At 59.5% G+C, this 230,686-nt stretch carries 205 protein-coding genes, 1 tRNA gene and 4 pseudogenes (2 of these 210 only partly in view); 110 read left to right on the plus strand and 100 right to left on the minus strand.

What is annotated here, in order from left to right; genetic code table 11:
• Positions 1–49, plus strand: the end of a protein-coding gene (gene grxD / locus LOY38_RS06540) for a Grx4 family monothiol glutaredoxin (RefSeq protein WP_258699311.1). It extends 293 nt beyond the left edge of the window; the window shows 49 of its 342 coding nt (coding positions 294–342); its start codon lies off the left edge, out of view; its stop codon occupies positions 47–49.
• A 197-nt stretch (positions 50–246) separates the two neighbouring features.
• Here the strand turns inward: grxD and bfr are convergent, their stop codons facing one another.
• A complete protein-coding gene (gene bfr / locus LOY38_RS06545) occupies positions 247–720 on the minus strand; it encodes a bacterioferritin (protein WP_007898512.1) in 474 nt (157 codons plus the stop codon).
• Between the two features lie 200 nt (positions 721–920).
• Positions 921–1,139, minus strand: a complete 219-nt coding sequence (locus LOY38_RS06550; protein ID WP_258699312.1) for a bacterioferritin-associated ferredoxin — start codon at positions 1,137–1,139, stop codon at positions 921–923.
• Between the two features lie 314 nt (positions 1,140–1,453).
• Here LOY38_RS06550 and LOY38_RS06555 point away from each other — a divergent pair, with 314 nt between their 5' ends.
• The gene (locus LOY38_RS06555) at positions 1,454–2,056 is read left to right on the plus strand and encodes a peroxiredoxin (RefSeq protein ID WP_258699313.1); all 603 of its coding nucleotides are present in this window, start codon (positions 1,454–1,456) and stop codon (positions 2,054–2,056) included.
• Positions 2,057–2,252: 196 nt separating this feature from the next.
• On the opposite strand, the gene rnt is transcribed toward LOY38_RS06555, so the two are convergent.
• Positions 2,253–2,930, minus strand: a complete 678-nt coding sequence (gene rnt / locus LOY38_RS06560; RefSeq protein WP_007898509.1) for a ribonuclease T — start codon at positions 2,928–2,930, stop codon at positions 2,253–2,255.
• Positions 2,927–3,973, minus strand: coding sequence for a dihydroorotase (gene pyrC / locus LOY38_RS06565; RefSeq protein ID WP_205887390.1), 1,047 nt, complete (start codon positions 3,971–3,973; stop codon positions 2,927–2,929). The genes rnt and pyrC overlap by 4 nt, the downstream gene beginning before the upstream one ends.
• 157 nt (positions 3,974–4,130) lie before the next feature.
• On the opposite strand from pyrC, the gene LOY38_RS06570 reads away from it, so the two are divergent.
• Positions 4,131–5,039 (plus strand): OmpA family protein, encoded by a 909-nt coding sequence (locus tag LOY38_RS06570; RefSeq protein ID WP_258699314.1) that lies wholly within the window; start codon positions 4,131–4,133, stop codon positions 5,037–5,039.
• 129 nt (positions 5,040–5,168) lie between these two features.
• A complete protein-coding gene (locus tag LOY38_RS06575) occupies positions 5,169–6,386 on the plus strand; it encodes an argininosuccinate synthase (protein WP_007938916.1) in 1,218 nt (405 codons plus the stop codon).
• A gap of 174 nt (positions 6,387–6,560) precedes the next feature.
• Here the strand turns inward: LOY38_RS06575 and LOY38_RS06580 are convergent, their stop codons facing one another.
• The gene (locus LOY38_RS06580; protein WP_258699315.1) at positions 6,561–7,142 is read right to left on the minus strand and encodes a hypothetical protein; all 582 of its coding nucleotides are present in this window, start codon (positions 7,140–7,142) and stop codon (positions 6,561–6,563) included.
• A 38-nt stretch (positions 7,143–7,180) separates the two neighbouring features.
• Positions 7,181–7,522 carry a hypothetical protein gene (locus LOY38_RS06585; RefSeq protein ID WP_258699316.1) on the minus strand — a complete coding sequence of 114 codons (342 nt, stop codon included), beginning with the start codon at positions 7,520–7,522 and terminating at the stop codon, positions 7,181–7,183.
• 169 nt (positions 7,523–7,691) lie between these two features.
• On the opposite strand from LOY38_RS06585, the gene LOY38_RS06590 reads away from it, so the two are divergent.
• Complete coding sequence (locus LOY38_RS06590) at positions 7,692–8,318, plus strand: response regulator transcription factor (RefSeq protein ID WP_258699317.1); 627 nt, start codon at positions 7,692–7,694, stop codon at positions 8,316–8,318.
• A gap of 91 nt (positions 8,319–8,409) precedes the next feature.
• On the opposite strand, the gene LOY38_RS06595 is transcribed toward LOY38_RS06590, so the two are convergent.
• From LOY38_RS06595 to metG, 8 genes are all read right to left on the minus strand, one after another.
• A complete protein-coding gene (locus LOY38_RS06595) occupies positions 8,410–8,589 on the minus strand; it encodes a PA3496 family putative envelope integrity protein (RefSeq protein WP_007898493.1) in 180 nt (59 codons plus the stop codon).
• A gap of 107 nt (positions 8,590–8,696) precedes the next feature.
• Positions 8,697–9,335 carry an endonuclease III gene (nth, locus tag LOY38_RS06600; RefSeq protein WP_258699318.1) on the minus strand — a complete coding sequence of 213 codons (639 nt, stop codon included), beginning with the start codon at positions 9,333–9,335 and terminating at the stop codon, positions 8,697–8,699.
• Positions 9,332–9,949, minus strand: coding sequence for an Rnf-Nqr domain containing protein (locus tag LOY38_RS06605; protein WP_258699319.1), 618 nt, complete (start codon positions 9,947–9,949; stop codon positions 9,332–9,334). The genes nth and LOY38_RS06605 overlap by 4 nt, the downstream gene beginning before the upstream one ends.
• On the minus strand, positions 9,942–10,553 hold the full coding sequence (locus LOY38_RS06610; protein ID WP_258699320.1) for an RnfABCDGE type electron transport complex subunit G: 612 nt from the start codon (positions 10,551–10,553) through the stop codon (positions 9,942–9,944). The genes LOY38_RS06605 and LOY38_RS06610 overlap by 8 nt, the downstream gene beginning before the upstream one ends.
• Positions 10,550–11,542, minus strand: a complete 993-nt coding sequence (locus tag LOY38_RS06615) for an RnfABCDGE type electron transport complex subunit D (protein WP_258699321.1) — start codon at positions 11,540–11,542, stop codon at positions 10,550–10,552. Before LOY38_RS06615 ends, LOY38_RS06610 begins: the two co-directional genes overlap by 4 nt.
• On the minus strand, positions 11,529–12,536 hold the full coding sequence (rsxB, locus tag LOY38_RS06620) for an electron transport complex subunit RsxB (protein ID WP_258699322.1): 1,008 nt from the start codon (positions 12,534–12,536) through the stop codon (positions 11,529–11,531). Before rsxB ends, LOY38_RS06615 begins: the two co-directional genes overlap by 14 nt.
• Positions 12,533–13,102, minus strand: a complete 570-nt coding sequence (locus LOY38_RS06625; protein ID WP_258699323.1) for an Rnf-Nqr domain containing protein — start codon at positions 13,100–13,102, stop codon at positions 12,533–12,535. The genes rsxB and LOY38_RS06625 overlap by 4 nt, the downstream gene beginning before the upstream one ends.
• A 129-nt stretch (positions 13,103–13,231) precedes the next feature.
• Entirely contained in the window at positions 13,232–15,283 is a 2,052-nt protein-coding gene (gene metG, locus LOY38_RS06630; RefSeq protein ID WP_258699324.1) for a methionine--tRNA ligase, read from the minus strand.
• A gap of 368 nt (positions 15,284–15,651) precedes the next feature.
• On the opposite strand from metG, the gene apbC reads away from it, so the two are divergent.
• On the plus strand, positions 15,652–16,746 hold the full coding sequence (apbC, locus tag LOY38_RS06635) for an iron-sulfur cluster carrier protein ApbC (RefSeq protein WP_019581546.1): 1,095 nt from the start codon (positions 15,652–15,654) through the stop codon (positions 16,744–16,746).
• A gap of 130 nt (positions 16,747–16,876) precedes the next feature.
• On the opposite strand, the gene LOY38_RS06640 is transcribed toward apbC, so the two are convergent.
• A complete protein-coding gene (locus LOY38_RS06640) occupies positions 16,877–17,635 on the minus strand; it encodes an SDR family oxidoreductase (protein ID WP_258699325.1) in 759 nt (252 codons plus the stop codon).
• Between the two features lie 165 nt (positions 17,636–17,800).
• On the opposite strand from LOY38_RS06640, the gene LOY38_RS06645 reads away from it, so the two are divergent.
• The 4 genes from LOY38_RS06645 (at position 17,801) to groL (ending at position 21,309) form a co-directional block, all read left to right on the plus strand.
• A complete protein-coding gene (locus LOY38_RS06645; protein ID WP_258699326.1) occupies positions 17,801–18,532 on the plus strand; it encodes a HugZ family protein in 732 nt (243 codons plus the stop codon).
• Between the two features lie 66 nt (positions 18,533–18,598).
• Entirely contained in the window at positions 18,599–19,075 is a 477-nt protein-coding gene (locus tag LOY38_RS06650) for an FxsA family protein (protein ID WP_258699327.1), read from the plus strand.
• A gap of 247 nt (positions 19,076–19,322) precedes the next feature.
• On the plus strand, positions 19,323–19,616 hold the full coding sequence (locus LOY38_RS06655; protein WP_007898444.1) for a co-chaperone GroES: 294 nt from the start codon (positions 19,323–19,325) through the stop codon (positions 19,614–19,616).
• Positions 19,617–19,665: 49 nt separating this feature from the next.
• Positions 19,666–21,309, plus strand: coding sequence for a chaperonin GroEL (gene groL, locus LOY38_RS06660; RefSeq protein WP_105345112.1), 1,644 nt, complete (start codon positions 19,666–19,668; stop codon positions 21,307–21,309).
• A 171-nt stretch (positions 21,310–21,480) separates the two neighbouring features.
• On the opposite strand, the gene LOY38_RS06665 is transcribed toward groL, so the two are convergent.
• Both LOY38_RS06665 and LOY38_RS06670 read right to left on the minus strand, forming a co-directional pair.
• The gene (locus tag LOY38_RS06665; protein WP_258699328.1) at positions 21,481–22,224 is read right to left on the minus strand and encodes a phosphatase PAP2 family protein; all 744 of its coding nucleotides are present in this window, start codon (positions 22,222–22,224) and stop codon (positions 21,481–21,483) included.
• A 53-nt stretch (positions 22,225–22,277) separates the two neighbouring features.
• Complete coding sequence (locus LOY38_RS06670) at positions 22,278–24,227, minus strand: LTA synthase family protein (protein WP_258699329.1); 1,950 nt, start codon at positions 24,225–24,227, stop codon at positions 22,278–22,280.
• A gap of 201 nt (positions 24,228–24,428) precedes the next feature.
• On the opposite strand from LOY38_RS06670, the gene colR reads away from it, so the two are divergent.
• From colR to LOY38_RS06695, 5 genes are all read left to right on the plus strand, one after another.
• Positions 24,429–25,112, plus strand: a complete 684-nt coding sequence (gene colR, locus LOY38_RS06675; RefSeq protein ID WP_007938890.1) for a two-component system response regulator ColR — start codon at positions 24,429–24,431, stop codon at positions 25,110–25,112.
• Complete coding sequence (locus tag LOY38_RS06680) at positions 25,102–26,382, plus strand: HAMP domain-containing sensor histidine kinase (protein ID WP_258699330.1); 1,281 nt, start codon at positions 25,102–25,104, stop codon at positions 26,380–26,382. Before colR ends, LOY38_RS06680 begins: the two co-directional genes overlap by 11 nt.
• 225 nt (positions 26,383–26,607) lie before the next feature.
• Positions 26,608–27,276 (plus strand): class I SAM-dependent methyltransferase, encoded by a 669-nt coding sequence (locus LOY38_RS06685; RefSeq protein ID WP_258699331.1) that lies wholly within the window; start codon positions 26,608–26,610, stop codon positions 27,274–27,276.
• Positions 27,277–27,280: 4 nt separating this feature from the next.
• Positions 27,281–27,994: a lipopolysaccharide kinase InaA family protein gene (locus tag LOY38_RS06690; RefSeq protein WP_258699332.1), complete on the plus strand. Its 714-nt coding sequence runs from the start codon at positions 27,281–27,283 to the stop codon at positions 27,992–27,994.
• Between the two features lie 2 nt (positions 27,995–27,996).
• Positions 27,997–28,224, plus strand: a complete 228-nt coding sequence (locus LOY38_RS06695; protein WP_258699333.1) for a hypothetical protein — start codon at positions 27,997–27,999, stop codon at positions 28,222–28,224.
• Positions 28,225–28,410: 186 nt separating this feature from the next.
• On the opposite strand, the gene LOY38_RS06700 is transcribed toward LOY38_RS06695, so the two are convergent.
• From LOY38_RS06700 to LOY38_RS06745, 10 genes are all read right to left on the minus strand, one after another.
• Positions 28,411–31,437, minus strand: a complete 3,027-nt coding sequence (locus LOY38_RS06700; protein ID WP_258699334.1) for a multidrug efflux RND transporter permease subunit — start codon at positions 31,435–31,437, stop codon at positions 28,411–28,413.
• 13 nt (positions 31,438–31,450) lie between these two features.
• Complete coding sequence (locus LOY38_RS06705; protein ID WP_258699335.1) at positions 31,451–32,599, minus strand: efflux RND transporter periplasmic adaptor subunit; 1,149 nt, start codon at positions 32,597–32,599, stop codon at positions 31,451–31,453.
• A 154-nt stretch (positions 32,600–32,753) separates the two neighbouring features.
• Positions 32,754–33,854 (minus strand): DUF1513 domain-containing protein, encoded by a 1,101-nt coding sequence (locus LOY38_RS06710; RefSeq protein ID WP_258699336.1) that lies wholly within the window; start codon positions 33,852–33,854, stop codon positions 32,754–32,756.
• A 14-nt stretch (positions 33,855–33,868) separates the two neighbouring features.
• Positions 33,869–34,933 carry an imelysin family protein gene (locus tag LOY38_RS06715; RefSeq protein ID WP_258699337.1) on the minus strand — a complete coding sequence of 355 codons (1,065 nt, stop codon included), beginning with the start codon at positions 34,931–34,933 and terminating at the stop codon, positions 33,869–33,871.
• A 27-nt stretch (positions 34,934–34,960) separates the two neighbouring features.
• On the minus strand, positions 34,961–36,388 hold the full coding sequence (locus LOY38_RS06720; RefSeq protein WP_258699338.1) for a di-heme oxidoredictase family protein: 1,428 nt from the start codon (positions 36,386–36,388) through the stop codon (positions 34,961–34,963).
• Between the two features lie 268 nt (positions 36,389–36,656).
• On the minus strand, positions 36,657–38,000 hold the full coding sequence (locus LOY38_RS06725) for an imelysin family protein (RefSeq protein ID WP_258699339.1): 1,344 nt from the start codon (positions 37,998–38,000) through the stop codon (positions 36,657–36,659).
• A gap of 236 nt (positions 38,001–38,236) precedes the next feature.
• On the minus strand, positions 38,237–40,288 hold the full coding sequence (locus LOY38_RS06730; protein ID WP_258699340.1) for a bifunctional diguanylate cyclase/phosphodiesterase: 2,052 nt from the start codon (positions 40,286–40,288) through the stop codon (positions 38,237–38,239).
• A 536-nt stretch (positions 40,289–40,824) separates the two neighbouring features.
• Entirely contained in the window at positions 40,825–41,421 is a 597-nt protein-coding gene (locus LOY38_RS06735) for a superoxide dismutase (RefSeq protein ID WP_056852722.1), read from the minus strand.
• A gap of 175 nt (positions 41,422–41,596) precedes the next feature.
• On the minus strand, positions 41,597–42,199 hold the full coding sequence (locus LOY38_RS06740) for a LysE/ArgO family amino acid transporter (RefSeq protein WP_258699341.1): 603 nt from the start codon (positions 42,197–42,199) through the stop codon (positions 41,597–41,599).
• A 5-nt stretch (positions 42,200–42,204) separates the two neighbouring features.
• A complete protein-coding gene (locus LOY38_RS06745; protein ID WP_258699342.1) occupies positions 42,205–42,606 on the minus strand; it encodes an ACT domain-containing protein in 402 nt (133 codons plus the stop codon).
• Positions 42,607–42,702: 96 nt separating this feature from the next.
• Between LOY38_RS06745 and LOY38_RS06750 the strand changes: the two genes are divergently transcribed.
• The 3 genes from LOY38_RS06750 (at position 42,703) to LOY38_RS06760 (ending at position 45,636) form a co-directional block, all read left to right on the plus strand.
• Entirely contained in the window at positions 42,703–43,596 is an 894-nt protein-coding gene (locus LOY38_RS06750) for a LysR family transcriptional regulator ArgP (RefSeq protein WP_258699343.1), read from the plus strand.
• 61 nt (positions 43,597–43,657) lie between these two features.
• Positions 43,658–44,650 (plus strand): NAD(P)-dependent oxidoreductase, encoded by a 993-nt coding sequence (locus LOY38_RS06755; RefSeq protein WP_258699344.1) that lies wholly within the window; start codon positions 43,658–43,660, stop codon positions 44,648–44,650.
• A gap of 116 nt (positions 44,651–44,766) precedes the next feature.
• On the plus strand, positions 44,767–45,636 hold the full coding sequence (locus LOY38_RS06760; protein WP_258699345.1) for an ATPase: 870 nt from the start codon (positions 44,767–44,769) through the stop codon (positions 45,634–45,636).
• Positions 45,637–45,779: 143 nt separating this feature from the next.
• Here the strand turns inward: LOY38_RS06760 and LOY38_RS06765 are convergent, their stop codons facing one another.
• The gene (locus LOY38_RS06765) at positions 45,780–47,297 is read right to left on the minus strand and encodes an MDR family MFS transporter (RefSeq protein ID WP_258699346.1); all 1,518 of its coding nucleotides are present in this window, start codon (positions 47,295–47,297) and stop codon (positions 45,780–45,782) included.
• A 78-nt stretch (positions 47,298–47,375) separates the two neighbouring features.
• Complete coding sequence (pobA, locus tag LOY38_RS06770) at positions 47,376–48,569, minus strand: 4-hydroxybenzoate 3-monooxygenase (protein ID WP_258699347.1); 1,194 nt, start codon at positions 48,567–48,569, stop codon at positions 47,376–47,378.
• A 179-nt stretch (positions 48,570–48,748) separates the two neighbouring features.
• Between pobA and LOY38_RS06775 the strand changes: the two genes are divergently transcribed.
• Positions 48,749–49,645, plus strand: a complete 897-nt coding sequence (locus LOY38_RS06775) for a helix-turn-helix domain-containing protein (RefSeq protein WP_258699348.1) — start codon at positions 48,749–48,751, stop codon at positions 49,643–49,645.
• A 12-nt stretch (positions 49,646–49,657) separates the two neighbouring features.
• Here the strand turns inward: LOY38_RS06775 and LOY38_RS06780 are convergent, their stop codons facing one another.
• Positions 49,658–49,834 carry a hypothetical protein gene (locus tag LOY38_RS06780; RefSeq protein WP_007938859.1) on the minus strand — a complete coding sequence of 59 codons (177 nt, stop codon included), beginning with the start codon at positions 49,832–49,834 and terminating at the stop codon, positions 49,658–49,660.
• Positions 49,835–50,046: 212 nt separating this feature from the next.
• Complete coding sequence (locus LOY38_RS06785; protein ID WP_258699349.1) at positions 50,047–50,952, minus strand: LysR family transcriptional regulator; 906 nt, start codon at positions 50,950–50,952, stop codon at positions 50,047–50,049.
• 114 nt (positions 50,953–51,066) lie between these two features.
• Between LOY38_RS06785 and LOY38_RS06790 the strand changes: the two genes are divergently transcribed.
• Entirely contained in the window at positions 51,067–51,948 is an 882-nt protein-coding gene (locus tag LOY38_RS06790) for an MBL fold metallo-hydrolase (protein ID WP_258699350.1), read from the plus strand.
• Positions 51,949–52,105: 157 nt separating this feature from the next.
• Positions 52,106–52,720, plus strand: a complete 615-nt coding sequence (locus LOY38_RS06795) for an NAD(P)-dependent oxidoreductase (protein WP_258699351.1) — start codon at positions 52,106–52,108, stop codon at positions 52,718–52,720.
• 136 nt (positions 52,721–52,856) lie between these two features.
• Here the strand turns inward: LOY38_RS06795 and LOY38_RS06800 are convergent, their stop codons facing one another.
• Positions 52,857–53,738, minus strand: a complete 882-nt coding sequence (locus LOY38_RS06800) for a LysR substrate-binding domain-containing protein (protein WP_258699352.1) — start codon at positions 53,736–53,738, stop codon at positions 52,857–52,859.
• Positions 53,739–53,897: 159 nt separating this feature from the next.
• Between LOY38_RS06800 and LOY38_RS06805 the strand changes: the two genes are divergently transcribed.
• From LOY38_RS06805 to LOY38_RS06830, 6 genes are all read left to right on the plus strand, one after another.
• On the plus strand, positions 53,898–55,535 hold the full coding sequence (locus tag LOY38_RS06805) for a 5-guanidino-2-oxopentanoate decarboxylase (protein WP_258699353.1): 1,638 nt from the start codon (positions 53,898–53,900) through the stop codon (positions 55,533–55,535).
• Positions 55,532–56,992: an aldehyde dehydrogenase family protein gene (locus LOY38_RS06810; RefSeq protein ID WP_258699354.1), complete on the plus strand. Its 1,461-nt coding sequence runs from the start codon at positions 55,532–55,534 to the stop codon at positions 56,990–56,992. The genes LOY38_RS06805 and LOY38_RS06810 overlap by 4 nt, the downstream gene beginning before the upstream one ends.
• Before the next feature lie 217 nt (positions 56,993–57,209).
• Positions 57,210–58,313, plus strand: coding sequence for an extracellular solute-binding protein (locus LOY38_RS06815; protein ID WP_258699355.1), 1,104 nt, complete (start codon positions 57,210–57,212; stop codon positions 58,311–58,313).
• A gap of 192 nt (positions 58,314–58,505) precedes the next feature.
• Positions 58,506–59,414 (plus strand): ABC transporter permease, encoded by a 909-nt coding sequence (locus LOY38_RS06820; protein ID WP_258699356.1) that lies wholly within the window; start codon positions 58,506–58,508, stop codon positions 59,412–59,414.
• Positions 59,411–60,259 carry an ABC transporter permease gene (locus LOY38_RS06825; protein WP_258699357.1) on the plus strand — a complete coding sequence of 283 codons (849 nt, stop codon included), beginning with the start codon at positions 59,411–59,413 and terminating at the stop codon, positions 60,257–60,259. Before LOY38_RS06820 ends, LOY38_RS06825 begins: the two co-directional genes overlap by 4 nt.
• 18 nt (positions 60,260–60,277) lie before the next feature.
• Positions 60,278–61,333: an ABC transporter ATP-binding protein gene (locus tag LOY38_RS06830; RefSeq protein ID WP_258699358.1), complete on the plus strand. Its 1,056-nt coding sequence runs from the start codon at positions 60,278–60,280 to the stop codon at positions 61,331–61,333.
• 126 nt (positions 61,334–61,459) lie between these two features.
• On the opposite strand, the gene LOY38_RS06835 is transcribed toward LOY38_RS06830, so the two are convergent.
• A complete protein-coding gene (locus tag LOY38_RS06835) occupies positions 61,460–62,389 on the minus strand; it encodes an AraC family transcriptional regulator (protein ID WP_258699359.1) in 930 nt (309 codons plus the stop codon).
• 335 nt (positions 62,390–62,724) lie between these two features.
• Between LOY38_RS06835 and LOY38_RS06840 the strand changes: the two genes are divergently transcribed.
• Positions 62,725–63,078: an antibiotic biosynthesis monooxygenase family protein gene (locus LOY38_RS06840; RefSeq protein WP_258699360.1), complete on the plus strand. Its 354-nt coding sequence runs from the start codon at positions 62,725–62,727 to the stop codon at positions 63,076–63,078.
• A 41-nt stretch (positions 63,079–63,119) separates the two neighbouring features.
• Positions 63,120–63,350, plus strand: a complete 231-nt coding sequence (locus LOY38_RS06845) for a hypothetical protein (RefSeq protein WP_258699361.1) — start codon at positions 63,120–63,122, stop codon at positions 63,348–63,350.
• Here LOY38_RS06845 and LOY38_RS06850 read toward each other — a convergent pair whose 3' ends face one another.
• The 7 genes from LOY38_RS06850 to LOY38_RS06880 all read right to left on the minus strand — a co-directional run bounded on the left by LOY38_RS06850 (position 63,351) and on the right by LOY38_RS06880 (position 78,012).
• Positions 63,351–63,980: a flavin reductase family protein gene (locus tag LOY38_RS06850; RefSeq protein ID WP_258699362.1), complete on the minus strand. Its 630-nt coding sequence runs from the start codon at positions 63,978–63,980 to the stop codon at positions 63,351–63,353.
• 253 nt (positions 63,981–64,233) lie between these two features.
• Positions 64,234–65,553 carry an MFS transporter gene (locus LOY38_RS06855; protein WP_258699363.1) on the minus strand — a complete coding sequence of 440 codons (1,320 nt, stop codon included), beginning with the start codon at positions 65,551–65,553 and terminating at the stop codon, positions 64,234–64,236.
• Positions 65,554–65,832: 279 nt separating this feature from the next.
• Positions 65,833–67,164, minus strand: coding sequence for a sigma-54 dependent transcriptional regulator (locus LOY38_RS06860; protein ID WP_258699364.1), 1,332 nt, complete (start codon positions 67,162–67,164; stop codon positions 65,833–65,835).
• Positions 67,164–68,924 carry an ATP-binding protein gene (locus LOY38_RS06865; RefSeq protein ID WP_258699365.1) on the minus strand — a complete coding sequence of 587 codons (1,761 nt, stop codon included), beginning with the start codon at positions 68,922–68,924 and terminating at the stop codon, positions 67,164–67,166. Before LOY38_RS06865 ends, LOY38_RS06860 begins: the two co-directional genes overlap by 1 nt.
• A gap of 106 nt (positions 68,925–69,030) precedes the next feature.
• Positions 69,031–71,748 (minus strand): RHS repeat-associated core domain-containing protein, encoded by a 2,718-nt coding sequence (locus LOY38_RS06870; protein WP_258699366.1) that lies wholly within the window; start codon positions 71,746–71,748, stop codon positions 69,031–69,033.
• Positions 71,748–76,271 carry a SpvB/TcaC N-terminal domain-containing protein gene (locus tag LOY38_RS06875; RefSeq protein ID WP_258699367.1) on the minus strand — a complete coding sequence of 1,508 codons (4,524 nt, stop codon included), beginning with the start codon at positions 76,269–76,271 and terminating at the stop codon, positions 71,748–71,750. The genes LOY38_RS06870 and LOY38_RS06875 overlap by 1 nt, the downstream gene beginning before the upstream one ends.
• A gap of 217 nt (positions 76,272–76,488) precedes the next feature.
• Positions 76,489–78,012, minus strand: a complete 1,524-nt coding sequence (locus LOY38_RS06880; protein WP_258699368.1) for a fumarate hydratase — start codon at positions 78,010–78,012, stop codon at positions 76,489–76,491.
• A 484-nt stretch (positions 78,013–78,496) separates the two neighbouring features.
• Here LOY38_RS06880 and LOY38_RS06885 point away from each other — a divergent pair, with 484 nt between their 5' ends.
• The 3 genes from LOY38_RS06885 to LOY38_RS06895 all read left to right on the plus strand — a co-directional run bounded on the left by LOY38_RS06885 (position 78,497) and on the right by LOY38_RS06895 (position 81,414).
• On the plus strand, positions 78,497–79,603 hold the full coding sequence (locus tag LOY38_RS06885) for a diguanylate cyclase (protein WP_258699369.1): 1,107 nt from the start codon (positions 78,497–78,499) through the stop codon (positions 79,601–79,603).
• Positions 79,596–80,531 carry an iron-sulfur-binding ferredoxin reductase gene (locus LOY38_RS06890; RefSeq protein ID WP_258699370.1) on the plus strand — a complete coding sequence of 312 codons (936 nt, stop codon included), beginning with the start codon at positions 79,596–79,598 and terminating at the stop codon, positions 80,529–80,531. Before LOY38_RS06885 ends, LOY38_RS06890 begins: the two co-directional genes overlap by 8 nt.
• A 133-nt stretch (positions 80,532–80,664) precedes the next feature.
• Complete coding sequence (locus LOY38_RS06895; RefSeq protein WP_258699371.1) at positions 80,665–81,414, plus strand: enoyl-CoA hydratase-related protein; 750 nt, start codon at positions 80,665–80,667, stop codon at positions 81,412–81,414.
• A gap of 209 nt (positions 81,415–81,623) precedes the next feature.
• Here LOY38_RS06895 and pyk read toward each other — a convergent pair whose 3' ends face one another.
• On the minus strand, positions 81,624–83,075 hold the full coding sequence (pyk, locus tag LOY38_RS06900; protein ID WP_258699372.1) for a pyruvate kinase: 1,452 nt from the start codon (positions 83,073–83,075) through the stop codon (positions 81,624–81,626).
• A gap of 189 nt (positions 83,076–83,264) precedes the next feature.
• On the opposite strand from pyk, the gene LOY38_RS06905 reads away from it, so the two are divergent.
• Positions 83,265–83,639, plus strand: a complete 375-nt coding sequence (locus tag LOY38_RS06905) for a tol-pal system YbgF family protein (protein ID WP_258699373.1) — start codon at positions 83,265–83,267, stop codon at positions 83,637–83,639.
• Positions 83,640–83,869: 230 nt separating this feature from the next.
• Positions 83,870–84,229 (plus strand): PilZ domain-containing protein, encoded by a 360-nt coding sequence (locus tag LOY38_RS06910; protein WP_258699374.1) that lies wholly within the window; start codon positions 83,870–83,872, stop codon positions 84,227–84,229.
• A gap of 148 nt (positions 84,230–84,377) precedes the next feature.
• Here LOY38_RS06910 and LOY38_RS06915 read toward each other — a convergent pair whose 3' ends face one another.
• The gene (locus tag LOY38_RS06915) at positions 84,378–84,749 is read right to left on the minus strand and encodes a DUF6124 family protein (RefSeq protein WP_258699375.1); all 372 of its coding nucleotides are present in this window, start codon (positions 84,747–84,749) and stop codon (positions 84,378–84,380) included.
• A 479-nt stretch (positions 84,750–85,228) separates the two neighbouring features.
• Between LOY38_RS06915 and LOY38_RS06920 the strand changes: the two genes are divergently transcribed.
• The 4 genes from LOY38_RS06920 (at position 85,229) to LOY38_RS06935 (ending at position 102,698) form a co-directional block, all read left to right on the plus strand.
• The gene (locus LOY38_RS06920; protein WP_258699376.1) at positions 85,229–89,317 is read left to right on the plus strand and encodes a hypothetical protein; all 4,089 of its coding nucleotides are present in this window, start codon (positions 85,229–85,231) and stop codon (positions 89,315–89,317) included.
• 223 nt (positions 89,318–89,540) lie between these two features.
• Positions 89,541–94,205 (plus strand): Tc toxin subunit A, encoded by a 4,665-nt coding sequence (locus tag LOY38_RS06925; protein ID WP_258699377.1) that lies wholly within the window; start codon positions 89,541–89,543, stop codon positions 94,203–94,205.
• An 85-nt stretch (positions 94,206–94,290) separates the two neighbouring features.
• Positions 94,291–98,820: a neuraminidase-like domain-containing protein gene (locus tag LOY38_RS06930; RefSeq protein ID WP_258699378.1), complete on the plus strand. Its 4,530-nt coding sequence runs from the start codon at positions 94,291–94,293 to the stop codon at positions 98,818–98,820.
• The gene (locus tag LOY38_RS06935) at positions 98,817–102,698 is read left to right on the plus strand and encodes a hypothetical protein (RefSeq protein WP_258699379.1); all 3,882 of its coding nucleotides are present in this window, start codon (positions 98,817–98,819) and stop codon (positions 102,696–102,698) included. Before LOY38_RS06930 ends, LOY38_RS06935 begins: the two co-directional genes overlap by 4 nt.
• Before the next feature lie 23 nt (positions 102,699–102,721).
• Here LOY38_RS06935 and LOY38_RS06940 read toward each other — a convergent pair whose 3' ends face one another.
• From LOY38_RS06940 to LOY38_RS06965, 6 genes are all read right to left on the minus strand, one after another.
• Complete coding sequence (locus LOY38_RS06940; protein ID WP_258699380.1) at positions 102,722–104,053, minus strand: DUF58 domain-containing protein; 1,332 nt, start codon at positions 104,051–104,053, stop codon at positions 102,722–102,724.
• Positions 104,054–104,222: 169 nt separating this feature from the next.
• Positions 104,223–105,224, minus strand: coding sequence for a MoxR family ATPase (locus LOY38_RS06945; protein ID WP_258699381.1), 1,002 nt, complete (start codon positions 105,222–105,224; stop codon positions 104,223–104,225).
• Positions 105,221–106,384 (minus strand): DUF4350 domain-containing protein, encoded by a 1,164-nt coding sequence (locus LOY38_RS06950; RefSeq protein ID WP_258699382.1) that lies wholly within the window; start codon positions 106,382–106,384, stop codon positions 105,221–105,223. The genes LOY38_RS06945 and LOY38_RS06950 overlap by 4 nt, the downstream gene beginning before the upstream one ends.
• Entirely contained in the window at positions 106,381–107,925 is a 1,545-nt protein-coding gene (locus LOY38_RS06955) for a DUF4129 domain-containing protein (protein WP_258699383.1), read from the minus strand. The genes LOY38_RS06950 and LOY38_RS06955 overlap by 4 nt, the downstream gene beginning before the upstream one ends.
• Positions 107,912–108,889, minus strand: coding sequence for a stage II sporulation protein M (locus LOY38_RS06960; RefSeq protein ID WP_258699384.1), 978 nt, complete (start codon positions 108,887–108,889; stop codon positions 107,912–107,914). The genes LOY38_RS06955 and LOY38_RS06960 overlap by 14 nt, the downstream gene beginning before the upstream one ends.
• Entirely contained in the window at positions 108,886–109,611 is a 726-nt protein-coding gene (locus LOY38_RS06965; RefSeq protein WP_258699385.1) for an RDD family protein, read from the minus strand. The genes LOY38_RS06960 and LOY38_RS06965 overlap by 4 nt, the downstream gene beginning before the upstream one ends.
• Positions 109,612–109,794: 183 nt before the next feature.
• On the opposite strand from LOY38_RS06965, the gene sbcB reads away from it, so the two are divergent.
• Positions 109,795–111,225 (plus strand): exodeoxyribonuclease I, encoded by a 1,431-nt coding sequence (gene sbcB / locus LOY38_RS06970; protein WP_258699386.1) that lies wholly within the window; start codon positions 109,795–109,797, stop codon positions 111,223–111,225.
• A 98-nt stretch (positions 111,226–111,323) separates the two neighbouring features.
• Here the strand turns inward: sbcB and mvaT are convergent, their stop codons facing one another.
• Positions 111,324–111,701, minus strand: coding sequence for a histone-like nucleoid-structuring protein MvaT (gene mvaT, locus LOY38_RS06975; RefSeq protein WP_007933316.1), 378 nt, complete (start codon positions 111,699–111,701; stop codon positions 111,324–111,326).
• 328 nt (positions 111,702–112,029) lie between these two features.
• On the opposite strand from mvaT, the gene purU reads away from it, so the two are divergent.
• The gene (purU, locus tag LOY38_RS06980) at positions 112,030–112,878 is read left to right on the plus strand and encodes a formyltetrahydrofolate deformylase (RefSeq protein WP_007903852.1); all 849 of its coding nucleotides are present in this window, start codon (positions 112,030–112,032) and stop codon (positions 112,876–112,878) included.
• Positions 112,879–112,959: 81 nt separating this feature from the next.
• Positions 112,960–113,136: a hypothetical protein gene (locus LOY38_RS06985; RefSeq protein WP_258699387.1), complete on the plus strand. Its 177-nt coding sequence runs from the start codon at positions 112,960–112,962 to the stop codon at positions 113,134–113,136.
• Positions 113,137–113,211: 75 nt separating this feature from the next.
• Here LOY38_RS06985 and LOY38_RS06990 read toward each other — a convergent pair whose 3' ends face one another.
• From LOY38_RS06990 to LOY38_RS07005, 4 genes are all read right to left on the minus strand, one after another.
• Positions 113,212–114,207, minus strand: a complete 996-nt coding sequence (locus tag LOY38_RS06990; RefSeq protein ID WP_258699388.1) for a lysylphosphatidylglycerol synthase transmembrane domain-containing protein — start codon at positions 114,205–114,207, stop codon at positions 113,212–113,214.
• Positions 114,204–114,980 (minus strand): polysaccharide deacetylase family protein, encoded by a 777-nt coding sequence (locus LOY38_RS06995; RefSeq protein ID WP_258699389.1) that lies wholly within the window; start codon positions 114,978–114,980, stop codon positions 114,204–114,206. The genes LOY38_RS06990 and LOY38_RS06995 overlap by 4 nt, the downstream gene beginning before the upstream one ends.
• Positions 114,973–116,094: a glycosyltransferase family 1 protein gene (locus LOY38_RS07000; RefSeq protein WP_258699390.1), complete on the minus strand. Its 1,122-nt coding sequence runs from the start codon at positions 116,092–116,094 to the stop codon at positions 114,973–114,975. Before LOY38_RS07000 ends, LOY38_RS06995 begins: the two co-directional genes overlap by 8 nt.
• 221 nt (positions 116,095–116,315) lie before the next feature.
• Entirely contained in the window at positions 116,316–118,205 is a 1,890-nt protein-coding gene (locus tag LOY38_RS07005; RefSeq protein ID WP_258699391.1) for a methyl-accepting chemotaxis protein, read from the minus strand.
• A 184-nt stretch (positions 118,206–118,389) separates the two neighbouring features.
• On the opposite strand from LOY38_RS07005, the gene LOY38_RS07010 reads away from it, so the two are divergent.
• Positions 118,390–119,877, plus strand: a complete 1,488-nt coding sequence (locus LOY38_RS07010) for a DUF853 domain-containing protein (protein WP_258699392.1) — start codon at positions 118,390–118,392, stop codon at positions 119,875–119,877.
• Positions 119,878–119,995: 118 nt separating this feature from the next.
• Here LOY38_RS07010 and LOY38_RS07015 read toward each other — a convergent pair whose 3' ends face one another.
• Positions 119,996–120,451 (minus strand): DUF721 domain-containing protein, encoded by a 456-nt coding sequence (locus LOY38_RS07015; protein WP_253416480.1) that lies wholly within the window; start codon positions 120,449–120,451, stop codon positions 119,996–119,998.
• 307 nt (positions 120,452–120,758) lie between these two features.
• Here LOY38_RS07015 and secA point away from each other — a divergent pair, with 307 nt between their 5' ends.
• The 4 genes from secA (at position 120,759) to LOY38_RS07035 (ending at position 126,570) form a co-directional block, all read left to right on the plus strand.
• On the plus strand, positions 120,759–123,494 hold the full coding sequence (gene secA, locus LOY38_RS07020; protein WP_258699393.1) for a preprotein translocase subunit SecA: 2,736 nt from the start codon (positions 120,759–120,761) through the stop codon (positions 123,492–123,494).
• Positions 123,495–123,616: 122 nt separating this feature from the next.
• Positions 123,617–124,834 (plus strand): bifunctional glutamate N-acetyltransferase/amino-acid acetyltransferase ArgJ, encoded by a 1,218-nt coding sequence (gene argJ / locus LOY38_RS07025; protein WP_258699394.1) that lies wholly within the window; start codon positions 123,617–123,619, stop codon positions 124,832–124,834.
• 162 nt (positions 124,835–124,996) lie between these two features.
• On the plus strand, positions 124,997–125,629 hold the full coding sequence (locus tag LOY38_RS07030) for a glutathione S-transferase family protein (protein WP_258699395.1): 633 nt from the start codon (positions 124,997–124,999) through the stop codon (positions 125,627–125,629).
• Positions 125,626–126,570, plus strand: coding sequence for a Nudix family hydrolase (locus LOY38_RS07035; protein WP_258699396.1), 945 nt, complete (start codon positions 125,626–125,628; stop codon positions 126,568–126,570). The genes LOY38_RS07030 and LOY38_RS07035 overlap by 4 nt, the downstream gene beginning before the upstream one ends.
• 120 nt (positions 126,571–126,690) lie before the next feature.
• Here the strand turns inward: LOY38_RS07035 and LOY38_RS07040 are convergent, their stop codons facing one another.
• From LOY38_RS07040 to LOY38_RS07050, 3 genes are read right to left on the minus strand one after another with little or no spacing between them, the layout of a single operon-like run.
• On the minus strand, positions 126,691–127,272 hold the full coding sequence (locus tag LOY38_RS07040; RefSeq protein ID WP_258699397.1) for a cob(I)yrinic acid a,c-diamide adenosyltransferase: 582 nt from the start codon (positions 127,270–127,272) through the stop codon (positions 126,691–126,693).
• Between the two features lie 2 nt (positions 127,273–127,274).
• On the minus strand, positions 127,275–129,311 hold the full coding sequence (locus LOY38_RS07045) for an ATP-binding protein (RefSeq protein WP_258699398.1): 2,037 nt from the start codon (positions 129,309–129,311) through the stop codon (positions 127,275–127,277).
• Positions 129,312–129,356: 45 nt separating this feature from the next.
• The gene (locus LOY38_RS07050; RefSeq protein WP_258699399.1) at positions 129,357–130,274 is read right to left on the minus strand and encodes a putative 2-dehydropantoate 2-reductase; all 918 of its coding nucleotides are present in this window, start codon (positions 130,272–130,274) and stop codon (positions 129,357–129,359) included.
• Between the two features lie 140 nt (positions 130,275–130,414).
• Between LOY38_RS07050 and LOY38_RS07055 the strand changes: the two genes are divergently transcribed.
• Together LOY38_RS07055 and LOY38_RS07060 are read left to right on the plus strand one after the other, a co-directional pair.
• Positions 130,415–130,900: a YajQ family cyclic di-GMP-binding protein gene (locus LOY38_RS07055; protein ID WP_053155306.1), complete on the plus strand. Its 486-nt coding sequence runs from the start codon at positions 130,415–130,417 to the stop codon at positions 130,898–130,900.
• Between the two features lie 185 nt (positions 130,901–131,085).
• Positions 131,086–131,928: a mechanosensitive ion channel family protein gene (locus LOY38_RS07060; RefSeq protein ID WP_258699400.1), complete on the plus strand. Its 843-nt coding sequence runs from the start codon at positions 131,086–131,088 to the stop codon at positions 131,926–131,928.
• Between the two features lie 143 nt (positions 131,929–132,071).
• On the opposite strand, the gene LOY38_RS07065 is transcribed toward LOY38_RS07060, so the two are convergent.
• Complete coding sequence (locus LOY38_RS07065) at positions 132,072–133,400, minus strand: OprD family porin (protein WP_258699401.1); 1,329 nt, start codon at positions 133,398–133,400, stop codon at positions 132,072–132,074.
• A gap of 897 nt (positions 133,401–134,297) precedes the next feature.
• On the opposite strand from LOY38_RS07065, the gene LOY38_RS07070 reads away from it, so the two are divergent.
• Together LOY38_RS07070 and LOY38_RS07075 are read left to right on the plus strand one after the other, a co-directional pair.
• Positions 134,298–134,723: an HIT domain-containing protein gene (locus tag LOY38_RS07070; RefSeq protein WP_258700676.1), complete on the plus strand. Its 426-nt coding sequence runs from the start codon at positions 134,298–134,300 to the stop codon at positions 134,721–134,723.
• Between the two features lie 3 nt (positions 134,724–134,726).
• A complete protein-coding gene (locus tag LOY38_RS07075) occupies positions 134,727–134,933 on the plus strand; it encodes a SlyX family protein (RefSeq protein ID WP_007977339.1) in 207 nt (68 codons plus the stop codon).
• 89 nt (positions 134,934–135,022) lie between these two features.
• Here LOY38_RS07075 and LOY38_RS30180 read toward each other — a convergent pair whose 3' ends face one another.
• Positions 135,023–135,625, minus strand: a complete 603-nt coding sequence (locus tag LOY38_RS30180; RefSeq protein ID WP_309475867.1) for a cold-shock protein — start codon at positions 135,623–135,625, stop codon at positions 135,023–135,025.
• 464 nt (positions 135,626–136,089) lie between these two features.
• Here LOY38_RS30180 and LOY38_RS07085 point away from each other — a divergent pair, with 464 nt between their 5' ends.
• The 18 genes from LOY38_RS07085 (at position 136,090) to nadA (ending at position 150,529) form a co-directional block, all read left to right on the plus strand.
• The gene (locus tag LOY38_RS07085; RefSeq protein WP_258699402.1) at positions 136,090–136,428 is read left to right on the plus strand and encodes a ribbon-helix-helix domain-containing protein; all 339 of its coding nucleotides are present in this window, start codon (positions 136,090–136,092) and stop codon (positions 136,426–136,428) included.
• A gap of 136 nt (positions 136,429–136,564) precedes the next feature.
• A complete protein-coding gene (locus tag LOY38_RS07090) occupies positions 136,565–136,786 on the plus strand; it encodes an FmdB family zinc ribbon protein (protein ID WP_010457489.1) in 222 nt (73 codons plus the stop codon).
• 122 nt (positions 136,787–136,908) lie between these two features.
• The gene (gene aspS, locus LOY38_RS07095; RefSeq protein WP_258699403.1) at positions 136,909–138,684 is read left to right on the plus strand and encodes an aspartate--tRNA ligase; all 1,776 of its coding nucleotides are present in this window, start codon (positions 136,909–136,911) and stop codon (positions 138,682–138,684) included.
• A 123-nt stretch (positions 138,685–138,807) separates the two neighbouring features.
• A complete protein-coding gene (locus tag LOY38_RS07100; RefSeq protein ID WP_258699404.1) occupies positions 138,808–139,554 on the plus strand; it encodes a YebC/PmpR family DNA-binding transcriptional regulator in 747 nt (248 codons plus the stop codon).
• A gap of 158 nt (positions 139,555–139,712) precedes the next feature.
• Positions 139,713–140,237: a crossover junction endodeoxyribonuclease RuvC gene (gene ruvC / locus LOY38_RS07105; RefSeq protein WP_258699405.1), complete on the plus strand. Its 525-nt coding sequence runs from the start codon at positions 139,713–139,715 to the stop codon at positions 140,235–140,237.
• A gap of 115 nt (positions 140,238–140,352) precedes the next feature.
• Entirely contained in the window at positions 140,353–140,967 is a 615-nt protein-coding gene (gene ruvA / locus LOY38_RS07110; protein ID WP_258699406.1) for a Holliday junction branch migration protein RuvA, read from the plus strand.
• Entirely contained in the window at positions 140,968–142,029 is a 1,062-nt protein-coding gene (ruvB, locus tag LOY38_RS07115) for a Holliday junction branch migration DNA helicase RuvB (RefSeq protein ID WP_018926499.1), read from the plus strand.
• A 127-nt stretch (positions 142,030–142,156) separates the two neighbouring features.
• Complete coding sequence (gene ybgC, locus LOY38_RS07120; protein WP_007933231.1) at positions 142,157–142,624, plus strand: tol-pal system-associated acyl-CoA thioesterase; 468 nt, start codon at positions 142,157–142,159, stop codon at positions 142,622–142,624.
• Complete coding sequence (tolQ, locus tag LOY38_RS07125) at positions 142,614–143,309, plus strand: protein TolQ (RefSeq protein WP_007897030.1); 696 nt, start codon at positions 142,614–142,616, stop codon at positions 143,307–143,309. The genes ybgC and tolQ overlap by 11 nt, the downstream gene beginning before the upstream one ends.
• Positions 143,310–143,332: 23 nt before the next feature.
• Complete coding sequence (gene tolR / locus LOY38_RS07130; protein ID WP_258700677.1) at positions 143,333–143,785, plus strand: protein TolR; 453 nt, start codon at positions 143,333–143,335, stop codon at positions 143,783–143,785.
• The gene (gene tolA / locus LOY38_RS07135; RefSeq protein ID WP_258699407.1) at positions 143,785–144,864 is read left to right on the plus strand and encodes a cell envelope integrity protein TolA; all 1,080 of its coding nucleotides are present in this window, start codon (positions 143,785–143,787) and stop codon (positions 144,862–144,864) included. Before tolR ends, tolA begins: the two co-directional genes overlap by 1 nt.
• Positions 144,861–146,162 carry a Tol-Pal system beta propeller repeat protein TolB gene (gene tolB / locus LOY38_RS07140; RefSeq protein ID WP_408980570.1) on the plus strand — a complete coding sequence of 434 codons (1,302 nt, stop codon included), beginning with the start codon at positions 144,861–144,863 and terminating at the stop codon, positions 146,160–146,162. The genes tolA and tolB overlap by 4 nt, the downstream gene beginning before the upstream one ends.
• Before the next feature lie 52 nt (positions 146,163–146,214).
• The gene (gene pal / locus LOY38_RS07145) at positions 146,215–146,712 is read left to right on the plus strand and encodes a peptidoglycan-associated lipoprotein Pal (protein WP_003178634.1); all 498 of its coding nucleotides are present in this window, start codon (positions 146,215–146,217) and stop codon (positions 146,710–146,712) included.
• Between the two features lie 6 nt (positions 146,713–146,718).
• Positions 146,719–147,564, plus strand: a complete 846-nt coding sequence (gene ybgF / locus LOY38_RS07150) for a tol-pal system protein YbgF (RefSeq protein ID WP_258699408.1) — start codon at positions 146,719–146,721, stop codon at positions 147,562–147,564.
• Between the two features lie 165 nt (positions 147,565–147,729).
• Positions 147,730–148,377, plus strand: a complete 648-nt coding sequence (gene queE / locus LOY38_RS07155) for a 7-carboxy-7-deazaguanine synthase QueE (RefSeq protein ID WP_258699409.1) — start codon at positions 147,730–147,732, stop codon at positions 148,375–148,377.
• A 1-nt stretch (position 148,378) separates the two neighbouring features.
• Positions 148,379–149,071: a 7-cyano-7-deazaguanine synthase QueC gene (gene queC / locus LOY38_RS07160; RefSeq protein ID WP_258699410.1), complete on the plus strand. Its 693-nt coding sequence runs from the start codon at positions 148,379–148,381 to the stop codon at positions 149,069–149,071.
• Between the two features lie 63 nt (positions 149,072–149,134).
• Positions 149,135–149,210 (plus strand) — tRNA-Lys (locus LOY38_RS07165).
• Between the two features lie 260 nt (positions 149,211–149,470).
• A complete protein-coding gene (nadA, locus tag LOY38_RS07170; protein WP_007934679.1) occupies positions 149,471–150,529 on the plus strand; it encodes a quinolinate synthase NadA in 1,059 nt (352 codons plus the stop codon).
• A gap of 113 nt (positions 150,530–150,642) precedes the next feature.
• Here the strand turns inward: nadA and LOY38_RS07175 are convergent, their stop codons facing one another.
• The 15 genes from LOY38_RS07175 to gap form a co-directional block, all read right to left on the minus strand.
• The gene (locus LOY38_RS07175; protein ID WP_258699411.1) at positions 150,643–151,131 is read right to left on the minus strand and encodes an RDD family protein; all 489 of its coding nucleotides are present in this window, start codon (positions 151,129–151,131) and stop codon (positions 150,643–150,645) included.
• A gap of 97 nt (positions 151,132–151,228) precedes the next feature.
• Complete coding sequence (locus tag LOY38_RS07180; protein ID WP_003175786.1) at positions 151,229–151,441, minus strand: cold-shock protein; 213 nt, start codon at positions 151,439–151,441, stop codon at positions 151,229–151,231.
• Positions 151,442–151,833: 392 nt separating this feature from the next.
• Positions 151,834–152,958 (minus strand): glycine cleavage system aminomethyltransferase GcvT, encoded by a 1,125-nt coding sequence (gcvT, locus tag LOY38_RS07185; protein ID WP_258699412.1) that lies wholly within the window; start codon positions 152,956–152,958, stop codon positions 151,834–151,836.
• Between the two features lie 38 nt (positions 152,959–152,996).
• Complete coding sequence (locus LOY38_RS07190) at positions 152,997–154,373, minus strand: L-serine ammonia-lyase (protein ID WP_258699413.1); 1,377 nt, start codon at positions 154,371–154,373, stop codon at positions 152,997–152,999.
• Positions 154,374–154,573: 200 nt separating this feature from the next.
• Entirely contained in the window at positions 154,574–157,426 is a 2,853-nt protein-coding gene (gene gcvP, locus LOY38_RS07195) for an aminomethyl-transferring glycine dehydrogenase (protein WP_258699414.1), read from the minus strand.
• 10 nt (positions 157,427–157,436) lie between these two features.
• Positions 157,437–157,820: a glycine cleavage system protein GcvH gene (gene gcvH / locus LOY38_RS07200; protein ID WP_258699415.1), complete on the minus strand. Its 384-nt coding sequence runs from the start codon at positions 157,818–157,820 to the stop codon at positions 157,437–157,439.
• 436 nt (positions 157,821–158,256) lie between these two features.
• Entirely contained in the window at positions 158,257–159,765 is a 1,509-nt protein-coding gene (locus LOY38_RS07205) for a sigma-54-dependent transcriptional regulator (protein WP_258699416.1), read from the minus strand.
• A 237-nt stretch (positions 159,766–160,002) separates the two neighbouring features.
• The gene (locus LOY38_RS07210) at positions 160,003–160,365 is read right to left on the minus strand and encodes a DUF5064 family protein (RefSeq protein ID WP_258699417.1); all 363 of its coding nucleotides are present in this window, start codon (positions 160,363–160,365) and stop codon (positions 160,003–160,005) included.
• Between the two features lie 12 nt (positions 160,366–160,377).
• Positions 160,378–161,307: a carbamate kinase gene (arcC, locus tag LOY38_RS07215; RefSeq protein ID WP_258699418.1), complete on the minus strand. Its 930-nt coding sequence runs from the start codon at positions 161,305–161,307 to the stop codon at positions 160,378–160,380.
• 53 nt (positions 161,308–161,360) lie between these two features.
• A complete protein-coding gene (locus LOY38_RS07220; RefSeq protein ID WP_258699419.1) occupies positions 161,361–162,371 on the minus strand; it encodes an ornithine carbamoyltransferase in 1,011 nt (336 codons plus the stop codon).
• 69 nt (positions 162,372–162,440) lie between these two features.
• Positions 162,441–163,697, minus strand: a complete 1,257-nt coding sequence (gene arcA / locus LOY38_RS07225) for an arginine deiminase (protein WP_258699420.1) — start codon at positions 163,695–163,697, stop codon at positions 162,441–162,443.
• 33 nt (positions 163,698–163,730) lie between these two features.
• A complete protein-coding gene (gene arcD / locus LOY38_RS07230; protein ID WP_258699421.1) occupies positions 163,731–165,158 on the minus strand; it encodes an arginine-ornithine antiporter in 1,428 nt (475 codons plus the stop codon).
• A gap of 497 nt (positions 165,159–165,655) precedes the next feature.
• A complete protein-coding gene (locus tag LOY38_RS07235) occupies positions 165,656–166,987 on the minus strand; it encodes a CoA transferase (protein ID WP_258699422.1) in 1,332 nt (443 codons plus the stop codon).
• Between the two features lie 210 nt (positions 166,988–167,197).
• On the minus strand, positions 167,198–167,662 hold the full coding sequence (locus LOY38_RS07240; RefSeq protein ID WP_007903352.1) for a methylglyoxal synthase: 465 nt from the start codon (positions 167,660–167,662) through the stop codon (positions 167,198–167,200).
• A gap of 201 nt (positions 167,663–167,863) precedes the next feature.
• Complete coding sequence (gene gap, locus LOY38_RS07245; RefSeq protein WP_258699423.1) at positions 167,864–168,865, minus strand: type I glyceraldehyde-3-phosphate dehydrogenase; 1,002 nt, start codon at positions 168,863–168,865, stop codon at positions 167,864–167,866.
• Positions 168,866–169,084: 219 nt separating this feature from the next.
• Here gap and edd point away from each other — a divergent pair, with 219 nt between their 5' ends.
• The 11 genes from edd (at position 169,085) to LOY38_RS07300 (ending at position 182,808) form a co-directional block, all read left to right on the plus strand.
• Positions 169,085–170,911, plus strand: a complete 1,827-nt coding sequence (gene edd, locus LOY38_RS07250) for a phosphogluconate dehydratase (RefSeq protein WP_019651699.1) — start codon at positions 169,085–169,087, stop codon at positions 170,909–170,911.
• Positions 170,908–171,858: a glucokinase gene (locus LOY38_RS07255; protein WP_258699424.1), complete on the plus strand. Its 951-nt coding sequence runs from the start codon at positions 170,908–170,910 to the stop codon at positions 171,856–171,858. Before edd ends, LOY38_RS07255 begins: the two co-directional genes overlap by 4 nt.
• 156 nt (positions 171,859–172,014) lie before the next feature.
• Positions 172,015–172,746, plus strand: a complete 732-nt coding sequence (locus tag LOY38_RS07260; RefSeq protein WP_258699425.1) for a response regulator — start codon at positions 172,015–172,017, stop codon at positions 172,744–172,746.
• 31 nt (positions 172,747–172,777) lie between these two features.
• Positions 172,778–174,205, plus strand: a complete 1,428-nt coding sequence (locus LOY38_RS07265) for an ATP-binding protein (RefSeq protein ID WP_408980618.1) — start codon at positions 172,778–172,780, stop codon at positions 174,203–174,205.
• A 228-nt stretch (positions 174,206–174,433) separates the two neighbouring features.
• Positions 174,434–175,693 (plus strand): AGE family epimerase/isomerase, encoded by a 1,260-nt coding sequence (locus LOY38_RS07270; RefSeq protein ID WP_258699426.1) that lies wholly within the window; start codon positions 174,434–174,436, stop codon positions 175,691–175,693.
• A gap of 129 nt (positions 175,694–175,822) precedes the next feature.
• Positions 175,823–177,130: an ABC transporter substrate-binding protein gene (locus LOY38_RS07275; protein ID WP_258699427.1), complete on the plus strand. Its 1,308-nt coding sequence runs from the start codon at positions 175,823–175,825 to the stop codon at positions 177,128–177,130.
• 184 nt (positions 177,131–177,314) lie between these two features.
• Positions 177,315–178,223, plus strand: coding sequence for a carbohydrate ABC transporter permease (locus tag LOY38_RS07280; RefSeq protein ID WP_007902369.1), 909 nt, complete (start codon positions 177,315–177,317; stop codon positions 178,221–178,223).
• Entirely contained in the window at positions 178,216–179,061 is an 846-nt protein-coding gene (locus LOY38_RS07285; RefSeq protein WP_102616685.1) for a carbohydrate ABC transporter permease, read from the plus strand. Before LOY38_RS07280 ends, LOY38_RS07285 begins: the two co-directional genes overlap by 8 nt.
• Positions 179,062–179,064: 3 nt before the next feature.
• Complete coding sequence (locus LOY38_RS07290) at positions 179,065–180,225, plus strand: ABC transporter ATP-binding protein (protein ID WP_258699428.1); 1,161 nt, start codon at positions 179,065–179,067, stop codon at positions 180,223–180,225.
• A gap of 220 nt (positions 180,226–180,445) precedes the next feature.
• Positions 180,446–181,792, plus strand: a complete 1,347-nt coding sequence (locus LOY38_RS07295; protein WP_258699429.1) for a carbohydrate porin — start codon at positions 180,446–180,448, stop codon at positions 181,790–181,792.
• A 116-nt stretch (positions 181,793–181,908) separates the two neighbouring features.
• Positions 181,909–182,808, plus strand: coding sequence for a D-hexose-6-phosphate mutarotase (locus LOY38_RS07300; RefSeq protein WP_258699430.1), 900 nt, complete (start codon positions 181,909–181,911; stop codon positions 182,806–182,808).
• A gap of 56 nt (positions 182,809–182,864) precedes the next feature.
• Here the strand turns inward: LOY38_RS07300 and LOY38_RS07305 are convergent, their stop codons facing one another.
• Positions 182,865–183,725 (minus strand): MurR/RpiR family transcriptional regulator, encoded by an 861-nt coding sequence (locus tag LOY38_RS07305; protein WP_258622787.1) that lies wholly within the window; start codon positions 183,723–183,725, stop codon positions 182,865–182,867.
• 227 nt (positions 183,726–183,952) lie between these two features.
• Here LOY38_RS07305 and zwf point away from each other — a divergent pair, with 227 nt between their 5' ends.
• The 4 genes from zwf to LOY38_RS07325 all read left to right on the plus strand — a co-directional run bounded on the left by zwf (position 183,953) and on the right by LOY38_RS07325 (position 187,811).
• Positions 183,953–185,422, plus strand: coding sequence for a glucose-6-phosphate dehydrogenase (zwf, locus tag LOY38_RS07310; protein ID WP_258699431.1), 1,470 nt, complete (start codon positions 183,953–183,955; stop codon positions 185,420–185,422).
• Entirely contained in the window at positions 185,409–186,122 is a 714-nt protein-coding gene (pgl, locus tag LOY38_RS07315) for a 6-phosphogluconolactonase (protein WP_258699432.1), read from the plus strand. Before zwf ends, pgl begins: the two co-directional genes overlap by 14 nt.
• A gap of 17 nt (positions 186,123–186,139) precedes the next feature.
• Complete coding sequence (locus LOY38_RS07320; RefSeq protein ID WP_258699433.1) at positions 186,140–186,805, plus strand: bifunctional 4-hydroxy-2-oxoglutarate aldolase/2-dehydro-3-deoxy-phosphogluconate aldolase; 666 nt, start codon at positions 186,140–186,142, stop codon at positions 186,803–186,805.
• A 280-nt stretch (positions 186,806–187,085) separates the two neighbouring features.
• Positions 187,086–187,811: an intradiol ring-cleavage dioxygenase gene (locus LOY38_RS07325; protein ID WP_258699434.1), complete on the plus strand. Its 726-nt coding sequence runs from the start codon at positions 187,086–187,088 to the stop codon at positions 187,809–187,811.
• 2 nt (positions 187,812–187,813) lie between these two features.
• Here the strand turns inward: LOY38_RS07325 and LOY38_RS07330 are convergent.
• Both LOY38_RS07330 and LOY38_RS07335 read right to left on the minus strand, forming a co-directional pair.
• Positions 187,814–188,267: pseudogene (locus tag LOY38_RS07330) on the minus strand (hypothetical protein).
• Between the two features lie 25 nt (positions 188,268–188,292).
• Positions 188,293–188,529: a DUF3820 family protein gene (locus LOY38_RS07335; RefSeq protein ID WP_026346079.1), complete on the minus strand. Its 237-nt coding sequence runs from the start codon at positions 188,527–188,529 to the stop codon at positions 188,293–188,295.
• 203 nt (positions 188,530–188,732) lie between these two features.
• On the opposite strand from LOY38_RS07335, the gene LOY38_RS07340 reads away from it, so the two are divergent.
• A complete protein-coding gene (locus tag LOY38_RS07340) occupies positions 188,733–189,200 on the plus strand; it encodes a PA2169 family four-helix-bundle protein (RefSeq protein ID WP_258699435.1) in 468 nt (155 codons plus the stop codon).
• Between the two features lie 172 nt (positions 189,201–189,372).
• Here the strand turns inward: LOY38_RS07340 and LOY38_RS07345 are convergent, their stop codons facing one another.
• Together LOY38_RS07345 and LOY38_RS07350 are read right to left on the minus strand one after the other, a co-directional pair.
• Positions 189,373–189,843 (minus strand): MaoC family dehydratase, encoded by a 471-nt coding sequence (locus LOY38_RS07345; protein ID WP_071553717.1) that lies wholly within the window; start codon positions 189,841–189,843, stop codon positions 189,373–189,375.
• 43 nt (positions 189,844–189,886) lie between these two features.
• Entirely contained in the window at positions 189,887–190,831 is a 945-nt protein-coding gene (locus LOY38_RS07350) for an alpha/beta hydrolase (protein ID WP_258699436.1), read from the minus strand.
• Between the two features lie 244 nt (positions 190,832–191,075).
• Between LOY38_RS07350 and fadD2 the strand changes: the two genes are divergently transcribed.
• Together fadD2 and fadD1 are read left to right on the plus strand one after the other, a co-directional pair.
• Positions 191,076–192,764, plus strand: a complete 1,689-nt coding sequence (fadD2, locus tag LOY38_RS07355; RefSeq protein WP_258699437.1) for a long-chain-fatty-acid--CoA ligase FadD2 — start codon at positions 191,076–191,078, stop codon at positions 192,762–192,764.
• A 356-nt stretch (positions 192,765–193,120) separates the two neighbouring features.
• Complete coding sequence (gene fadD1 / locus LOY38_RS07360; RefSeq protein ID WP_258699438.1) at positions 193,121–194,821, plus strand: long-chain-fatty-acid--CoA ligase FadD1; 1,701 nt, start codon at positions 193,121–193,123, stop codon at positions 194,819–194,821.
• Positions 194,822–194,984: 163 nt separating this feature from the next.
• On the opposite strand, the gene LOY38_RS07365 is transcribed toward fadD1, so the two are convergent.
• Entirely contained in the window at positions 194,985–195,362 is a 378-nt protein-coding gene (locus LOY38_RS07365) for a hypothetical protein (protein WP_018926454.1), read from the minus strand.
• 201 nt (positions 195,363–195,563) lie between these two features.
• Between LOY38_RS07365 and LOY38_RS07370 the strand changes: the two genes are divergently transcribed.
• The 3 genes from LOY38_RS07370 (at position 195,564) to def (ending at position 197,406) form a co-directional block, all read left to right on the plus strand.
• Positions 195,564–195,755, plus strand: coding sequence for a CsbD family protein (locus LOY38_RS07370; RefSeq protein ID WP_223490900.1), 192 nt, complete (start codon positions 195,564–195,566; stop codon positions 195,753–195,755).
• Positions 195,756–195,925: 170 nt separating this feature from the next.
• Positions 195,926–196,870 (plus strand): YihY/virulence factor BrkB family protein, encoded by a 945-nt coding sequence (locus tag LOY38_RS07375; protein ID WP_258699439.1) that lies wholly within the window; start codon positions 195,926–195,928, stop codon positions 196,868–196,870.
• On the plus strand, positions 196,867–197,406 hold the full coding sequence (gene def / locus LOY38_RS07380) for a peptide deformylase (protein WP_258699440.1): 540 nt from the start codon (positions 196,867–196,869) through the stop codon (positions 197,404–197,406). Before LOY38_RS07375 ends, def begins: the two co-directional genes overlap by 4 nt.
• 138 nt (positions 197,407–197,544) lie before the next feature.
• Here def and LOY38_RS07385 read toward each other — a convergent pair whose 3' ends face one another.
• Complete coding sequence (locus LOY38_RS07385; RefSeq protein WP_258699441.1) at positions 197,545–197,961, minus strand: GNAT family N-acetyltransferase; 417 nt, start codon at positions 197,959–197,961, stop codon at positions 197,545–197,547.
• A 477-nt stretch (positions 197,962–198,438) separates the two neighbouring features.
• Positions 198,439–199,041, minus strand: a complete 603-nt coding sequence (gene gstA / locus LOY38_RS07390; RefSeq protein WP_258699442.1) for a glutathione transferase GstA — start codon at positions 199,039–199,041, stop codon at positions 198,439–198,441.
• 99 nt (positions 199,042–199,140) lie between these two features.
• Between gstA and LOY38_RS07395 the strand changes: the two genes are divergently transcribed.
• Positions 199,141–200,028: a LysR family transcriptional regulator gene (locus LOY38_RS07395; protein ID WP_258699443.1), complete on the plus strand. Its 888-nt coding sequence runs from the start codon at positions 199,141–199,143 to the stop codon at positions 200,026–200,028.
• 180 nt (positions 200,029–200,208) lie between these two features.
• Here the strand turns inward: LOY38_RS07395 and LOY38_RS07400 are convergent, their stop codons facing one another.
• Both LOY38_RS07400 and LOY38_RS07405 read right to left on the minus strand, forming a co-directional pair.
• Entirely contained in the window at positions 200,209–200,841 is a 633-nt protein-coding gene (locus LOY38_RS07400) for a glutathione S-transferase family protein (protein WP_258699444.1), read from the minus strand.
• Between the two features lie 64 nt (positions 200,842–200,905).
• On the minus strand, positions 200,906–201,937 hold the full coding sequence (locus LOY38_RS07405; protein ID WP_258699445.1) for a LacI family DNA-binding transcriptional regulator: 1,032 nt from the start codon (positions 201,935–201,937) through the stop codon (positions 200,906–200,908).
• Positions 201,938–202,152: 215 nt separating this feature from the next.
• Here LOY38_RS07405 and LOY38_RS07410 point away from each other — a divergent pair, with 215 nt between their 5' ends.
• Positions 202,153–202,686, plus strand: coding sequence for a gluconokinase (locus LOY38_RS07410; RefSeq protein WP_258699446.1), 534 nt, complete (start codon positions 202,153–202,155; stop codon positions 202,684–202,686).
• An 81-nt stretch (positions 202,687–202,767) separates the two neighbouring features.
• Positions 202,768–204,120 (plus strand): GntP family permease, encoded by a 1,353-nt coding sequence (locus tag LOY38_RS07415; RefSeq protein ID WP_258699447.1) that lies wholly within the window; start codon positions 202,768–202,770, stop codon positions 204,118–204,120.
• Between the two features lie 167 nt (positions 204,121–204,287).
• Here LOY38_RS07415 and alaC read toward each other — a convergent pair whose 3' ends face one another.
• Positions 204,288–205,505, minus strand: a complete 1,218-nt coding sequence (gene alaC, locus LOY38_RS07420) for an alanine transaminase (protein WP_258699448.1) — start codon at positions 205,503–205,505, stop codon at positions 204,288–204,290.
• Positions 205,506–205,643: 138 nt separating this feature from the next.
• Here alaC and LOY38_RS07425 point away from each other — a divergent pair, with 138 nt between their 5' ends.
• From LOY38_RS07425 to LOY38_RS07435, 3 genes are all read left to right on the plus strand, one after another.
• A complete protein-coding gene (locus LOY38_RS07425) occupies positions 205,644–206,306 on the plus strand; it encodes a LysE family translocator (RefSeq protein ID WP_258699449.1) in 663 nt (220 codons plus the stop codon).
• Positions 206,307–206,375: 69 nt separating this feature from the next.
• Positions 206,376–206,864 (plus strand): GyrI-like domain-containing protein, encoded by a 489-nt coding sequence (locus tag LOY38_RS07430; RefSeq protein ID WP_258699450.1) that lies wholly within the window; start codon positions 206,376–206,378, stop codon positions 206,862–206,864.
• Positions 206,865–206,965: 101 nt separating this feature from the next.
• Positions 206,966–207,454 (plus strand): GNAT family N-acetyltransferase, encoded by a 489-nt coding sequence (locus LOY38_RS07435; protein WP_258699451.1) that lies wholly within the window; start codon positions 206,966–206,968, stop codon positions 207,452–207,454.
• A gap of 24 nt (positions 207,455–207,478) precedes the next feature.
• Here the strand turns inward: LOY38_RS07435 and LOY38_RS07440 are convergent, their stop codons facing one another.
• Positions 207,479–208,084, minus strand: a complete 606-nt coding sequence (locus LOY38_RS07440; RefSeq protein ID WP_258699452.1) for a pyridoxamine 5'-phosphate oxidase family protein — start codon at positions 208,082–208,084, stop codon at positions 207,479–207,481.
• An 18-nt stretch (positions 208,085–208,102) separates the two neighbouring features.
• Complete coding sequence (locus LOY38_RS07445) at positions 208,103–208,588, minus strand: GNAT family N-acetyltransferase (RefSeq protein ID WP_205890170.1); 486 nt, start codon at positions 208,586–208,588, stop codon at positions 208,103–208,105.
• A 139-nt stretch (positions 208,589–208,727) separates the two neighbouring features.
• Between LOY38_RS07445 and LOY38_RS07450 the strand changes: the two genes are divergently transcribed.
• From LOY38_RS07450 to LOY38_RS07460, 3 genes are all read left to right on the plus strand, one after another.
• Positions 208,728–209,153 (plus strand): nuclear transport factor 2 family protein, encoded by a 426-nt coding sequence (locus tag LOY38_RS07450; protein WP_258699453.1) that lies wholly within the window; start codon positions 208,728–208,730, stop codon positions 209,151–209,153.
• Between the two features lie 98 nt (positions 209,154–209,251).
• Positions 209,252–209,596, plus strand: coding sequence for a YciI family protein (locus tag LOY38_RS07455; RefSeq protein WP_258699454.1), 345 nt, complete (start codon positions 209,252–209,254; stop codon positions 209,594–209,596).
• Positions 209,597–209,672: 76 nt separating this feature from the next.
• Positions 209,673–210,908, plus strand: a complete 1,236-nt coding sequence (locus LOY38_RS07460) for an RNA polymerase sigma factor (RefSeq protein ID WP_258699455.1) — start codon at positions 209,673–209,675, stop codon at positions 210,906–210,908.
• 134 nt (positions 210,909–211,042) lie between these two features.
• On the opposite strand, the gene LOY38_RS07465 is transcribed toward LOY38_RS07460, so the two are convergent.
• Positions 211,043–211,897 (minus strand): LysR family transcriptional regulator, encoded by an 855-nt coding sequence (locus LOY38_RS07465; RefSeq protein ID WP_258699456.1) that lies wholly within the window; start codon positions 211,895–211,897, stop codon positions 211,043–211,045.
• A gap of 89 nt (positions 211,898–211,986) precedes the next feature.
• Here LOY38_RS07465 and LOY38_RS07470 point away from each other — a divergent pair, with 89 nt between their 5' ends.
• A complete protein-coding gene (locus LOY38_RS07470) occupies positions 211,987–212,424 on the plus strand; it encodes a multidrug/biocide efflux PACE transporter (protein ID WP_258699457.1) in 438 nt (145 codons plus the stop codon).
• A 204-nt stretch (positions 212,425–212,628) separates the two neighbouring features.
• On the opposite strand, the gene LOY38_RS07475 is transcribed toward LOY38_RS07470, so the two are convergent.
• From LOY38_RS07475 to LOY38_RS07485, 3 genes are all read right to left on the minus strand, one after another.
• A complete protein-coding gene (locus LOY38_RS07475; protein ID WP_258699458.1) occupies positions 212,629–213,351 on the minus strand; it encodes a TylF/MycF family methyltransferase in 723 nt (240 codons plus the stop codon).
• Positions 213,348–214,214 carry a hypothetical protein gene (locus LOY38_RS07480; RefSeq protein WP_258699459.1) on the minus strand — a complete coding sequence of 289 codons (867 nt, stop codon included), beginning with the start codon at positions 214,212–214,214 and terminating at the stop codon, positions 213,348–213,350. Before LOY38_RS07480 ends, LOY38_RS07475 begins: the two co-directional genes overlap by 4 nt.
• Positions 214,215–214,373: 159 nt before the next feature.
• Positions 214,374–215,396, minus strand: a complete 1,023-nt coding sequence (locus tag LOY38_RS07485; protein ID WP_258699460.1) for a transporter — start codon at positions 215,394–215,396, stop codon at positions 214,374–214,376.
• Positions 215,397–216,252: 856 nt separating this feature from the next.
• Here LOY38_RS07485 and LOY38_RS30275 point away from each other — a divergent pair.
• From LOY38_RS30275 to LOY38_RS07495, 3 genes and pseudogenes are all read left to right on the plus strand, one after another.
• Positions 216,253–216,411: pseudogene (locus tag LOY38_RS30275) on the plus strand (HAMP domain-containing protein); the annotation flags it as partial.
• Between the two features lie 171 nt (positions 216,412–216,582).
• Positions 216,583–217,296: a methyl-accepting chemotaxis protein gene (locus tag LOY38_RS30280; protein ID WP_408980619.1), complete on the plus strand. Its 714-nt coding sequence runs from the start codon at positions 216,583–216,585 to the stop codon at positions 217,294–217,296.
• A gap of 111 nt (positions 217,297–217,407) precedes the next feature.
• Positions 217,408–217,860 carry a hypothetical protein gene (locus LOY38_RS07495; protein ID WP_258699462.1) on the plus strand — a complete coding sequence of 151 codons (453 nt, stop codon included), beginning with the start codon at positions 217,408–217,410 and terminating at the stop codon, positions 217,858–217,860.
• Between the two features lie 114 nt (positions 217,861–217,974).
• Here LOY38_RS07495 and LOY38_RS07500 read toward each other — a convergent pair whose 3' ends face one another.
• Both LOY38_RS07500 and LOY38_RS07505 read right to left on the minus strand, forming a co-directional pair.
• A complete protein-coding gene (locus LOY38_RS07500) occupies positions 217,975–218,280 on the minus strand; it encodes a PepSY domain-containing protein (protein ID WP_258699463.1) in 306 nt (101 codons plus the stop codon).
• Between the two features lie 100 nt (positions 218,281–218,380).
• Entirely contained in the window at positions 218,381–219,508 is a 1,128-nt protein-coding gene (locus LOY38_RS07505; RefSeq protein ID WP_258699464.1) for a glycerophosphodiester phosphodiesterase, read from the minus strand.
• 235 nt (positions 219,509–219,743) lie between these two features.
• Here LOY38_RS07505 and LOY38_RS07510 point away from each other — a divergent pair, with 235 nt between their 5' ends.
• Entirely contained in the window at positions 219,744–220,070 is a 327-nt protein-coding gene (locus LOY38_RS07510) for a DUF2025 family protein (RefSeq protein ID WP_258699465.1), read from the plus strand.
• Between the two features lie 125 nt (positions 220,071–220,195).
• On the opposite strand, the gene LOY38_RS07515 is transcribed toward LOY38_RS07510, so the two are convergent.
• Together LOY38_RS07515 and LOY38_RS07520 are read right to left on the minus strand one after the other, a co-directional pair.
• Positions 220,196–220,519, minus strand: a complete 324-nt coding sequence (locus LOY38_RS07515) for an antibiotic biosynthesis monooxygenase (RefSeq protein ID WP_258699466.1) — start codon at positions 220,517–220,519, stop codon at positions 220,196–220,198.
• Positions 220,516–221,223 carry a CTP synthase gene (locus LOY38_RS07520; RefSeq protein WP_258699467.1) on the minus strand — a complete coding sequence of 236 codons (708 nt, stop codon included), beginning with the start codon at positions 221,221–221,223 and terminating at the stop codon, positions 220,516–220,518. Before LOY38_RS07520 ends, LOY38_RS07515 begins: the two co-directional genes overlap by 4 nt.
• A gap of 15 nt (positions 221,224–221,238) precedes the next feature.
• Between LOY38_RS07520 and LOY38_RS07525 the strand changes: the two genes are divergently transcribed.
• Complete coding sequence (locus LOY38_RS07525) at positions 221,239–222,180, plus strand: LysR family transcriptional regulator (protein ID WP_258699468.1); 942 nt, start codon at positions 221,239–221,241, stop codon at positions 222,178–222,180.
• Between the two features lie 6 nt (positions 222,181–222,186).
• Here the strand turns inward: LOY38_RS07525 and LOY38_RS07530 are convergent, their stop codons facing one another.
• Both LOY38_RS07530 and LOY38_RS07535 read right to left on the minus strand, forming a co-directional pair.
• Positions 222,187–222,726, minus strand: coding sequence for a DUF1003 domain-containing protein (locus LOY38_RS07530; RefSeq protein ID WP_258699469.1), 540 nt, complete (start codon positions 222,724–222,726; stop codon positions 222,187–222,189).
• Between the two features lie 140 nt (positions 222,727–222,866).
• Positions 222,867–223,475, minus strand: a complete 609-nt coding sequence (locus LOY38_RS07535; RefSeq protein ID WP_258699470.1) for a TetR/AcrR family transcriptional regulator — start codon at positions 223,473–223,475, stop codon at positions 222,867–222,869.
• A 216-nt stretch (positions 223,476–223,691) separates the two neighbouring features.
• Here LOY38_RS07535 and LOY38_RS07540 point away from each other — a divergent pair, with 216 nt between their 5' ends.
• Complete coding sequence (locus LOY38_RS07540; protein WP_258699471.1) at positions 223,692–224,750, plus strand: MBL fold metallo-hydrolase; 1,059 nt, start codon at positions 223,692–223,694, stop codon at positions 224,748–224,750.
• A 44-nt stretch (positions 224,751–224,794) separates the two neighbouring features.
• Here the strand turns inward: LOY38_RS07540 and LOY38_RS07545 are convergent, their stop codons facing one another.
• Together LOY38_RS07545 and LOY38_RS07550 are read right to left on the minus strand one after the other, a co-directional pair.
• Positions 224,795–224,989, minus strand: a complete 195-nt coding sequence (locus LOY38_RS07545) for an XRE family transcriptional regulator (protein ID WP_258699472.1) — start codon at positions 224,987–224,989, stop codon at positions 224,795–224,797.
• An 11-nt stretch (positions 224,990–225,000) separates the two neighbouring features.
• Complete coding sequence (locus tag LOY38_RS07550; protein ID WP_258700680.1) at positions 225,001–225,318, minus strand: helix-turn-helix transcriptional regulator; 318 nt, start codon at positions 225,316–225,318, stop codon at positions 225,001–225,003.
• 278 nt (positions 225,319–225,596) lie between these two features.
• Here LOY38_RS07550 and bglX point away from each other — a divergent pair, with 278 nt between their 5' ends.
• A complete protein-coding gene (gene bglX, locus LOY38_RS07555) occupies positions 225,597–227,879 on the plus strand; it encodes a beta-glucosidase BglX (RefSeq protein ID WP_258699473.1) in 2,283 nt (760 codons plus the stop codon).
• Positions 227,880–228,066: 187 nt separating this feature from the next.
• On the opposite strand, the pseudogene LOY38_RS07560 reads toward bglX, so the two are convergent.
• A pseudogene (locus LOY38_RS07560) lies at positions 228,067–228,513 on the minus strand (helix-turn-helix domain-containing protein); the annotation flags it as partial.
• A 5-nt stretch (positions 228,514–228,518) separates the two neighbouring features.
• Here LOY38_RS07560 and LOY38_RS07565 point away from each other — a divergent pair.
• From LOY38_RS07565 to LOY38_RS07580, 4 genes and pseudogenes are all read left to right on the plus strand, one after another.
• A pseudogene (locus LOY38_RS07565) lies at positions 228,519–228,641 on the plus strand (sulfite exporter TauE/SafE family protein); the annotation flags it as partial.
• A gap of 71 nt (positions 228,642–228,712) precedes the next feature.
• On the plus strand, positions 228,713–229,075 hold the full coding sequence (locus LOY38_RS07570) for a hypothetical protein (RefSeq protein WP_258699474.1): 363 nt from the start codon (positions 228,713–228,715) through the stop codon (positions 229,073–229,075).
• 32 nt (positions 229,076–229,107) lie between these two features.
• Positions 229,108–229,797 carry a DUF6933 domain-containing protein gene (locus LOY38_RS07575; RefSeq protein ID WP_258699475.1) on the plus strand — a complete coding sequence of 230 codons (690 nt, stop codon included), beginning with the start codon at positions 229,108–229,110 and terminating at the stop codon, positions 229,795–229,797.
• 89 nt (positions 229,798–229,886) lie between these two features.
• Positions 229,887–230,686: the 5' portion of a hypothetical protein gene (locus LOY38_RS07580; RefSeq protein WP_258699476.1), read on the plus strand. It continues 385 nt past the right edge of the window; only the first 800 of its 1,185 coding nucleotides appear in the window; it begins with the start codon at positions 229,887–229,889; its stop codon lies beyond the right edge, outside the window.

Raw genomic sequence — 230,686 nt, forward strand, 5'->3', positions numbered from 1 at the left:
GATCAAAGCCGCTGTTGAAGCTGCTGCTGCCAACAAGACCGACGCCTGATTCGCTGAGTGAGGGAGCAGGCTTGCTCGCGAAGACGGTACAACATTCAACAGATTGGTTGACTGACCTACCGCTTTCGCGAGCAAGCTCGCTCCCTCACTTGTTCCAGGGTGAGCCTGAAATTCGGTCATTAAAAAGCCCCGCCTCTTTAAAAGAGAGCGGGGCTTTTTATTGTCTCGAGGTTAGCGGGTGCTAACTTACTCTTCGCCCATCTGCGATTGCAGATAGTTCTCAAGACCGACTTTATCGATCAGGCCCAGCTGGGTTTCCAGCCAGTCGATATGTTCTTCTTCGGATTCGAGAATGTCTTCGAGCAGTTCACGGCTGCCGAAGTCGCCGACGGTTTCGCAATGAGCGATAGCGACTTTCAGATCGGCATGGCCGTCGCGTTCGATCTTCAGGTCACACTCAAGCATTTCCTTGGTGTGTTCGCCGATGTGCAGCTTGCCCAGGTCCTGGACATTCGGCAGGCCTTCAAGGAACAGGATGCGCTTGATCAGCTTGTCAGCGTGCTTCATCTCATCGATGGATTCGTGGTACTCGTGCTTGCCGAGCTTGTTCAGGCCCCAATCTTCATACATGCGCGCATGCAGGAAGTACTGATTGATCGCGACCAGCTCATTGGCAAGGATTTTGTTGAGATGCTGGATGACTGTAACGTCGCCTTTCATGATGGGAGTCCTGCCCTGTATTCGCTGTATATCAGGCAGAGTCTGAGCTGCGTAATTAACAGTGTCAAACCTAAGTTATTGAAACTTAAATGAAAATTAATCGGAATAAGAATGTTTGTGTTCCGCGTCTAGGGCCTAAGCGATTGATTTTCAGACATAAAAAAACCGGACATCAAGTCCGGTTCTTTGAAATACGGTAGTTATGCAGCGGTAAATTCTACGGGGTAGGCGATCGCTGCCTGGGCCGTTTGCAGTTTGCCCAGTGTTTCACGGACCACTTCCTTGGCAAGGCAGGCGCATTTACCGCATTGGCTGGCTACGCCGGTAGCCTGACGGACTTCCTTGTAGCTGCAGCAACCTTCATAGATTGCATCGCGGATTTGACCGTCGGTGACGCCAGTGCAGAGGCAGACATACATAAGTGAGAACCGTCGCTGGTTGTGACTCAATTGCGATGGATCTTAATGTTAACGAGAATGATTGTCAAAGTGGTTTCTGAAGGCTTTTCGTCATAAGGGCCTGTGACTGACGAACGGTTTGCTCTCGCGCCTGTGAAGAAAATATAGCGGCGGCCATTTTGCCCGTCTGAAAAAAACCGCTAAGGACAGGCGAAAAACGCGGTGTATGATGGTCGGCCTTTTGCGAAGGAGGTTCGTGTCACAGGGCTGTCGCTCGAGGGTGACAGGCTGGCATGAACCCTGTTCTTCAACGTTATTACACCAGGAGATATCCAATGAGCGTACTCGTAGGCAAGTCAGCCCCTGACTTCACCGTACCGGCCGTACTCGGCAATGGCGAAATCGTAGACAGCTACACCCTGTCCTCGGCCATCAAAGGCAAATACGGCCTGGTGTTCTTCTACCCACTGGACTTCACCTTCGTTTGCCCGTCCGAGCTGATCGCTCTGGACAACCGCATGGCTGACTTCAAGGCACGCAACGTTGAAGTGGTCGCCGTTTCGATCGACTCTCACTTCACCCACAACGCATGGCGCAACACCCCGGTGAACAATGGCGGCATCGGCCAGGTTCGTTACACCATGGCTGCCGACATGAAGCACGAAATCGCCAAGGCCTACGACGTTGAGTCCGAAGGCGGCGTGGCTTTCCGTGGCGCGTTCCTGATCGATGACAAAGGCGTTGTCCGCTCGCAGATCATCAACGACCTGCCACTGGGCCGTAACATGGAAGAGCTGATCCGTCTGGTCGACGCTCTGCAATTCCACGAAGAGCACGGCGAAGTTTGCCCTGCCAACTGGAAAAAAGGCGACAAAGGCATGAACGCTTCGCCAGAAGGCGTTGCGGCTTACCTGACCGAGAATGCTGCTGCGCTGTAAGCCAGGCGTCCGGCAATAAAAAACCGGCCTCAGAGAGGCCGGTTTTTTTATGGGCGGGATAAACCCATGCTGTTCACCTGTGGCGAGGGAGCTTGCTCCCGCTGGACTGCACAGCAGTCCCATTCTTTCAGGAAGAGAGTGGGGCCGCTTCGCTGCCCAGCGGGAGCAAGCTCCCTCGCCACAGATTAGTGACGGATCAGTCGTTGTAGTCTTCCCAGCCACCCATTTGTTTCCAGCGATTGACGATGCCGCAGAACAGGTCAGCCGTCTTCTCGGTGTCGTAGCGAGCCGAATGTGCCTCACGTCCGTCGAAGTCGATGTCCGCTGCCTGGCAGGCCTTGGCCAATACGGTTTGACCGTAGGCCAGACCGGCGAGGGTCGCGGTGTCGAAGCTGGAGAACGGGTGAAACGGGTTGCGTTTCATGTCCAGGCGCGCGACAGCGGCGTTGAGGAAGCCCAGGTCGAAGCTGCTGTTGTGCCCGACCAGAATCGCCCGTTTGCAACCGTTGGCCTTCAGGGCCTTGCGCACACCGCGAAAGATATCGGTCAGGGCCGCTTCTTCACTTACCGCCATGCGTAGCGGGTGGTCGAGCTTGATTCCGGTGAACTCCAGGGCTGCCGCTTCGATGTTCGCACCTTCGAAAGGCTCGACCCGGAAGAAGTAGGTGTGCTCAGGGTACACAAAGCCTTTTTCATCCATGCCAATCACGGTGGCGGCGATTTCCAGCAGGGCGTCGGTGGCCGAGTTGAAGCCACCGGTTTCTACGTCGACGACTACCGGCAGGTAACCCCGGAACCTGGCTGCCATTGGATGACGGGAACCGCCCCCGCCGCCATTACCGTCCTGTTCGTCATCGAAATGGTCTTCACTCACGCGTGTTCCTCCAGCAAGCGCCAGCGCAGTTTTTCACCGGCGCGCAGCGGGATTACGGTCAGCTCGCCAAATGGCAGGCTGGTTGGGGCGGTCCACTCGTCGCGGACCAGGGTGATGCGATCGGTGTTCGCCGGCAGGCCGTAGAAACGCGGGCCATTGAGGCTGGCGAAGGCTTCGAGCTTGTCCAGCGCATTACGCTGTTCGAAGGCTTCGGCATACATCTCGATCGCGGCATAAGCGGTGTAGCAGCCGGCACAACCGCACGCCGCTTCTTTGGCGTGCTGGGCATGGGGCGCCGAATCGGTGCCGAGGAAGAACTTGTCGCTGCCACTGGTGGCGGCGTCGAGCAGGGCTTCCTGGTGGGTATTACGCTTGAGGATCGGCAGGCAATAGAAGTGCGGCCGAATCCCGCCCACCAGCATGTGGTTACGGTTGTACAGCAGGTGGTGCGCGGTGATGGTCGCGCCGACGTTGGCCGAAGCCGCGTTGACGAACTGCACGGCGTCAGCGGTGGTGATGTGTTCGAACACCACTTTGAGAGTCGGAAAACGCTCGACTACCCGCCGCATATGCTCATCGATGAAGATTTTTTCGCGATCGAAAACGTCGACATCGCCGCGGGTGACTTCACCGTGAACCAGCAAGGGCATCCCGACTTCGGCCATGGCCTCGAGTGCAGGGAAAATCTTGTCGATGCTGGTGACGCCAGAATCCGAGTTGGTGGTCGCGCCGGCCGGGTACAGCTTGGCGGCGTGAATGAAACCGCTGGCCTTGGCCTCACGAATTTCTTCAGGCTGGGTGCGGTCGGTCAGGTACAGAACCATCAACGGTTCGAAGCGGCTGCCGGCCGGACGTGCGGCGAGAATCCGCTGGCGATAGCCATCGGCTTCAGCAGCGTTGCGCACCGGAGGTACCAGGTTGGGCATGATGATGGCGCGACCAAAGGTGCGCGCGACATCCGCGACGGTATTGGTCAACACAGCACCATCGCGAAGATGAATGTGCCAGTCGTCGGGACGCAGCAGGGTCAGGCGGTCGGACATGAGGGGATTCCAGGCGGGTCAAACTCAGGGGAATGCTACCGGAAAAGACTCTTCCAGGCACTCGCTATCAAGTTTTACGACAAGCATCCGATACCCAACAGGTATGCCCTAAACCTGTGTGTCGGTCTTTTCGTTGTAGAAGCCAGTGGAGCCTCCCGTGCGCCAGCGTTATTTAGCCTTGCTCAGTGTGTTTGCCAGCCTTCCTGCAATGGCGCTCACTTTCCAGACTCGTCTGGAGAGCATTGAGTGGACGGTCGAAGGTGACAAGTTCGAATGCCGTCTGACTCAACCGATCACCGATTTCGGTTCGGGTGAGTTCGTGCGTCGCGCTGGCGAGCAGGCAACATTTCGTCTTAAGGCCTACAACTCGATGATCGGAGGGGGGTCCGCAACCCTGCTGGCGGCCGCTGCGCCATGGCAGCCGGGGCGTGGCGACATCAATCTGGGCTCGGTGAGAATCGGCAGTGGCAACGTGCTGTTCAACAGCTCGCAAGCTCAGGCCGGGCGCCTGATCAGCGGGTTGATGGATGGTCGCAGCCCGGTCGTTCGACACTCCTCGGGCGACGGTCGGGTGTCTGAAGTCCGGCTGCTGCCGGTCAAATTCGGCAAGGCCTACGGCGACTATCAGGGGTGCGTGGCCAAGTTGCTGCCGCAGAATTTCGAGCAGGTGAAGCAATCCGAGGTCGGGTTTACGGGTGAAGGCGTCGATCTCGATGCCAGGGCCAAGGCCCAGTTGCAGGTCATGCTGGAATTCATGAAAGCCGATCCAACGGTCAACCACATTGAGCTTGACGGCCATTCCGACAACAGCGGTAACCGCCTGATCAACCGTGAACTGTCACGACGCAGGGCGCTGGCGGTGATGGATTTCTTCAAGGCCAATGGTATTCAGGAATCGCAGATCACACTGCGTTTTCACGGTGAGCGCTATCCGCTGGCGCCGAACAACAACGCTGCCAATCGGGCGAAGAACCGCCGGGTTGCCGTACGTCTCGAACGGGTAGCCCCGACCGAGAAACCGGCGCCTCAAGCCACTGCCACCGCGAGCGGCGCTACAACCTCCTGAACCGGCTGAAATCGTCGCTCGCTCGACATAATCTGTCGCTTCGTCGTCATAAGCTGTCGCGCCTCTGTAAATTATCCTGCATGAGCGGTAGACTTGACAGCTTTCCGTAGAACCCCGTGGAGTGATGGCATGGCGGACGTAAACAAGGTCGTTCTGGCGTATTCCGGCGGCCTGGACACTTCGGTGATCCTCAAGTGGCTGCAGGATACTTATAACTGTGAAGTAGTGACCTTCACCGCTGACCTGGGTCAGGGCGAAGAGGTCGAGCCGGCCCGCGCCAAGGCACAGGCCATGGGCGTAAAAGAAATCTACATCGACGATCTGCGCGAAGAGTTCGTGCGCGATTTCGTGTTCCCGATGTTTCGCGCCAACACCGTTTACGAAGGTGAGTACCTGCTGGGTACTTCCATCGCTCGTCCGTTGATCGCCAAACGCCTGATCGAAATCGCCAACGAAACCGGCGCTGACGCCATTTCCCACGGCGCGACCGGCAAGGGCAACGATCAGGTTCGTTTCGAACTGGGCGCCTATGCCTTGAAGCCGGGCGTGAAAGTGATCGCTCCGTGGCGCGAATGGGACTTGCTGTCCCGTGAAAAGCTGATGGATTACGCCGAGAAGCACGCGATCCCGATCGAGCGTCACGGCAAGAAAAAATCCCCGTACTCGATGGATGCCAACCTGCTGCACATCTCCTATGAAGGCGGCGTGCTGGAAGACACCTGGACCGAGCACGAAGAAGACATGTGGCGCTGGACCGTCTCTCCGGAGAACGCTCCTGACAAGCCGCAATATCTGGAACTGACCTACCGCAACGGCGACATCGTGGCACTGGACGGCGTCGAAATGACTCCGGCCACCGTGCTGGCGACCTTGAACCGTATCGGCGGCGAACACGGTATCGGCCGTCTGGACATCGTCGAAAACCGCTACGTCGGCATGAAGTCCCGTGGCTGCTACGAGACGCCTGGCGGCACCATCATGCTACGCGCTCACCGTGCGATCGAATCGATCACCCTGGACCGCGAAGTGGCTCACCTCAAAGACGAGCTGATGCCGAAATACGCCAGCCTGATCTACACCGGTTACTGGTGGAGCCCTGAGCGTCTGATGCTGCAACAGATGATCGACGCTTCCCAGGCTCATGTGAACGGCGTTGTGCGCCTGAAACTGTACAAGGGCAATGTGATCGTCACCGGCCGTAAGTCCGACGAGTCGTTGTTCGACGCCAACATCGCGACCTTCGAGGAAGATGGCGGCGCCTACAACCAGGCCGATGCGGCGGGCTTCATCAAGCTCAACGCCTTGCGCATGCGTATCGCGGCGAACAAGGGCCGGAAGCTGTTCTGAGACCTTTGATGCGGTAATGGATTTGTGGCCTTGTCGATGACAAGGCCACAATTCTGAAAAGGGGCTGCTGCATATTACGTTTCGCTTTCTTCTTGTTTCTTCCAACCGTTCCTTCTGCTTCCTGCCTTTGATCTCACTTCAAGGGCTGTCTTCTGCTGCGCGACAGATCAAACCCTAGCCCATAATCGTTACGCCATGTGAGCTCAAATTGTAAGAAATACAGAACGCTGCGCTGTTGCGTTTCTTTATTTGTTTCCAATGTTTGAGCGTGTTTTCCTTCAGTAATATCTCCGAATCGGCGCACGTGAGAAATACGATCACTTGTGCGGGATTATCCGGAGGGTGCTGGATACTCTCCATCAAGGCGCTGAACGCCATTTTTTTGTTGATCCACCGTGCGTCAATGATGTGCAGATCCTTTAGGGGGGTAGGCAGCTGCACATGGTGTTGGGTCGAGCTTTCAGGCTGTCCCCTGGAAGTGCTGCTTCCCGAGTGATCAGCGTTATCCATGACTTTTATAAAATGCTTTTCCTTCTCGAAATCGGAGGGCGCGTAAAGCGATCGATAATTGAAGTTGAGTGTGGCGAAGAAAAGAAAAAGCAAATAAAAGGGAAAGCTGATCAAAAACCAGACATAGAGTTCTCTCTCCTTATTGTCGAGGAAGGGAAGGGATACAGCGGCTGATGTTTCGGACAGTGCTGCAAATATCGCAATGATTGTCATAGGGGTGGTGATTCTTTTTTTGAGTTTTATCATGTTTTCTGCTCATGAGGTATTATCTTTTCTCTGTTGACTTATGGGGGTGTTTCAGTGGTGATGACGAGTTTGTGAGTGTGTTTTTGTTGTGTTGAGTTCCTTTTTTGTGGGGTTGAAGTTGTTATAGTAGCTGTATTGTTTCTGGTTTGGGTATAGCTGTTTATTTGTTTTAAGGTGATGTTGTTTTGTTTTGCTGTTGAAGTGTTGCTGTGTGTGAACTTTTCTTGAGTTATGGGAGGCTGGGAAATGCCCGTTGCTTTTAAGGGTAGCTCATTATCCAAAGTGTGTCGGATTACCAGCATTGAACCCTGTTCTTTTGTTTTTTTTGTTGTGAATTGATACAAAGAAACTGTCGTGGCGTTGAGCAAGTGTTCGGCCAATAAAGTCTCTGGCTCATCGCGTGCAATGATTTCTTGTAGGAATAATCCGCGTTGTTTGTAGGTGATGTCTCTCGGTGCGAGTGGCTAGGGGGGGCGGCATGCCATGGGTGAAACGACTAGGCTATGGTGCGGGCTCTAAAAATTCGAACAGCGAAAATTGGACTTGCCCATGAATAAAGTGCTGATCGTGGATGATCACCCCGTCATTCGTCTTGCGGTACGTATGCTAATGGAGCGTCATGGCTACGAAGTCATTGCAGAAACAGACAATGGCGTGGATGCATTGCAACTTGCCCGTGAACTTATGCCGGACATTGTCATTCTGGATATCGGAATGCCAAAACTGGATGGACTGGAAGTTATCGCGCGCCTGACATCGGCGGCGATGCCTCTTAAAGTATTGATATTGACGTCTCAGGCGCCAGGGCATTTTTCCATGCGTTGCATGCAATCCGGTGCCGCCGGATATGTCTGCAAACAACAGGATCTCACTGAATTGCTCAGTGCGATAAAAGCGGTACTGTCAGGTTACAGCTACTTCCCTAATCAAGCGCTGCATACTGTGCGTTCGAGTCTTGGGAATGCCAGTGAAGCCGATATGGTGGATCGCCTGTCTGGGCGGGAAATGATGGTTCTGCAACAATTGGCGCGAGGAAAGACAAACAAGGAAATCGCCGATGGAATGTTCCTCAGCAATAAAACGGTTAGTACTTACAAGACCCGTCTGTTGTTAAAACTCAATGCTCGCTCACTGGTCGATCTCATTGAGCTGGCTCAACGCAATGGTCTGGTATGAGTGTGCCAGGGTTTGACGAGGCATGATGAACGGGCGTTTATCGGGGATCGGCACTTAGTAAAAAGCCTCCGTTTCGGGAGGCTTTTAGGTGTCATAGGTCAAAATCGTAATCGGCCAATTGCTTTTGCAGTCGGCGCTCCTCCAGCAGATTGTCGATGGTGCGGCGTTTGCTCAGGTTGGTCTTTGCCACTTCCACCACCGGTTCCGCGTCATCGGCCTCAACGGGGGTGAAGTCGTCTTCTACGTCCAATTGCTCTTTGCCAGTGCTCATAAGGTTAACTCCAGGCTAAGACTGCCTTTGGCGCTCCTTATATCGACAATCTCTCGGCGGGTAAAAAAGATTTTTTCAATCGGTTAATCAAAAAAACTAATAGCGCCTCAATCGTCGGAGGTCTTTTGCTTGTATTCGCATAGATCTTCGATCCGGCAGCTGCCACAGCGAGGCTTGCGGGCCAGGCAAACGTAGCGTCCATGGAGAATCAGCCAATGATGGGAGTCGAGAAGGTATTCTTTCGGCACGAACTTCATCAGTTTCTTCTCCACCTCGACCACATTCTTGCCTGGAGCAATGCCGGTACGGTTGCTGACCCGGAAAATGTGGGTGTCCACCGCCATGGTCAGCTGACGAAATGCGGTATTGAGCACCACGTTGGCGGTCTTGCGGCCGACGCCGGGCAGGGCTTCCAGCTCCTCGCGGGTCTGCGGTACTTCACCTCCATGCCGTTCCACCAGCAAGCGACAGGTTTCGATCACGTTTTTCGCTTTGCTGTTGAACAGGCCGATGGTCTTGATGTACTCCGACAGCCCTTCGACCCCCAAGGCATGAATCGCCGCCGGCGTATTGGCCACCGGAAACAGTTTGGCGGTGGCCTTGTTGACGCCGACATCGGTCGATTGCGCCGAGAGAATCACGGCGATCAGCAGTTCGAACGGCGAGGAATAGGCCAGTTCGGTCTTCGGCTCCGGGTTGTCCTCGTGAAACCTGCGGAAAATTTCAAGACGTTTTGCGGCATTCATGGGCGATGCGTTTCCTCGAAAGCGGTCAAGTGTGAGGGCGTCGGACGGGTCCAGGCCTGACGTGCGGCGAACAGCAGTCCGAGCAGAATAAACCCACCGGGGGCCAGTGTGGCCAAGCGCAGACCGCCGTCGGCGGTGAGCACCCAACCATGCCAGTCCGGTTGCGCAGCACCGGCCAGCCAAGACAGGTGGCTACCGATTGTCCCTTTGCCGATGAGCTCGCGCAGCAGGCTCAGGCCAGCCATCAAGGCGCCGAACAGGCCACACAGGCGCAGGCGATCGCGCCATGTGTTCTGGAAAAAACCATTGTGTTCCAGTACGACGCATTGCAAGGCGATCAATCCTGCATACAACCCCAGGTGCTGGTGCCATTGAAGTGACCAGGCTTGGGTGGCGAGTTCCGCGCAACTGGTCAGCGTGGCAGCCAGCAGGAGGCAGGCCAGCAAGTGTGTTGCCGGAATCAGTCGCGAGCGCAGGGCGCCCATGCTCACACCATAAATACTGAGCACCACGATAAACATCAGCCACAGGCCCAGGGCCGTTACCAATGAATCAGTGACGCCGATCAACGGCGTTAGCATCAGAGAGTTCTGCAGGGGCGATGACTTATTCATGGGCACTGCTCCCGATCAGCGATAGCCGGTGTTCATCGAAGTAGCGCAACGCGTCATGGGTGGCATTGATCACCGCTCTTGAGGTGATGGTTGCGCCTGCGATCTGATCGAATTGCCCTTGGTCCTTTTTCAAGGCCCAACCATTGTCGCCGGGTTCGGTTAGAGACTTGCCGGTAAATACCTGGAGCCAGGCATTGGGCCACTCGGCAAGCTTGCCACCCAGCCCCGGGGTTTCCGATTGCTTGAGGGTTTTGACTCCCACTAACTTGCCATTGATGTCGATAGCGATCAGCAAGTCGATGGAGCCGGCGTAGCCCAGTGTCTGGCTTCGCAGCAATACGGCACTCGGTTGGCCGGCCGTGGACGCCAGGTACCCGCCCAGCAGCGTGCTGTTGGCCAAGCGCGTGTTTTCGAGGCTGAGGGGCTGTTCCAGAGGCTGATTGTCATAGCTGCCGGGCGCTAGAAGATCCAGCAACTGATGGCTGTCGATCAGGCGTTGTTCGGCGGCAATACGCGCGGCGCTGGTGTGCTGCACGAAGTAAGTCGCGCCCATCCCCAGGCCTGCCAGCAATACCAGGCTCACAACGCTCGTCGCTCGGTTCATGGGGTAATCTGCTCCTGCCGGGACGCGGCAAACCGCTCCAGCGCCGGTACACAGAGGTTCATCAGCAAGACCGCAAACGCCACCCCGTCCGGATAACCGCCCCACGTCCGAATCAGGTAAGTCAGCAATCCCACGCCTACGCCGAAGAGCAATCGGGCAGTGGGGCTTTTCGCACCGGATACCGGCTCCGTCACGATGAAGAAGGCACCCAGCATGCTCGCGCCGGTGAGTAGATGAAACAGTGGCGAGCCATGAGAGTCGGAGCCTGTACCGTTCCAGCACAACAGGCTGATGATGAACAGGCTGGCGAGCATGCCGACCGGCGCATGCCAACTGAACACCCGCCGTTGCAGTAGAAACGCACCGCCCGCCAGAAAGGCCAGGTTGACCCATTCCACGCCTCGGCCGCCGAAATGGCCGAATGCCGGGTTGCCAGCGAAGAGTTCGTCCATGGTCAGGCTTTTGTTGATCCGCAGGCTGTCCAGCGCTGTAGCCTGGGCCCATGCATCTGGCGTCTGGCCGAGGCTGAAACCGAACACCTGTTGCAGACCACCAAGCAAGTCCATGCCATGGGGCGACGGCCAATGGGTCATTTGCTGGGGAAACGTCACCAGGACCAGCGCGAAACCAAGCATTGCCGGATTGAACGGATTTCTGCCGACGCCACCGTACAGTTGCTTGCCGAAAAAAAGTCCGAATGCCGCAGCGCTGATCGTCAGCCACCAGGGGCAATAAGGCGGCAAGGCCAGTGCCAGCAGCGTTGCACTGACGAGGGCGCTGCCATCGCTCAGCGTCGGTTTTACAGGTTGCTTGCGCAGCTGCAACACCGCCGCTTCAACGGCCAGTGCGGTGGCCGCCGCCAGAATCAGATTGATCAACACCCCCCAGCCGTACAGCCAAAACAACATCAGCATCCCCGGCACGATGGCCAGCAATACCAGCTTCATGGCTTGCTGAAGGCGTTCGTCCACCGATTCAGGGCGTGGCATAGGCATCCACCTGACGCTCGGCTTCGCTGAGCGCGTGTTCCAGTGCGGCGATCTGTTCGGCCGGCGCTTCGTTTGTTTGAGCCTTCTTGAGTTCGGCGCGGCGCATGGCCAACTGGATCTTCGCCCGTTTCAGTTCGGCATCTTTCGCCGGAACAGGTGGCGCAGACACCACTGGTGCATGGCTTTCCAGTTGCGCCAGCGCCTGCTCGGCGGCTTCGAACTGCTGTTGCAGCACGATCAGCTGCGATTGCTGTTCGAAGGTCGGTGGATGCCCGAAAGCCTTGAGCGACTTGTTCAACTGCGCCCGACTCATCGCCAGATCGACCTTGGCCTTTTTCAGTGCCGCATCGGCATTGGCGGCCTTCTGTGCGCGGACGCGTTCGAGTGCAGCCTGAACCGGGTCGAGCGTCACTTCGCTGTGCTGCACGGCGCGTTGGGCCCGTGCCTGGCGTTCGGCGAGTTTCTGTTCCTCTTCGCGATGCAAGCGGGCATTGCGCTGTTCGAAACGGCGTCGCGCACGGTTGCGCTTGGCGGCCCGGGCCTGTTGTTCCTCCAGGCTGAACGCCAGCCCGCCGACAATCGGCAGCACCGTGGCCAGCGGTAACGGATGCATCTCGATGCAATCCACCGGGCAGGGCGCCACGCAGAGATCGCAACCGGTGCATTCGTCGACGATGACGGTGTGCATGAATTTCGCCGCGCCGACAATGGCGTCGACCGGGCAGGCCTGAATGCACTTGGTGCAGCCGATGCATTCGGCTTCGCGGATGTAAGCGATTTGCGCCGGTGCCGAGCCGCGACTGGTGTCCAGCTCCAGCACCGGCACTTTCAGCAGATCGGCCAGGGCCGCAATGGTTTCGCTGCCGCCCGGTGGGCACTTGTTGATCGGCTCGCCGCTGGCGATGCCTTCAGCATAGGGTTTGCATCCGGGATGGCCACACTTGCCACATTGGGTTTGCGGCAAGAGGGCGTCGATGCGTTGAATCAGACTCATGTTTTGATCAGCCCGCTGAATCCGAGAAAAATCACCGCAATCAATCCGGCACCGATCAATTCGATCGGCAGGCCGCGAAAGGGCAGGGGGATATCGTTATCGAGTGTGCGCTGGCGCAAGTCGCTGAACAGACTCAGCACCAGCCAGAAACCCAGCCCGGCGCCGAGGCTCAGGGCTATGGCTTGGAAAATTCCCTTGTCGTCTTGAGCGTTGAGCAAGGTCAGCCCAAGCACGCCGGCATTCCCCAGCAGCAGGGGCCAGAGGCCATCGAATGAAAGCTTCGCCAATAACCGTGAAAGCAGCTTCAGCAGCGGACCAATCAGCAGAACGCTCAACGGCAGGAACACGAACAGACGCAGCGACGTCAGCCCCAACGGCACCAGTAACCAGTGGTAGAGCGCATAGCCAAGTGTGCCGACGATCAGCATCAGGCACGTCGTCGCGATGCCCAGCGCGTGGACCTGCGGCCGCACGCTGGCCAACACCGGATCGACGCCCAGCGGCCAGTGCAACACGAGGTTGTTGATCAGGGCAGCGCTGACAAGCGTAAGAAGCAGTTCGGTCATGATCGTGCCGGCAAAAGGAGGCCTGTCTAACAAGGTTAGGCATTATCCGGCAAGGAGGGAGGGTGGGCCAGACATGAAAATCCCACAGTCGCGCCGGGCACGACTGTGGGATCGGTTTACCGCAGAGCTTTACTTGATGCGCTGACCCGGCTTGGCGCCGCTGTCGGGGCTCAGTAGGTAGATTTCTTCACCGCCGGGGCCGGCCGCCATCACCATGCCTTCGGAGATCCCGAATTTCATTTTGCGGGGCTTGAGGTTGGCGATCATCATCGTCAGGCGACCATTGAGCTTGGACGGGTCCGGGTAGGCGCTCTTGATGCCGGAGAACACGTTGCGTTGCTCATCACCGATGTCCAGGGTCAGGCGCAGCAGCTTGTCGGCACCTTCCACGGCTTCGGCCTTGACGATCAGCGCAACGCGCAGGTCTACAGCGGCAAAGGTGTCGAACTCGATCTCTGGCGACAACGGATCCTTGGCCAGTTCGCCGTTGCCGGCGGGTGCAGCTTCGCCGGTGTCGGTTGCGCTGGCGGTCAGGTCTTCTTTCGAGGCGTCGGTCATGGCTTGCACTTTTACCGGGTCGATGCGGGTCATCAGCGGTTTGAACTCGTTCAGCTGATGATTGCTGAGTAAGGTGGCGTGGTCGTTCCAGGTCAGCGGGGCGACATTCAGGAACGCCTCGGCATCGGCGGCCAGCAGCGGCAGCACCGGTTTGAGGAAAATCACCAGTTGGCGGAACAGGTTGATGCCCAAGGCGCAAATGGCCTGGACTTCATCCTGCTTGCCTTCCTGTTTGTTCAACGACCACGGCGCCTTGTCGGCGATCCAGGCGTTGGCGCGGTCGGCCAGGCCCATGATTTCGCGCATGGCACGTGCGAAGTCGCGAGCTTCATAGGCTTCGGCAATGCTTGGCGCTGCGGCCAGGAAGGCATCGGTCAGTTCCGGCGCGGCGTTGCCGGCTACCAGTACACCGGCGTTGCCTTTATGGATGAATCCGGCGCAACGGCTGGCGATGTTGACGACTTTGCCGACCAGGTCGGAGTTGACCTTCTGCACGAAGTCTTCGAGGTTCAGGTCCAGGTCGTCGACGCCACGGCTCAGCTTGGCGGCGTAGTAGTAGCGCAGGTATTCCGGCGACAGGTGATCCAGGTAAGTCCGGGCCTTGACGAATGTGCCGCGGGACTTGGACATCTTCTGGCCGTTGACGGTCAGGTAGCCGTGTACGTTGATGCCGGTCGGTTTACGGAAACCCGCGCCTTCGAGCATCGCTGGCCAGAACAGGGCGTGGAAGTTGACGATGTCCTTGCCGATGAAATGGTACAGCTCGGCGGTGGAATCCTTGCCCCAGAACGCGTCGAAGTCCAGGTCCGGACGGCGGGCGCAGAGGTTCTTGAAACTGGCCATGTAGCCGATCGGCGCGTCCAGCCACACATAGAAGTATTTGCCCGGCTCGTCGGGAATCTCGAAGCCGAAGTACGGCGCGTCGCGGGAGATATCCCACTGTTGCAGGCCGGCATCCAGCCATTCGGCGATCTTGTTGGCCACGGCTTCTTGCAACGTGCCGCTGCGGGTCCAGGTTTGCAGCATTTCCTGGAAGTCTGGCAGTTTGAAGAAGAAGTGCTGGGAATCCTTGAGCACCGGCGTGGCACCGGAAATCGCCGACTTCGGATCTTTGAGGTCGGTCGGTGCATAGGTTGCGCCGCATTTTTCGCAGTTGTCACCGTACTGGTCTTCGGTGCCGCATTTCGGGCAGGTGCCCTTGATGAAGCGGTCGGCCAGGAACATTTTCTTTTCCGGGTCGAAGTACTGAGTGATCGAACGCGTGGCGATGTGCCCGGCGTCGCGCAGCTTCAGGTAGATCTGGCTCGACAGCTCACGGTTTTCTTCGGCGTGAGTGGAGTGGAAGTTGTCGAAGTCCACCAGGAACTCGGCAAAGTCGGCGCTGTGTTCAGCCTGGACGTTGGCGATCAGTTGTTCCGGGGTGATGCCTTCCTTTTCCGCACGCAGCATGATGGCCGAACCGTGAGCGTCGTCGGCGCAGACATAAATGCATTGATTACCGCGATGCTTCTGGAAGCGCACCCACATATCGGTCTGGATGTACTCCAGCATATGGCCGAGGTGGATCGAACCATTGGCATAGGGCAGGGCGCTGGTGACGAGGATCTTGCGTGGCTCGGACATGGGGCTCGGCTACTTGATGAAACGGAGGTCGGCCACTATAAAGCGCCGGCGCATATTTTTCACCCTTCGGGCCTGTTTCCGGATGCATCGACCCTGAAAAAAGGTGGTGATGAGTTTGCTGGGTGCAAGAGGGCTTTTGTGGCGAGGGAGCCTGCTCCCGCTGGGTGGCGAAGCCGCCCCACCCCCTGCAACCCGGTTCCGACAGAAGGATCGCGTCAACTGGATTACGACTGCTACGCAGTCGAGCGGGAGCAAGCTCCCTCGCCACAGGGATGTGTTTGCCACAAATCATCGTGGGGCATGCCGTCTATGATGTAGAACGGTTAGGATACCCGCCTGATTTTCCAGTCTTGCTATCGGAGTTGCCCATGAGCGCCGTCAATCGCGCAGCGGTGGAAGCCGTCCTTCGTCAATACACCGACCCTTACCTGAACCAGGACCCGGTCAGCGCCGGGTGCGTGCGCAGCATCGATATTCAGGGTGATCGCGTCAGCGTTCAGCTGGAGCTCGGTTACGCCGCCGGTCTGTTCAAGAGTGGCTGGGCGCAGTTGCTGCAACTGGCCATCGAAGGCCTGGACGGCGTGGTCACCGCCCGTGTCGAGATCACCAGCGTGATCGCCGCGCACAAGGCCCAGGCGCAGATTCCAGGGCTGGCCAACGTCAAAAACGTCGTGGCCGTGGCGTCTGGCAAGGGCGGTGTGGGTAAATCCACCACGGCGGCCAACCTGGCCCTGGCGCTGGCTCGTGAAGGTGCCAAGGTCGGGATTCTCGACGCGGACATCTACGGTCCGAGCCAGGGCATCATGTTCGGCATCCCGGAAGGCACCCGTCCTCAGGTCAAGGATCAGAAATGGTTCATTCCGATCGAGTCCCATGGCGTCGAGGTGATGTCCATGGCCTTCCTGACCGACGACAACACGCCGATGGTCTGGCGCGGGCCGATGGTTTCCGGCGCGTTGTTGCAGCTGGTCACGCAAACGGCCTGGGGCGACCTGGATTACCTGGTCATCGACATGCCACCAGGCACCGGCGACATCCAGCTGACCCTGGCGCAGAAAGTCCCGGTGGCCGGTGCGGTGATCGTGACCACGCCGCAGGATCTGGCATTGCTGGACGCGCGCAAGGGCGTAGAAATGTTCCGCAAGGTCAACATTCCGGTGCTGGGCGTGGTCGAAAACATGGCCGTGCACATCTGCTCCAACTGCGGGCATGCCGAGCATCTGTTCGGTGAGGGCGGTGGTGTGAAGCTGGCCAATCAGTACGGTGTCGAACTGTTGGCTTCGTTGCCGCTGTCGATGCTGATCCGCGAACAGGCCGATGGCGGCAAGCCAACGGTGATCGCCGAGCCTGACAGCCAGATTGCGATGGTTTACCAGGAACTGGCCCGCCATGTCGGCGCACGGATTGTGTTGCAGGAAGCGGCAACGCCGGCGATGCCGAACATTACCGTCAGCGACGACTGATTCGCTGAAGAAATGCGATCCAATGTGGGAGCGGGCCTGCTCGCGATAGCGATGTAACAGTCACCATCAATGGTGAGTGTTATGCCCTCATCGCGAGCAGGCTCGCTCCCACATTTGTTTTGTGTTGACCCTAGATCCGCAACCCGCCATCCAACTCCAGAATCCGACCGGTGTAGTAGTCGTTCTCGAAAATGTAGGCCGCCGACTGGGCGATTTCTTCGGGTTTGCCCATGCGCTTGAGCGGAATCCCGGAGGTCATTTTCTCCAGCGCTTCCGGCTTCATGCTCAGGGTCATTTCAGTTTCGATGAAGCCCGGCGCAATGCCCGCCACGCGAATGCCGTAGCGCGCCAGTTCCTTGGCCCAGGTCACGGTCGCCGCGGCAACACCGGCCTTGGCGGCGGAGTAGTTGGTCTGGCCGACGTTGCCGGCGCGCGAAATCGACGAGATATTGATGATCGCGCCGCTGTTGTTCAGCTCGACCATTTTTGCCGCGACTTCGCGGGTGCACAGGAACACGCCGGTCAGATTGACGTCGATCACCGCCTGCCATTGGGCCAGGCTCATCTTGGTCATTTCGCCGTCCTTGACCTTCAGCAACAGGCCATCGCGCAGAATGCCGGCGTTGTTGATCAGGCCATGGATCGCACCGAAGTCGTCGGCCACCTGGGCGACCATGTGGGTCACTTGCTCTTCATCGGCGACGTTGCACAGGTAGGCACGGGCCTCGACACCCTTGGCTTTGCAAGCCGCGACGGCGGCGTCGAGTTTTTCCTGGTTCAGGTCCACCAGGGCCAGCTTGGCGCCACGACCTGCAAGATACTCGGCCATGGAACGGCCTAAACCCTGGCAACCGCCGGTGATAATGATTACTTTGTCAGTGAGTTGCATTCGCATAGCCCCATAGCCGATCGGAGTGTTTCTCCTTCTAGAGGGCCTCTCGATCTGAGCCTGATGTGGCCTGGCTGCACATGAGAACTGCCCCTGTGGCGTACTGGAACTTTCACCCAGACGCCTGTCCGTTTTTTCGACGGAATCTATATAAGGAGTCATAAATTGAGCGTTGTAGTGGCTAAGCATGCCCGAGAATTGCTTCTCAAGGAATACCGTGGAGTGCTCTCGACACACTCCAAAGCGATGCCCGGTTTCCCGTTTGGCTCCGTGGTTCCGTACTGTCTGGACGAACAGGGCCGTCCGCTGATCCTTATCAGCCGCATCGCTCAGCACACTCACAATCTGCAGAAAGACCCTAAATGCTCCCTGCTGGTGGGTGAACGCGAGGCCGAAGACGTACAAGCCGTTGGTCGCCTGACTTACCTGGCGGAAGCGGAAAAGCTCGAAGACGCGGCAGCCATCGAAGCGGCCGCCGAGCGTTACTACCGCTACTTCCCGGATTCGCAGAACTATCACAAGGCCCATGATTTCGATTTCTGGGTGCTTAAACCGGTACGTCACCGTTACATCGGTGGCTTCGGCGCAATTCACTGGGTCGATCAGCTGACCCTCGCCAACCCATTCGTTGGCAAGGCCGAAACGAGCATGGTCGAGCACATGAATGCCGATCACGCCAAAGCCATCGCCCACTATGTCGAGCTGGCAGGCCTGCCGAAAACCGCTCCGGCGCAATTGGCCGGCATCGACACCGAAGGCATGCACTTGCGCATCGGTCAGGGACTTTACTGGCTACCGTTCCAAGCGCCCTGTAATACGCCGACACAAGTCCGGGAAGCCTTGGTTTTCCTGGCTCACGCCGAGCATTGGCCGAAAAATGAAGTGGCCGATGCTTGAATTCACGAAACGGCGACGTCATCTAAGGAACACTGGCAAGGCATTCTTGCGTTGAGGAACCATTTGATGCGCCCTTTTTTGTTGCTCTTTGTACTGTTCTCGGTGTTGGAGCTGTTCGTATTCGTCAAGGTCAGCGGGGCTATCGGGTTTTTCCCGGCCCTGCTGCTGATCATTCTCGGCTCGATGCTCGGCATGTTCGTGCTGCGTATCGCCGGTTTGGCTACTGCGCTACGCGCCCGTGAAAGTCTGAGCCGCGGCGAGTTGCCGGCCCAGACCATGCTGGAAGGTCTGATGCTGGCCCTGGCTGGCGGTCTGTTGATCCTGCCGGGCTTCGTCACCGACGTGCTGGGTCTGATCATGTTGCTGCCGATTTCTCGTCGACTGCTGGCCAACAAAATGCGCCAGCGCGCCGAGGAACAAGCGATGCGTCAGCGCGCGTTCGCCGATGACCTTCAGCCACGGGGCGGTCCTGCTCCACGCCAGCCGCTGGGCCGTGAGCCCAACGTGATCGAAGGCGAGTTCGAACACCGCGACTCCAAGTAACGCTTCCATCGACACGGCACCTTCGGGTGCCGTGTTCGTTTTCAGGGCATCGAGGTAAAAAATATTCGTTCACTGCCCTTGAAATAAGCTCATGCGCCCTTATGTAACGGTCACCGCAAGGTTGCTGGCGATTACGCCAGACAGACTTCCGCGGTTCGCTTGACGAACCGCACCCGGCACCGCCGGATTTGTTAAACCCGCCGGGACTACACCGGCCGATGAAAACCACAATTAGGAGAGATCGACAATGAAGCTTCGTCCTCTGCATGACCGCGTCGTCGTCCGTCGCAGCGAAGAAGAAAAGAAAACCGCTGGCGGTATCGTCCTGCCAGGTTCGGCTGCTGAAAAGCCAAACCAGGGTGAAGTCCTCGCCGTAGGCCCAGGCAAAGCACTGGACAACGGTGAAGTGCGTGCGCTGGCCGTGAAAGTGGGTGACAAGGTTGTGTTCGGCCCTTACTCCGGCAGCAACACTGTGAAAGTCGACGGCGAAGACCTGCTGGTCATTGGCGAGAGCGAAATCCTCGCAGTAATCGAAGGCTGATTCCCCGCTCATTTTCCCGCTACTACAAAGTATTTAAGGAATATCGATCATGGCTGCTAAAGAAGTTAAATTCGGCGATTCCGCCCGCAAGAAAATGCTCGCCGGTGTCAACGTCCTGGCTGACGCAGTAAAAGCGACCCTGGGCCCTAAAGGCCGTAACGTGATCATCGAGAAGAGCTTCGGCGCTCCGACCATCACCAAGGACGGCGTTTCCGTTGCCAAAGAAATCGAGCTGAAAGATCGCTTCGAAAACATGGGCGCGCAGCTGGTCAAAGACGTTGCCTCCCGTGCCAACGATGACGCAGGCGACGGCACCACCACCGCTACCGTTCTGGCTCAGTCGATCGTCAACGAAGGCCTGAAAGCCGTCGCTGCCGGCATGAACCCGATGGACCTGAAGCGCGGTATCGACAAAGCGACCATCGCGATCGTCAAAGAACTGAAAGCCCTGTCCAAGCCTTGCGCTGACACCAAGGCCATCGCTCAGGTCGGCACCATCTCGGCCAACTCCGACAACTCCATCGGCGACATCATTGCCGAAGCCATGGAAAAAGTCGGCAAAGAAGGCGTGATCACCGTTGAAGAAGGCTCGGGCCTGGAAAACGAACTGTCGGTTGTTGAAGGCATGCAGTTCGACCGCGGCTACCTGTCGCCGTACTTCGTCAACAAGCCAGAGACCATGACCGCCGAACTCGACGGTCCGCTGATCCTGCTGGTCGACAAAAAGATCTCGAACATCCGCGAAATGCTGCCAGTACTGGAAGCTGTTGCCAAAGCTGGCCGTCCACTGCTGATCGTGGCCGAAGACGTTGAAGGCGAAGCCCTGGCGACTCTGGTTGTGAACAACATGCGTGGCATCGTTAAAGTCGCAGCCGTCAAGGCTCCAGGCTTCGGCGACCGTCGCAAGGCCATGCTGCAGGACATCGCCGTTCTGACCGGCGGTACCGTAATCTCCGAAGAGATCGGTCTGAGCCTGGAAAGCACTACCCTGGAACACCTGGGTAATGCCAAGCGCGTGATCCTGTCCAAAGAAAACACCACCGTGATCGACGGTGCCGGCGTTGAGGCTGATATCCAGGCTCGCGTGACCCAGATCCGTCAACAAGTGGCCGACACTTCGTCCGACTACGACCGTGAAAAACTGCAAGAGCGTCTGGCCAAACTGTCTGGCGGCGTTGCAGTGATCAAGGTTGGCGCCGGTTCCGAAGTTGAAATGAAAGAGAAGAAAGCCCGCGTTGAAGACGCCCTGCACGCTACCCGCGCAGCCGTTGAAGAAGGCGTGGTACCTGGCGGTGGCGTGGCACTGGTTCGCGCTCTGCAGGCTATCTCCGAGCTGAAAGGCGACAACGATGACCAGAACGTTGGCATCCAGTTGCTGCGTCGCGCTGTTGAAGCGCCACTGCGTCAAATCGTTGCCAACTCCGGCGACGAGCCAAGCGTGGTCGTCGACAAGGTCAAGCAGGGTTCGGGTAACTACGGTTACAACGCTGCTACCGGCGAATACGGCGACATGATCGAAATGGGTATCCTGGACCCGGCCAAAGTGACTCGTTCGGCTCTGCAAGCGGCTTCGTCGATTGCCAGCCTGATGATCACCACTGAAGCCATGATCGCCGAGATCAAGGAAGACGCACCAGCTGGCGGCGGCATGCCAGACATGGGCGGTATGGGCGGCATGGGCGGCATGATGTAAGCCAGCCTTACCCCTATAAAAAAGCCCCGCCTGTGCTAAGCAGGCGGGGCTTTTTATTGCCTTCATTTTGCTAGGTCTGGAGACCGAGTCGCGGCCATCGCGGGCAAGCCACGCTCCCACAGTCGATTGCATTGAACCTGTGGGAGCGGGCTTGCCCGCGATGGCGTCGGCTCAGACGCTGACCGGTTCTGCCTCGCTCACCCGTTCAGCCTTGGAAGCCGGTCGATAGAGGATGTAGTAATACGCCCCCAGACAAATCAGCCAGCAGAAAATCGCCGTCCACACGTTGTGCGAGAAGAAGTGCGCGCCTTGCATCATCCGGCTGATGGAAAACACCGAGCCCAACGCGAAGGCGACGACAAACGCCTTGCGGGCCAGCCGTGGACGACGGTCACGCAGGACGAAGAACAGCGCAAACAACGTGAAGCCGGTCGCTGCATGACCGCCTGGCCAGCAGCGGCCCGGCTTGTCGGTGTGCGGACGAGGGCTGAGCAATTCGCTGTAGGTTTCGTGCCCGCCAAATTGTTCCAGGCTCCATGGGCATTGCACCGCCGTCACCGCCTTGACCGGGGTGACAAAGGAGGTTGCCAGCGCCAGGGACAGCACCAGGCAGCCCAGTTCCCGTTTGAACGGTTTGAGCCTGTCCATGAAAAAGGAGCCGATGAAGCCCAGGATGGCGAACACCGAAAAGGCGATGACCACTTGCTTGGCCCGGTCATGCAGGATGTTTTCCAGGAAGTAACTGTGCCGCCCGATGAATGCCCCGGCGACCGGGTCATAGAACAGCTTGGCAAGGTCCATGTCCAGGGACGTCAGTTCGAGCAACAGCAGGGTGATCGCCGCAATGGCGGGCACTCCCAGGCACAGCCAGACATTCAGCGGCCTGGAGACGGGACGGACAGCGGTTGATGACATGGTGGATCCTGAAGAATGGAAAAGCCCCGGGGCATCAGCCCGGGGCCATTCTGTTAACGGTCGCTGACTTGGCGGGTGCCCTCCTTGGGCGCTTTCCAACCGAGCAGCTGTTGCTTGAAGCCATGACTGGCAGTTTGGTAATAAGTGATTGCGCGGGTGATCAACGGATTGCTGGCGGTGGCCCGTGATTCGCGACTGTCGGTCAGCGCATCATCGTGGCGACGCAGGCCCTGACGCGGGCTCAGGATCGCTAAATCCTTGCCGTCGAACAAGCCCAGATGCTGATAGTTGCCAACCACCACTCGCGGCGGCAGTGGATTGTCCTGCAACAGGTTGCGCCCGAAGAACGTCGACTGGTAATCCAGGTTCAGCAGGCCCAGCAACGTTGGCGCCAGGTCAATCTGGCTGGCCAGTTGTGCGGTCTCCCGAGCGTCGATCAGCTTCGGTGCATAGATGAACAGTGGAATCTGATAGTTGCTGATCGGCAAGTCTTCTTTGCCGGCGCTGCCTGCAGTGTGGTCGGCGACGAAGACGAAGATCGTGTTATCGAACCAGGGTTTTTTACGCGCCTGATCGAGGAACTGGCCGATGGCGAAGTCGGTGTACTTCACCGCACCGTCGCGGCCGTTACCGGATTTGATGTCGATCCGGTTATCCGGGTAGGTGTAGGGGCGATGGTTGGAGGTGGTCATCAGTTGCAGCAGAAACGGCTGTTGCCTGGCGTAGTCGGCGTCGGCCAGTTTCAGGGTCTGGTTATAGAGGTCTTCGTCAGCCATGCCCCAGGCGTTCTTGAAGTGAATTTCTGATTCATCGACGCTGCTCTGGTCGACGACGCGATAGCCGTTGCCGCTGAAGAACGCGTTCATGTTGTCGAAGTAACCGCGCCCGCCGTACACGAACACGCTGTCGTAACCCACGGCGCTGAGCTGTTGGCCGAGGCTGGCGAAACCACTTTCGCGACCCACACGCTTGACGATCGAACGCCCCGGTGTCGGCGGAATGGCCAGGGTGATGGCCTCCAGGCCACGATCGGTGCGGGTGTCGGTGGCGTAGAAATTGTTGAAGTACAGGCTTTGTTTACGCAACGCATCGAGGTTCGGTGTCAGGTTGCGATCGTCGCCATTGCTGCCCATGTACTTGGCACTGAAGCTTTCGATGGTCACCAGCACGATGTTGGGCTTTCGCTCGGTGCCGGGATTGTCGATCATCCGGCGGATGTCCTGCGGATCCTCGCCAATGAAGCGGGCGTTGGGCTCGGCCAGTTCAGCGCGAATCTGCTGCGCGACGACGGAGGTCGGCAGGCTGCTGTAGAACTGCGGGTAATCCAGTTCGTTATTGCGGAAAGCGGCGAAGAATTGGTACGGGCCATTGCTCGCCAGTTCGTTCTGATAGGCATTGCCACCCTGAGCACGCGGTGCATCCTGGCTGAGCAGTTGCAGGCTCAGGCCCGCGACGATCAGCAGGCCCAGCGCATTCAACAGACGCCCGCGCATTGCAGGCAATGGTGCGTCCAGCGCGGCATTGAAGGGTTTGCGCAACGCGAAGCTCAGGGCCACGGCCAGCACGGCGAGCAGGCTCAGCAGCTTGCCGATCGGGTACGATTCCAGCAGGTTATTCAGCACTTCGTCGGAATACACCAGGTAGTCGACGGCGATGAAGTTGAAGCGCACACCGAACTCATCCCAGAACAACCATTCGGCCACCGAAGTGAACAGCATGGCAGACAGGCTGACGGTCAGCAGCCCCTGAAGAAACCAGCGATGGCCACGGCGGCGCCACAAGGCCGGCGGGCAGAGCAGCAGATAGAGGCCCATGGGCAGCGCCGCGTAGGCAATGAAACCCAGGTCATAGAGCAGGCCGATGCCAAACACCGACAGGAATCCGCTGCCGGCCTCATCCAATTGAGTGAGGAGCAGAACACTTCGAGTCAGGAGAAAAATGACCAGCCAGGAGCCGGTTACCAGCAGCAGAAAGCGCATTGGCGCCGTCTTCAAACAATCCACTATCTACATTCCCTATATTAATGGCGCGACAGCTTCTCTTGAACGCTGTAGTCAGGTTGTGAACCGACAGTGAAAAACTTGTTAACACGATCATTTGGCTGAGCGCATCGATTCTACGAGCGGTCACCCTAGCCCTGAGTCACGCTTGGCCTTAAGCTGCGCGGGCCAAGACGGCCGTTACTGTGTACGGAGGAGGTGCCGATGCGAATTCTATTGGTTGAAGACAACCGCGATATCCTGGCCAACCTGGCCGATTATCTGGGGCTCAAAGGTTACACCGTGGATTGCGCGCAGGACGGTTTATCTGGCCTGCACCTGGCGGCCACCGAGCATTACGATTTGATCGTACTCGATATCATGCTGCCCGGAATCGATGGTTACACTCTGTGCAAGCGCTTGCGCGAAGACGCCCGCCGCGACACGCCGGTGATCATGCTCACTGCTCGCGATCAACTGGACGACCGCTTGCAAGGCTTCAAGTCCGGTGCCGACGATTACCTGATCAAACCCTTTGCCCTGTCCGAACTGGCGGCGCGCATCGAGGCGGTCATGCGCCGTGCCCAGGGTGGCGGTCGCCGTGCCTTGCAGGTCGGCGATCTGAGCTACGACCTCGACACCCTCGAAGTGACCCGCGAAGGCCGTCTGCTGAAACTCAACCCGGTGGGCCTGAAATTGCTGGCCGTGTTGATGCAGAAAAGCCCGCACGTGCTGCGCCGGGAAATTCTCGAAGAGGCCCTGTGGGGCGATGACTGTCCGGACAGCGACAGCCTGCGCAGCCACGTCCATCAATTGCGCCAGGTGATCGACAAACCGTTCGCCAAACCCCTGCTGCACACGGTACACGGCGTCGGTTATCGCTTGGCCGAGGGCCGTGATGGAGTTTAAGCAGAGCCTTGCGCAACGGATCATCATCGCCTTTGCGTTGATGAGCGCACTGGTCGCGGGAGCCTTCGCCCTGGGCATCATAGCGACCGTGCATCTGGTGGAAGAGAAACTGATTTCGGCAGGTCTGGGCGGCGATTTGCAGCGCCTGTTGCTGATGGACAGTGTGTCGGACTGGAGCCACCGCCCCGAGCCGGACCAGCTGTTTTATTTCAGCGGCGGGCCGGGCGACTTTGAGTTGCCCAAGGATTTGCGGCACCTGGACTCGGGTTTTCATGAAGTCTTCCGCGAGAATCTGTCGTATCACGCGATGGTCGAAATCGTCGACGGACGGCGTTATGTACTGTTGCAGGACCAGAGCGATTTCGAAGAGCGTGAACGGGTGCTGTTTGCCGTGGTGCTGGTGGGGTTCGTGTTGAGCCTGGCATTGGCGGTATTTCTGGGCTGGGTGTTGGCGCGCAAGGTGATGGCGCCGGTGGTGCGACTGGCCCGTCAGGTGCGTCATCGCGATCAGTTGTTGGGCCTGGCGCCGCCACTGGCTCCGGATTATGCCGCCGATGAAGTGGGTGAACTGGCCGTGGCCTTCGACGCCACCCTCGGGCGCTTGCGTCAGGCGTTGACCCGTGAGCGGCTGTTCACCAGTGACGTCAGCCACGAGCTGCGCACGCCGTTGATGGTGCTGGCCAGTTCCTGTGAACTGTTGCTGGAAAACCCCGCCATCGATCAGCGCGGACGTGCCCAGGTCGAGCGAATTGCCCGTGCGTGCGCAGAGATGCGCGAGCTGGTACAAACTTTCCTCATGCTGGCCCGCGCCCAGCATGAAGACGCCAGCATGGCCCCCCGGCAGAGCCTCAGTCAGGTGGCCGACGGGCTGCTTTGCCAATGGCGCGAGCCGATCGAAGCCAAGGGCCTGACGTTGAACGTTGAGTTGGGCAATCCTCCGGACACTCGCTATAACGCGACGCTTTTGCACGCGGTGATGGGTAACCTGTTGCGTAATGCGCTGCATTACACCGAGCGTGGGTTTATCCGCTTGGCCCTGACCGATACGGGGTTTGTGGTCGAAGACAGTGGTGTAGGCATTCCCGAGGAAAAACGCGAGGCGATGTTCGAGCCTTTCGTGCGCGGCAGCGAGAAGCGTGGCGAGGGCCTGGGGCTTGGACTGTCGCTGGTGCAGCGGATCTGCGAGAACCAGGGCTGGAGTGTCAGCCTGACGAATATGGAACCCAATGGCTGCCGTTTTCAGGTGGAGTTGGGGGCGTCCCGGGTTTGATTGGGCCGGACGGGACCGCTAAAAGCAAAAGATCGCAGCCTTCGACAGCTCCTACGCGCCTGTGGGCGCCTCCGAAGGCTGCGATCTTTTGCTTTTAGCGGCCCCCTGTAATACCGCCGAAATGATCCCGGTTTTTACATGACGATTTTTTCACCAAGTCATCACCTGACGCCGACACAGCCCTACCTAAGGTGGTTGTCATCAGAAGTTCAGGAGATTGCAGTGATGGCTGGCCCGATCAAACTCGATTTTTCCGAAAAGTACGACGATGAACACTCCCGCAAGTATTTGCGCAAGCATCAAGCGGGGCTCGGTCGCCGACTGTCCCACTGGCGCGACGAGCAACTGGCGCGAAAAGCGCTGGCGCTGGCCGGTGAGCCTGGCCTGATCCTCGACTTGCCCTGCGGTGCCGGGCGTTTCTGGCCGCTGCTGGCGCAAAAGCACAACCGTGTCATCATCGGCGCCGACAACTCGAAGTCCATGTTGAAGACTGCCATGCAGGCGCAACCCGCCGAGGTGGTAAAACGGGTACAACCCTTGCAAACTTCTGCATTCGACATTGCCTTGCCCGATAACGCCGTCGACAGCATTTTCTGCATGCGTTTGCTCCATCACATCGGTGAAGCCGAGCATCGACTGACCATTCTGCGCGAATTCGAGCGTGTCACCCGCGACAGCGTGATTGTTTCGTTGTGGGTAGACGGCAATTTCAAGGCCTGGAAACGCAAGCGCGCCGAGAAACGGCGTGGGCAGGAGGGTTTCCAGAATCGATTTGTGTTACCGGCTGCCACGGTTGAAAAAGAATTCGAGCAGGCGGGTTTCCGTATTCAGGAACAACTAGACTTTTTACTGCTCTATGCCATGTGGCGGGTTTACGTATTACGCAAGAGGTAACAGGATGGCAGTGCAATGTGCAGCAGAAACGGAAGTCGCTTCTCAGGACCGCTTCGACTACTTCTGGAATCGGCGCGGTGAATGGGTAGAAGAACCCAACGTTCGTCGCGGTGGAGAAAGTGGCGTGCAGCGCGTCATGGGCAGTGATGGACAGCTGCTCTATGCCAAGCGTCAAACCGGTCATATCTATCGCAGCTGGTTGCACCCGTTCGGTCGGCCGACGGTGTTGCGTGAGCGCGATGCACTCATCGGCCTGCGCCTGCTCGACGTTCGCGTTCCAGAGATCGTTTTCTGCGGCGCACAACGCGATCCCGTTCACATATGGCGCGCATTGCTGGTCACCAAGTCGCTGGATGGCTTTGAGGAAATCGAACATTGGTACGCAGGCGGCGGTCGCGAGCGTTACGGTGAGGCGGTGCATGATCGCGTATTGAAGGATCTGGCCGACAACCTGGCCCGTATGCACAAGGGCCGTTGGCAGCACAGCTGCCTCTACATCAAGCACGTATTCGTGCGGGTCACCGGGGAAGGTGGGTCGGCGAAGGTCGAAGTTGCCCTGATTGATCTGGAGAAATGCCGGCAGCGTTTGACCGCCCGTCAGGCAGCGACCCATGACCTGAAGCAACTGCGTCGCCACTCGTCGTTCAGCGATACGGACTGGAAAAAACTCGTCTATTTTTACGAGACGGCGTCTGGCAGCGCTATCAAAGGCTTATAGCGATGAAACTTGAAATTGCACGAGGTTTGTTTTTGGCAGGAGCCTTGGCAGTTGCTTCATTGGCGGTGGCGGCTTGGGAGCAACCCCGTACGCAATTCCTCAGTTCAGTGCACGGTGATGCACATTGTCCATTGCCCCGGGTTGCCAAAGCACCCGTGGCCACTCAACCCGATCATGACTTGTTGCTGTTCATGTTCGGACTTTCTCAAGGGCTGAGGCCGCAGAGTTGAACAGATTGAAGCCCAAATAAGAGGCCTCGCAGATGCGAGGCCTTTTTTGTGTCCGATGGCTCAAGTCTTGCGCGATCCATTGTGGGAGCGAGCCTGCTCGCGATAGCGGTGTGTCAGTCACCTCAATGCTGGCTGTGCCATCGCTATCGCGAGCAGGCTCGCTCCCACAGGGATATGTTGTGTTCTTCAGGGTTTATCGGGCTTGGCCAGCAACGTGTAAATGCACGGCAGCACGAACAATGTGAACAGCGTCCCGATTGACATCCCCGTCGCGATCACCGTGCCAATGTCGAACCGGCTGACCGCCCCCGCGCCCGTGGCGATGATCAACGGCACCATGCCGAACACCATCGCTGCCGTGGTCATCAATACCGGACGCAGGCGAATGGCCGCCGCTTCCTCCACCGCTTCGCGAGGCGTCAGCCCCTTCTCCTTGCGTAACTGGTTGGCGAACTCGACGATCAGGATCCCGTGCTTGCTGATCAGCCCGATCAACGTCACCAGCCCGACCTGGGTATAGATGTTCATGCTCGACCAGCCAAGGAATAGCGGAATCAACGCGCCACAGATCGACAGCGGCACGGTCACCAGAATCACCAGCGGATCGCGGAAGCTTTCGAACTGGGCCGCCAGCACCAGGAAGATGATCGCCAATGCCAGGGCGAAGGTGACCCACAGTGCGCTGCCTTCCTGAACGTATTGCCGTGACGCACCGGCATAGTCGACGGCGTAACCCGCCGGCGCTTCTTCCCGAGCGATCTGGCGCACGGTGTCGATGGCTTCACCCATGCTGACCAGCGGGACCCCGGAAAGAATCGCCGAGTTGAGTTGCTGGAACTGGTTCAACTGACGCGGTCGCGCCCGGTCCGTCACGGTGATCAGGGTCGACAGGGGCAGCAATTCGCCTTTGGTGTTCTTCACGTAATAATGGTTTAGCCAGTCGGGGTTATCCCGGAAGGGACGTTCCACCTGCGCAATGACTTTGTAGCTGCGGCCTTCGATGGTGAAACGGTTGATCTCTGCTTCACCCAGCATCGTCGCGAGGGTGCCGCCCAGGTCCTGCATCGATACACCCATTTGTGCGGCCTTGGCGCGATCGATATCCACCACGACTTCGGGTTTGTCGAAGGCCAGGTCGACGTCGACAAAAGCAAACTTGCCGGATTCCATCGCTCTTTTTTTCACCCGGTCCATCACTTCCAACAATGACTCATAGCTGTTGGCCGAGTTGATCACGAATTGAAACGGCAAGCCTTCACCCGTGCCCGGCAGGGAAGGCAGGTTGAAGCCGAAAATCTGCAAGCCCGGAATGCTTGCCAGTTTGCCCTGAACCTCGGGCAGGATCTGCATCTGGGTTCGGCTGCGTTCGTTCCAGGGTTTGAGCAGGAAGCCACCGATCCCCGATTGCACGCCGTTGAAGCCGTTGATCTGGAACGAGGAGTAGTACTCGGGGAACTCCTTGAAAATCGCGAGGAACTCGTCGGTGTAGGTGTTCATGTAGTCGAGGTTGGCCGGTTGCGGGGCATTGGCCATCATGAAGATGACGCCCTGGTCTTCGTCCGGCGCCAGTTCCGACTGGGTGAATTTGAGCAGCACCGGAATCAGGCAGAGCACGATCACCGCGAACACCAGCACCACCGGCCGGGTGTTGAGGGTGCCATGAAGCACACTCTGATAGCGGCGTTTGAGGCCTTCGAAGATCACGTCCAGGCGATGGGCCAGGCCGGTAGGGTTTTCATCGTGGCGCAGCAGCAGGGCGCACATCATCGGCGACAGCGTCAGCGCTACTACGCCGGAAATCACCACCGCCCCGGCCAGGGTCAGGGCGAACTCCTTGAATAACGCCCCCGTCAGGCCGGTCAGGAAGCCGATCGGCGCATAGACCGCCGCCAGGGTAATGGTCATCGACACCACCGGCATCGCGATTTCCGCAGCGCCTTCAAGCGCGGCATCCAGCGGTGTCTTGCCCTCTTCGATGTGCCGGTGAATGTTTTCCACCACCACGATGGCGTCGTCCACCACCAGACCGATGGCTAATACCATCGCGAGCAAGGTCAGCAGGTTGATCGAGTAGCCCATCATCTGCATGAAGAACATCACGCCGATCATCGACAGTGGAATGGTCACCACCGGGATCACCACCGAGCGCAGGGCGCCCAGGAACAGGAACACCACCACGATCACGATCAGTACCGCTTCGAACAGGGTTTTCACCACTTCGTCGATAGAGGCCTGAATGAACAACGTGGCGTCGTAGGCAATTTCGCCTTTGAGGTTCGGCGGCAGCTGGGCTTCCAGGTCCGGCATGATCTTGCGCACTTCCCTGATCACGTCCAGCGGGTTGGCGCCGGGCGTGGCCTTGATGCCGATGTACACCGAAGGCGTGCCGCCGAAGGAGCTGACGGAGTTGTAGTTCTCCGCGCCCATCTCGACCCGCGCCACGTCCCGCAGCAACACTCGACTGTCACCGTCGACCTTGAGCGGGATCGCGCCGAAGGCTTCAGCGGATTTGAGTTCGGTGTTGGCGTTGATACTGGTGACCACGTACTCGCCTTTCACTTCGCCGGCGGCGGAGAGGAAGTTGTAGTGGCGCACGGCGTCGGTCACATCGCTGGCGCTCAGGCCGAAACCGGCGAGTTTCACCGGGTCTAGCCAAAGACGCATGGCGAACACCTGGTTGCCGAGAATCTCGGCTTCGGCCATGCCCGGCAGGGTCGCCAGTTTCGGCTGGATGACCCGTGACAGGTAGTCGGTGATCTGCGGGTTACTCAGCTCCTTGCTGAAGAAACTGATGTACATCAGCACCGACGCGTCGGCGGCTTCCTTGCTCAACACCGGGTCTTCGGCGTCCTGAGGCAGTTGGTTCTTGACCTCGTTGGCCTTGGCCAGCAGTTCGGTGAACAGGCGATCGCTGTTGGAACCGATGCGCGCGTAGATCGAGATCACCGAAAAGTTCTGGCGACTGACCGAGGTCATGTAGTCGATGCCCTCGGCGCTGGCCAGGCTCTGCTGCATCGGTTGGGTGATGTAACCCTGGATGGTTTCGGCGTTGGCCCCGGGGTAAGCGGTGGTCACCGTGATCAGGGCGTTTTCCATTTGCGGGTATTGGCGCAGCGGCAACTTGCTCCAGGCCTGGAAGCCCAGCAGCACAATCAACAGGCTGACCACGGTGGCGAGCACCGGGCGGCGGATGAACGGGTCGGTAAAAGCCATGGGGATTCCTTGATCAGTCAGCGCGTGGCTGGCTGCTCTTCTCGGCTAGGGTCTTGTCGTCGCTGATGGCAATGTGCGCGCCGTGGTCCAGTTTGATCTGGCCGGCGGTGACCACTTTTTCGCCGTTCTGCACGCCTTTGGTGATCATGACCATCCCGTCGCGGCGCTCGCCGGTTTCGACGAAGCGTCGTTCGGCAATCAGGATCGGCTCGCCCTTGTCGTCTTTTTCGAGGCTGCCGTCTTCGGCCTTTTTCTGCGCAACGACGTACAGCGAGTTGCCATAAAGGGTGTAGGTGATCGCGCTTTCCGGCACGACGATGCGTGGCTGCGGATCGGGCAACAGCACCTGCAGGCTGGCGAACATCCCCGGCAGCAGTTTGTCATCGGGGTTGGCCAGGGTTGCGCGCACCAGCACGTTGCGGGTGCTGCTCTCGACCTTCGGGTTGATCGCACTGACAGTGCCGGGGAAACTCTCTGTCGGGTAGGCCGAGACAATGACTTGTACCGGTTGGCCGAGGGCGATTTTCGGCACCGATTGTTCGGGCACAAAGAAGTCGACGTAGAGGCTGCTGATGTCTTGCAGGGTGGCGATCATCGTGCCGCTGGCCACGTAGTCGCCGACGTCTACCTGTCGAATGCCGATGGTCCCGCTGAACGGGGCGAGGATGCGCCTTCTCTCCAGGGCCGCCTTGAGCTGATTGACCGTGGCCCGGCTCTTTTGCAATACCGCCGAGAGTCGGTCGAACTCGCCTTTGGAAATGGCCTGGCTGCCCACCAATTGGCTGCCGCGACCATAATCCAGTTGCGCCAGTCCCAGGTCGGCTTGAGCGGTTGCCAGCAGGGCAGTTTCAACGGAGGTCTCGAGTTGCAGGATCGGTTGACCTGCCTTTACCTTCTGCCCGGACTCGAACTGCACTTCCTTGACGGTGCCGGCGATCTCCAGACTCAGGTCGACTCCTTGCAGCGCGGTGAGGGTGCCGACCGTTGGCAAACGGCTTTGCCACGGACGTTCGGTGGCGGTGGCCACGGCGACATTTATCGGCGGTTTCGGCACGGAAAAGCCCTGCATCATCGTATAGATGGAGAAGGCTTTGTAACCGGCCAGGACCAGCACGATCAGCAGAACAACACCCAACATGATCAGCATGCGGCGGCGCAGCATATTTCCAGTTCCTTGGAGAAAATCAGGTGAGACAGGCGGGAACATTACTCCCACTGCGAGGGGGATTCCAATGGATGTTTTTTGCGTGATCTTACGAAAAAGATCGCAGCCTGCGGCAGCTCCAGGTACGCATTCCCCCGCAGGCTGCGATCTCTTAAACCATCAGATGAAGATGGTTGTCCCAGAGCCCCGCAGGTAACTCCAGAGGTTTTGCAACAAGGGTTGCCTGGCGGCAATCGTAGTACCGGCAACGGCCCTGGCCCGAGGTTACGACAAAACCATCGGCCACGGCCCCTACGCCGGCGCAATCGGGAAGTGGCGCGTCCAGGCGTACTTCACCACTGTCCAGGTCCCAGATAAAAAAGCGGTTGCCCCGCGGCGCGGTCAGGGCGACCAGACGCAGTTCGCTGTGCACGGCAACGCTGGCGGTGTAATGCCCCATGGCCTGCAACTGATGCTCGGGCACCGGGAAGGCCACGAATGGTTGGCCGGGCCGCTTGATCGCCAGCAGCTCCGAAGACTCGTGAGCAGCGCCCATGAACTGCTGACCGGCGACGATGGTGCCGTCGCTGGCTATCCCTAAGTGCCGCACGCTGTTCATCTGCTGGGCCAATGTTTCCTTGCTCAGCAGCGTGCCGTCGCGTTGCATCAGCACCAGGCTCGGCTCCATGGCGTTGAGGTTCATTTCGACCCGGCTTTCGGCCTCGGTGCGAATGCCGCCGTTGGCTACCACCAGCGTCTCGCCATCGGGCATCCACGACACTTGATGCGGGCCGACGCCATGGGTGGAAAGCTCGCCGCTGTGTACCAGTCGTTCACCCTCGAACTGATACACACCGAGCAGGCCACGGCCCGGATCGGAGGTGTCGTTCTCGGTGGCGTACAGCCATTCGCCGCTCTTGTGAATCACCGCATGACCGTAGAAGTGCCGGTTCGGCTGCGAGACCACGGTTTGCAGCAGCGTGCCGTCGCGCAGGTCGATCAGGTAACTCTCGGTGCCCGGACGCCGGGCGACGAACAGCGCCATCGGCAGGGTCGGGTGGTTGATGATGTCGTGGCAACGCTGGCCGACCTGGGTGGCAAACACCCGGGTGCCGTCCAGCCGATAACCGACGGCGTAGTGCTTGCCGTCGCCATCGTCCCGCGCCGAGAGTAGCAGCGGGCTTTTGTCCTTTTGCTTGAACAGCGTCCAGCCGCCCAGTGTCACCGCACCCAGCAGCAACCCCCCCAACGTCAGAGCCTGGCGTCGCAGCATGGCACTTGCCCTCATCAGTCACCGTCGTTGGCGTTGAAGCCCAGTTGAATGCCCAGCGCCTTGGCCAGTTCGCCTTCGTGCAGGCGATGGACAACGTTGAGGCTGTCGTAGATAGCGTTGAGCTGCTGGCGCCCGGCATCGTCAGTGAGCATGTCGGTCAGTGAGCGCTGGTTGCTGGCGAGCAGTTTCAGGGACGCTGCGTAGGCCCCGTCGATCTTGTCGGCCAAGGGTTTCTGCTCGCTCGGCAACAGACCGCGCAAGCCTTTGTTGTCGACACCGACCCAGACGGTTTGCGCAGCAGTCAGGCTCGCTTCCATGCTTTTCAGCGAAGATTGGCTGCGCCAGGCATCGGCCTGGAACGGCTGTGGCGTGCCCTTGCTCTGACGGCCCATCGGCGTGCCGAGTTTTTTCTTCAGGGTGTCCAGCGCCGTCACTTGCACGCGCAGCAGATCGGCGATCGCTTCATGGGAATCGGCGTAGCGCTGGTTGGGGAATTTGCTCATCTGCGCGAGCATGCCGTCGTTGGTGTTCCAGCGCGACAGGATCTCTTCGGCCAATTGCTTCTGACGTTCGCCAATGGCGGTCAGCAGCGGGCAGTATTTGGCTTTCTGTGTGCTGTCGGCCATGTCGATCTTGCTGTCGAACAGGATGTATTCATAGGCCGAGAGGCCTTGCACCACGACGCTGGACTTGGCCAGGGCGGCAGCATCGATTTGCGGTTGCGCGGTGACCAGTTGTTCGACCTGACGGCCTACCAGGTTCTTCTTGTCCGGCCAGAACTGCACCTGCCACGAACGGTTGCCCTCGGCCAATGGCCCGATCAGCAGCGGTTGCAACTCGGCCCAGGCTTTCTGCGCGTGCAGGAAGTCGGCGCGGGCGGTGTCCAGGGTTTCCTTGCCTTGGCAGAAGGCCAGGGCGCTGACTGCCAGTTGCCGGTCGGCTTCGACCCAGCGGCTGTAGGTCGGCAGGATCACTTGCTTGGCGATGGCCGCCGACGTGACCGCTTGCGGATCCTGGGGCGAACAGGCGCCCAGGGCGAGGGCGGCAAGGCTGGTGAACAACAATTTGGGACGGAACATGTCGGGCTCCCGCTGAAGGAATACGTATTAAAGGGAATTCAAAAACGCCAGCAACGCCGCGCGCTGCTCGGCATTGAAAGACAAAACCTGTTGCTGCGCCGCCTTTGCCTCGCCGCCATGCCAGAGCACGGCTTCGAGCAGGTTGCGGGCGCGGCCGTCATGCAAAAACTGGGTGTGGCCGCTGACCGTCTGCGTCAGGCCAATGCCCCACAACGGCGGCGTGCGCCAGTCGCGGCCGCTGGCCTGGAATTCGCTGTGGTTGTCGGCCAGGCCGTCGCCCATGTCGTGCAGCAGCAGATCGCTGTAAGGGCGAATCACTTGATTGGCCAATTCAGGTTCCGCGGCGTTGGCGGCGGTGGTGTATTGAGGCGTGTGACAAGACTGGCATCCCGCCTGGAAAAACAGATTCTTGCCGGCCAGCACTTGCGGCGCGCCGACATTGCGACGGGCCGGCACCGCGAGGTTACGGCTGTAGAACAGCACCAGACGCAGGATGTTATCGCTGACTTCCGGCTCGCCATCCGGGCCATTGCCGTTGGGCGCCTGCTTGCAAGCGGTTTGCGCGTCGGTGCAGTCATCAAAGGGTCTCAGGCTGGTCGTGAGGCCCATGTCACCAGAGAACGCGTGAACATTTTGTTGATTGAGGTTCGGTTGCCCGGCTTTCCAGCCAAATCGTCCGAGAACCGTCTTCTGCTGCGCGTCGTCCCAGACCCGGTTCGGTCGTCCGGCGATGCCGTTTTTCTCCCGGGCCTGGGCCTCTGCGTTGGCCAGGATGGCCTCGTCAGGGATCGCTTCAAGCAAGCCCAGGCCAATCATCGGTGGTGCGATGCGTGCCGAGAAACGCGTGTCGGGGTGCATCGGGCCGTAGCCGAGTTGGGTCATCTGCAAGGTCGGTTCACGCAACTCGATTTCGCTGCCGTCCTTGAAACGCACCGGGATCGGCGTGTAATCGACGCGCACCTTGCCTTCCGGAGCGACGCCGGGCACCGACATGTCCTGGAACTGGCCGCCGTAGACCGGCTCCGGCACCACGCCCTGTTGTTCGATGACCTTGGCATAGGCCGGTGCATTGGGGATCGACAGGCGCACCAGCATCGACACCGCATTCGGCGCATCGGGCGTCGGTGGATGACCGCGGCCGTCCTTGATGTGACAGTTCTGGCAGGCGTTGGTATTGAACAGTGGGCCAAGGCCATCGCGGGCGGTGGTGGTCGACGGCGCGATCACCCAGGGGCTGCGAAAGAAACTGTTGCCGACGCTGAAATCGACGCGTCGTGACGGCGGCAGGTTGGCGGAGGGCAGGGAGAATGCGTTCTGATCGGTTTTGCGCACCGTCGTGCTGCCACCGGACCGGGCTTCGCCGGGTTCGGCCCGGGTAAAACGCGGGGCGTCATCGCAGGCACTCAGGCCCAGGGCCAGCAACAGTGCAGACAAACGAAGAGGCAGCGAGGGCATCGGACATCCTGCAAGACGAGCAAAACAAGGGCGCAAAGTCTAACAGGGCAGGGGAGTTTGAATAAGAGGAATTATCGTTTGGTTGATCTGAGGCAACTGATCATTCCCACGCTCTGCGTGGGAATGCCTCAACGGACGCTCCGCGTTCGGCTCTGGATGGGACGCGGAGCGTCCCGGGCTGCATTCCCACGCAGAGCGTGGGAACGATCGGCGCGAGGGCATGAAAAAGGCGACCCGCGGGTCGCCTTTTTCACTCAGCCAGCGTTGATCAGAACTCGTGATCAGCGTTGTCCGGGTTCAGGTCGCTGATGCCCAGTTTGCCGGCGGCCGCTTCGATCGAACCGGTTTGCTTGACCAGCGAGGCGATGGCGTCGCGAACGATCTGGTTGCCAGCAGTGTTGCCTGCCGCGATCAGTTGGTCGTAGTGCTCACCCTTGTTGGCGTGATCGACCATGACCTGGATCTTGGCTTCGGTGGCGGCCAGGTCGGCTTTCAGCGTGGTGTCGGCTGCCGGGTCGGCTTTGGCGACCAGGGACGACAGGCTGGCGCCGGTCAGCTTGGTGCCATCGACGCGGGTGTATTCGCCCAGGTACACGTTACGCACGCCTTTGGCATCGTAGAAGTGCGAGTTGTGGGTGTTGTCGCTGAAGCAATCCTGTTCGTCTTCCGGGGAGTTGGCTTCCAGGGAAACCTTCATGCGCTCGCCCGCCAGTTCGCCCAAGGACAGGCTGCCCATGCCGAACAGCATTTTGCGCAGACCGGTTTCAGCCGGTTCCGCTTCCAGCGTAGCGCGGTAGTTGTCGGCCACGTTCGGCTTCCAGTTACCGACCATTTCTTCCAGATCGTTGACCAGCAGTTGGGTCACGGATTTCAGGTAAGCGCGACGACGATCGTTGTGACCGCCGGTAGCGCCTTTGCCTTCCAGGTAGTCAGAGGCTGGACGGTTGCCGGCGCCAGGGCCGGTGCCGTTCAGGTCCTGGCCCCAGAGCAGGAATTCGATGGCATGGTAGCCGGTGGCGACGTTGGCCTCGGAACCGCCCAGCTCGTTCAGGCTGGCGAGTTTTTCCGGGGTGATGTCTTTGACGTCGACCTTGTCTTCGCCGACCTGAACCTGGGTGTTGGCGATGATGTTGGCGGTGGCGCCCGGGTTACCCAGTGCGTGTTCGTAGGATTTGTCGACGTAGTCGATCAGGCCTTCGTCCAATGGCCAGGCGTTCACCTGACCTTCCCAATCGTCGATGATGGTGTTGCCGAAGCGGAACACTTCGCTCTGCAGGTAAGGCACGCGGGCCGCGACCCAGGCAGCCTTGGCGACTTTGAGGGTGTCGGCGTTCGGCTTGGCGAGGAATGCGTCGACGGCGGTTTGCAGGGTTTTCGCGGTGGATTCGGCATCGCTGTAAACGGCGAAGACCATGTCGGCATAGTGCGCAACCACAGCCTTGGCGGCGGCTTCGTCGACTTTACCGGTGGCAGCAGGTGCAGCCGGGGCAGCTGTGCTGGCAGCCGGGGTCGGCGCTTGTGGAGCGGCAGCCTTGTCTTTGCCTTCGCCGCAACCGGCGAGGGAAATAGCGATGGCCAGCAGACTGGCGGTGGCCAGAGGCATACGAATCATGGCGAACATCCTGCTTCGGTGATGGAGTGGGCGCGCACGGGTGGCGCGCAAAACTGCGACATAATGCAAATCTTTCGCATTATGTGTAAAGGGTTGTACCTGTAAATATTTCTTATTCACGCAAAGAGGCGGGACGCATTAAAAGATCGCAGCCTCGTCTCACTCGACAGCTCCAGGGAGACGCGGTCCACGTAGGAGCAGCCGAAGGCTGCGATCTTTTCGCTATGAAGAAGAACTTACAAAATGGCCGCGTTACTGCGCTGGGCCTGCTTGAGGTAGGCGCTCAATTCCCGCGCCGGCAGCGGTTTGCTGTAGTGATAGCCCTGACCTTCGTGGCAGCCTTCGGAGATGATGTAGGCCTCTTGCTCGGCGGTTTCCACGCCTTCGGCAATCACCTGCATGCCCAGGCTCTTGCCCAGCTGGATGATGGCCCGAACGATGGTCGCATCGTCGTCGTCATCGAGCAGGTCCTGCACGAAGCTCTTGTCGATCTTGATCTTGTCCAGCGGCAGGCTTTTCAGGTAGCTCAATGACGAATAACCGGTGCCGAAGTCGTCGATGGCGATCAGCGCACCGGAGCGACGCAGGCTCAGCAAGTGCTGGGCGGCGGTGCTGATGTCTTCCATCAGGCCGGTTTCGGTGACTTCCAGCTCCAGGCTGCGCGGTGGCAGACGGTATATCTGCAGCAGATTATTGACCACCCGCGGCAACTCGGCGTGGTGCAGTTGCACGGTGGACAGGTTCACCGCCATGCGCAGGTCGACGAAGCCCTGATCGTGCCATTCGCGCAATTGTTTGCAGGCCTGATCCAGCACCCATTCGCCAATGGCGATGATGGTGCCGTTCTGCTCGGCGAGCGGAATGAACAGGTCCGGCGGCACTAGCCCATGCTCCGGATGCTGCCAGCGAATCAATGCCTCGACACCCACCACGCGATGATCGCGGTAGCTGATCTGCGGCTGGTAGACGAGGTAGAACTGGTCGCGGATCAAGGCATCGCGCAGGTCTTTTTCCAGCTCGCGGCGGCGCCGCATTTCCGTATCGACGCTGGCGATATAAAACTGATAGCGGTTGCGCGAGCGAGTCTTGGCCAGGGTCATGGTCTGCTCGGCTTTTTGCAGCAGCTTCTCGGTGCTGTCACCGTCCTCGGGGAACAGGGTGATGCCGATGGTGGCGCGCAGGCGGATTTTCTGATGATCGAGGGCGAACGCCGCTTCCAGATCATCGAGAATGCTTTGGGCCAGTTCGGCGGCTTCATAGGGTTGTTCGATGTCGGCCTGGACCAGTGCGAACTGGTCACCCCCCAAACGGGCGAGGGCGCCAAGGCGACCGCTGTGAGCCCGCAGGCGATCGGCCAGGGCCAGCAGCAACTGGTCGCCGGCCTGATAACTGAACTGTTCGTTGATGCCTTTGAAATCATCGAGCCCGACACACAGCACTGCGACCCGTCGCTGCAATTTGCCGGCGTCGACGAGGATTTTGTCCAGCTGTTGCTGTAATTGCTGGCGGTTCGGCAGACCGGTGAGGAAGTCGTACTGGGCCATGCGCAGCAGGCTGTTTTCCGCTACGTGGCGCAGGTGAGTGTTGCGTTCGATGGACTCGAGCAACTGGTTGGCGGTGTTGATCCAGATCCCCAGTTCGTTTTTCTCATGACCCTTGAGCTGCGGAATCTTGTGTTCGCTGGGCCGGTCCGGGTTGACTTCGGTCAGGTGTTCGATGATCCGCGACAACGGTTTGGTCAGCAGCCAGTGGTAGACCAGATACAGCACCAGGGCCATGGCCATGGCGCGCAATACACCAGAGATGAAGATGATCACCGAGCTGACGATGAATCCCTTACCGTAGGTGGCGGTGTCGAGCGTAATGCTCAGGTCGCCGTAGTACTCGCTGTAGGGGCCGCGACCCACCAATTGAGTGGTGAAGGTGCGCTCCTTGCCGAGGATCAGATCGGTCAGCCAGCGACTGTGGGAGTGCTGCAACTCGCGAGATTTTTGCGCGAGCATGGCTTCGTGGGGGTGGCCGATGGAGGCCATGCGCACGGCGTCGTCCTGGAACAGGCCTTCGATTACCTGCATGCCCATTTCCCGGTCCAGGCTGTAGACGGCCTGGGTGGAGGGGTCGCGGAACATGTCGAGGATGCGCTGGGCATCGTTGGCCACAGCCTGGCGTGTTTTATAGGCATCGAAAACGATCTGCGCGCAGCTCAAGACCACGCCGACGATCAATGCCGACAAGAGCACGACCCGGAGCAACTTCACCGACAAGCTGTTCTTGAGTTCCAGCTTCAAAGGGATATTCCTTGTTCCGTGCGGGTAGCGTCAAGTTGCCATGAGTATTGGCAATCCCGTGATGGCAGTCAAAGGGACAATCCAACCCAGGGGATTTTGCCGGTGGCTTGGCCGATATGCTGCTGTTTGGAGTATTTGCCCTATTGGTACTGTGTCGGTTGTCGGGGCCTTCAACTTGAGGCGATTGAAACAATTTTTCCTTGGGGTTGATGTTAAACCGCTGTGCTGTGGGGACAAGAGGGCGAATGCCGCTCACATTGTGGGAAAGCGCCCTGATTTTTCATAGAAGCACCCAATCCAACTGTGTGCGGGCTTGCTCGCGAAAGCGGTCTGTCAGACACATTGATGCCGGATGTGCCGCCCTCTTCGCGAGCAAGCCCGCTCTCACAGGGACTATCGTCGCTCACAGATTCCGCGCACGACACACATCTACTGTAGGAGCGAGGCTTGCCCGCGAAGGCGGCTATAGGGATGTACCCTTTTCCCAAGCCCATAAAAAACCCGGACAAAGCCGGGTTTCTTGACTGGCGCGAAGCTTAAGCGGTGAAGGTTTTGCCTTCGAACTGCTCAGCCACGAATTTCCAGTTGACCAGGTTCCAGAACGCTTCGACGTACTTAGGACGAAGGTTGCGGTAGTCGATGTAGTAAGCGTGTTCCCAGACGTCGCAGGTCAGCAGCGGGGTGTCGCCGCTGGTCAGCGGGTTGCCGGCGCCGATGGTGCTGGCCAGGGCCAGGGAACCGTCAGCCTTTTTCACCAGCCAGCCCCAACCGGAACCGAAGGTGCCGATGGACGTTTTGCTGAACTCTTCCTTGAACTTGTCGAACGAACCGAAGGCTGCGTTGATGGCATCAGCCAGCGCGCCGGTTGGTTGACCGCCGGCATTTGGCGCCAGGCAGTTCCAGTAGAACGTGTGGTTCCAGACCTGAGCGGCGTTGTTGAAGATACCGCCCGAGGAAGTCTTGACGATTTCTTCCAGGGTCTTGCCTTCGAACTCGGTGCCTGGCACCAGATTGTTCAGGTTCACGACATAGGTGTTGTGGTGCTTGTCGTGGTGGTATTCCAGAGTTTCCTTGGAAATGTGCGGCTGCAGGGCATCGTGTGCATAAGGCAGCGGCGGCAATTCGAAAGCCATGATGATTCTCCTAATCAGGTCAGTTGCGGTGAGCGCAAGGCCGATCACGGGCGGCCAGACATGCGCCGGGGAGTTTGTACTCTTTGCGGCGCAGGGATCGGATCATAGCACCGGGGGTGCGGCATAACCACGCAACAACTGTGTGGAATAGAGGTTCCAGAGCCTTTTGGAATAATCAGCCAGCCGCGATTAATTGAAAGGCCACAGCGAACATCATGACGGCGACCAACAGATCGAGGATTCGCCAGGTGCTTGGCCGTGCCAGCCATGGTGCGAGCCATGCCGCGCCAAGGGCTAAAGTGAAAAACCACAACAATGACGCACTGGCCGCGCCCACGACATAAGCACCGGGTTCGGTTTGTTGTGCGCCGAGGGAGCCGATCAGCAACACGGTGTCCAGATAAACGTGCGGGTTGAGCAGGGTCACCGCCAAAGCGCTGAGCAGCACCGCCCGCAGTGAACGTACAGTCTGGTTTTCGCCTTGTTGCAGGCTTTGCTTCGAGCACGCCCGACGCAGGGCCAGGCTGCCATACCACAGCAGAAACGCCGCGCCACCCCAACGAGCGATGGCCAGTAAAGTCGGGTTTTGCGCCAGCACCGTCGCCAGGCCGAATACCCCGGCGGCCACCAGCAACGCATCGCAGGTTACGCAGAGCGCCGCCACCGGCAGGTGATGTTCGCGCCGAAGGCTCTGAGCCAGCACAAACGCATTCTGGGTGCCGATCGCCATGATCAGCCCCGCAGCCACCAACAGGCCGTTCACATAGCTTTGCCACATACGTTTTACTCCGCGTTGCTCGCCAGATCCCGCAGTACCTGCAGGGCGCGTTCGGCATCGGCCTGGCCGACGAACAAATGATCGTGGTAATAGCCGGCAATCACGTTGCAACTGATGCCGGCCTTGCCCAGTGCCGTGGCGAACGCGGCGGTCAGGCCGACGGCTTCGAGGGCCGAGTGCACGTTCAAGGTGATCCAGGCGGCGACGTAGTCGAAACTGAAACCGGCTTTTTCGGCGTGAGAACGTTGCAGAATTACCGTCAGCCCTTCCTGTTCGCGAAAGCTGCCGACGATCTCAAGGCCTGCGGGCAATTGGCCGTCGGGCAAGGTGCAGAACACGTATTCGCCGTCGTTGAGTTGCGGGCTCATGCTGCGCAGCAGGGTGGCCAATGACGTTTCGCCAGCCATGTCGGTGATCCTTGTTCAAGAGTTCTTGCTGGCCATTCTCCGGTGGGAAGCTGTATAAGAAAAACAAATAGTGCTGATCGCTCATTAGGAAAACTGATGTTCGACTACAAATTACTGTCCGCGCTCGCCGCTGTGATCGAACAGGCCGGATTCGAACGCGCCGCGCAAGTGTTGGGTTTGTCCCAATCGGCGATCTCCCAGCGCATCAAACTGCTGGAGGCACGGGTCGGCCAACCGGTGCTGGTGCGCGTAACGCCACCGGCCCCGACGGAGATTGGCCGGCGATTGCTCAACCATGTGCAGCAGGTGCGGTTGCTGGAGCGGGATCTGCAAACCCTGGTGCCGGCGCTGGACGAAGAAGGCCTGCCGGAGCGCCTGCGCATCGCGCTGAACGCTGACAGCCTGGCCACCTGGTGGGCTGCGGCTGTGGGGGACTTTTGCGCACAGGAGCATCTGTTGCTCGACCTGGTGGTGGAAGACCAGACCGTCGGCCTCAAACGCATGCGCGCAGGCGAAGTAGCGGGATGTCTCTGTGCCAGTGAACGACCGGTGGCCGGTGCGCGCAGCGTTCTGTTGGGGGCGATGCGTTACCGTGCGCTGGCCAGTCCGGCGTTCATTGCCCGGCATTTTCCCGACGGTGTGCGCGCCGACCAGTTGGCCAAAACCCCGGCTCTGGTGTTTGGCCCAGACGATTTCCTACAGCATCGTTACCTCGCGTCTTTAGGCGTGGATGGTGGTTTCGAACACCATTTATGCCCTTCGTCCGAAGGGTTTCTTCGTCTCACGGAAGCGGGGCTTGGCTGGGGCCTGGTGCCTGAATTGCAGGTGCGCGAGCAACTGGAGCGCGGAATCCTGCGCGAGCTTTTGCCAGATAAGCCGATCGACGTGCCGCTGTACTGGCATTATTGGCGCAATGGCGGTCAGTTGTTGGGGTTACTCACCGATCAATTGGTGCGCTCGTCGAAGCAATGGCTGGTGCCGTTGGATTGACGGGCAGCGTCAAGACCTCACGCCATACGCAAAACGCAAAGCGAAATATTCGGAGCAATTCATGAAGATTCTGGTCACCGGCGCAAGCGGCTTCATTGGCGGACGCTTTGCGCGTTTCGCCCTGGAGCAGGGCCTGGACGTGCGGGTCAACGGTCGCCGGGCCGAGAGCGTCGAGCATTTGGTGCGCCGTGGCGCTGAGTTCATTCAGGGCGACTTGAGCGACCCGCAACTGGCGCGCGACCTGTGTTCAGACGTCGAAGCCGTGGTCCATTGCGCCGGCGCTGTCGGTTTGTGGGGGCGGTATCAGGACTTTCATCAAGGCAATGTCCAGGTTACCGAGAACGTGGTCGAGGCCTGCCTGAAACAGCGAGTGCGGCGCCTGGTGCACTTGTCGTCGCCGTCGATCTACTTCGATGGCCGCGATCATTTGGGTTTGACCGAAGAGCAGGTGCCCAAGCGTTTCAAACATCCCTACGCCGCGACCAAATACCTGGCCGAGCAAAAAGTCTTCGGTGCGCAGGAGTTCGGTCTCGAGACTCTGGCCCTAAGGCCACGTTTCGTGACGGGGGCCGGGGACATGAGCATTTTCCCCAGGCTGCTGAAGATGCAGCGCAAAGGGCGGTTGGCGATTATCGGCAATGGCCTGAACAAGGTCGACTTCACCAGCGTGCAAAACCTCAATGCAGCGTTGCTCAGCAGTTTGCTGGCCAGCGGTTCGGCCCTGGGCAAGGCCTACAACATCAGCAATGGAGCGCCGGTGCCGTTGTGGGATGTGGTCAATTACGTGATGCGCCAAATGGATGTCCCACAGGTGACCCGTTACCGTTCCTACGGCTTGGCCTACAGCCTTGCCGCGCTCAACGAGGGTGTGTGCAAGCTGTGGCCAGGTCGTCCCGAGCCGACCCTGTCGCGGCTGGGGATGCAGGTGATGAACAAAAATTTCACCCTGGACATCAGCCGCGCACGACATTATCTGGACTACGATCCGAAAGTCAGCCTCTGGACCGCCCTCGATGAATTTTGCGGCTGGTGGAAGGCTCAGGACATTCGCTGACACACAAGGGCGGCCCGTTACTGAACCGAGTTCGGGGTTCAGGGTCAACCGGTGCGGCAGCGGGGGTTATACTTCGCCGCATCAAGCCATCACCGCGTTTTACAAAGGTTGACTCAATGTCCATGCGTAACGATGCCAACGACGACTTCGACGATGTCCCGAGCCTGCGTGCCGACAGCCTCGACGACGATGATTTTCCGACCACCGCTCGCACTTCCGTGCGTTCGCGCACCACACCGGTAGTCAAGGTCAAGGGCCCGAGCACCGGCCCGTTGTGGGCGTTGGTCGGTGCGTTGTTCTTTGCCTTCGCCGGGCTTGCCTGGTGGAGTTTTCAGCAGATCTCGCTGATGGAGCAGCAACTGGTGGCGACCCAGGAAAGTTTCGCGCGCATCAGTGAGGAAGCGGCGGGGCGCTTGCAGGACATTTCCGGCAAGGTCGTGGCCAGCCAATCCAACGTCAACACCGACAGTGAAGCGTTGAAGCTGCAAATCAAACAACTGGAAGGCAAACTCCAGGACCAGAGCAAACAGCTGGAAAGCAAACTTCAGGACCAGAGCAAACAGCAACAAGGCGTGCTCGGCCAGACCTCCGATCTGGACAAGCGCCTGGCGCAAATGACTGCGCAAACCACCGAACAACAAGCGGCCAATGCTCAGTTGCAGGCTCAGGTCAAAGCCTTGAGCGGCGAGCTGGCCGCGTTGAAGAGCGCACCGGCCGATACCAGCAAAGTCGATGCCCAACTCAAAAGCCTTGGCGCCGACATCACCGCGTTGAAGAGACAAGGCAACCCGAGTGCCGCCATCGAACGCCTGGAGCAAGACATGATCGTGCTCAAAAGCCAACAGGACAATCGCCCGGCCGCTGCGCAAGGCGGCACCAACACCGCCGAGTTCGACGCCTTCCGCGGCCTGGTTACCCGCAACATCAACACCCTGCAGGCGCAGATTCAGAATCTGCAGCAACAGCTGCGCCCCCGGCCTCAATAGCCCGATGCAGTGATGAGGCCTGTGGTTGATCGTTCCCACGCTCTGCGTGTGAATGCAGCCCGGGACGCTCTGCGTCCCATTGGAACGCGGAGCGTCCCTTGAGGCGTTCCCACGCAGAGCGTGGGAACGATCGGTCGGAGGGGTTAGCGGACCGTGTCCTCCCGCCCCCGCAACACCCTGTTCGGCATGGCAATCGCCGCCGCCAACCCCAGCAGCGACACCGCTGCACTGACCATCAGCAAATGCCGAAAAGTCAGCAGCAACTCAGCGCGCAAGGCGTTCTGCGCATCCCCCGGCGCGGCGTTCAAACCATCGAGCAAGACATTCCCCGAACGGCCCTCGGCAATCAGCGACGAACCGGCCAGGTGCGCGAAACTCGAATCCTGCAGCAACGCCAGCAACAGTGCTGACATCAACGCCACTCCCACCGCGCCGCCCAGAGCACGGAACAGATTGGTGGTGCTGGTGGCGACGCCAATGTCCCGTTGTTCCACCGAGTTTTGCGTGCCCACCAACGAGGTCGGGAACTGCATGCCGCCAGCGATCCCGCAGAGCAACATGAACAAGCTGCTCAGCACAAACGCCTGAGGCGCACTGAACGCCATGCCGAGAATCGCGAATGGCATCAGCAGGGCGCCGGTCAGGATCATCGGTTTGTAACGACCGGTCACCGAGGTCCGGCGCCCGGCGAAATACGCGCCGATCGGCAAGCCCATGGCCAGCGGCAACAGGTGCAACGCAGCGCTGTCGGCGCCGGCGCCGGTGACGCTCTGGAAGCGCAACGGCATCAGCACGATCAGGGAAATCGCCTGGAAACTGGTGAAGAAAATCGTGCACCAGCAGAGGATCGCATTGCGGTTGGCGAACAAGTGCATCGGCAGCAACGGTTCCCGCGCCCGCCGTTCATGCCAGACGAACACGGCCAGCACGACTACCGCACAACCGAGCAAACCCGCCACTTCGGCGCTGCGCCACGAATGGCCCTGGCCAACCTGAGTGATGCCCAGCAGCAACGCCGTCAGGCCAATGATCATCAGCAACGTGCCGAGGTAGTCGATGATCGGCTTGCGCTGCGGCACCGGCAGCCCCACCAGTGTGCGGTAGGCCACCAGCCAGGCACCCAGGCCCAACGGAAGATTGATCAGAAACACCCAGCGCCAGGACAGGTATTCGGTCATGTAGCCACCGAGTACCGGGCCAGCCACGCTGGCCACCGCGTACATGCTGCTGAAGTAACCCTGATAGCGACCGCGTTCGCGCGGTGGGACGATGTCGCCGATGATCGCCTGGCTCACCGAAATCATCCCGCCGGCGCCGATGCCTTGAAAGATCCGCGCCAGCACCAGTTGCTCCATGCTTTGCGCCATGCCGCAGAACAATGACGCCAGGGTGAACAAGCCCATGCCAAACAGCATCAACCTGCGGCGGCCATACAGATCGCCGAGCTTGCCGTAAATCGGCACCGCCACGGTCATCGCCACCATGTAGCCGGAAATGACCCAGGCCAGCAGGTTGACGTCCTTGAACTGCGCGGAAATCGCCGGCATCGACACAGCGACGATGGTCTGGTCCAGCGCACCCAGAAAGATCGCCAGCATCAGGGCGATCAGCACGCTGCGAATGGCCGGTTTGGGCGTGTCAGGCTGGTTGAGATTGGTCACGGGTAAACCTGCGGGCAGTGATGGACCCGCAAGAGGCAAGGCGAGCGGGAATGCTCGCCAGTGTAAGTCGGTAGCAGGCTATTCGATAGCCTCGTAAGGAAGGCCGACGTAATTTTCTGCGATGGTTTTTCGGCCCGCCTCGGAGTCAACGAAATAGGCCAGCTCCGATTCGCTGATGCGTTGGCTGAACGCATCGTGGTCGTCGAAGCGGTGCAGCATCGAGGTCATCCACCAGGAAAACCGCTCGGCCTTCCACACTCGCCGCAGGCAGACCTCGGAATATTTCTCCAGCAAATCCACACGCCCTTCGCGGTAAACCTTCAGCAGAATATTGAACAACGTACTGACGTCGCTGGCCGCCAGGTTCAAGCCCTTGGCGCCGGTGGGCGGGACGATGTGCGCGGCGTCGCCGACCAGGAACATCCGCCCGTACTGCATCGGCTCGACCACGAAACTGCGCAGCGGCGCGATGCTTTTTTCAATCGAGGGGCCAGTCACCAGAGAGGCGGCGAGGGCGGCCGGCAGACGGGATTTGAGCTCATCCCAGAAGCGTTGGTCAGACCAATCCTCGACTTGATCCTGAGCCGGTACCTGGAGGTAATAACGGGTACGTGTCGTCGAACGCATGCTGCACAGTGCAAACCCACGTTCATGCCGTGCGTAGACCAACTCTTGGTGAACCGGTGGCGTGTCGGCGAGAATCCCCAGCCAGCCGAACGGATACACCCGCTCGAATACCTTCAGGCAGTCGGCAGGAATCGACTGCCGCGCTACGCCATGGAAACCGTCGCAACCGGCGATGTAGTCACAATCGAGTCGCCAGGTTTCGCCGTCCTTATCGAAGGTGACATAGGGTTCAGCGGTTTTCATGTCATGGGGGACGACGTTTTTCGCTTCGTAGATCGTCTGCGCGCCAGCGTCCCGACGGGCGGCCATCAGGTCGCGGGTGACCTCTGTCTGGCCATAGATCATCACGGTTTTACCGCCGGTCAACGCCTGCAGATCGATGTGCACGAGGCGTGCGTCGAGGGCCAGTTCGAAGCCTGCGTGAACCAGCCCTTCGGTGTCCATGCGCTGACCCACCCCGGCCTGACGCAACAGCTCTACCATGCCTTGTTCCAGCACCCCGGCGCGGATGCGACCCAGCACATAGTCCGGGGTCTGGCGTTCGAGGATCAGGGTGTCGATGCCGGCGTTATGCAGCAATTGGCCGAGTAGCAAACCAGAGGGGCCGGCGCCGATGATGGCGACTTGGGTTTTTAGCGTTTTCATTGTTTTTATGACTCGCAAGCTCCACGCGACCAAGGCCGGTGAATGATTTTTATGGATCGATTACTTGCATTTTTCACTTGCGAGTCTGTCAATTGAAGGTGAAAACTGAGCCGATACCTGTACATTCTGCCAATCGGTGCGATTATCGCCCCGTTACCCTCGAGGCCTGGATTGAAGTGATGAACAAGCCTGACCTGCCATCGATTCCGGTGTTCAAACTCTACGGTGAAAGCCTGGACTGGCCGACTCCGGATTTGTTGCACTGTGAAACCATTTCAAAACGCAGCCGCGAACATCAATGGGAAATCAAACCCCACCGCCACGCTGATTTGTGTCAGTTGCTCTTCGTTTTCAAAGGTCAGGCAGAGCTTGAAATCGAAGGCAAACGCTCACAATTGACCGAGCCGGCCATTCTGATTCTGCCGCCGTTATCGGTGCATGGTTATCGGTTTTCCGAGGACGTCGAAGGGTTCGTCGTCACGCTGGCCGCGCCGCTGGTCGCCCATCTTCAGGCACAACTGGGCAATTCGGTGAATGCCCTGGCACAGGCCGAAAGCTATCCGGCGGGACAGGACAGCGGGTACCTCAACAGCCTGTTTTCAGCGCTGCAAAGCGAATACACCGGCCATCAACCGGCGCGGGAAATGCTCATGCATTCGCTGGTCAGCGTGATCATGGTGTGGGTCAGCCGTCAGGTGATTCAGCGCCACGCTGCCAATCAGCGTCCGCAGCGTGCCCGGGAATACCTCAACGGTTTTATTCAGCTGGTGGAAGAAACCTATCGCCAGCACGTCAAGGTCGAGGACCTGGCCCATCGGCTGGGGATTTCCGTGTCCCACCTGAACGGCACGTGCCGTGAGCTGGCGGGGCAGCCGGCGTTGCAGATCATGCACGAGCGTCAGTTGCTGGAGGCCAAGCGCTTGCTGACCTACACCAGCATGACCATCTATGAAATGTCCGATGTGTTGGGGTTTTCCGATCCGACCAACTTCACACGCCTGTTCAGGCGTCGGGTGGGGATTTCGCCCAAGGCCTTTCGCGACCGCTTGAAGGCCGATCAGGACAACGAGGGCTGATCCCCCTTTTCGTTACCGGAGGGCGTTGAGGCTCGCATTGTGGGGAATGCAGCGCTCGAAGTTGCAACTCGCGAAGTCACGGGGCACTTTTCGCAACTGTTCGACGCGCCAGGCGGCCGTGCCATACAGCGCCAGTGTCGCCGCGCAAGTGATGAAAATGGCGAGGTATCTTCTTGTTTTGATGTTCATGGCGTTTGACCTCTGAACGAATACCTTTCGGTACTACTTTGAGCATAGGTCAGCGCGGATGAGTTGCCAGGGCCCTCGCGTTTAACGCGATATTCAGAACGATGATGACCCCTGCGGGAGCGGGCTTGCCCGCGATAGCGGACTGTCAGTCAGCATCTTTGTTGAATGTGACGACGCCATCGCAGGCAAGCCCGCTCCCGCAGGGGAGGTGTTTACAGGCCGACATCCCACGCCGGTTCTTCGGGAAATCTGAGCACCAGAAAATCCAGCATGCTGCGCAGCGCCGCCGGCATGTGCTTGCGTGAGGCATACACCGCATAGATGTTCATCTGCCGGGGCTCGGCCTGGGGCAGCAGGCGGATCAGTTCGCCGCTGTGGATATGCACACCCGCTTGATAACTGGGCAGCATCGCCACGCCGGCCCCGGCCATCGTCGCGCGCAATAGCGTGCTGGCTTCGTTGGCGCTGATGTTGCCTTGCACCGGCACCGAGACGGGCTCGCCGTCCTGTTCGAAATGCCAGAGGCTCTTGCCGAAGTAGGAGTGGGTCAGGCAGTTATGCCGGCTCAGGTCCTCGACGCGGTTCGGTGTCGGATGCTCGCGCAGGTAAGCGGGGGAGGCGCAGATCACTGAGCGGCAGACCGTCAGCCGCCGGGCGATCAGGTTCGGGTCCAGGTCGTTGCTGGTGCGGATGGCCAGGTCGATGCGTTCATCCACCAGGTTCACCGTGCGGTCGAGCATTTGCATATCGATGCTGACGCCGGGGTAACGTTTGACGTAAGCCGCCATGGCATCGGCCAGTTGCGCCTGGCCGAACGAGGTGCTGACGCTGATCCGCAGCAGGCCTCGCGGTGCGTCGTCCGGTTCGCTGACGGCGGCCTGCATGTCGGTGGACAAATCGAGCATCTGCCGACAGCGAGGCAAAATTTCCGTCCCGGCGGCGGTCAGGCTCAATTTGCGCGTGGTGCGGTGCATCAGGCGCGCGCCGACCCAATCCTCCAGCTCCGCCAGATACCGTGAAACCACCGGTCGCGACAGGTCCAGGTGATCGGCGGCGGCCGATTGACTGCCCAGGTCCACCACCGTAACGAACACCCGCATTGCTTGTAGACGATCCATGATTTGCCCGCTTTCAGAAACAAACTATGTTCAAGCATCGCATTTTTTGTATCGAACCAGGCAACTAAGCTCTGTCCCATCGCCAAACACGGCATTCGGACAACGGAGCAACAGATGATCGGCTTCACATCAATCAAACGCATTCTTCTGGCAACCGCCACCCTCGGCTTCGCGGCCCACGCCGCGGCAGCGTCCACCCTGACGCTGGACGTCTACAACCCTGGCACCAATGCGATCTTCCCGGTGACCTCGGTACTGGTCAGCGGTGAGAAAGAAGCGATTCTGGTGGATGCGCAATTCGGCAAAGCCCAGGCCGAACAGGTGGTGGAAAAAATCCGCGCCAGCGGCAAGCAACTGACCACCATCTACATCAGCCACGGTGACCCGGATTACTACTTCGGCCTCGACACCGTGACCCAAGCGTTCCCGAAAGCCAAAGTGCTGGCCTCGCAACCGACCGTCGATCACATCAAGAAAACCGTCGACGGCAAACTGGCGTTCTGGGGCCCGAAAATGGGGGCCGACGTGCCGAACAAAACCATCGTGCCGCAGGTGCTCAAGGGCGACAGCCTGATGCTGGAAGGGCAGAAGTTGCAGGTGGTCGGCCTGGATGGCAAGCAGCCGGATCGCAGCTTTGTGTGGATCCCGTCGATCAAGGCAGTGGTCGGTGGTGTGGTCGTCGCCGAAAACATTCACGTGTGGATGGCTGACACCCAGACCCCGCAGTCCCATGCCGATTGGCTGACGACGCTGCACACGATTGAAGCCTTGAAGCCGAACACCATCGTGCCGGGTCACTACCTGGGTGAGAGCGCTCGCTCTCTGGCGGCGGTGCAGTTCACTGCCGATTACATCAAGGCTTTCGACGAAGAAACCGCCAAGGCGAAAGACGCTGCCGAGCTGATCGGCGCGATGAAAAAACGCTACCCGACCCTGGGTGAAGAAAGCTCGCTGGAGCTGAGCGCCAAAGTCGCCAAGGGCGAGATGAAGTGGTAATCCGCCGCACTCAACTGATCATTCCCACGCTCTGCGTGGGAATGCAGCCAGGGACGCTCCGCGTCCCATCAAGAGCCGAACGCGGAGCGTCCGTTGAGGCATTCCTTTGCTGCGCGTGGGAACGATCATCTTCACCCACGCCAACTGGAGAAACGTCATGAGCAACATTGCAATCATCGGTGCCACCGGTCGTGCCGGTAGCCAACTGTTGGAAGAAGCCCTGCGTCGCGGTCACAGCGTCACCGCCATCGCCCGCGACACCTCGAAAATCGGCCAGCGTGCCGGTGTGGTCAGCAAGAATGTGGACGTGCTCGACGCTGCTGCATTGCAAGCCGCCGTGGCCGGGCATGATGCGGTGATCAGCGCTGCGCACTTCTCCACCATCCCCGCCAGCGCGGTCATCGAGCCGGTGAAGAAGGCCGGGGTCAAACGTCTGCTGGTAGTGGGAGGTGCCGGTTCGCTGTTGCTGCCGAATGGCTCTCGTGTAATCGACAGCGAAGGCTTCCCGGAGGAGTACAAGGCCGAGGCCAGCGCCGGCGCCGCGTTCCTGAATACCTTGCGTCAGGAAAAGGAGCTGGACTGGACCTTCCTGTCGCCATCGGCGGAATTCGTCGAAGGTGAGCACACGGGTACGTTTCGGGTCGGCAAGGATGACTTGCTGGTGAGTGCCGAAGGCCGCAGCTGGATTACCTTTGCTGACTTCGCGATTGCGCTGCTCGATGAAGTGGAAACGCCGAAGCATTCCCGTCAGCGGTTTACTGTCGGGTATTGATGGCGCTGCTTCTGATCGTTCCCACGCTCTGCGTGGGAATGCCTCAACGGACGCTCCGCGTTCGGCTCTTGATGGGACGCGGAGCGTCCCGGGCTGCATTCCTTTGCTGCGCGTGGGAACGATCTATGAGCATCTCTTAGCGACTTTGCGCTTGCTCCACCAACCACCCCATCAACTCGCGCAACTTCGGCGAAGGTTCCGGTTTCTCGGGGAACACCAGGTAATACGCCAACCCGGTTTTCACCTTCAAATCAAAGGGCATGACCAGCCGCCCGGCACTCAAGTCATCGCCAATCAACGACCAATCACCAATCGCCACGCCCGTCCCCTGGGACGCCATCGACATCGCCAGGTCCAGGGTTTCGAAATGCTGGCCCTTGCCGACATTGCTCAGATGAATATCCGCCGCTTTCAGCCAGGCTTTCCAGTCCCGCTCATCCCGGGTTGGATGCAGCAACAGGTGCTGTTGCAGATCGGCCGGGGTCTGCAAGGCTAACGGCCCTTCAAGCATCGGCCGGGAACACACGGGGGTCAGTTGCTCATCGAACAAATGATGAGAAACCAGTGAATTGTCCGGCGGCGCGCCATACATCACCGCCGCATCGAATTGCTCGCGATGAAAGTCCACGCCGTGTTTCACCGTGGTGGTCAACTCCACCGGCACATCCGGGCGTTCCTTTTGCCACTGCAACAGGCGCGGCAACAGCCAGCGCATCACGCAGGTCGGTGCCTTGAGTTGCAGGGTTTCGCGCTTCTCGCCGATCTGTTCAACCGCCTCGTCGATCAGGCCGAAAATCTGCTGCACCCGTGGCAGCCATTCCCGTCCTTCGGCGGTCAAGCTCAAGCCCCGCGCCTGACGAATGAACAGCTCATACCCCAGATGATCTTCCAGCCCGGCGATCTGCCGGCTCACCGCACCTTGGGTGATGTGCAGTTGTTCGGCGGCCCGGGTGAAGTTGCAGCACTGCGCGGTGATCAGAAAAGTGTGCAGCGCCGGCAGGGGAGGCAATCGTTTCATTGGGATCCAAGGTATGACGTGAGGACATGGCTAGTATGACTTTTTATCCATTGTTGCGGCGACGTGTCGCCCGTTCCAATGAGGCCATCCCTGGACCTGCCAACCCATCATAAACACAGCGCAGGCCCGGCGTCTCAAACGAACAAAAAGGGCAAACACATGGCGACGTGCGGCGAAGTATTGGTCAAGTTACTCGAAGATTACGGGGTCGAGCAGGTGTTCGGCATTCCCGGGGTGCATACCGTGGAGCTGTATCGCGGGCTGGCCCGTTCGAGCATCAACCACGTCACTCCACGCCACGAACAGGGCGCCGGCTTCATGGCCGACGGTTATGCGCGCACCAGCGGCAAACCGGGTGTGTGCTTCATCATCACCGGCCCCGGCATGACCAACATCACCACCGCCATGGGCCAGGCTTACGCTGACTCGATCCCGATGCTGGTGATCTCCAGCGTGCAATCGCGCAGCCAATTGGGCGGCGGGCGCGGCAAGCTGCATGAGCTGCCGAACCAGAGTGCACTGGTCGGCGGCGTGGCAGCGTTCTCCCACACCTTGATGTCGGCGGCTGAATTGCCGGGCGTGTTGGCCCGCGCCTTCGCCCTGTTCCAGGCTGGACGTCCGCGTCCGGTGCACATCGAAATCCCGTTGGACGTGCTGGTGGAAGAAGCCGATGAGTTGCTCGCCAGCGTGCCGGTGAACATCGATCGAGCCGGTGCCTCGCCAAGCGCGATCAGCCGCATGACCGAACTGCTTGCCGGTGCAAAATGCCCGTTGATTCTCGCCGGTGGCGGCGCCATCGATGCGGCGGCCGAGCTGACTGAGCTGGCCGAACTGCTGGATGCGCCAGTGGCTCTGACCATCAATGCCAAGGGCATGCTCGAATCCAGCCATCCATTGCTGATCGGTTCGACCCAAAGTCTGGTGGCAACCCGTGCACTGGTGGCCGAGGCCGACGTGGTACTGGCCATCGGCACCGAACTGGCCGAAACCGATTACGACGTCACCTTCGCGGGTGGTTTCGAAATCCCTGGCGTGCTGCTGCGCGTGGACATCGACCCCGACCAGACCGTGCGCAATTACCCGCCGAAGGTCGCGTTGGTGGCTGACTCGCGCCACGCCGCTCAGGCCTTGCTGAGTGCGCTATCCCACAAGTCGCTGGCCGAGCGTCGCAACGATTGGGGGCAAGTGCGTGCCGCGCGTTTGCGCGATGAACTGGCCGCGACCTGGGACGCCCCGACGCTGGCTCAGACCCGCTTCCTGGAAACCGTGCTGTACGAATTGCCGAACGCGGTGTTCGTTGGCGATTCGACCCAACCGGTGTACACCGGCAACCTGACCTTCAACCCGGAACGCCCGCGTCGCTGGTTCAACTCGTCCACCGGTTACGGCACCCTCGGTTACGCCTTGCCGGCGGCGATTGGCGCCTGGCTCGGTGGTAGCGTCGAAGGCGGTGCGCGCCCTCCGGTGGTGTGCCTGATCGGCGACGGCGGTCTGCAATTCACCTTGCCGGAACTGGCCAGCGCGGTGGAAGCACGCACCCCGGTGATCGTATTGCTGTGGAATAACCAGGGCTACGAAGAGATCAAGAAATACATGGTCAACCGTGCCATCGAGCCGGTGGGCGTGGACATCTACACCCCCGATTTCATCGGTGTGGCCAAGGCGCTGGGCTGCGCGGCCGAGGCGGTCAGCGGTGTCGAAGAACTGCGCAGCGCGCTGCGTCTCGCCACCGATCGCCAGGGCCCGACCCTGATTGAAATCGATCAGACCCAGTGGATGAAGGCGGTGTCGAAATGAGTTCTTCTGCGACGTTCCCGACCACGCTTGACGGCCTGTACATCGATGGCCAATGGTCGGCCGGCAACGAACATCTGCGCGTAATCAACCCGGCAACCGAAGCCCTGTTGACCACTGTTAACGGCGGCGATGCACACGCTGTCGATCAGGCCGTCACCGCGGCGGCCAATGCTTTCAAGGAGTGGTCGAAAACCACCGGCGCCGAGCGCGGCGCGATCCTGCGCAGAATCGCCGCTGGCGTGCAGGCCGGTCGCGAACAGTTGATGAAGTTGCAGTCGAGCAACAACGGCAAACCGCTGTTTGAAGCGGCCATTGATGTCGACGATGTAATCGCCACGTTCGAGTATTACGCCGATCTGGCCGAAGGCCTGGACGCGAAACAAGACAGCGCCGTGGCGTTGCCGAGCGATGATTTCAGCGCCCGTTTGCGCCGCGAGCCTTGCGGTGTGGTGGGGCTGATCGTGCCGTGGAACTTCCCGATGGTCACCACCGCCTGGAAACTCGCCCCGGCCCTGGCCGCCGGTTGCTGCGTGGTGCTCAAACCGTCTGAAGTGACGCCGCTGCCGGAGCTGGAACTGGCAACGATCATTGCCGAGGCCGGTCTGCCAAACGGTGTGTTCAACCTAGTCTGCGGCACTGGTCTTGCTGTTGGCGCACCGCTGTCGGCTGACCCGCGCATCGCCAAGATTTCCTTCACCGGCAGCAACGCAGTGGGCGTGCAGGTGATGCAGCGGGCGGCGGAAACCGTGAAAGGCGTGAGCCTGGAACTGGGCGGTAAATCCTCGCTGCTGGTGCTCAAAGACGCAGACGTAGAACTGGCCGTGGAAGTGGCCTGTGGCGGCGGTTTCTTCAACGCCGGGCAGATGTGTTCCGCCACCAGCCGCGTGCTGGTCGCCGATGAGCTGGCGGATAAATTTGTAGCGCGATTGAAGGCACGTGCCGAAACCATTCGCGTGGCCGACCCGTTCGATCCGAATGTGGAAATGGGCGCACTGGTCAATCAGGCGCAATACCAGCGAGTGCTGGGGCACATCGATCTCGGTTTGAGCGCTGGCGCGAAACTGATCTGCGGCGGTAATCGCCCGGCAGATCTGCCGCGCGGCTATTTTTTGCAGCCGACCATTTTCATCGACGTGCCCTCAGGCAGTGCGTTGTGGTGCGAAGAGATTTTCGGCCCGGTGATCTGCGTGCGCAGTTTCACCTCTGAAGCCGAGGCGATCGCCCTGGCCAACGACAGTCAGTTCGGTCTGGTGGCCAGCGTGGTCACCCGCGACAGCGAAGCGGCGGATCGGGTCGCCAATGCTTTGCAGGCGGGGCTTGTGTGGATCAACGCGCCGCAAGTGATCTTCCCGCAGACCGCCTGGGGTGGCTACAAACAGAGCAGCATCGGCCGCGAATTGGGGCCGTGGGGCTTGCAGGCTTTCCAGGAAATCAAACACGTGATTCGGGCCATCTGACAGCACGAAAAAGGTGAGCGCATGCCTCTTGATGAGGCATGCGCCAGCGTCATGGCTTCAATGAGTTTTTATCGATAGTCAGGTGTTTTGCACGACCTCAGGATGAACCCGCCAGCTCAGCTAACCCCCCGTAAATACGGGGCCTGATGCAGATCTGGCCGCGCGGATGCAACGGTTGCGACCAACCTCATACTTAAAAAAACAAAGGGAGTCCTTCATGGGCGAGCATGATCTGAACAGACGTCAATTCATCAAAACCGTGGGCGTAGCTTCGGTTGCAGCGGCGGCCATGAGCATGCCGTTCATCCGGGCCAATGCCAGCGATACACGCTTTGCGGGCAAGACCCTGCGCTTGCTGACCTGGTCCGATGACACGGGCCTTGCGGCGCTGCGCAATATCGCGGCCACCTTCGAAGACAAATACGGCTGCAAGGTCATCGCTGACCGCACCGGCAGCACTTCGGAAATGGTCGCCAAGCTGAAAGCCGGCGGTGATCGCCCGCAGTACGACATCATCACCCTGGCAGGCGTCGGCGCCGAAGGTCTGGCCGCCGCCAACCTGCTGGAAAAACCCGACCTCAACCGCATTCCCAACCTGGTCGACGTGCCGGAGAAATACCGCACCGGCGCCAACGGTCATGGCATCGGTTACCTGTTGTGGTGCAACAGCCTGGTCTACAGCACCCGCACCCAGAAAGAAGCCCCGGCCAGCTACGCCGCCCTGTGGGACGCGGACCTGGCACCGAACATCTTCCTGCCACCGCCAAACTGGACCGAGGCCATGGACCTGATCATCATCGCCGCCAAACTGGCCGGTGGTGACGAACACAACATCGAGCCGGGTTTCAAGAAACTCGCCGAGCTCAAGGACCGTGTAGTGACGTTGGGCGAAAACCCGAACCAGATCGCCGAACTGTTCCGCACCGGTTCCCTGGACATGGGCGGCCTGTACGCGCCAGCGTTCTTCCCGAAACAGATTCGCGATCCGGCCTACGGCCTGGGCGCCACGTTTGGCATGAAGGAAGGTTTCTACACCGATTTGATGCTGTCGGTGATGCCGAAAAATCGTCCGGGCGACACCGACATGGCGTACGCCTTCATCAACCACTCTCTGGACCCGCTGGTGCAGGGCAAGATGGCCGAAGACATCTACAACGGTCCGGTCAACGCCAAGGCGATCATCTCCGCCGATGCGCGCAAGAGCCCGTACATCCTCACGCCGGAGCAGATTGCCGAGAAGGCGATCATGCACGACAACGCCTTCCTGGCCACCGTGCATGACCAATGGATTCGTCGTTACACGGAAATCTTTTCTTCCTGATCGAGTGGCGAACACGGGTCTTTAGAACACTGCAAAACACTGTGGGAGCGGGCTTGCCCGCGATGACGGCCCCCCTGTCGATACTGATGTGACTGACAGATTGCTATCGCGGGCAAGCCCGCTCCCACAGGGTTCACGGTGGTTTTGAAGGTTGTGTTCGCTCAGCTGCTTTCCATTGGCGAGACCCTTGCTATGGAACACCAACCTCTGACCCATCCGGTAAGCGCGGCACCCACGCGCATCACTCGGGGTGTCTCACCGACAGCGCGCGCCTGGCTTTTTCTCACGCCGTCGATGCTGTTTCTCGGCGTGCTGATTGCCGCGAGCCTCTTGGTGCTGCGTATGAGCGTCGGCACCAAAGGCGCGGAATGGACCGGGTTCAACCTGGCCAGTTACGCGCAATTGCTGGAGCCCTATTACCTCAAATCGTTGCTGCTGACATTGCGCCTGGCGCTGATTAGCGCGGTGATCGCGGTGCTGCTGGCGATCCCGGTGGCCTACACCATGTCGCGGCTGACCTCACCGTTTGTGCGGCGGATTTTCCTTGCGGCGGTGCTGCTGCCATTGCTGGTCAACCTGTTGCTGCAAAGCTACGGCTGGCTGGTGATTCTCGGCCCCGGCGGGATGCTCAATCAGGCGCTGATGGGCCTGGGCCTGATCAAGCGGCCGATCATGCTGCTCTACAACCAGAACGGCGTGTTGATGGGCCTGGTGCAAACCGCGTTCCCGTTGGCCGTGCTGCCGATCGCCAGCGCCATGCGCGGCGTTGCCCGCACTTATGAAGAAGCCGCCGCCACCCTTGGCGCCAGTCGCTTGCAGGTGTTTCGCCAGGTGGTGTTGCCGATGAGTTTGCCGGGGATCATCACCGGCGCGACGCTGGTGTTCGCCTACAACGCCAGCAGCTTCGTGGTGCCGTTGCTGCTCGGTGGTCGGCGCGTGCCGATGCTGGCGGTGATGGTCCATGACCAGATTGCCCCGCTGATGAACTGGCCCGCCGCGTCCGCCGCCGGTGTGGTGCTGATCGTCACCACACTCGCGATCATGACCTTGTCCGAATACATCACTGGCCGTCGTCGGCGCATGCTGGAGGCTTCGCAATGAGCTCTGTGATCAAGAAGCGTCACTCGCTGTTGCCGGGCGATACCGGCAAGTTTGCCGGCATCCTCTCGGGCTTCATTTTGCTGCTGGCGGTGCTGCCGATCCTGACCATGATCGTCATGTCGTTCAGCGGCGCGTCGAACCTCGACTTCCCGCCCAGCAGCTACAGCCTGCAATGGTACAAGGCCGCCTGGCACACCTTCGTGTCGCCGGATGCCAGCGACGTGCTGAGCCTGGGCAAAGCCATGAGCACCAGTTTGCTGGTGGCCTGCCTGACCATGGTTTTCGCCACGATCATCGCAGTGCCGGCGGCCTATGCCCTGACCCGTTGTGAGTTCCGCGGTAAAGCAGTGGCGCTGCAATTGATGTCGCTGCCACTGGTGTTTCCGATGGTGGTGTTGGGGCTGGCCTTGCTGCTGGTGTTCGACAGCCTGCCGTTCCAGATCACCACCTCGCGGCTGGTGATTGCCCACGTGATTCTGGCGCTGCCGTTCGTGGTGAAGAACTGCACGGCAGCGATGCTTTCCATCGGCAGCGAAGTCGAAGAGGCCGCGCAAATGCTCGGTGCCTCGCCGCTGCGGGCGATTGTCGATGTGGTGGTGCCGTTGATGAAGTCGGGGATTCTGGCGGGGATGCTGCTGGCGTTCATCGTCTCGTTCAACGAATTCACCGTGACCTATTTTCTCTACACCATCGACGTCATGACCGTGCCGATCTGGATGTACAGCCGCACCGTGTCTTCGCTCGACCCAACCGTATTTTCGTTTGCCGTGCTGATCGTGCTGATCGACTTCGTGCTCATTTGGGCGCTGGAAAAGTTGGTTGGCGAAGGCGGCGTTTCGTTCTGATTTCTTGAGGTGATTCAAATGACTGGTCTGATTCTGGAAAACGTCGAGAAACACTACGGCTCGGCCTGCGCGGTAAAGGATGTGAACCTGCACTTGCCCGAGGGCAAGCTGGTGTGTTTCCTCGGCCCCTCGGGCTGCGGTAAAACCACCTTGCTGCGGATGATCGCCGGGCTCGAAACCCTGACCGGCGGCGAGATTCGCCTGGACGGTGAAGACATCGGCCATACGCCGGCGCATCAGCGCAATTTCGGCATGGTGTTTCAATCGCTGGCGCTGTTTCCGCACATGACGGTGGGGGAGAACATTGCTTATCCGCTGAAACTGCGCGGGGTCAGCAAGGTCGATCAGCAGGCGCGGGTGGTGGAGTTGCTGGAGCTGATTCAACTGCAGGAAATGATTGATCGCCCGGTGGCAAAACTCTCCGGCGGTCAGCGTCAGCGGGTGGCGATTGCCCGTGCGATTGCCTCGCACCCGAAAATCCTGTTGCTCGACGAACCGTTGTCGGCGCTGGACGCCAAGCTGCGTGAGTCGATGCAGGTGGAAATCCGTCAGCTGCAACAGCGTTTGAACATCACCACCATTATGGTCACCCACGACCAGCGCGAAGCCATGACCATGGCCGACATCGTGGTGGTGCTGGGTGAGCATCGGGTGCAGCAGGTGGGCACGCCGATCGAAATCTATCGGCATCCGGCCAATGAATTCGTCGCGGATTTTATCGGTTCGGGGAATATCTTTCCGGCCACGGCGCTGGGCAACGGCAAGGTCAGCTTGCCCGGTGGCGATGCGCTGCAAGTGCCAATCTGTAGCAGCATTGTGGTGGGGGAGAAGGTGAAAATGCTGATTCGCCCTGAGGATCTGCAACTGTCGCAGCCCCAAGCCACGGCGGGGAATCGCTTGCTGGGCAAGGTGACGTTTGTGCGGGATATCGGTGCGACGATTGAAACCACCGTCGAGTGTTCAGGGGTGTCGTTTACCGCGTTGAGCACGCCGTGTCAGGGGATTGGGCTGAGCATTGGCAATCCGGTGTCGGTGACGTTGCCGGCTGAGGCGTGCCGAGTGTTGAGCGCCTGACGTTAGTGGAGGGTTGCTCTTGCTGGCCCCATCGCGGGCAAGCCCACACAGGGTTCCGTGTACACCGGTCCTTGTGGGAGCGGGCTTGCCCGCGATAAGGCCATCAGCCACACAACAAATGTCGGATCAAACCGACAACCGCAACCGCGCCAAATCCCGCAGCGGTGGCGCGCCGAACAATCGGCTGTACTCACGGCTGAATTGCGAAGGGCTTTCATAGCCCACCCGATAACCCGCCGCCGAAGCTTCCAGCCCTTCGGCCAACATCAACCGTCGCGCTTCTTGCAGGCGCAGCTGTTTCTGATATTGCAGCGGACTCATCGCCGTCATCGCTTTGAACCGGTGGTGCAGCGTCGACACGCTCAGGTTCACTTCCCGTGCCAGATCATCGATGCGCAGCGGTTGTTCAAAGTTGCCGTTGAGCCATTTGATCGCCTGGCTGATGCGATGGCTCTGGCTGTTGGCGATAGCAATCTCATACAGCCGATGACCCTGTTGACTGCGCAATAACCGATACAGAATCTCCCGACGAATCAGCGGCGCCAGCATGGCGATGTCTTTGGGGGTGTCGAGCAAACGTGCCAGACGCAACACGGCGTCGAGCATGGCCGCGTCGATCCGCTCGACATACAGGCCGCGACCGGTGGGCCGCGTGGGTACGCCGATGGGCCCCGCGTCGGCAATCAGCGCGGTGATTTCCGCCGGGTCGATGTCCAGCCGCACCGCGAGGATCGGTTCCTCGGGCGAGACATTCACCACCCGACCGCTCAAGGGCATCGAGACCGATACCACCAGGTAATTCAGCGGGTCGTAATTGAAGTATTCGTCCGCCAGCCGAACCTCCTTGCGTCCCTGGGCCATGATGCACAGGGCCGGTTGGGCTAGCCCCGGGGCGAAATCATGGGATTTACTGTGACGCGACATGAACAGCGAGCCGACGGCGGTGGCGTAGGAGCCATCGTCCAGCGTGTTGCGGCGGATGAGGTCGGCCAGTTCCGCGCGCTGTTTTTCCATGTCGGCGGGAAGCGGAGCCTGAAAGTGATCGAGCGACGACATGCAGGGAATCCTCCGTGAAGTGTTGGTCATGGGCTGAGCTTAAATTTGTGCAAGGGACAGCGGTAGACACATCCTGCCAAAAGCTTGCCTGATTCTGCATGGGCTTCGTGTGCCGCCCGGTCATGACGTGACGCAGATGGGCAGCGCCTACACAAAACGCGTGTGACAGTGATGTGACGGGTTTTACCGGTTGTTACAGGTGTTGAGCCAAGTCTCGCAGGATTGTGCAATGCGTCGGCAGAAATCGACTAACGATGACCATGGCACGCCGCCTAATCTTGGATCCTGTCGCAGCCCGTCCCCGGCTGCCACTGAATGACCTGGGAGGGTTGAACATGTCTACGCAAATCCCCGTCAGTCATATGGCCTTCGTCCGCGCCCGCGCCGGGCGTTCGGCAGAACTCGGTGTGCGCTTGAGCGCCCTGATCGAGCCGTCGCGCAACGCACCGGGTTGCTTGAGCTTCGCCCTGCAGCACTCACAATGCGATTCCGAACTGTGGCTGGTGTCCGGTTTCTGGGCCAACCAGCAGGCCATGACCGCTTACTTCGGCAGCCCGGCGATGCAGATTTTTGCCGAATTGGTGCAGGAGCTGGTGGTCAACAGCCTGGATTTCCACACCTTCAAGGATGTCTCGGCGGCCCAGGCCCTTGGCCAGTCCCCGGTAGAGGTACACAAACTGGCCGGTTGAGGGTTTAATGGCGCAATTCTCCATCAGCCAGGATCCGCGACATGGCACGCAAAGCCTTTGAACATTTCGAAGCCGTTTCAGCCGTAGTACCGGGCGAGGGCGGTTACCACGCCGCGATTGCCGTCAAAGCCCTCGGCGGTTCCGGTGCCCCGGTTTTTCACAAAGTGCTGGAAGGCCAGACCTTCAAGACCGCTCATGAAGCCGACGAGGCCGCGGCCAAAGAATTGACCCGCCTCCAGGACGTCAAAGAAAACGCCGACCTGCTCTGGTAATCACTTGACCGCCCCCGGGCGGAACATCTTGAACAGTGCCTCTGGCCCCAGCTGAAAATAATCCGCCGGCCCGCCGCCGCGCAGAATCGGTTCTGCCGCGGCGGTGTCGTACACCCCATCTTTCAACAGCCATTTGGCGATGTGCACGGCGACCACTTCGCCGAGAATCAGCCAGCTCGGCACCACTTCCTTGTTGGCACGCTGCAACTGAATGATCTGCGTGACCTTGCACTCGAAGGACACCGGGCTTTCGGCAACCCGTGGCACCTGAATGATTTTCGACGCGGCGGTGGCCAGCCCGGACAGTTCGAACTCGTTGACCTCAGGCCCGACCATGGCGCAGCTCTGGTTCATCTGCTCGGCCAGCGGACGCGTCGCCAGGTTCCAGGCGAACTCGCCGGTCTGCTCGATGTTGTTCAGGCTGTCTTTGCGCCCGACGCTGGAAAAACCAATGATCGGCGGGATGTAGTTGAAGGCGTTGAAAAAGCTGTACGGCGCCAGGTTCAGGCGACCGTTGGCGTCCTGCGAAGAGATCCAGCCGATGGGGCGCGGGCCGACGATGGCGTTGAACGGGTCATGCGGCAGGCCGTGGCCGTTGGCGGGTTCGTAGAAATGGATGTCGTCGGTCATGGACGGGGTTCCTGAGGCTTTGTTTCGGGATCGATCATAGTGCAAGGACGAGCGGGTTATTTCCAGCGATGAGATCTAATGTGGGCTTGCCCGCGATAGCGGTTTAACAGTCAACACAGATGTTGAATGTTACGGCCTCATCGCGAGCAAGCCCGCTCCCACATTCGACCGCATTCTTCTGAAAGAACTCGGTCAACCTGTGGGAGCGGGCTTGCCCGCGAAGAGGCCGGTACAGCCGCCATCAATGTTGCTGTCAGTTCGTCTCGATCCGCGAATGCTTGCGGGTGTCTTTCATGGTCACATACACCAGCAACGACACTGCGATGCACGCCGTGACATACCAGTAGTAACCGGTTTCCATGCCGATGCTCTTGAACCACAGCGCGATGTATTCAGCGGTACCGCCGAAGATCGACACGGTCAGCGCGTACGGCAGGCCAACACCCAGTGCACGGATTTCGGTGGGGAACAGTTCGGCTTTGACCACCGCGTTGATCGAGGTGTAGCCGCTGACGATGATCAGCGCCGCCATGATCAGGAAGAACGCGCCCCACCAGGTCTGGATGGTGTGCAGGGTGGTCAGGATCGGTACGGTGAACAGGGTTCCGAGAATACCGAAGGCGATCAGGATCGGTCGACGACCGACTTTATCCGACAGCCCGCCGATGATCGGTTGCAGGCACATGAACAGGAACAGCGTGGCCGCGGAAATCGTGGTGGAGTCGGAAATGCTCATGCCGACGGTGTTCACCAGGTATTTCTGCATGTACGTGGTGTAGGTGTAGAACGCCAGCGTGCCGCCCATGGTCAGGCCGACCACGGTCATCAGTTCTTTCGGATGGCGCAGCAAGGTGCGCATGGCGCTTTCCTTGGCTTTCTCTTTTTTGCTGAACGACTCGGTTTCTTCCATGCCACGACGCAGGTAGAGCGCGACCACGGCACACAGCGCGCCGATGGCGAACGGAATGCGCCAGCCCCAGGCGTACAGCTCTTCGGTGGTCAGGAAGTTTTGCAGCACGATCAGCACACCCAGGGCGATGAGCTGGCCGGAGATCAGCGTCACGTACTGGAAACTGGAGTAAAAACCGCGACGTTCCTTGGTCGCCATCTCGCTGAGGTACGTGGCCGAAGTGCCGTACTCGCCACCGACCGACAAACCTTGCAGCAGGCGGGCGAACACCAGCAGGATCGGCGCGCCGATGCCGATGGTTTCATAGCCCGGGCTCAGGGCGATCAGCAACGAGCCGAAGCACATCAGGTAGACCGAGGCCATCAATGCGCGTTTGCGACCGGCGCGGTCGGCGTAGAGGCCCATCAGCCAGCCACCGATCGGGCGCATCAAAAAGCCCACGGCGAAGATCGCGGCGGTGTTGAGCAGTTGTGCGGTGGTGTCGCCTTTGGGGAAGAAGGCTTTGGCGAAGTACAGGGAGAAGGCGGCGTAGACGTACCAGTCGTACCACTCGACCATGTTGCCGACAGAGCCGCTGAAGATCGATTTGATCCGGCTGGCGGTGGTTCTTTCTTTGGCCGGCAGGGCAGCCGACCCAAGAGGCAAGGCGTTGGAGTTATCCATTGAAGGATCCTTCGTTTAATTGTTTTTGTGGAGCGCGTTAAAACGCAGCCTGCTGGGGCTATAGCAGGAGCTGTGCCAAGGGGAGGAGGGCCGGTTTAGAGGGGGTAGCGGGTTTTGTTGAGCGGAAATCCGCTTATGGAATTGGGGTTGGCAAGCGGAAATCCGCCGGAGCTGATCATTCCCACGCTCCGCGTGGGAATGCCTCAACGGACGCTCCGCGTTCGGCTTTTGGGACGCGGAGCGTCCCGGGCTGCATTCCCACGCGGAGCGTGGGAACGATCATTCGCCGAGGAACATCTCACGGCTCAACCCATGCCGCTGCATCTTTTCATTAAAGGTACGACGCGGCAGTTGCAGTTCTTCAAGCACCGCTTTCACATCACCTTTATGTCGGGTCAATGCCGCGCGCAGGCAATGCGCTTCGAAGGCTTCTTGCTGCGCCGCCAGCGACTGGCCGGGATCGATCCCCACCGGCTCCGGTTCGTCCAGGCCCAGCACTTGGCGCTCGGCGACGTTCGCCAGTTCGCGCACATTGCCCGGCCAGTCGTGGCTCAGCAGATGGCTCAATTGCGGCCCGCTCAAGGGTGCAAAGGTGCGACCCAAACGCTCGGCGGCACTCTGCGCGAAGAACTCGAACAACAGGGGAATGTCTTCACGCCGATCGCGCAACGGTGGCAGCCGCAACTCGGCGACGTTCAATCGATAGGCCAGATCTTCGCGAAAACGTCCGGCCCGGGCTTCCTCCAGCAAGTCGGGTTTGGTCGCGGCGATGATCCGCAAATCCACGTGGATGCTCTGGTTGGAGCCCAATCGCTCCAGTTTCTGCTCCTGCAACACCCGCAGCAGTTTCACCTGTTGGGCCAGGGGCATGCTTTCGATTTCATCGAGAAACAGCGTGCCGCCATCGGCGTATTCGAGCTTGCCGATACGTTTGCCCTGGGCACCCGTGAACGCGCCGCTCTCATGACCGAACAGCTCGGCCTCGAACAACTGCTCGGGAATCGCCGCGCAATTCAGTGCCACGAAGGGTTTGTCTGCACGGGGACCGAAGTCGTGCAGGCAACGGGCAACCAATTCCTTGCCACTGCCGGTTTCGCCCCGGATCAGCACGTTGACCGGCAGCGTCGCCAGATCCAGCACCTGCCGGCGCAGCGTTTGCAAACCACGGGATACACCCAGCAGGGTGGCATCGAGTTTGGCGCGATTGTCTGCCTGTTCGTGCAGGGCACGGTTTTCCAGCACCAGTCGGCGCTTGTCCAGAGCGCGGCGCAGGCTGCTCAGCAGGGTTTCCGGGCTGAAAGGTTTTTCGAGGAAATCGTAGGCGCCATCGCGCATCGCTTCGACGGCCATCGGCACATCACCGTGACCGGTCAGCAGGATCACCGGCAAGTCGGCATCGCGACGCTGGACTTCGGCCAACAGTTCCAGCCCCGTCATGCCGGGCATGCGCACATCGCTGAGGATCACACCGGGGAAATGTCTGGGCAGTTGCGCCAGGCACTCATCGGCGCGGCTGAACAGCTGCACCTCGAAGCCGGACAAGCTCAGCCACTGTTCGACGGCGCTGCGGATGCTGCTTTCGTCATCGACCACCATCACCGAATTGAGCATCAGCCAGGCACCTCCAGATCAATGGGCAACGTCAGGGTGAACACCGCGCCGTTTTCACCATTATCGGCACTCAAGCGCCCGCCCGCTTCGTGAGCGATGGCGAACGAGACGGCTAACCCGAGGCCCAGACCATCACCCACCGGTTTGGTGGTGAAGAATGGGTCAAACACGTTATCCAGGTTCTCTTCGGCAATGCCGCCACCGTTATCGGAAACGCTCAGGCGCCACAATTGTTCATCGGCTTCGAGGCGGATTTCCAGACGTTTGCAGGGTTTGTCGTGCATCGCATCCAGGGCGTTGCGCAGCAGGTTGATCAGCACCTGCTCCAGACGAATCGCATCGCCACGTACCCAGGCCGGGCGGGTCAGGTGCAGCACAGTGCTGATGTGCTCATCACGCAGGCGCGCATCCAGCAACTGCAAGGATTGATCGACCACCGCCGCCAGGTCCAGCCGTTCGCGCAGACCGCTGGGGCTTTTGCGGGCGAAGGTTTTCAGGTGGCCGGTGAGGGCGGCCATGCGCGTGAGCATGTCGTCCACCGGTTTGAGCGCCTTGTAGGCGTCCTCGACCCGACCGTGATCGAGCAGCAGCCTCAGCGTCGCAAGCTGCATGCGTTGGGCGGTCAGCGGCTGGTTGATTTCATGGGCCAGCGCCGCCGACATCTGCCCGAGGGCCGCGAGTTTGGCCGATTGCACCAGCCCGTCCTGGGCGGTGCGCAGGTCGCGGGTGCGTTCTTCCACCAGTTGTTCGAGTTCTTCACGACTGCGCTGGCGCATTTTGGCCAGGCGCCAGCGCTGGTTGAGGAACAGCAGCAAAAACACGATGGCCAGCCACACCCCGGCGGCGGCGAGCCCGGCGTTGCGGCGGTCTTCGAAAGCGATCTGCGGGCGGCGCAGCAGGTGCAGCGTCCAGCCTTCGGCGGCCAGCGGCAGCGATTCCCACAGGTAATCCGCCGCTCCGTCGGGGCCATCGACCCGGGTTAGCGCACTGTTGTCGTCGAAGCGCCGCACCGATTGATAGTCAAGCGGGGTCAGCGGTTGTTTGTCGTATTGGCGCGTGGCCTTGAGCTCGGCGCGGTCGCTGTCGCCGAGCGGTTTCAATTGGCGATAGCGCCAACCGGGCTGATTGGCGATGAAGATGATCCCGCGCGCATCGCTGACCAGCAAGGTGTCGCTGCCCTGGCGCCATTCGCGCTCAAGCTCCGGGAATTCGAGTTTGACCACCATGGCACCGAGGAACTCATCACCGTCGCCGGTCACTGCACTGGACAGAAAGTAACCCGGAATGCCGCTGGTGACGCCCACCGCGTAAAAGCGCCCGGTGCCTTGGGTTCGCGTCTGGCTGAAGTAGGGGCGAAAGCCATAGTTGTGGCCGACGTAACTGCTGGGCAAACGCCAATTGCTGGCGGCCACGGCCCGGCCGGTGCGGTCGAGCAGTTCCAGGGTCGAGGACTGCGCGGCGCCGTTGATTTTTTCCAGTTTGCGATTCAACGCAAGCTGCTGTTCGGGGCTCACCTCACCGCTTAGCGCGGCGCGCAGTTCCGGGTCCAGCGCCAATACGGCGGGCAGGGCGCGGTAGCGGTCGATCAGGGTGTGCAGGGAATTGGCGTACAGCGACAATTGCTGATTGGCGCGGGCAGCGTCCTCCACCAACGCCTGGCGTTCGGTGTGGCGGATGGCCAAAGTGGCCGCAAGAACGGCCCCGGCGATTATCGACAGGGCATAAAGCAATCGGCGCAAGGATTGTGAAGTCGCGAGCATAGGGAATATCGACGCAGGTGCGGGTAGGCACGATAGCATGCAGCGCAGGTTTTCCCTGACATTGATACGTGCCGATCACCCCGCGCTACCTCTTATCCTCGCCTGTTCAAACAGCCTTTTTTCGTTGGAGATGCTCGGTTACCCGAGGACGCAGATCCAGGACACGCTGCATCTTCCCTTTTACTACAGTTTCGGTTTCCTCCAGCCGACGGCGAGTTCCAGTTGCTAGCGCTATATGCTTGCCACCGAGATTTTCAAGCTCCTCCAAAGCCGAATCATATTTCTTTTTTTCAGTATTCAGAAAGTCACTCAGCAAATAGACGCCTTGTTCTACCAACTCAAGATCTCTTGGTCCAAGTGTGTCATTAAGCGCCTCAGTCATTTCTACACTCAGGCGAAAGAATGCAAGAAACTTTTCCAGATGAGTACTTTTGCCGGTCAGCGTATCAGCGGCCCCAATCGCCCCGGCCATCAATGTTTCCTTGTTTCCGTCCGTTTGCCGCGGGTCGTATTTCTCTAGTATTTTTCTAATCTCAGTTCTTATGCGAACTGGCTCTGCATCTTTTGTGATATCGCCCAAATCGTAGTCGTCGCTTTTCGGTAAGAGCGGGTATCCGAAAGCGTTTTTCTGGCCGGCGCTGTCAATTGCATTACCAGCTACATCCGCTGCCAAGGCAGCCGTCCCAATACCAATCGTTGAGCCTGCCGCCACGTTGCCGCTGGTCACGAGCGTGCCGGCAGTTATCGCCAAACTACCAACGACACCTGCGATCATTGCAGACGCCAAGACATTGACCAATGTGAGCGCAGCCCTTTTACCACTGGATTTGTAGATATCCCTGGTCCGGTTAAGGTTGTTGAATTGATAAATCGACCTGTTCAGCCTGGATTCGACCGTTGTAAGCAGATTTGAGTAGCGATCAATGACGGCCTTCAGTTCATCCGGCGTTCGCTGTTGCCCGTCATCATCGAAATAGTTCGTCGGATTGCTCCCCACAAACCCATACAGATTCAGCCCGTCCACATCTCCTGCCGGATCGGCGCTGACCCAGCGTTGCAACCATGGCGCGTAATATCGCGCGCCGTAGTAGTACAAGCCGCTGACATCCATTTCCTTGCCCGAATAGCGGATGATTTTGTAGACGACTTCGATCAACGAGCGCGCCGCCATCCACGCGGTGGCGCCGAATGGGTAGTAGCCTTCGTGGCTGATCAATTGCGCCTGTTGGTCCAGTTCCATCAGGCAGGAGCCCAAGTGATCGTCCAGGCTGTAGCGCAGTTGATCGCTGCCGATGTTCGCCGGGTCGTTCTCCCAGTGCAGGCAACGGACGCTGCCGAAGCCGGCGGTAAGGGTGATGACGTGCAGTTCTTCGCCGTTGTCTTTGGTGCGGATCTCCAGTCCCGGCAAATAGCGCACTTCGTGAATGTGACTGGTTTTCGCGGTATGGGTTTCGTGGCGTTTATAGACCCGCACGCCCTGGCTGTAGCGGTAGTGTTCTTCGTCGTCGGGGCCGTTGTCGCGATGGACCAGAGTCACCGAGGTCAGTTGATCGCGAGCGTTCCATTGCATGGGCTGGCCGGGTTGCAGGGCCAGCAGGTTGCCGTGGCGATCGAACAGTCTGTCGAATTGCGGGTCGGGATCCCCTGGGGTCCAGCGCACGCCACGATTGCTGGCTGGGTCGATGAACATCTCGCGGGTATGACAGGCACCCTCGCGCACATGGCAGAGCTTGATCAGATTGCCGCCGTGATCGTAGTCGTAAGTCTGCGTGTAGTTGAGCCGGTTGTTGGGATCGGTTGGTTGGGGCAGGCCCGGAATGTCCGAAGGCGGGCCGTCGTCGTAGCCGCTGGCGCTGTGCAATCGGTACAGCGAGTCGTACCTGAATTCGCGATGGCCATCGACCCGCTGATTGGCGAAATGGCTGGGCGTGAACACATGGTCGAGGATGCGGGTAACGTTGCCCACCGGGTCGTATTCGTATTCGAAGTCCTGAAGGGACGGCTGCTGATTTTCTTGTGCAGATTGCCGCTGCAGACGTGCATCGGTCGGGTCGTAGCGCCAACGGCTGATTACGCCGTTACCCGCCTGTTGCTCAATGATTTGCCCGGCGGCGTTGTACTGCGCGTCCTGCAACACGGGTTGCCAATCGGTTTGCCCCTTGAGCCGCAACTGCACCTGTTTGATTTGCCCGGCGAGGTCGTAGCGCGATTGTTGCTGGTGTTCGCCGGCATCGATCTGCTCCAGAACGGCGCCCAGCGGGTTGTAGGTGCGGTGGCTGACAAAGGCCTTGGCATCGTGAAAGGTGCGGGTTTCGCCCAGCGGCTGCCCGAGCAGGCCGTAGCTGCCGAGGCGCAAGGTGCCCGACGGATCCACCAGCGCAAGCAACTGGCCACGCAGGTTATGACCGGCGTCGGCCGAGGCATCGGCGTAGGTGAAGGTGTCGACATCCGGCCGGGCGTTTTCCTCGACGGCCACCACGCGCAGCTGATTATCGTAGGTCATGCGCCAATGGCTGCCGCGCTCGTCCCAGCGCTGCGACGTCTCCCCGGCCAGCCCCGGCAGGCTCAGGCGCCAGCCGGCATCGACGCTGTCGATTTTCAAGGGCGTGCCGCCCAACCCGTAAACGGTGGTGATGTTGGGCGTGGGCAGGCGCGGATCCTGTTGCGTCACTCGCCGCCCGGCAACGTCATGTTGCTGGCGGGTTACCAGGGCAGCAGCCGTTTCACCGGCAACCGTGCGCAGATAAGCGACCTGGCGAACCGGCAAGCCTCGGCCGTCGCTCGCCATGAGCGAAGGCGTGCGCCGATGAACCCTGACAGACATCAGTGCAAAGTGCTCTGTTGCGGCGGTGAAGGCTCAGCGGTGTCATTGAAGTCTTCGCTGATGTGGTACCAGGGATGATACGTCTCGCGGGAGAAATACCCTTTGGCGTTGATCAGCTTGATCGCGCGGCCCGGCACGTCATAGAACAGCTGATCGAAATAGCCAAGCTGGTGCAGGGACTGGTCGTCGACATAGCCATGGGTGTTGGCGAAAAACGGCCGGAACTGTCGAACCGGCAGGCCTTTGTTGTTGTATTCGACTCGTTCGCTGATGCGCCAACGCGGGTCGGTGAATACCTCAAGATACTGACCATTCTCGATGATCAGCTTGCCGTCGGTATCCACCGCATAAGCCATGCCCGGTTCGACCAATTGCTGGGTTTGCAGCGCCCGGCCGAAGCCGTCCACGCAGGCTTTGACGATCTGGATCTGTGCCGGAACCGGATCGTCGGGGTAACGGTCGGCGCTGAGGACGACGCTGTGTACCGGCTCGCGGCGAACCGTGGCGATGAGTTCGCTCAACGCTTGTTTCGACACAGTCAGGTCGGTGCCTTGCTGCAAACGTTGGCGGGCGCTGGCGCAAATGTGTCCGCTGGGAAGGACATCACCGTTGGCGATCCATTCGGCGAGCAGTTCGGGACTGACGGTCGGCGGCAGTTGCCCCATCCAGCTGAACAGATCCTTGCGCAACGTGCTGGCGGCTTTTTGAATGGCATCCACCGGGTTCTCGATGGCCGGGTCCGGGCGATGATCCACCGGGCGCACGAACTCGCTCAGCGATCTGAAGCCTGCGTCGCTACCGTTTTCGGTGCCGAAAAAACTGATGGCCAAGGGCTGCCCGGACGGTTCGTAAATGGCTTCCTGAGTATTGTCGTTGGCATCGATGATGCGCACCGGTTGCAGTGCGTGATAGTCGTATTCGATCCGGGTGGTACAGCCATCGGGCAGTTCGACGCTTTTGATCGCCAGACGGTAGGTGTCGTATTCGGCTTTCGTCACGCCGTGGCTGGGCGTCTCGTGGTACTCGAGCACTTTGTAAAAACCGTCGAGATTGTCGTACTTCGCGAAACCGTAGCGGGCGGACCACAGGTTGTCTTCGTCGTCGGCCGGCGGCGGTGTTTCGAACAGCAACTTCATAGGGTTGTAACCGATTTTCGCCAGCTCGTCCCGGATGTCGAAGGGTGGCGGCAGTTCGCTGTAGGCGTCCAGCGCGGTCTTGTCCAGTTGCGCGACCTCCAGCGGGCCGGTCAGGGCTTCGTATTCGGCCTTGCCATCGGGCATCAGCGACTGATCTTCGGTCTTGAGGTAACGCTGCACCGACTGTTGGGTCAGCACTCGCAGGGCATTCCACTCGCCGGAATCCTGATGATCGGTAATTTCCTTAAACGTAATTTTGTCCGGCTCAAGGCCGCCGGGCAGCGAGCCTTTGGGCAAGATCAGCGCATTGGCGCGCTGCTCATAGGGCAAGCCCAATCGCCGATGCTGCGGATCGGCATCCAGATCGATGAACCGGGCACGGGTCTCGCTCAGGTAGTACGACTGCTGAGCGTCGTCATGGGCGTCGCACCACCACTGTTGTTCATCGGAGTCGGTAAAGGGCGGGGTGTCCCCTGCGGTTCGGCGGCGTGCGTAGCTGATGGCCACCGAGTGGGTGGGCAGACCATATTTGCTCCAGCGCAGATTGATTTCATGCTGGCACAAGGGGTCGTCGATAAATTGTTCGTACCGGTAGCTGATCTTCTCTACCGGTAGAGGCAGGATGATTGCATCGGGATAGTGATCACCTTTAGGTCGCACCTGGCGCACCAGATAGCGATGTTCTGTGACCGTGTAAGGCTGTGCCGTGAGCGGGTCGTCTTCGCCGTTGTAGGTTTCGACTCGCATGAGCGTCCCGGACATCCCACGGGCGATTTCATACTTGATGGTTTCGTCGGGTGGCGGGAAGGGCACATCGCACTCGTTGATGGCGTCATATTCGCTGAGCAATGTCTCTCCCAGCGGGAATGCTTCGGGATCCCTGTCGAAATAGCCGTCACGTGGCCTGTCCATGAACTGGCCGATAATGAACCAGCTACGGACCCGGGTTTGCGCCGTGAAGCCGACATCATCATCGCCCGTGGCACTTTCGCTGTCGGTCTGTTCCAGATAGCCAAAGCCCCGGTACTCACGAGCAAGCGGGTCGTAATAACCCTCGCGGTACTTGACCCCCTGGCTCAGGCAGTTGCCGGTGATTTCGTCCAGCTGCAGTTGCCGACTGACAACCTGCACATTGAGCGGCAAAAAGCACGCCGGGACTTCCTGCGGTTTTGCAAGAAGCCGTTCCTGCTTTTCATCCAGCCATTCCTGCGCCGAACTGCGGTAGACGACGCGGGCGCTGCATCCCATGTTGTTGTTGCTGGATGTGATCAGATAGGGCTTGGCCGACACTAAGTCGTAGCGCCAATGGCGCGGTTTCATGTGCGGCACCGTCAGGATCAGGCTGGCACAGCCCAGGCCTTGCAGGTCGGCGAACGTGACCTCGCACAGTCGGTCGTATCGCACGCCCACAGGCCATGGCACGCTGATCGGGTCTTTTTCCAGGCCTTTGCCGCCACGATTCAGGTAAATCTCGTACGCATCGGATTTCAGATAGATCAATGCCGGTGCGCCGGATCCGTCGAGGTCGGCGATCCGCACCCGTGCGCAATCGAACTCGTCGTACTTGAACTCAGGACCGCTGAGCACCCGCCCCTTACCGAACTTGCCGTGCCCCAGATTAGGCCAGCATTTGATTTCGTCGTGGCGAATGCGGCACAGCTCGGTCGTGTCGCTGCCCAGCAGGTTACCCAGAAACACCAGTTCGCTGGCGGCATTGCCGAACAAGGGCAGCCGGTCATCGCCGGGCTCATGGGGAACCTCTTCGGCCTGCTGGAAACCGTCCTCTAGGTTGTTGCGGTAAAAGCGCACGGAGCGTGGCCCGATCACTGCCAGCGAAAGAAGCCCCTCGCCAGCCAGGTCGCCCAGCTGTGAGTACGCACTGAAAAACTCTACCGGGAACTGGGCGAAGGTCTTGAATTCGGCCCATGTGCGATCTGCATTCAACGTGCGCAATCCACTCAAGCCCGGTTGGGCCGTGATCCAGTCGAGACGGCCATCGCCGGTCAAGTCGGTCAGTATCTGCAGCACAGGCTTACTGCGGTTCGCCACCGGAATGTTCTCCAGCGCTTTCCACGGGCTGTAGCCGATGTCATCAGGCCCTGACGCGGCGCGCATCGGTTCCCGGTAATACCAGCACTGGTCATGGCGGCAGAGAAAACCCGGCAAGCCTTCGCCGTAAAGGTCGACGCATTGGTAGAAACCGCCATCCTCGATGCCCGGCATATTGTCGGGTTCGAGCAACCGTACTGGCGTTTTGTTGAGGCTGAAAGGTGAATGCTCGAACTGCACCGGCGGAGTGTTTTCCACAGCGCCGCTGGCATCCCAGGCCTGATAGTGGGCCGAGGTGATCTGGCTGTAGCTCCATTGCGGTGTGTTCTGGTTGTACTTAAGCAGTAGCCGCCGAACCAATGCCGGTTCGGCGCCCAATTCGGCGGGAAAGTGGTGAAACATCAGCACCTGCTGACAGAGCCGGCGTGTGCCCACTTCAAAACCGTGCCCAAAGGCCGAAAAGGCATCCGGACGGGTCAGCCAGGGTTGCAGAGTGTAGCCGTCATAGGCGGGTTTTTCGGTCAGTGAAAGGGTGCGTTCACCGTAGTCGAACAGCAAATGAAAATGCCAACCCAGATCGGCCGGGGTTTCGACCGTCCAGGTGTACAGGTCCTGGCTGGCGGTGAAGTTGCCGTATAACGCCCGACGCAGGTAACGCTGGGCGCGGTAGTCATGGACGGGGTCGGGGTCTTGATCGTCCGCCTTGTAATCGAAACAAATATGCTCGCCGTGGGCGGTCATGCTTTCGCAAAGCAACCAGACACCCACGCGTAGCGGATCGTCAGGGGCCGCTACGCGCGAATCCGCTGTTTTGCCGTACATATGCAATGAGCCATCGGCGCCGTATACAAGCCAGAACATGGGCTTGTGCTCGTCAGGCGTCAGGCTTACCGGCTGCCAGCGTTCCCTGATGGTGAAAACGCTTTCGACCTCTGGCGAATAACGGACCACCGAGTGAAGACCGATGTCCTTGCCGTTGAAGCTGCTTTCGAACCGGGACTTGATCGTGCCGTCCGCATTGCGTTCGGGCATGCAGATCTGGGCATCGTGACCGATGATCTCGTCATCATCGCCATAACGCGGCACGCCCTTGTTGGTACGGCGCCGGATTTGACCGCTGCCCAGATTCCAGCCAATGCCGAACGGGCCGTTTCCAGACTGACTGCTGTAAGTCAGCGACAACTGCGGGGTGGCGGCGCGGGCGCTGGAAATGGGCAGTGGCAGCTGGAACGACGCTTCGCCGGTCGGGCCCACGGCGCTGAAACCCTGGCCGATCATGGCGATCGAGGAGCTTTTAGTGATGGAAGGCGTGGTGATGCTGAGGTCTTGATCGGCCATGGTTTCATCCAATGCGCACGCGTTGGGCGTGGGTGGATTAACGCTATCAAGGTTGAGGCGGGACGTAACCTGTCATATCTGACAGGAGAGGGCTGCTTTTTTTAGATTGAGTTGGCCAAGCGCAAAGTTTTTCTATCGCGAACGGTTGGAACGCTGGATAAAAAAACGACCGGGTCATCCATAACGATGAACCGGCCGTGCGGGCAGACTGAAGCGCTTACTGCACTTCTACCGCCAGGCTTTCACTGATCTTTTGCTGCCAGATGGCAGGACCGGTGATGTGTACCGACTCACCCTTGCTATCGACTGCAACAGTGACCGGCATGTCTTTGACGTCGAACTCGTAGATCGCTTCCATGCCCAGTTCGGCGAAAGCCACCACGCGGGATTTCTTGATCGCTTGCGCCACCAGGTAAGCCGCGCCGCCGACCGCCATCAGGTAAACGGCTTTGTGGTCCTTGATCGCTTCGATCGCGGTCGGGCCGCGCTCGGATTTGCCGATCATGCCCAGCAGGCCGGTTTGCTCGAGGATCTGACGGGTGAACTTGTCCATTCGCGTCGCCGTGGTCGGGCCGGCAGGGCCAACCACTTCTTCGCGTACCGGATCAACCGGGCCGACGTAGTAGATGAAGCGACCCTTGAGGTCCACCGGCAAGGGTTCACCCTTGTTCAGCATCTCGACCATGCGCTTGTGCGCGGCGTCGCGACCGGTGAGCATCTTGCCGTTGAGCAGGACGGTTTCGCCCGGCTTCCAGCTCTGCACTTCTTCCGGAGTCAGGGTGTCGAGGTTGACGCGACGGGCCGACGGGCCGGCTTCCCAGACGATTTCCGGGTAGGCGTCCAGCGGTGGCGCCTCCAGCGAGGCCGGGCCGGAACCGTCGAGCACGAAGTGCGCGTGACGGGTGGCGGCGCAGTTGGGGATCATGCACACCGGCAACGAAGCGGCGTGGGTCGGGTAATCCATGATCTTCACGTCGAGCACGGTGGTCAGGCCACCCAGGCCCTGGGCGCCGATGCCCAGTTGGTTGACCTTCTCGAACAGCTCCAGGCGCATCTCTTCGATACGGTTCTGCGGGCCGCGTGCCTTGAGCTCGTGAATGTCGATGGACTCCATCAACACTTCCTTGGCCATGACGGCGGCTTTCTCGGCGGTGCCGCCGATGCCGATGCCGAGCATGCCCGGTGGGCACCAGCCGGCGCCCATGGTCGGAACGGTTTTCAAAACCCAGTCGACGATCGAGTCGGACGGGTTGAGCATGGCCATTTTCGACTTGTTCTCGGAACCGCCGCCCTTGGCTGCCACGTCCACTTCCACGGTGTTACCCGGAACGATGGAGTAGTGGATAACGGCCGGGGTGTTGTCCTTGGTGTTTTTACGAGCGCCCGCCGGGTCGGCGAGGATCGAGGCACGCAGGACGTTTTCCGGCAGGTTGTAAGCCCGGCGCACGCCTTCGTTGATCATGTCGTCCAGGCCCATGGTGGCGCCATCCCAACGCACGTCCATGCCCACACGCACGAACACGGTAACGATGCCGGTGTCCTGGCAGATCGGGCGGTGGCCGGTGGCGCACATGCGCGAGTTGATCAGGATTTGCGCGATGGAGTCGCGGGCTGCCGGCGATTCTTCACGCAGGTAGGCCTCGTGCATCGCCTGGATGAAGTCCACGGGGTGGTAGTAGGAAATGAATTGCAGGGCGTCGGCAACGCTCTGAATCAGGTCGTCTTGCTTGATCACGGTCATGAGTCGCGCTCCTCTAAAAGACGGGAACATTCAATAAGGTGCTTGCAGCTTGGGTGCATCGGTCGGTTGCAAGCACCTTTCTAAGGCACGCCGGGCATGCTGGCGCGACGCTAAAAAGGCGCGGCAGTATACCGCGCCTCGATGGCGGGCACATCCGTTGACAGTCAAACGTTGGTCGCATACCGCCCACCTATGAATATTGGCGAATGGCCTTTGTGGCGAGGGGGCTTGCTCCCGTTCAGCTGCGAAGCAGTCGTAATGGATTTATCGCAGTTCAATTGAAAGAAGGCAGCGGGCTGCTTCGCAGCCCAGCGGGAGCAAGCTCCCTCGCCACAGGATTATCTCGAGATGGGGTCATGGTTTTGACGCCAGTTTTTTTGCCCCTAAAATTGAATGGTCATTTATCAGACACGCCACTAAAGTGGCATTCGGTCTGTAGAGTAGAGACGCTCCGACAGCCTCCTTCCTCACGGTGAATCAACGATTGACCCATAACGCCATCCAGCGGCTTTTGCTTAAACGCTTTGCCCTCGCGGCCGGCACCTACGCCCTGGCTTTGCTGCTGCTGTGGCTGGCGTTTTACACCGGCCATTACGATGACTCGGTCACCGGCATGGTGATCGGCAGCGTGTTGGTGGGGCTCAGCCAGGGGGTGTTGTTCGCGGTGTTTTACAGCGGCGCTAACCTGCGTTTCTCTGATCCCAGCCTGACTGAAGTGCAGATACTGCTGGGGCTGGGTTGGCAAACCTGGCTGATCGCCCATCTGGACGAGGCTCGCGGCGCGTTTCTGGTGTTTTACCTGCTGATTCTGTTATTCGGGCTGTTTCATCTTTCGCGCATGGCCATTGTGCGTTGCGCGTTGCTGGTGTTCTTCAGTTTCAGCGCCATCACCTTGTGGAAGGGCTACCACTTTCAGCTGACCGACCCGACGCTGGCCCTGTTACAGGTGTGCGTGCTGTTTGTGGTGCTTGGTTGGCTGGTGCTTTACGCCCGCTACGTCCAGATGTCACGCCAGCGTATGCGTCAGCGGCGGTTCGCCTTGCAGGCGCATCAGGACACCCTGCGCGGGATGATGCGCCAGCTCGAAGACCTGGTGGCGACCGACGAACTCACCGGGCTGTTCAACCGCCGACATTTCCTGCGTCTGGCCTCCCGCGAGTTGAACGCCATGGACGCCGATGTGGTGCATGGCCTGGCGTTGATCGACCTCGACCACTTCAAACGCATCAACGATGTTCACGGCCATGCTGCCGGCGATCAGGTGCTGCAAGCGTTTGCCGGGGTGGCCACTGCCTGCCTGCGCGATGGCGATATCCTGGCCCGCTATGGCGGTGAAGAGTTTGTGGTGCTGTTGCCCGATTGCGATGCCGAGCGCCTGACGGCTTGCTGCGAGCGGTTGCGCATGGCCTTCATGGATGTCGAATTGGTCGGCCTGGATGTGCGCAACCTCAGCCTGTCGGCGGGCATGACCTTGTTGGAGCTGGGCGACGATCTGGATCACGCCTTGCACCGCGCCGATCAGGCGTTGTACCGCGCCAAGCGCGATGGCCGCAACCGTTGTGCGGCGGCCTGGGAGAATGTCGATGCCTGAGTTACGGGTCGGCGCACGCCAATGGACGGTGGCGGCGGGCAGCAACCTGCTCGATGCCTTGAATCAAAACGGTGTGTCGGTGCCCTATAGCTGCCGCGCCGGTAGTTGCCATGCGTGCCTGGTCAAATGTGTCGAGGGCTTGCCCGGCGACAGCCGTCCCGATGCCTTGAGCCATGAACAGCGCCAGCAGGGTTGGCGCCTGGCCTGTCAGTGCCAGGTGGTCGACGATCTGCAAATCGAAACCTTCGACCCGCTGCGCGATGGCCTTGCCGCTCAGGTGGCCGCCAGTGATTGGCTGAGCCCCAGCGTGTTGCGTTTGCGCCTGACGAGTGAGCGACCGTTGCGCTATCAGGCAGGGCAGCATCTGGTGTTGTGGGCGGGGCAGGTGGCGCGACCGTATTCCCTGGCCAGCCTGCCGGAGGAGGACCGCTTTCTGGAGTTCCACCTCGATTGCCGCCAACCGGGGGAATTCAGTGATGCGGCGCGTCGCTTGAAAATCGGCGATCCGATCCGCCTCGGCGAGTTGCGCGGCGGGGCACTGCATTACGACCCGGACTGGCACAGCCGACCACTCTGGTTGCTGGCGGCCGGCACCGGTCTGGGGCCGTTGTTCGGTATCTTGCGCGAAGCGTTGCGTCAGCATCACCAGGGCGCCATCCGCGTTATTCATCTGGCCCATGATGCCGGTGAGCATTATCTGGCCAAACCCCTGCAAGCCATGGCCGACGGCCGTGAAAATCTGAACGTCGAGCTCTGGACGGCGGCCGAGTTGCCCGCGGCTTTGGCGCAACTGCGCCTTGTTTCCCGGCAAACCCTGGCCTTAGTCTGCGGAGCCCCCGACAGCGTCGACGCCTTTGCCCGGCGCCTGTACCTGGCCGGTTTGCCGCGCAATCAACTGCTGGCGGATGTCTTTCTACCCCATGGTTGAGCGCAGATTTTTTGTGGCGAGCGAGCTTGCTCGCGCTGGGCTGCGCAGCGGCCCCAAAAGTTTGTGAGCGCTGCGCACTCAAGCGCGAGCAAGCTCCCTCGGCACCGTTGATCCTCTCAGATCAGGACACGCCATGCCCGATGCCATCCAGTTTGAACGCGAGCGCGGTTTACTGACCCTGCGCTTCAACCGCCCCGAGAAGAAAAACGCCCTGACTCGCGCCATGTACAGCCACTTGGTCGAGGCCCTGAAGCAAGCCGACACCGACCCCGACATCAATGCGGTGCTGATTACCGGTGGTGCTGAGTGTTTCACCGCCGGCAATGATATTGGCGATTTCCTCCAGCAACCACCCAGCGACCTCGACAGCCCGGCATTCCACTTCATGCTCAGTTTGCTTGAGTGCCGCAAGCCGGTGATTGCCGCCGTGGCCGGTGCGGCGGTGGGGATAGGTACGACGATGCTACTGCATTGCGATCTGGTTTATGTCAGCACGGATGCGCGGTTGCGCATGCCCTTCGTCAATCTCGGGTTATGCCCGGAGTTCGGATCCAGCCTGATCTTGCCGCGGTTGCTCGGGCATGCCAAAGCGGCAGAGTTGTTGTTGCTGGGCGAAGGTTTCAGCGGTGAACAGGCTGCCGCGTGGGGGATTGCGACTGAAGCCTTGGGCAGTGGCGAAGCGGCGTTGGCCAAGGCGCGGGAGATGGCGTTGCGTTTTGACGAGCTGCCACCAGAGGCGGTGCGCATCAGCAAGCAATTGATGAAAGTGCCGGATCGGGAACAGTTGCGCAAGGTTATGGAAGAAGAGGGCGCCTTATTCACCCAAAGGCTGCGTTCGCCGGAAGCGATTGCGGCGTTGTCGGGGTTTATCGGCAGACATTGAATGTGTGGTGATCGGGCTGGCCTCTTCGCGAGCAGGCTCGCTTCCACAGGGTTTTATGATGGTCACATGATTTGTGAACAACTCTGGCCAATGTGGGAGCGAGCCTGCTCGCGATGAGGCCCGCCCAGGCAACACAACTTTCGGATCAAAAAACCAAAAAGCCCCGCCATTCACATGGCGGGGCTTTTGTTTTTCGTACAACCGATCACTCAGACCATCTTGTCGCCAACGTGCAGGATTTTCATCCCGTTGGTGCCGCCGATGGTGTGGTAGCTGTCGCCCTTGGTCAGGATGACCCAGTCGCCTTTCTCGACGACACCGCGCTTGAGCAATTCGTCGATCGCGGCCTGGCTGACTTGCTCAGGTGGCAACGATGCCGGGTCGAACGGTACGGTGTAGACGCCACGGAACATCGCCGCGCGGGCCTGGGTTTCGCGGTGCGGGGAGAACGCGTAGATCGGCACCGAGGAACGGATGCGCGACATGATCAACGGCGTGTAGCCACTTTCGGTCAGTGCGATGATCGCCTTCACGCCCGGGAAGTGGTTGGCGGTGTACATGGCCGCCAGGGCGATGCTCTGGTCGCAGCTTTCGAAGACCTTGCCGATGCGGTGGCTGGAGGTCTTGCTGGTCGGGTGCTTTTCAGCGCCGATGCAGATGCGCGCCATGGCTTGCACGGCTTCCAGCGGATACAGGCCGGCAGCACTTTCGGCCGAGAGCATCACGGCGTCGGTGTAGTCGAGCACGGCGTTGGCTACGTCGGACACTTCGGCGCGGGTCGGCATCGGGTTCTGGATCATCGACTCCATCATCTGGGTCGCGACGATCACAGCCTTGTTGTGGCGGCGTGCGTGCAGAATGATTTTCTTCTGAATGCCCACCAGCTCGGCGTCGCCGATTTCCACACCCAGGTCACCACGGGCAACCATCACCGCGTCGGAGGCCTTGATCAGGCCGTCGAGGGTTTCGTCGTCGGCCACGGCTTCGGCGCGTTCGATCTTCGCCACCAGCCAGGCCGTACCGCCGGCTTCGTCGCGCAGTTGACGGGCGTATTCCATGTCGGCGGCGTCACGCGGGAAGGACACCGCGAGGTAGTCGACCTGCATTTCGGCAGCGAGCTTGATGTCGGCCTTGTCTTTCTCGGTCAGGGCTGGTGCCGTCAGGCCGCCGCCGCGACGGTTGATGCCTTTGTGGTCCGACAGCGGGCCGCCGATGGTCACGGTGCAATGCAACTCGGTGGCGGTGGCGGTATCGACGCGCATTACTACACGGCCGTCGTCGAGCAGCAGCTCGTCGCCCACGCCGCAGTCTTTCACCAGGTCCGGGTAGTCGATGCCGACCACTTGCTGGTTGCCTTCGGTCAACGGGTGGCTGGTAGAGAAGGTGAACTGGTCACCGATCTTCAGCTCGATCTTCTTGTTGGCGAATTTGGCGATACGGATTTTCGGGCCTTGCAGGTCACCCAGCAGGGCGACGAAGCGGCCGTGCTTGGCAGCGAGGTCACGCACCAGCTTCGCGCGAGCCTTGTGCTCGTCGGGGGTGCCGTGGGAGAAGTTCAGACGGGCGACGTCCAGGCCAGCCAGAATCAGCTGTTCGAGAACTTCCGGCGAGTTACTGGCCGGGCCAAGGGTAGCGACGATTTTGGTACGACGAACGGACATGCAAAGACTCCTGAGTTCAAGCGCTCGCAGAGGCTACTATGCTCTTGGGGTGTAGTCATTGTTCGTTTGCACTACTTTTTTTGAAGAACTTGGTCATTGGTTTCTTTATTGAACGCGACAGCTTGGTGCAAATGCTCCTGAAGATTTCCACCCACGGGTCGATACAGAGCGCAAGACAGGAGATCCCCCATGCGATTCGTGCTCATTGCCGCCCTTGCCCTCAGTGTTGTGGGCTGCACCCGTTGGTCGATGGACCATCATTTGAATAATGCCTACAGCGCCTACGAGCGCGGCAACTGCGAGCAAGTGATGCTCGAACTGTCCAAGGTCGATCGCGACAGCCGTTCCCGTCGCTACGTGCAGCCGGAAGTGTCGATGATGCGCGGTCAGTGCCTGGAGCGCCAGAAGCTGTTCATTGATGCGGCCCAGACTTATCAGTTCATCATCGCGTCTTACCCGCAAAGCGAATACGCCTACCGCGCCCGTGCCCGTCTGGAAACGTTGGAGAGCCTGGGGCATTACCCGACCCGCAGTGCGACGGTGGTGCGCCCGACCCGGTTCTGATTGAAGGCAGCGTTCAACGGCTGGCCGGCCGGCGTGGGTGAGCTATAGTCGAATAGATCGGTTTAGAGCCTTGTTTCTAATCGAGGTAACACCTGTGATCGGCAGCGGACGGATGGACTGTCGCACCGGGATCGGGGAGAGCGCGGCTTATGCCTATAAAGCAATAGAGCAGGCCCCGTTCCGAAGCATTAGTGCGGCCCTGCTTAAGGGCCTTGCATGGCGACTAACGCATGTTCACTGACCGCCGGATCGAGCGGCATCAACTGCCGTATTTTCTCAAAGTGTTCAACAGCGTCACCGACAAGCCCATCGGCTTTCTGGGCAATCTGTCCGAAGACGGGCTGATGCTGATCAGCCAGTTGCCGATCATGGTGGGCGCCGACTTTGACCTGCGCCTGAAAATCCCCATGGACGGCAACTGCCAGCAGGTGATCGACCTCAATGCCTGCTGCCTGTGGTGCCACGAAGACGCAACCCCCCACCACTATGACGCCGGGTTCAGCCTGCAACGGGCACCGCCGGAGTATGGGCAATTGGTCTCGGCGTTACAGCAGTACTTCAGCTTTCAGCCGCTGCCTGCCTCGGCCTGAAGGCTGCGGCGCTTTCACTATTGCTATCGCGAGCAGGCTCGCTCCCACAGTGGTAGGCGTTGATCACAACGCTTGTGTTCAACTCAAATCCCCTGTGGGAGCGAGCCTGCTCGCGATGGCGTCAATACAGTCGCCGGATATTTAAAGGTCAGGCCGTAGCAATCGCCCGCTCGTTATCCAGCGACCGCTCCACCAGCATCAACCCCAACTCACTCATCCGATAAATCGCCATCGCCAGATGCCGCGGCTTGTCGTCCAGGCTTTCAGCCAGGTCGAGCAGCAGAATGCTGACCGTCGAAAAGGTTTCGTAGGTCTCGATGGTCAAGGCTTCGGGGTTGGCATCGGGGACAACGGTGAACATTTTCATGGCACGGTCCTGGGATGAGCGCGACGGGGCGGTGTCGGGTTTTAGGTAGTGGTCGAGGGCCTTTTCGGCGGCGTCGTGGAGTTTTTTTGAATCGAGGGTGGCGTAGGGGGAAACCGGGTCGGTTTCGGGGGGATTGGGTGTGGCTTTGAACATAGTCATTTCTCCGAGGTGGTGCTGCCACCGACTCGCGACTAAACGAATTAGGGTGGCGGCTGAACGCAGGTTAGTCGACCGGTGGAGAAATGAATCCCGGCGCGCCCGGAGGCGCCCTGCGAACAGCCACCATCGAGTGCGGGGATAGGGAATACCCGACTGGATGACGCTTATACACATCATTTCTACCACCGGGCGACTAAACCCGACCACTGATTGGCAGCGGCACGGATCAAGTTACGGGACAGGCACAAGGCGCACAAGCCGGCGGATTCTGGCGGATCTGTAGGCAATGGCGCAACCCGTTGTAGCCGAGGGATGACGGCGTTGAAAGCTTCTGAAATACACCTTTACCGTGGATTACCGTTTATTGGAACTGTCAGATCTGTCAGGTGCGGGGGCCAGATGGATTGGCATTCAATAGTTCAAGAACGCTTCCGGGCAGAGTTTCCAAAATCGTGAAAATAACGGTGTCAGTCATGGATATAAACGATGATGTCAAAAAAAATCTGCTTGGTAATGCACTGGAAGAAATACGCCTTACTGACGATATTGAAAAAGAACCCGAAGTCGTTGAACAGCCAGCTGATGTGCCTCTTGTTGTTGATTCGGAACAAAAAGAAAATGATTTGTTTGTGTTGACAACATTGCGTGTGACAAAAGAGAGTTATTGGGCAGAACTTGAGGTGGAATACTCATGGGATGCAGCCGGGGAATTATTTACTTGTCAGGCAAAGCGATACAGGGCTTTGAGCAATGGCAGGCATTCCGGCAACGTATACCTGTCTATGAGTTCGGCAGGCAGTTGGGGGTATTCAGAACTGAGTAACGACGATGCCACCCAGGATGGTCAATGGCACACCATCAGTGGAGGCAGCTCCGTAGCAGGTAATTCCGATTATGCGTGGATAAACTTTCAATACATATATGACAGAGCGGGTACGTCGGATGTTCCGATGAACATAGGTGTGAGAGTGTCATATACAGTTCCTGCCCCAACCTTCAAACCGATCAAGAATGTTCCTGCTTCCCCTTTTACGATGACAGGGGGCGGAGGCATATACGGAGCCGGTACCGTACGCATTCGTAATGCCTATAGTTACGAGACCCCCACCGCTGTTATCCAACCTGATGGGAGTTGGAGCGCGAGTGTCAAGTTCCCGGCCGGTCTTGTGAGTTTGGATACACAAGCCTGGCAACAAATAGGTAGTAAGTTATCTACATACACAAACAGTCCGACTATCTATCTGGCGACGCTCACTTCGCCAGCCCAGGGCGATGTATTGCCCATTAGCGAAGTTATCTTCCGTGGTACCGCCGCTCCAGATTCTACAATGGCAGTGGTGAGGGCGGATTATGGGGATGTCCTGGCCCAACCCGTTCTCGTTCCCTCATCCATGGCTTGGCAGTCACCCATGACTGCGCAGTGGCCCAGCGGGCGCTTGACGGCGACCGCAAGTTTTACCTATCCCGGCTTCACGCCGGGTTACACATTACCCGTCACCTTTACCGTTTTAGGAAATCCGGCCATTAGTTCACCTGCCGGTGGTTTGACTCAGGAACGGACCTTTTCCGTCAGTGGTAACAATCGGTTGCCCGGCGCCGCAGTTGCAGTCCTCATCGATATGACAGACACCGTGGTCGGTAATGGTGCCGCGGCGCAGGCGGGTACCTGGAGCGCCAACGTGACGTTAGAGCCAGGGCCAAGAAGGCTGGTGGCACGGCAGACCCACAGCGGCAAGACTTCCGGGCGTGGCGTCTCCCAACTGTTCCTGATTCGACCGCCCGAACCGACTCTGTTATCCAGGCCAAAAGGGGAAGGTGTTGAGCTGTACGGCACCGGCTATGACGGTACCGGTGTTCAAATGCACATTCATCAATCTTTTACCGCCAACTTTTACTTTGATGCACCGGTCAACTCGGGTAACTGGACGAAGGATATCCCGGAAACTTTTGTACCGGGCAGCTACCAATTCACCGGTAAACAAAGCGTTTCCGACGGGGGGAGCGGGCGTATTTACAACTCCAGTTGGGTTGATAATCTGTCTGTCAACGTCCCTACCCCCGTACCGACGAACGTGACCGCCACCGTCAACGGGCAGAGGGCTACCTTTGCCGGCAGAGGACGTCAGTGGGGCACATATGAGGTCAAGATCGGCATTTACAACAATGGTGTCGCCCTGGCCGGCGTGCCACAGGCCACCGTGCGGACCAACCTCATCTGGGACACCACTGCAACTGCCGATCTTGCGCCTGGCGTTTACACCAACCTTGCCGCACGGCAATGGGTGAACAATCGGTGGTCCGGCGACAGTGCCAAAATTGCAACCATGACCATCCCTTCGCCTCCCCCCGTATTCAGCAATCCACCGTCGAATGTCCCCTCCGGACAGCGTCCGCAGATTTCCGGCAGCGCCTGGCCAGGGTCGGCCATCGTTTTGAAAATTCCGGGAAAACCGGATGTACCGCTGACGGCCACGGGCGGCACGTTTACCCTGAACGCCACCGAAGAGTGGGCGCCGGGCACCTATACCCTCACGGCCACAGCGGCTTTCGGCGGTGGGCAGCCATCCTCACCGGGCACGCGAACGTTTACGGTTAAATCCCCGGTGCCGATTATCACCACGGCCGACAATGCCGAGGTCGATCTTGTTCCGGTCATTGAGGGGACAGGTTTCCCGGGCTGTTGGGTGGTTATTTATTCGCAAGCCACCCATCAGCCATTGGGGAGCAACCAGGTGCGCCCTGACCGTGGATGGACGGTGACGCTGGCGGAGCAAGCCCCGGCCAGTTTGACTGTTTATGCCATCCAGCAGGACGCTCAATTCAGCGAAAACAAATCCGACCGGACCGCAGCGCAGACGGTGAAGGTTCGCGTGCCGAAGCCCGGGATAACGGTGCCGGCGCCAAACGGCAGGCCGGCGCGGACGTCGACGTTCACAGGCACAACGACTGCGTCGCAGGGCACCGTCGAGTTGTCGATCAAGGGTGAAAGCCAACCCTTCATTAAAGACATTCCATTGAAGCCGGACGGCAGTTGGGAGGAAACGCTGACACTGTCGGTGGGGCCGAAAACCGTGGAGGCCAGGCTTCGTCAGAAGACATACCTCAGTGAACCGTTCGAGCGTGTCGTCACGGTGGTGCCAGCCGTGCCGGTGATCGACACACCCCGTAATGGCGAAGCGCTGGGCCGTCTGCTAAGGATCTCTGGATTCGGTTATCCGGGGGATACCGTGCATGTCCAACGGACAGGCAGTGCTCACAACCTCGCCCCCGTCACGGTGAAGGAGGATGGCACCTGGTCGGCCAGCTTCGAGCACAACATGATCGCCACCAACGGCATCAAGGCATTTGCGCGAGCCGGTGCGGGGCTGGACTCTCTCGCGTCATCCACGAGTACTTTTCTTTTACTTGGTCCGGCACCGCAAATCACCGAACCCCTGACCGGCGACTGGGCCGGGGTCCGGCCGCTGTACAGTGGCCTGGCCACGCCTGGGGCCAGCATCACCGTCGCTTCATGGTTCAACGCCGAAGACGTGCTGGCGCCGGCGACGGAGGCCGATGCCGATGGGCGGTGGGCCGTGGTGGGCAACAAGGACCTGCCCGTCGGCGCGGCGCGGGTGATCGTGCGTCAGACCGTGGACGGCAAGGCTTCGGAGTGGGCCGAGAGCGGGCGCTTCATGGTGGAGCGCAAGACTGCCCAGTTTGAAGCGCCCACCGTGCAGTTTCCGCTCGTGGAGCAAGAGGTAGGGCGGCGGCCGATGTTCTCCGGCGGGGGGGAGCCGGGGGCTGAAATCTTCATCTGCAAGGTGAATGACATGAACACGGTATTGGCGACGACCCGGGTGGATCGCAACGGGAAGTGGGCGGTACGCTCGCAGATCGAATTGCCGGTGGCGGAAAGCGTTTATACCTATTCGGTGCGTCAGTCACGCGATGGCGTCGTGTCGAAGTGGTTGTTGCCCAACCGCAACGTAAAGGTGATCCAGATGCCTGTCGAAAGGGTGATTGTCGATCAGCCGGTGAACGATGCGGCGCAGGAGCTCGAACGGCGGCCGGTATTCGCCGGAAGGGGCATCGCCGGAGCCGAAGTTCAAGTGATTGAAGATCAGACAGAAACTGTTTACGCCACCACAACGGTGAACGCGCAAGGCTATTGGTCAGTGCGCTGTGAAGTTGAGCTGACAGTGCAAGAGACTGCCCATCAGATCAATGTCCGGCAGTCCATGGATGGTCAAGATTCGCCTTGGCTGAGCACTGCCATCGGCTTCAAGGTTGCCGATGAAATTGACCGCCCCGAGATCGCCAGCCCGGTCGCGGACGCCCAGATATCCCCTCACGAAGTGATCCGCGGCACGGCAATGCCGGGGGTGGAAGTGCGGCTCTACAGATCGGGCAACGGCAATGTCATATGGGGCAAAGGTGTTGCCGATGCGCTGGGACAATGGGTGATCGTGACCGGTGGGCTACCACTGGGGGGCTTCAGGATGGGAGGGAAAGGGTACAAAGACACCTTGCAATCCCCCTGGATGCTCGAGCGTGATTTCACGGTGATCGATGCCGGCTGACGCTTTGCTGTTTCCTTCAGATCTGGCCCTCTTGTGAGGGCCATTTTTTTGTCCGCTTCAAATGGCATTCATGGCTGCGCGTTCTGATCAGCGGTCATCTCACCTGTCAGATCTGACAGTAGACCAGCCCTTGTCTGCAAGCGCTAAATCAGCCTGACGCAAGCAACCGCCAACCCGCTGACGGGATCCGGCCCTGGTTTTTGCCTGAAGGGAAAATAGCGCAATGAATGCATCCGACAATCGTCCGATCCACCAATTGGTCAAGGCTGTGCTGGGGGAGGAGCGCAATGATGCCGGCCTGCCTTTCGATGATTACATCGCGCAGAACCCCAGCGTGTTCGACTTGATAAAACTGGGCGCCGGCGGGTTGCAGAAGCTTGGCCTGGGCCGCGAACAGGCCCACTCGTTGATCGCCCGTGGCAATGCCCTGGCGTTGTACATGGCCAGGGTGTATCGCGAGCAGAGTCTGCGCGCTGCACCGACGCCAGACGATGAAAAGGCGTTGGTGCCGTTGCCCACGTACACGGAACAGTTCAACCCGGATATCAACGGCGCCGCCCCGCCAGGCAGCCCTGAGCACGGCGCTTCGACCACCGCTTACATGGTGGCTCTGCGTGAATGGGTACGAGACTACATCGTGCCGCAGGGCGATCCGGCCCAGGCCATCGCGCTGGAGGCGCGCCGGCCGGATGTGGATCAATTGCTGATCGACGAGATGGCGATCAACCACGTGCAGTCACGACTGGAAATCGCCAGCGCGGTGCTTGAGGCCCAGATATCGTCCTGGTCCCATATCCACTACCCGACCGTCAAGGCGTACCTGCGCACGATCCGTTTTCACAACAGCCTGCCCTATGACCACGACTGGGAAAGCCTCACTCATGTTGTCGGCGAAGCGGTGAAGAAGGGGGCGCTGGGGGACATCATTCGCCGGGTCGACCTGGATTACCCGTATTTCAAGAACCCGGGCGCCCGGGGCGATCGCGCCGATGTGGCCTTGCAACTGAGCAGCGGCATCGGGCCGCTGCATTTGTCGTTGCTGCTGGAAGACCCGTACTTTCCCTTGAATGGCGCGATGGCCAACGTGCCGTTGTGGAGGGTGGATCCACGTACACGGCTGGTCGATGCGGATCCGCAAAAGTCCGCCGACGATTTCTATCCCGACAACTTTGGCAGCCTGGCGAATTTCCTCGAAAGCCTGCGCAGGCTGTGGGTTTTCAAGGATGCAACACGCCTCGATCAACGCAAGGTCGATTGCTTGCTGGGGCATGGTGCCTTTACGCCCAAACTGTCGGCCAACGCCCCGGCGCTGGGTAACCCGGATGTGCCGCTGACGGGGGTCACGGCAGGTGCCCGTTATATCCATGGGGGGGAAGCCCCGGCTATCGATATCGTGCCAAGCGTCGTGGGGGCTCGGTTCGAGCTGATTCATGTGGGCGAGACGAATTTCGAGGCTCTGGAACACCGCATGGACCGGATCAATCGCAAGTGCCGGCTGGATCGCATGCTGCAGTTGCCCAGCCATCAGGTCGATCAACTGCTCATCGCAGCGATGAACGCCGAACGTCGTGGCACCGGGGAACCGTCGATCTGGATTCGCCCCAATACCCTGCGTTGTCTGGGGCTGTTCAAGGAGTTGAACACGGCTTACGACTGTAAGGCCGAAGAGTTCGCGGCGTTCATCGACGTGCTGTCGGTGTACGGCCAGGACGGGCAAGAGTCGCACTTTGATCGGGTGTACAACCGAGAGGCGATGTATGAAACAAACCTGCGCATCGACAATGTCGAGTTTGCCATCGTGCCGCGCACCGAAGCCGAACAGCTGACGGTGCATCAGATTTGCAGCGCGCTGGACATCAACTTCGAGACCTACCGCTACCTGGCCACGGTGATCGCCGAGGCCTATGGCCTCAAGACACACTTGCAGCGCAGCTTGGCGATTCTTTCCAGTTTCTGGCGTCTGGTGCGGCTGGGCCGATTGTTCGGGCTGACGCCTATCGAGTCGACCGCGCTGCTGCAAACCCTGAGCGAAGGCGAAGGCCTGGTGGCGCAATTGGCGGGTGAGCCAGCGGTGTCCAGCTACGGCTCGGGAGACGGCGCGGATGCGTTGAGCGCCATCCGCGGGCTAATGAGCGCTGCGGCATGGGCCCGCGACTACGATTTACCGGTGCTGTGGTTGGTGCAAAACGTCAACCCTGTGTATGTGCCGACCGTTTGGTCGCAGGCCCAGGAGCAGTTTCTGCGGCAATTGCGCAGCCAGGCACAGCCGGTATTGGTGGAGGAGGCCACGCTGCTGGAGGAAGGTGCCCCATTGCGGGACAGTCATGAGCAGCTCGTCCAGTGGCTGGCGCTGCTGAGCCCTTTGGTGGACGACAACGGCTTGGTGATCGGGCGCCATGGCGAGACCGAGACCCAGTATCTGGCGCGTGCCGACGCAGAGATCGAAACGATCGCCAAGTCTGTCTATTCGGAAGATGAGGACGCCCCTGAACGTGAGCCTCTGCAGAACCTCATTCGCACCATCGTGCTGCGTTGCCGGGACGAGCAGCGGGTGGTGGTGGAGGAAGGCATTTCGGTTTATCTGAAACTGGATTCGTTGCTGGCCGCGCAGGTGTTGTCCTGGGCCCAGGGGCACGTGTATGACTTTTTGCAAGAAGCCATGACGCTGCAGCCTGCACGCCTGCAACAGGTGCTGGAGAAACCGGACTCATTCCTGCAAATGCTTGCGGAGCTGGAGCGGCGCGGCAGGATTGCCGACAAGCTTGGGCTGAGTCCGCAAATGCTCGCCACACTGCTGACGGGCGAACAGTATCAATGGTTCAGTCTGCAGAGCCCGTACGAGATCTCGATCCGGGCAGTGTACTACCTGGCGTTCTACCGCCGGCTGATTACCCGGGCCCGCCAGCCCGAGGAAAAAATGCTCGACTACCTGCTTCAGGTCAACCAGTTGCCCGACGACCTGAGTGAGGACGGATTGCGCCTGGTTCGTGATGCCGCCGCCGACAAACTGGCCACCTATTTCGGCTGCGGGATCCGGCATGTGCTCGAATGCGCCGAGCACATCAATCACGAGATCGAAGGCAGCGATAGCCCGGCCCGGCCCATTCTGCGCAATCTGGCGCACCTTGATGTGCTGGATCGCACATTGGAGCTGGCCAGGCACGGGATGGATGCCACGGCAGCGCTGCGCCTGGGCACGTTGTACCCGCTGGATCTGGAACCGGCCTATGCCTTGGCCGCGCAAAGCGCGCTGGAAAGCCTGGCCCGATTCAATGCCATGACCACCGCCCAGGATTCGGCGGAAGTCGGGCAGAGTTTCACCACCCGCTGCGTGGTGGACAACCCGACCCTGATCGCGAACCTGCCACAGGAAGTGGCGGAGTTCGAATGCTTGCTGCTCGACTTTTACGGTGAGCCGCTCAAGGGCGTGGACATTCACTGGTCGACAGACCTTGGGGCGATGCTCACGCCGGTGACCCGCACCGATCATCAGGGGCGGGCCTGGGCCCGGCTCCAGGCGGGGGCGCGGATGGGCACCGCCCATGTGTCGTTCAATTTGCCGCTGTATGAGCCGGTGTATGCCCCATCGGTGGTGATCGACTGCGATGAGGCGACCCTGAAGTTCAATTCCGAGTTGAGCGGGCTGCCGCCCCGAGATCCGGTGTTGGCGGGGCGTCTGTGGGAGCAAGAGATGTACGCTGTGCTGATCGACGATTATGGCAACCGGGGGGCTCATCGTCAGGTGGCCTGGTCCACCACGCTGGGGCAAATCCGCCCCAGCCAGACGTACACCGACAAGGATGGCCTGAGCCGGGTGTGGATCTCCAGCGTCAGGCCGGGTAATGCCACCCTTGCGGTCGGCAACGTGGAGGGCAGCCACAAGCTCACCTTCAGTCGTCCCATTGTGTTTGCCGACAAGCCACGGATTCTCGACAAGCCCGCTGTTACCGCGGTGGCGATGGTCGGGCATGCCTTGCCGGTACGCTGCCAGGTTGTCGGGCTCGACGGTGCACCCGTTGCGGGCGAGAAGGTGATGTGGTGGACGAGTGTCGAACCGACCAAAGTCGAGGCGGCCAGCGATACGGACGGGTTCTCCGATTTTTCGGTGGCCGATCCGCAGTCCGGCGATCTGACGATCTATGCACAACTGGGCTCTGATCCCGTGGTCGAGGTCAAGGTGTGGGTGGCGAGTGACGCCGTGATCCAGAACTATTCGCAAGTCATTCGCTTCCCGGTGGCCGGCGCGACGCGGCCGACGTTGCTGTGGGTGGATGTGAAGGAGTCGAGCGACGCGGATGCGAAGCCGGTTGGCAATTATCCGGTGTTGTGGAAGGTCAATTCGACACCACCCGTGGAGGTGTCCATTGCGACCGATGCGCAAGGTCGAGCGGTGTATCCGTTCACGTCGGCGTTGCCTGGCCTATTTGTCGTGACCGCCGATCTGGTGCTTCATCCACCGCTCACGCAACGGTTCGATTTGACTGTCGTTCGCGCCTTCGAATGGAAAGTCGAGCTGATCGAGATTGGGCTCAGCGGCGAAATCCGTGTGCCGATCACCCCCGGCACCGACGAGCTCACCCTGTTCCGAAATGGCCATTACCGCCTCGAAATCGCTCCGGCCGACGCCTCGCAACTCCGGGGCAGCCAGGGTGCGCTGGGGTGGAGTTCCGACTATTCCACCCAGGCGCTGGGCATGGTGTTCACCCCACCTTTGGCCACGCGTTTCGAGTTCACCGATGACCCCTGTCAGGTGGAGATCCGCACCGCCGACATCCGAAACGGTCGGTTCCAGCTGAGCCTGTTCTGCGACCGCTTGAATGAGGCACTGGTGATCGAAGGCACCTTGGGCAAACGCCCCGTCACCCGACGTTCATCGTCGACATCATGAACTGATTGGTTGTCCGCAGGCCCGGCCTGAACACTGCGTTTGCAGGCCGGTCGGGTCATTACCCAGCGACAGGGAGAAAAACACAATGGAAACGCTGCAAATCAATGAGCTGACGCAACGTTACACGGCGGCAATGGTGGAAGCGGTGCTGGGTCAGAAGCTATGGTCAGGCGCCGTCACCCTGCGTACCTCCGAGGAATTGAGCGAATATCTGATGCTCGATGTCCAGGACAGTGCGCAATTGGAGGCCACCCGGATTTCCTCGACCGTGCGGACGTTGCAGCAACATATCCAGTCGGTCTACAGCGGCATGGAAAAGGGGTACGAAAACGGCCATTTCGAAGAGGAGGATTTGCAGTACTGGTACGGGATTCTGAGTCACTACAGCACGTGGTCGGCCAATGTGTTGCTCAAGGATCAGGCGGAAAACTACATTGTCCCGTCACTGCGCCTGAACAAAACCACGCTGTTTCTGGCGCTGGAAAACAGCCTTAATCAGATGCGCCTGAGTACCGGGTCGGTGCAAAGGGGCTTGATGGAGTACACCCAGGCCTTCCAGCGCATCTGTGATCTTGACGTGCTCAGCGGCTACATCGACGGGGCGAACGTTCAGGACGCACGCTATTACCTGATCGGGCAGGAACGGACAGCGCCGTTTGCTTACTACTTGCGCAGTGTCAACGTCGAGCTGGACAACGCCAGCAAAAAAATCAACCCGGCTGCCTGGGGTGAATGGCAGAAGATCGATATCGCCACCACCGGCACCGTAGTGGACATCCGCTGCGTGAATTGGCTGGGGCTCCCGGTTTTGGTCTGGTGTGAATGGCGAGAGCGCCAGGTCGATAGCAACGGCGTGGTGCAGACACCCTGGTCGCTGGAAATCAAACTGTCCTTCAGCTCCCTGAACGGTCAGTGGTCGGCGCCGCTGTCGCTGCATCAGCGTGACTGCGAGTACGACGTGTCCAATGGCCGATTGACCGTTGTGTCACTGGGCGACGGTGATCCGAAGGACGATCGATTGGCCGTTTGTTACACCAACCGCCACGGCCTGGACGGGCGGGCATCGTTCCATGAAATCGAAATTCATGAAACCCGCGATGCGTTGTTCCGCAAGGTGGCCGATGACACCGCGACCCTGCTGACGATGACCTTTGGCCGTTTCAGGAACGCGGCGAGCCTGCAACAAAAGGTGGTGCCACAGGATTATTCGACGGTCACCATTACCAGCGCTGTGGAAACGTCAGGCTCAATCAATGCGAATTTTTTTCTGGATGCCGTCTATACCCGCGAGCAAGGGGCGGACAGCAACTTTTATGAGGTGCTCAGGGTTCGGGGACGCTGCGATGCCGTGCAGGAAAACGGTCGTGTACTGCAGCGCATGTCGATCAGTTGGAGGGCGGTGACGGAGGATACGTCTGTCGACATCAGCATTGTCGATGCCGGCGAGAAGCAGTTGCGAATCACGCTGACCACGCGGGAAAAGCCGTCGCAGGCTTATGACGTGCAACTGCCCAAAGATGCCAGCAAGGAAACGGTCCATTCATTCGCTGCCGCCGACTTCAAGGAAACATCGGTCGGTGACGGGATTTGGGTGGCAGAAGCCGTGGCCACGCTTTCTGCGACTGCATTGACGTATCTGCTTGGAAGAACGCAAGACGAGATTCGGGCCGGCGCCGGATTTTTCATCACCGGCCTGGGTGATGCCGTGTTGAATGAGCAAAATCAGGTGGTGCCGAGGGTTCTCTATGCCCCTGTGGTCTTCAAACTCAACATGCATCAATCGACTGAAGCTGATCCACTGCCCTGGATCTCGACCGGCGTACTGGACGGTCAATACGCGACCCCTTGGCGGACCTATAGCCGGGAAACCGCATCGTTGGGGGTTAACAATTTTCCCATTGGTTCGAATATTGACTTTTTTTTCGGTGAGGCGGATGAGGGCCAAAAAGGATACGGGCGCAACAAGTTCTCCGTCTTGTTGAACGAGAGACCGCGCCTTTACACCACCCCGTCCCTCGACAAGAGCAGCGCCGAGGGGGCGCAGTTTCTGAGTTTCAACAACAGCCAACAGGTGCTCAAGTACTCACGGGTGAACTCCACGTTCGGCCCCGTGCTGACCAGCCGGGCGGCAGTGTCGGTCGATGCGTTGCTTTCCTGGGACACCCAGCATGTGGACGAGCCGCTCATGCCCGATGGAACGATTGAGGAAAACGGGCCATTCGACGGCTGCAACGGTTTGTACTTCTGGGAGCTGTTTTTCCATACACCGGATCTGGTGGGTTCACGCTTGTCGGCGGAAGGCCGTTACCACGAAGCGCAGAGTTGGTACGAGTACGTCTTCAACCCCTTGGCGCGCGAGGTCAAGCCGTCGGAGAGCCCGCAGCCCGATGATCCGGTGGTGATTCCGGCACCGGCGTACTGGCGCTGCCGTCCGCTGCAAAACGAGAATATTGATAGTTCGTATGAACGTGCGGCGCCGTCGGATCCGGACGCGATCGGTTATACCGCACCGATTCACTTCAAGATCGCCATTTTTCTGCGTTATGTGGAAAACCTGATCGAGTGGGGGGACGGCCTCTATCGCCACCTGGATTACGACAGCATGGTTCACGCCGCGCTGAACTACAGCAGGGCACGGACGTTGATCGGCGAAGAACCGGTCACTGAAACGGCCAGCACATGGCAACCGAAGCCACTCAAAGACGTGCTGACGAGTGTCAGCGTGCGCGACCCCCTGAAAGCCTTCGAAGCCGACTTTGAACTTAGCCTGGCCGATCTGCCCACCGGCATGCTGACCACGCCGCGTTTCGACCTGTTGGGCTCAGGTGTGTTTCGCCCCGGGCTCAATGAGCGTCCCAAAGCCTTGTGGGACCTGCTCGACGCGCGGCTGAACAACTTGCGCAACAACCGCTCGATCGACGGTCAGCCGCTGTCGATTCCGCTGTTCAGCCCGACCATGGATCCGTTGGAGCTGTTGCGGGCGCAAGCCAATGGCACTCTGGGGACGTTCCGCAACCCTGGGGGGCAGGTGCAGGTCGTGCCTTACAAATGGCAAACCGTGCATAACCTGGCACTGCAGGGCGTGGAGTTTCTGATCCAGCAAGAGGATCAGCTCAGGTCATGGCTGGAGCAGCGTGACCGGGGCGAATTGGAGGAGTTGCAACAAGGCCACATGATCGAATTGGCTGACTATGCCCGCTCGATCCACGAGGCGACGATCGCCCAGCTTGAGGCCACCGCTGCGTCGTTGCGGCAAAGCGAAAGCATGATCAAGGCCCGCGCGCAGCACTATCAGAACTTGATCGATGAAGGGGTTTCCGAGGCTGAGTACGGCGTTCTGGAAAAAAACAGGATTGCCCGGTATGTCGCCGGGGGTGCTGGGGCATTTCGGGCCGCAGGGGCGGCACTGGATCTGGCTCCCAATATCTTTGGGACATCCAACGGCGGTATGCGTCTGGCGGCTGTCCCGTACGCTTTCGCGGAGGTGGCTCAGTTGACGGCGGATCTGACGATGCGCGAAGCCGAAGAGGCCAGCATCATTGAGCAGCAGAGGCGGCGCCAGCAAGAATGGGAGCTGGTGCGCGACCAGTCCAATGCCGAGGCACGGGTGTTGCGCGAGCAACTGCTGGCCCAGGATCACGCGATCAGCGCCGCCCGGGCCAGTCTGCAACAGACTGAAATAGCCAATCATCAGGCCAAGGCGGTGTACGCGTTCTACAAGAACCGCAGTACTGGCCTGGAGTTGAGCAACTGGGTCGTTGGGCAAGTGAAGACTTTGATCTACCAGGTTTACGACGTGGTCGCCGGCCTGTGCCTGTGTGCCGAAACCTGTTGGCAGTATGAAATGGCTGACTACAAGACCCGTTTTATCCGCCCGGATGTCTGGATGGACACCTGCCACGGGTTCACGACCGGTGCTTCGCTGAAGCTGGATCTGCTGAGGATGGCGGCTGCGCGCATCAAGCGCGACGAGCGCCGGCTGCAGTTGGTGAAAACGATTTCCCTCAAGACGCTGATGGGCGAGGTCAAGTGGAAGGAGGGCTTAGATATAGGGAAGCTGGAATTCGAGCTGAACGAAAGACTCTTCGATCAAGACTACCCGGGCCACTACTGCCGTCAGGTCCAAGGGTTGTCACTGACCTTCCCCGGTCTGTTGGGGCCTTACCAGAACATTTGCGCCACGCTGGTGCAAATCAGCAGCGCCACGACTCTTGAGCCGGAAATCAAGGCTGTCGAACACTTGCACGGTGTAGATGGGGCCACGCCGGTTCCGGGTTCTCTGGTGCAGAACCTGCGTCCTTACCAGCAGATAGGGTTGTCTTTGGGGCTGGACGACAACGGCATTGTCGATGCTGTGGATGATGACCGTTACGCACCTTTTGAAAAAACGGGCGCCCATGCCAGTTATGTCTTGACGTTCCCCAGGCATGGCCAGCCTTCCCAAGCGAGTCTTCTGCAGTCATTGACGGACGTCATTCTGACGCTGAGATATCAAGCCCGGGATGGCGGGGCGAACTTCGCCACCGCTGTTGAGGGCTTGCTCAAATCTACCTCCGAAACCAGTTCGCCCGATCAGGCCACGGGTACCACACGCGCAAGGAAGACGCAGCCATGAGCGAAGAAAATGTATACGCCAACCACAACTTCATTCTCAACGGCGACTTTCAGGATGTTCTGAACGACTGGATCATCAATGACGAAATAAAGGTCACCCGGCAGGAAGGGCTATGGCAGGGCAAAACGATCGGCTTCATGAATGCCGTCAATATGGGGGAGGGCTACCAGACGATTACCTTGGCACCATCGCCGCGCCCTGAACCCGGCAAGGCGGATTACAAGCTGATTTTCTGGTACGAGGCGGTACAAGGCGCCGTAGGTACGCTGCGGATCAATCCTGGTCTGGGCGGGGAAGTGGACCTGAGGCTGGTGCCTTCGCGCGAGGCTGAAGCCGAACAGGCGTTGAATCTCGACCAACCTCTGCTGGATCTCAATCTCACCGAGTACGCTTACCCGCTTACCCTCGATGCTGCGGAAACTACGGTCAGGTTTACCGTTATCAGTCCGGATAATGGCGGGCCGGGCAGGCCGGGCGCCGTGCGGGTCACCTTCATGCGTTTGGAGTTGCAGCTGGAGCTGTTGCAGCTGGACAGTGTGATGATCGATGACGAACAACAATCCCCCGCTGAACCGCTGCACCTGTGCTTTGGCGCCCATCATGACGTTGCGCTGCAAGTGACCGGCGGCAATGCGTGGAATGGAACGTACGCAGGGTTGCTGGTGAACGGCGGCGTGTCTGATCCTGAGAACATTCTCAGTGCCAGCCCACGGTGGGGGCTAGAGCATCCAGTCAGCGCCCCGTGGACGATAACCTGCGCCGGGATTGTTGAAGACAAGGAAGTTGAGCACACCCTGCACGTACGCAGTTATTACACCGCCGACCTGTATCCGCTGCGCACGGTTTCCGGTCATTTTCAGCTGGATGTGATCTCGCTGCAGGAGGCCGCTTACTATCCGGTGATCGACCTCGATCAGAGCGTGGAACTGCGGGTGCGGGTGGAGTCCCATTACACCAAAACGCCATTGGCCAATCGCTTGGTCACCTGGACGTTGAAAGGCCCGACCCCTGCGGACGATATCGTGTTGGACATGCAACCCTCAGGCGGGAACGGCGAGGCCGGTTTTACCTGGACACCGGACGTAGAAGGCGACTGGGAGATCGTGGCCTCGGTCGACAGCCACTATGAAAAGGACGATGCCCGGCATGTGTTCAAGGTGCGTGTCCTGAAGGAGGACCCGTGGCTGAGTGCGACTTTTGCGCTGGATGGATCGCCCCGTGAATGGATGTGGGGGGCGAAAACCGGATACCCCTGCCGCGGAGCCACCCATGAAGTCAGGCTGGCGTTCCTGTCAGGTCACGCATTGGCCGACTCCGAGCTGTCGCTGCATTGGACGGGGGAGGACACACCTGAAGGACTGGGTGTGACATTCAACCCCAAGCTTGAAACCGGGGAACCCGTTGTGGGGAGCGGGTTGGCATGGCGCATGGCGTGTGAAAACCGAAGAGACAGTGTTTTCGAATTCCATGTCAGCTGCTCGAAATTGCTCAACCGGTCGCCCTCGCAAACGCTGAACCTGGCCCACAACTGGTTGGCTATCGGGGATGTGAAGCCGCCGTCGAGATTTCCTGCGGTGGGCGGTCCGAAGCTGCCGATGTCCGTTCAGATTCGCTCGCAGGTGCCCGGTGTGGAGGCGGTCCGGGAGGTTGATGTTCAGTGGAGCATTGATGGAACACCAGAGCCCACGCTGCCGACGGGAGCAGACGGCTGGTGTGAATACGGGTACGACCCTGTCGCAGAAGGCCCTTTCAAGATCAAGGCAAAAGCCGTCAGCCCTTACGATGACGCGGAGCCGGGGCATGAGTTCACGGTCACGGTATTGGCTGAGGATCCATGGAGCAAGCTGGTCACGGTGACATTGGATGGCCAGAAAGAGGGATCGGTCGGACTCCTCTGTTTTCGCGATGCACAGCCGGTGGACCTGCTGATCTTGCCCGGTGACGACACCCTGTTGGACGAAGAGATCTATCTGGATCTGAAAAGTGATGCCGACTTGGGCTTTGATTTCGAACCTTCGATGAAAGACAAGCGTCGATTGACCAGAGACGGACTGATCTGGACGGTTCGTTCAACTGCTGATATCAGTGCGCCTTTCCAATTGCATGTGTGTCATGACGAGTTGGCACCCTATGCGTTGCAGGGACGATTGCTGTCACAAACGCTTGAGGACGACGGAACGTTCACGTTTGACGGCAAGGAATTGGCCCTCGAAAACATGGCCTATCCCTGCCTGGGAGGCCAGCACACCTTAGCCTTTACGCCAAAAGCGGGCAGCCTGTTGACCGGGCTTGAGGTCGCCGCGAAGTGGGCCTCAAGCAATGCCCTCGATGTGACGTTGGCGCCTGACCATGCGCGGGATCTCCCAAGTAATGGCCTGGAGTGGACGCTGGACGCTCGCGCCGGTACCGAAAGCGGCGCGTTGGGGCTCTCGCTGGAACTCAATCAAGCCGGGTTCACTTACCCTCCGGTGCCTATGTCGCTGGGGCACAACCGAATCAAGATAGCCGACGTACGCGGGCCCACTTTCGATATGTTTGTGGGCGAGACCGCCTTTCTGGAGATCAAGGCCCAGTCGTATTACACCGAGCGGTCAGTACCCGGTGTCGTGGTCAGCTATGAGGATGGCGACACTGTTACGCCGGTTCCGACACAGGAGACTGGCTGGGCACGCTTTGCCTACACAGCCACACAAGCGGGCCCTGTAGAGGTGATTGCGACCGTGCCAAGCCCTTACGATGGCCCCGACGACGCCCCCTCTTTCACATTTGAATTCACAGTGTTGGCCGCAGCACCCATGGGATCGGATTCGCCTCCTGTGTCGACTTCTACAACAATGACGGACGAAGGATCGCTCATGTCTGAAGAGCAGGAACCAGGACACAACGCTATCGAGATCGGCGAGGTGCGCGAGGCCGCTTTTGATCCGGTGGTGGGCGAAAGCGTCTGGCTGGGGATCAACGTTCGCTCGTCCGGCACCCGACGGGCCGCTTCCGGTGTGGAGGTGGTTTTTACGGCCGAGCTAGAGCATGCACGGGTGGAAACGGATGGCGAGGGGTGGGCGTATTTTGCCTACAAGGCCGAACAGGCAAAGGATGTTCAGGTGGTCGTCGCCACGCTGGAAGGTGTCAGCGATGGCGCTGAGGCGGATCCGTTCCATACCTTCCGTTTCAAGGTATTGGCGGCGGGTGTCTGGGACGATGCCCGGATTCAGCTGAACGCTGACGTTCCTTCCACAGTCTGGGGCGAAGAGACCAGGTTTCCTCGGACTACCCAAGCTCATACCATCAAGTTGGTGGTCGACAATGCGAGCAGCCATTTGCTCGGCCGTGATGTCTGCCTGGGGTTGAAGGGGGACTCCTTGCCCTCAGAGCTGGGGATTACGAATGTGCAGCCGGCGCTGGGCGTTGCCCGAGCTTTGACTGCAGAAGGGTTGAGTTGGCAGTGCACCGGCACGATCGGCGGGGCTTACAACCTGCAACTTGAGGCATCGCGCCTGCTCAAGCAATCGCCGGTCAATGCGATGTCGTTGGGGCCGGTTCCTTCTGCCGGGCTGCCGGCCGCTATTGTCTATCGCGTGGGAAATCAACCGTGCGAAATCAAGGATTCCGAGATTGTCGTGAAGATTGCGCTGGGGAGCCCGGTCGAGTTCAGCATCTCGGTTCCGCCAGAATGTCTGAACGAGTCGGTGTCGTTCCGACAGCTTGGAGAGTTTGATATGGGATTCGACCCGGGACTGGATTCCCCACGCAAGTTCAACGAACTGGCTTTGGAGTGGACAGTGATCGCTTCGAGATGGGGCATTGAAGATTACATCTATCAGCTGACGTTCTCTCAATACCCGGATTCTCCACAAATACTGAAATTCCTGATTGAGTAACCGAATGCAGGTTTGATCGAAGGTTAGAAGGCTCCCGCTTTCTTCCAGCTCAAATACCGCGTCACCAGCTCGGCCCCCAAGTCCCCAGGCCGGGCTTGCAGCACCGCAACGCCATGAGCACTCAAGCGCTCATGGCGTTGCGCGCTTGCGTTCAGGTAATCCACCGTCCCGCAATAGGCCAGTGCTTCGTCCAGAGTCTGCACCGGGCGATGGCGTATTTCATCGAGCACGTTTTCCCGAAGGCTCGCCACGAGCACACGATGCTGCAGATTGAGGCGTTTGACGGCGGTCAGCAATTGCTCATCGTCTTCGTCGCGCAGGTTGGTGATCAGTATCACCAGAGCCCGGCGCTTCTGTCTGGCCAGTAATTGATTCGCCGCAGCCTGGTAGTCGGCGGTTCGTCGACTGCTGTCGACGTCGTAGACGGTATTGAGCAACACCGTGAGGTGTTCGGTGCCTTTGACCGGGGCGAGGTAGCGCGGCTGTTCGCTGGCAAAGGTGCTCAGGCCGACGGCGTCACCCTGGCGCAGGGCCACGTAGCTCAGCAACAGGCAGGCATTGAGCGCGTGATCAAAATGCGACAGCTCATCGTCCTGGCTACGCATTTGCCGACCGCAATCGAGCATGAAGATAATCTGCTGGTCACGCTCGTCCTGGTACTCCCGGGCAATCGGCGTGCGTTGTCGGGCGGTGGCCTTCCAGTCGATTTGCCGTAGGCTGTCGCCTTCTCTGAATTCGCGCAGTTGATGAAACTCCAGCCCCAGGCCGCGTCGTTGGCGTTGGCGCACGCCGAGCTGGCTTAACCAGTTATCCACCGCCAACAGCTGGCCGCCATAGAGACGGGCGAAGTCGGGGTAGACGCGGGTGTTGTCGGTCACGTTCAGCAGGCGTTTGTCGGACCACAGGCCCATTGGACTTGGCAGGCTGATTTCGCAGCGTTCGAAGGTGAAGTGACCGCGTTTCAGGGGGCGCAAACGATAGCCGATCTGGCTGTGCTGACCGGGTTGAAGCTCGACCGACAGGGGAAGGTGTTCGAAGTCCAGGCCGTTCGGTACATGGTCGAAGATTTGAATGTTCAATGGCTGGGCAAAATCATGTGCGATCTCCAGGCGCACCTCACCCCATCGACCGAGCGCCAGGCTGCCGGGCATCTGCCGTTGCACGCGGGGCGAGGGCAGGCGCTTGAGGCGGATGGCGTCGAGTGTCGCCAAGGCCAGCAGCGCCAGCAGCAATCCCCAGTTGATCGATAAAAGGCTCGATGGAACCTCGATGTCCAGTGCCCGCAGTGTGCCCGGCACGATGCCGATGGCCAGCAGCACGGCGAGCCAGATCAGCAGCAGGCGCGAGGGTTTCATTGGCGCACATCGCTTGTGGCGAGGGAGCTTGCTCCCGCTGGGGTGCGAAGCAGCCCCAAAACCAGCCGACACAGAGTGTCAGGTAAAACGCGCCTACCGGTATTGCGACTGCTGCGCAGCCGAACGGGAGCAAGCTCCCTCGCCACAGGGGTGGTCTGCATGGCTGTGTTCACAGGCGCGGCGCCGGCACTTGGTCGAGCAGTTGCCTGAGCACCTGATCGACTTCCAGCCCTTCGATGTCCAGCTCCGGGGCAATTCGCACACGGTGACGCAGCACCGCCAGGGCGCAGCCCTTGATGTCGTCGGGAATCACGAATTCGCCACCGCGCAGCAAGGCCCGAGCACGGGCGCAACGTACCAGCGCGATTGAGGCGCGTGGCCCGGCACCGAGGGTCAGTCCCGGCCAGGTCCGGGTGGTGCGGGCCAGGCGCACGGCGTAATCGAGTACCTGATCGTCCAGCGGCAGGTCGCTGGCAATGCGCTGCAAGGCCAGCACGTCCTTGGCTTGCAACACGGTGCGCAGCGGTTGCACGTCGAGCATATCGGCTCGGGTCGAACGGCTGACCTGACGCACCATGTTCAATTCCTGATCGACGTCCGGGTAGTCCATGCGCACCTTGAGCATGAAGCGGTCGAGCTCGGCTTCCGGCAACGGGTAAGTGCCTTCCTGTTCGATCGGGTTTTGTGTGGCGAGCACCATGAACGGTTGCGTGATGGGCAGGGCACGGCCCTCGAGGGTGACCTGGCGTTCCTGCATGGCTTCGAGCAGCGCTGCCTGGGTTTTCGCCGGGGCGCGGTTGATCTCGTCGGCCAATAACAGGTTGGTGAACAATGGGCCTTTGCGCAGTTTGAATTGCTCGGTCTGCAAGTCGTACACCGCGTGGCCGGTGACGTCGCTGGGCATCAGGTCCGGGGTGAACTGGATGCGTGCGAACTCGCCGCCGAAGCAGCGGGCGAGGGCGCGCACCAGCAACGTCTTGCCCAACCCCGGCACGCCTTCGAGCAGCACATGGCCGCCGGCGATCAGGGCAGTGAGCACGTCGTCGATCACGGAGTTCTGGCCGATCACGGCTTTTTGCAGTTCCGTCCTTATCGCTTGGGCCAACTGGCTGGCGCGCTGGCGCTGCTGGGCGGCGTGGGTCTGTGTGCCGGGCTCGATCTGTTCACTCATAAGGCGTTCCTCAAGGTTTGCAGGTGGGCGACCTGACGGCTGAATTCAGCGCTGGACAGCCGCTGTTTCGGTCGCGGGCTCATGGCCTGGCTGATGGCGCGTGTGGGTTGGCCAGTCAGGCGTGCGAGCACCAGCCATTGTTCGGCGACGCCGAGTTGTTCAAAACCGGGATGACGGTGACGGACACAGCGCAGAATGTCTTGCTGCAAGGCGTGCAACAGGCTGTGCTGTCCGCTGCGGCGCAGCATGAAGTCGGCGCTGGCACGCAGGTGTTCCTGAAGTTGCCGACGCGCCCTTGGGGCCGGTTCCAGCAAAGGGCCGCTGCGCACGCCGACATGCCAGCACCCCAAAGCGATCAAGGCGATCAGGGCCACCAAGGCTTGCGCGAAGTAGCGCCACAGCAAGGTCAGCAAGCTGTCGCGATCGGTATTGAACAGCAGGGTCACGTCGGTGTCGGCCGTCAGGTACCACAGCAGCCAGGCATTGTCGTACCGGTCGATGGCCGGGGTTTTCCAGAGGTCGGCGTCGGTGACCACGGTGATCGAACCCAGCCCGTGACTCAGCTGCATCATGTGCGTGGCCTTGCCACTGTTGGCCCAGGCCTGGGCGAGGTTTTTCGGATCGTCGAGGTGGAACGCCGTGTCGAAGCTGAAGTAGGCCGGTGCCTCTTCGTTTTCCAGATAGAGCTTGGTCAGTTTGGGGTAGGGGTCGTCGTCGAGATCGGGTGGCGAGTCCTTGAGGTCTTTGCTCAGGAACTGGTGCAGCTGCACCCGGTCGAGCAGCAGGTCATTGCTCTGACCGGTCTTTTCATCCCACAGGGCTTCGGCGACAAATAAAAGGCGCCCGCCGGCCCGGGTCCAGTTCAACACCTGATCCACCTGTCGCGGGGACATGTTCGACCGATCGCCGAGCAATAACAAACTGCGCCGATGAGGCTCAAGGGTCGGCAGGATGTCGAGGCTGTTGGCGTGGCTGACGGTCAGGCCCTGTTTACGCAGAAAATGCTCGGCCGCCAGGTAGGGGTTGGCCTGGGCTTCAGGGGACGGGCCGTGTTCGATTTGTACCTGATAGGGCATGGCCTTGAAATACAGGTAAACACTCAACGCGCCCAGGAGCACGGCGATGAACACGCCGACCGCCAGCCACCCCCTGCGGTTCAACGGGCCGCTCCCGGGCCGAATAGAGCGCGCCAGCCGTCACAGAGTTCCTGTTGCAAATGCGCGGGGGGCAGGCGATGCCCGTAGGCCATGTTCTGCCAGTGCCCGGTGAGGCTTTTACTGAAGGCCAGCAAGGCAGGTTGTTGCAGTTGTTCGACGCGCTGAAGCACCTCGCCTTCGGTGTCGGCGGGTTTGAGCGCCATGTTGAAGTCGTTCAGCAAGTGGCTGAGCAAGGCGCGATAGAGCAACCCGAGGGCTTCACGGGGGTGGGTCTGCCAGAGGCTTTCGGCGCTGGCCGCGACATCGGCGGGCAGGGTTTCGCGGTTGAGGTCCAGGCCGAACGCCTGCTGCGGTAACGGCCGCGCGACTTTACGGTTTAACGCTGGCCGACGGCTGACGAACGCCTGCAACCCGTCGCGGTAACGCCAGATCAACAGGCCTATGGCACCGATCACCGCGCCCCACAGCAACACTTCGATCAGGCTGGCCAATGCGCCGAAGCGTTGGCTGTCCAGCAAGCTGAACAGCGCCTTCAACCAGGCGGGCGTTTGACCATTGTCCGCAGTGTCGGCGGCGGGTTTGTCATCGCCAAACCGATAGCGGGTCAACGTTTCCTTGTTCTTGAACGGTGGCTGATCGAGGATGGCCTTGATGCTGTCCCGGGACGCCTGACTGGTCAGCGGTTGTTCCAGCAGGCGCGGGCTGTCCGGTGAAATGACCGGTTCGGCGGCCCAGACGCTTTGCGCCGTCGGCATCAGCAGGATCGCGGCCAGCAGCAGCGTGACGACTGCGCTGCTCAAGCGTTGGCGCAACCGGCGGAACACCAGCTCGATATCCCAGGCTTCAAGCACCGTGCGCCGGTTCAGGTAAAGGCTGAAACCACAGGCCACATAGACCGGTTCCCAGGCCACCAGCACCAGGGCGTAAAAAGCATTGGTCAGGTGTTCCAGCCAGAGCCAGTCCTGCACGGCGGCGGCGATCAAGGTCTGCCAGCCCCAGTCGAGTTCGATTTGCTGCGGCAAGAGCATGTAGAACAACACCATCAGGCCGATCCACAGCGCGCCTTCCAGGTGCACGCCGATGATGGTCAACCACTGCGCGGCACCGGCGTTGCGCTGCAATAGCACGCGTAAACGTTGTTGTCGTGCTTCGCCCCCCAGGCCTTCGAGTTGCACCACCGGCATCAGAAAACTGCGGCTCAGGCTCAGGCGGCGCCAGGTCAGGCTGGCCAGCAGTTGCGGTTTGAGCAGGCGCGGCCATTGGCGCAGGGCCTGTTTGAGCGTGGGCGTTTCGCCGAACATGGCTTTGGACAGGATGTACAGCGGCAGCCGGTCGAACGCCGGTTTGAGCCACCAGAACAGGAACAGGGCAAGGGAGGGCGAGTCCCACAGCATCAGGGTGAGCAGGGCGAAGATTGGCAAGGTCACGATGGCCCAGCTGGTCATCAGCAGGCGTCGATAGCGCTGACTCAGCAGCACGCCCAGGTCCATGGCTTCCCAGCTTGTGCGCGGGCGGATCACTACGCTGGCGTCACTCAGGCGCATGGCGGGTCCGTCCGGCAAACAGCAGGTAAGTCGCCATCGACACCCAGAGCGCTACGCCAACCAGGTATTTGGTCAGCGGCGCAGTTGCGGTCCGCGACGACCAGTAGGCTTCTATGAACGCCGCAATCAGTAGAAACAGCATGACCCCGCAAATCAGCGACACGCTTTTGCGCGCTGCCAGTTGCAGGGCTTCGGCCCGTGACAAACGACCCGGCGCGATCAAGGCCCAGCCCAGTTGCAGGCCGGCAGCACCGGCCAGGGCAATGGCGCTTAGCTCGAAGGCGCCATGGCCGATCACGAACGACCAGAAGGTTTGCCCGTAGCCGATGTGCGTCAGGTGCCCGGCCACGGCGCCGATCATCAAACCGTTGAAGAACAGGAAAAACGCGCTGCCCAGGCCAAACAGCAAACCGCTGGCGAAGGTCTGAAAAGCGATGCCGATGTTGTGCATGATGTAGTAACCGAACATCATCCAGTCTTCACTGGCCGCCCGTTCGGCCGAACGTCCCAAATGACCGGCGACGGGGTCGTACATGCTTTGCATTTCACTGACCTGTTCGGCCGGGATCAGGTTGTAGACCAGGTCCGGGAACAGATACACCAGCAAGGCGAAGCCGATCAGGCTGGCAAAAAACATCAGGCCGGCGGCAAGCACGAAGCGCCACTGTTCGCGCACCAGTCGCGGGAAGTCGGCCAGGATGAAACCCAGCACATTGGCACCCAGTCGGCTGCGATGCCGATAAAGCTGTTGATGCCCACGCAGCACATGCTGCTGCAATGAATCGATCAAAAAACTGCTGTAACCGCGCTCCTGAGCCAGGGCCAGGTGTTGGCAGAGCCGTCGATAGTCCTTGGGGAAACTGGCAATTCGTGAGGATTCCTTGTCTCGTTCCAGCTGTTCGAGCATGAGTGCAAACTGCTCCCATTCGGCCTTGTGGCGGCTTTCGAAAAGGTTTTGCTTCATGTGGGGCCCAACAGTCCACGGGCGATGCCGTTGAGTTCGGCCACGGTCTGTGGCTTCGATACCTGCAACGGTTGCGCGAGTATCGAGGCGAGTTCTTTGACCCGCGCCTCGGAGAGTTCACCCTGGCGTTCGGCAAACCCGAGGATGGCGCGTTGCTCGGTCAGTGTCAGCGTGAAGGCTGCGCGCCGCGGCGGGACGTCGGGTAGTTGCGGCCGGGTGAGGGGCTGTTCGCGGTAGATCACCAGCGTGCCGGCAGCCAGGTCGCCGAGGCGCTTGAAGGTGGGATGTTGCAGGCAACTGATCGCCCCGAGGAAGTAGCCGAACGGCAGCATGTCGACAAATCGCAGCAGGTTGCGCAGCAACGAAGCGGACCAGCCGATCGGCGTGCCATTGTCGTGTACCACGCGCAATCCCATCCATTGCTTGCCCGGCGAGCAGCCCTGATTGAGCACCTCGAACAGCACCATGTACCACCAGCTCACCACGAACAGCAGAATCGAGCCAAGCCCTGCACCGAGTGTTCCGAGAAACGCCAACACCATAAACAGCAGGCCCAGGATCAACCCGCGCAGGCCCAGGTCGATGGCGAATGCCAGCGCACGGACCATCAACCCGGCCGGGCGCAGCGGCAAGTCGATGCCTTCGGGCGTTTCGACCTGATACCGCGTGTCCAGTGGCGGGGCCAGCGTCGCTTTCCCTGGCAGTGCTGTGGTCTCGAGCATGGGCAACCTTGGTGTGGCTGGTTTGCGAATCGATGTCCGTCCGATGCTAGCAGTCTCTCGGGGGCAAACGACATAACTATGTAATGCACAGTGAGTGACAAGAGGTGATTGAATGACAAGATTTCTGGTCGGGGCGGCCTGTGTGCGCCTAGACTTCGCCGGTCTTCAGTTCAGGAACAGCCCGTGACTTCGATCTTCTGGTACGACTATGAAACCACTGGCATCAACCCCCGTTGCGACCGCCCGCTGCAAGTGGCGGGGATTCGCACCGACTTCGATCTCAATGAAATAGACGAGCCGGTCAACCTTTATTGCCAGCCCAGTGACGACATCCTGCCTCATCCGGCGGCCTGCACGATCACCGGTATTACGCCCGCGCGTCTGGCCGAGCAAGGGTTGAGCGAAGCCGATTTCATGACCCGGGTTCATGCTCAGCTCGCGGCGCCCGGCACCTGTGGGGCGGGGTATAACACGTTGCGTTTCGACGACGAGATGACCCGTTACAGCCTGTATCGAAACTTTTTCGACCCCTACGCACGGGAGTGGCAGGGCGGCAACAGCCGCTGGGACCTGATCGATGTGGTGCGTGCGGCGTATGCCTTGCGTCCCGATGGCCTTGTCTGGCCTACGGATGACGAAGGACGGGTGACGCTCAAACTCGAACGCTTGACCGCCGCCAATGGCATCGATCACGGGAATGCCCACGAGGCGCTGTCGGATGTTCGCGCCACGATCGCTCTGGCGCGTCTGATCCGCGAAAAGCAGCCGAAGTTGTATGACTGGCTGTTTCAGTTGCGCAGTAAACAAAAGGTGATGGATCAGATTCGGTTGTTGCAACCGATGGTGCACATTTCCGGGCGCTTTTCGGCGGCCCGCCACTATGTGGGGGTGGTATTGCCATTGGCCTGGCATCCACGTAATCGCAACGCGCTGATTGTCTGTGACCTGCACCTGGACCCTCAGGGGTTGCTCGACCTGGATGCCGAAACCTTGCGTCAGCGGCTTTACACCCGCCGGGACGAACTGGCCGAAGGCGAACTGCCGGTGCCGCTCAAGCTCATACACATCAACAAGTGCCCGGTCGTGGCGCCATTATCGGTACTTCGTCCTGACGATCAGCAACGTTTGGGGCTGGATATGGCGCTTTATCAGGGACGGGCGCTGCGGCTAAGCGACGCACAACAAGTTTGGCGGGATAAAGTGTCGGACATTTACAGTCGTGACGATTTCTCTCCGAGTCCGGACCCCGAGCAACAGTTATACGACGGTTTTATCGGTGATCGGGACCGGCGCCTATGTGAGCAAGTCAGAACCGCCGACCCTGCGCAATTAGCACAAGAGCAGTGGCCTTTCGATGATGAACGTTTGCCTGAGTTATTGTTTCGTTATCGGGCGCGCAACTTTCCCGATACGTTGAGCCTCGAGGAGCAAGAACGCTGGCGAATTTTCTGTCAGCAACGTTTGACTGCACCCGAGTGGGGCGCGCCAAATACGCTGGAAAGTTTTCTGACGGCTGCCGCCCAATTGACGATTAGTCCTACATCGTTTCAGCAAGAGGTCCTGGATGAATGGCAGATTCATGTCCAGGCATTACGCAAACGTTTGAATCTTTGAAAACGAAAATGACTTGCACTTGAATTCCGGGCATAAAAAAACGCCAGCATTTGCTGGCGTTCTTCAGGTCGCGGATCAGTCTGCGACGCGCTTGCGGCTTAGCCCAGCAGGGTAGCCCAGCCTTCAACCACGTCACCGCCCCACTTGGCTTTCCACTCTTTCAGAGTCTTGTGGTTGCCACCTTTGGTTTCGATGACTTCGCCGTTGTGCGGGTTTTTGTATTGTTTAACTTTGCGAGCACGCTTGGTGCCGGTAGTTTTTACTGCGCCGCCACGTGGCGCCTTGGTTTTGGACTCTGGATCCAACAGCGCGATGATGTCACGCAGGGATTTGGAGTATTCGCCCATCAGGGTGCGCAGTTTGCCTTCGAATTCCAGCTCGGTTTGCAGTTTGTCGTCTTGGGACAGATTCTTCAAACGGGCTTGCAGCTCTTTGATAGCTTCTTCGGTGGCGCGATATTCGTTGATCAAGGACATGAGGATTACCTTATGTTGGGCGCTGGATGACAGGGTGACAGTGCGACAATAATAGTCAGGGTGTTTCATCAAGTAAACATTTAACCGAAGTTTTACTTAAATTAATTGCGGTGAATAGGACACACATTGGAGAGACAGTTAAATAGCGTCACGAATATTCACAGTTGACCTCTTGAAGACTGGCTACAAGAGCACCATGCACTGGCGTATGGCAGCGCCGGAATCTGTGCTGCTGATCGCGATGCAAGGCCACACGTCATCAATACTGCAGTTTTGCTGCGCAATCGTTAGAATGGCGGCCTTTGCGAAGTTCTGGAGTTTCCCCCTCATGCGCACTTTTCGGCTGGTGATTGCTTGCCCGGACCGCGTCGGCATCGTTGCTAAAGTCAGTAACTTTCTGGCGTCACATAACGGCTGGATCACTGAAGCGAGCCATCACTCGGACAATCTCAGTGGCTGGTTCTTCATGCGTCACGAAATTCGTGCCGATTCGCTGCCTTTCGGTATCGAAGCCTTTCGCGAAGCGTTTGCACCGATTGCCGAAGAGTTCTCGATGGACTGGCGCATCACCGACACCGAGCAGAAGAAACGCGTGGTGTTGATGGCCAGCCGTGAGTCCCACTGCCTGGCCGATTTGTTGCACCGCTGGCACAGCGACGAACTGGACTGCGAAATCGCCTGTGTGATTTCCAACCATGACGATTTGCGCAGCATGGTCGAGTGGCACGGTATTCCTTACTACCATGTGCCGGTCAACCCGCAGAACAAGGAGCCGGCCTTCGCCGAAGTTTCGCGCCTGGTCAAACAGCACGAGGCCGAAGTGGTGGTACTTGCCCGCTACATGCAGATTCTGCCGCCTGAGTTGTGCAGCGAATATGCCCATAAAGTCATCAACATTCACCACAGCTTCCTGCCGTCGTTTGTCGGGGCCAAGCCCTATCATCAGGCTTCGATGCGCGGTGTGAAGTTGATCGGCGCCACTTGCCACTACGTGACCGAAGAGCTGGATGCCGGTCCGATCATCGAGCAGGACGTGGTGCGCGTCAGTCACAGCGACAGCATCGAAGACATGGTGCGCTTCGGTCGCGATGTCGAGAAGATGGTGCTGGCCCGCGGTCTGCGTTATCACCTGGAAGACCGAGTGCTGGTGCACGGCAACAAAACCGTCGTGTTCTGATAGCCATACGGTTGAAATTCAAAGGGCCTGGGCGCTCAATCGCTTCAGGCCCTTCGCCGTTTCTGCACTGAGGACATGACCATGGCCGATCCACTGGACAAAGCCACGTCCAAGGCACCCGCCACATTGGGGGAGGGGTGTTTGAGTCGTTATGACCCCGAGGACCTGACCCCCGAAGACGGCACGGAGTTTCCCGGTGCCGCCGAGTTGTGGGAGCAGTTGCAGGACGATTCCGACGATGAATCCGGGGGCGCCTGAAAAGATCGCAGCCTTCGGCAGCTCCTACAAGGGTTTGGCGTACACCCTGTAGGAGCTGCCGAAGGCTGCGATCTTTCAAGCTTGCTTGAACTTCATCAACTTCTTGAGCAACGGCCGCCCGAGCATCAGTAAAAATACCGGGCCACCCACCACCAGATAGAAGTAATAGGTCACTGTCCGCCAGATCAGAATGGCCGCCGCCGCGGTGGATTTGCCCACCATGGGCGCCAACAGCGCCGCCGATGTCAGTTCCGCCGCCCCGGCACCGCCCGGCAACAGACTGAATTGCCCCGCACTCAGCGACAGCATCTGGATCAGAAAGCACCAGGCCCACTGCAAATCCACGCCCAGCCCGCGCAGCGCCAGATACAGCACGCTATACCGCAAGACCCAATGCAGGCAGGTCAGGGCAAACACGGTAATCAGCGTCTGAAAGGGCAACTTCAGTGTGTCAGTGAACGCTGCCAGGAAGTGCAGAAGCTTGCGCGCCCAGCGGTGTCGAGTCGCGGTCTTGACATTGAGGCGGGCGAGCAACCGACCGCTCAGACGAATCAATGAGCGGTGGTAACGAGCCACTACCACGCAACTGACCAGCCCGCCGAACATCGAGATGGCGCTGACGGTCAGCAGCCACTCCATGCGCTGACTGAGGTGCTGGAACAGTGCATAAATCAGAATCCCGCTCAGCGCGCAGAGAAAAAACAGCAGATCGCTCAACTGGTCCATGGCGAACACGGCGCTGCCCCTGGCCGGCCGCACGCCGTGGCGCGCCAGCAGGGCCATGATGGTCAGCGGTCCGCCACTGCCGCCGGGCGTGGCGCAGTAGGCGAACTCGGCGGACATCACCACCCCGAGGCTTTTGAGGCGGCTCACCTTGGCGCGCTGATCGCCCAGCAACAGGCGCAAGCGCAGGGTATTGAGCCCCCAGCACAGCAGGATCATGCCGAACATGATCAGCAGCCATTCCAGCGGAAAGCGTTGCAGCCGCGACCATGTCTCGCCGCCGCCCAGCAACGAGGGGATAAGCACCGCAGCGAGCAGGGCGACGACCAGCACAATCCCGCGGCTCATGCGGCGCGACCGACGGTGTCGTCTTGCAGTGCCAGCCAGTTGGCCTTGGTCATCGGCACACGGCCCTCGTCGAGCAAACGCTTGAGGAGTTGCAGCCAATAATGACGCGAGAGCTCATGGCGCATGTCCACCGGGTGCAGGCCGAGACGAATCACCGGTGCCTGGCGCCAACGTTGTTCGCGCTGATCGCTGACCAGCTTCGACAGGCCTCGGCGCCAGGCACTGCGAGCGCTCCAGACCAGGCTCGGGGCATCGATCGCGGTGAAATCCGGCAGACGATACAGATGCTGCAAATCGCTGGTGTAGCGCAGCGGCAACTGGCGCAGCGCCTGGCGGGTGCCTTCGCTCATCAGCCAGGCCGGGGCGACGAAACCTTCCAGTGGCCAGTGATAACGATGGAACATTTCGATTCCGGCGCGCAGGCGAGCGAGGGCGGCGTCCAGGGGCAGGTTGTAGAACTCGCCTTCATGGGTGTAGATCCGGCGCATGAACCAGTCTCGGGGAGTGCCGGGGATCGGTCCTTCATCGCAATGGAAGTAACCGTGCAATGCCAGTTCGTCGCCGCGCGCGACACGGCTGCTCAGCACCTGTCGAAACCCCGGATGCGTATCCAGATCGTTGTGTTTATGGAAGTCCGGCACCACCAGCCAGGTCATCGGCACCTCGCCCAACGCGTCGACGGCTTCGACGAAAGCCTGGTAATCGGGCCAGGTGTGCGGCGCTGTGTCGTGCAACACCAGTAACAGGCTGCGTGCGTTCATGGGCTCAACCATTGGCGGTCAGCGGCCATTGAGTGCCGAGTACGGCGTGATAGTGGCCCAACAGGCTGTCGACCACGGTGTCCCAGGCGTAATGCCGCTCGACATGGCTGCGGGCTTGTTTGCCCCGTGCGGCGCTGCCCTGGCTGAACAGCTCGCGTACGGCGTTGGCCATCGCCACTGGATTGTCCGGCGCGCAGAGCAGGCCGCATTGATCGGTGACAATTTCCTGAAAGGCCCCGGCCGCCACGGCCACCACCGGAATGCCACTGGCCATGGCTTCAAGGACCACCAGGCCAAAGGTTTCCTGATCACCGGCATGCACCAGCGCATCGGCGCTGGCCATCAAGCGTGCGATTTGCGCCGCCGGGCAGAACTCATCGAGGACAGTGACGTTGCGCGGCACCAGGGTTGGCATCGACGAGCCCACCAGCAGCAGGTGATAGCGACGACCCAGGCGTTTCATGCAATTGAGTAGCACTGGCAGGTTTTTTTCCTTGGAACCACGGCCGGCGAAGATCAGCAGGTGAGTGTTTTCATCGATGCCCAATTCAGCCCGTAAACCTGTATCCCGTTTACTGGGGTTGAACGTTTGCAGGTCGACGCCCAGCGGTTGTACGAAAACGTTCTTCACCCCCAGCCCGATCAGTTTGTCGGCCATGACCTGGCTCGGCGCCAGAACCCGGTCGAAGTTGCCATAGAGTTTGCTGACATAAGCTTCGACATTGGGGGTAACCCAGTTGCCCATGCGATTGCTGACCAGCATCGGCAGGTCGGAGTGATAAAAGCCGATCACCGGCACATCGAGTTGCCGCTTGGCGTCCAACGCAGCCCAGGCAGTCAGGTAAGGGTCGCCGGCTTCGATCAGGTCAGGCTGCAAATCCTGCAGAACATTGCGCCACGGCGCGAGACGGAGGGGGAAGCGATAACCCTTGCCAAAAGGAAGGGCAGGGGCTGGAACGGTGTAGACACCATCCTGTTCACTCAAATGGGCCCCGGGGATCAGCAAGCTATGGCGAATGCCGGGTTTGATGCCCAGGCGACGATGTTTGGCATCCAGATAAGTGCGCACGCCACCGCTGGCAGGGGCGTAGAACATGGTGATGTCAGCGATATGCACGATGAACATTCCTCCGGGGCCGTTGATCTCCTTTGGTTGACCTATATGAAGGATAGATGTTCGATTGGGGTTTTGCGGAGGGGGTGTCAGCGGGGTTTTGCGGGGCTTTACAGATCGCTATCGCGAGCAGACTCGCTCCCACACTGGATCTGTTGTGAACACATTATTTGTGAACAACGAAGATCAAGTGTGGGAGCGAGCCTGCTCGCGATTGGGGCCTGTCAAACGTTCTAGATGCGGAAACTGCCCACCAACTGCTTCAATCGCGAAGCCTGTTGCTCAAGGTCCGAGCACGCCCGCAAGGTCGATTGCAGGTTTTCCACGCCTTCCTGGTTCAGCGTGTTGATCTCGGTGATATCCACGTTGATCGACTCGACCACTGCGGTTTGTTCCTCGGTCGCCGTCGCCACCGACTGGTTCATCCCGTCGATTTCGCCGATGCGCAACGTCACGCTGTTCAGGCGCTCGCCGGCCAGGTTGGCGATTTCCACGCTGTCCTGGCTGTGACGCTGGCTGTCGCTCATGGTGCTGACGGATTCGCGGGCGCCGACTTGCAGCTCCTCGATCATGGTCTGCACCTGTTGCGCCGACTCCTGCGTGCGGTGCGCCAGGTTGCGCACCTCGTCGGCCACCACGGCAAAACCGCGCCCGGCTTCACCGGCCCGCGCCGCTTCGATGGCGGCGTTGAGCGCCAGCAGGTTGGTTTGCTGGGAGATGCTGGTGATCACTTCGAGAATCTGCCCGATGTTCACGGTTTTGCTGTTCAGCGATTCGATGTTGGTGCTCGAGGCGCTGAGCATGCTCGACAGCTGATTCATCGCGGCAATGCTGCGATCCACCACTTGCTGGCCGTCTTCGGCCAGGCTGCGGGCATCGCTGGCCTGATTCGACGCTTGGGCGGCGTTACGGGCGATTTCCTGGGCGGCGGCGCCGAGCTGGTTGATCGCTGCGGCCACGCTGCTGGTACGCGAAGCTTGCTGGTCGGAATTGAACATCGACGAGTTCGAGGCCGCCACCACCCGCAAGGCCACTTCGTTGACCTGACCGGTGGCCGAGGACACTTCGCGGATCGATGTATGAACCCGTTCCACGAAACGGTTGAACGCCGTGCCAAGGATGCCGAATTCGTCCTGATTCTGGATGGTCAGGCGTTTGGTCAGGTCGCCTTCACCGTCGGCGATGTCTTCCATGGCGCGGGTCATCACGTGCAGCGGCTGGATCAGCAGGCGGATCAGCATGCCCAGCAAGCCAATGATGATGGCCACGGCAATCAGGGTCGCGATGATCGCCGAGGTGCGGAATTCGCTGAGCATGGAGAAGGCTTTGTCCTTGTCCACCGACAGGCCGATGTACCAATTGACCGACGGCAAGCCTTTGATCGGGGTGAAAGAGACGATGCGGGTTTTGCCGTCGACGTCCACTTCAGTGAAGCTGCTGCTAATGCGTGGGGTATTTTTCGGGTACGCCTCGCTCAGGGACTTCATCACCATGGCTTTGTCCGGATGAACCAGGATCTTGCCGTCGGCGCTGACCAGAAAGGCATAGCCCATGCCGCCGAAATCACGCGCGATCAGGGTGTCGATCAGGGTTTGCAGGCTCAAGTCACCGCCTACCACCCCCACGCTTTTCCCCGATTTTTTCGAAGCGGTGGCAATGGAGATGATGGTTTGACCGGTCGCCGCATCTACGTAAGGTTCGGTCAGCGTCGAGCCGTTGCTGTTTTCCGCGCCTTTGTACCAAGGGCGAACTCTGGGATCGTAGCCGTCCGGCATCTTGGAGTCAGGGCGGTTGATGAAGTTGCCGCTGGCATCACCCAGGTACCTGGCCATGAAGGTCGATGCCAAAGCATTTTGTTCAAGCAGACTGACGACGTTGGATTGTTCGGGGTTGATGGCAATGTTTTGAGCGAGGTTCTCTACCAGCAGGATACGACCGGCCAGCCAACTCTGGATGTTGTTGGCGGTGACGTCTCCCATCTCGGTGAGATAGTTATCCAGATCTTCACGAATCGCATTGCGCTGCAAATAGTCGTTGTACAGCGTGAACGAGGCGAATGCGGCGATAACGATCAGGGCGGCGGCAAGCAGTATCTTATGGCTGAAGCGCAGGTTTTTGTTCATGGCTTGGGGGTCCGCTAAAGTCTTAATGTCCAGGGCGTGCTTTTATAAAGGCGCGCAAAATGGGCAGTGTTGAAAGTAAGCTGATATTTCCGTCTCTCCTTAGGGAATTACCGACGCTATTTTCAGTCTGGTCTCTCGGTTGTTATCGGCCATGAAGGATCAAAGATTAACCATGGGTGACAAAATGCCTGACTCATCGCAACTCGTTATCGGCGCCGACCTCGCGGGCCAGCCAATCGCCCAGGCCATGCGCCTGGCGAACCGTCATGGCCTGGTGGCGGGCGCTACCGGCACCGGTAAAACCGTCACGTTGCAGCGTCTGGCCGAAGCCTTCAGCGATGCTGGCGTGGCGGTGTTCGCGGCGGACATCAAAGGCGACTTGTGCGGGCTGGGCGCCGTCGGCAACCCTCAAGGCAAGGTCGCGGAGCGGATCGCCGGCATGCCCTGGCTGAACCATAAGCCTCAGGCGTATCCGGTGACTTTGTGGGACATTCAAGGTCAGTCCGGGCATCCATTGCGCACCACCTTGAGCGAAATGGGGCCGTTGCTGCTCGGCAGCCTGCTGGAGCTGACCGACAGTCAGCAGTCGGCACTCTATGCCGCCTTCAAAGTGGCCGACCGCGAAGGGCTGTTGCTGCTGGATTTGAAGGATTTGAAGGCACTGCTCAATCATTTGCGTGATAACCCCGAATTGCTGGGGGATGACGCGGCGCTGATGACCACCGGTTCCAGCCAGGCCCTGTTGCGCCGTTTGGCGACGCTGGAACAGCAGGGCGCTGAAGCGTTATTCGGCGAACCGGCGCTGCAGCTGGAAGACATGTTGCAACCGGCCGTGGATGGTCGCGGGCGCATTCACTTGCTCGATGCCAGCCGTCTGGTGCACGAAGCGCCGAAGGTCTACGCGACGTTCCTGCTGTGGTTGCTGGCCGAACTGTTCGAGCAGCTGCCAGAGCGCGGCGATGCCGAGAAACCGCTGCTGGCGCTGTTTTTCGACGAAGCGCACTTGTTGTTCGCCGGTACGCCCAAGGCGTTGCAGGATCGTCTGGAACAAGTGGTGCGGCTGATCCGTTCGAAAGGCGTGGGGGTGTATTTCGTCACCCAATCGCCGGGGGATTTGCCGGATGATGTACTGGCTCAGCTGGGCTTGCGTATTCAGCATGGTTTGCGCGCGTTCACCGCCAAAGAGCAGAAGTCCCTGCGCGCGGTGGCCGAGGGCTTCCGGCCGAACCCTGCGTTTGACGCCTTGTCGGTGTTGACCGAACTGGGGATCGGCGAGGCGCTGGTCGGCACCTTGCAGGACAAGGGCACACCGGCGATGGTCCAGCGGGTATTGGTTGCACCGCCGCAGTCGCGGATCGGGCCGCTGACCGAGACTGAGCGCACGGTGCTGATCGGCGGTTCGCCCTTCAAGGGGCGTTACGACAAACCGATCGATCGCGAATCGGCTTATGAAGTGCTGATGGGGCGTAAAGGGCTGGCGCCGGATCCCGAGGCCGCGCCGGGCAAACCTGCACCTGAGGAGCCGAGTCTTGCCGACAAGGCCGGGGAGTTCCTCGGCACGGCGGCGGGGCAGGCGCTGAAATCGGCGATGCGACAGGCGGCGAATCAATTGGGCCGACAATTGGTGCGGGGGTTGATGGGCTCATTGCTCGGCGGCAGCAAGCGCCGCTGACAAGTGGGCAATCAAAATGTGGGAGCGAGCCTGCTCGCGATTGCGGCCTGACATTCAACACATGTGTTGACTGATACACCGCTATCGCGAGCAGGCTCGCTCCCACATGGGTTCTAAGTCATGCCTTGGGTTTGGCGTGCGCCGCCAGGCGTTCGAGGGCCGCCCGCAGATTTGGGTCGGTAATCCCGTCGGCCGTCGCCTGAATGGTCGCCGCCGCGTCCGTCGACAAATCCATGGTATGTCCCACCGCCCCTTGCTGAACCGTGGGCGGCTGCACCTTGAACAGAATCCGCGTCAGGCTGGCGAATTCGTCGAACAGCTGTAACTGTCGTTGCAGACGCTTTTGCTGATAACGCAGGCGAGTGGCCCAGTGCCCATCGGTGACAATCAGCAATAAACTGCCTTCACGCCACGATGCCACATGGCAATGCTCGCGGGCAGCCGGCTGCAGCTGGCTTTCCACCAGGCGTTGTAAATGACCCAGGCGTTGAGCGTGGCCGAAGATGGCTTTCAGCGGTTTGGCTTCGCGAAGCAGAACGGCGGGTGCTCTGGCCGTGAGAGGGCGAAATGCCATGATCGAACACCTGAAGTAACAGAGCGGCCATGGTAACAGAAAGCACCCCTTGCCCCCGACCCATTGCTTTGGGAGCGCTTTACCCATTAAATCAACGAGTAACTTGTACCCTCGATGGGTTGAAGTTCAGCCAAAAGCCCTTATTTTAAGTGAGCCCCGTCATAGCGCAGTGCATGCATCGTGGAATAACGCCACTTTCCTCACCATCGTTTCCGGGTAGAATGCTCGTTCGCATGCGGCCATGAGGGCTGCTCGGGCGACTCACGGGGCCGCCCTCCATCCCTTTAGTGTGGAAGATCCTGCCGATATGTTTGCGCCTTTGTTAAAGAAACTTTTTGGAAGCAAGAACGAGCGTGAAGTCAAACGCATGCTCAAGACGGTGCAACTCGTCAATGCCTTCGAAGAGCAAATGGTGGCCCTTTCGGACGATCAATTGCGTGCCAAGACAGACGAGTTCAAGGCCCGCATCGCCAAAGGGGAAACCCTCGACAAGCTGCTGCCAGAAGCCTTTGCGGTCGCCCGCGAAGCCGGTAAGCGCGTCATGGGTATGCGCCACTTCGATGTCCAGCTGATCGGCGGCATGACCTTGCATGAAGGCATGATCGCGGAAATGCGTACCGGTGAAGGCAAGACCCTGGTGGCAACACTGGGCGTTTACCTCAATGCGCTGTCCGGCAAGGGCGTGCATGTTGTGACGGTGAACGACTACCTGGCCCGCCGTGACGCCAACTGGATGCGTCCGCTCTACGAATTCCTCGGCATGACGGTCGGCGTGGTCACGCCGTTCCAGCCGCCGGAAGAGAAACGCGCCGCTTACGCCGCCGACATCACCTACGGCACCAACAACGAATTCGGTTTCGACTACCTGCGCGACAACATGGCGTTCAGCATGGAAGAAAAATTCCAGCGCGAACTCAATTTTGCCGTGATCGACGAAGTCGACTCCATCCTCATCGACGAAGCCCGCACCCCGCTGATCATCTCCGGTCAGGCCGAGGACAGCTCCAAGCTGTACATCGAGATCAACAAACTGATCCCGCAGCTGCAATTGCACGTCGAAGAAGTCGAAGGCGAAGTCACCAAGGCCGGCCACTACACCGTCGATGAGAAGACCCGTCAGGTCGAGCTCAACGAAGCCGGTCACCAGTTCATCGAAGACATGCTCACCCGCGTCGGCCTGCTGGCTGAAGGCGAGAGCCTGTACTCGGCGCATAACCTGGGCTTGCTGACTCACGTCTATGCCGGCTTGCGTGCGCACAAACTGTTCAATCGCAACGTCGAATACATCGTGCAGGACGGCCAGGTGGTGCTGGTCGACGAACACACCGGCCGTACCATGCCGGGTCGCCGTTTGTCCGAAGGCCTGCACCAGGCCATCGAAGCCAAGGAAAACCTGAACATCCAGGCCGAGAGCCAGACCTTGGCGTCGACCACGTTCCAGAACTACTTCCGTCTGTACAACAAGCTGTCCGGCATGACCGGTACCGCGGACACCGAAGCGTTCGAATTCCATCAGATCTATGGCCTGCAGGTCATGGTGATCCCGCCGAACAAGCCGTTGGCGCGTAAAGACTACAACGACCTGGTGTTCCTGACCGCCGATGAGAAATACGCGGCGATCATCAACGACATCAAGGAATGCATGACCCAGGGCCGTCCGGTGCTGGTGGGTACCGCCACCATCGAAACGTCCGAGCACATGTCCGGCCTGCTCCAGAAGGAAGGCATCGAACACAAGGTTCTGAACGCCAAGTTCCACGAAAAAGAAGCCGAAATCATCGCTCAGGCCGGTCGCCCGGGCGCACTGACCATCGCCACCAACATGGCTGGTCGTGGTACCGACATCCTGTTGGGCGGTAACTGGGAAGTGGAAGTCGCGACCCTGGAAAACCCGACCCCTGAGCAGATTGCCCAGATCAAGGCCGACTGGCAGAAACGTCACCAGCAAGTGCTGGAGTCGGGCGGTTTGCAGGTGATCGCTTCCGAGCGTCACGAATCGCGCCGTATCGACAACCAGTTGCGTGGTCGTGCCGGTCGTCAGGGCGACGCCGGCTCCAGCCGTTTCTACCTGTCGCTGGAAGACAGCCTGATGCGCATCTTCGCCTCTGACCGGGTGAAGAACTTCATGAAGGCGCTGGGCATGCAGTCCGGTGAAGCGATCGAGCATCGCATGGTGACCAACGCCATCGAGAAGGCTCAGCGCAAGGTTGAAGGCCGCAACTTCGACATCCGTAAACAACTGCTCGAGTTCGACGACGTCAACAACGAACAACGTAAAGTGATCTATCACATGCGTAACAGTTTGTTGGCCGCCGACAACATCGGTGAAACCATCGCCGATTTCCGTCAGGACGTGCTCAACGCAACCGTCAGTGCACACATTCCACCGCAATCGCTGCCTGAGCAGTGGGACGTGGCCGGTCTGGAAGCGGCGTTGCAGAGCGACTTCGGTGTGGCGCTGCCGATCCAGCAATGGCTCGACGAAGACGACCACCTGTACGAAGAGACCCTGCGCGAGAAGCTGCTCAACGAACTGATCGCGGCGTACAACGAGAAAGAAGACCAGGCCGGTGCCGAAGCACTGCGCTCCTTCGAGAAGCAAATCGTGCTGCGCGTGCTCGACGACCTGTGGAAAGACCACCTGTCGACCATGGATCACCTGCGCCACGGCATCCACTTGCGTGGTTATGCGCAGAAGAACCCGAAGCAGGAATACAAGCGCGAGTCCTTCACCTTGTTCTCCGAGCTGCTGGATTCGATCAAGCGCGACTCGATCCGTGTGCTGTCGCACGTTCAGGTTCGCCGCGAAGATCCGATCGAAGAAGAGGCACGTCTGCGTCAGGAAGCCGAGGCGCTGGCTGCGCGCATGCAGTTCCAGCACGACGAAGCGCCTGGCCTTGAGCAGCCGGAAGTGTTGGGTGAAGAGGTCGATGTCGCCCTCGCCACCGCACCGGTACGCAACGAGCAGAAACTGGGCCGCAACGAGCTGTGCTACTGCGGTTCGGGCAAGAAGTTCAAGCATTGCCACGGGCAGATCCAGTAAAACCCGTTTCAAACGCTGAAATACCCGCGCCGCGACCGGCTTATGCCGTCGCGGCGTTTTGCCATTTAAACCACCGTCTATCGCAATGACGATGCAGACAACATTTTTTAAGGAGCGCATTCATGGCTGTTGGTCTTGGTCCTTTGCCAACGTTGCACCCGGTTGCCGGTTTTGAACTCGGTATCGCCTCGGCCGGTATCAAGCGCCCGGGGCGCAAGGATGTCGTGGTCATGCGCTGTGCCGAAGGTTCCACGGTGGCGGGCGTGTTCACCCTGAACGCTTTTTGCGCAGCTCCGGTGATCCTGGCCAAGCAACGCGTGCAAGGCCCGGTGCGTTACCTGCTGACCAACACCGGCAATGCCAACGCCGGCACCGGCGAACCAGGCCTGGCGGCCGCCGAGCGCACCTGCGCCAAACTGGCTGAATTGACCGGCGTCGATGCCAGCCTGGTGCTGCCGTACTCCACCGGTGTGATCGGCGAGCCGCTGCCGGTCGAGAAAATCGAAGGTGCGTTGCAGGCCGCTCTCGATGACCTGTCGGAGAACAACTGGGAAGCGGCCGCTACCGGCATCATGACCACCGACACCCTGCCCAAGGGCGCCAGCCGTCAGTTCCAGCATGACGGCGTGACCATCACCGTCACCGGCATCAGCAAAGGCGCGGGGATGATCCGCCCGAACATGGCAACCATGCTCGGCTATATCGCCACCGACGCCAAAGTCTCCCGCGAGGTGCTGCAAAACCTGCTGCTGGACGGCGCCAACAAGTCGTTCAACCGCATCACCATCGACGGCGACACCTCGACCAACGACTGCTGCATGCTGATCGCCACCGGTCAGGCTGCACTGCCGGAAATCACTTCCGCGAGTGGTGAACTGTTCGCCAAACTGAAGCAGGCCGTGTTCGAAGTGTGCATGGACGTGGCCCAGGCCATCGTGCGCGACGGCGAAGGCGCGACCAAGTTCGTTACCGTGGAAGTCAACGGTGGCGGCAATCACCAGGAATGCCTGGACGTTGGTTACACCGTGGCCCACTCGCCGCTGATCAAGACCGCGTTGTTCGCCTCCGACCCGAACTGGGGTCGCATCCTGGCTGCCGTGGGCCGTGCGGGCGTGCCGAACCTGGACGTGAGCAAGATCGACGTGTTCCTTGGCGAGGTGTGCATCGCCAGCCGTGGCGCTCGCTCTGCCACCTACACCGAAGCCCAGGGCGCGGCGGTGATGCAGCAGGAAGAGATCACCATCCGTATCGAACTGGGTCGCGGCGATTGCAGCGAAACCATCTGGACCACCGACTTGTCCCACGAGTACGTGAAGATCAACGCTGAGTACCGTACGTAAGACTGCGTCGACCCTATCGCGGGCAAGCCCGCTCCCACAGGGTTCAGTGTCAGCCGTCAATCGTGCGGCTGACTCGGTCAATGTGGGAGCGGGCTTGCCCGCGATGACGGACCACCAGACGCTAAAGATTCTGGCTTGTACTCTTATCAAAAGGTCCCGAACATGAGCCTCCACCTGATCATCGGCGACAAACTGTATTCCTCCTGGTCCCTGCGCGCGGCACTGGCCCTCGACCTGACTGGCGCGTCCTACACCGAAGAACTGATCAAGCTGAACCAGCCAGACACTCGCGAGCGCGTGCTCAAGCATTCGCCGACCGGTAAAGTCCCGCTGCTGAAATCCGAACACGGCACCATCGCCGATTCGCTGGCGATTGCCGAATATCTTGCCGAACAATTTCCCGATGCCGGCCTCTGGCCCAAAGACACTGCCGCCCGTGCCCAAGCGCGTTCGGCGTGCGCGCAGATGCACAGCGGTTTCTTTGCCATGCGCGGCAACATGCCGTTCGACCTGAGCCACAATGCGCCGCTGTCGCCGACCCCACCTGAGGTTCAGGCTGAAATCGAACACATGCTGGCGTTGTGGGCTGAATGTCGCGCCACCGCGACTGAAACCGGCCCATTCCTGTTTGGCGGCGCGACCCTGGCCGATGCGTTTTTCGCACCGGTCGCCGTGCGCCTGCGTACCTATCAGGTGAATCTGTCCGAGGTCGACGCAGCCTATGTCGAAACCCTCTACCAATGGCCAGCTTTCAAGGCCTGGCGGAAGGCGGGTCTGGAGGAAATAGAGCGGTGAAACGAGTACATGTAGCAGCCGCGGTTATCCGCGATGGCAGAGGCAAGATCCTCATCGCCCGCCGTGCCGACACTCAGCATCAGGGCGGCTTGTGGGAGTTCCCCGGTGGCAAGGTCGAGGATCACGAATCCGTCGAAAGCGCCCTGGCCCGCGAGCTTCACGAAGAGCTGGGCATTGTGGTCCGTACGGCGCGCCCACTGATCAAAGTCCGCCACGATTACCCGGACAAGCAGGTGTTGCTGGATGTCTGGGAAGTTTCGGCGTTTACCGGTGAACCCCATGGCGCCGAAGGTCAGCCTTTGGCCTGGGTGACCGAGCGGGAACTGGTGGATTACGAGTTCCCGGCCGCCAATCAGCCGATCGTCGCCGCTGCACGCTTGCCCGGCGAATACCTGATCACCCCGGATGGCCTGGAAACCCCGGCCTTGTTGCGCGGTATCCAGAAAGCCATCGCTGGCGGCATCAGGCTGATTCAGTTGCGTGCGCCCAACGGCTACGACCCGCAATACCGCGATCTGGCGGTGGACGCGGCGGGGCTGTGTGCCGGCAAGGCACAGTTGATGATCAAGGGGCCGTTTGAATGGCTGGGGGACTTCCCGTCCGCCGGTTGGCACATTACTGCGGCGCAGCTGCGCAAATACGCGGCGGCCGGGCGACCGCTACCGGCGTCGCGCTGGTTGGCGGCGTCTTGTCACAACGCTGAAGAACTGGCACTGGCCGAGCAGATGGGCGTGGACTTTGTGACCCTGTCGCCGGTGCAACCGACCCAGACTCACCCGGATGCGCTGCCATTGGGTTGGGAGCAGGCTTCGACTTTGATCGAGGGCTTCAGCAAGCCGGTGTTTTTGCTTGGCGGGGTTGGCCCGGCGGAGCGGCAGCAAGCCTGGGAGGCGGGGGCGCAGGGTGTGGCGGGGATTCGGGCGTTTTGGCCTGAGGCTTGATTTTGCGCCCATCGCGGGCAAGCCCGCTCCCACAGTGGTTCGTAGTGGACACAGATTTGTGTACGACGCTGATCCCTGTGGGAGCGGGCTTGCCCGCGATGGCGTCTTCGGACGCGCCGACTAAACTTGGGGTTTCGCCGCCGCCTGCCAAAGAATCTCGGCAATCCCCTGACGCTTGGCAATCAACCTTGCCGCCACAAACAACAAATCCGACAACCGATTGATATACGCCAGGCCAACCCCGGCCAGCGGCTCGATCGCATTCAACTGCTGACAGCGCCGCTCGGCACTGCGCGCCAGACAGCGGCATACGTGGGCCTGGGCAATCAGTGCCGAACCGCCGGGCAGGATGAAATTCTCCAGGGGGCCCAACTCTTCATTCCACACATCGATCGCCGTTTCCAGTCGTTCGATTTCTGCCGTATTCAGTGCCTGATACACCGGCATCGCCAGTTCGCCACCGAGGTCGAACAACCGATGCTGGCAGGGCGCCAAAACCTCAATCACCTCGTTCAATCCAGGATACGTGCCGCTTTCCGCTGCCAACCCGGCCAACAGCACACCCACCTGGCTGTTCAGCGTATCGACTTCGCCAATGGCCTCGATTCGCGGATGGTCCTTGGGTACCCGGCGGCCATCGCCGAGCCCTGTTTCGCCTTTGTCGCCAGTGCGGGTGTAAATCTTCGACAAGCGAAAGCCCATGGTTACCTCGACAGCTGATTGAGTTCTTGAGAGACCACCGGAGCGCCCGACAACGGCAGGCGCAAGGTGAAGCAAGTGCCTTGGCCCAGTGTCGATTGCACTTCCATCTGGCCCTTGTGGTTGTTGGTGATGATGAAATACGAGACCGAGAGCCCAAGGCCGGTGCCCTGACCGATTTCCTTGGTGGTGAAGAACGGCTCGAACGTGCGTTTGCGCACGTTCTCGCTCATGCCGATGCCGTTGTCCTCGACCTGAATTTCCGCCCACGGCGGATTCAGCTTTGTACGCAGAATGATCCGCCCCGGTTCGCGGTCGTCTGCACGCTGGTGAATGGCTTGCGCGGCGTTTTTCAGCAGGTTGAGCAGCACCTGTTCCAGTTCGTTGGCGGTGCCGGGCACCGGGCCCAGCGCCGGATCGAACTGCCGAATGATCGCCTGGCCCTTGAAGTCGAAGCCGATGGCCAGGTCGAAGTCGTTACCGGCGATTTCCACCGCTTGATCGATCAGCGCCGGTAAATCGCACGGGGCCATTTGCCGGTTACTGCGGCGGCTGAAGCTGAGCATGTGCGTCACGATCTTCGCTGCCCGGGCGCCCGCCTGCTGAATGCCGTCAAGCAGCTGCGGCACTTCACGTGCTTGCAGGTACTTATTGACCGTTTCCAGTTCGATGCCGAGGTGCTCGGCCTGTTCGAGGTTTTTCGGCAGATCGGCTGACAGGCGCCGGCGAATGTTCTGCACGTTATGCAGGATTGCGCCCAGCGGATTGTTGATCTCGTGGGCCATGCCGGCGGCGAGGCCACCGACCGAGAGCATTTTTTCCGACTGCACCATCATTTCTTCCAGGGACAGACGCTGGGTGATGTCGTCGATCCGGATCACCACGCCGCGCCCGGCACCCCCCATCAATGGATAGAACGTCAGGGCGTAATGCTTGGGTTCATCATCCTTGAGCCAGGTGACGCGTTCGATCTTGGCCACTGTGTGCTGCTCGACGGTTTGCTTGAGCTGCGGCAGGAACGGTTTGAGCGGTTCGAAGGCGAGGAAGATCGGCTGGTTCAAGGCTTCGTCCAGGCGCGTGCCGGACAGGGCGCTGGCCTCCTGATTCCATTGGGTCACGTAGAGCTGCTCGTCCAGGGCGATCAGTGCCGAGGGCATGGAGTCGATGATGCTGTTGAGGTAGTTCTGGAAACCGGTGAGTTTTTTCTCGATCTTGCTGCGTACCTGAACTTCCAGTTCCAGCTTGCGGTTGGTGTGGCGGGTTTCTTCGGCCAAACCCTGGGCCTGGTCGTAGGCCGCCTGGGAATCGTCACGGGCGCGCTTGAGCTGCTGTTCCCGGGCCTCGATGCGCGAGAGCATGGTATTGAACGCTTCGGCGAGGCTGCCGATTTCGTCGTGGTTGCCGCGAGAGGCGCGCAGGGCGTAGTTCTCTTCCCGGGTCACTTGCCGGGACAACTCTTCGAGCTGATGGATGGGGCGGGTAATCAGGCGTTTGATCTGCCGGGCGATCACCAGCCACAACAGCACGCTGAAGATCAGAATCCCCAGGCTGGCGGTCAGGGTCCCGGTGTAGAACGCCATCGGCAATTCGCTGCTGGCCACCAGCAGCAGGTGGCCGGGCTCGGTGCCGGGGCGGGGCAGGGTGATTACTTGATTGCTGCGAAACTCCGTGGCTTGCCAGGCGTCGAGGTGCCGGAAGTGCTCCGGCAGGCTCAGCTTGTCTCCCTGCTGCAGCTGCGCCAGACGCACACCTTTGCCGTCATAGAGTGCTGCCGCACGCAACGGTGTATAGCTGTTGAGTTCGTTGAGCAGGCGTTCGGCGTTTTGCGGCGACTTCAGGGCGTCAGACACCAGGCTCGGGTTGGACACCAGTCGGCCGATGGTCTGCAAGGCCTGGGGCGCCATGCTTTCCTGGGAGATGTAATAGGCGGCGCTGATAAAGGTCAGGTTGGCGACCAGCAAAACGGTGGTCAACAGCACCAGCAGGGCGGCCAGCAGCTTCTGGCCGACTGGAAGGTTTTCAAGGCGCTGGCGCAATGGCATCAGGTTCATCGCTAAAAAGGAACAAGTGGCCAGCGTAGCCGCTGCTCAGTCGCTGGGCAATCCAAGGCTGTGCAGATGGGCGATCAAGCGCTGTTGCAATTGCTTGAGGTGTGGCAGGTTCAACCGATGCCGCGACGCGACTTTGCAGGCATGGCCCAACAGGTAGCTGATTTCGGTGCGGCGCTGATTCGCGACGTCCTGGTACATCGAGGAGAAATTGGCCGCGGTGGCCTTGATCACCCGTTCGACTTCCTCCTGAAGGTTCTCCGCCGCTGCCGGCTGACCGCAGCGCTCCAGCAGTTCGGTGAGCTCGGCGCACAGGGTGGCGACTTCGCAATGATGTTGCTGCAAACCGCCGTTGCGGCACTCGTGTAGCACGGTCAGGGGGTTGATCGCACAATTGAGCGCCAGTTTTCGCCACAGCCTGGTGAGGATGTCGGTGCTCCACTCATGGGGAATGCCGGCGTCGCTCAAGTCCTCCAGCCAGAAGGGTGCCACCGGATGGCCAGCGTCTCCCAGCCAAGTGTAACCATGACCGGCAAACACCACGCGCCAGTCGCCATCGCGAAACGCGCCTTCGGTACTGGAGGCGAAGATGCAGCGGGCATGCGGGACTTGCGTGGCGACGGCATCCTGACTGCCGAGGCCGTTTTGCAACAGGATCAGTTCGGCGTCGGGTGTCAGGCGGTGGGCGAGCCGGGCCACGGCTGTGACGGCGTCGTAGGCTTTGCAGGCCACCAGCAGACGGCTGATCGGCCCGTCGCTGTCGGCTGTTTCGCCGGGCACCGGGTACACTTGCGCTTCGCCGTGTTCCACCAGCGTCAGCCCGCCCGCCGCCTGATAGGCCTGCAAGCGTGCCGCGTCCCGCACGATCAGCCTGACTGGCACTGAGGCCCGTGCCAGACGGGTGGCCCACAACGTGCCGAGACTACCGGCGCCCAGAATATGCCAAGGGGTGGACATCAGCTTTTTGCTCGGTTTGATGCTGGCATGTGAGGCTCGCAGTATCGGTTGGAAAAGACCCGTTATAATGAGCCCGATTTTAACCGCAAGCCAAGCGCGCTCCATCGTTATCGAGCGCGCCTTTTTATTGGAGAGATTACATGCCGTCGTTCGACGTGGTATCCGAACTGGACAAACACGAAGTCACCAACGCGGTCGAGAACGCCGTCAAGGAACTCGATCGTCGTTATGACCTGAAAGGCAAGGGCAGCTTCGAGTTCAAGGAAAAGGACCTGACCGTCAACCTGACCGCGGAAGCCGATTTCCAGCTCGAAGCGATGATCGAGATCCTCAAGCTGGCCCTGGTCAAGCGCAAGATCGACGTGCAGTGCCTTGAAGTCAAGGATGCCTTTGCGTCGGGCAAGCTGATGAAGCAGGAAGCGGTCCTCAAGGAAGGCATCGACAAAGAGCTGGCGAAGAAAATCGTCGCTCACGTCAAAGACGCCAAGCTCAAGGTCCAGGCCGCCATCCAGGGCGAGCAGGTTCGCATCACCGGCAAGAAGCGTGACGATTTGCAGGAAGCCATCGCCGCCCTGCGCGCCAAGGAATTCGGCATGCCGCTGCAGTTCAATAACTTCCGCGACTGACCTTTCAAACGGGAACCTTGTGGGAGCAGGCTTGCTCGCGAAAGCGCTGTGTCATTCAACAGTGATGTCGACTGATACGCCCTCTTCGCGAGCAAGCTCGCTCCCACCGATGGTGCTCACCCCGGCGGGCCTGTTCTGCCGCTTATTTTTCGCGTGCCGGATGGCCGTAAATCAGGAGAAAGTAGATGGATTTGAATACTGAAGTGGACAACCTGGTCAAGGCGTCTCAAGCCTGGGTTCCGATGATCATGGAATACGGCAGCCGCGTGTTGCTGGCCGTGATCACCCTGGCCATCGGCTGGTGGCTGATCAACAAGGTAACGCAAAAACTCGGCGGCCTGCTGGCATTGCGTAACGCCGACCTGGCGCTGCAAGGTTTCATCAGCAGCCTGGCGAATATCATCCTCAAGATTCTGCTGATCGTTAGCGTGGCGTCGATGATCGGTGTGGAAACCACGTCCTTCGTCGCGGCTATCGGTGCGGCCGGCCTGGCCATTGGTCTGGCCTTGCAGGGCAGCCTGGCGAACTTCGCCGGCGGCGTGCTGATTCTGTTGTTCCGTCCGTTCCGCATCGGTGACTGGATCGAAGCCCAAGGTGTTGCCGGTACTGTCGACAGCATCCAGATCTTCCACACCGTGCTGCGCACCGGCGATAACAAAACCATCATCGTGCCTAACGGTAATCTGTCGAACGGCATCATCACCAACACCAACCGTCAGCCGACCCGCAAAGTAGTATTTGATGTAGGTGTGGATTACGAGGCGGACTTGCAGAAGGCCCGTCAAGTGTTGCTGGACCTGGCCAAGGATCCGCGAGTATTGACTGAGCCGGCACCGGAAGCGGTGATTTCGACATTGGGCGACAGTTCGATCACTGTTTCCCTGCGCGTGTGGGTGAAAACCGCTGACTATTGGAATGTGATGTTCATGTTTAACGAGCAATCGCGCGATCGTCTGAAAACGGCGGGTATCGATATTCCATTTCCACAGCGGGTTATTCGCGTGGTACAGGAATCGGCAGCGGTATAAGGATCAGTCTTTCAACTAATGTCTGACCTTTTGGTCAGATATGTCACAAGACCCTGATCCTCTAAGCACAATGCTGTAGCCAATAAAAAAGGCCCATCCGAAGATGGGCCTTTTTTTGATTACCGCGAACTGACTTTCGGCAATTACAGAACCGAAATCGGGTAGTCGACGATCAGGCGGAACTCTTTGATATCGCCTTCGCCTTCGTCGGCGTTAGCGTAGTGCCATGCTTGACGAATGCGGAAGGAAAGATCTTTTGCCGGGCCAGACTGAACAACGTACTTGGCTTCGAGGTTGGTTTCGTTGTGCTTGCCATCTTCGCCGTACAGGCCAGCGTAAGGGCTACCCGCTGGAGTGTTGGTACCGTCGATGTCCCAACCTTTCACGTAACGGGTCATGAAGCTCAGACCTGGAACGCCGTACTCGGCCATTTTGATGTCATAACGGACTTGGGCCGACTTCTCGCCAGGGGCGTTGAAGTCAGAGTACTGGATGGAGTTGGCGAGGAAGATCGAGTCGCCGCCACGGTTGTTCGTGCCCACACCGATGTAGTCGAACGGAGTGTCACCGTTGACCTTCTGGAAGGCGACGGTAATGGTATGTGCTTTCAGGAACGAGAAAGCGGCTGCCAGGGAGTACGCGGTGTTGCTGATTTCACCAGCCTTGGCGCTACCGGTGTCGGTGGTGCGGTAGATGTTACCGTCCAGGTTCAGCGACTCGGTGCCACCCAGTGGGATGGTGTAGTTCAGGTTGGCGTAGTACTGGTTCCAGATGTCTTCCAGTTTTGCGCCGTACAGCGATGCAGTCAGGTTGTCGCTGATGCCGTACTTGCCACCGAAATAGTCGATGGAGTTGGCTTTCACGCCAGCGTAAGTTGCCCACAGGTCGCCATCACGGGCATTTCGGTCCTGGCTGGTCGACGAGTAGAAGTGACCGGCTTCGAGGTCAAGGTCTTTGACTTCGCTGCTCTGCAGTTGGAAACCGCTAGCAGTTTGAGGCAGGACGCGGGAACCGCCAACAGCGAACACTGGAGCAGTGCTTGGCTGCATGTCGCCGACTTTCAGCTCGGTTTTGGATACGCGGAATTTAACCGCTGCACCGGCTTTGCCCTGGCTGTCGTTGACGTGGCCATCGGCGTCGCGGCTCATGTTGCCGGTGCCGCCGGTGCCGTCGCCACCGTCCAGTTTGATTGCCAGGTAACCGAACGCATCAACGCCGACGCCTACGGTACCTTGGGTGTAACCGGAGCTGAAGTTGCCCCAGATGCCCTGTGTCCAGTCTTTCTGATCGGTTGCGCCATCTTTCCGATCACGGTTGAAGTAATAGTTGCGAAGCAGCAAGTCGAACTTGGCGTCTTCAACAAAACCTTTGGCTTCAGCCTGGTCACTTACGAAAGGTGCGGCCGTAGCCATTTGAGTACTGGCTGCTGCTGCAACTGCCAGTGCGATCATGCTCCACTTCATCACGCGCATCGTGATTTGCTCCTTTGGTTTTTAGAAGAGTACTGCCGTCCCACCTGTTTTATTATCTGGGCGGCTCTTTCTTTTTGTGTCGGCGCAAACTTATATCACGCCGACCCTATTGGCGATACTTGCGCATCTAACCTTTCAGCTTCTTTACGACCCTGTCGCAAATGGCTTGGTCAATGTCGCAAATTCACAATCCCGATACAATCGGACTGACAACTTCAGCGCTGTTTTTCAGGGCTTGAGCATCGGTAAAAAAGAGTCCCTTGTCCTGCACTTGAATCTCCATTGGGCAATCCTGCCACTGTTTTTATTGGTCTTAAGGCTTCCACTTCCAGCGGACGTCTTATAGACGATATGGGGGTGAATGCAACAAGCGTGCACAAACCGGAATTCTGTTGCTGTTTTTTTCAGAAGGCCTGCCTGTTGCTGTAAAAACCTCATAAAACCGGGGGTTTCAAGCTCGTTTTCTGTGGGCTTGACGCCATGCTTTGCAACGTGTTTACCACATCGAACCCGTGACGCGACAATCAAAAACGTTACCGGTTCACCCCGTCAGTGAGTAGTTAGCGGATGCTGACGCACTGAGCGTAGACGCGTTGTGCGGTTTTGGTGCAAAAAAATCAATTGCTGTACCGAATTCACACAATGTCGCGTTGCGGTGGATCTGAACGGCGCGTTGTTTATCGGTCATTTCAGGGTTTTTTGTGTGTCTGTCGGTGCTGTGGTGGTGCGTCCTGGATCAAAATGTCTCATGTCGGGGCGTCGCCCAGGAGGGGGATGGCCGCGGTTCGTCGTGAAGCGCGTGACATTCGCAGGTATGCTGCCGTCCTGTCGCTTGGTGCGCAGCCTGTCCGGATGAGCGCTAAGCTGAAAAATGATGACCAGGCGGGAGTACACACAGTGTTCGTTTTAGATTCACGACTTCAACAAGACACGTTACCGATCGGCGATTTCCCACTCTGCCGGTTGCTGTTGTCCAATGATTCGAACTATCCCTGGTTCATCCTCGTGCCACGCCGCGAGGATATCAGTGAGATATTTCAGCTGGATGTCGCAGATCAACAGCAGCTGTGGCAGGAAACGACCGCGCTGGCGGAAATGCTCAAGGACTCGTTCGACGCGGACAAGTTGAACGTTGCGGCCCTGGGTAACGTCGTCAGTCAGTTGCACATGCATGTGATTGTGCGCAAGCGTGAGGACGCCGCCTGGCCAGCTCCGGTCTGGGGTAAAAATCCGGCCAGGCCCTACAGTCCAGAGCAGATCGCGACGATTCGCGAACGGCTGCGTCTGGTATTGACCGATGATTTCACGTTTCTGGAGGGTTGAGTCATGAGCCTGGAAGAGCGCGTTACCGATCTGGAAAGCCGGCTGGCGTTTCAGGATGACACCATCCAGGCATTGAATGATGTGCTGGTGGCGCAGCAGCGGGTGGTCGAGCGCCTGCAACTGCAGATGGCTGCGCTGCTCAAGCGGCAGGAGGAAATGGTCGGCCAGTTCGAGTCCTTCGAAGAAGAGGCGCCACCGCCGCATTATTGAGCCACATGAGTGAGCTTCGTTAGAGAAAAGCAGGTCATAAAAAAAACCGCGAACAGCCTGGGCTGTTCGCGGTTTTTTTTAGCCTTGAGTCAGCGACGCGGCAGTGCGGCGATCACATCTTCGGCTTGCAGGCCTTTGTCACGATTCATGACAGAGAACTCCACGCGCTGGCCTTCGACCAGAACGCGGTGGCCTTCACCGCGAATCGCCCGGAAGTGCACGAAAATATCATCGCCGGAGTCACGGGAAATAAAGCCGAAGCCTTTGGAGGTGTTAAACCATTTGACGGTGCCAGTATCGCGGTTGCTCATGTCATAGCTTGGCGAGGCGACGGCCGGTGAAGATTTGTAGAAGCTGATGGCCAGGTGCAGAAGAACGGCGATCAGGGCAGCGACCAGGCTGAACAGAACGGCGGGTTGACCGGCGATGACAGGCATCGGTGCGATCAGCGTCAGGGTTTGCAGCACCACAGCCAGAACCAGCAAGGCGCTGACCAGGTTTTGCAGTTGATGACGCGGGCCTTTGTTCCAGTAAGGGATAACAGGCGCGAGGGTGAGGTTGAGCAGGCCGAAAAAGGCCAGGTACAGCGCATCGGGTTGTTGCAGGTAAGGTACCGCTTCGGATCGCAGGCTAGGGATGAAGGACAGCAGCAGGGCTGCTGCGCCCATTAGCAGGTGGACGATTTTCAACATTTTGATTAACTCACGTTAAGACGGATCACAAGGAAGAGCTGATTGAGCACGGTTCGCTTCAGAACAATAAGAGGCGTTGGACACGTGCCTGCTATCAGCCTATGCGCAGCCCCCGAAAAATAGGCGGTAGCGACACACTGCCTATTTAACAGCAAAGCCTGCGGCTACTCAAATCAGGCAGTCCAGTGGTGCTTTCACATGGTCGATGTGCGGATGGCGCCTGCTGAGTGTTGTTCGCGCGCTGTGCTTTTCGGATCTTTGCCTTTTCGTTGAGTGATGTTGCGCCAGTTTTCGTGGGAAATTGTCCGGCCTAGGACGTGCTCAATGATCGCTCCACTGTTGTTGGCTTATCCTACGTTGATGGTCATAAAGTCATCTGGATATGCCTGAGCGCCTGCGCTTTTATAAGGAAACGGAATAGGGCCCTTATCAAGCAGCAAGGATGGCAAAGGAGTGTCAACGGTATGGTTCATGAAGACAGGCGAAACGAGGGGAGGATCGGTCCACTCAAGGAGGTAAGGATTGATTCATTTGTCAGCGAGCTCGATATGGGGCTGGCCCAGCCATTATCCCGATCAGTGCGTTTGAATGGCTTTGCGACCTGTTTGCGGCTTGAACAAGTCTATTGGGATATTTTGGGCGACATGGCCAAGGTCAATTGCTGCTCGGTCAATGCACTGCTATCCCATGTGGATCGCGAAGTGCATTTGCGCCATGGCGGGGTGAAGAACTTCACCGGGCTGGTGCGGGTTGTCTGCGTCGTGCACAGCCTGAAGGAGGGCGGTTGCCTCGTCATGGCTTAGCGATGGCGATGAAAGGTGTCGAGTGTCGGTCTGTGCAGTCTAACGGCTGCACAGGCTGCATTTAATGGATATAATCCCGCTCTTTGCCGCAAAGCCCAGCATGCGCGGTAGCAATCTGATCGCCGAGACAACCCCCATGCCGATGTACGACTATCAATGTGCTTCCTGTGGTCATCAGTTGGAAGCCATTCAAAAGATCAGCGCAGCACCGCTGGTCGACTGCCCTGCCTGCCAGGCGCCAGAGCTTAAAAAGATGCTGTCCATGCCGGGCTTCCGCCTCAGCGGCACCGGCTGGTACGAAACCGACTTCAAGACCGGTTCCAAGAAAAATCTGGCCGGTGGCGACAAAGCTGACTAGGGTCTAGCGCCCGAGCTGAACGACACGCGCGAGCTCTTGCATCATCTGGCACCTTATTCAAGTGTGGGGGTGCGGCAAGACCTCCAACCGAATTTCGAATTACGAGAAGTGAAACCACTACCATGATGCGCAGCCATTATTGCGGCCAACTGAACGAAAGCCTGGAAGGCCAGGAAATTACCCTTTGCGGATGGGTTCACCGTCGCCGTGACCACGGTGGGGTGATTTTCCTCGATATCCGTGATCGTGACGGTCTGGCCCAGGTGGTGTTCGACCCGGACCGCGCTGAGTCCTTCGCCGCCGCCGACCGCGTGCGCAGCGAATACGTGGTCAAGATCACCGGCAAGGTGCGCCTGCGTCCGGCCGGTGCCACCAACGCCAACATGGCGTCGGGCATGATCGAAGTGCTGGGCTACGAGCTGGAAGTATTGAACGAAGCGGAAACCCCGCCGTTCCCGCTCAACGAGTTCTCCGACGTCGGCGAAGAAACCCGCCTGCGTTATCGCTTCCTCGACCTGCGTCGCCCGGAAATGCTCGAGAAGCTGCGTTTGCGTTCGCGCATGACCACCAGCATCCGTCGCTTCCTGGACGAGAACGGTTTCCTCGATGTCGAGACGCCGATTCTGACCCGCGCCACGCCAGAAGGCGCTCGCGACTACCTGGTGCCGAGCCGTACTCACGCAGGTAGCTTCTTCGCCTTGCCGCAATCGCCACAGCTGTTCAAGCAGCTGCTGATGGTCGCCGGCTTCGACCGTTACTACCAGATCGCCAAGTGCTTCCGCGACGAAGATCTGCGCGCCGACCGTCAGCCGGAATTCACCCAGATCGACATCGAGACCAGCTTCCTCGATGAAAAAGAGATCATGGGCATCACCGAACAAATGATCCGCAACCTGTTCAAGGAAGTACTGGACCTGGAGTTCGGCGACTTCCCGCACATGACCTTCGAAGAGGCCATGCGTCGTTACGGTTCCGACAAGCCGGACCTGCGTAACCCGCTGGAACTGGTTGACGTTGCCGATCAACTGAAAGAAGTCGACTTCAAGGTGTTCAGCGGCCCTGCCAACGACCCGAAATGCCGCGTTGCCGCTCTGCGCGTTCCAGGCGCGGCGAGCATGCCGCGCAAGCAGATCGACGACTACACCAAGTTCGTCGGCATCTACGGTGCCAAGGGCCTGGCGTACATCAAGGTCAACGAGCGCGCCAAAGGCGTCGAAGGTCTGCAGTCGCCAATCGTCAAGAACATCCCTGAAGCCAACCTCAATGTGATCCTCGATCGCGTCGGTGCAGTTGATGGCGACATCGTGTTCTTCGGTGCCGACAAGGCCAAGATCGTCAGCGAAGCCCTGGGCGCGCTGCGGATCAAGGTCGGTCACGATCTGAACCTGCTGACCTGCGAGTGGGCACCGATGTGGGTCGTCGACTTCCCGATGTTCGAAGAGAACGACGACGGCAGCTTCACCGCGTTGCACCACCCGTTCACCGCGCCGAAGTGCACCCCGCAAGAACTGGAAGCCAGCCCGGCGACCGCGCTGTCCCGTGCCTACGACATGGTATTGAACGGTACCGAGCTGGGTGGCGGTTCGATCCGTATCCACCGCAAGGAAATGCAACAGTCGGTGTTCCGTCTGCTGGGTATCAGCGAAGCGGAACAGGAAGAGAAATTCGGCTTCCTGCTCGACGCCCTGAAATACGGCGCGCCGCCGCACGGTGGTCTGGCCTTCGGTCTGGACCGTCTGGTGATGCTGATGACCGGCGCCCAGTCGATCCGTGAAGTGATCGCCTTCCCGAAAACCCAGAGCGCTGCCTGCGTCATGACTCAGGCACCGGGGCTGGTGGATGCCAAGGCATTGCGCGAACTGCACATTCGTCTGCGCGAAACGCCTAAAGCTGAGTAAGGCTGACCTTGCGGGCGCATCTTCGGATGCGCCCTTTCTTTATAGACAGGTCGAGATTTTTATTTGCCGGCTGGCGCATCATGGCGTGGCGGGCAATGTGTCAAAGATAATTCGGAGCGAGTTATGGCGGGTCATTCCAAGTGGGCGAACATCAAGCACCGCAAAGAACGTCAGGATGCCAAGAAGGGCAAGATTTTCACCAAGTGGATTCGTGAACTGACGGTTGCTGCCCGTCAGGGCGGCGGCGATCCAGGCTCCAATCCGCGTTTGCGTCTGGCGCTGGATAAAGCGCTGGGCGCGAACATGAGTCGCGACATCATCGACCGCGCGGTGGCCCGTGGTGCCGGCGCTGCCGATACCGATGACATGGTCGAGCTGACCTACGAAGGCTATGGCCCGGGCGGCGTGGCGGTGATGGTCGAATGCATGACCGACAACCGTAACCGCACCGCAGCCGCTGTTCGTCACGCGTTCAGTAAATGCGGCGGCAACCTTGGCACCGACGGTTCGGTGGCTTATCTGTTCGAACGCAAAGGGCAGATTTCCTTCGCGCCTGGGGTTGATGAGGACGCGCTGATGGAAGCGGCCATGGAAGCCGACGCCGATGACGTGGTGACCAACGAAGACGGCTCAATCGACGTGTTCACCTCGTTCGCCGGCTTCTATTCCGTGCGCAACGCCTTGGAGGCCGCAGGCTTCAAGGGCAGCGATGCGGAAATCGTCATGCTGCCGACCACCAGTGCCGAACTGGACCTGGAAGGCGCCGAGAAGGTCCTGAAGCTGATCGACATGCTTGAAGACCTGGATGACGTGCAAAACGTGTATTCCAACGCCGACATTCCAGAGTCGGTGGCCGCACAGCTCGGATAAGGGCGACTAAGATTCAGTGTGGGAGCTGGCTTGCCTGCGATGGCGGCGTGTCAGGCTACATCATTGTTTGATGTGCCTACGCCATCGCAGGCAAGCCAGCTCCCACATTTGTTATTCGCTGTATTGAATATCGTGCTCTTACCTAACCCGCAGGCGTTATGACTTTAATTCTTGGAATCGACCCCGGTTCGCGTATCACCGGTTATGGCGTGGTTCGTGATACCGGGCGTGGCTGCGTGTACGTGGCGTCGGGCTGTATTCGCACCGGCTCCGGCGAGTTGCACGAGCGCCTGCAAATCGTCTATCGCGGCGTGCGTGAAGTCATTCAGACCTACGGCCCGGTAACCATGGGCATCGAAAAAGTCTTCATGGCCCGCAACGCCGACTCGGCCCTCAAGCTGGGTCAGGCCCGTGGCGCAGCCATCGTGGCCGGTGCCGAGGAAAGCCTGGAAATTGCCGAATACACCGCCACCCAAGTCAAGCAAGCCGTGACCGGTACTGGCTCGGCAAACAAAGAACAGGTGCAGATGATGGTCATGCACATGCTGAAACTGACGAGCAAGCCGCAAATCGATGCCTCGGATGCCCTCGCCATCGCGATTTGCCACGCTCACACCCGCTCCAGTCTGTTGCCTCATGGTCTGGGCACGGCACGCAGTCGTGGCGGGCGCCTGCGTCTCTGATAGCATCAGCAATCATTTTTTCTGGAATGAGGGTTTTGCGCCTGTGTTGTCGGCGCAAAACCCTTGTTCTGTCAGTCGCCAGCACTGATCTGGCCAACGCTCAAGGATCTGAAACGTGATTGGACGCTTGCGCGGCACTTTGGCTGAGAAACAGCCGCCGCACCTGATTCTGGATGTAAACGGTCTGGGATATGAGCTGGAAGTGCCCATGACCACCCTTTATCGCTTGCCGTCGGTCGGTGAGCCGCTGACCTTGCACACCCATTTGGTCGTACGCGAAGACGCGCAGTTACTCTATGGCTTCTTCGGCAAGCGTGAGCGAGACTTTTTTCGCGAACTGATCCGTCTCAATGGTGTGGGGCCGAAACTGGCACTGGCCTTGATGTCGAGCCTGGAAGTCGACGAGCTGATTCGTTGCGTGCAGTCCCAGGACACTTCGGCGTTGACCAAAGTACCTGGAGTGGGCAAGAAGACCGCCGAGCGTTTGCTGGTGGAACTCAAAGACCGCTTCAAGGCGTGGGAAACCGTGCCGGCGATGTTCGCATTGGTGCCAAACCAGCCGGGTGGGCCAGATGCGCCTCCAGTTGCCACCGCCGAAAATGACGCAGTCAGCGCGCTGATTTCCCTGGGCTACAAGCCGCAGGAGGCCAGCAAGGCGATTTCCGCGATCAAGGAGAAAGGTTTGAGCAGTGAAGACATGATTCGTCGTGCCCTTAAGGGAATGATCTAAGTGATTGAAGCTGATCGTCTGATCGCCGCTACGGGTGGCCCCCGTGAGCGCGAAGAAGTCCAGGACCGGGCGATTCGTCCCGTCAGCCTGGCCGAATACATTGGCCAGCCGACCGTTCGCGAGCAAATGGAGTTGTTCATCCAGGCCGCGCGTGGGCGCAATGAATCGCTGGATCACACCCTGATTTTCGGGCCGCCGGGTCTGGGTAAAACCACCCTGGCCAACATCATTGCCCAGGAAATGGGCGTGTCGATCAAAAGCACCTCGGGGCCGGTCCTCGAGCGTCCTGGTGATCTGGCTGCGTTGCTGACCAATCTTGAGCCCCATGACGTGCTGTTCATCGACGAAATCCATCGGTTGTCGCCGATCGTCGAAGAGGTGCTGTACCCGGCCATGGAAGATTTCCAGCTCGACATCATGATCGGCGAAGGGCCGGCCGCGCGCTCGATCAAGCTCGATCTGCCGCCATTTACGCTGGTCGGCGCTACCACCCGTGCCGGTATGCTGACCAACCCGTTGCGCGACCGTTTCGGGATTGTTCAGCGCCTGGAGTTCTACAGTACCGCCGACCTGGCGACGATTGTCAGCCGTTCGGCGAACATTCTCGGTTTGCCGCTGGACCCGGAAGGCGCCTTCGAAATCGCCCGCCGTGCCCGTGGCACGCCGCGGATTGCCAACCGCTTGCTGCGCCGGGTCCGGGATTTCGCCGAGGTCCGTGCCAAAGGCCACATCACCAAACCGATCGCCGACCTGGCCTTGAATTTGCTGGATGTCGACGAGCGTGGCTTCGATCATCAGGACCGACGCCTGCTGTTGACCATGATCGAGAAGTTCGACGGTGGGCCGGTGGGGGTGGACAGTCTGGCCGCTGCGATCAGCGAAGAACGCCACACCATTGAAGACGTGCTGGAGCCGTACCTGATCCAGCAGGGCTACATCATGCGCACACCGCGGGGGCGGGTGGTGACCCGGCATGCGTATCTGCATTTCGGTTTAAACATCCCGTCACGATTAGGCGAGATGCCCGTAGTAGACGAGTTCCTCGATGCCGTGGACGATTAATCACCTTTGCGTGCAGATTTTTTCAGGCAATGTGCGGTCACAGGACCATTCTTTCGCCAGAAAGCCGCGATTCAATGAAAAACAGTTGCCTGGCCGGATTGGCAACCTGAGGAGTAAGCACTAGAGTATGCGCGCGCAAAACGGGCTTGAGCCGTTCGCACATCGTTGTCGCGTTTATTACGAGGACACCGATGCCGGCGGCATCGTGTATTACGTCAATTACCTCAAGTTTATGGAACGGGCTCGAACCGAGCGGCTCCGGGAGCTGGGCTTTGCCCAGTCGGCGCTGGCAGGGGAGGACCTGTTGTTCGTCGTGCATTCCAGCGAAGCGCGTTACCACGCGCCGGCGCGACTGGACGACGAACTGCTGGTAAGCGCTGAGGTAATTGAGTTGAACCGGGTCAGCCTGCGCTTTAAACAGCAGGTCAGGCGGGCTACGGATAATGTGCTGCTCTGCGAAGGGCAGTTTCTGGTGGCCTGTGTGCGCACTAACAGTTTGAAACCCCGGGCCATTCCCGAAGCTCTACGTGCGGCCTTTGCCGACGTGAGCGGCGCGGGTACACACTCAAAGCAGGAGATAAAGCGTGGAAGCTAACGTCGTCGACCATTCCTCCATGTGGAGCCTGGTCAGCAATGCCAGTATCGTGGTGCAACTGGTAATGCTGATCCTGGTAGCCGCATCGGTGACCTCATGGATCATGATCTTTCAGCGCAGCAACTTGCTGCGCGCCGGTCGACGTGCCCTGGAGAGCTTTGAAGAGCGCTTCTGGTCGGGTATCGACCTGTCCAAACTCTACCGTCAGGCCGGCAGCAATCCTGATCCGGATTCCGGCGTCGAGCAGATCTTCCGTGCCGGCTTCAAGGAATTCTCCCGTCTGCGTCAGCAGTCAGGCGTTGACCCGGAAGCGGTCATGGAAGGCGTGGCGCGTGCCATGCGCGTGGCGATCTCCCGCGAGGAAGAAAAGCTCGAGCAGAGCCTGCCGTTCCTCGCCACCGTCGGTTCCGTCAGCCCGTACATCGGTCTGTTCGGTACGGTCTGGGGCATCATGAACTCTTTCCGCGGTCTGGCGACCGCCCAGCAAGCGACCCTGGCCACTGTGGCCCCTGGTATTGCCGAAGCACTGATTGCTACCGCGATCGGTCTGTTCGCCGCGATCCCGGCCGTTATCGCGTACAACCGTTTTGCTGCCCGCAGCGAAACCCTGCTGGGCCGTTACTACACCTTCGCCGATGAATTCCAGGCGATCCTGCACCGCAAAGTGCACACCAGCGAAGAATAAGCAGGTAATTTCCAATGGCTTTAATCGCTCGAGCTCGCAAAAAGCGCAAGCCGGTTGCCGAGATGAACGTGGTGCCTTACATCGACGTGATGTTGGTACTGCTGGTCATCTTCATGGTGACCGCGCCGATGCTCAATCAGGGCGTGAAAGTTGATCTGCCCAAGGTTTCCAGCGAAGCCTTGCCGCAGGACAACAACACTCAGGTCCTGACCATTTCGATCAAGGCTGACAAGACCTACTACTGGAACCTTGGCAGCGAAGTCGACACCGATAAGCAGCAGGACAAGGCCATGACCTTGCCGCAAATGACCGAAGCCGTGAAAAAGATCATCGACGCCGGCAATGGTAACGGTAAGCGCACGCAGGTGTTCATTCGCGGTGACAAGACCGTCGATTACGGCTCCGTCATGGGCGCCATGGGCGGGTTGCAGAAAGCCGGGGTCGGTAATGTTGGCTTGATTACCGAGGCACCCTGATGCAGCAAATGCGAGAGCCGTCCGCCTCGGAAAGCTACTTCTGGCCTAGTGTCTGGGCGATTGTCTTGCACGTGCTGGTTTTCGGCATGCTGTTCGTCAGTTTCGCCTTCACACCGGAATTGCCGCCGGCCAAGCCGATTGTCCAGGCAACCCTGTACCAGCTGAAATCGAAAAGTCGGGCGACCACCCAGACCAATCAGAAGATTGCGGGTGAGGCGCAGAAATCTGCTGCGCGCCAGACCGAAGTCGAACAGATGGAACAGAAGAAGGTCGAGCAGGAAGCGGTGAAGGCTGCGGAACAAAAGAAAGAAGAAGCGGCTCAAAAGGCCGAGGAAGCCAAGAAGGCCGACGAGTCGAAGAAAGCGGAAGAGGCGAAAAAGGCTGATGAAGCCAAGAAAGCCGACGAAGCGAAGAAGACCGCCGAAGCCAAAAAGGCCGAAGAGAAACAATTGGCTGATATAGCCAAGAAGAAAGCCGAAGAAGAAGCCAAGAAAGCCGCTGAAGAAGAGGCCAAGAAAGCGGCCGCTGAAGAAGCGAAGAAAAAGATCGTCGAAGACGCGAAGAAGAAAGCCGCGGAAGACGCCAAGAAGAAAGCTGAAGCTGAAGAGGCGAAGAAGAAAATCGCCGACGAAGCGAAGAAGAAAGCTGCTGCCGATGCCGCGAAGAAAAAATCGCAGGAAGCGGCACGTAAATCCGCCGAAGACAAAAAGGCCCAGGCCCTGGCAGATTTGCTTTCCGACACGCCGCAGCGCCAGCAGGCCTTGGCCGATGAGCAGGGTGACGAAGTCGCCGGCAGTTTCGATGATCTGATTCGTGTTCGTGCGGCGGAAGGCTGGGCTCGTCCACCTTCGGCACGCAAAGGCATGACGGTCGTGTTGCAAATCGGCATGTTGCCGGACGGTACGGTGACTTCGGTCAGCGTGGCCAAGTCCAGTGGCGATGGTCCGTTTGACGCTTCCGCTGTAGCGGCGGTCAAGAACATTGGACGTTTGACAGAAATGCAGGGAATGAAGCCGAGTGATTTCGCTCCGTATCGTTCATTCAAGATGACATTCACACCTGAGGATCTAGCCTTGTGAAAAACCTTCTTCGAGGAATGCTTGTCGTTATCTGCTGCCTGGCAGGGATAGCGGCAGCCGATGAAAAAAACATTCTGGTCACCAGCGGCAGTGATCGGGCCACTCCGATCGCAGTAGTGCCGTTCGGCTTCCAGGGCGGCAGCGTGCTGCCGGACGACATGGCTGAAATTATCGGTAACGACCTGCGCAACTCGGGTTACTACTCGCCGATTCCGAAACAGAACATGATCAGCCAGCCAAGCCAGGCCAGCGAAATCATCTTCCGTGACTTCAAGGCGGTGGGTGCCCAGTACGTCATGGTCGGCAGCATTGTTCCGGCGGGCGGTCGCCTGCAGGTGCAATACTCGCTGTTCAACGTCGCGACCGAACAGAAAGTAGCGGACGGCAGTGTCTCGGGCAGCGTCGAGCAACTGCGCGACATGGCGCACTACATCTCCGACCAGTCGTTCGAAAAGCTCACCGGTATCAAAGGTGCGTTCTCGACACGTCTGCTGTACGTGACGGCCGAGCGTTTCTCCGAGAAGAACACTCGCTACACACTGCAACGTTCGGACTATGACGGTGCCCGTGCCGTGACGCTGCTGCAATCGCGTGAGCCGATTCTGTCGCCGCGTTTTGCACCGGATGGCAAGCGCATTGCCTACGTGTCGTTCGAGCAGAAGCGTCCGCGCATTTTCATGCAGAACATCGACACCGGTCGCCGCGAGCAGATCACCAACTTCGAAGGCCTGAACGGTGCGCCAGCCTGGTCGCCGGATGGCAATCGTCTGGCATTCGTGTTGTCGAAAGACGGTAACCCGGACATCTACGTGATGAACCTGGGTTCGCGTCAGATCACCCGCGTCACCAATGGTCCTGGCATCAACACCGAACCGTTCTGGGGCAAGGATGGTTCAACCATCTACTTCACCTCCGACCGAGGCGGTAAACCACAGATCTACAAAACCAGCGCAGGCGGTGGTGGTGCGGAGCGTGTGACCTTCATCGGTAACTACAACGCCAACCCTAAACTGTCGGCCGATGAAAAGACCCTGGTGATGATTCACCGCCAGGATGGTTTCACCAATTTCAAGGTGGCGGCCCAGGATTTGCAGCGAGGTAGTGTAAAGATCCTCACTGATAGCACTCTGGACGAGTCACCTACTGTTGCGCCCAACGGCACCATGGTAATCTACGCCACCCGCCAGCAGGGCCGGGGAGTCTTGATGCTCGTGTCCATTAATGGACGCGTGAGGCTCCCGCTTCCTACCGCACAAGGCGAAGTCAGAGAACCGTCCTGGTCCCCTTACCTGAACTGACGCGGCGCTACACGTTGTACTTAACACACTGGGGTTCATTAGGAGTTTCACGATGGAAATGCTGAAGTTTGGTAAATTTGCTGCGCTGGCTCTGGCCATGGCTGTAGCTGTAGGTTGCTCGTCCAAAGGCGGCGACAACGCCGGTGAAGGCGCTGTTGATCCAAACGCTGGTTACGGCGCTAACACTGGTGCTGTTGACGGCTCCCTGAGCGAAGAAGCTGCTCTGCGCGCAATCACCACCTTCTACTTCGAATACGACAGCTCGGACCTGAAGCCAGAAGCCATGCGCGCTCTGGACGTTCACGCCAAAGACCTGAAAGCAAACGGCGCTCGCGTTGTTCTGGAAGGCAACACCGACGAACGTGGTACTCGTGAGTACAACATGGCACTGGGCGAGCGTCGTGCGAAAGCCGTTCAGCGCTACCTGGTACTGCAAGGTGTATCCCCAGCTCAGCTGGAACTGGTTTCCTACGGCGAAGAGCGTCCAGTTGCTACCGGCAACGACGAGCAGTCCTGGGCTCAAAACCGTCGCGTCGAACTGCGTAAGTAATTCGTCATGCGAACGTGCCGTCGTGCTGTAACTGTTCTGGCTCTCAGCCTCGCACCGCTTGCGGTGTGGGCTGCGGTTCCTGTGGTCGAGGACAACTCCGGTTATAACAATAGCGGGAGCAGTTATCCGCCTGCAGGTTACGGTACGAACGGCGCCTATGCCGGGGGAGGGGTTTCGGCCCCTGTCTCGGCACAGGGCGAGCTGTTCAACCAACTGCAATCGATGCAGGAGCAGATCTCGCGCCAACAAGGCATCATCGAAGTTCTGCAAAATGATGTAGCGCGCATGAAGCAAGAGAACCTGGAGCGATATCAGGATCTTGATCGGCGCATAGGAACCGGCGTTGCACCAGCCGCGACTCCTGATAATTCTTCCGCCGGTGGCAATTTGAATGCCCCCGGTGCGGCAGCCGGCGCAGGTGCGGGAGCGGTAGCCGCTCAAGCCCCAGCTCCGGCCGCAGGTGGTGAGCCGGCTGACCCTGCGAAGGAAAAACTGTATTACGATGCAGCCTTCGACCTGATCAAAGCCAAGGATTTCGACAAGGCCAGCCAGGCTTTCTCCGCATTCCTGCGCAAATACCCCAACAGCCAATACGCGGGCAATGCCCAGTACTGGTTGGGTGAAGTGAACCTGGCCAAAGGCGATCTGCAAGGTGCGGGTCAGGCATTCGCCAAGGTTTCGCAGCTGTACCCCAAGCACCCCAAAGTGCCTGATTCGCTGTACAAGCTCGCTGATGTAGAGCGCCGTCTCGGTCATACCGACCGGGTCAAAGGTATTCTGCAACAGGTCGTGTCCCAATATCCGGGCACTTCCGCCGCTCAGCTGGCGCAACGCGACTTGCAGCGTATGTAAGCCTGTTTGACCGTTTTGAAGAAACCCGCGCTTGTCGCGGGTTTTTTCGTTAGAATTCATGCCCTTTTTATGAAACACGCTTTTTGGGATCTGCGCGTTGGCGGGGTTCCTTGAAGTGCCTGACGGAGGCGGACAGCCTGTTTAGCTGTTACGCCCGTGGCGACTATGCAAGACACATTGAGAATCACCGAAGTTTTCTACTCGTTGCAGGGTGAAACGCGGACTGCCGGGCTGCCCACTGTTTTTGTGCGCCTGACCGGTTGCCCATTGCGTTGCCAATACTGCGACAGCGCCTACGCGTTCACTGGCGGCACTATCCGCACTCTCGACGATATCCTCGAGCAAGTGGCTGGTTTTCGCCCACGTTACGTCTGTGTCACGGGTGGCGAACCTCTGGCGCAACCGAATGCCATCCCCTTGCTCAAGCAGTTGTGTGACGCCGGCTACGAAGTGTCGCTGGAAACCAGTGGCGCCCTGGATATCTCGGCGGTCGATCCACGGGTCAGTCGCGTCGTCGACCTGAAAACCCCTGGCTCGAAAGAAGCACACCGTAACCGTTACGAGAACATTGAACTGCTCACGCCCAACGATCAGGTGAAGTTTGTCATCTGCTCGCGGGAAGACTACGACTGGGCTGTGTCCAAGCTGATCCAGTACGGTCTTGACCGGCGTGCCGGCGAAGTCCTGTTCTCGCCAAGTCACCACGATCTGAATGCGCGTGATCTGGCGGAGTGGGTGGTGGCGGACAATCTGCCAGTGCGTCTGCAATTGCAGCTGCATAAATATCTTTGGAATGACGAGCCGGGGCGCTGAAATGATGGAGCAACTGAACACTGTGGAAAAACGTGCGGTCATCCTGCTGTCCGGTGGTCTCGACTCGGCGACGGTCGTGGCCATGGCCCGTGCCGACGGTTATAGCTGCTACACCATGAGCTTTGATTACGGTCAGCGCCATCGTGCCGAACTGCATGCCGCCGAGCGTATTGCTCGTGACCTGGGTGTGGTCGAGCACAAGGTGATCGGCCTGAACCTGAACGGCATCGGCGGCTCGGCCCTGACCGACAGTTCCATCGACGTACCGGAAACGCCGAGCGAAGGCATTCCGGTGACTTACGTGCCGGCGCGCAATACTGTGTTTCTGTCCCTGGCGCTGGGCTGGGCCGAAGTGCTGGGCGCGCGTGACATCTTTATCGGTGTAAACGCGGTGGATTACTCCGGGTACCCGGATTGCCGTCCCGAGTTCATCGAAGCCTTCGAACGCATGGCCAATTTGGCGACCAAGGCCGGAGTCGAAGGGCAGGGCTTCCGTATTCAGGCGCCACTGCAGAACCTGAGCAAGGCGCAGATCGTTCAGGCGGGCGTGAAACTTGGCGTCGATTACGGGCTGACCGTTTCCTGTTATCAGGCGGACGATAACGGCCGTGCCTGCGGTAAATGCGACAGCTGCCGTCTGCGTGCAGAAGGCTTCGCTGCGGCCGGCGTTACGGACCCAACCCCTTATTTCTGATTTATTTCAAATTAGGTGTTGAATAACCTTTAAAAATCAGTATTATACGCGCCACCACACAGCGGGTCGTTAGCTCAGTTGGTAGAGCAGTTGGCTTTTAACCAATTGGTCGTAGGTTCGAATCCCACACGACCCACCATTTTTTGCTGTTTTAAAAGTCTGGAAGGCCCACGCAAGTGAGGATTTCCGGATTTTTTTTTGCCCGCGATTTGGGGTCGTCTCAGTCCGGGTGACGCAGGTCAGAATCATCTTTTGCATCAACGGGATATTCTGTAGCCTTGCGCAGCTTCAACGCTGTCCACGCCTGATGAATACTCACTTTCCCGGCGGTACCCCGAAGGGTCCGGAGCCGGGTGTATACTCGACTTTCGCGCGAAAGCGCCTGCAGGTCTTGCGAACATGACGCAGATTTCCGAACGCCTTCTGGTTCAAGCCCATCTCGATGCCAAGCAGCCCAAGCCGCTGACGGCCGAGGAGGAGGCTTATTACCGCACTGCCATTGCCGCCGAGCTCAAGGCTCAGGACGCGGTGCTGGTTGCCCACTTCTATTGCGATCCGGTCATTCAGGCCCTGGCCGAAGAAACCGGTGGCTGTGTCTCCGACTCGCTGGAGATGGCTCGCTTCGGCAATGCCCACCCGGCCAAGACCGTGGTGGTCGCCGGTGTGAAATTCATGGGCGAGACCGCGAAAATCCTCAACCCTGAAAAACGCGTGCTGATGCCGACCCTGGAAGCGACCTGCTCGCTGGACCTCGGTTGCCCGGTGGACGAGTTTTCGGCGTTCTGCGATCAGCACCCGGAACGCACGGTGGTGGTGTATGCCAACACCTCGGCGGCGGTCAAAGCCCGGGCGGATTGGGTGGTGACTTCCAGCTGCGCGCTGGAAATTGTCGAAAGCCTGATGGATAACGGCGAAACCATCATCTGGGGGCCGGACAAGCACCTAGGCACTTACATTCAGCGCAAGACCGGCGCCGACATGCTGCTGTGGGACGGTGCCTGCATCGTCCACGAAGAGTTCAAGGCCAAGCAACTCGAAGACATGAAGGCGCTGTACCCGGATGCGGCCATTCTGGTGCATCCGGAGTCGCCGACCGCAGTGATCGAATTGGCCGATGCGGTGGGTTCCACCAGTCAGCTGATCGCTGCTGCGCAAAGCCTGCCGAACAAGACCCTGATCGTCGCGACCGACCGTGGCATCTTCTACAAGATGCAGCAGCTGTGCCCGGACAAGGTCTTCATCGAGGCGCCAACGGCCGGTAACGGCGCAGCGTGCCGCAGTTGCGCACATTGCCCGTGGATGGCGATGAATACCCTTGAGCGCACGCTGAAGAGCTTGCGTGAAGGGACCAACGAGATCTTCGTTGACCCGGCGTTGATTCCGCAGGCGATTCGGCCGTTGAAGCGGATGCTTGATTTCACTCAGGCGGCGCGGATGAAGTTGGCCGGCAACGCCTAACACTTACTGTGGCGAGAGCTGTTGTGGCGAGGGAGCTTGCTCCCGTTCGGTTGCGCAGCAGCCGCATTTGGGGGCGCTTCGCACCCCAGCGGGAGCAAGCTCCCTCGCCACAGTTACTTGGTTTTCTTTGGAATGCGTACGAGCTGGGTGTTGGAATAGATGTCATGCCAGCTGCGCTTCTGCTTGTCGAACAGCGACCAGAAGAACCCCAGCCCGAGGCATAGCCAGGACGCGATCGACACCACAAAGCGCAACAGTGCCTGCCACAGACTGATGGATGAACCGTCGGCGTTTTGCACACGAATGCACCACACCTGCATGCCCAGGGTCTGGCCCGACCAGGTCCAGAACTTGGCGAAGAAGCCGAACAGCACGAACAGCAGCACCGTCGACAGCAGTGGATCACCGTCCAGCGCGCCGGCTTCGGTCAGGGTGCGCATCTGGTCTTCGCCGATAATCGCCATCTGGATCATCTTGTAGATGCCGCTGGTGACGATCAGCAGGGCGGTGCACAACAGGAAGTCGTAGAACATCGCTGCCAGGCGACGGCCCAGGCCGACGGCGGGAAAGTCGCCCTGTGGGTTGAGCAGGTGTTTCGACATGGCGGCCTCTGAGCGGAAAAAGAAGCCATTTTACGGATTTACGCGCACAAAAAAGCCCCTGATGTCAGCCATCAGGGGCTTTTTCGTTACAGAAGGATCAGGCTTCTGCTTGTACTTCGTCAGCCTGCATGCCTTTCTGGCCTTGCACAGCAACGAAAGTCACTTTCTGGCCTTCTTTCAGACTCTTGAAGCCGTTGCCCTGAATAGCGCGGAAATGTACGAACAGATCCGGACCGCTTTCTGGAGTGATAAAACCAAAACCTTTCTCGTCGTTAAACCACTTGACGGTACCGCTCTGACGTTGGGACATTTCTTATTTCCTTTGACGCAAAAATGAATGACAGTCTCCTTCTCGTGAAAGAGTACTGGGGCTGGTTGCAGGAAAGTAAGAAGACGTCGAACGGGATGTAGCTAACTTGTAGGCTACTGCCCAGGTCACGATTCCAAGCGACCCATGCAAACACAGTGAACAAACTCTACGCCAACTACGGGAGAAAAAACAAGCCCTGCGAAGGCCCGGATTTCCTCAGGTTGATTGCAGTTAGAGGGCGCACTAGTGCAGGCTTATTCGATAGCGTTGTCCAATTGTTTTCGATCGTTATAAGTAGTGTTCATAAACGAAGCGCACGCACTATTTTATGGCGGTTGCGTTACAGATTAGTGCACTGTTAACGCAACCGCGTTACTTATAGAAACAGTCAATCAACCGCGATAGTAGCGTTGTGGAACGAATGGCATTTTGCTTACAAGCAAAGGCACCTTTTTCCCACGCACAATGGCCCAAACCGGCGTATCCAAAACGATATAAGCACTGTCGAGATAACCCATGGCCAACGGACCGCCTAGGGTGGGGCCGAAGCCGCCGCTGCACACGCTGCCGATGATGTCGCCGGCTTCGTTGACGATCTCGGCGCCTTCGCGCACGGGCGTGCGTTCTTGCGGTAGCAGGCCCACGCGCTTGCGGCTGACACCGGCCTGCTGTTGCGCAAACACGGTTTCAGCGCCTGGGAAGCCGCCGGCCCGCGCGCCATCGGCACGTCGAGGCTTGGAGATGGCCCACAGCAGGCTTGCTTCGATCGGCGTGGTGTCGGTGTTCATGTCATGGCCGTAGAGGCACAGGCCGGCTTCAAGGCGCAGGGAGTCGCGAGCGCCGAGGCCGATGGCCGCCACTTCCGGTTCGGCCAGCAGGGCGCGAGCCAGCGCTTCGGCATTGGCCGCCGGCACGGAAATTTCGAAGCCGTCTTCACCGGTGTAGCCCGAACGGCTGACAAAGCAGTCCACGCCCAATAGTTTCACGCGGGTGAACTGCATGAAGGTCATCTTCGCAACTTCCGGCGCCAGGCGGGCGAGCACGGTGACGGCGGCCGGGCCTTGCAGAGCGAGCAGGGCACGCTCTTCGAACAGCGGTTCGATGCTGCACTGGCCGCCGATGTGCTGGCGCAAGTGAGCCAGGTCCTGATCCTTGCAGGCCGCATTGACCACCAGGAACAGCTCGTCGTTACCCAGGTTGGCGACCATCAAGTCGTCGAGGATGCCACCGGCCTCGTTGGTGAACATAGCGTAGCGCTGCATGCCCACCGGCAGGTCGATGATGTCCACCGGCACCAGGGTTTCCAGGGCTTTGGCGGCGTTGGCGCCGGTCAGGCGGATCTGGCCCATGTGCGACACATCGAACAGCCCGGCCTGGTCACGGGTGTGCTGGTGTTCTTTCATCACGCCCAACGGGTATTGCACTGGCATGTCATAGCCGGCGAACGGCACCATGCGGGCGCCGAGTTCGAGGTGCAGTGCGTGCAGCGGGGTTTTCAACAGTTGTTCGGTGGACATATACAGCTCCTGAAAAAGTGTGCAGATGCGCGTGAGCATCAGCACTCGATAATGTTGACCGCCAAACCGCCACGGGCGGTTTCCTTGTATTTGCTTTTCATGTCGGCGCCGGTCTGGCGCATGGTGCGGATGACCTTGTCGAGGGAGACGAAGTGCTGACCGTCGCCACGCAGGGCCATGCGCACCGCATTGATGGCCTTGACCGAACCCATGGCGTTGCGCTCGATGCAAGGCACTTGCACCAGCCCGCCAATCGGGTCGCAGGTCAGGCCGAGGTTGTGTTTCATGCCGATTTCGGCCGCGTTTTCCACTTGCTGCACCGTGCCACCCAGCACTTCGCACAAGGCGCCGGCGGCCATGGAGCAGGCGACGCCGACCTCGCCCTGGCAGCCGACTTCGGCACCGGAGATCGAGGCGTTTTCCTTGTACAGAATGCCGATCGCGGCGGCCGTCAGCAGAAAACGCACCACGCCGTCTTCGTTGGCCCCGGGGATGAAGCGCATGTAGTAATGCAGCACCGCCGGGATGATTCCGGCTGCACCGTTGGTAGGTGCGGTGACCACGCGTCCGCCGTTGGCGTTTTCCTCGTTGACCGCCAGGGCGTACAGGTTGACCCAGTCCAGCACCGACAGCGGATCGCGCAGCGACGATTCCGGGTTGTTGCACAGTTGCCGATGCAGCGCCGCAGCCCGACGTTTGACCTTCAGTCCACCGGGAAGGATGCCTTCGTTGCGGCAACCGGCGGCGACGCAGTCTTGCATCACTTGCCAGATCTTCAGCAAACCGGCACGAGTCTCCGCTTCCGGACGCCAGGCACTTTCGTTGGTCAGCATCACCTGACTGATCGACAGGCCGTAGGTGCTGCAGTGACCGAGCAGGTCCTTGGCGCTTTTGAACGGGAAGGTCAGCGGTGTGGCGTCTTCTACGATGCGGTCGGCGCCGGCGGCATCTTCATCGACCACGAACCCGCCACCGACCGAGTAATACTCACGGCTGCGCACCTGCAGACCCGCCGCGTCGAACGCGCGAAAGATCATGCCATTGGGGTGATAGGCCAACGGTTTGCGGATCATCGCCAGGTGTTCTTTCTCGTTGAACGCAATGCTGTGTTCGCCGAGCAGGTTCAGGCGACCGTTGCCGCGAATCTCTTGCAGGCGGGCGGCGATGGTTTCGGTGTCTACGGTGTCCGGGTGTTCACCTTCCAGGCCCAGCAATACGGCCTTGTCGCTGCCGTGGCCTTTGCCGGTGGCGCCGAGCGAGCCGTAAAGCTCGACTTTGACGCAGGTGGTTGCCGCCAGCAGCCCTTCACGGCGCAGACCTTCGGCGAAACGTGCAGCCGCACGCATCGGGCCGACGGTGTGGGAGCTGGAGGGGCCGATGCCAATCTTGAACAGGTCGAACACGCTTAACGACATGGTTGTTCTCCGGTTTCTTGTTATAGGAATTGGCGGAAATCTTTTGACTAAATACGATCCTGTGGGAGCTGGCTTGCCTGCGATGATGGTAGGACAGTCAGCATCTCAGTCGCCTGATACACCGCCATCGCAGGCAAGCCAGCTCCCACAAGTGTTGTGGTGTTCTTGAAAGGGGGGCGAGCGAACCCGCCCCCTATAGATCAAGCGTAGCTTTCGATCGACGGGCAGGCGCAGACCAGGTTGCGATCGCCAAACACGTTGTCGACGCGACCGACCGGTGGCCAGTACTTGCATTCGATCAGCGACGCTACCGGGTAAACCGCTTGCTCACGGCTGTACGGATGCGTCCACTCGCCGACGATTTCCGCGGCAGTGTGCGGAGCGTTTTTCAGCGGGTTGTCGTCCTTGTCGAGCGTGCCGTTTTCCACCGCGCGGATTTCTTCGCGGATGCGGATCATGGCGTCACAGAAGCGGTCCAGTTCTTCCTTGGATTCGCTTTCGGTCGGTTCGATCATCAACGTGCCGGCCACCGGGAACGACATGGTCGGGGCATGGAAGCCGAAGTCGATCAGGCGCTTGGCCACGTCATCGACGCTGATGCCGCTGCTGTCTTTCAACGGACGCAGGTCGAGGATGCATTCGTGCGCCACCAGACCGTTGCTGCCGGTGTACAACACTGGGTAATGCTCTTCGAGGCGACGGGAAATGTAGTTGGCATTCAGGATCGCCAATTGCGAAGCACGCTTGAGACCCGCGCCACCCATCATTCGAATGTACATCCAAGTGATCGGCAGAATGCTCGCGCTGCCGAACGGTGCCGCGCAGACCGCGCCTTCCTTGCGTTCCATCTGCGCGTGGCCCGGCAGGAACGGCGTCAGGTGGGACTTGACGCCAATCGGGCCGACGCCCGGGCCGCCACCGCCGTGGGGGATGCAGAAGGTTTTGTGCAGGTTCAGGTGGGACACGTCGCCGCCGAACTTGCCGGGTGCGCAGAGGCCGACCATGGCGTTCATGTTCGCGCCGTCGATGTACACCTGGCCGCCGTTGTCGTGAATGATGCCGCAGATTTCGCGGATGCCTTCTTCGAACACACCGTGGGTCGACGGGTAGGTGATCATCAGCGCGGCGAGGTGTTCGCGGTGCTCGATGGCCTTGGCGCGCAGGTCTTCGATGTCGACGTTGCCGCGGGCATCGCAGGCGGTCACGACCACACGCATGCCAGCCATGTTGGCGGTGGCCGGGTTGGTGCCGTGGGCGGACGAGGGGATCAGGCAGATGTCGCGACGGTCTTCGCCACGGCTCTGGTGGTAGGCACGGATCGCCAACAGACCGGCGTACTCGCCTTGCGAGCCGGCGTTCGGTTGCAGGGATATCGAGTCGTAACCGGTGGCGGCGCAGAGCATTGCTTCCAGCTCATCGGTCAGCTGCTGATAGCCGGCGCTTTGCTCGGCCGGGGCGAATGGGTGCAGGGCGCCGAATTCAGCCCAGGTCACCGGGATCATTTCGCTGGCGGCGTTGAGTTTCATGGTGCAGGAACCCAGCGGGATCATGGTGCGATCCAGGGCCAGGTCCTTGTCGGCGAGTTTGCGCAGGTAGCGCATCAGCTCGGTTTCCGAGTGATAACGGTTGAACACCGGGTGGCTGAGGATCGGCGATTGGCGAACCAGCGCTGCCGGGATGCGGCTTTCGACCGAGGCGGCGAGAGCTGCGAAGTCCGGCAGTGCCTTGCCGTTGGCCAGCACGCTCCACAGGGTTTCGACGTCGGCCTGGCTGGTGGTTTCGTCCAGGGACAGACCCAGACGTTCGCCATCGACCACGCGCAGGTTGATCTTCTGAGCACGAGCCTTGTCGTGCAGAGCTGCAGTTTGCGCGCCGGTCTTAATCGTCAACGTGTCGAAGAAGTTTGCTTGCTCGACGCCGAGGCCCAATGCGCTCAAGCCTTTGGCGAGGATCGCGGTCAGGTGATGAATGCGCTTGGCAATCTGCGTCAGGCCTTTCGGGCCGTGGTACACGGCGTACATGCTGGCGATGTTGGCCAACAGTACCTGTGCGGTGCAAATGTTGCTGGTGGCTTTCTCGCGGCGGATATGTTGTTCGCGGGTCTGCATGGCCAGGCGCAGGGCCGGCTTGCCGAAACGGTCCACGGAAACGCCGACCAGACGGCCCGGCATGTCGCGCTTGAACGCATCCTTGGTGGAGAAGTAAGCCGCGTGCGGACCACCGAAGCCCAGCGGCACGCCGAAACGTTGGGCGCTGCCGATGGCCACGTCGGCGCCGAATTCGCCCGGCGGGGTCAGCACGGTCAGGGCCAGCAGGTCAGCGGCAACCGCGACCAGCGCATTAGCTGCGTGGAGGCGCTCGGTCAGTTCGCGGTAGTCGAACACGTCCCCGTTGCTGGCCGGGTATTGCAGCAGGGCGCCGAAGAATGCGCTGACGTCGGTCAGTTCGCGCTCATCGCCCACCACCACGTCGATGCCCAACGGCTCGGCACGGGTGCGCAGGACGTCGAGGGTCTGTGGGTGGCAGTGAACCGATGCGAAGAACGCGTGGCTGCCTTTGTTCTTGCTCAGGCGTTTGCAGAAAGTCATGGCTTCGGCAGCGGCGGTGGCTTCGTCGAGCAGGGAGGCGTTGGCGATCGGCAGGCCAGTCAGGTCGCTGATCAGGGTCTGGAAGTTCAGCAGCGCTTCGAGACGGCCTTGGGAAATTTCCGGCTGGTACGGGGTGTAAGCGGTGTACCAGGCCGGGTTTTCCAGCAGATTGCGCAGGATCGGCGACGGCGTATGGCAGTTGTAGTAGCCCTGGCCGATGTAGGTCTTGAACAGTTGGTTCTTGGCGGCGATGGCTTTGATCGACGCCAGTGCATCGGCTTCGCTCAGGCCGTCTTCCAGACCCAGAACGCTGGTGCCCTTGATGCTGTCGGGAATGACGCTGGCGCTCAGGGCTTCCAGGGAGTCAAAGCCCAGGCTGTTGAGCATGGCTTGCTCGTCGCCTGCACGCGGGCCGATGTGGCGCGCGATGAATTCGTTGGCAGTGTCGAGATTAATTTGAGTCATGTCGCGCTCCTCAGGCTTCGGCGTTGGCTTTGATCAGACGGTCGTAAGCGTCTTGATCCAGCAGTTGGCCGACAGCCGAGGCGTCGGTTGGCTGGAAGCGGAAGAACCAGCCTTCGCCCAGCGGATCTTCGTTGACCAGTTCAGGGCTGCTGTCCAGCGCCGGGTTCACTTCCAGCACTTCACCGTTCAATGGCATGTACACACCGCTGGCGGCTTTTACCGATTCCACGGTGGCGGCTTCAGCGCCTTTGTCGTAGGACTGCAGCTCAGGCAGTTGTACGAAAACCACGTCGCCCAGTGCGTTCTGCGCGAAAGCGGTGATGCCGACCGTGACGCTGCCGTCAGCTTCGGTGCGCAGCCATTCGTGATCTTCAGTAAAACGCAACTCGCTCATGGAAACTCCTAAGGGGGCCAGACTCGTCTGGTGGACGCGATTGAATGCTTGGGCAATGCCCTGATTTATGAGGGGTTACTTAGCAAAATCGCGGCCAATGTTATTTATTCTTTATAAATCAATGAGTTATTTTGTTTTGCGAAAAGCTGAAATGGACTGGCTGTAGCGAAATCGATACAGCCAAGACTGAAGAAAAAAGCTGAGGTGGATCAAAGCCTTGCACAGCGGTGATCAGGAGAGGGTGTAGCGATATCGTTCCGCTGTAGCGCTTTCAGTACAGATAGAGGTCGCTTTTGAGTTGAGCAAATGATCGTTCCCACGCTCCGCGTGGGAATGCCTCTAGGGACGCTCCGCGTCCAGTGACGCGGAGCGTCACGGGCTGCATTCCCACGCAGAGCGTGGGAACGATCAATACAGCTAGTCCGGTACCGAAGCCTTACGGCTTATTGGGAATACCGTACTTGCGCAACCGATGGGCAATCGCGGTGTGGGAGGTTTGCAGGCGGCTGGCCAGTTGGCGGGTCGAGGGGTAGCTGACGTAGAGTTTTTCCAGCAAGGTTTTCTCGAAATCTTCCATGGCCTGTTCGAGGCTGTCGACCTCGCTGTCGCTCTGGCGCGCCACGGAGGTGCCGGCGATGTCGAGGTCGCCGATGTCCACCAGGCTGCTTTCGCAAATCGCCGCGGCGCGGAAGATCACGTTCTGCAATTGCCGCACGTTGCCAGGCCAGCGGTTGCCGAGCAGCGCCGGATAAGTGCCGGGAGCCAGGCGACAGACCGGGCGCTGGATCTGCGCGCAAGCCTGCTGCATGAAGTAACGCGCCAGCAGCAGAATGTCCTGACCGCGCTCGCGCAACGGCGGAACTTCGACATTCAGCACGTTGAGGCGATAGAACAAGTCTTCGCGGAAGGTGCCTTCGCTGACCATTTTTTCCAGATCGCGGTGAGTCGCGCTGAGGATCCGCACGTTGACCTTCACTTCGCGATCGCCACCGACCCGGCGGAAGCTGCCGTCGTTGAGAAAGCGCAGCAATTTGGCCTGCAAGTACGGCGACATTTCACCAATCTCGTCGAGAAATACCGTGCCTTGGTTGGCCAGTTCCATCAGCCCCGGTTTGCCGCCCCGTTGTGCGCCGGTGAAGGCGCCGGGGGCGTAGCCGAACAGTTCGCTTTCGGCGAGGTTTTCCGGCAGTGCCGCGCAGTTCAAGGCCAGGAACGGCGAACTGTGGCGGGCACTGATGGCGTGGCAGGCGCGAGCCACCAGTTCTTTGCCGGTGCCGGTTTCGCCCTGAATCAGTAACGGTGCATCAAGGGCCGCGACTCGCTGGGCGCGTGCCTTGAGCGTACGAATCGCCGGGGATTCGCCGAGCAGGGCATCGAAACCTTCGGCGTGATCGTGGTGCAGCGCCGAAAGACGTTCACCGATGCGGTTCGGTTGATACAGGGTCAGCAGGGCACCGGCGTCGGTGATCGGCGTGGCGTCCAGCAGCAGGGTCTGGCCGTTGACGGTTATCTCCCGCAGCGGCAGGCGAAAGCCGTTTTCCAACAACGCGTCGAGCAGCGCCGGATCGGAAAACAGCTCGCTGATGCTTTCACCTGCCGGTTCTCGGCCGTACAGGGCAATCAGCGCCGGGTTGGCTAGCAGCACCTTGCCAGCGCTGTCGAGGGCCAACACCGGGTCGGTCATGGCGGCGAGCAACGCATCGAGCTGCAAGTGACGGCGCTGGCCGGGAAGAATGTCGACCACCGTCACCGCTTGCACGCCGCGCACGCTGAACAGCGCGTCGCGCAGCTCTTCGAGCACTGCCGGGCTCAAGGTCGGGGCGTCGATGTAGACGTTGGGCGGGACCATTTCCACCGCATCCAGATTGAGATTGCGCCCACCGAGCAGGGCCAGGACTTCCTGGGTGATTCCGACGCGGTCGATGAAACTGACGTGGATGCGCATGGGGCGGTTGGGTTCTGGAGTGCGGAGGGTGGCAAGTATGCCTTGGGGCGGGTCTTAGGTGAAATGGCGTTCTAATTGTAGGAGCGAGGCTTGCCCGCGAAGAGGTCATCGAGATCGCTAAAAGCTTCGCGGGCAAGCCTCGCTCCTACAGGTCGTGTGTCGCGGTCTTTCAGTCGACATCCATGGCGAATGAAAATCCGTCATCGCGAGCAGGCTCGCTCCCACAAGGTCAGTGGGTTATTCGAAGTTCTCGAGGTTTACCGGGTCGCCGGATTTCATATCCAACTGCTTGCGGATGTCTTCAAACATTAAATCGTAATGCTTGTGAACCGAGCCGATCTGGCTGTGTGTCTTCGGGATTCCGTACTTCTCGGCGATTTTCGTCACGTTGTTGGCGAAGTTGTAAGCCTCCTCCTTGGGCAGAAAGAAGGTCTCCGTCATGTCCTTTCCCTGCATGCTGCCGTGCATGGTGAACAGTATCCCTTTGCCTTTCCTGGGATCCTGCGCGACCTCATAGTCGAGGTGCACGTTGTAGTTGACATCATCCGGGGTCAGCGCGTGGCGCTCGATGTGCAGATGACCGGGCTCGAACATTGCCATTGGCGTCTCTCCTTACAAGTAAGTTATGCCAGCTGTCGCCGTAGTGATACGCGTGCCGGCCTTGCCCTGGACGATCGCTTCGATGTCCGAGAGTGAACCGATCACCGCGGTTTTTCCAGTATGGCGGGCGAACTCGCAGGCCGCCTGGACCTTTGGTCCCATGGAACCGGCCGCGAAGCCGAGTTTTTCCATGTCGTCCGGGTGGGCCTGGGCGATGGCTTTCTGGGTGGGTTTGCCGAAGTTGATGAACGCCGCGCTGACGTCGGTGGCAATTACCAAGAGTTCGCTTTCAAGTTGTTCGGCCAGCAACGCCGAGCACAGGTCTTTGTCGATCACCGCTTCCACACCCTGCAATTTACCGTCGGCGCCGTACATGGTCGGGATGCCGCCACCGCCAGCGCAAATCACGATGCTGCCTTTGTCCAGCAGCCACTTGATCGGGCGGATTTCGAAGATGCGTTTGGGTTTCGGGCTGGCCACCACGCGCCGGAATTTGTCGCCATCCGGGGCGATCGCCCAGCCTTTTTCGGCGGCGAGTTTCTCTGCGTCGGCCTTGGTATAGACCGGGCCGATGGGTTTGCTGGGGTTCTGGAACGCCGGGTCGTTGGGGTCGACTTCGACCTGGGTCAGCAGGGTGGCGAGCGGGACTTCGAAGTCCAGCAGGTTGCCCAGTTCCTGCTCGATGATGTAGCCGATCATGCCTTCGGTTTCGGCACCGAGCACGTCCAGCGGGTAAGCGGAAACCTGGGTGTAGGCCGCCGCCTGCAACGACAGCAGCCCGACCTGCGGACCATTGCCGTGAGCGATCACCAGTTGGTTGCCGGGATGGATCTTGGCGATCTGTTCGGCGGCGACGCGGATGTTGGCGCGCTGGTTGTCCGCGGTCAGGGGTTCACCCCGGCGGAGCAGGGCGTTACCGCCCAGAGCAACGACGATACGCATAATGCAGTCCTTTCAAGAGTTCAGTGATCCCCGTAGGGGTCAAGTCATGAGCCTCAGATATCCGCCAGCGCCGACACCAGGATCGCCTTGATGGTGTGCATGCGGTTTTCCGCTTGCTCGAAGGCGATGTTGGCCGGCGATTCGAAGACTTCTTCAGTCACTTCAACCCCGTTGGCCAGGTGCGGATAGCGCGTGGCGATGTCTTTGCCGACCTTGGTTTCACTGTTGTGGAACGCCGGCAAACAGTGCATGAACTTCACGCGCGGGTTGCCCGAAGCCTTCATCATGTTGGCGTTGACCTGGTACGGCAGCAGTTGCTCGATGCGCTCATCCCACGCTTCCACCGGCTCACCCATCGACACCCAGATGTCGGTATGGATGAAGTCCACGCCCTTGACCGCTGCTTTCGGGTCTTCGGTGATGGTGAGACGCGCGCCGCTTTCGGCGGCGAAGGCCTGGCACTGATCGATGAAGTCCTGATGCGGCCACAGCGCTTTCGGCGCGGCGATGCGCACATCCATGCCGAGTTTGGCGCCGATCATCAACAGCGAATTGCCCATGTTGTAACGGGCGTCGCCCAAATAAGCGTAGCTGATGTCGTGCAGCGGTTTGTCGCTGTGTTCGCGCATGGTCAGGGTGTCGGCGATCATTTGCGTCGGGTGGAATTCGGCGGTCAAACCGTTGAATACCGGCACGCCAGCGAACTTCGCCAGCTCTTCGACGATTTCCTGTTCGAAGCCGCGATACTCGATGGCATCGAACATCCGCCCCAGTACGCGGGCGGTGTCTTTCATGCTTTCCTTGTGGCCGATCTGCGACGACACCGGGTCGATGTAGGTGACGTGGGCGCCTTGGTCATGGGCCGCGACTTCGAAGGCGCAACGGGTGCGGGTCGAGGTTTTTTCGAAGATCAGCGCGATGTTCTTGCCTTGTAGGTGCGGACGCTCGGTGCCGGTGTATTTGGCGCGCTTGAGGTCACGGGACAGGTCCAACAGGTAATTCAGCTCGCGAGTGGTGTGGTGCATCAAACTCAGCAGGCTGCGATTGCGCATATTAAAAGCCATGATTGGATCTCCTTTGGTCTCGGTTATCCCCCGGGCCGCGCTGGGTAAGCGGCGGCCAGGGTTTGAAAGTTAATAGTCAATAGGGTCACGAATAATCGGGCAGGTCATGCAGTGGCCGCCGCCACGCCCGCGACCCAGTTCACCGGCGCTGATGGTGATGACCTCGATGCCGGCCTTGCGCAGCAGGGTGTTGGTGTAGGTGTTGCGGTCGTAGCCGATCACCACGCCTGGTTCCACCGCCACCACGTTGTTGCCGTCGTCCCATTGCTCGCGTTCGGCGGCGAAGCTGTTGCCGCCGGTTTCGACGACGCGCAGCGCCTTCAGGTTGAGGGCCTTGGCCACAGTGTCGAGGAAGCTGGTTTCTTCGCGGCGAATGTCGACACCGCCCGGTTTGCTTTCATCAGGGCGCACGCTGAAGGCGACGATCTGGTTCACCACTTCCGGGAAAATGGTCACAAGGTCGCGGTCGCAGAAGCTGAACACGGTGTCCAGGTGCATCGCTGCGCGGGACTTAGGCAGGCCGGCGACGATCACCCGTTCGACCGCTTTATTCTTGAACAGGTTGACCGCCAATTGACCGATGGCCTGGCGGGACGAGCGCTCGCCCATGCCGATCAATACCACGCCATTGCCGATCGGCATCACGTCGCCGCCCTCAAGGGTGGCGCTGCCATGGTCCTGGTCCGGATCGCCGTACCAGATCTGGAAGTCGGCGTTGGTGAATTGCGGGTGGAATTTGTAGATAGCGGTGGTCAGCAGGGTTTCCTGACGACGTGCCGGCCAATACATCGGGTTCAATGTCACGCCACCGTAGATCCAGCAGGTGGTGTCGCGGGTGAACTGGGTGTTGGGCAGCGGCGGCAAGATGAAGCTGGAGTGACCGAGAAATTCGCGGAACATCTGAATGGTCTTGCCGCCAAAGCTGTCCGGTAAGTCATCGGCGGAAACGCCGCCAATCAGGAATTCAGCGATCTTGCGCGGCTCCAGGCTACGCAGCCAGGAACTGGTTTCGTTGACCAGGCCCAGGCCCACCGAATTGGCGGTGATCTTGCGCTCCAAGATCCAGTCCAGCGCTTCAGGAATCGCGACGATGTCGGTCAGCAGGTTGTGCATTTCCAGCACGTCGACGTTGCGCTCGCGCATTTTGGTGACGAAGTCGAAGTGGTCGCGCTTGGCCTGGGCGACCCACAGCACATCGTCGAAAAGCAGCTCATCACAGTTGTTCGGGGTCAGCCGCTGGTGGGCCAGGCCGGGGGAGCAAACCATGACTTTGCGCAGTTTGCCGGCTTCGGAATGGACGCCGTACTTAACTTTTTCCGTGGTCATTACGTGTTCCTCCAGATGAAAACAATCGGGTGCTTACAGAGTCAGGAAGCCGGCATACAGCCCATAGGCCGCCACCAGGGCGCCCGCGATGACGGCGGCGAAAATCAGCTTCTCGACGTTGGTGAAAACCGGTTTGTTGACTTCAAGCCTGGCCTTGGCGAACAGGATCGCGCCGGGGGCATACAGCAGGGCGGAGAGCAGCAGGTATTTGACGCCGCCGGCGTACAGCAGCCAGATCGCATAGATCAGCGCGATGCCGCCGATGATCAGGTCTTTGCTGCGCTCGGCCGCGGCGTTTTCATAGCTCTCGCCGCGTACCGCCAGCAGCAGGGCATAGGCCGCCGACCACAGGTACGGCACCAGAATCATCGAGGTGGCGAGGTAGATCAGCGACAGGTAAGTGCTGGCCGAGAACAGTGTGATGATCAGGAACAGCTGCACCATCGCATTGGTCAGCCACAGTGCGTTGACCGGCACATGGTTGGCGTTTTCGCGCCGCAAAAAGGCCGGCATGGTGTGGTCCTTGGCGGCGGCGAACATGATCTCCGCGCATAGCAGCACCCACGACAGCAGCGCACCGAGCAAGGAAATGATCAGGCCGACGCTGATCAACACCGCACCCCAATGGCCGACCACGTGTTCCAGCACCGCGGCCATGGACGGGTTCTGCAGTTTCGCAAGTGCAGGTTGGGTCATGACGCCCAAGGACAGCACGTTCACCAGCACCAGGAACAGCAGCACGGTGATGAAACCAATCACCGTGGCTTTACCCACGTCGCTGCGTTTTTCCGCTCGTGCCGAGAAAATGCTCGCGCCTTCGATGCCGATGAACACCCACACGGTGACCAGCATCATGTTGCGCACCTGGTTCATCACACTGCCCAGGTCCGGGTTTTTCACGCCCCAGATGTCGGCGGTGAAGATCTCCAGTTTGAAGGCGAACACGGCGATCAAGACGAACAGCAGCAGCGGCACGACCTTGGCCACGGTGGTCACCAGGTTGATGAACGCCGCTTCCTTGATCCCCCGTAAAACCAGAAAGTGCACCGCCCAGAGCAGCACCGAAGCGCCGATCACCGCGGCAGGAGTATTCCCCTCTCCAAATAGCGGGAAGAAGTAACCGAGGGTGCTGAACAACAGAACGAAGTAACCCACATTGCCCAACCAGGCGCTGATCCAGTATCCCCAGGCGGACGAGAAACCCATGTAGTCGCCGAAACCTGCCTTGGCGTAGGCATAGACGCCGCCATCCAGATCAGGTTTGCGGTTGGCCAGGGTTTGAAACACGAAGGCGAGGGTCAGCATGCCCACCGCACTAATCGCCCAACCGATAAGAACCGCACCGACGTCTGCACTGGCGGCCATGTTCTGGGGCAAAGAGAAGATTCCGCCACCAATCATTGAACCAACCACTAAAGCCACGAGCGCGCCGAGTTTCAGTTTTTCGGGGGATTCAGACATTGCATGACTCCAGTGCAGGAGAAGAGAGACAACAGAATAATTCTGTTCGCCATTCAATCAGCTGACATAGATCAGTGCATGGGCACATTCCATTGTTAATGAAAGACTTATGAATTTTTCTCGGGCATAACAGTATGGCTGGAAAAGCCCTGTTTACCGGTCTTTTCCAGAGCAGGCAGGCGTAATAGATATTGCATGGGTTTTGAAATTAGTTCGTTTCTGTGGTTTCGCAAATATTTTGATAGATCGAAGCTATAGATTGTTCGGCTATAAATAACAGGCGTGATGGGCGTTAATTAATAAACGTTATTTCGTTTTATCTATTTAGTTAAAAACAACTACGTGATGATTTCACGGTGCTGGTCGCATCGGCCGCATTTGAGAAAAAGGGACTCGATGATTGGCGGCGGGATTTTCTCTTTACCGCAGCTACTGTCGTTGTGATGCGGTATCTGCGGTGGTTGTTCGGGCCGCTTCGCGAGCAAGCTATCTGACAGTCACCACCATTGTGCGCGATGGGAACCCAATTCCCCGGCCGGCAGCGCCCACTGCAGCGGTGTCCCGGTGATCTTCAACGGCACCTGCAACCGATGGGCCGGGCCCCAGGGTGTCTGCTCAACCAACATGCCTTGATCGTTGTCATCCTCTGCCCGCAACGGCTCATTTGTTCCGGCGCCATGCTCGATCAATAGCTTCGCCGTGCGTGCCAGCGACAAGCGCGCAGAGCCACCGTGCCCCAATAGCTTGATCGCACTGGCTGCCATCAAATACCCGGTGGCGTGATCAAGGGCCTGAACCGGCAGCGGGGTCGGTTTATCCGCCTTTTTCCATCGCATGCCCGCCTCAGCAATCCCGCTGCTCATCTGCACCAGGCTGTCGAAGCCGCGGCGGTTCTGCCATGGGCCGCTCCAGCCGTAAGCGTTGAGGCAAACATCGATCAGGCCGGGGGCCAGTGCCTGGCGTTGGGCGATGCCGTAACCCAGGCGTTCCAGTGCATCGGCGCGGTAGCCGTGGAGCAGAATGTCGGCGTCCTTGAGCAGGCTTTCGAACACCGCTCGATCAGCGTTGTCGTGCAGATCCAGGCGCGCACAGCGTTTGCCCAGGGTGACTTCCGGCACCACGCCCGGTTCGTTCCAGGTCGGTGGATCGATGCGCAACACATCGGCGCCGAGCCCTGCGAGGAAGCGGCTGGCGATCGGGCCGGCGAGCACTCGCGTGAGGTCCAGCACTTTGATTCCGGCCAGCGGTTGCGCCACCGAACCTTGCCACGGTTTGGCGTTTTGGTTGCCGTCGACGCTGAACTGAACCAGCGGTTCGGCGTTCACGGCCCGACCTTGGGGGTGTGCCTGCCATTGCTGCCAACTGCGCATCTCGGCGGCGCAACCACCGGCCTCGATCACGGCTTGTTCCAGATCGCTTTTGGCCCACTGAGCCACCTTGCTCGCCATCGCCGCGCGGTCGGCACAGGCGCCAAGGACTGATTCGGCAGCAGCGCGGTGATGGGGCGCGTTGGTGTGCAGGCGGATCCAGCCGTCCTTGGTCGCGTAGTCGCCAGCGACTGGGTCCCACAACGGCGGGACGCTCCAGCCCATGGGGCGGATCGAGGTGGCGAACCAGAACGACGCCAGGCGGCGGTCGACTTCAAGGCTGGGCAAACGAGTGGTTTGCCGATGCAGCAGTTCGCTGGCCGCCTGGCCGGCAGCGGCAATGCTGGCGCAGGCCAGATCAGTCACGGCAAACGCCGAGGGCAGGGCGCCGTTCGAGGTGAATGGAATTGGCGTGTGAGGCAAGCCGAGTGCGGCTTGAATGGACGTGAGTAAATCAGTCATCGAAGGCCCTCCGGAGCGAGAGCCCGAGCATAGTTCAAAAAACTGGCGGACTGGATGAAATCCTGTGGGAGCGAGCCTGCTCGCGATAGCGGTCTTTCAGTCGACATCCATGGTGAATGTCAGTCCGTCATCGTCGGAACGCCGCCCGGAGCAGGCTCGCTCCCACAGGGGATTTGTGTCAGAAGGCTATCGAGAGTGATTCCGTGCGCTTTACCCGCGCCCCAGCAGATAGGTCGCGTAATCCGGGATGCGGTGTTCGTGAGCCTGATCCATCAACGGACTGCTGAGCAGGTAGTCGGCGCTGCATTCATTGCAGGCCACCGGGATGTTCCACACCGCCGCGACCCGTAGCAGCGCCTTGATGTCCGGGTCGTGGGGTTGCGGTTCGAACGGGTCCCAGAAGAACACCAGCATGTCGACCCGCTGCTCGGCGATTCGCGCGCCGAGTTGCTGATCGCCGCCCAGCGGACCGCTGATCATGCTCTCCACGGGCAGGTCGAGGCGTTGTTGCAACAACAATCCCGTGGTGCCGGTGGCGACCAGTTCATGCTGCGCGAGTTTGTCTTTCTGCCGCTCGGCCCAGTCCAGCAAAAACACTTTGCAATGGTCATGGGCGACCAGGGCGATACGCTTGCGCGCTGCCAGGGTCTTTTGCGTAAAGCTGATACCGATCATCGCTTGCTGCTCCAGACGAAAATGCGCCTGCGACGACGCATTTTTTGACGTTGCCAATACCCGTAGGAGCTGCCGCAGGCTGCGATCTTGTGATTTTGATCTTCTCGGAATCGCTGAAAATCAAGATCAAAAGATCGCAGCCTTCGGCAGCTCCTACGGGGCCGCGTCCAACAAAGAATGAGGCGTCGTGCGCCCCATCATTTATTCGGCGTTGCAGAGCGCCAGGCAGTTATCGAGCATGCGGTTGGAGAAGCCCCACTCGTTGTCGTACCAGGCCAGCACTTTGAGCAGCTTGCCGCTGGACTTGGTGTGGTTGGCATCGAAGATCGACGACAGCGGGTTGTGGTTGAAGTCGCTGGAAACCAGCGGCAGGGTGTTGTAACCCAGAATCTTCGAGTGCTGGCTGGCGTGTTTGAGCATCGCGTTGACTTCATCGGCCGATGCTTCACGCTTGAGCTGCACGGTCAGGTCCACCAGCGACACATTGATCACCGGAACACGCACCGCCATGCCGGTCAGTTTGCCCGCCAGTTCCGGCAGCACCAGGCCCACCGCTTCAGCGGCGCCGGTCTTGCTCGGGATCATGTTCTGGGTGGCGGAGCGGGCGCGGTACGGGTCGGTGTGGTAGACGTCGGTCAGGTTCTGGTCGTTGGTGTAGGCGTGGATAGTGGTCATCAGACCGCTTTCGATGCCCAGTTCGCGGTGCAGCACCTGGGCCACCGGGGCCAGGCAGTTGGTGGTGCACGAAGCGTTGGAAATGATCTGGTGCGATTGGCGCAGAACGTCGTGGTTAACCCCATAAACCACGGTGGCGTCGGCGCCTTTGGCCGGGGCCGAGATAATCACTTTGCGCGCGCCGGCCGTAATATGCGCGGCGGCTTTGGCACGGTCGGTGAACAGACCGGTGCATTCGAACACGACGTCGACCTTCTCCGCGGCCCAGGGTAGTTCGGCCGGGTTGCGAATGGCGCTGACCGAAATGCGATCGCCGTTGACGGTCAGGCTTTCCTGATCGTGCTGGACATCGGCATCGAATGTGCCGTGAACGGTGTCGTACTTGAGCAGGTGAGCATTCATAGAGCTGTCGCCCAGATCGTTGATCGCTACGATCTGCAGATCCTGACGATAGCCTTGGGTATACAGTGCGCGCAGGACATTACGGCCGATACGGCCAAAACCATTGATTGCGATTCGAAGAGTCATTTACAGCGCCGCCGTCGATTTGTTGTTGGAATTACAAGATTATTCGCAAAAAAATAGAAAACAAGCCTTTTTAGTGGCAATATTTTGTTTTATCTACAACGAGTGACCTGAATCAACTGGTCCGAATGATCAAGAAAACCGTCTGTCGTCCCAATCACAGCGGTGTTTGATCAGCATAGACAATCAGGTCGCCACATCCGTTAGCCTGGAGTTCTACACATGCATCCCCGCGTCCTTGAGGTCACCGAACGGCTTATCGCCCGCAGCCGCGCCACGCGTGAGGCTTACCTTGCATTGATTCGCGGCGCGGCCAGCGACGGCCCGATGCGCGGCAAGCTGCAATGCGCCAACTTCGCCCATGGCGTGGCCGGGTGTGGCAGCGACGACAAGCACAGCCTGCGGATGATGAACTCCGCCAACATCGCGATTGTTTCGTCATATAACGACATGCTCTCGGCGCACCAGCCGTACGAAGTCTTTCCTGAACAGATCAAAAAAGCCCTGCGCGAAATCGGCTCCGTCGGCCAGTTCGCCGGTGGCACCCCGGCGATGTGCGATGGCGTGACCCAGGGCGAACCGGGCATGGAACTGAGCCTGCCGAGCCGTGAAGTGATCGCGTTGTCCACCGCCGTGGCGCTGTCCCACAACATGTTCGATGGCGCGCTGATGCTCGGCATCTGCGACAAGATCGTGCCGGGCCTGATGATGGGCGCGTTGCGCTTCGGTCATCTGCCGATGATCTTCGTACCGGGCGGGCCGATGGTGTCGGGCATCTCCAACAAGCAAAAAGCCGATGTGCGCCAGCGCTACGCCGAAGGCAAGGCGACCCGCGAAGAGTTGCTGGAATCGGAGATGAAGTCCTACCACAGCCCCGGCACCTGCACTTTCTACGGCACCGCCAACACCAACCAGTTGCTGATGGAAGTCATGGGCCTGCACTTGCCGGGCGCCTCGTTCGTCAACCCGAACACCCCGTTGCGCGATGCCCTGACCCGCGAAGCGGCGCATCAGGTCACCCGCCTGACCAAGCAGAATGGCAACTTCCTGCCGATCGGCGAAATCGTCGACGAGCGTTCGCTGGTCAACTCCATCGTGGCCCTGCACGCCACCGGCGGCTCGACCAACCACACCCTGCACATGCCGGCCATCGCCATGGCCGCGGGCATCCAGTTGACCTGGCAGGACATGGCCGACCTCTCCGAGGTGGTGCCGACCCTGAGCCACGTGTACCCGAACGGCAAAGCCGACATCAACCACTTCCAGGCAGCGGGCGGCATGTCGTTCCTGATCCGCGAACTGCTGGAAGCCGGCCTGCTCCACGAAAACGTCAACACCGTGCTCGGCCATGGCCTGAGCCGCTATACCCAGGAACCGTTCCTCGAAAACGGCGAGCTGGTCTGGCGCGAAGGCCCGATCGAAAGCCTCGACGAAAACATCCTGCGTCCGGTGGCTCGCGCATTCTCGCCAGAGGGCGGTTTGCGCGTGATGGAAGGCAACCTCGGCCGTGGCGTGATGAAAGTCTCGGCGGTCGCGCTGGAAAACCAGGTCGTCGAAGCACCGGCCATGGTGTTCCAGGATCAACAGGACCTGGCCGATGCGTTCAAGGCCGGTTTGCTGGAGAAGGATTTTGTCGCCGTGATGCGCTTCCAGGGCCCGCGCTCCAATGGCATGCCGGAACTGCACAAGATGACGCCGTTCCTCGGTGTGCTGCAGGATCGTGGCTTCAAAGTCGCACTGGTGACTGACGGGCGCATGTCCGGCGCCTCGGGGAAAATCCCGGCGGCGATCCACGTCAGCCCCGAAGCTTATGTGGGTGGCGCTTTGGCGCGGGTGCGTGAGGGCGATATCATCCGCGTCGATGGCGTCAAAGGCACCCTGGAGCTTAAGGTGGACGCCGAAGAATTCGCAGCGCGCGAACCGGCCAAAGGCCTGTTGGGCAACAACATCGGCACCGGTCGCGAACTGTTTGGTTTCATGCGCATGGCCTTCAGCTCCGCAGAGCAAGGCGCCAGCGCCTTTACTTCTGCCCTGGAGACGCTTAATTGAAACTGGCTTTGGTCGGTGACATCGGTGGGACCAACGCACGTTTCGCGTTGTGGAAAAACCAGCAGCTGGAATCGGTCCGGGTGCTGGCGACGGCAGACCACGCCAGCCCGGAGGAAGCGATTGCGCTTTACCTGAGCGGGCTGGGCCTGGCGCCGGGTTCGATCGGTTCGGTGTGCCTGTCGGTGGCAGGCCCTGTGAGCGGCGATGAATTCAAGTTCACCAACAACCATTGGCGGCTCAGTCGCAAGGGTTTCTGCACGACCTTGCAGGTGGATCAACTGCTGTTGGTCAACGACTTCTCGGCCATGGCCCTGGGCATGACCCGTTTGCAGCCGGGCGAGTTTCGGGTGGTCTGCGAAGGCAAGCCCGAGCCGTTGCGGCCGGCGGTGGTGATCGGTCCGGGCACTGGCCTGGGCGTGGGCACGTTGCTCGATCTGGGCGAGGGCCGTTTTGCCCCGCTGCCGGGGGAGGGCGGTCACGTCGATCTGCCGCTGAGCAGTCCGCGGGAAACCCAGTTGTGGCAGCACATCTTCAATGAAATCGGCCATGTCAGCGCTGAAACAGCGTTGAGCGGCAGTGGTTTGCCACGAGTCTACCGGGCGATCTGCGCGGTGGACGGTCACACGCCTGTGCTCGACACGCCTGAGGCGATCACGGCGGCCGGGTTGGCGGGCGATCCGATTGCCCTGGAAGTGCTCGAGCAGTTCTGTTGCTGGCTCGGGCGCGTGGCGGGCAACAATGTGCTGACCACGGGGGCACGCGGCGGCGTGTACATCGTTGGCGGGGTGATTCCACGGTTTGCCGATTTTTTCATCGAAAGCGGTTTCGCCCGCTGCTTCGCCGACAAGGGCTGCATGAGCGATTATTTCAAAGGTATTCCGGTGTGGCTGGTGACAGCGCCATATTCCGGGTTGGTGGGCGCGGGTGTGGCGCTGGATCAGGCTTAGACCGAGTCGACTTCATCGCGGGCAAGCCCGCTCCCACAGGATCACCTGAATCCTTGTGGGAGCGGGCTTGCCCGCGATGGCGCCCGAACAGGCAACAAATTTCCAAGGTTCATCAGGCATAATCCTACCTAACACAAACAACAAGGACGCCTTCCCGTGAGCTCAGTCAACAAGTCGATTTTGTTGGTCGATGACGATCAAGAGATACGCGAGTTGCTGGACACCTACCTGACCCGTGCCGGTTTCCAGGTCCGCACCACGCCCGATGGCGCAGGCTTTCGTCATGCCCTGAACGAGGCGCCGAGCGATCTGGTGATCCTCGACGTGATGCTGCCGGACGAAGACGGTTTCAGCCTCTGCCGCTGGATCCGCCAGCACCCGCGCCAGGCCCATGTACCGATCATCATGCTCACTGCCAGTTCCGACGAGGCCGACCGCGTCATCGGCCTGGAACTGGGTGCCGACGACTACCTCGGCAAACCCTTCAGCCCCCGTGAATTGCAGGCGCGCATCAAAGCCTTGTTGCGCCGCGCACAGTTCGGTCAGGAGCGTTCCGGCGGTGAAGTGCTGGCCTTCGACGACTGGCGGCTGGACATGGTCAGCCATCGGCTGTTCCACACCGACGGCGAGGAAGTGATTCTCTCCGGCGCCGATTTCGCGCTGCTGAAACTGTTCCTCGACCACCCGCAGGAAATCCTCGATCGCGACACCATCGGCAACGCCACCCGTGGCCGCGATTTGATGCCGCTCGATCGTATCGTCGACATGGCGGTCAGCCGTTTGCGTCAGCGCCTGCGCGACACCGAAAAACCGCCACGGCTGATCCGGACCGTGCGTGGCAGTGGCTACCAACTGGCAGCCAGCGTGGTTGCCGGCAATGGTCACTGAGTTCCTGCGCAAGCTCGCCGGGCGCGTGCCGGTGCCGCGCTCACTGCTCGGGCGCATGTTACTGCTGACCCTGCTGGCGGTGCTGTTCGCTCAGACGCTGTCGAGTGTGATCTGGGTCTCGCAACTGCGCGCCACCCAGCTCGAGGGCCTGGTCACCAGCGCCCGCAGCCTGGCCCATTCGATGACGGCCAGCGTCAGTTATTTCCGCTCATTGCCGGTGGCGTTCAGGCCGTTGGTGCTCGACCAGTTGCGCAGCATGGGCGGCACCCGTTTCGTGGTGACCCTCAACGACAAACCCTTGGGGATGGAAGTGCTGCCGATCACGCCGCGCAAAGAAGCGGTGCTCAAGGCGGTGGACGAAGTACTGCGCCAGTCGCTGGGCCAGGACGCGGATATTTCGGTGACGTTCGTCAGCCCCGAAGATTTGCGGATCTTCAACGGCGGTTTGAAGCTCGATGAATTGCCGCGCTCCTGGGCGCATTACGCGTTGACTCTGGAGCCGGTGAACCCGCCGGTGCTGGTCACGCAAATCCAGATGGCGCCGGGCGAATGGCTGTACATCGCCTCGCTGTTGCCCGAGCCCTACACCAGTCTTGAAGAACAAGGCCTGCCGGCGCAGCAGGTCTGGTTCATCGTGCTCACCAGCGGTTTCTTGCTGCTGTTCATCGGCCTCCTCGTGCACTGGCAGAGCCGACCACTCAAGCGATTGGCGCGGGCGGCACGGGACATGTCTCTTGGCGCCGAGGTCGAACCGGTGGCCGAGGGCGGCGGCAGTGAAGTGGTGGAAGTGGGCCGCGCCTTCAACGCGATGCGCGAGCGTATCAGCCGTTACCTGACCGAACGCAGCCAGTTGTTCAGCGCGATTTCCCATGACTTGCGCACGCCGATTACCCGGTTGCGATTGCGGGTGGAATTGCTTGAAGACGAAAAGCTGCAGGCCAAGTTCGGTCGTGACCTGGATGAGTTGGAGTTGCTGGTCAAAGGCGCGCTGCAATGCGTGAAAGACACCGACATCCACGAGAATATCGAGCCGGTGGACCTCAATCATGTGCTCGACTGTCTGGTGGAACCGTATCTGGCGCCCAACGGCAATGGCCGCGTGACCCAGCAGGGGCGGGCGCTGGCGCCGTATCCGGGCAAGCCGCTGGCGCTCAAGCGCTGCATCGGTAACCTGATCGACAACGCCTTGAAGTACGGGCAGAACGCGCATCTACACATCGATGATGACGAGAGCGCGTTTGTCCTGCATGTCGACGATGAAGGGCCGGGCGTACCGGAGCAACGGCTGGAACAGGTGTTCGAGCCGCACTTCCGCTTGGCCGGCCAGCAGCAGGGCTATGGTCTGGGGCTGGGGATTGCGCGCAACATTGCCCATAGCCATGGCGGTGAAGTCAGCCTGCAAAACCTGCGTGAAGGCGGGTTGCGGGTGACACTGCAGTTGCCGCGTAGTGTTGATTAGGAAGACCGCGTTATCGTTCATCGCGGGCAAGCCCGCTCCCACATTGGATTTGTGTACGACGCAGAACCCCTGTGGGAGCGGGCTTGCCCGCGATGGCGTCAGATCATTCAACACATGCCTGAAGGCTAATGTCACAACTCGGTGACATAACTCGCCCCCTTCGTTACCTGCCCATCACCGACCGTTGTTTAGACTGGTCTCCGTCATAACAACAAAAAAAGGTACCGCATGGACACCTTCCAACCCGCCTTCAGCAGTTGGCTGAACGCGCCTGCCCATCAGCAATGGCTCGCCGCCGAAGGCCTGCGCCTGTTGGCGTTTGCCAAGGCTTCAAAGCTTGCCGAAGGCTTCGGCAACCTCGACGATCAGGGCCGCCTCCCGGCCAACGCGCAAGCCGAAACCATGAACACCGCGCGCATGACCCACAGCTTCGCCATGGCCCACATCCAGGGCCTGCCGGGTTTTGCCGAGCTGGTGGATCACGGCATCAAAGCCCTCAGTGGGCCGCTGCGTGATGCCGAACACGGAGGCTGGTTCGCCACGCCCGAACACCGTGACGGCAATACCGGCAAAGCCGCTTATCTGCATGCCTTCGTGGCGTTGGCTGCGAGCTCTGCGGTGGTCGCTCAACGTCCCGGCGCGCAAGCCTTGCTCGACGACGCGATCCACATAATCGATAGCCGTTTCTGGAGCGAAGAGGAGGGTGCCATGCGCGAATCCTTCAACCGCGACTGGAGCGTCGTGGAAGCCTATCGCGGTGCCAACAGCAACATGCACGCCACCGAAGCCTTCCTCGCTCTGGCCGATGTCACCGAGGACAACCGCTGGCTGATTCGCGCCCAGCGCATTGTCGAACGTGTCATTCACGATCACGCCGCGGCCAACGATTACCTGGTGGTCGAGCATTTTGACCGCGACTGGCAGCCGCTGCGCGACTACAACCGCGACAATCCGGCCGACGGTTTCCGCCCTTACGGCACCACGCCGGGTCATGGTTTCGAATGGGCGCGGCTGTTGCTGCACCTTGAAGCCGCGCGGGCACAGGCCGGGATGCTCACGCCGGGCTGGCTCGCCACCGATGCGCAAAAACTCTTCGAGCACAATTGCCGTCACGGTTGGGACGTCGACGGTGCTCCGGGCATCGTCTACACCCTCGACTGGGACAATCGCGCGGTGGTTCGCCATCGTTTGCACTGGACTCATTGCGAAGCCAGCGCCGCCGCCAGTGCGCTGCTCAAACGCACCGGTGACGAGCAATACGAGCACTGGTACCGACTGTTCTGGAAATTTTGTGACAGTCATTTTATCGACCGCTGCGATGGCAGCTGGCATCACGAGCTCGACCCGCTGAACCGTCCGAGTGCTGATATCTGGGCCGGAAAACCCGACCTGTATCACGCCTGGCAAGCTGTATTGATCCCGCGCCTGCCGCTGGCGCCAAGCATGGCCACTGCGCTGGCGCAATTGTCCCAGAGCGTTGCTGTGTAACCAGCCATGTAACCATATGGTGACATTCGCGCGTCCCTTCGTTACCTGCGAAGGGGTATCCCCTGTTTAGAATCCTATGCAGCGCAAGCACCAGACTTGCATGCATAACAACAAGAAAGGTACTACTAGATGAATGCGATCTCTCGCCTCGCTACTGTCATTTCTCTCGCTTCGCTGCTTCCCGTTGCTGCATTCCCGCTCAGTGCCCTTGCCGCCGATGCCAAAGGTTCGGTGGAGGTCGTTCACTGGTGGACGTCTGGTGGTGAAAAAGCAGCGGTCGATGTGCTCAAGGCTCAAGTCGAAAAAGACGGCTTCACCTGGAAAGACGGCGCAGTCGCCGGCGGCGGCGGTTCCACGGCCATGACCGTACTCAAAAGCCGCGCCGTGGCCGGTAACCCGCCAGGCGTTGCCCAGATCAAGGGTCCGGACATCCAGGAGTGGGGCAGCACTGGCCTGCTCAGCACCGATGCCCTGAAAGACGTTTCCAAATCGGAAAACTGGGACAGCCTGCTGATCAAGAAAGTCTCCGATACCGTGAAATATGAAGGCGATTACGTTGCCGTGCCGGTGAACATTCACCGCGTCAACTGGCTGTGGATCAACCCGGAAGTCTTCAAGAAAGCCGGGATCGACAAAGCGCCGACCACCCTCGAAGAATTCTATGCCGCTGGCGACAAGCTCAAGGCCGCCGGCTTCATCGCGCTCGCTCACGGCGGCCAGCCTTGGCAGGACAGCACCGTGTTCGAAGACGTGGTGCTCTCGGTCATGGGGGCTGACGGTTACAAGAAAGCCCTGGTCGACCTGGACCAGAAAACCCTCTCCGGGCCAGAGATGGCCAAGGCCTTCACCGAGCTGAAAAAAGTCACCGGCTACATGGACCCGAACCGCGCCGGTCGTGACTGGAACATTGCTGCCGCCGACGTCATCAACGGCAAGGCCGGGATGCAGATGATGGGCGACTGGGCCAAGAGCGAATGGACCGCCGCGAAGAAAGTAGCGGGCAAGGACTACCAGTGCGTGCCGTTCCCGGGCACCGAAAAAGCCTTCACCTACAACATCGACTCGATGGCCGTGTTCAAGCTCAAGGCTGATCGCAAAGGCGACATCGCCGCCCAGCAAGACCTGGCCAAGGTCGCTTTGGGCAAAGACTTCCAGAAAGTCTTCAGCATCAACAAAGGCTCGATCCCGGTGCGTACCGACATGCTTAACGACATGAGCGCGCTGGGCTTCGATTCTTGCGCTCAAGCGTCCGCCAAGGATTTCCTGGCTGACGAGAAGACCGGCGGCCTGCAACCGAGCATGGCGCACAACATGGCCACGTCCCTGGCCGTGCAGGGCGCGATCTTCGATGTGGTGACCAACTTCATGAACGACAAGAACGCTGACCCGGCCAAGGCCAGCGCGCAACTGGCATCGGCTGTCAAAGCCGCCCAGTAACTCCTGACACAAACTGATCCTGCGTGGAATGAGATTGTGTGGGAGCGGGCTTGCCCGCGATGCAGGCGACTCGATTTAACTTCGAACCGTGTTGATGGCATCGCAGGCAAGCCAGCTCCCACAGGGTCCTGCTCCCACAAGGGATCGCTGTGTCGGTTCATTCCTCTTCACCTGGATTATCCCGATGAGCTCTGTGGCGGTTTTCAGCAAAGCCTCACCGTTCGACGCACTGCAGCGCTGGCTCCCCAAGCTGGTTTTGGCGCCAAGCATGCTGATCGTCCTGGTTGGTTTTTACGGTTACATCATCTGGACATTCGTACTGTCCTTCACCAATTCCAGCTTCATGCCGAGCTACAAGTGGGTCGGCCTGCAGCAATACATTCGCCTGATGGACAACGATCGCTGGTGGGTCGCGAGCAAAAACCTCGCGGTGTTCGGCGGCATGTTCATCGGCATCAGCCTGGTGCTGGGCGTTTTCCTCGCCGTGCTGCTGGATCAGCGCATTCGCAAGGAAGGCTTCATCCGCACCGTTTACCTGTACCCGATGGCGCTCTCGATGATCGTTACCGGTACCGCATGGAAATGGCTGCTCAACCCAGGTCTTGGTCTGGACAAGATGCTGCGTGACTGGGGCTGGGAAGGCTTTCGTCTCGACTGGCTGGTGGATCAGGATCGCGTGGTGTATTGCCTGGTGATCGCCGCCGTATGGCAAGCCTCCGGGTTTGTGATGGCGATGTTCCTGGCCGGCCTGCGTGGCGTCGATCAGTCGATCATCCGCGCGGCGCAAGTCGACGGTGCGAGCCTGCCGACCATCTACCTGAAGATCGTGTTGCCGAGCCTGCGCCCGGTGTTCTTCAGCGCCTTCATGATCCTCGCGCACATCGCGATCAAGAGCTTCGACCTGGTGGCGGCGATGACCGCGGGCGGTCCCGGTTACTCATCCGACCTGCCGGCGATGTTCATGTACTCCTTCACTTTCAGCCGTGGCCAGATGGGCATTGGTTCGGCGAGCGCCATGATGATGCTCGGCGCGATCCTGGCGATTCTGGTGCCGTACCTGTACTCCGAATTGCGAGGCAAACGCCATGAGTAATCAACTTGGCAAACCAGGTATCAGCTTCAGCCGCATCGCCATTTATGCAACCCTGTTGCTGGCCGCGGCGATCTATTTGGTCCCGTTGGTGGTGATGCTGCTGACCAGTTTCAAATCGCCGGAAGACATCCGCACCGGCAACCTGTTGAGCTGGCCGCAAGTGATTGATGGCATCGGCTGGATCAAGGCCTGGGACAGTGTCGGCAGCTACTTCTGGAACTCGGTGAAAATCACCGTGCCGGCGGTACTGATCTCTACGTTCATCGGTGCCATGAACGGTTACGTATTGTCGATGTGGCGCTTCCGTGGTTCGCAACTGTTCTTCGGTCTGTTGTTGTTCGGCTGCTTCCTGCCGTTCCAGACCGTGTTGCTGCCAGCCTCGTTCACCCTCGGCAAGATCGGCCTGGCCAACACCACCACCGGCCTGGTGCTGGTGCACGTGGTCTACGGCCTGGCGTTCACCACGCTGTTCTTCCGCAACTACTACGTGAGCATTCCGGATGCGCTGGTCAAGGCGGCGCGGCTGGATGGCGCGGGCTTCTTCACGATTTTCTGGAAGATCCTGCTGCCGATGTCGATCCCGATCGTGATGGTCTGCCTGATCTGGCAGTTCACGCAAATCTGGAATGACTTCCTGTTCGGCGTGGTCTTCGCCAGTGGCGATGCCCAGCCGATTACCGTGGCCCTGAACAACCTGGTCAACACCAGCACCGGGGCCAAGGAATACAACGTTGATATGGCCGCCGCGATGATCGCCGGGCTGCCGACACTGCTGGTCTACATATTCGCTGGCAAGTATTTCCTGCGTGGGCTGACGTCCGGCGCGGTCAAGGGGTAGAACATGGCAACTCTCGAATTACGCAACGTCAACAAGACCTACGGTGCCGGTTTGCCGGACACCCTGAAAAACATCGAACTGAAGATCGACGACGGTGAATTCCTGATCCTGGTCGGTCCATCGGGCTGTGGCAAATCCACCTTGATGAACTGCATCGCCGGACTTGAAAACATCAGCGGCGGGGCGATCCTGGTGGACGACGCCGACATCAGTGGCATGAGCCCGAAAGATCGGGACATCGCCATGGTGTTCCAGTCCTACGCGCTGTACCCGACCATGAGCGTGCGCGACAACATCGCGTTCGGCCTGAAGATTCGCAAAATGCCCACCGCCGAAATCGACGAAGAAGTCGCTCGCGTGGCCAAGCTGCTGCAAATCGAACACCTGCTCAATCGCAAGCCGGGTCAGCTCTCCGGTGGTCAGCAACAACGCGTGGCCATGGGCCGGGCGCTGGCACGGCGGCCGAAGATTTACCTGTTCGACGAACCGCTGTCCAACCTCGACGCCAAGCTGCGGGTCGAGATGCGCACCGAAATGAAACTGATGCACCAGCGCCTGAAAACCACCACGGTCTACGTGACTCACGACCAGATCGAAGCCATGACCCTGGGCGACAAGGTTGCGGTGATGAAGGACGGGATCATTCAGCAGTTCGGCACGCCGAAAGACATCTACAACAACCCGGCCAACCTGTTCGTGGCGAGCTTCATCGGTTCGCCGCCGATGAACTTTATCCCTTTGCGTTTGCAGCGCAAGGAAGGTCGGTTGGTAGCGCTGCTCGACAGCGGTCAGGCGCGCTGTGAATTGCCGTTGGGCATGCAGGACGCCGGGCTCGAAGACCGCGAAGTGATCCTCGGCATGCGCCCGGAGCAGATCGTGCTGGCGAACGGCGAGCCGAACGGATTGCCGACCATTCGCGCCGAAGTGCAGGTCACCGAGCCGACCGGTCCCGACACCCTGGTGTTCGTCAACCTCAACGACACCAAGGTCTGCTGCCGTCTGGCACCGGACGTCGCGCCGGCCGTGGGTGAGACCCTGACTCTGCAATTCGATCCATCGAAAGTGCTGCTGTTCGATGCCAAGACCGGTGAGCGTCTGGGTGTAGCGGGCCTGCCAAAGACCGAGGCCCACAGTGCCAACGTGGCGCAGTTCAAAGGCCGCTGAAGATCAAGTGTGGGAACGGGACTATGTGGGAGCGGGCTTGCCCGCGATGCAGGCGACTCGGTTCAACGTTGAATCGAGTTGATGCCATCGCAGGCAAGCCAGCTCCCACGCAACCCCGCTCCCATTGGGGGATATGTGGCGGGTGCACGCCATCCGTCGCAATCGATGTAAACCGCGTTAGATAAAAACAGTTAATAAAAATAAAGACGAGGATGTAGGGATGAAGAAGAAGAACAACGCTCAGCTTATCTGCCAATTGTCGGCTGTTGCGGCGATGATGCTGGCCGGCAGCGTGCACGCGGCTGACGCGTTCAGCGCCGATTCCAAGTGGATGACGGGGGACTGGGGTGGCGAGCGGACCAAGCTGATCGAGCAAGGTATCGACATCAAGGCCGACTATGTCGGTGAAGTGGGCGGCAACCTGCATGGCGGCTACAACGACGACAAGACGGCACGTTACGCCGACCAGTTTGGTTTGGGCGTGGCGCTGGACCTGCAAAAGCTGTGGGGCTGGGATAACACCCAGGCCAAGATCCAGTTCACCAACCGTAACGGTCAGAACATCTCCAATGACCGCGTCGGCGACCCGCGTGCTGGCACCTTGAGTTCCTCGCAGGAAGTCTACGGCCGTGGCCACATGGTCCGTCTGACCCAGTTGTGGGTCCAGCACCAGTTCCTCGACGGTAAACTGGACGTCAAAGCCGGTTACTTCGGCGAAGGCGAAGACTTCAACACCTTCCCTTGCGAGTTCCAGAACCTGGCGTTCTGCGGTTCCCAGGCGGGTAACTGGGCGACCGGTATCTGGTACAACTGGCCGGTCATGCAGGCGGCGCTTCGCGTGAAGTACAACATCACGCCTGAGTTCTATGCGCAGATCGGCGCATACAACCAGAACCCGTCGCAACTTGAGCACGGTAACGGCTTCAAGCTCAGCGGCAGTGGTACCAAGGGCACCGTCTTGCCGGTTGAACTGGTCTGGTCACCGAAGGTCAACAACCTGCCGGGCGAATACCGTGTCGGTTACTACAAGAGCACTGCCGACGCCAATGATGTCCGTGAAGACGACAACGGCAACGATGCAGCGACCACCGGCAACGCCTATCGCAGCCACAACAGCAAGCACGGCTACTGGTTCGTGGCGCAGCAACAACTCACCAGCCACAACGGTGATGCTTCACGCGGTCTGAACATCGCGGCCAACGCTACCTTCCACGACAAGGACACCAACTTCGTCGACAACTACCAGTCGCTGATGTTTGTTTACAAGGGCCCGTTTGATGCTCGTCCAAAAGACGACGTCGGGATCGGTTTCTCTCGTATCCATGTCAACGATGACGTGAAGAAAAACGCCGAGTTGGTCAACGCCGCCAATGGTGTCACCGACTACAACGATCCGCTGTTCGCGCCACTGCGCAGCACCGAGTACAACTACGAGATCAACTACGGTTTCCACGTTACCAACTGGTTGACGGTACGTCCTAACCTGCAATACATCACTCACCCAGGTGGTGTGGATGAAGTTGATAACGCGCTGGTGGCCGGCCTGAAAATTCAGTCGGTGTTCTAACGCTGTTGCGATAAGCTCCTCTCTATGTGCGCATTTTTGCGGACGGCCATGGCTGTCCGCTTTTTTTTGGGGGTGGCGCACCCTCGGGTGACAGATGATTTTCAGGACCGTGGCACATGCTTGAGCATCCGCTACAACGCTTCTTCAAATCCTTGCGCGAACGTCCGGTGTTTGCGTGGGAGCGCTATCAGATGCGCGATGTGCTGGTGATTGACCATCCGCTGTGTCAAGCGGTGTTCAGTCGTCAGGGCGCGCAGTTGCTGCACTTCCAGCCAAAGGGGCAGAAACCCTGGCTGTGGTGCGCGGCGAAATGGCCTCATGTCGGTGCGATTCGCGGCGGCGTGCCGGTGTGCTGGCCTTGGTACGGCCGCCATCCAAGCGAAAACGCCTGGCCGTCCCATGGCTGGGCGCGCCTGCTCGACTGGAAACTGCTCGACAGCACCAGTGATGACGATGGTGTGCACCTGCACTGGCAGTTACAGCTGTGCGACTGGCAAGTGGACTTGCACGCGCACCTGGGCGAGCGCATGGATTTGCACCTGAGCACCGAGCATCAGGACGACATGCCGTGCCAGTTGAGCCAGGCGTTGCACGCCTATTGGCGTATTGGCGACGTGGGTGAGGTAGCGCTGTCCGGGCTCGACGGCGCGCAAGGCTACGACCAGTTGAACCGTCAGGTTTGCCAGCAGGAAGGTGAGTTGCGGGTCGATGGCGGGTGTCAGCGAGTGTTCCAGCATGACGGCGAATTACAGCTCAAGGACCACGCCTGGCAGCGGCAATTGTGCATCGACACCGGTGACCATGCGGACACGGTGGTCTGGCATCCGGGCTCGCGGCCGCTGTTGGGGGTGAGCTGGAACGAGGTTTTAGAGTTCGTCTGTGTGGAAGCGGCCAGCGGCGGCACCGACAGCCTGTGCCTGGCACCGGGGGAGCGGGCACATTTGAGTTTGCAGGCGAGGGTGATCGTTCCCACGCTCGGCGTGGGAATGCCTCAAGGGACGCTCCGCGTCCAGTGACGCGGAGCGTCACGGGCTGCGTTCCCACGCGGGAGCGTGGGAACGATCATGGTGGGTTAATTAAACTCATCCCCAATCGGATACCGACTGGCATTCAGGCTTTCCTTGATCTTGCGCAAATGCGGCTGGAAATCCACGCCCCGGCGCAAGGTCATGCCGGTGGCCAACACATCGAGCACGGTCAACTGAATGATCCGTGACGTCATCGGCATGTAGATATCGGTGTCTTCCGGCAACGGGATGTTCAGGCTCAGGGTACTGGCCTTGGCCAGCGGCGAACCCTCAGCCGTCAGGCCCAGTACCGAAGCGCCGTTTTCCCGGGCGATGCGCGCCACTTCCACCAGTTCGCGGGTGCGGCCGGTGTAGGAAATGATTACGAACAACTCACCGGTGTGGGCCACCGAGGCAATCATGCGTTGCATCAGCACATCGGCATGCGCAGTGACCGCGAGGTTGAAGCGGAAGAACTTGTGCTGCGCATCCAGCGCCACCGGGGCCGAGGCGCCGAGGCCGAAGAAGTGGATTTGTCGCGCCTGGATCAACAGGTCGACGGCGCGGCTGATCAGGTTCGGGTCCAGGGCCTGGCAGGCGCTGTCCAGGGACGCGATGGCGCTGCCAAAGATTTTTTGGGTGTAGGCTTCCGGATTGTCGTCGGCTTCCACCGCACGGCTGACATACGCCGCGCCACTGGCCAGGCTCTGTGCCAGTTGCAGTTTCAGTTCCGGGTAGCCGCTGACACCGAACGAGCGGCAGAAACGGTTGACCGTCGGCTCGCTGACCTTTGAAGCCTGGGCGAGGGCGGCGATGCTGAACCGGGTGGCTTGCTGCGGGTTGAGCAGGATCACTTCGGCGACTTTGCGTTCTGCCTTGTTCAGGTCTTCAAGGCGATTCTGGATCTGTTCCAGTAAATTTCGCACGCGGTCCATATGGGGTTCCTAGATTCACCTGCGCAAACAAGCGCTCGGCTATGCAAATTGGGCCTTTGATACGGCCTGTAACGGTGGCCTATCCTACTGATGGCTCCGACCGACCACCACTCGGAATCTATATTTTGCGAAAATGTTGTGGTTATTACTACATTTTCCCTTGAGTGATGCCTTGAAAAAAGGTATTTGTAGCTTAACTTGATAAAAGAACAAACATCATGCCTTCGATTACGGTTGAACCGTGCACCTTTGCCTTGTTCGGCGCTCTCGGCGATCTCGCCCTGCGCAAGCTGTTTCCTGCCCTTTATCAACTCGATGGCGCCGGCCTGCTTCATGAGGATACGCGCATTATCGCGCTGGCCCGTGAACCCGGCAGCGAGCAACAGCATCTGGCATTCATTGCCACCGAGCTGCGCCGCTACGTAGGCGCCAAAGAGCTGGATGAAGCTGTACTCGAGCGCTTCCTGGCCCGTTTGAGCTACTTGCACGTCGACTTCCTCAAGGCTGACGATTACGTCGCCCTGGCCGAGCAGGCCGGCAGCGCCCAGCGGATGATTGCCTACTTCGCCACGCCGGCGGCGGTTTACGGCGCCATTTGCGAGAACCTGTCGAAGGTCGGCCTGACCGAAAACACCCGCGTGGTGCTGGAAAAGCCCATCGGCTCGGACCTGGAGTCCTCGCGCAAGGTCAACGACGCCGTGGCGCAGTTCTTCCCGGAGAACCGCACCTACCGCATCGACCACTACCTGGGTAAAGAGACCGTACAAAACCTGATCGCCCTGCGTTTCGCCAACAGCCTGTTCGAAACCCAGTGGAACCAGAATTACATCTCCCACGTGGAAATCACCGTGGCCGAGCAGGTCGGTATCGAAGGCCGCTGGGGTTACTTCGACAAGGCCGGCCAGCTGCGGGACATGATCCAGAATCACCTGCTGCAACTGCTCTGCCTGATCGCCATGGACCCGCCGGCCGACCTGTCCGCCGACAGCATCCGCGACGAGAAAGTCAAAGTGCTCAAGGCGCTGGCGCCGATCAGCCCGGAAGGCCTGACCACTCAGGTGGTGCGCGGCCAGTACATCGCCGGCCACAGCGAAGGCAAATCGGTGCCGGGGTATCTGGAGGAGCCTAATTCCAACACCCAGAGCGACACCGAGACCTTCGTCGCCCTGCGTGCCGACATTCGCAACTGGCGCTGGGCCGGCGTGCCGTTTTACCTGCGCACCGGCAAACGCATGCCGCAGAAGCTGTCGCAGATCGTCATCCACTTCAAGGAGCCGTCGCACTACATCTTCGCTCCCGAACAGCGCTTGCAGATCAGCAACAAGCTGATCATCCGCCTGCAACCGGATGAAGGCATTTCCTTGCGCGTGATGACCAAAGAACAAGGCCTGGACAAGGGCATGCAGCTGCGCAGCGGTCCGTTGCAGCTGAATTTTTCCGACACCTGGCGTAGCGCGCGGATTCCCGATGCCTACGAGCGGTTGTTGCTGGAAGTGATGCGTGGCAATCAGAACCTGTTTGTCCGTAAAGATGAAATCGAAGCCGCGTGGAAGTGGTGTGACCAGTTGATCGCCGGGTGGAAAAAATCCGGTGATGCGCCCAAGCCGTACGCGGCCGGGTCCTGGGGGCCGATGAGCTCCATTGCACTGATCACGCGGGACGGGAGGTCGTGGTATGGCGATATCTGAATTGAAGCTGCCTCAGGGCGTCAGCGCCCATGAGTTCAAAAGCCCGGTGCTGTTGGCCGAAGGCCTGGCATTGACGGTAGCCAGACAACTGAGCGACGCGATCGCTGCACAGGGCGCCGCGACGCTGGTGGTGTCCGGTGGACGCAGCCCGGTGGCGTTTTTCCAGCATCTGGCCAAGCAGGCGCTGGACTGGTCGAAGGTGGTGGTCAGCCTGGCTGACGAGCGCTGGGTGCCGGTAGAGCATGCCGACAGCAATGCCGGCCTGCTCAAGCGTTACCTGTTGCAAGGCCCGGCGGCCAAGGCCCAGTTCCTGAGCCTCTACAGTGCCACCGCCAACCTGGAGCAGGCCGCCGAGCAGGCTGATCGCTTGCTCGCCGAATTGCCGCCGATCGACGTGCTGGTGCTGGGCATGGGCGATGACGGTCACACCGCGTCGCTGTTCCCCAACAGCCCGAACCTGGCCGACGCCTTGAAAATCGACGGCAGCCGTCGCTGCTGGCCGATGCTGGCGCCGACCGTGCCGCATCAGCGCCTGACCATGAGTCGTGCGCTGCTGGCTTCGGCCAAGCACACCGTTCTATCGATTTCCGGTCAGTCCAAACTGACCACCCTGAGTGCCGCACTGGCCGGTGACGATGTCGCCGCCATGCCGATTCGGGCGTTTCTGCAACCTACGTTAGAGATTTACTGGTGCCCATGAACCAAGGATCAGCCGCTATGACAAACACATCCCCGACCGTTTCCATGGCGGACAAAGTTGCCCTGATCGACAGCCTCTGCGCCAGGGCGCGGATCCTGCCGGTGATCACCATCGCTCGTGAACAGGACGTGCTGCCGTTGGCCGACGCCCTGGCGGCCGGTGGCCTGACGGCGCTGGAAGTGACCCTGCGTTCGCAGTTCGGCCTCAAGGCGATCCAGATCTTGCGCGCGCAGCGTCCAGAGCTGGTGACCGGCGCCGGCACCGTGCTCGATCGCAGCATGTTGGTCGCTGCCGAAGCGGCCGGTTCGCAGTTCATCGTGACGCCGGGCATCACCCGTGATCTGCTCGAAGCCAGTGTCGACAGCCCGATCCCGCTGTTGCCGGGCATCAGCAATGCCTCCGGCATCATGGAAGGCTATAGCCTGGGTTATCGCCGCTTCAAGCTGTTCCCGGCGGAAGTCAGCGGCGGCGTCGCGGCTATCAAGGCCCTGGGCGGCCCGTTCGGCGAAGTTAAATTCTGCCCGACCGGCGGCGTCAGCCCGGCCAACATCAAGAGCTACATGGCGTTGAAAAACGTGATGTGCGTGGGCGGTAGCTGGATGCTTGACCCCGAGTGGATCAAGAACGGCGACTGGGCCCGCATCCAGGAGTGCACCGCCGAGGCGTTGGCTCTGCTGGACTGATTGAACGGATTTACCAAACACTTCGTTGTGTGTTCTACGGCTTTACGGTGCGCTTGGTCGGTGCACCGTTTTTTTTTGCCTGAAATAAAACCCCTGTGGGAGTGGGCTTGCTCGCGAAGGGGCCGTCACATTCAATGCAGATGTTGACTGTCAGACCGCTTTCGCGAGCAAGTCGGATCGCCGCACCGCCGCTTCCACAGGACATCATGCGATACATAGTTACCGCATCTCGCCGCACGTCCAGCGTTAACCTGCGTTCATCTTATGGAAAGAGAACGTCATGGACGACAACACTGCGATTTCATCCCCTTCACCGGTTTATCAACTGTCACCCGAACAGGTCGCCGGTCCGTATTTTCGAAATCCAAAACTGATCAGACGAAACATCAGCGAAGGCATGGATGGCATTCCCTTGGTGTTGCGGCTGACGATCGTCGATGCCATGACCGGTCAACCGGTCACGGGGGCCGTGGTCGATATCTGGCATTGCAACGCACGCGGGGCGTATTCGGGCTGGAGCAAGGTCAACCCGGATAAGGAAGTCGATGTGGGTGATATCGGGTCGATCCCGCGCACCGACGACGATACCTATCTGCGCGGTGGGCAATTCTCGGACAAAAAGGGCATCGTGCGGTTTATCACGATTTATCCGGGGTTCTATGCCAGCCGCGCTCTGCACATTCACGTCGCGGTACGAATCACTGCCGGCAACAACTATCTGGAAGAGCGGCATGTCGCCTGGGTCGGCCAGCTGTACTTTCCCGAGGTGGTGTCGAGGTCGGTCCTCAATGCCAGAGAGTACAGCGGCCGCGTGGTATCACCGCTGAGCAACGATGAAGATTTTCACTATAGACACCATGGCGGCGAAGCCTCGACCCTGAATATTCACACCATAGGTCGAGACTCGAAGGAGGATGGCTTTTTCGGGCACATCACCATCGGTGTCGACACGTTTGCGCTGTCATCGCAGATCAAACCCGAGGACTTCGACAAGTACACCGTGTGACGTCAGCGCAATTCGCTCAGCGCCCGGGCCAGCACATCCATGTCGGCTGCTGTGGTGGTGAGCCCCGGTGTAATGCGAATGCACGGGCCACTCGCCGCGCCGCTGCGCGCCACGGTAAACAGGTTGTAGTCGTTGAGCAGGCGCTCGACCATCGCCTGTTGGTCGGCATGCCGGGTAAAGCGCATCGAGGTGATGCCGCAATACAGGCGTGGGTCATCCGGGGTCCAGCTGCGTGCGAATCTCGACGCTTTCGCCCTGTTCGAAGCGCTGGCGCACATGCACCGAGTTGCCGCGGTTGATGAGTTCGATGTTGCGCTGATACTCCTCGACCACAGTGCGTGACATGCGCCCGAAGTAACCGTTCTCCAGGTTCAGGGGGCCGGGTTCGACAGCGTAGCGATCGGCAAAGGTCTGCCAAAAGACTTCATCACGGGCACGGCGGGTGTTATCGGGCATGGGCTACTTGGTGAGGTAGAACGGGTCAGTGACGAGGGGCGGGTTTGCCGTGTTTGACACGCAGCGGTTCGAGCAGCTCCGACAAGCCGTTGTGGTCGATTTCCTGCATCAAGGCCAGCAAACCGCCCAGTTCACCGTGAGGGAAACCTTCGCGGGCGAACCAGTTCAGGTACTGGCCGGGCAGGTCAGCGATGATGCGGCCCTTGTATTTGCCGAAGGGCATTTCACGGGTAATCAACAGTTCGAGCTTTTCGGGATTCATCATCAGTCGTCTTGATTCAAACAGTCTGGAAAATACAGGCATTCTGCATGCAGGCCAAATGACAGATCATGCAAAAGAAGCGGATACAGATTTCGCCTTGAAAACTAACTTATTGAAATATAAGTAAAAAGTAATCAATTCAAAGCTGGCATGGCGGGTGCAACGCCTTATTGCATCTTTCATCAACCGTAAGGAATTGAAAAATGACCAACATCAACAAAGAAGCGATCTCTGTACTCAACGACCTGATTGAAACCAGCAAAGACGGTCAGGAAGGGTTCAAGACTTGCGCTGAAGACATCAAGCATCCAGAACTCAAAACCCTGTTCGTTCAGCGCTCCAGCGACTGCGCCACTGCCGCTGCCGAGTTACAGGCTATGGTGCGTTCCCTGGGCGGTGATCCGGAAACCTCCACCAGTGTCAGTGGCGATCTGCACCGTCGCTGGGTCGACGTGAAGGCGATGTTCACCGGCAAGGATGAAGAAGCAGTGCTGAACGAAGCCGAACGCGGTGAAGACCATGCGCTGAAGGCTTACAAAAAAGCGCTGGAGAAAATCAACAAGGACAACCTGGTGGGCATTCGTGACATCGTTGAACGCCAGTACCACGGCGTGCAACGCAACCACGATCAGGTGAAAGCCCTGCGCAACCAGGCTCGCGCACGCTCGTAAGTTCGACCTGTGGCGAGGGAGCTTGCTCCCGTTGGGGGGCGCAGCGCCCCCTAAATCAAACACCGCGTTGGATCTGATCAAGCGCGGTGACAGGTTTACGACTGCTGCGCAGCCGAACGGGAGCAAGCTCCCTCGCCACAGGCAAGGCCTCTCATCACAAGGGAGCGATGAATCAGCCGATGCTGATCGCCGGCAACGTCGGCAACGTCACGGTCTGTTGCTTGCGCGGCGCCAGAATCTCCGCCTCGCCATCCACCACCAACTCATCGCGCTGGTTGAACACCCGAGTGGCGATACGCACACGAAACTTCGGCAGTTTCTCGAGGATCTCCAGGCGTACGGTCAGCGTGTCGCCAATCTTTACCGGTTTCTGGAAGCTCATCTGCTGACCGATATAAATAGTCCCTGGCCCAGGCAACTCGCAAGCCACCGCCGCGCTGATCAACGCGCCGCTGAACATGCCGTGGGCGATACGCTCCTTGAACATGGAGGCAGCGGCGAATTCGGCGTCCAGGTGCACCGGGTTATGGTCACCGGACATCGCGGCGAACAACTGAATGTCGCGCTCTTCGACGGTTTTGCTGTAGCTGGCGGTCTGGCCGACTTCGAGGGCTTCGTAAGGGGTGTTGGTAACCTGGGTCATCTGTCTCGATTCCTGTGACGAATTAAATAAATCCACAAAAAAACTATTCGGCTCTGGGGGGCCGGCGGTTGCTCAAGGCTTGGGCGATCCAGTTCAGCACATCGGCAGTCACTTCGTCGCGGTTGCTCTCGTTGAACAGTTCATGCCGGGCCTGCGGGTAAATAGTCAGCTGCAGGCTCTGGCAGCCAGCGTCGCGCAGGGCGTGGGCCAGATCTATCAGACGTTTGCCTTCGCTCACCGGATCACATTCGCCACCGATCACCAGCAGCGGCAGGCCCGGATCGATCTGGGCGAGATTGGACGCTTTGCTGATTTGCTGCAAGCCGCCGAGCAAATCGATCCACAGTTGATTGGTGCAGCGAAAGCCGCAGAGCGGGTCGCTGGCGTACTTGTCGACTTCCGCCGGGTCGCGGCTCAGCCAGTCGAACGAGGTGCGCGCCGGTTTGAACTTCTTGTTGAACGAACCGAACGACAGCCATTCGATCAGCGCACTGCGACCCTTGGGGCCCTGACGCAGGCGTTCGAGGCGAGCAATCTGCCGCGCTGCACGATAGAGCGCCACGGGCTGGAAGTTCGAACCGCTGAGAATGGCCCCGTGCAGGCTGGCGCTGTGGTGCAGCAAGTAAGCCTGGGCGATGTAGCTGCCCATGCTGTGGCCCAACAGTACGATCGGAATGCCGGGATGCTGTTGGCCGATGTGTTGGTTAAGGCTGGCCAGGTCGCCGACCACTTTGCACCAGCCATCGTCGTCGTCGAAATGCCCCAGAGTGCCGTTTTCGGCGGTTTTGCCATGTCCACGCAAGTCCGGTGCGTAAACGCCGTAGTCCTGTTCGCAGAACTTTTCTGCCAGACGAGCGTAGCGACCGCTGTGTTCCGCCATGCCGTGGGCCAGCAGGATCACGGCCTTCAACGGTGCAGCCGGCAGCCACTGGTTGACGAAGAGGCGGCTGTGGTCACTCGCGGTCAGCCAGAAAGTGTCGTGGATCATGGCGATTCCTTTGCATTGGGCTGCATGGGGTTGCAGGGTGGGAAACAGCCTCGTTGCATTGTATAGCGCATCCGTCGCCTACCGTCTGATCAGGCCACGCCGGGGCAGCAAGATTCACGGGATCAATGACGACTGTGCGCATATTTGCCTGATTCACCATAGCTGCTAGTGTCCGGGAAGCTCCGTTTTTCAGCAGTGACGGAAAAGCGGCCCCGGATAGATTCAGGTAAAGAGGACAAGAACAATGCAACCTGATTTCTGGAATGACAAACGCCCGGCCGGCGTGCCCCTGGATATCGACCTTGGGGCCTATAAGTCGGTAATCGAGGTGTTCGAGCGTTCCTGCAAGAAATTTGCTGACCGCCCGGCATTCAGCAACATGGGCGTGACCTTGACCTACGCCGAATTGGAACGCTACAGCGCAGCGTTTGCCGGTTACCTGCAAGCCCACACCGACCTGGCGCCGGGGGATCGCATCGCGGTGCAGATGCCCAACGTGTTGCATTATCCGATTGCCGTGTTCGGCGCCTTGCGCGCCGGGCTGATCGTGGTCAACACCAACCCGCTGTACACCGCGCGTGAGATGCGACATCAGTTCAAGGACTCCGGTGCCCGGGCGCTGGTTTACCTGAACGTGTTCGGACAGAAGGTCCAGGAAGTGCTGCCCGACACCGACATCCAGTACCTGATCGAAGCGAAAATGGGCGACCTGATGCCCACCGCCAAGGGCTGGCTGGTCAATACCGTGGTCGCCAAGGTCAAGAAAATGGTCCCGGACTATTCCTTGCCGCAGGCCATCTCCTTCAAGAGCGCGCTACGCCTGGGCCGGGGTCTGGGGATCAAACCGCTGAGCATCGGCCTCGACGACATCGCCGTGCTGCAATACACCGGCGGCACCACCGGGCTGGCCAAAGGCGCGATGCTGACCCACGGCAACCTGGTGGCGAACATGCAGCAGGCGCGGGCATGCCTCAGTCAGCTGGGTGCCGACGGTCAGCCGCTGTTGCGCGAAGGCCAGGAAGTGATGATCGCGCCGCTGCCGCTGTACCACATCTATGCATTCACGGCGAACTGCATGTGCATGATGGTGACTGGCAACCACAACGTGCTGATCACCAATCCACGGGACATCAAGGGCTTTATCAAGGAACTGAAGAACTGGCGGTTCTCGGCGCTGCTGGGGCTCAACACGCTGTTCGTCGCACTGATGGACCATCCCGACTTCAAGACGCTGGATTGCTCCAGTCTCAAAGTCACCAACTCCGGCGGCACGGCATTGGTCAAGGCCACCGCCGAGCGTTGGGAACAGCTCACCGGTTGCCGCATCACTGAAGGTTACGGCCTGACCGAGACCTCGCCAGTGGCCTGCACCAACCCTTACGGCGACAGATCGCGCATCGGCACGGTCGGCCTGCCAGTGCCGGGCACCACGCTCAAGGTCATCAACGATGAAGGCGTCGAGCAGCCGCTGGGCGAGCGCGGCGAACTGTGTATCAAGGGCCCGCAGATCATGAAGGGCTACTGGCAGAAACCCGAAGCCACCGCCGAAGTGCTGGATGCCGACGGCTGGTTCAAGTCGGGCGACATTGGGGTGATCGACCCGGACGGATTCGTGCGCATCGTCGATCGCAAGAAAGACATGATCATCGTCTCGGGCTTCAACGTGTACCCGAACGAGATCGAAGATGTGGTGATGGCCCACCCGAAAGTCGCCAGCTGCGCGGTGATCGGCGTGCCGGACGAGCGGTCGGGGGAGGCGGTGAAGTTGTTTGTGGTGGCCCGTGAAGCCGGGGTGAGCCTTGAGGAGTTGAAGGCGTACTGCAAGGAAAACTTCACGGCGTACAAAGTGCCCAAGCACATCGTGTTGCGTGAGTCGTTGCCGATGACGCCGGTGGGCAAGATATTGCGGCGGGAGTTGCGGGATATCGCGTAAACGGTCGTAGACCGAGGTGGCGCCAAAAGATCGCAGCCTTCGGCAGCTCCTACGGGGATCGCATTCCTCTGTAGGCACTGCCGAAGGCTGCGATCTTTTGCTTTGAAGGCCCGTATTACGAGGCTTTTAAGGCTGTATAGGGTTTTTGCTCTAAAATGACTGCTTGTTTGTCTTGAGTCATTAAGGTGACTGTGGGGGCCGTTTTAGGCTCTAGTCGGCCCTTGGCAAAGCTGCTACTCTCGGCGCGCTTTGTGACTTCTCGGCCTATGTTAAAAGCCAGACTCACTAAAAACACACACCAATAATAATCGCATCAAATGCGGTGAAGAATTCGCGTTGCTGAGGAGTGGGCTTCCATGATCGAAGACTTTTGGAAGGATAAGTACCCAGCTGGAATTGCTGCCGAGATCAATCCAGACGAGTATCCGAATATTCAGGCAGTGTTGAAGCAATCCTGCCAACGCTTCGCTGACAAACCGGCATTCAGCAACCTGGGCAAGACAATCACCTACGGTGAACTGTACGAATTGTCCGGTGCCTTTGCTGCTTACCTGCAACAGCATACCGATTTGCAACCCGGCGATCGAATCGCCGTGCAACTGCCCAACGTATTGCAATACCCGGTCGCCGTCTTCGGTGCTATCCGCGCCGGGCTGATCGTGGTCAACACCAACCCGCTGTACACCGCGCGGGAAATGGAACACCAATTCAACGACTCCGGTGCCAAAGCCCTGGTCTGCCTGGCCAATATGGCGCACCTGGCACAGACCGTCGTGCCGAAGACTGGCGTCAAGCATGTGATCGTCACTGAAGTGGCCGACCTCTTGCTGCCGCTCAAGCGTCTGCTGGTCAATAGCGTCATCAAGTACGTGAAGAAGATGGTTCCGGCGTATCACTTGCCCAAGGCCATCAAATTCAACGACGTGCTGCGCAAAGGCCATGGCCAGCCAGTGGCTGAAGCCAACCCGGCCAGGAGCGACGTTGCCGTGCTGCAATACACCGGGGGCACCACCGGCGTGGCCAAGGGCGCGATGCTGACCCACCGCAACCTGGTGGCGAACATGCTGCAGTGCAAGGCGCTGATGGGCTCCAACCTCAATGAAGGTTGCGAGATCCTGATCACGCCGCTGCCGCTGTACCACATCTATGCCTTCACCTTTCATTGCATGTCGATGATGCTGATCGGCAACCACAACATCCTGATCAGCAACCCGCGCGACCTGACGGCGATGGTCAAGGAACTGTCGAAGTGGAAGTTCAGCGGTTTCGTCGGCCTGAACACGCTGTTCGTCGCGTTGTGCAACAACGAAGCGTTCCGCAAGCTGGACTTCTCGAGCCTGAAAATCACCCTGTCCGGCGGCATGGCCTTGCAACTGGCCGCGGCCGAACGCTGGAAAGCGGTCACCGGTTGCCCGATCTGCGAAGGTTACGGCATGACCGAAACCAGCCCGGTGGCCACGGTGAACCCGAGCCAGAACATTCAGATCGGCACCATCGGTATTCCGGTGCCGTCGACTCTGTGCAAAGTCATCGACGATGCAGGCGTTGAACAGCCGTTGGGCGCCATCGGTGAATTGTGTGTGAAAGGTCCGCAAGTGATGAAGGGCTACTGGCAGCGTCAGGAAGCCACCGATGAAATACTCGACAGCGAAGGCTGGTTGAAGACCGGTGACATCGCACTGATCCAGCCGGACGGTTACATGCGCATTGTCGATCGCAAGAAAGACATGATCCTGGTCTCCGGTTTCAACGTGTATCCCAATGAGCTGGAAGACGTGCTGGCGACCCTGCCGGGCGTGTTGCAATGCGCGGCCATCGGCGTGCCGGACGAGAAGTCGGGGGAGGCGATCAAGATCTTCATCGTCGCCAAACCGGGCGTGACCCTGACCAAGGAACAGGTGATGGAGCACATGCGCGCCAATGTCACCGGCTACAAGGTGCCTAAAGCCGTGGAGTTCCGCGACGCACTGCCGACCACCAATGTCGGCAAGATCCTGCGCCGCGAACTGCGCGACGAAGAGCTGAAGAAACTGGGCGTGAAGAAAGTAGGCGCCTAGTCAAACAAAAGCCCCGCAGATGCGGGGCTTCTTGTTTCTGGCCAGGGCATTTTCAGCGCCTGTCAGGCCGCCTTCGCGAGCAGGCTCGCTCCCACATGTGATCGCATTCTTTCTGAAGGAACTCGGTTAAATGTGGGAGCGAGCCTGCTCGCGATGTTCTGGGTTACTGACGGAACTGCGCGAAATTGACGTTGGTGCCCGCCGGGCGCATGTCTTGCAGGTACGAGTCCTTGTCGGCACTCAGTTCCAGGCTCAGGGCCGCTTTGCGTTTGCCCTGGTTGCGCACCACCAGGCCTTCGAGCTTCTCGCGCAGGAACACCGTCGGCACTTTCAGGTGCAGCAGTTCGTCGGTATCCGGGGTGTGCATCAGCAAGTGAATCCATTCGTACTGACCAATGGCCAGCCGCGCGACCGGGATATCGAACCAGAAAATGTTGCGGTTACGGTTCAATTCGGTGAAATGGCAGTTGTTGACGCCAAGCACAGCACCGCCAAGTTCCTGGTTTCTGCGGGCAATGGCCTGCTTTTTATCGAGTTTCATAACGTTCCTACGGGATTGGATCTTCAGCGCCATGGCCTGAATACGTTGCGCATTCTCGGGGCAAAGCCTGCAAACATAAAGCCTAACCTGCCTGGAGCGATGAAATGTTCTGTTGGGAAATAAATGAAACTCCGCGCAAAGGCTTTCGGTCCACCCTTATGTAACGACTTTCCCCGTTGAAATGTTCACAGGAGAAATACCATGAGCAGCACTGGCGATAAAGTTAAAGGCATGGCAAACGAAGCGGCCGGCAACGTCAAGCAAGGCGTTGGCAAGGCCACCGGTAACGACAGGCTGCGCGCCGAAGGCGTCGTGCAGGAAAAGAAAGGCGAAGCCCAGCAAGCGATCGGCAAAGCCAAGGATGCTCTCAAAAAAGGCATCGACAAGGCATAATCCGACCTTTGACGAGTAACAGAAACGGCCATCTGCGGATGGCCGTTTTTGTGTCAGCTTGAACTTGAGCAATGAAATTGTTTCAAAGTCGCCAAGTAGGCTACTTTGTTGTAGAAAACGGCCCCTGAGTCGCCATGACTTCAACCTTTTTGCGGCGAAAGGAGACGCTAATGTTTTTTCCGACCATGAAAGGTTTGCCCTTGCATCGCGTGATGATGCGCACGGTCACCGAGTTCGTCGCCGACGAGATGTCGACCTATGCCTCGGCGCTGGCCTATCAAATGCTGTTCTCGCTGTTCCCTTTCATCCTGTTCCTGATCGCCCTGATCGGTTTTCTGCATTTGCCGGACTTCTTCTCCTGGCTGCGCCTGCAATCGGAACTGGTCCTGCCGCCCCAGGCGCTGGAGCAGGTGAACCCGGTGATCGACCAGCTCCAGCAATCCAAGGGCGGTTTGCTCTCGGTGGGTATCGTGATCGCCCTGTGGACCGCGTCCGCCGGTGTGCGGCTGATGATGAGCGCGATGAACGCCGCGTACGACGTGGTCGAAGGTCGCCCGGTCTGGAAGCGTTTTCCACTGTCGATTTTCTACACCATCGGCATCGCCGGCATGCTGCTGGCCGCCGCTGCGCTGATGGTGCTCGGGCCGCAGGTGATGGCCTGGATCGCTTCGCAAGTGGGCCTCGAAGATTTCATCGTGACCGTCTGGACCATTGTGCGCTGGCCGGTGATCGTGATTCTGTTGATGATGGCCGTGGCACTGATTTACTACGTCATGCCCGACGTCAAACAAGAGTTTCGCTTCATCACCCCGGGTTCGGTGCTGGCCGTGGTGGTGTGGATCGTCGCCTCGCTGGGCTTCGGTCTTTACGTCAAAACCTTTGCCAACTACAACGCCATGTATGGCAGTATCGGCGCGATCATCGTGTTGCTGCTGTACTTCTATATTTCCGCCGCGGTGCTGTTGCTCGGCGCGGAAATGAACGCGGTGATCGAGCACATGTCGTCCGAAGGCAAGAAGCCTGGCGAAATAGTGCCCGAAGAACCCAAACACCACGTTTCGGGACTGGGACGGGATCACTCGCTCAAGCCGACCACCGACGAAGTCATCAAATGATCCGTGAAATTCTGAAAATGGGCGATGAGCGCCTGCTGCGCATTGCCCCGCCGGTGCCGGCGCAAATGTTCGACAGCCCCGAGTTGTGGCACCTGATCGACGACATGTTCCAGACCATGGAAAGTGTCGGCGGAGTCGGCCTGGCCGCGCCGCAGATCGGTGTCGACCTGCAACTGGTGATCTTCGGTTTCGAGCACAGCGAGCGCTATCCGGACGCCGAAGCAGTGCCGCAGACGATTCTGATCAATCCACTGATCACGCCCTTGAGCCCGACCCTCGAAGAGGGATTCGAAGGGTGCCTGTCGGTGCCGGGCCTGCGCGGCGCGGTGGATCGTTATCAGCAGATTCGTTATGAAGGCTTCGATCCCAAGGGCGAGCCAATCGTGCGCATTGCCTCGGGGTTCCATGCGCGGGTGGTGCAGCATGAATGCGATCACCTGATCGGCCGGTTATACCCGTCGCGCATCAGTGATTTCAGCAAGTTCGGGTTTACCGAGGTGATGTTTCCGGACCTGGACCCAGCGGCGGACGACTGACCCCGTCCTTCGAATCCACCGCAAAACCAATGTGGGAGCGAGCCTGCTCGCGATGAGGCCCTGACAGTCAATATTGATGGTGACTGTCACACCGCTATCGCGAGCAGGCTCGCTCCCACATTTAATCTTCACAGGTCTCTAGTGCTTCGGTTCCAAACCCATCGCAATCATCGGTTTACTGCGCGCATATCGGCTCAACCGTTCAGCCATGGCGTAGGGCAGGGGCGGGTCGAAAGTAAAACCTCGACGCTCATAAAAATCACGCAAATCCGGATGGCAGAACAACCACACTGGCTCTTCGAGGTGCTTGACGGCGTGTGCGATCAACGCCGCGGCGATCCCTTGCTCGCGACAGCCCGGATCGACGAACAACCCGGTCAGCCAATGCCCACCGGCCACCGGCCGCAAACATAACGCGGCAATGATCTCTTCGCGTTTTGCGACCCATAGCCGTGCGTCGCGGACCGCTTTCATCGACGATTGGTGGGCGCGGTAAAACTTGTTCATCAACGGCCATGACGGCTCGTCGAGCAAGGTGTACTGGGTGTTGGGCATGGGCTCGGACTGTCGGTACGCAAAGCGGGCTATTATAAAAGAACGCCAGCGCGGGGATAGGTGTATACCTGATCTCACATCCCGTATGAGTGGAGTACGTATCATGGCCAAAGGCATGGATTCAAAGAAAGCGGCGAAAAAGAAACCGGCGAAAACCGCCATTGAGAAACGTGCGGACAAGAAGGCCAAGAAGGTGGGTGTGTTCGGCCACTGATCCCGCGCCAACGGAGCCCGAGTCCTCGGGCTCCTGTTTTTTACGTCTATCGAAATAACCAAACAATCTGCAAGAAATCCCTGCGCCATTGCACAGAGGGGGACTGGTTCCTGTTCTGAGCAAAGCCATGCCCCATTACTTCGATGCTGCCCACCGTGAAGAAATCGCAACTTTGCGCCAACGCCTGACAGCCCGCGGCATCCGTTTCATTGATTGCCAATGAACCCTGTGGGAGCGGGCTTGCTCGCGAATGATCTCAAGCCTTACACCAATTCCGCAGCCAACGCCGCTTTCACGCTTGGCCGCGAATCAACCCTGGCCTGAAACCGCGCCAACGCCGGCCACTGATTCAAGTCGATGCCAAACAGCTGCGTCCAGCGCAACACCGTAAACAGATACGCATCAGCAATACTGAATCCACCAGCCATCAAATAACCCTGCCCCTCCAGCGTCTGGCACAGCACGGCAAAACGCTTGAACAGCTTCTCTTTGATGAGCACTTTTACCTCATCCGGAAACTGTGAATTGAACAGCCAACCCAGCCCGCCATGAATCTCGGTCGAAACGAAATTCAGCCATTCCTGCAAACGCACCCGCTCGAACGTTCCGTTCGCCGGTGCCAGGTTCGCCTCGGGCCGCAGATCCGCCAGGTATTGCAGGATCGCCGGGCCTTCGGTCAGCACATCACCGTTATCCAGTTGCAACGCCGCGACGTAGCCTTTGGGGTTAATGGCGAGGAAGTCGTCACCGGTGACGGTTTTCTTGGTGCTGTTGTCGACGCGGACCATCTCGAACGGCAGCTCCAGTTCGCGCAGCACAATGTGCGGCGCCAATGAACAGGCTTGTGGGGCGTAATACAACTTCATGGGCAGGGCTCTGGTTGCGGATTTGCGCCAGTGTCATAGTGCGCGGCACACTCGGTAAAATTAATCTTTCAGAAAACTGCCATTAGGAAAGCTACTGCCATGATGAACCTGATGCACTGGCGAATGGTGGTGGCGGTGGCCGATACCGGCAACATTACCCGGGCCGCCGAGCGGGTTGGCATGACCCAGTCCGGTGCCAGTCAGGCGCTGGCACTGATCGAAGAAAACCTGGGTGTTCAGCTGTTCAGCCGGGAAAACCGCCAGACCTTGCCGACCGCCATCGGCTTGCCTGTGATCGAACAGGCGCGAACCATGCTTGGCGCCCTGGAAAACATTCGCAGCACCGTCGAGGCCGCTAAAGGCATCCAGCGCGGGACGATTCGTCTGGCCAGTTTCCCTATGGTGCTGGCGACCTTCCTGCCGCCGCTGTTGCGCCAGTTCAATCGGCTTTACCCCGGTATACATGTGGTGGCGCTGGAGGTCAGCGACGATGAAGTGGAAACGTTGCTCGGTGCCGGGCTGGTGGATGTCGGCGTAGTGTTGAACCCGGCGCCAGCGCGCAATGCCGGTCGCTTGGGGCGTGATGCCTGGATGGCGGTTCTGCCCGGTGGCCATCCCTTGGCGCGCCGCTCGAATGAAGAGGGCCTCTCGCTGGCGGAGCTGGCGGAGCAACCGTTCGTGCTGGCCACGGGCGGGTGTTCGACCAATGCCCGCAGCCTGGCTGCCGATGCCGGGTTGCATCTGCTGGATGTGCGGGCCGAGGTGCGTGAGTGGAGCAGTGCGTTCACCCTGGTGCGGGAAAACATCGGCGTGACCCTGGTACCGGAAATGACCCTGCCGGCTAATCGCCAAGGCCTGCGGATAGTGCCGGTGACACCGCGCATCGATCGCGAGTTTGCCTTGGTGGTCGCGCCCGACAAAGCACCTTCGGCAGCGGTGCTGGCGCTGTTGGGGATGCTTGCGGAACATCCGCTATCGCCTGACTAGTCATGGGGGAGTACCGGTCAGTCAAGTGCGATCTATGTGGGAGCGGGCTTGCTCGCGAAGGGGCCACGTCAATCAACATTGATGTCGCCTGATACACCGCTTCCGCGAGCAAGCCCGCTCCCACAGGTTCCGTGCCTCACTTAATTGATTGGCATTACCGGGTAAATCGTTCAGGTGCAATCAAGGCACGCCATTACAGCCGTGTGCCATGAACCCCGGCCGCAGCGCCAGTCGTTGGCAATAGGCGTCGACGGCGGGATAGTCCGGGCGCTCCATCGGGGTCATCCGCCAGCGGTTGATCGACAAGCCGATAAGGATATCGGCCAGGGTGAAGTGTGGGCCGGCGACATACGCGCCGGTCGCCGCGAGTTGCTGTTCGAGGATGCCCATTTTCGCGTTCCAGCCGCGAACGCCATCCGCGATCCGCTGTGCGTCCTGAAAGTCCGGCAATTGCCGGACCAGCGCAAAAAAGGCGTAGCCCCAGGACGGATTGAGTTCGGTGGCTTGCCAGTCCATCCACTGCTCCACGCGAGCGCGCGCCGCCGGCTCGATGGGCAACAGGTCGGTGTTTTGGTATTTGCCGGCCAGATAGCGACAGATGGTATTGGATTCCCACAGCACGCCGGCTTCGTCGATGAGTACCGGCACCTGTGCGTTGGGGTTGAGCTGGAGAAATTCCGGACTCCGGGTCGATGCAAAACCGCTGCCCCAGTCCTCCCGTTCGTAGGAAACACCCAGCTCGTCGCACGCCCACAGGACTTTTCTGACGTTGATTGACGAGGCCCTACCCAAAATCTTCAGCGTATGTCCCATTGAGCTTCTCCGTTTGCTGTTCCAGGTGCCGGGAATCTAGCACGAGCAACGGGACAATCGTGTATCAGGTGCTCTCGCGCACCTTCAACTCAAACCCCATGTCCTGCACCGGTTTGGCCACCGAATTGCCCGCTAATAAGGTCAGCATCAACTCCGCCGAGCGACGGCCAATGGCTTCTCTCGGAGTGCTGATGCTGCTCAGGCGCGGGACCATGTGGGCCGAGGCTGGCAGATCGTTGAAGCCGAGGATAGCCACTTGTTCGGGGATCTTGATGCCGCAGCGCAGGGCTTCGAGCAGTGCGCCGTGGGCCAGGTCGTCGTTGCCGAAGAAGATCGCGTCGACCTGCGGATGACTGGCCATCAATTGCAAAAACAGCTCGCCCCCCAAGCCGACGGAGGAGGGGCGTGGCGTCAGCACTTCCAGGGCCGGATCATACAAACCGGCCTTTTGCAGCGCGTGGCGGAAACCTTCACCCCGCAGCAGCGTGCGCTGGTCCAGCTGCGCACCGATGTAGGCCAGGCGTTTGCGACCGCGGGAAAGCAAATGTTCGGCCGCCGTTTCGCCGGCGGCGACTTGCGAAAAGCCGACGCAATTGAGCCCGGCCGCGCTGTCCAGTTCCATCATGTAGACGCAGGGAATGTTGCTGGCCTCGATCATCCGCCGCGAACTTTCGGTGCGATCGAAACCGGTCAGCAGCAAGCCGCGAGGCTGATAAGCCATGTAATTGCGCAGCAGGTTTTCTTCTTCGTCACGGGAGTAGTGGAAGTTACCGATCAGCACTTCGAAGCCCTTCGGTCGCAAAACCTGATGAATGGCTTCCAGCGTGTCGATGAACAGCAGGTTGGACAGCGATGGCACCAGAACCACCACGGAATGGCTCTGGGCCGAGGCTAACGCGCGTGCGGCGGGGTTGACCACGTAGTTCAGGTCGAGGGCGGCCTTCTGGACTTTTTCCACCAGTTCGGTGGCCACCGTACTGACGCCGCGCAGGGCGCGGGACGCGGTAATCGGGCTGACACCGGCCAGGCGCGCGACTTCGTTGAGGGTAGGGCGGCCAGTGGTGCGAGTATTTTTATCGTTTTTAGGGGTCATCATCGGACGGCTTGCCAAACAAAATTCAAGGCACTAAGGTAGCGCTGTCTCGACGCAGCTGCAAATGCGTGAGCGGGGTTTGCCTGATCCTCGCTTTTCGGCATCGAGAACGAACATGCTGCAACCCATAAAAATGACAAGAAGGCGTCGGCAACTTCTGCTTTTGCACTAGCGTTTTACGTAGCAAAGGTAGCGCTGTCTGCGCGCTGAGGTGTTACATGAATCATCCCATCACCGCCCTGGTCATCATGGGCGTTGCCGGTTGCGGCAAGACGTGCGTCAGCCAGGCCCTGTGCCAGCTCAGCGGCGCGACCGCCATTGAAGGCGACACTTTCCACCCTGCCGCCAATATCGAAAAGATGAGCGCGGGTATCCCCCTGAACGATGAAGACCGTGCCGGCTGGCTCGACAGCCTGTGCGATGAACTGCGCCGCGTCGACACCCAAGGCGAGCGCCCGGTGCTGACGTGCTCGGCCCTCAAACACAGTTACCGCGAACGCTTGCGCGGTGCCTTGCCGGGCCTGGGCTTCGTTTTCCTTGAGCTGACCCCCGAAGTCGCCACTGATCGTGTGTCTCATCGGCCGGGCCACTTTATGCCGTCGACCTTGATCGACAGCCAGTTCGCCACACTTGAATCGCCCGTTGGTGAGCCCCTGACCCTGGCTCTGGATGCTTCGAGCCACAGCGTCGATGAGTTGGCGAAGCAGGCGCATGCCTGGTGGCTCGATCATGGCTTGAAACTCGCCAGTTGAGTTTTGCTCCAAGAGATAGCGCTGTCCTGACGGCTTCTGAATAACCGCTTTAATAACAACAACAACCAGGAGACACCCCTAATGTTTGGCATGTCCCACGAGACGTTTCTGCTGCTAGACGCAGTGGTCACGGTGATCGGACTTATCGTCCTGATCACCAAGTTCAAGCTGCACCCATTCCTCGCACTGATCATCGCCGCCGCCTTCCTCGGGCTGACGTCCGGCATGCCGATCGGCACCATCATCAAGGCGTTCCAGGACGGCTTCGGTGGCGTGCTTGGTTTCGTAGGCATCATCCTGGCGCTGGGCACCATGCTCGGCAAAATGATGGCCGAATCAGGCGGTGCGGATCAGATTGCGCAGACGCTGATTCGCGCCTTCGGCAAGGACAAGGTGCAGTGGGCGATGATGTTCGCCGCGTTCCTGGTCGGCATTCCGCTGTTCTTCGAAATCGGCTTCGTACTGCTGATTCCGCTGGTGTTCATCGTGGCCCGTCGCACTGGCGTGTCGATCATCAAGATCGGTATCCCGCTGCTGGCTGGTTTGTCCGCGGTACACGGCCTGGTGCCGCCGCACCCGGGTCCGCTGCTGGCCATCGGTGTGTTCGGTGCCGACATCGGTAAAACCATTCTGTACGGTCTGATCGTTGCGTTGCCGACCGCTATTATCGCCGGTCCGATCTACGGCACGTTCATTGCCAAGCACATTCCGGGTCATCCGAATCAGGAACTGGTGGATCAACTGGTGCGCGATGAGGATGCAGGCGATCTGCCTAGCTTCGGCATCACCCTGATCACTGTGCTGTCGCCCGTGTTCCTGATGCTGCTCAAGACCTTTGCCGATGTGGCGCTGCCGGACGGCAACTTCTTCCGCACCTTCATGGACCTGATCGGTCACCCGATCTCGGCTCTCCTGCTGGCATTGCTGCTGTCGCTGTACACCTTCGGCTACAAGCAGGGCATCGGTTCGCAACAGATGCTTAAATGGCTGGACGCGAGCCTTGCGCCGACCGCTGCGATCATCCTGATCATCGGTGCCGGTGGTGGCTTCAAGCAGATGCTGGTGACCAGCGGTGTGGGTAACGTGATCGGCAACATGGCGGTGGCTGCACAGATCTCGCCGATCCTGCTGGCCTGGCTGGTGGCGGCGGTGATTCGTATCGCGACGGGTTCAGCGACCGTGGCGACCATTACTGGCGCGGGCATTGTGGTGCCGGTAGTGGGGATGATCCCGGGTGTGAACCGTGAGCTGCTGGTGCTGGCGACCGGTGCCGGTTCGTTGATCCTGTCCCACGTCAACGACGCAGGTTTCTGGCTGGTGAAGCAGTACTTCAACATGACCGTGGCGGAAACCTTCAAGACCTGGACCGCGATGGAAACCATTCTGTCCGTGGTGGGCCTGGGCTTCATCCTGCTGTTGTCGTTGTTCGTTTAAGCCGATCGGCAGACACAAAAAAACCGCAGCGATGCGGTTTTTTTGTGGGTGATGATCGTTCCCACGCTCTGCGTGGGAATGCCTCAACGGACGCTTCGCGTTCGGCTCTGGAAGGGACGCGGAGCGTCCCGGGCTGCATTCCCACGCAGAGCGTGGGAACGATCGTGTCAGGCGTTGGTTTTGGTCACTAGCCCATCCGCCCGGAACATCCCGCGAATCCCGCGCACGGCCTGACGAATCCGATCCTGGTTTTCGATCAGCGCGAAGCGCACATGATCATCCCCATATTCGCCAAATCCCACACCCGGTGAGACACAGACCTTGGCCTCGGCCAGCAGCTTCTTGGCGAATTCCAGCGAGCCCATGTGTGCATAAGCCTCGGGAATCTTGGCCCAGACGTACATCGACGCTTTCGGGTTTTCGACCATCCAGCCCAGTTCATGCAGGCCTTTGACCAGCACGTTGCGACGCTGCCGATACTGCTCGGCGATGTCTTTGACGCACTGCTGATCGCCTTCCAGCGCCGCGATGGCCGCGACCTGCAGCGGGGTGAAGGTGCCATAGTCGTGGTAGCTCTTGATCCGCGCCAGGGCGCTGACCAGTTCCGGGTTGCCGACCATGAAACCGATGCGCCAGCCCGCCATGTTGTAGCTCTTGGACAGGGTGAAAAACTCCACCGCGATGTCCTTGGCGCCGGGCACCTGCATGATCGACGGGGCTTTCCAGCCGTCGTAGACGATGTCGGCGTAGGCCAGGTCGTGCACCACCAAAACGTCGTACTGTTTGGCGAGGGCGATCACCCGCTCGAAGAAGTCCAGCTCCACGCACTGGGCGGTGGGGTTGGACGGGAAGCCGAGGATCATCATTTTCGGTTTCGGGATCGAGCCGCGAATCGCCCGTTCCAGCTCGGCGAAAAAGTCCACGCCAGGGATCAGCGGCACCGACCGCACCTGGGCACCGGCAATCACCGCACCGTAGATGTGAATCGGGTAGCTCGGGTTTGGCACCAGCACGGTGTCGCCCTGATCGAGGGTGGCCAGCATCAAATGCGCCAGGCCTTCCTTGGAACCGATGGTGACGATGGCTTCGCTTTCCGGGTCGATGTCGACCTCGTAGCGATCCTTATACCAGTTGGAAATCGCGCGGCGCAGGCGCGGAATCCCTTTGGACGTGGAGTAGCCGTGGGTGTCTTCGCGCTGGGCGACGGTGACCAGTTTTTCGACAATGTGCGGCGGCGTGGCGCCGTCGGGGTTGCCCATGCTCAAGTCGATGATGTCTTCGCCACGACGACGGGCGGCCATCTTCAGCTCGGCAGTGATGTTGAAAACGTAAGGGGGGAGTCGATCGATGCGCGCAAAGCGGCGCGGGGAACCTTGTTCGGCCATTGTTGCCTCGGATAACGTAAGCGCCCGGAACCGTCCGAGCGACGCTGGCCACTGCGGTGGCCTGTGGCGGAATGTAAGGGCAGTCGTGGCAAACTGTCTAGCCTGCGCATCAATAAATTTTTCCCAAGGAAATGGTCGATGGAATTTACCAGTGGCTTCCTGCTAAGCCTTTCGCTGTGTCTGGACATCGGCGTGGCCAATATCGCGATGATCACGCTGGCGATGCAGCGCGGCTATTTTCAAGGCTTTGCCCTGGGGCTGGGGACTTGTGTCGGCGACCTTATTTACGCGGTGCTGGCACTGGCCGGCATGACCGTATTGCTGCAGTACGAGACCGTGCGCTGGGTGTTGTGGATCGGTGGGTCGGCGTTGCTGCTGTACTTCGCGGCGAAAATGATTCATTCGGCGATTTATCACAACGCTGTGTTGGCCGAGACCGCCGAAGTTGGCCACAACTCCCATCGCAAGGAGTTCTTGCGGGGGATTTTCCTCGCCATGTCGTCGCCCAGTGCGATTCTCTGGTTCGCGGCGGTGGGTGGCACCCTGATTGCCCGTTCCGGTGGTGGGGGCACTCTCAGCTCGGTGTTGTTTCTAGGTGGATTTCTCTGTGCGGGGATTCTCTGGTGCGTCACGCTGTGCTTCGCGGCGAGCCATGGCGGCAAGTTGCTCGGTGACAAACTGTTGCGTTATTCCTACATGGCATCGGCCGCGATCTTCTGCTATTTCGCGGTCTACGTGATTCTATCGGGCTACAACGAGTTTGTCGGTGCGCCCGCCGCCGGGCAGCTTCCGGGGCTCTGACTGGGCGAATCGGGTTTGGCCTCTATACTCCCAGCCGAACCCACCTTTTTCGTTCCCAGGAGTCGAGTCATGGATGAGCAAACACGCGATGATCAGGCTGAGCCACGCTTCGAACACGGGCACTTCATGCTCATAGCGGGGCTTGGCGGGCGACTTACCCAAGCGACGGCCAAAAAACAGATTCCCAAGCTGTGGGATCAATTCGTCCCTCACATCGGCAATGTACCCGGGCAAATTGACGAAGTGACCTACGGCGTTTGCTGCAACTCAGACGACAAGGGCGGTTTCGAATACATCGCCGGCGTCGAGATCAGCAAGCTCGACGACCTGCCCGAGAAATACCGTTGGGTCGAGATTCAGCCCCAGTATTACGCGGTGTTCAAGCACAAGGGCTCGCTGGATACGCTGCCGCAAACCTTTCAGTACATCCGGGAAACCTGGTTGCCGAAGTCCGGTCGCGAGGCGGCGGATGCCCCGGAGTTCGAACGTTACAGCGACGATTTCAACCCCAAGCTCAATACCGGCGTGCTGGAAATCTGGCTGCCGATCAAAGCGTAACGAAGGGGGCGAGGGGCGGATCGGCGGTCCGCCTTTCTGATCGATATGAACACCTTGTTAATTTATGATCCCAGCCTTTCTCCCGCCGATTCCGAGTTGCCATGAACACCGTCATCCGCCACGTCACCGCCGCTGACCTGGACCGCTGCTACGCCATCGAAACCGTTGCCTACGAAGGCGACGAAGCCGCCACCCGCGAGAAAATCGCCACCCGCATCGCCACCTGGCCCGAGGGCTTCATCGTGACTGAAGTGGATGGGATGGTAGCCGGCTTCATCAATTCCGGTGCGGCGTTTGAGGTGGAGATGTCGGACGAGGCGTTCAAGGAACTGATCGGCCACGACCCGGCCGGCCCGCACGTGGTGATCATGTCGGTGGTGGTGCATCCGGACTACCAAGGGCAGGGCCTGGCGAAACGCTTGATGGGTGAGTTCATCCAGCACATGCGCGCACTGAACAAGGCCAGCATCCACCTGATGTGCAAAGAGCGGCACATTGCGCTGTATGCCGGGTTTGGTTTTGCCTACATCAAGCCTTCGGCGTCTGACCATGGTGGGATGGCGTGGCATGAGATGGTGTTGACGCTGTAGTTCCAGTGTGGGAGCGGCGTTGTGTCAGTAGAGGCTATCGCGCACTCTGGTCGGCGCTTCCCGGTCATAGGTTTCGGCATCGAACTGTCCGTCGTTCAGCCGTTTGTGAAATGCGCCCGCCGTTGGCAGGGCAGAGCGGTCGAGGTAGCGCTCGGGGTTCCACAGATCCGAACGCACGATCGCTTTCGAGCAATGGAAGTACGCCGCTTCCACCGTCACCAGCATTACCGTGCGCGCCGGTTTGCCGTTGACTGCAAAACTCTCCAGCAACGCGGGTTCGGCGCTGATCTGCGCCGTGCCATTGACCCGCAATGTCTCGCCTATCCCCGGAATGATGAACAGCAGCGATACTCGCGAATCGAGCACGACATTGCGCAGGGTGTCGATGCGGTTGTTGCCCGGGCGATCCGGGATGGCCAGCGTGCGTTCATCGACGATCCGCACAAAACCCGGCGTATCGCCGCGCGGCGAGCCGTCCATGCCATCGGGGCCGACCGAGCTGATAATCACCAGCGGCGAGGCGCGGACCATCGCCTGATAGTCTTCGTTCAGAAAGGGGATCTGCTTGCGCACAGCGCGGTCATGGGGCAGGCCGTAGATCGCTTCCAGCGCTTCGATTGAATTCAACATCGTTCATCCCTCTACGAATCAGAAAACCAGCCCCATCCGCCGTTCGTAACCGATCCGGCCCTTGTACGCTTCGCCGCTGTCGACAAAGCCATATTTGGCATACAGCGCGATGGCCGACTCATTGTCCGCATCCACCGACAACTCCAGCCCTTTGATTTCCGGCCAGGCCTGGCGCGCAACCTCGGGCAGGGCTTGCAGGCAGGCTTTGCCATAACCTTTGCCCTGGGCGCGGCGATCGACTTGCAGGGCGTGCAGGGTGGCGCTGTGTTCGTCGGCCCAGGCCGGCAGCACCGGCGGGCGCTTGAGCAGCAGGAAGGCCACCGGAACATCCTCCACCAGCAGCGCAAAGCCTTTGACGCCAGGGCCAGGCTTGGACAGCAAGGTGTGCAATGCACCGTGGATGTCGCCGGAGAATCTGATTTGTTCAGCGTGGATTTCGATGGCCTCGACCTGTTGGCGCTGCAAGGCGTTCAGGCTTTCGTAAGGCACGAGTCGGGCTGTCACTGGAGTGTCCTTTTTCCAACGGAAATGAGCCTCGGATTCTAGCGAGTTTGCCGCCATGGATTATTTTTATTTCGGTTGTCGATTTGGCTTTTCGCCAGTCGACTAAAGGTGTCTTCAACAAAAAACACGGAGAACCCTCATGAATGCTCAGACACAAATCCATAACCTGATCGAGAACTATCGCCAGGCGGTCATCGCCAAGGACGTGGAAAAGGTCATGGCCCTGTACGCCGACGACATCGTCTCCTTCGATGCCGTCAAAGCCCTGCAATTCAAGGGCAAGGCGGCCTACCGTGCGCATTGGCAGGAATGCATGGAGATGTGCCCCGGCCCGCACATTTTCGAGTTCCACGAGATCGACATCGTGCCGTCGCAGGAGATCGCTTTCGCTCACTGGCTGGCGCATTGCGGCGGCACCAATGAAAAGGGTGAAACCCAAGCCTGCTGGATGCGCGTCACCGCGTGCTACCGGCAGGAAGCGGGGCTTTGGCAGATCGTCCACGAACACTGGTCGGCACCGTTCGACATGACGAATGGCGCGGCGCTGTTCAACCTGCAACCCTGATGGCCGGGCTGTTTATCGGAAAGCAGCGCCAAGGCGCCAATCGACAGCCATAGTTGATCAGTTCGGTCACGGCAGAGCCGCCTGAAATGGAGATCCCCATGAAGTATTTATGCCTGGTCTACAGCAACGAGCACGAATTGCACTCACTGCCCGAAAGCCCCAACGACACCGAGTGCATGGCCTACGCCGAATCGATCCAGGGCAGCGGCCGGATGATCGCCGCCGAAGCGCTGGAGTCGGTGCAGACCGCGACCACCGTGCGCATGCGCAACGGCAAAATGTCGATCACCGACGGCCCGTTCGCTGAAACCAAGGAGCAGTTGGCCGGCTTCTACCTGATCGATGCCAAGGACCTCAACGAAGCCCTCCAGATCGCCGGCAACATCCCGGCGGCCCGGGTCGGTTGTGTCGAGGTGCGGCCCGTTCGCCAGTTGAATCCCTGAATAACCCTCACCACGGGAGTTCTTTTATGAGTGTGCAATCCGTCCAGCGAAAAATGGCCCCAGGCATGCCGGACTGATGCCGGGCGAATCGGTACGGGCGCAAGTCGAGCAGGTCTACCGCGACGAGTCGCGGCGGATTCTGGCGACGCTGATCCGTCTGCTCGGCGACTTCGACCTCGCCGAAGAGGCGCTGCACGAGGCGTTCTTCGTTGCGGTCGAACGCTGGCAGCGCGACGGTGTGCCGGACAATCCGCGCACCTGGCTGGTGTCCACCGGGCGCTTCAAGGCCATCGATGTATTGCGCCGGCGCGCGCGTTTTAATGCATCCCGGCCGATGTTGATCGCTCAACTGGAGGCGCTGGAGCAGGCCGACTGGAGTGATGAAGACGTGGAAGACGATCGCCTGCGCCTGATCTTCACCTGTTGTCACCCGGCACTGGCGGCAGACGCTCAAGTGCCGTTGACCTTGCGCGAAGTCTGCGACCTGACCACCGAAGAAATCGCCCGGGCCTTTCTCTCGGCACCGGCCACCATCGCCCAGCGCATCGTGCGGGCCAAGGCCAAGATCCGTGACGCGAAAATTCCTTATCAAGTGCCCGCCCTGACGGAACTGCCCGAGCGTCTCGACAGCGTACTGCGGGTGATTTACCTGGTGTTCAACGAAGGATACTCGGCGTCCATCGGTAGCGAACTGACCCGCGAGGACTTGACGCGTGAAGCGATTCGCCTCGGTCGGTTGTTGATGGACCTGTTGCCCGAACCGGAGGTGATGGGGCTTTTGGCGCTGATGCTGTTGCATGAGTCGCGGCGTTCGGCCAGGACCTCATCGAGCGGTGAACTGATTGTGCTGGATGAACAGGATCGCTCGCTGTGGGACGCCGAGCTGATTGCCGAAGGCTGCGCCCTGATTGAGCGGGCGCTGACGACGCGGCGCTTCGGGCCCTATTGCCTGCAAGCGGCGATTGCGGCGGTGCATGCCGAAGCGCCCACGGCGGCGGAGACGGACTGGCCGCAGATTGTCGGTCTGTATGACGTGCTGCTGCGGGCGGTGCCGTCGCCGGTGATCGAATTGAACCGTGCGGCGGCGCTGGCCAAACGCGATGGACCACTGGCCGGGCTGACGTTGATCGAAGGGATTCTGGATCGTGGTGAGTTGCTGGATTACCACCTGGCGCACTCGGCGCGGGCAGAGTTTTACCGGCAGTTGGGGAGGGTGGAAGAGGCGCGTGCGGCGTATGAGCGGGCGCTGGAATTGACACAGCAGGTGCCGGAGCGGCGGTTTATCGAGGGACGGCTCCGGGCGTTGGGATGATCATGGGTGTGCGGCGTGGCGGCTGGCCTCTTCGCGGGCAAGCCCGCTCCCACATTTGATCGTCGGTGTATAGAAAATAGGTGCCCGACATGGAACCCATGTGGAGGCGGGCTTGCTCGCGAATGGCGACACCGCTATTCCAGCATCTTGCTCAGTAACCAACTCCCCGCCGGCCCTGGTGGATGCAGTCGCGACCACAGCGCATCGACGTACACCGGTTTCGGCCATCCACGCACCTTCAGCTCTACCAACGAACCGGCCCCGAACCGCCCCACCAGCCACCGTGGCAACGGTGCCCAGCCAAACCCGCCCTGAGCCATTTCCAGCAGCATCAAGTAACTCGGCGCCGACCAGACACGCCCCTTCGCTCGGCTTTCATACGGATTGACGATCGTTGCCAGACGCAGTTCTCGGTGCTGCTGCAGCACGTCCTGATCGACTGCGCTCAGCTTCGCCAACGGGTGCGCAGGTGACACGAACAGGGCGATTTCCGTGCGCTCGTCCACCGTCGAACTGACCAGATCCGGCGGGTAGCTGTCCTGCATCTCGGCGAAGGCGACGTGCGCTCGTCCGCGTTGCACCAGGGCCACCAGGTCATCGCATTCGGCGATCAGGCATTCAAGTTCCAGGTCTGGGTAACGCTGCTCGAAAGCACTGAGCGCCGCTTCGAAACGGTCGGACTGATAGGTGTCGGAAATCGCCACGGTCAGCTTCGGTTCGACCCCTTGGGACAGTTGGCTGGCGGTCATTTCCAGACGGCTGGTGGCGGCCAGAATCTCCTCGGCCCGTTGCAACATGACATGCCCGGCGGGGGTCAGGCTTGGCTTGCGGCTGCTGCGGTCGAAGAGGGCAAGGTTCAGGTCGATTTCAAGGCTCGCCACTGCGGCGCTGATGGTCGACTGACTGCGGCCGAGCTTGCGCGCCGCGGCGGAAAACGAGCCTTGAGTCGCGGCTTGGACAAACGCCAGCAGCACTTCGTGGGAGGCCATGAACTATCGCCTTGATCGATGGTTATTGGTTATGAAGTATCGGTTCGATGGCGGACCATGGCAACCACAGTCACTCAGGGAGTCTGGCCATGAACGCCAAAAAATCCATCACTGAACGCATTTTCCAGGCCATCGGTTTCGAACTGCTGGCTGTTTTGATCTGTACCCCGTTGCTGGCCTGGGTCATGGACAAACCCATGGTGGAAATGGGCGTGGCGACCGTGGCCATCGCAGCGCTTGCCCTGGCCTGGAACGTGGTCTTCAACGGTCTGTTCGACCGCTTGCTCAAGCGCTTTGCCATTGTGCGCAACGCTTGGGTGCGCGTGATGCATGCGCTGTTGTTCGAAGGCGGGCTGGTCGCGTTCGGCGTGCCGTTGATTGCCTGGTGGCTGAAGATCAGCCTGTGGCAAGCGTTCCTGCTGGACATCGGCGTACTGTTGTTCTTCCTGCCGTACACCTACGTGTACCACTGGGGCTATGACGTGGTGCGTGGGCGGCTGTTGGTGCGCAGGGCTTGCGAAGGGTAAAAGCAAAGATCGCAGCCTTCGGCAGTTCCAGGATCGGATACAACCATTATTTTGGATGTACCCGATCCTGCAGGAGCTGCCGAAGGCTGCGATCTTTTGATCTTTGTTTACTACCGCAGGTGATCCGATCAACGATCTGAACATGTGCGGGCTATTTCTCAGCTTCTAAACCTGCTCCATCCATAGGAAGGAGCAGGTTTTTCATTAGACGTGGAAGTAGCCCACGCACGAATCGAACGGCAGGCGCTTGAGTTCGATCTTGTTCAGGTCGAGCACTTCGCGCAAGGCTTTGGTTTCGCCCGGGAAGTTGCGGTAAGCGACTTCGTCGAGCACCACGATCGCGCCTTTTGGCATGTACGGCAGGAAGGTTTCCAGAGCGACTTTGGTCGATTCATACAGGTCGGTGTCGAGGATCAGCATCGCCACCACCAGGTCCGGACGGGTCTGGACCCACTCCGGTACAGTCTTGACGATGTCGCCTTTGACCAGCTCGCAGCGCGGGATACGGTTGACCGGGCGCAGCAGGTCGTTGGCGTCGATCATGTCCTGGATCAGCGACTGGTCGGTGTCGGAGAACATGGTTTCGTTGACGTCCGACGGGTCTTCTTTCTTGTCGATACTCTGGAAGCCTTCGAAGGTGTCGAAGCCGATGATCGAACGGTTGATCGCGTAGGGCTCCAGAATCATCGACAGGTGCATGTAGAGCATCAGCGAATTGCCCTTGTATACGCCGCACTCAATGATCGCGCCCGGGATTTCGGCGACTTTCTTGAACAGCTCCATGCGCGACAGGGCAGCGGTCACGCCGATGCGGTTGGCGAAGACAAATGGCGCGTCGGCCACATACTCGGCGTCAACCCGTTTCAAGACATTGGCACGGGTTTCGTTGTACTGGGCCTCGGCGGGCGTGATGCGGCGCTTGGTCATTGCTGGATTCCTTGGAAATTCGAAAAGTCGTGAGCGTGGAAATAATCTTTGAACCCTGCACCGACGTCCGGGCAGGCGCTGTCGACGTTGATCGCGCCGCGCTTGTGCTTGAGGTCGTCAAGGTGCATCAGGCGAAAGTCCACGCTGAAGCGGGTCTGTTGCGTGTAGTTGGGAACGGTACCGTGCAGGTGCGAACCGGAAAAAATCAGCATGTCGCCTGTGTTGCCGGCCACGCGGATTTCCGATGAAGTATTGATCTCCTCCAGTGGAACCGGGTGTACCCGTACTTCTTCCTTGAGGTTTTCCTTGGCCCGATGACGCTGGTTGCTGATCCAGTCGGACAGGCTCCAGTCCTTTGAAGTGTTCTTCACCGGCACATCGAAATAACCGCCATTGATCATCATGGTCTGGTCAGGGCTGATGGTATGCACCGGCATCCAGGTGTTGATCTGACAGTCGACGCTGCCGTACCAAGTGTCGCGATGGGGTTTGTAGGCATAGCTGACACCAGCGTGCAGGTAGTCGTAGTTGGGCACTACGCGGATCCGTGGCACGTCGAAAATATACTCGCGAGGGTCGACACCGATTTCATCGATGAAGCCCAGGATCAAGTCCTTGGCTCGCTGGCTGTTGGTGAACTGGCCCTTGAGGCGAGTCACCAGAACCACGAATTCTTCCACCGGCATCAACGTGTGCAGTGCCTGGTGGTTGGTCTCGCCGTCGAAGGCGGCGGTGATGCTTTCCTGGGCGAACGCACACAATTCTTTGGCAGTGCGCAGCTGAGTGTTCAGGAAGATGTCGCCTGCGTAGATGGCTTCTTTGAAGTCAGCTTTCTTCTGAAGCTGATTGATATACAGATTCACGGTTCCCCTCCTGAATACATCGAGTCTCTTAAGAGTCGGCAACACGGTAGCAAACTGAAGTGCTATTTGGCGGGAGGTGAATCAATAAACGATTAATCCCATGAATTTGCGACGAAATGCTTAAAGGCAGGAGCTGCCGCAGGCTGCGATCTTTCGATCTTAATAATCCCGCCGCTTGCGAAACGCCCAGCGCCCGGCAATCAGGGTAAACGTCGCGACCAGCGCCACCAGAATCCAGAACCCCTCCGGATCACCGGCAAGCGGCACGCCGCCGACGTTCATGCCGAAGAAACCGGCGATGATGTTGATCGGCAGCGCCAGCACCGTGACCACGGTCAGGGTGAACAGCGTGCGGTTGCTCTGTTCGTTGAGGTTGGCGGCGATTTCTTCCTGCAACAGCTTGATCCGCTCTCCGAGGGCCGTGAGGTCGCTGATGATCAGCGCGAACTCCTCGGTGGACTTGCGCAGCTCCTTGACGTCCTCCTTCTGCAACCATTGCGGCGGGCGATTGAGCAGGCGTAGCAGCGAGCCTGGCTCCAGCGCCAACAACCGTTGCAGGCGCACCAGCACCCGGCGGTTGGCGCCCAGTTCGGCGCGGTTGGTGGACAGGCGCGAAGACAGCAATTCATCTTCGATCTGATCGACACTGAGGCTGGTCTTGCGCACGATCTGGGTCAGCACTTCGCCCTGATCGCGCAGCAGGTGCACCAGCAACTCCAGCGGTGAGCGAAAGCATTCACCGGCCTTCACCGAAGAGCGCAGCTTGTCCACCGAGTGCAGCGGTTGCAGGCGCGCGCTGATGATCAGCCGACTGCGGGCGCAGACCCACAGCGTCGAAACATCCGAGGAGACCATGCTGCTGAGGTTGAACACCACGTCGTTGACCACCGCCAGCAACGCCGAATCGACATGCTCGATGCGCGTCGATCGGGAGCCTTCGTGCAAGGCTTCGAAAAACTCGTCGGGTAATTCCAGATGGCTTTTCATCCAGCGCTCGCACGCGGCATGGGCCAGGTTCAGGTGCAGCCAGAGAAACTCGTCATTGTCCCCTGGTTGTTGCAGGCAGCGCAGCGCCTTGGCCGAATCGATCTCTCGACCGCGCTCGCCAGGGCGAAAACTGAAACCGTAAAGCAGGCCGAACAGGTCGGAATCGCGATGGCGTTGGTCGATGCTGTGGTTCATGAGGTCTCGCTGTGAGGGGGCGCCTGTCACAGGTTTCACAGGTTCACTTGAGCCCCATCATACGCAACGTATTTTGAAGGTTTTGTGACAGTTCAATGGCGCCGGAAATCCGCCTCGTGCCGGTGGTCGGAAACATTAAAGAATGGGGCTGGCGCGCCGATGTTGCTGATGTCGATCTTCTGATTCTGGTCGTGAGCCAGCGTCGCTGACAGGGATGTCCGGACATCTTGCTCGCCACTTGAGCGTGCCTTATCCCTGCCATGAGATATCCCCGATGCTTTTGCAAAAATCCCTGAGAGCGCAAATCCTCGCCCTGTTGAGCGGCAGCCTGTTGGCGATGTTGCTGATCGCTTTGGCCTGCTTTCACTTCCTGTCCAATGGCGTTCAGAACTACGCGAATCTGATCGAAGGTCCGTTGCGCACCTCGCAATTGATCGATGAAGCCAACCTGCAATTCAAGGTGCAGGTGCAGGAGTGGAAAAACGTCCTGCTGCGCGGCAAGGACCCGGCGAACCTGGACAAATACTGGAAGCAATTCGAGGATGGCCAGCGCAACGTGCAGGGCATCCTGGGGGAATTGGCCGGGCAGAAAGGCATCGAGCCGCAACTCAAGACCCGTATCGAACGTTTGCGTGAAGAGCATCGTGTTTTAGGTGCGGCCTATCAGAAGGGCCGTGATGCCTACGTGGCGGCCGGTGCCGACCCAGCGGCCGGCGACAACGCGGTCAAGGGCGTGGACCGTGCCGCCAGCGAACAGATGAATGAACTGGTTGGCGAACTGCGCAAGCAGGGCACCGAGCAATCAAAGCTGATCAGTGCCAGCGCTGATCGCACCGTGTTGTTGGGGCTCGCGGTGATGTTGGTGTCGGGTCTGCTGATTGGCCTGTTGAGCCTGTGGCTGGTCAACCGCAACCTGGTGGAGCCGATTCGTAAACTGATCGACTACGTGGCACAACTCAGCCAGGGGCGGTTCGCCGAGCGCGTGGCCAGCACCCGTCAGGACGAGTTGGGCAACCTGGCCAAGGCCGCCAACACCTTGCGCGACTTCCTCGCTGAAACCTTCACTCGGTTGCAGCGCAGTGCGACGGATCTGAACAGCGCCAGCGGTGAGTTGAGCTCGATTGCCGGCCTTATGGCCAGCGGCACCAACGAGCAGTTCAATCGCACCGATCAGGTGGCCACGGCGATGAACGAAATGTCCGCCACTGCACAAGAAGTCGCGCGCCACGCAGGCGATGCGGCACGTGCGGCCGACGATGCCGACCAGTCTGCCCAACAGGGCGGAAAAGTCATGCAGGGCACCATTCGCACCATCACCCAAATGCGTGGCGAAATCGCCAACACCGCCACCGTCATCCGTCGTCTGGAAGAAGACAGCGGGCGCATCGGCAAGGTGCTGGAAGTGATTCGCGGCATCGCCGAGCAAACCAACCTGCTGGCGCTCAACGCGGCGATCGAAGCGGCCCGTGCCGGTGAAGCCGGGCGCGGTTTTGCGGTGGTCGCCGATGAAGTGCGCAGCCTGGCCCAGCGCACGGCAGCGTCGATCATCGAGATCAACCAGATCATTCAAACCGTGCAAACCGGGGCGGTAGACGCGGCTCAGGCGATCGAAAGCGGCCAGTCGCGCAGTGAAGAAAGCGTCGAACAAGTGACCCAGGCCGGCGCCATGCTCGAGCGGATCACCCATGCCGTGGAAGCCATTCGTGACATGAACCGCCAGATCGCCACCGCTGCTGAAGAGCAGACTTCAGTGGCCGAAGACATCTCGCGCAACCTCACTGAAATCACCAGCATTGCCAGCACCAACCTGGACAACGTGCAGCGTACCGAAGCGGCCAGCCACAACCTGCACGGGTTGTCGGGGCAGTTGAATGAAGTGACGGCACGGTTGAGCGCCTAGTGCAATGGGCTGTGTACCGATTCGGTTACTGAATCGGTACACAGTCGCTCTCAAGTTCGTGCTGCGCCCGTCGATGACGGTGTTACCCAAACTCCACATTGGATAACTCCCATGGTCAGCATCAGTTCTGTTTCGATCAATCAGACCGTCTCGACGTCTTCAAGCCAAGTCTCGATCAGCGGCAGTACCGAAGACACCTCCGCCGCCACAACCGCCAGTGCCTCCAGCGACTCCAGCGATTCCAGCGATTCCACGAAGGTTGCCGCTGGCGGTGCGCCTTCCTCAAGCGGCAGCAGCTCCAGCAGCACCGAATCCGATACGGTGAAAGAGCTGCGCAAGCAGATCGCCGAGTTGCAAAAGCAATTGCAGGAAGAACAGCGGCAACTGCAAGCAGCCCAGGCCAAGCAGGAAAGCGCCGAAGCCAAAGCTGCAACCGTTGCGGCGGCTCAGTCGCAGATTGCGGCCACTTCGGCTTCGTTGCAGACGGTGACGGCGGCGTTGACGCAAGCGTTGCAGGATGAGGGGGGCAGTACGTCGGGTTCGTTGGTCAGCACCACTGCTTAAGTCCGTGGGGCAAGCTGAAGGTAAACGTCGTGACCTGTTGCTCGGTCGACCTGCCTGATGCCTGATGCAAAAAAGCCGCACGATCCGAAAATCGTGCGGCTTTTTGTTGTTGAATCACGTGTCTTGCTTGTTGCTCAGAACCTTGCCGGTAGTGGCGTCGAAGTCCACGTCCCACTCTGTGCCGTCGGCCAAACGCAGTTCGACTTCATATTCGTAACCGTTGAAGTGGTTATCCAGGTCTGTATCGGTAATCGTGGCGCCCGGGTGCAACTTCAGTGCGGCCTGGTTCATTTCTTCCAGTGGTTTGATCTTGCCACTCTTGACCAGCTCGGGGATCTGGTCGACACGAACGTCAGCCTGGGCCAGGCCAGCGGCGAGAGTCAGGGCAGCAGCGGTGAACAGGGCAGTTAAGGTTTTCATGAAGTTCTTTCCTTGGGTGAACTGTTTAAGTGGGGTCAGCTTAAACAGCGCAACTTAATTCACCCTTAATCCCCCGCGAAGCAGACGCCACGGTCTCGAATCAATAACCGTTGTTCTGCAACAACTGCGTAACGCTCGCCGCCGCCGGACGCTTATAGAACTTCAGCAGTTCGCTGGCGCGGTTGGTGAAGATGCCATCGACGCCGGCATCCGCCACTTTCTGATAATCCACGGCATCGTCGATGGTGTAGACGTGCACCAGCAAGCCCTGATCGTGGGTGTACTGGTTCATCCACGGTTTCACCAGGTCCGAATAACTCTGATCGCCACCCTTGGTCAGCGCGGCCGAAGGACCGGTACCGATAGCGCCCTGGGCCTTGGCGTACTCGACCCATTGCTGGAATTCGGCTTTGTCTTTCGGTTCCTGTCTGGCGTAGTAAGTCGCTTTGTCCTTGTCACCGGACTCGGCGAACGTCACTTTGGATTTCGGCTCGATGCTGCCTTCGCCTACCCACAGCAGCAGGATTTTCGGCACTTTCGGCATTTCCTTCTCGAGCAGTTCGAGGCTGCTTTTCTCGAAGGTCTGCAGCACCACCTTGCCTTTACCCTGGCCAACCGCCAGATCGCTCTTCGCCAGTTTCGAACCGGTCGGGCTCAGCCAGCCGCGATCCTGGAGTTTGTCCTTGAGGTCGCGCTCGATGCCGGGAAACTGCTTCGGCTCTTTGGTTTCGATGTACAGGCCAGGCTTGTGCAGGGGATTGCCTTGGGCGATGTCGATGATTTCGTCCAGGGTCAGGATCTTCAGACCCGCGTAGCTCGGACGCGCGCGATCCGGGTAAGCGGCGTTGAACCAGCTGCCGGCATCCAGGGTTTTGAGTTCGGCGAGGGTGAATTCGTTGGCCGGGCTGTCCTTGCGTTCAGGGAACTTGGTGGCGACGTCGGTGGTGCGTTGCAGGTTGTTGTCGTGCAGGGCAAACAGCACGCCATCCTTGCTGCGTTGCAGGTCCATTTCCAGGTAATCGGCGCCCAGGTCGCGGGCCAGTTTGTAGGCCGCGGCAGTGGATTCCGGTGCATCGAAGGATGCGCCGCGGTGGGCGATCACCGCCGGGTGCGGAATGCCCTGGCGGGTCGCCAGTGCGGTGGGGCTTGGCTCGCTGGCGGCCTGTGCCTGGCCGAGGCCGAGCATCAGGCTCAGCAACAGGGCGCTTTGGGTGAAGGTAACAGGCATGGTCGAAGTCCTTTTGCGATAGATTTTCAAAGACGTATCTTTTAGCAACTGAGCGCCGCTCGCGCTATCGTCAGACCGACATAAACGTGTTTAAAGGAGATGTTTTCAACGCTTTTGTGCGCTCCTTTGCAGTACTCTTGAGCGAGGCGTTTCCCCGGCAGAGGGAAGCCCGTTCGCTTGCCCGGCGTGTAAACCATCGAGCACCGGTCCTTTGTGGCCTTTTGTGAGGTTTACCATGCGCATCACTTCCGAACTCATCTGCCAGGCCGCCGACCAACTCAAAGGCTTTGTCGGCCTCAATCGCAAGACCGGCCGCTACATCGTGCGCTTCAGCGAAGACGCCTTCGGCATGGACGTGGCCGACGACGGCATCATCCCCGCCCGTGAGTTCGTCTGGGCCCCCGGCCCCGCGCAGACCATGACGCTCAAGCGCGAGCTGATCCAGCTGCTGCTGGACCAAAACATCGACGACCGGATCAGCATAACTGAGCCGTTGCGGGTGTACATGAACCGGCGGGAAGTGCCGGAAATCTCGGCGGTGAGGCGTCTGGTGCAGAGCTGAATATTGCGCTGACTTGGCTGGCCCTATCGCGAGCAGGCTCGCTCCCACATTGGTCTTGTGATCGACACCTAATCAATGTGGGAGCGAGCCTGCTCGCGATGGCGGCCTAAAACACACCGCAATTATTACTGCTCAAACAGATACGCCCGCTCAACCCTGCACACCCGCGTATGACACGCCGAATACCAGGTCGACCGCCCACGTTCCCGAATCACGCTGTGCTCGGGGTGGTGTTTCCAGGCCAGAATCGCCGCTTCGCTGGCCCAGTAAGACACCGTAATCCCGAGCCCATCCACACCCCGGGCCGATTCCACGCCAAGGAAGCCGGGTTGTTCGCGGGCCAGTTCCACCATGCGTTCGGCGGCCTGTTCATAACCGTGATCGCCGTCGGTGCGCAGCGAGGTGAAAATCACCGCGTAGTAAGGCGTTTCAGGTGCCTGGGCGATCAAGGTTTTTGCCTCGCACAGGCTTCAATCAACGCCCTGACCAACGGCGGCAGCAAGCCCTTGAGCGCGGCGCGTTCCGGCTGGAACAGTGTCGCGACAAAGAACGGATGATCTTTTAGCTCCACCGCCCGCAGGTCCCCCGCCGAATCGTGGCCAACCGCATGTAGCTGTTGCTTCAATAGCTCCCGTTCAAACTCAGGATTCACACCATAACGGCAGCGATATCCCTCACGGATCTCAGTATTTTCGTACGCCTTGGCGATCAACGAACCTTCAACCAAATGAATGCTGTCGACGGCCTCCACCAGCGCGCAGGTCAGCGGCGTGAGTAACGCCCGCGTCGCCTCGGGCGATGTCTCGCCGTGTTCGGCATCTTTCCAGCCCAGAACGTTACGGGCGAATTCGAGTACCGCGTGCTGAAAACCGCCACACGTGCCGAGGAACGGTCGCCGCTGTTCCCGGGCAAAACGGATCGCCCGTGACGCGCCATCCATGTCGCGATAAGGGCTGGCGGGTACGCACCAGAAACCATCGAAGTCACTCAGTGGCGTCTCGGCGTTGATGCAGTCGGTGGCCAGCCATTGGACCTGTATGTTCCTGCCTGAGTGTTCGGCGGCCATGCCGAGGGCGACGGGGATGGCTTGATGGGCGGTGACTTGAGGGTCGTGATCGCCGATCAGGGCGATGCGAATGGCGCTGGTTTCCATGAGTGATCTCGACGCTTGTTGATTCCTGGTGCCCACTATAGATTGGCGTTCACGCAATCAATATTGGCGTTATCCCAAGTGATCAATGCATCGATGCACTATCGGCTGGACTACCCGGATCTGTCCCTGATTCTCGCTTTGGTGCGCGGCGGCTCTCTGGCCCGGGCCTCGGCGTTGTTGAAGGTCGATGTCTCGACGGTGTTTCGCGCCGTCCGCCGACTGGAAGCAGCGCTGGGCCAGCAACTGTTCGACAAGAGCCGCGCCGGTTACTTGCCCACCACGCTGGCGCAGACTTTGGCCGAGCAGGCTGAGCGTGCCGAACAAGCGCTGGAGGCGGCGCGCATTGGCGTGGAGCAGGGCGGTGAGGTCATCAGTGGCACCGTGCGCCTGACCTGCACCGATTCGGTCCTGCAAAGTCTGCTGTTGCCGGCGCTGGCGCGGTTCATGCCGTCTTACCCGGCGCTGACCCTTGAACTCTGCACCTCCAACGACTTTGCCAACCTCAGCCGCCGCGATGCCGACATCGCCTTGCGGCTGACCCGTACGCCGCCCGAGCATTTGGTTGGCCGGCGTCTGGCGGACATTTCCTACCGGGTTTGTGCCAGTTCGACCTATCTGCAATCGGTCGATTCCCACGATCTGGCCTCATTGACCTGGATCGCCCCGGACGACTTTCTGCCCGATCACCCCACTGTTGCGTGGCGGCGTCAGCAATTGCCTGGCGTAACACCCGGTTACCGCTGCAACAGCATGTTGTCGGTGACCGAGTTGGTGCGGGCCGGGCTGGGCGTCGCGGCGTTACCGGACTTTCTGATCGGTGACGGACTGCAACCGTTGACCGAGCCTTTGCACGGTTATGACACCGCGCTGTGGTTGCTGACCCGCCCGGACTGCCGCGCGTTGCGCTCGGTGGTCACGTTGTTCGATGAGTTGGGGCAGGCGCTGAAGTTGCCTTGAGTCGGATCACGCCTTCGGTGGCTCGTTGCCTACGAAGTGTTGATGTATTTGCGACGTCAGGCTTTCGACACGCTCGGTCAGGGTCTTGGTGATTTCGGTGAGCCGGGTGTTTTGTTCCAGCAACTCCATCAGTTGCGCGGTGGTTTGCGCAGCCTGGGCCTGACGTTCACTGTTGGCGACGGCCAAGGCTTCACGGTGTCGCGCATCGGCGTCTGACTGGGCTTTGTCCCGCGCGGCCTGGCGTGTCTGGGCCAGCAAAATCAGCGGTGCGGCATAGGCCGCTTGCAGGCTGAACGCCAGGTTGAGCAGGATGAACGGGTACATATCGAAATGGGTTATACCGGACAGGTTCAGGTACATCCAGATCACCACCATCAGGGTCTGGGCGCCGAGGAAGGTCGGCGTGCCGAAGAACCGTGCAAAGGCCTCAGCGCGCAGGGCAAAACGGTCGGTACCAAAAGTAGGTGCCAGGTGAGCGTGAGGGCGATGGAAACGCAGGTGATCGACAGGGGCGGTGGCTTCGGTTTCGCGGGTCGGAGTGCTCATGATGCTCTCTGTATCGTGCTGGGACTGAGGCTCACTATAGTCGCCAGCGCCAGTTTCATTCTGAAACACATTGCGGTGTTCTATTCAGAGCGACCGATCAGCGATAACGCGGCGGACATTGTCATTTTTTACAGCTCGTTTCAGCGCTCATAACAGGCCAGGAACATGTCCAGCGCCGACTCCACCACGGTGTGCTGCATCTCGGGCGACAGGCCTGGCTGGCCCATGGAGATCTGTGGCCAGAACGCAAAGGACTTGAGCAATCCCTGGACCTGTTGCGCGGCGAGCTCAGGCGCGGCCGGTTTCAATCGACCATCGGCCTGGGCGGCGCGAATCCACACCGTCAGGTTTTCTTCGCGCTCACCCATTCGGGCGACCATGTTTTGCGCACGCTCGGGAGAATGGATGGTGGCGGCGATCGCCACCCGCGCCAGGTCGAGAAAATTCTCATCGGCCAGCATCTGCAGTTTCGTCTGCAACATCAGACGCAACTGATCGCGCAAGGGCAGGTCAGGGCGGTAGGCCGTTTCCTGTACGGCCGTCACGCGCGCCCATAATTGATTGAGGATTTCGGCAAACAACTCTTCCTTGCTCGGGAAGTGGTTGTACACCGTGCGCTTCGACACGCCAGCGGTGGCGGCGATCTTGTCCATGCTGGTGATGTCGAAACCGTTGGCACGGAATTCGGCAATCGCCGCCTGGATGATGGCTTCGCGTTTACGGTCGGTGAGGCGCTGTGGAGCTGTCATAAATACGCTTCGGCAGGAAGAAGTGGAGAATTACACTTGGTAGTTTACTTGTGATCGGCTTTGATGCAACCTAGAAACTACACTGTGCAGTGTAATGTTTTGTTAATCCTGCACAGTGAAATATAGAATCTCCGGCTGATGCGTGCGTGCCTTGGCCATTAAATCGTCCCAAGCGGAAAATCGCCAATCGTGCGGTTTTTCTGGAGTCATTCAGTCATGACCACCTCAACTTCCCCAACGGATAATGCCTCAACGCCTGAAGCGTCTCGACAGGCTCAAGGGCAGTACCGAAACCATGTGCCCGTGCAGCGCGAAGGCTTTCGCAAAACCTTGCGCATCCTGTGGAACTTCATCTTCCACAAACCGCATGACACCCGGCCGTCGGCCCCCGTCCCGGTGCAAACCCTGACCCAGGCAGCGTTGATCGCCGCGCCCAACCACAGTGTCTATCGTCTCGGCCACTCCACGGTACTGCTCAAGCTGCGGGACAAATTCTGGATCACCGATCCGGTCTTCGCCGAACGTGCCTCGCCAGTGCAATGGGCCGGCCCCAAGCGTTTCCACCAACCACCGATCAGCCTCGAAGACCTGCCGCCGATTGAAGCGGTGATCCTGTCCCACGATCACTACGACCACCTCGATTATCAGGCCGTGCTCAAACTGGCGGACAAGACCCGTTACTTCCTCACACCGCTGGGCGTGGGCGACACCCTGATCAAGTGGGGCGTCGACGCCAGCAAAGTGCGACAACTGGATTGGTGGCAGGGCACCGAGGTCGATGGCCTTCAATTCGTCGCCACACCTTCGCAACACTTTTCCGGGCGTGGCCTGTTTGACGGCAACAGCACCCTTTGGGCGTCGTGGGTGATGATCGACGGCGACACGCGAATCTTCTTCAGCGGCGACAGCGGCTACTTCGACGGCTTCAAACGCATCGGCGAACAGCACGGCCCGTTCGACCTGACGCTCATGGAAACCGGCGCTTACAACGTCGAGTGGCCACACGTGCACATGCAGCCCGAGCAAACCCTGCAAGCGCACATCGACCTTAAAGGGCGCTGGTTGCTGCCGATCCATAACGGCACCTTCGACCTGTCGATGCACGCCTGGTACGAACCCTTCGACCGTATTCTGGCGTTGGCCTGGGAGCGGAACGTGTCGATCACCACGCCGCGGATGGGCGAGGCGTTCAATGTGATGTACCCGCAACGTGGTCACACTTGGTGGCTGGGATTGGAAGGTGCAAGTGATCAGGCAACAGTGCAGAACGCTTGATGTTGTGCTGCCGGGGCGCCTGCCGTGCAAGCGCCCCGGTTTTTTTATCTGCGTTCGTCCAGTAACAGGTTTGTATATTCCGAGATTTTTGCCACGGTCAGATCGCAACATTCTCCACGGAGTATTTCGTTCAGTTCCTCCTCAGACAATCCGAGCCGATGGGCAGCCTCAGCCTGACTCAACCGACCGGTTTCGAGGAGCATGCCTATCTTCATAACGTATTCGGCTTTGGCCCGCATCTGCTGAAACCTCACTCAACCATCGCATAATCCGCCCGCCCCACCGGATCCGGTGTCGACCCCTTCACGTTCATCCCTCTCCCCGGTGCAAACCCCGGGAAAAACGCCAAACCTTGCGATTCAAACCGATACGCCAACGCCAGCCGGGTGACATCCAGCACATCTCGCTCCGCCTCGAATCGCTGAATGGCATCAATGGAAACCCCGGATTCCTCAGACAACTCTTCCACACTCCAGCCCAGCATCGCTCGGGCCTGGGCGCAGTGGGCGGGGGTGAACTGGAAGAGGGCGATACGTTCCAGGGTGATTTTCATCGCAAGAGAGGCCATGGTGTTCTCCGGGTTCGAAAGTGGCGATTCGATAAGGTACTGTGTTTTTGTACAGTTGTTTTGAGTCCGGATCAAACTCATTTTTTTGATCGATTCTCTTTTTATGCTCAGGCAGGGGCGCTGGAGCGACTACGCTACTTCTATGCGGGCTCCTGAACGCCCAATGGGTTTTCAATACCGTCAGCAGCAATGATTGAACGTCAGCCTTCTGATCTTCAATGCAGGAAAGGTGGCGTTTCAAAAGCAGTGCGCCACAGCGTTATGCGGGGAAGGGAATCATGAAAAGACTACGTCTGCTATGTGCCCTGATCAGTTTTACAACTCTGCCGGTCCTGGCCGATACGGTATCGCCAAACAAAGATGCCTTTGTCACCAACCTCATCAATCAGATGACCCTCGACGAAAAAATCGGCCAACTGCGGCTGATCGCTATCGATGAAAAAATGACCCCCGAAAGGATTTACCAGGAGATCACAGCCGGGCGAATCGGGGGGACGTATGGCTCTGTAAGCCGTTACATCAACCGCCCCATGCAGGACGCGGCTCAACAAAGCCGTTTGAAAATACCGATGTTTTTCGGCTGGGACGTGATACACGGTCATCGAACCATTTTTCCCATCGGCCTGGCCCTGGCCTCCAGCTGGGATATGGACGCCATCGAGTTGAGCGGTCGAACGGCGGCGAAAGAAGCCAGCGCTGACGGTATCGATCTGACCTTTGCACCGATGATAGATGTCGCCCGTGATCCTCGCTGGGGACGTACATCCGAAGGCTTCGGTGAAGACACCTATCTGGTTTCGCGCATTGCCAAAGTGATGGTTCAGGCCTACCAGGGCCAAAGCCTGAATGCACCCGACAGCATCATGGCCAGCGCCAAACACTTCGCGTTGTATGGTGCTGTCGAGGGTGGACGCGACTACAACAGCGTCGACATGGGCCTGGCCAGGATGTACCAGGACTACCTGCCACCTTATCGTTCGGCGATCGAGGGTGGCGCGGGAGCGGTGATGGCGGCGCTTAACTCGATAAATGGTGTGCCGGCAGCGGCCAATGCATGGTTGATGCAAGACCTGCTTCGCAAAGCATGGGGCTTCAAGGGGCTGGTCATCAGCGACCATAACGGGGTCACCGATCTGGTTCAGCATGGTGTTGCGAGGGATCATCGCGAAGCGGCCAGGCTCGCCATCAGGGCCGGCATTGATATGAGCATGAACGACTCCTCCTACGGTCCGGAGCTACCCGGGCTGCTTGAGTCTGGCGCTGTTTCCCAGAACAATATCGATGACGCGGTGCGGGAAGTCCTGGGTGCCAAGTACGACATGGGGCTGTTCGAAGACCCTTATCGGCGCATCGGCATTGCCAGTGAAGACCCCGCTGATACCAACGACGAAAACCGTCTGCACAGAGCGCAGGCCCGTGAAGTGGCACGCAAGACGTTGGTGCTGCTGAAGAATGAAAACGGGCTCTTGCCGCTAAAAAAAGAGGCGGCGATTGCGCTCATCGGCCCGTTGGCAAAAAGTGCCGTCGACATCATGGGCAGTTGGTCTGCAAGCGGCGTGGCCTCGCAATCGGTGACGATCTACGACGGGCTGAAAAACGCTATGGATAAGGGCTCGCTGATCTATGCCCGAGGCGCCAATCTCACGGAGGATCCTGAGGTCGTTGATTATCTGGGAGTGTTCGAAGTCAAGAACGACGCTCGCCCGGCAGCAGAAATGATTGACGAAGCGGTCAAGGCCGCAGAGCAAGCCGATGTTGTGATTGCAGTGGTGGGCGAGCCCCGCAGCATGTCCCATGAAGCAGCCAGTCGAACCAGCCTCGATCTGCCAGGGCGCCAGAGTGAATTGATCACCGCCCTGAAAGCCACCGGCAAGCCGCTGGTCCTGGTATTGATGAACGGTCGGCCACTGTCCATCGGCAAGGAGCAGAAACAGGCCGACGCGATTCTGGAAACCTGGTACAGCGGCTCCGAGGGGGGCAATGCCGTTGCCGATGTCTTGTTCGGCGACTACAACCCGTCGGGCAAGTTACCCATCACCTTTCCACGCTCCGTGGGGCAGATCCCGAGTTACTACAGCCACTTGAACACCGGTCGCCCCTACCTGCCAGGTGCGCCTCGCAACTACACGTCTCAATATTTCGATCAATCCTATGGTCCGCTGTATCCCTTCGGCTATGGGCTGAGTTATACCGATTTCAGCCTGACCGACATGGCCCTGTCTTCGACCACACTGAATAAGACCGAGAACCTCGTCGCCAGCATCATGGTGAAAAATACCGGCCAGCGCGACGGCGAAACAGTGGTTCAGCTGTATATCCGCGATGTCGTCGGCTCCGTCAGCCGCCCGGTCAAAGAACTGAAGAACTTTCAAAAAATCATGCTCAAGGCCGGAGAGGAGAAAGCGGTCCATTTCAGCATTGGTGAGAACGACTTGAAGTTCTTCAACGCCCAGCTGGAATACACCGCCGAGCCGGGCGAGTTCCGGGTGCAAATCGGTCTGGATTCCCAGGATGTGAAGGAGCAGAGTTTTGAGTTGCTGTCAGAACAAGGCAATGGCTAAGGCCGCTCAGTCAAGACAATGAAGTGCCAAGCGCAGAACCTGTGGCGAGGGGGCAGCCCAAATGCCTATCAGCTAAGGTGCACAACTTGTGGGAGCGAGCCTGCTCGCGATGACGGCGGTACATTCAGCATCCATGTTGGCTGACCCGCCGCTATCGCGAGCAGGCTCGCTCCCACATGGATTGCGTTTAACTGACTGGCATCAGCAGCCGCGACCTCTCTATTTCGCCCCCCTCCAACCAAACGGACGGTGCCTGCCCCAGCACACGACGAAACATCGTCGAGAACGCCACCGGGCTGTCGTAGCCAAAATCAAAAGCAATCCGCGTCACCGGCGTACCCACCGCCAGCCGCGCCAACGCCAGCACCACACAAGCCCGCTGCCGCCATTGGCTGAAACTCAGGCCGGTCTGTTGACGGAACAGACGATTGAACGTACGCAGGCTGATATGCAACTGATCGGCCCATTGTTGCGGCGATTGATGAGTGTTCGGTTGCTGGAGAAACGCCTGACACAACCCGAGCAGTCGCGAATCCATGGGCAACGGAATGTGCAACGGCAAGTGAGCGCTGCGGGCCAGTTCATGCAGCAGCAAGTCGATCAACGCACCGTCGCGCCCGGCCTCGTCGTATTCCTGCGCTTGGGTCGCTGGTGGGGATTCGGCTGGCTACGCCGTGGATCGGGCGGATACCGGATCGGGTGCATGCGTGGGTTTATAGTGGTTTGCTGGTGGTGGTGATGCTGAGTATGTGCGCCAAGTAAGGTTGGAATCTGTGGGCTTATTCGCAAGAATAGGCCTTTGCATTATTTAACATTTCACGTAGGAGAACGTCATGCCGATCCTCGAAAGCGACTGGAAGAAATTCAAGGAATTGCGCGAGATTGCGCTCGATCGTTTCTGCCTGGGTGTGCTCGCCGATGCCGAAACCATCGCCCAGCACAGTGCGCTGTCGCCTCACGCCCGGTACAGAATGCTCTACCGTCTCACCCGTGATCGGGACAAAGATATCGTTCATACCTTCGACCTCTGTAGCCGTTCCAGTGCGCTCATGGCTTTGAGAATGATGGTCATGCATGATCTGTTGACCGACGCGGAATTATCTATCCTCAGCGAAGAAACGCGTGAAAAAATTTCCGGTGTTATTCGTCAGCCTTACGAGCTTGAGTGGGTTGAAGAGATCGTGCGACCAGACTGAGCGACATAACCCTATTAATCAAAGGATCAGGGATGTTGATCTTCAACTGCACCGAAGCGGCCAGCACCTTCTTCAGCCGCGTCCACAAGGGCAAGAAAATGACTCCCGTGGAGAAACCGCCATCGTTCGTTATCGAGGACGATGAGCAGGGTGACTCAGCCGAACAGTGGCTGGTCCACGCCATCACCGTTCAACGCAAGCACGTGTTGTTCGTCATCCATGTGGAAACCCGTTATTGCATGATTTTCGCGGACGCGAAAAAGGCTGACGTGGAAGGTTTTGTTCAACGGTTTGCCGAGCGATGGATCAATGGCCTGATACGCCATGCGGGGCAGAACGATATCCTGCAGTGGGTTAACGATGAGCCGATGATGGAGCGTTTCCAGGAAAACTGCGGCCAGTACACGTTTTACAAACGCGGTCATCGCGGTGCGCAAAAACACATCAACGAGATCGCCTGGATTTTTGAGGATTGCGCCGCGGAATGGGGATCTCTGCCTTCGGACGAATACTCGGCTGGCCGTTTCGATGGTGATATGAACTACACCCTGAGAGGCGGTAAAGGGCACAAGGACTATTACTTTCCGGATGAGGAAATGATGGTCCATTGGTTACGCCAGTACTGCGGCCTCGACGAGTCAGGCATACAGGCTGCGCGTGATCGGCGCAAAGAAGTGAGACGGGAAACTCGAGAACTGATGCATCAGTTTGATCAGGGTTGATTAGACCATATCGATTCTTGGACGCTGCTTCGCCATAATCCGTGCCACGATTTCACGAGTAGACGCTCGCTTCTTTCAAGGATGTTTTGATGTTCAAAGGATTGTTACGCCTGGCGCCAGTCGCCACGCTGTTACTCATGCTGTGTTCCACTGCTCATGCCGAGGACGGGAGACGAGTGTTCACCGGCACCCTGGGCAAGATGCCGATCGTGCTGGAACTCAACACCAACCAGCCGGACGAAGTCACCGGCCGCTACTTCTATGAGAAATACCATCGCGACCTGGAACTGAGCGGCTCGCTGCAAGAAAAGACCCTGACGTTAACCGAAGGCAACAACCGCTACAGCGAAGACAAACCCCAGCCAACCCTGAAGTTGCAAGAAACGGCCAACGGCTGGCAAGGCGAATGGAAAGGCCCCAAGGGCAAAGTTCTGCAAATGCAATTGACCGAGGCCAAGATCCCGGCACCGGCTGCAGACGTCTTGCCCTTCATCGCCGCGCTGCCGAAAAGCGACCCTTACGAATATCTGCGCTTGCAAGGCTTGAAACTCAAACCGGGCAAGAAAGAGTCCTTCATGGGCTACGACCTGCAATGGTGGACGGAGCCCGCGTCCGGTCTCTCCATGTTCAGCATCGAGTCCGGCTACCCGAAAGCTGACCAGCAGCGGATCAATCAGCAATTGTTGGAGCGGCTCTGGAGCGAAGTCATCAACTACCACGGCTGCTTGCTGGGAGGTAGGGAATTTGCCGAGTTCGACCAAGGTGTCGCCCCCCAATTCCTATCGCCCGATGTGGTCAGCCTGAACATCTCCACCGGCTACAGCTGCGGCGGCGCTCACCCGGATTTTGGCAATTCGCCGATTAACCTCGACGTTCACACCGGTCATAG

Source organism: Pseudomonas sp. B21-015 (assembly GCF_024749285.1).
Taxonomy (GTDB): domain Bacteria; phylum Pseudomonadota; class Gammaproteobacteria; order Pseudomonadales; family Pseudomonadaceae; genus Aquipseudomonas.

Bases quoted from the DNA above. Each gene is read 5' to 3' on its own strand.
- bfr (WP_007898512.1), bottom strand. From the start codon at position 720: ATGAAAGGCGACGTTACAGTCATCCAGCATCTCAACAAAATCCTTGCC.
- LOY38_RS06550 (WP_258699312.1), bottom strand. From the start codon at position 1,139: ATGTATGTCTGCCTCTGCACTGGCGTCACCGACGGTCAAATCCGCGAT.
- LOY38_RS06555 (WP_258699313.1), top strand. From the start codon at position 1,454: ATGAGCGTACTCGTAGGCAAGTCAGCCCCTGACTTCACCGTACCGGCC.
- pyrC (WP_205887390.1), bottom strand. From the start codon at position 3,973: ATGTCCGACCGCCTGACCCTGCTGCGTCCCGACGACTGGCACATTCAT.
- LOY38_RS06575 (WP_007938916.1), top strand. From the start codon at position 5,169: ATGGCGGACGTAAACAAGGTCGTTCTGGCGTATTCCGGCGGCCTGGAC.
- LOY38_RS06580 (WP_258699315.1), bottom strand. From the start codon at position 7,142: ATGATAAAACTCAAAAAAAGAATCACCACCCCTATGACAATCATTGCG.
- LOY38_RS06590 (WP_258699317.1), top strand. From the start codon at position 7,692: ATGAATAAAGTGCTGATCGTGGATGATCACCCCGTCATTCGTCTTGCG.
- LOY38_RS06595 (WP_007898493.1), bottom strand. From the start codon at position 8,589: ATGAGCACTGGCAAAGAGCAATTGGACGTAGAAGACGACTTCACCCCC.
- nth (WP_258699318.1), bottom strand. From the start codon at position 9,335: ATGAATGCCGCAAAACGTCTTGAAATTTTCCGCAGGTTTCACGAGGAC.
- LOY38_RS06605 (WP_258699319.1), bottom strand. From the start codon at position 9,949: ATGAATAAGTCATCGCCCCTGCAGAACTCTCTGATGCTAACGCCGTTG.
- LOY38_RS06610 (WP_258699320.1), bottom strand. From the start codon at position 10,553: ATGAACCGAGCGACGAGCGTTGTGAGCCTGGTATTGCTGGCAGGCCTG.
- LOY38_RS06615 (WP_258699321.1), bottom strand. From the start codon at position 11,542: ATGCCACGCCCTGAATCGGTGGACGAACGCCTTCAGCAAGCCATGAAG.
- rsxB (WP_258699322.1), bottom strand. From the start codon at position 12,536: ATGAGTCTGATTCAACGCATCGACGCCCTCTTGCCGCAAACCCAATGT.
- LOY38_RS06625 (WP_258699323.1), bottom strand. From the start codon at position 13,102: ATGACCGAACTGCTTCTTACGCTTGTCAGCGCTGCCCTGATCAACAAC.
- metG (WP_258699324.1), bottom strand. From the start codon at position 15,283: ATGTCCGAGCCACGCAAGATCCTCGTCACCAGCGCCCTGCCCTATGCC.
- apbC (WP_019581546.1), top strand. From the start codon at position 15,652: ATGAGCGCCGTCAATCGCGCAGCGGTGGAAGCCGTCCTTCGTCAATAC.
- LOY38_RS06640 (WP_258699325.1), bottom strand. From the start codon at position 17,635: ATGCAACTCACTGACAAAGTAATCATTATCACCGGCGGTTGCCAGGGT.
- LOY38_RS06650 (WP_258699327.1), top strand. From the start codon at position 18,599: ATGCGCCCTTTTTTGTTGCTCTTTGTACTGTTCTCGGTGTTGGAGCTG.
- LOY38_RS06655 (WP_007898444.1), top strand. From the start codon at position 19,323: ATGAAGCTTCGTCCTCTGCATGACCGCGTCGTCGTCCGTCGCAGCGAA.
- groL (WP_105345112.1), top strand. From the start codon at position 19,666: ATGGCTGCTAAAGAAGTTAAATTCGGCGATTCCGCCCGCAAGAAAATG.
- LOY38_RS06665 (WP_258699328.1), bottom strand. From the start codon at position 22,224: ATGTCATCAACCGCTGTCCGTCCCGTCTCCAGGCCGCTGAATGTCTGG.
- colR (WP_007938890.1), top strand. From the start codon at position 24,429: ATGCGAATTCTATTGGTTGAAGACAACCGCGATATCCTGGCCAACCTG.
- LOY38_RS06680 (WP_258699330.1), top strand. From the start codon at position 25,102: ATGGAGTTTAAGCAGAGCCTTGCGCAACGGATCATCATCGCCTTTGCG.
- LOY38_RS06685 (WP_258699331.1), top strand. From the start codon at position 26,608: ATGGCTGGCCCGATCAAACTCGATTTTTCCGAAAAGTACGACGATGAA.
- LOY38_RS06690 (WP_258699332.1), top strand. From the start codon at position 27,281: ATGGCAGTGCAATGTGCAGCAGAAACGGAAGTCGCTTCTCAGGACCGC.
- LOY38_RS06695 (WP_258699333.1), top strand. From the start codon at position 27,997: ATGAAACTTGAAATTGCACGAGGTTTGTTTTTGGCAGGAGCCTTGGCA.
- LOY38_RS06700 (WP_258699334.1), bottom strand. From the start codon at position 31,437: ATGGCTTTTACCGACCCGTTCATCCGCCGCCCGGTGCTCGCCACCGTG.
- LOY38_RS06705 (WP_258699335.1), bottom strand. From the start codon at position 32,599: ATGCTGCGCCGCCGCATGCTGATCATGTTGGGTGTTGTTCTGCTGATC.
- LOY38_RS06710 (WP_258699336.1), bottom strand. From the start codon at position 33,854: ATGCTGCGACGCCAGGCTCTGACGTTGGGGGGGTTGCTGCTGGGTGCG.
- LOY38_RS06715 (WP_258699337.1), bottom strand. From the start codon at position 34,933: ATGTTCCGTCCCAAATTGTTGTTCACCAGCCTTGCCGCCCTCGCCCTG.
- LOY38_RS06720 (WP_258699338.1), bottom strand. From the start codon at position 36,388: ATGCCCTCGCTGCCTCTTCGTTTGTCTGCACTGTTGCTGGCCCTGGGC.
- LOY38_RS06725 (WP_258699339.1), bottom strand. From the start codon at position 38,000: ATGATTCGTATGCCTCTGGCCACCGCCAGTCTGCTGGCCATCGCTATT.
- LOY38_RS06735 (WP_056852722.1), bottom strand. From the start codon at position 41,421: ATGGCTTTCGAATTGCCGCCGCTGCCTTATGCACACGATGCCCTGCAG.
- LOY38_RS06740 (WP_258699341.1), bottom strand. From the start codon at position 42,199: ATGTGGCAAAGCTATGTGAACGGCCTGTTGGTGGCTGCGGGGCTGATC.
- LOY38_RS06745 (WP_258699342.1), bottom strand. From the start codon at position 42,606: ATGGCTGGCGAAACGTCATTGGCCACCCTGCTGCGCAGCATGAGCCCG.
- LOY38_RS06750 (WP_258699343.1), top strand. From the start codon at position 42,703: ATGTTCGACTACAAATTACTGTCCGCGCTCGCCGCTGTGATCGAACAG.
- LOY38_RS06755 (WP_258699344.1), top strand. From the start codon at position 43,658: ATGAAGATTCTGGTCACCGGCGCAAGCGGCTTCATTGGCGGACGCTTT.
- LOY38_RS06760 (WP_258699345.1), top strand. From the start codon at position 44,767: ATGTCCATGCGTAACGATGCCAACGACGACTTCGACGATGTCCCGAGC.
- pobA (WP_258699347.1), bottom strand. From the start codon at position 48,569: ATGAAAACGCTAAAAACCCAAGTCGCCATCATCGGCGCCGGCCCCTCT.
- LOY38_RS06775 (WP_258699348.1), top strand. From the start codon at position 48,749: ATGAACAAGCCTGACCTGCCATCGATTCCGGTGTTCAAACTCTACGGT.
- LOY38_RS06780 (WP_007938859.1), bottom strand. From the start codon at position 49,834: ATGAACATCAAAACAAGAAGATACCTCGCCATTTTCATCACTTGCGCG.
- LOY38_RS06785 (WP_258699349.1), bottom strand. From the start codon at position 50,952: ATGGATCGTCTACAAGCAATGCGGGTGTTCGTTACGGTGGTGGACCTG.
- LOY38_RS06790 (WP_258699350.1), top strand. From the start codon at position 51,067: ATGATCGGCTTCACATCAATCAAACGCATTCTTCTGGCAACCGCCACC.
- LOY38_RS06795 (WP_258699351.1), top strand. From the start codon at position 52,106: ATGAGCAACATTGCAATCATCGGTGCCACCGGTCGTGCCGGTAGCCAA.
- LOY38_RS06800 (WP_258699352.1), bottom strand. From the start codon at position 53,738: ATGAAACGATTGCCTCCCCTGCCGGCGCTGCACACTTTTCTGATCACC.
- LOY38_RS06805 (WP_258699353.1), top strand. From the start codon at position 53,898: ATGGCGACGTGCGGCGAAGTATTGGTCAAGTTACTCGAAGATTACGGG.
- LOY38_RS06810 (WP_258699354.1), top strand. From the start codon at position 55,532: ATGAGTTCTTCTGCGACGTTCCCGACCACGCTTGACGGCCTGTACATC.
- LOY38_RS06815 (WP_258699355.1), top strand. From the start codon at position 57,210: ATGGGCGAGCATGATCTGAACAGACGTCAATTCATCAAAACCGTGGGC.
- LOY38_RS06820 (WP_258699356.1), top strand. From the start codon at position 58,506: ATGGAACACCAACCTCTGACCCATCCGGTAAGCGCGGCACCCACGCGC.
- LOY38_RS06825 (WP_258699357.1), top strand. From the start codon at position 59,411: ATGAGCTCTGTGATCAAGAAGCGTCACTCGCTGTTGCCGGGCGATACC.
- LOY38_RS06830 (WP_258699358.1), top strand. From the start codon at position 60,278: ATGACTGGTCTGATTCTGGAAAACGTCGAGAAACACTACGGCTCGGCC.
- LOY38_RS06835 (WP_258699359.1), bottom strand. From the start codon at position 62,389: ATGTCGTCGCTCGATCACTTTCAGGCTCCGCTTCCCGCCGACATGGAA.
- LOY38_RS06840 (WP_258699360.1), top strand. From the start codon at position 62,725: ATGTCTACGCAAATCCCCGTCAGTCATATGGCCTTCGTCCGCGCCCGC.
- LOY38_RS06845 (WP_258699361.1), top strand. From the start codon at position 63,120: ATGGCACGCAAAGCCTTTGAACATTTCGAAGCCGTTTCAGCCGTAGTA.
- LOY38_RS06850 (WP_258699362.1), bottom strand. From the start codon at position 63,980: ATGACCGACGACATCCATTTCTACGAACCCGCCAACGGCCACGGCCTG.
- LOY38_RS06855 (WP_258699363.1), bottom strand. From the start codon at position 65,553: ATGGATAACTCCAACGCCTTGCCTCTTGGGTCGGCTGCCCTGCCGGCC.
- LOY38_RS06860 (WP_258699364.1), bottom strand. From the start codon at position 67,164: ATGCTCAATTCGGTGATGGTGGTCGATGACGAAAGCAGCATCCGCAGC.
- LOY38_RS06865 (WP_258699365.1), bottom strand. From the start codon at position 68,924: ATGCTCGCGACTTCACAATCCTTGCGCCGATTGCTTTATGCCCTGTCG.
- LOY38_RS06870 (WP_258699366.1), bottom strand. From the start codon at position 71,748: ATGTCTGTCAGGGTTCATCGGCGCACGCCTTCGCTCATGGCGAGCGAC.
- LOY38_RS06875 (WP_258699367.1), bottom strand. From the start codon at position 76,271: ATGGCCGATCAAGACCTCAGCATCACCACGCCTTCCATCACTAAAAGC.
- LOY38_RS06880 (WP_258699368.1), bottom strand. From the start codon at position 78,012: ATGACCGTGATCAAGCAAGACGACCTGATTCAGAGCGTTGCCGACGCC.
- LOY38_RS06890 (WP_258699370.1), top strand. From the start codon at position 79,596: ATGCCTGAGTTACGGGTCGGCGCACGCCAATGGACGGTGGCGGCGGGC.
- LOY38_RS06895 (WP_258699371.1), top strand. From the start codon at position 80,665: ATGCCCGATGCCATCCAGTTTGAACGCGAGCGCGGTTTACTGACCCTG.
- pyk (WP_258699372.1), bottom strand. From the start codon at position 83,075: ATGTCCGTTCGTCGTACCAAAATCGTCGCTACCCTTGGCCCGGCCAGT.
- LOY38_RS06905 (WP_258699373.1), top strand. From the start codon at position 83,265: ATGCGATTCGTGCTCATTGCCGCCCTTGCCCTCAGTGTTGTGGGCTGC.
- LOY38_RS06910 (WP_258699374.1), top strand. From the start codon at position 83,870: ATGTTCACTGACCGCCGGATCGAGCGGCATCAACTGCCGTATTTTCTC.
- LOY38_RS06915 (WP_258699375.1), bottom strand. From the start codon at position 84,749: ATGTTCAAAGCCACACCCAATCCCCCCGAAACCGACCCGGTTTCCCCC.
- LOY38_RS06920 (WP_258699376.1), top strand. From the start codon at position 85,229: ATGGATATAAACGATGATGTCAAAAAAAATCTGCTTGGTAATGCACTG.
- LOY38_RS06925 (WP_258699377.1), top strand. From the start codon at position 89,541: ATGAATGCATCCGACAATCGTCCGATCCACCAATTGGTCAAGGCTGTG.
- LOY38_RS06930 (WP_258699378.1), top strand. From the start codon at position 94,291: ATGGAAACGCTGCAAATCAATGAGCTGACGCAACGTTACACGGCGGCA.
- LOY38_RS06935 (WP_258699379.1), top strand. From the start codon at position 98,817: ATGAGCGAAGAAAATGTATACGCCAACCACAACTTCATTCTCAACGGC.
- LOY38_RS06940 (WP_258699380.1), bottom strand. From the start codon at position 104,053: ATGAAACCCTCGCGCCTGCTGCTGATCTGGCTCGCCGTGCTGCTGGCC.
- LOY38_RS06945 (WP_258699381.1), bottom strand. From the start codon at position 105,224: ATGAGTGAACAGATCGAGCCCGGCACACAGACCCACGCCGCCCAGCAG.
- LOY38_RS06955 (WP_258699383.1), bottom strand. From the start codon at position 107,925: ATGCGCCTGAGTGACGCCAGCGTAGTGATCCGCCCGCGCACAAGCTGG.
- LOY38_RS06960 (WP_258699384.1), bottom strand. From the start codon at position 108,889: ATGAAGCAAAACCTTTTCGAAAGCCGCCACAAGGCCGAATGGGAGCAG.
- LOY38_RS06965 (WP_258699385.1), bottom strand. From the start codon at position 109,611: ATGCTCGAGACCACAGCACTGCCAGGGAAAGCGACGCTGGCCCCGCCA.
- mvaT (WP_007933316.1), bottom strand. From the start codon at position 111,701: ATGTCCTTGATCAACGAATATCGCGCCACCGAAGAAGCTATCAAAGAG.
- purU (WP_007903852.1), top strand. From the start codon at position 112,030: ATGCGCACTTTTCGGCTGGTGATTGCTTGCCCGGACCGCGTCGGCATC.
- LOY38_RS06985 (WP_258699387.1), top strand. From the start codon at position 112,960: ATGGCCGATCCACTGGACAAAGCCACGTCCAAGGCACCCGCCACATTG.
- LOY38_RS06990 (WP_258699388.1), bottom strand. From the start codon at position 114,207: ATGAGCCGCGGGATTGTGCTGGTCGTCGCCCTGCTCGCTGCGGTGCTT.
- LOY38_RS06995 (WP_258699389.1), bottom strand. From the start codon at position 114,980: ATGGTTGAGCCCATGAACGCACGCAGCCTGTTACTGGTGTTGCACGAC.
- LOY38_RS07000 (WP_258699390.1), bottom strand. From the start codon at position 116,094: ATGTTCATCGTGCATATCGCTGACATCACCATGTTCTACGCCCCTGCC.
- LOY38_RS07005 (WP_258699391.1), bottom strand. From the start codon at position 118,205: ATGAACAAAAACCTGCGCTTCAGCCATAAGATACTGCTTGCCGCCGCC.
- LOY38_RS07010 (WP_258699392.1), top strand. From the start codon at position 118,390: ATGCCTGACTCATCGCAACTCGTTATCGGCGCCGACCTCGCGGGCCAG.
- LOY38_RS07015 (WP_253416480.1), bottom strand. From the start codon at position 120,451: ATGGCATTTCGCCCTCTCACGGCCAGAGCACCCGCCGTTCTGCTTCGC.
- secA (WP_258699393.1), top strand. From the start codon at position 120,759: ATGTTTGCGCCTTTGTTAAAGAAACTTTTTGGAAGCAAGAACGAGCGT.
- argJ (WP_258699394.1), top strand. From the start codon at position 123,617: ATGGCTGTTGGTCTTGGTCCTTTGCCAACGTTGCACCCGGTTGCCGGT.
- LOY38_RS07030 (WP_258699395.1), top strand. From the start codon at position 124,997: ATGAGCCTCCACCTGATCATCGGCGACAAACTGTATTCCTCCTGGTCC.
- LOY38_RS07040 (WP_258699397.1), bottom strand. From the start codon at position 127,272: ATGGGCTTTCGCTTGTCGAAGATTTACACCCGCACTGGCGACAAAGGC.
- LOY38_RS07045 (WP_258699398.1), bottom strand. From the start codon at position 129,311: ATGCCATTGCGCCAGCGCCTTGAAAACCTTCCAGTCGGCCAGAAGCTG.
- LOY38_RS07050 (WP_258699399.1), bottom strand. From the start codon at position 130,274: ATGTCCACCCCTTGGCATATTCTGGGCGCCGGTAGTCTCGGCACGTTG.
- LOY38_RS07055 (WP_053155306.1), top strand. From the start codon at position 130,415: ATGCCGTCGTTCGACGTGGTATCCGAACTGGACAAACACGAAGTCACC.
- LOY38_RS07060 (WP_258699400.1), top strand. From the start codon at position 131,086: ATGGATTTGAATACTGAAGTGGACAACCTGGTCAAGGCGTCTCAAGCC.
- LOY38_RS07065 (WP_258699401.1), bottom strand. From the start codon at position 133,400: ATGCGCGTGATGAAGTGGAGCATGATCGCACTGGCAGTTGCAGCAGCA.
- LOY38_RS07075 (WP_007977339.1), top strand. From the start codon at position 134,727: ATGAGCCTGGAAGAGCGCGTTACCGATCTGGAAAGCCGGCTGGCGTTT.
- LOY38_RS30180 (WP_309475867.1), bottom strand. From the start codon at position 135,625: ATGTTGAAAATCGTCCACCTGCTAATGGGCGCAGCAGCCCTGCTGCTG.
- LOY38_RS07085 (WP_258699402.1), top strand. From the start codon at position 136,090: ATGGTTCATGAAGACAGGCGAAACGAGGGGAGGATCGGTCCACTCAAG.
- LOY38_RS07090 (WP_010457489.1), top strand. From the start codon at position 136,565: ATGCCGATGTACGACTATCAATGTGCTTCCTGTGGTCATCAGTTGGAA.
- aspS (WP_258699403.1), top strand. From the start codon at position 136,909: ATGATGCGCAGCCATTATTGCGGCCAACTGAACGAAAGCCTGGAAGGC.
- LOY38_RS07100 (WP_258699404.1), top strand. From the start codon at position 138,808: ATGGCGGGTCATTCCAAGTGGGCGAACATCAAGCACCGCAAAGAACGT.
- ruvC (WP_258699405.1), top strand. From the start codon at position 139,713: ATGACTTTAATTCTTGGAATCGACCCCGGTTCGCGTATCACCGGTTAT.
- ybgC (WP_007933231.1), top strand. From the start codon at position 142,157: ATGCGCGCGCAAAACGGGCTTGAGCCGTTCGCACATCGTTGTCGCGTT.
- tolA (WP_258699407.1), top strand. From the start codon at position 143,785: ATGCAGCAAATGCGAGAGCCGTCCGCCTCGGAAAGCTACTTCTGGCCT.
- pal (WP_003178634.1), top strand. From the start codon at position 146,215: ATGGAAATGCTGAAGTTTGGTAAATTTGCTGCGCTGGCTCTGGCCATG.
- ybgF (WP_258699408.1), top strand. From the start codon at position 146,719: ATGCGAACGTGCCGTCGTGCTGTAACTGTTCTGGCTCTCAGCCTCGCA.
- queE (WP_258699409.1), top strand. From the start codon at position 147,730: ATGCAAGACACATTGAGAATCACCGAAGTTTTCTACTCGTTGCAGGGT.
- queC (WP_258699410.1), top strand. From the start codon at position 148,379: ATGATGGAGCAACTGAACACTGTGGAAAAACGTGCGGTCATCCTGCTG.
- nadA (WP_007934679.1), top strand. From the start codon at position 149,471: ATGACGCAGATTTCCGAACGCCTTCTGGTTCAAGCCCATCTCGATGCC.
- LOY38_RS07175 (WP_258699411.1), bottom strand. From the start codon at position 151,131: ATGTCGAAACACCTGCTCAACCCACAGGGCGACTTTCCCGCCGTCGGC.
- LOY38_RS07180 (WP_003175786.1), bottom strand. From the start codon at position 151,441: ATGTCCCAACGTCAGAGCGGTACCGTCAAGTGGTTTAACGACGAGAAA.
- gcvT (WP_258699412.1), bottom strand. From the start codon at position 152,958: ATGTCCACCGAACAACTGTTGAAAACCCCGCTGCACGCACTGCACCTC.
- LOY38_RS07190 (WP_258699413.1), bottom strand. From the start codon at position 154,373: ATGTCGTTAAGCGTGTTCGACCTGTTCAAGATTGGCATCGGCCCCTCC.
- gcvP (WP_258699414.1), bottom strand. From the start codon at position 157,426: ATGACTCAAATTAATCTCGACACTGCCAACGAATTCATCGCGCGCCAC.
- gcvH (WP_258699415.1), bottom strand. From the start codon at position 157,820: ATGAGCGAGTTGCGTTTTACTGAAGATCACGAATGGCTGCGCACCGAA.
- LOY38_RS07205 (WP_258699416.1), bottom strand. From the start codon at position 159,765: ATGCGCATCCACGTCAGTTTCATCGACCGCGTCGGAATCACCCAGGAA.
- LOY38_RS07210 (WP_258699417.1), bottom strand. From the start codon at position 160,365: ATGGCAATGTTCGAGCCCGGTCATCTGCACATCGAGCGCCACGCGCTG.
- arcC (WP_258699418.1), bottom strand. From the start codon at position 161,307: ATGCGTATCGTCGTTGCTCTGGGCGGTAACGCCCTGCTCCGCCGGGGT.
- LOY38_RS07220 (WP_258699419.1), bottom strand. From the start codon at position 162,371: ATGGCTTTTAATATGCGCAATCGCAGCCTGCTGAGTTTGATGCACCAC.
- arcA (WP_258699420.1), bottom strand. From the start codon at position 163,697: ATGACCACGGAAAAAGTTAAGTACGGCGTCCATTCCGAAGCCGGCAAA.
- arcD (WP_258699421.1), bottom strand. From the start codon at position 165,158: ATGTCTGAATCCCCCGAAAAACTGAAACTCGGCGCGCTCGTGGCTTTA.
- LOY38_RS07235 (WP_258699422.1), bottom strand. From the start codon at position 166,987: ATGACTGATTTACTCACGTCCATTCAAGCCGCACTCGGCTTGCCTCAC.
- LOY38_RS07240 (WP_007903352.1), bottom strand. From the start codon at position 167,662: ATGATCGGTATCAGCTTTACGCAAAAGACCCTGGCAGCGCGCAAGCGT.
- gap (WP_258699423.1), bottom strand. From the start codon at position 168,865: ATGACTCTTCGAATCGCAATCAATGGTTTTGGCCGTATCGGCCGTAAT.
- edd (WP_019651699.1), top strand. From the start codon at position 169,085: ATGCATCCCCGCGTCCTTGAGGTCACCGAACGGCTTATCGCCCGCAGC.
- LOY38_RS07270 (WP_258699426.1), top strand. From the start codon at position 174,434: ATGGACACCTTCCAACCCGCCTTCAGCAGTTGGCTGAACGCGCCTGCC.
- LOY38_RS07275 (WP_258699427.1), top strand. From the start codon at position 175,823: ATGAATGCGATCTCTCGCCTCGCTACTGTCATTTCTCTCGCTTCGCTG.
- LOY38_RS07280 (WP_007902369.1), top strand. From the start codon at position 177,315: ATGAGCTCTGTGGCGGTTTTCAGCAAAGCCTCACCGTTCGACGCACTG.
- LOY38_RS07285 (WP_102616685.1), top strand. From the start codon at position 178,216: ATGAGTAATCAACTTGGCAAACCAGGTATCAGCTTCAGCCGCATCGCC.
- LOY38_RS07290 (WP_258699428.1), top strand. From the start codon at position 179,065: ATGGCAACTCTCGAATTACGCAACGTCAACAAGACCTACGGTGCCGGT.
- LOY38_RS07295 (WP_258699429.1), top strand. From the start codon at position 180,446: ATGAAGAAGAAGAACAACGCTCAGCTTATCTGCCAATTGTCGGCTGTT.
- LOY38_RS07300 (WP_258699430.1), top strand. From the start codon at position 181,909: ATGCTTGAGCATCCGCTACAACGCTTCTTCAAATCCTTGCGCGAACGT.
- zwf (WP_258699431.1), top strand. From the start codon at position 183,953: ATGCCTTCGATTACGGTTGAACCGTGCACCTTTGCCTTGTTCGGCGCT.
- pgl (WP_258699432.1), top strand. From the start codon at position 185,409: ATGGCGATATCTGAATTGAAGCTGCCTCAGGGCGTCAGCGCCCATGAG.
- LOY38_RS07320 (WP_258699433.1), top strand. From the start codon at position 186,140: ATGACAAACACATCCCCGACCGTTTCCATGGCGGACAAAGTTGCCCTG.
- LOY38_RS07325 (WP_258699434.1), top strand. From the start codon at position 187,086: ATGGACGACAACACTGCGATTTCATCCCCTTCACCGGTTTATCAACTG.
- LOY38_RS07335 (WP_026346079.1), bottom strand. From the start codon at position 188,529: ATGAATCCCGAAAAGCTCGAACTGTTGATTACCCGTGAAATGCCCTTC.
- LOY38_RS07340 (WP_258699435.1), top strand. From the start codon at position 188,733: ATGACCAACATCAACAAAGAAGCGATCTCTGTACTCAACGACCTGATT.
- LOY38_RS07345 (WP_071553717.1), bottom strand. From the start codon at position 189,843: ATGACCCAGGTTACCAACACCCCTTACGAAGCCCTCGAAGTCGGCCAG.
- LOY38_RS07350 (WP_258699436.1), bottom strand. From the start codon at position 190,831: ATGATCCACGACACTTTCTGGCTGACCGCGAGTGACCACAGCCGCCTC.
- fadD2 (WP_258699437.1), top strand. From the start codon at position 191,076: ATGCAACCTGATTTCTGGAATGACAAACGCCCGGCCGGCGTGCCCCTG.
- fadD1 (WP_258699438.1), top strand. From the start codon at position 193,121: ATGATCGAAGACTTTTGGAAGGATAAGTACCCAGCTGGAATTGCTGCC.
- LOY38_RS07365 (WP_018926454.1), bottom strand. From the start codon at position 195,362: ATGAAACTCGATAAAAAGCAGGCCATTGCCCGCAGAAACCAGGAACTT.
- LOY38_RS07370 (WP_223490900.1), top strand. From the start codon at position 195,564: ATGAGCAGCACTGGCGATAAAGTTAAAGGCATGGCAAACGAAGCGGCC.
- LOY38_RS07375 (WP_258699439.1), top strand. From the start codon at position 195,926: ATGTTTTTTCCGACCATGAAAGGTTTGCCCTTGCATCGCGTGATGATG.
- def (WP_258699440.1), top strand. From the start codon at position 196,867: ATGATCCGTGAAATTCTGAAAATGGGCGATGAGCGCCTGCTGCGCATT.
- LOY38_RS07385 (WP_258699441.1), bottom strand. From the start codon at position 197,961: ATGCCCAACACCCAGTACACCTTGCTCGACGAGCCGTCATGGCCGTTG.
- gstA (WP_258699442.1), bottom strand. From the start codon at position 199,041: ATGAAGTTGTATTACGCCCCACAAGCCTGTTCATTGGCGCCGCACATT.
- LOY38_RS07395 (WP_258699443.1), top strand. From the start codon at position 199,141: ATGATGAACCTGATGCACTGGCGAATGGTGGTGGCGGTGGCCGATACC.
- LOY38_RS07400 (WP_258699444.1), bottom strand. From the start codon at position 200,841: ATGGGACATACGCTGAAGATTTTGGGTAGGGCCTCGTCAATCAACGTC.
- LOY38_RS07405 (WP_258699445.1), bottom strand. From the start codon at position 201,937: ATGATGACCCCTAAAAACGATAAAAATACTCGCACCACTGGCCGCCCT.
- LOY38_RS07410 (WP_258699446.1), top strand. From the start codon at position 202,153: ATGAATCATCCCATCACCGCCCTGGTCATCATGGGCGTTGCCGGTTGC.
- LOY38_RS07415 (WP_258699447.1), top strand. From the start codon at position 202,768: ATGTTTGGCATGTCCCACGAGACGTTTCTGCTGCTAGACGCAGTGGTC.
- alaC (WP_258699448.1), bottom strand. From the start codon at position 205,505: ATGGCCGAACAAGGTTCCCCGCGCCGCTTTGCGCGCATCGATCGACTC.
- LOY38_RS07425 (WP_258699449.1), top strand. From the start codon at position 205,644: ATGGAATTTACCAGTGGCTTCCTGCTAAGCCTTTCGCTGTGTCTGGAC.
- LOY38_RS07430 (WP_258699450.1), top strand. From the start codon at position 206,376: ATGGATGAGCAAACACGCGATGATCAGGCTGAGCCACGCTTCGAACAC.
- LOY38_RS07435 (WP_258699451.1), top strand. From the start codon at position 206,966: ATGAACACCGTCATCCGCCACGTCACCGCCGCTGACCTGGACCGCTGC.
- LOY38_RS07440 (WP_258699452.1), bottom strand. From the start codon at position 208,084: ATGTTGAATTCAATCGAAGCGCTGGAAGCGATCTACGGCCTGCCCCAT.
- LOY38_RS07450 (WP_258699453.1), top strand. From the start codon at position 208,728: ATGAATGCTCAGACACAAATCCATAACCTGATCGAGAACTATCGCCAG.
- LOY38_RS07455 (WP_258699454.1), top strand. From the start codon at position 209,252: ATGAAGTATTTATGCCTGGTCTACAGCAACGAGCACGAATTGCACTCA.
- LOY38_RS07460 (WP_258699455.1), top strand. From the start codon at position 209,673: ATGCCGGGCGAATCGGTACGGGCGCAAGTCGAGCAGGTCTACCGCGAC.
- LOY38_RS07465 (WP_258699456.1), bottom strand. From the start codon at position 211,897: ATGGCCTCCCACGAAGTGCTGCTGGCGTTTGTCCAAGCCGCGACTCAA.
- LOY38_RS07470 (WP_258699457.1), top strand. From the start codon at position 211,987: ATGAACGCCAAAAAATCCATCACTGAACGCATTTTCCAGGCCATCGGT.
- LOY38_RS07475 (WP_258699458.1), bottom strand. From the start codon at position 213,351: ATGACCAAGCGCCGCATCACGCCCGCCGAGGCCCAGTACAACGAAACC.
- LOY38_RS07485 (WP_258699460.1), bottom strand. From the start codon at position 215,396: ATGAACCACAGCATCGACCAACGCCATCGCGATTCCGACCTGTTCGGC.
- LOY38_RS30280 (WP_408980619.1), top strand. From the start codon at position 216,583: ATGAACGAAATGTCCGCCACTGCACAAGAAGTCGCGCGCCACGCAGGC.
- LOY38_RS07495 (WP_258699462.1), top strand. From the start codon at position 217,408: ATGGTCAGCATCAGTTCTGTTTCGATCAATCAGACCGTCTCGACGTCT.
- LOY38_RS07500 (WP_258699463.1), bottom strand. From the start codon at position 218,280: ATGAAAACCTTAACTGCCCTGTTCACCGCTGCTGCCCTGACTCTCGCC.
- LOY38_RS07505 (WP_258699464.1), bottom strand. From the start codon at position 219,508: ATGCCTGTTACCTTCACCCAAAGCGCCCTGTTGCTGAGCCTGATGCTC.
- LOY38_RS07510 (WP_258699465.1), top strand. From the start codon at position 219,744: ATGCGCATCACTTCCGAACTCATCTGCCAGGCCGCCGACCAACTCAAA.
- LOY38_RS07520 (WP_258699467.1), bottom strand. From the start codon at position 221,223: ATGGAAACCAGCGCCATTCGCATCGCCCTGATCGGCGATCACGACCCT.
- LOY38_RS07530 (WP_258699469.1), bottom strand. From the start codon at position 222,726: ATGAGCACTCCGACCCGCGAAACCGAAGCCACCGCCCCTGTCGATCAC.
- LOY38_RS07535 (WP_258699470.1), bottom strand. From the start codon at position 223,475: ATGACAGCTCCACAGCGCCTCACCGACCGTAAACGCGAAGCCATCATC.
- LOY38_RS07540 (WP_258699471.1), top strand. From the start codon at position 223,692: ATGACCACCTCAACTTCCCCAACGGATAATGCCTCAACGCCTGAAGCG.
- LOY38_RS07545 (WP_258699472.1), bottom strand. From the start codon at position 224,989: ATGCGGGCCAAAGCCGAATACGTTATGAAGATAGGCATGCTCCTCGAA.
- LOY38_RS07550 (WP_258700680.1), bottom strand. From the start codon at position 225,318: ATGGCCTCTCTTGCGATGAAAATCACCCTGGAACGTATCGCCCTCTTC.
- bglX (WP_258699473.1), top strand. From the start codon at position 225,597: ATGAAAAGACTACGTCTGCTATGTGCCCTGATCAGTTTTACAACTCTG.
- LOY38_RS07570 (WP_258699474.1), top strand. From the start codon at position 228,713: ATGCCGATCCTCGAAAGCGACTGGAAGAAATTCAAGGAATTGCGCGAG.
- LOY38_RS07575 (WP_258699475.1), top strand. From the start codon at position 229,108: ATGTTGATCTTCAACTGCACCGAAGCGGCCAGCACCTTCTTCAGCCGC.